At 37.8% G+C, this 213,152-nt stretch carries 177 protein-coding genes, 9 tRNA genes and 1 pseudogene; 95 read left to right on the top strand and 92 right to left on the bottom strand.

The features are described 5' to 3' along the window. Positions 1-488 precede the first annotated feature (488 nt). The 5 genes from C1A06_RS11035 (at position 489) to C1A06_RS11015 (ending at position 6,535) form a co-directional block, all read left to right on the top strand. Complete coding sequence (locus tag C1A06_RS11035) at positions 489-2,531, top strand: LptF/LptG family permease (RefSeq protein ID WP_101690310.1); 2,043 nt, start codon at positions 489-491, stop codon at positions 2,529-2,531. Positions 2,532-2,543: 12 nt separating this feature from the next. Further along, complete coding sequence (locus tag C1A06_RS11030; protein ID WP_101690309.1) at positions 2,544-3,755, top strand: bifunctional 3,4-dihydroxy-2-butanone-4-phosphate synthase/GTP cyclohydrolase II; 1,212 nt, start codon at positions 2,544-2,546, stop codon at positions 3,753-3,755. A 19-nt stretch (positions 3,756-3,774) separates the two neighbouring features. After that, positions 3,775-4,509, top strand: coding sequence for a Bax inhibitor-1/YccA family protein (locus tag C1A06_RS11025; RefSeq protein ID WP_101690308.1), 735 nt, complete (start codon positions 3,775-3,777; stop codon positions 4,507-4,509). A 120-nt stretch (positions 4,510-4,629) separates the two neighbouring features. Continuing rightward, complete coding sequence (locus tag C1A06_RS11020; protein ID WP_101690307.1) at positions 4,630-5,823, top strand: pyridoxal phosphate-dependent aminotransferase; 1,194 nt, start codon at positions 4,630-4,632, stop codon at positions 5,821-5,823. 4 nt (positions 5,824-5,827) lie between these two features. After that, positions 5,828-6,535: a Dph6-related ATP pyrophosphatase gene (locus tag C1A06_RS11015; protein ID WP_101690306.1), complete on the top strand. Its 708-nt coding sequence runs from the start codon at positions 5,828-5,830 to the stop codon at positions 6,533-6,535. Here C1A06_RS11015 and C1A06_RS11010 read toward each other — a convergent pair. After that, a complete protein-coding gene (locus C1A06_RS11010; protein WP_101690305.1) occupies positions 6,530-7,909 on the bottom strand; it encodes a methyltransferase RsmF C-terminal domain-like protein in 1,380 nt (459 codons plus the stop codon). The two genes, C1A06_RS11015 and C1A06_RS11010, sit on opposite strands and share 6 nt — an antisense overlap. A gap of 65 nt (positions 7,910-7,974) precedes the next feature. On the opposite strand from C1A06_RS11010, the gene C1A06_RS11005 reads away from it, so the two are divergent. The 3 genes from C1A06_RS11005 to C1A06_RS10995 all read left to right on the top strand — a co-directional run bounded on the left by C1A06_RS11005 (position 7,975) and on the right by C1A06_RS10995 (position 9,802). Continuing rightward, positions 7,975-8,679: an SAM-dependent methyltransferase gene (locus C1A06_RS11005; protein ID WP_101690304.1), complete on the top strand. Its 705-nt coding sequence runs from the start codon at positions 7,975-7,977 to the stop codon at positions 8,677-8,679. Positions 8,680-8,688: 9 nt separating this feature from the next. Beyond that, a complete protein-coding gene (locus tag C1A06_RS11000; RefSeq protein WP_101690303.1) occupies positions 8,689-9,150 on the top strand; it encodes a hypothetical protein in 462 nt (153 codons plus the stop codon). 70 nt (positions 9,151-9,220) lie between these two features. Further along, a complete protein-coding gene (locus C1A06_RS10995) occupies positions 9,221-9,802 on the top strand; it encodes a hypothetical protein (protein ID WP_101690302.1) in 582 nt (193 codons plus the stop codon). Positions 9,803-9,865: 63 nt separating this feature from the next. Here C1A06_RS10995 and C1A06_RS10990 read toward each other — a convergent pair whose 3' ends face one another. Next, positions 9,866-11,485: an ABC-F family ATP-binding cassette domain-containing protein gene (locus C1A06_RS10990; RefSeq protein ID WP_101690301.1), complete on the bottom strand. Its 1,620-nt coding sequence runs from the start codon at positions 11,483-11,485 to the stop codon at positions 9,866-9,868. A gap of 50 nt (positions 11,486-11,535) precedes the next feature. Continuing rightward, positions 11,536-12,987, bottom strand: a complete 1,452-nt coding sequence (locus C1A06_RS10985) for a PDZ domain-containing protein (protein ID WP_101690300.1) — start codon at positions 12,985-12,987, stop codon at positions 11,536-11,538. A 297-nt stretch (positions 12,988-13,284) separates the two neighbouring features. Here C1A06_RS10985 and C1A06_RS10980 point away from each other — a divergent pair, with 297 nt between their 5' ends. From C1A06_RS10980 to sucD, 11 genes are all read left to right on the top strand, one after another. Continuing rightward, a complete protein-coding gene (locus C1A06_RS10980; RefSeq protein ID WP_101690299.1) occupies positions 13,285-13,884 on the top strand; it encodes a riboflavin synthase in 600 nt (199 codons plus the stop codon). Further along, positions 13,884-14,438: a nitroreductase family protein gene (locus tag C1A06_RS10975; RefSeq protein ID WP_101690298.1), complete on the top strand. Its 555-nt coding sequence runs from the start codon at positions 13,884-13,886 to the stop codon at positions 14,436-14,438. The genes C1A06_RS10980 and C1A06_RS10975 overlap by 1 nt, the downstream gene beginning before the upstream one ends. Before the next feature lie 16 nt (positions 14,439-14,454). Continuing rightward, on the top strand, positions 14,455-15,063 hold the full coding sequence (locus C1A06_RS10970) for a DUF2238 domain-containing protein (protein WP_101690297.1): 609 nt from the start codon (positions 14,455-14,457) through the stop codon (positions 15,061-15,063). Between the two features lie 147 nt (positions 15,064-15,210). Further along, a tRNA-Asp gene (locus C1A06_RS10965) sits at positions 15,211-15,287 on the top strand. 28 nt (positions 15,288-15,315) lie between these two features. Continuing rightward, positions 15,316-15,392, top strand: a tRNA-Asp gene (locus C1A06_RS10960). 669 nt (positions 15,393-16,061) lie between these two features. After that, on the top strand, positions 16,062-19,103 hold the full coding sequence (locus C1A06_RS10955; RefSeq protein ID WP_101690321.1) for a SusC/RagA family TonB-linked outer membrane protein: 3,042 nt from the start codon (positions 16,062-16,064) through the stop codon (positions 19,101-19,103). An 11-nt stretch (positions 19,104-19,114) separates the two neighbouring features. After that, a complete protein-coding gene (locus C1A06_RS10950) occupies positions 19,115-20,689 on the top strand; it encodes a RagB/SusD family nutrient uptake outer membrane protein (RefSeq protein WP_101690296.1) in 1,575 nt (524 codons plus the stop codon). A gap of 142 nt (positions 20,690-20,831) precedes the next feature. Continuing rightward, positions 20,832-20,919 (top strand) — tRNA-Ser (locus C1A06_RS10945). Positions 20,920-20,941: 22 nt separating this feature from the next. Next, the gene (locus C1A06_RS15080) at positions 20,942-21,082 is read left to right on the top strand and encodes a hypothetical protein (protein WP_159461408.1); all 141 of its coding nucleotides are present in this window, start codon (positions 20,942-20,944) and stop codon (positions 21,080-21,082) included. Between the two features lie 160 nt (positions 21,083-21,242). Beyond that, entirely contained in the window at positions 21,243-22,373 is a 1,131-nt protein-coding gene (sucC, locus tag C1A06_RS10940) for an ADP-forming succinate--CoA ligase subunit beta (protein WP_101690295.1), read from the top strand. A gap of 47 nt (positions 22,374-22,420) precedes the next feature. Beyond that, a complete protein-coding gene (sucD, locus tag C1A06_RS10935) occupies positions 22,421-23,293 on the top strand; it encodes a succinate--CoA ligase subunit alpha (protein WP_101690294.1) in 873 nt (290 codons plus the stop codon). A gap of 75 nt (positions 23,294-23,368) precedes the next feature. Here the strand turns inward: sucD and C1A06_RS10930 are convergent, their stop codons facing one another. Beyond that, positions 23,369-23,881: a DUF4625 domain-containing protein gene (locus tag C1A06_RS10930; RefSeq protein WP_101690293.1), complete on the bottom strand. Its 513-nt coding sequence runs from the start codon at positions 23,879-23,881 to the stop codon at positions 23,369-23,371. Further along, complete coding sequence (locus tag C1A06_RS10925; RefSeq protein ID WP_245872050.1) at positions 23,878-26,046, bottom strand: TonB-dependent receptor; 2,169 nt, start codon at positions 26,044-26,046, stop codon at positions 23,878-23,880. The genes C1A06_RS10930 and C1A06_RS10925 overlap by 4 nt, the downstream gene beginning before the upstream one ends. Before the next feature lie 1,045 nt (positions 26,047-27,091). Between C1A06_RS10925 and C1A06_RS10920 the strand changes: the two genes are divergently transcribed. Together C1A06_RS10920 and C1A06_RS10915 are read left to right on the top strand one after the other, a co-directional pair. Continuing rightward, positions 27,092-27,346 (top strand): GlsB/YeaQ/YmgE family stress response membrane protein, encoded by a 255-nt coding sequence (locus tag C1A06_RS10920; RefSeq protein ID WP_101690292.1) that lies wholly within the window; start codon positions 27,092-27,094, stop codon positions 27,344-27,346. 44 nt (positions 27,347-27,390) lie between these two features. Beyond that, positions 27,391-27,642 (top strand): hypothetical protein, encoded by a 252-nt coding sequence (locus C1A06_RS10915; protein ID WP_101690291.1) that lies wholly within the window; start codon positions 27,391-27,393, stop codon positions 27,640-27,642. Between the two features lie 33 nt (positions 27,643-27,675). On the opposite strand, the gene C1A06_RS10910 is transcribed toward C1A06_RS10915, so the two are convergent. Then, positions 27,676-27,960, bottom strand: a complete 285-nt coding sequence (locus C1A06_RS10910) for a hypothetical protein (protein ID WP_101690290.1) — start codon at positions 27,958-27,960, stop codon at positions 27,676-27,678. Between the two features lie 134 nt (positions 27,961-28,094). On the opposite strand from C1A06_RS10910, the gene C1A06_RS10905 reads away from it, so the two are divergent. Continuing rightward, positions 28,095-28,700: a hypothetical protein gene (locus C1A06_RS10905; RefSeq protein ID WP_101690289.1), complete on the top strand. Its 606-nt coding sequence runs from the start codon at positions 28,095-28,097 to the stop codon at positions 28,698-28,700. Positions 28,701-28,705: 5 nt separating this feature from the next. On the opposite strand, the gene C1A06_RS10900 is transcribed toward C1A06_RS10905, so the two are convergent. Next, on the bottom strand, positions 28,706-29,092 hold the full coding sequence (locus C1A06_RS10900) for a group III truncated hemoglobin (protein WP_101690288.1): 387 nt from the start codon (positions 29,090-29,092) through the stop codon (positions 28,706-28,708). A gap of 121 nt (positions 29,093-29,213) precedes the next feature. After that, positions 29,214-29,285 (bottom strand) — tRNA-Arg (locus C1A06_RS10895). Between the two features lie 210 nt (positions 29,286-29,495). Between C1A06_RS10895 and C1A06_RS10890 the strand changes: the two genes are divergently transcribed. From C1A06_RS10890 to C1A06_RS10875, 4 genes are read left to right on the top strand one after another with little or no spacing between them, the layout of a single operon-like run. Further along, entirely contained in the window at positions 29,496-30,077 is a 582-nt protein-coding gene (locus C1A06_RS10890; protein ID WP_101690287.1) for a DUF3109 family protein, read from the top strand. Between the two features lie 3 nt (positions 30,078-30,080). Then, positions 30,081-30,608 carry an NUDIX domain-containing protein gene (locus C1A06_RS10885; protein WP_101690286.1) on the top strand — a complete coding sequence of 176 codons (528 nt, stop codon included), beginning with the start codon at positions 30,081-30,083 and terminating at the stop codon, positions 30,606-30,608. After that, positions 30,605-33,604 (top strand): tetratricopeptide repeat protein, encoded by a 3,000-nt coding sequence (locus tag C1A06_RS10880; protein ID WP_101690285.1) that lies wholly within the window; start codon positions 30,605-30,607, stop codon positions 33,602-33,604. The genes C1A06_RS10885 and C1A06_RS10880 overlap by 4 nt, the downstream gene beginning before the upstream one ends. A gap of 35 nt (positions 33,605-33,639) precedes the next feature. After that, positions 33,640-35,436, top strand: coding sequence for a TonB-dependent receptor (locus tag C1A06_RS10875; RefSeq protein WP_101690284.1), 1,797 nt, complete (start codon positions 33,640-33,642; stop codon positions 35,434-35,436). A 54-nt stretch (positions 35,437-35,490) separates the two neighbouring features. Here the strand turns inward: C1A06_RS10875 and C1A06_RS10870 are convergent, their stop codons facing one another. The 5 genes from C1A06_RS10870 to C1A06_RS10850 form a co-directional block, all read right to left on the bottom strand. Next, a complete protein-coding gene (locus C1A06_RS10870; RefSeq protein ID WP_101690283.1) occupies positions 35,491-36,276 on the bottom strand; it encodes a prephenate dehydrogenase in 786 nt (261 codons plus the stop codon). 13 nt (positions 36,277-36,289) lie between these two features. Next, entirely contained in the window at positions 36,290-37,351 is a 1,062-nt protein-coding gene (locus C1A06_RS10865) for a bifunctional 3-deoxy-7-phosphoheptulonate synthase/chorismate mutase type II (protein WP_101690282.1), read from the bottom strand. 124 nt (positions 37,352-37,475) lie between these two features. Continuing rightward, positions 37,476-38,639, bottom strand: a complete 1,164-nt coding sequence (locus C1A06_RS10860) for a pyridoxal phosphate-dependent aminotransferase (RefSeq protein ID WP_101690281.1) — start codon at positions 38,637-38,639, stop codon at positions 37,476-37,478. A gap of 26 nt (positions 38,640-38,665) precedes the next feature. Next, positions 38,666-39,508 carry a prephenate dehydratase gene (locus tag C1A06_RS10855; RefSeq protein WP_101690280.1) on the bottom strand — a complete coding sequence of 281 codons (843 nt, stop codon included), beginning with the start codon at positions 39,506-39,508 and terminating at the stop codon, positions 38,666-38,668. A gap of 323 nt (positions 39,509-39,831) precedes the next feature. Beyond that, on the bottom strand, positions 39,832-42,195 hold the full coding sequence (locus C1A06_RS10850; RefSeq protein ID WP_145996386.1) for a hypothetical protein: 2,364 nt from the start codon (positions 42,193-42,195) through the stop codon (positions 39,832-39,834). Positions 42,196-42,612: 417 nt separating this feature from the next. Between C1A06_RS10850 and C1A06_RS10845 the strand changes: the two genes are divergently transcribed. The 8 genes from C1A06_RS10845 (at position 42,613) to C1A06_RS10800 (ending at position 51,049) form a co-directional block, all read left to right on the top strand. Beyond that, complete coding sequence (locus tag C1A06_RS10845) at positions 42,613-43,182, top strand: NfeD family protein (protein WP_101690278.1); 570 nt, start codon at positions 42,613-42,615, stop codon at positions 43,180-43,182. 102 nt (positions 43,183-43,284) lie between these two features. Continuing rightward, positions 43,285-44,844 carry a flotillin family protein gene (locus tag C1A06_RS10840; protein WP_185116839.1) on the top strand — a complete coding sequence of 520 codons (1,560 nt, stop codon included), beginning with the start codon at positions 43,285-43,287 and terminating at the stop codon, positions 44,842-44,844. Positions 44,845-45,015: 171 nt separating this feature from the next. After that, positions 45,016-46,863: a 4-hydroxy-3-methylbut-2-en-1-yl diphosphate synthase gene (locus tag C1A06_RS10835; RefSeq protein ID WP_101690277.1), complete on the top strand. Its 1,848-nt coding sequence runs from the start codon at positions 45,016-45,018 to the stop codon at positions 46,861-46,863. A gap of 12 nt (positions 46,864-46,875) precedes the next feature. Further along, entirely contained in the window at positions 46,876-47,916 is a 1,041-nt protein-coding gene (locus C1A06_RS10830; protein ID WP_101690276.1) for an agmatine deiminase family protein, read from the top strand. Positions 47,917-47,929: 13 nt separating this feature from the next. Then, positions 47,930-48,805 (top strand): carbon-nitrogen hydrolase, encoded by an 876-nt coding sequence (locus C1A06_RS10825; protein WP_101690275.1) that lies wholly within the window; start codon positions 47,930-47,932, stop codon positions 48,803-48,805. Beyond that, a complete protein-coding gene (locus tag C1A06_RS10820; protein ID WP_101690274.1) occupies positions 48,805-49,542 on the top strand; it encodes a hypothetical protein in 738 nt (245 codons plus the stop codon). The genes C1A06_RS10825 and C1A06_RS10820 overlap by 1 nt, the downstream gene beginning before the upstream one ends. Before the next feature lie 251 nt (positions 49,543-49,793). Next, positions 49,794-49,997, top strand: coding sequence for a hypothetical protein (locus tag C1A06_RS10815; protein WP_101690273.1), 204 nt, complete (start codon positions 49,794-49,796; stop codon positions 49,995-49,997). 587 nt (positions 49,998-50,584) lie between these two features. Further along, a complete protein-coding gene (locus C1A06_RS10800) occupies positions 50,585-51,049 on the top strand; it encodes a hypothetical protein (protein ID WP_101690271.1) in 465 nt (154 codons plus the stop codon). A gap of 197 nt (positions 51,050-51,246) precedes the next feature. Here the strand turns inward: C1A06_RS10800 and pdxY are convergent, their stop codons facing one another. Together pdxY and dacB are read right to left on the bottom strand one after the other, a co-directional pair. Further along, the gene (gene pdxY, locus C1A06_RS10795; protein WP_101690270.1) at positions 51,247-52,083 is read right to left on the bottom strand and encodes a pyridoxal kinase; all 837 of its coding nucleotides are present in this window, start codon (positions 52,081-52,083) and stop codon (positions 51,247-51,249) included. Between the two features lie 70 nt (positions 52,084-52,153). After that, complete coding sequence (dacB, locus tag C1A06_RS10790) at positions 52,154-53,593, bottom strand: D-alanyl-D-alanine carboxypeptidase/D-alanyl-D-alanine endopeptidase (RefSeq protein WP_101690269.1); 1,440 nt, start codon at positions 53,591-53,593, stop codon at positions 52,154-52,156. A gap of 73 nt (positions 53,594-53,666) precedes the next feature. Between dacB and C1A06_RS10785 the strand changes: the two genes are divergently transcribed. From C1A06_RS10785 to rpsO, 3 genes are all read left to right on the top strand, one after another. Then, positions 53,667-54,791 (top strand): AI-2E family transporter, encoded by a 1,125-nt coding sequence (locus C1A06_RS10785; RefSeq protein ID WP_101690268.1) that lies wholly within the window; start codon positions 53,667-53,669, stop codon positions 54,789-54,791. A gap of 82 nt (positions 54,792-54,873) precedes the next feature. After that, positions 54,874-55,236 (top strand): DUF3127 domain-containing protein, encoded by a 363-nt coding sequence (locus C1A06_RS10780; RefSeq protein WP_101690267.1) that lies wholly within the window; start codon positions 54,874-54,876, stop codon positions 55,234-55,236. A gap of 90 nt (positions 55,237-55,326) precedes the next feature. Continuing rightward, positions 55,327-55,596: a 30S ribosomal protein S15 gene (rpsO, locus tag C1A06_RS10775; RefSeq protein ID WP_101690266.1), complete on the top strand. Its 270-nt coding sequence runs from the start codon at positions 55,327-55,329 to the stop codon at positions 55,594-55,596. A 133-nt stretch (positions 55,597-55,729) separates the two neighbouring features. Here rpsO and C1A06_RS10770 read toward each other — a convergent pair whose 3' ends face one another. Further along, positions 55,730-56,170, bottom strand: coding sequence for a hypothetical protein (locus C1A06_RS10770; protein WP_245872048.1), 441 nt, complete (start codon positions 56,168-56,170; stop codon positions 55,730-55,732). 119 nt (positions 56,171-56,289) lie between these two features. Here C1A06_RS10770 and yihA point away from each other — a divergent pair, with 119 nt between their 5' ends. From yihA to C1A06_RS10750, 4 genes are all read left to right on the top strand, one after another. After that, entirely contained in the window at positions 56,290-56,886 is a 597-nt protein-coding gene (yihA, locus tag C1A06_RS10765) for a ribosome biogenesis GTP-binding protein YihA/YsxC (RefSeq protein WP_101690265.1), read from the top strand. A gap of 2 nt (positions 56,887-56,888) precedes the next feature. After that, complete coding sequence (locus tag C1A06_RS10760) at positions 56,889-57,371, top strand: nucleoside deaminase (protein ID WP_101690264.1); 483 nt, start codon at positions 56,889-56,891, stop codon at positions 57,369-57,371. Positions 57,372-57,575: 204 nt separating this feature from the next. Beyond that, positions 57,576-58,223 (top strand): DUF47 domain-containing protein, encoded by a 648-nt coding sequence (locus C1A06_RS10755; protein ID WP_101690263.1) that lies wholly within the window; start codon positions 57,576-57,578, stop codon positions 58,221-58,223. Between the two features lie 8 nt (positions 58,224-58,231). Continuing rightward, positions 58,232-59,269, top strand: a complete 1,038-nt coding sequence (locus C1A06_RS10750) for an inorganic phosphate transporter (protein WP_101690262.1) — start codon at positions 58,232-58,234, stop codon at positions 59,267-59,269. On the opposite strand, the gene C1A06_RS10745 is transcribed toward C1A06_RS10750, so the two are convergent. From C1A06_RS10745 to C1A06_RS10700, 10 genes are all read right to left on the bottom strand, one after another. Next, positions 59,266-60,141 carry a beta-1,6-N-acetylglucosaminyltransferase gene (locus tag C1A06_RS10745; RefSeq protein ID WP_101690261.1) on the bottom strand — a complete coding sequence of 292 codons (876 nt, stop codon included), beginning with the start codon at positions 60,139-60,141 and terminating at the stop codon, positions 59,266-59,268. The genes C1A06_RS10750 and C1A06_RS10745 overlap by 4 nt on opposite strands. A 4-nt stretch (positions 60,142-60,145) precedes the next feature. Next, a complete protein-coding gene (locus C1A06_RS10740; RefSeq protein WP_101690260.1) occupies positions 60,146-60,541 on the bottom strand; it encodes an HIT family protein in 396 nt (131 codons plus the stop codon). Between the two features lie 13 nt (positions 60,542-60,554). Next, positions 60,555-61,025 carry a transcription elongation factor GreA gene (greA, locus tag C1A06_RS10735; protein ID WP_101690259.1) on the bottom strand — a complete coding sequence of 157 codons (471 nt, stop codon included), beginning with the start codon at positions 61,023-61,025 and terminating at the stop codon, positions 60,555-60,557. Between the two features lie 160 nt (positions 61,026-61,185). Then, positions 61,186-62,364, bottom strand: a complete 1,179-nt coding sequence (locus C1A06_RS10730; protein ID WP_101690258.1) for a DUF4369 domain-containing protein — start codon at positions 62,362-62,364, stop codon at positions 61,186-61,188. A gap of 203 nt (positions 62,365-62,567) precedes the next feature. Continuing rightward, entirely contained in the window at positions 62,568-63,488 is a 921-nt protein-coding gene (mnmL, locus tag C1A06_RS10725; RefSeq protein WP_101690318.1) for a tRNA modification radical SAM protein MnmL/YtqA, read from the bottom strand. Positions 63,489-63,495: 7 nt separating this feature from the next. Next, positions 63,496-65,376 carry a DNA mismatch repair endonuclease MutL gene (gene mutL, locus C1A06_RS10720; RefSeq protein ID WP_101690257.1) on the bottom strand — a complete coding sequence of 627 codons (1,881 nt, stop codon included), beginning with the start codon at positions 65,374-65,376 and terminating at the stop codon, positions 63,496-63,498. A gap of 33 nt (positions 65,377-65,409) precedes the next feature. After that, complete coding sequence (locus C1A06_RS10715) at positions 65,410-67,119, bottom strand: OstA-like protein (RefSeq protein ID WP_159461407.1); 1,710 nt, start codon at positions 67,117-67,119, stop codon at positions 65,410-65,412. Between the two features lie 61 nt (positions 67,120-67,180). Beyond that, a complete protein-coding gene (locus C1A06_RS10710) occupies positions 67,181-68,617 on the bottom strand; it encodes a peptidylprolyl isomerase (protein ID WP_101690317.1) in 1,437 nt (478 codons plus the stop codon). A gap of 148 nt (positions 68,618-68,765) precedes the next feature. Then, positions 68,766-69,632, bottom strand: a complete 867-nt coding sequence (locus tag C1A06_RS10705; RefSeq protein WP_145996385.1) for a peptidyl-prolyl cis-trans isomerase — start codon at positions 69,630-69,632, stop codon at positions 68,766-68,768. Further along, the gene (locus tag C1A06_RS10700) at positions 69,629-71,641 is read right to left on the bottom strand and encodes a peptidylprolyl isomerase (RefSeq protein WP_101690254.1); all 2,013 of its coding nucleotides are present in this window, start codon (positions 71,639-71,641) and stop codon (positions 69,629-69,631) included. The genes C1A06_RS10705 and C1A06_RS10700 overlap by 4 nt, the downstream gene beginning before the upstream one ends. Before the next feature lie 238 nt (positions 71,642-71,879). Between C1A06_RS10700 and mraZ the strand changes: the two genes are divergently transcribed. The 18 genes from mraZ (at position 71,880) to C1A06_RS10610 (ending at position 89,350) form a co-directional block, all read left to right on the top strand. Continuing rightward, positions 71,880-72,341 (top strand): division/cell wall cluster transcriptional repressor MraZ, encoded by a 462-nt coding sequence (mraZ, locus tag C1A06_RS10695; RefSeq protein ID WP_101690253.1) that lies wholly within the window; start codon positions 71,880-71,882, stop codon positions 72,339-72,341. A gap of 12 nt (positions 72,342-72,353) precedes the next feature. Beyond that, entirely contained in the window at positions 72,354-73,265 is a 912-nt protein-coding gene (gene rsmH, locus C1A06_RS10690) for a 16S rRNA (cytosine(1402)-N(4))-methyltransferase RsmH (protein WP_101690252.1), read from the top strand. 6 nt (positions 73,266-73,271) lie between these two features. Beyond that, positions 73,272-73,598 (top strand): FtsL-like putative cell division protein, encoded by a 327-nt coding sequence (locus C1A06_RS10685; protein WP_101690251.1) that lies wholly within the window; start codon positions 73,272-73,274, stop codon positions 73,596-73,598. A gap of 9 nt (positions 73,599-73,607) precedes the next feature. Beyond that, positions 73,608-75,806: a PASTA domain-containing penicillin-binding protein gene (locus C1A06_RS10680; RefSeq protein ID WP_101690250.1), complete on the top strand. Its 2,199-nt coding sequence runs from the start codon at positions 73,608-73,610 to the stop codon at positions 75,804-75,806. 21 nt (positions 75,807-75,827) lie between these two features. Beyond that, positions 75,828-77,285 (top strand): UDP-N-acetylmuramoyl-L-alanyl-D-glutamate--2,6-diaminopimelate ligase, encoded by a 1,458-nt coding sequence (locus C1A06_RS10675; RefSeq protein ID WP_101690249.1) that lies wholly within the window; start codon positions 75,828-75,830, stop codon positions 77,283-77,285. A gap of 24 nt (positions 77,286-77,309) precedes the next feature. Further along, complete coding sequence (gene mraY / locus C1A06_RS10670; protein ID WP_101690248.1) at positions 77,310-78,572, top strand: phospho-N-acetylmuramoyl-pentapeptide-transferase; 1,263 nt, start codon at positions 77,310-77,312, stop codon at positions 78,570-78,572. A gap of 9 nt (positions 78,573-78,581) precedes the next feature. Next, on the top strand, positions 78,582-79,916 hold the full coding sequence (murD, locus tag C1A06_RS10665; RefSeq protein WP_101690316.1) for a UDP-N-acetylmuramoyl-L-alanine--D-glutamate ligase: 1,335 nt from the start codon (positions 78,582-78,584) through the stop codon (positions 79,914-79,916). Between the two features lie 9 nt (positions 79,917-79,925). Further along, on the top strand, positions 79,926-81,152 hold the full coding sequence (locus C1A06_RS10660; protein ID WP_101690247.1) for an FtsW/RodA/SpoVE family cell cycle protein: 1,227 nt from the start codon (positions 79,926-79,928) through the stop codon (positions 81,150-81,152). Positions 81,153-81,173: 21 nt separating this feature from the next. After that, the gene (gene murG / locus C1A06_RS10655; protein ID WP_101690246.1) at positions 81,174-82,286 is read left to right on the top strand and encodes an undecaprenyldiphospho-muramoylpentapeptide beta-N-acetylglucosaminyltransferase; all 1,113 of its coding nucleotides are present in this window, start codon (positions 81,174-81,176) and stop codon (positions 82,284-82,286) included. Further along, positions 82,279-83,655: a UDP-N-acetylmuramate--L-alanine ligase gene (murC, locus tag C1A06_RS10650; RefSeq protein ID WP_101690245.1), complete on the top strand. Its 1,377-nt coding sequence runs from the start codon at positions 82,279-82,281 to the stop codon at positions 83,653-83,655. Before murG ends, murC begins: the two co-directional genes overlap by 8 nt. Then, complete coding sequence (locus C1A06_RS10645) at positions 83,652-84,380, top strand: cell division protein FtsQ/DivIB (protein WP_101690244.1); 729 nt, start codon at positions 83,652-83,654, stop codon at positions 84,378-84,380. Before murC ends, C1A06_RS10645 begins: the two co-directional genes overlap by 4 nt. A 49-nt stretch (positions 84,381-84,429) precedes the next feature. Continuing rightward, positions 84,430-85,782 (top strand): cell division protein FtsA, encoded by a 1,353-nt coding sequence (gene ftsA / locus C1A06_RS10640; RefSeq protein WP_101690243.1) that lies wholly within the window; start codon positions 84,430-84,432, stop codon positions 85,780-85,782. Positions 85,783-85,829: 47 nt separating this feature from the next. Beyond that, positions 85,830-87,128, top strand: a complete 1,299-nt coding sequence (gene ftsZ / locus C1A06_RS10635; protein WP_101690242.1) for a cell division protein FtsZ — start codon at positions 85,830-85,832, stop codon at positions 87,126-87,128. A gap of 1 nt (position 87,129) precedes the next feature. Next, a complete protein-coding gene (ribH, locus tag C1A06_RS10630; RefSeq protein WP_101690241.1) occupies positions 87,130-87,627 on the top strand; it encodes a 6,7-dimethyl-8-ribityllumazine synthase in 498 nt (165 codons plus the stop codon). A 35-nt stretch (positions 87,628-87,662) separates the two neighbouring features. Continuing rightward, a tRNA-Tyr gene (locus C1A06_RS10625) sits at positions 87,663-87,745 on the top strand. An 11-nt stretch (positions 87,746-87,756) separates the two neighbouring features. Then, positions 87,757-87,832: transfer RNA gene (locus C1A06_RS10620), tRNA-Gly, on the top strand. Between the two features lie 64 nt (positions 87,833-87,896). Continuing rightward, positions 87,897-88,820: an MBL fold metallo-hydrolase gene (locus C1A06_RS10615; protein ID WP_101690240.1), complete on the top strand. Its 924-nt coding sequence runs from the start codon at positions 87,897-87,899 to the stop codon at positions 88,818-88,820. A 98-nt stretch (positions 88,821-88,918) separates the two neighbouring features. Further along, entirely contained in the window at positions 88,919-89,350 is a 432-nt protein-coding gene (locus C1A06_RS10610; protein WP_101690239.1) for a DUF2147 domain-containing protein, read from the top strand. Positions 89,351-89,447: 97 nt separating this feature from the next. Here the strand turns inward: C1A06_RS10610 and C1A06_RS10605 are convergent, their stop codons facing one another. The 21 genes from C1A06_RS10605 to dut all read right to left on the bottom strand — a co-directional run bounded on the left by C1A06_RS10605 (position 89,448) and on the right by dut (position 114,979). After that, positions 89,448-90,851, bottom strand: a complete 1,404-nt coding sequence (locus C1A06_RS10605; RefSeq protein WP_101690238.1) for an undecaprenyl-phosphate glucose phosphotransferase — start codon at positions 90,849-90,851, stop codon at positions 89,448-89,450. Positions 90,852-90,878: 27 nt separating this feature from the next. Further along, on the bottom strand, positions 90,879-91,769 hold the full coding sequence (locus tag C1A06_RS10600; RefSeq protein WP_159461406.1) for a CPBP family intramembrane glutamic endopeptidase: 891 nt from the start codon (positions 91,767-91,769) through the stop codon (positions 90,879-90,881). Positions 91,770-91,811: 42 nt separating this feature from the next. After that, positions 91,812-92,687: an N-acetylmuramoyl-L-alanine amidase-like domain-containing protein gene (locus tag C1A06_RS10595; protein ID WP_101690236.1), complete on the bottom strand. Its 876-nt coding sequence runs from the start codon at positions 92,685-92,687 to the stop codon at positions 91,812-91,814. Between the two features lie 4 nt (positions 92,688-92,691). After that, complete coding sequence (locus C1A06_RS10590; protein WP_101690235.1) at positions 92,692-94,359, bottom strand: formate--tetrahydrofolate ligase; 1,668 nt, start codon at positions 94,357-94,359, stop codon at positions 92,692-92,694. Positions 94,360-94,484: 125 nt separating this feature from the next. Further along, positions 94,485-94,985, bottom strand: a complete 501-nt coding sequence (locus C1A06_RS10585; RefSeq protein WP_101690234.1) for an OmpH/Skp family outer membrane protein — start codon at positions 94,983-94,985, stop codon at positions 94,485-94,487. 55 nt (positions 94,986-95,040) lie between these two features. Then, positions 95,041-95,556: an OmpH/Skp family outer membrane protein gene (locus tag C1A06_RS10580; protein ID WP_101690315.1), complete on the bottom strand. Its 516-nt coding sequence runs from the start codon at positions 95,554-95,556 to the stop codon at positions 95,041-95,043. A 97-nt stretch (positions 95,557-95,653) separates the two neighbouring features. Beyond that, on the bottom strand, positions 95,654-98,365 hold the full coding sequence (locus C1A06_RS10575; protein ID WP_101690233.1) for a BamA/OMP85 family outer membrane protein: 2,712 nt from the start codon (positions 98,363-98,365) through the stop codon (positions 95,654-95,656). 23 nt (positions 98,366-98,388) lie between these two features. Next, complete coding sequence (uppS, locus tag C1A06_RS10570) at positions 98,389-99,144, bottom strand: undecaprenyl pyrophosphate synthase (protein WP_101690232.1); 756 nt, start codon at positions 99,142-99,144, stop codon at positions 98,389-98,391. A 25-nt stretch (positions 99,145-99,169) separates the two neighbouring features. Then, positions 99,170-99,865, bottom strand: a complete 696-nt coding sequence (porG, locus tag C1A06_RS10565) for a type IX secretion system protein PorG (RefSeq protein ID WP_101690231.1) — start codon at positions 99,863-99,865, stop codon at positions 99,170-99,172. 58 nt (positions 99,866-99,923) lie between these two features. After that, positions 99,924-101,315, bottom strand: a complete 1,392-nt coding sequence (locus C1A06_RS10560) for a DUF6242 domain-containing protein (RefSeq protein ID WP_101690230.1) — start codon at positions 101,313-101,315, stop codon at positions 99,924-99,926. A gap of 93 nt (positions 101,316-101,408) precedes the next feature. Next, positions 101,409-102,458 (bottom strand): bifunctional diaminohydroxyphosphoribosylaminopyrimidine deaminase/5-amino-6-(5-phosphoribosylamino)uracil reductase RibD, encoded by a 1,050-nt coding sequence (gene ribD, locus C1A06_RS10555; protein WP_101690229.1) that lies wholly within the window; start codon positions 102,456-102,458, stop codon positions 101,409-101,411. Positions 102,459-102,481: 23 nt separating this feature from the next. Beyond that, positions 102,482-102,859, bottom strand: coding sequence for a RidA family protein (locus C1A06_RS10550; RefSeq protein WP_101690228.1), 378 nt, complete (start codon positions 102,857-102,859; stop codon positions 102,482-102,484). Positions 102,860-102,918: 59 nt separating this feature from the next. Continuing rightward, positions 102,919-103,656, bottom strand: coding sequence for a 23S rRNA (guanosine(2251)-2'-O)-methyltransferase RlmB (gene rlmB, locus C1A06_RS10545; RefSeq protein WP_101690227.1), 738 nt, complete (start codon positions 103,654-103,656; stop codon positions 102,919-102,921). Positions 103,657-103,760: 104 nt separating this feature from the next. Then, on the bottom strand, positions 103,761-106,274 hold the full coding sequence (locus tag C1A06_RS10540) for a hypothetical protein (RefSeq protein ID WP_145996384.1): 2,514 nt from the start codon (positions 106,272-106,274) through the stop codon (positions 103,761-103,763). A gap of 169 nt (positions 106,275-106,443) precedes the next feature. Next, positions 106,444-108,744: an OmpA family protein gene (locus C1A06_RS10535; protein WP_101690225.1), complete on the bottom strand. Its 2,301-nt coding sequence runs from the start codon at positions 108,742-108,744 to the stop codon at positions 106,444-106,446. Between the two features lie 170 nt (positions 108,745-108,914). Next, positions 108,915-109,859, bottom strand: coding sequence for a GNAT family N-acetyltransferase (locus C1A06_RS10530; protein ID WP_101690224.1), 945 nt, complete (start codon positions 109,857-109,859; stop codon positions 108,915-108,917). Beyond that, positions 109,840-110,655, bottom strand: coding sequence for a sugar 3,4-ketoisomerase (locus C1A06_RS10525; protein WP_101690223.1), 816 nt, complete (start codon positions 110,653-110,655; stop codon positions 109,840-109,842). Before C1A06_RS10525 ends, C1A06_RS10530 begins: the two co-directional genes overlap by 20 nt. Beyond that, complete coding sequence (locus tag C1A06_RS10520; RefSeq protein ID WP_101690222.1) at positions 110,640-111,917, bottom strand: murein hydrolase activator EnvC family protein; 1,278 nt, start codon at positions 111,915-111,917, stop codon at positions 110,640-110,642. The genes C1A06_RS10525 and C1A06_RS10520 overlap by 16 nt, the downstream gene beginning before the upstream one ends. After that, positions 111,917-112,771 (bottom strand): lipoprotein insertase outer membrane protein LolB1, encoded by an 855-nt coding sequence (lolB1, locus tag C1A06_RS10515; RefSeq protein WP_101690221.1) that lies wholly within the window; start codon positions 112,769-112,771, stop codon positions 111,917-111,919. The genes C1A06_RS10520 and lolB1 overlap by 1 nt, the downstream gene beginning before the upstream one ends. Before the next feature lie 2 nt (positions 112,772-112,773). Continuing rightward, positions 112,774-114,534 carry a tetratricopeptide repeat protein gene (locus C1A06_RS10510; protein WP_101690220.1) on the bottom strand — a complete coding sequence of 587 codons (1,761 nt, stop codon included), beginning with the start codon at positions 114,532-114,534 and terminating at the stop codon, positions 112,774-112,776. Positions 114,535-114,544: 10 nt separating this feature from the next. Further along, on the bottom strand, positions 114,545-114,979 hold the full coding sequence (gene dut / locus C1A06_RS10505) for a dUTP diphosphatase (RefSeq protein WP_101690219.1): 435 nt from the start codon (positions 114,977-114,979) through the stop codon (positions 114,545-114,547). A gap of 219 nt (positions 114,980-115,198) precedes the next feature. Between dut and C1A06_RS10500 the strand changes: the two genes are divergently transcribed. The 12 genes from C1A06_RS10500 (at position 115,199) to C1A06_RS10440 (ending at position 126,771) form a co-directional block, all read left to right on the top strand. Then, positions 115,199-115,276, top strand: a tRNA-Val gene (locus tag C1A06_RS10500). Between the two features lie 289 nt (positions 115,277-115,565). After that, on the top strand, positions 115,566-116,789 hold the full coding sequence (locus C1A06_RS10495; protein ID WP_101690218.1) for a site-specific integrase: 1,224 nt from the start codon (positions 115,566-115,568) through the stop codon (positions 116,787-116,789). Positions 116,790-117,007: 218 nt separating this feature from the next. Beyond that, on the top strand, positions 117,008-117,559 hold the full coding sequence (locus C1A06_RS10490; protein WP_101690217.1) for a Crp/Fnr family transcriptional regulator: 552 nt from the start codon (positions 117,008-117,010) through the stop codon (positions 117,557-117,559). 70 nt (positions 117,560-117,629) lie between these two features. Further along, the gene (locus tag C1A06_RS10485; RefSeq protein WP_101690216.1) at positions 117,630-118,418 is read left to right on the top strand and encodes a class I SAM-dependent methyltransferase; all 789 of its coding nucleotides are present in this window, start codon (positions 117,630-117,632) and stop codon (positions 118,416-118,418) included. A gap of 57 nt (positions 118,419-118,475) precedes the next feature. Then, complete coding sequence (locus tag C1A06_RS10480) at positions 118,476-118,703, top strand: hypothetical protein (protein WP_145996383.1); 228 nt, start codon at positions 118,476-118,478, stop codon at positions 118,701-118,703. Between the two features lie 546 nt (positions 118,704-119,249). After that, entirely contained in the window at positions 119,250-119,585 is a 336-nt protein-coding gene (locus tag C1A06_RS10470) for a helix-turn-helix domain-containing protein (protein ID WP_101690213.1), read from the top strand. 303 nt (positions 119,586-119,888) lie between these two features. Further along, positions 119,889-120,476: a BfmA/BtgA family mobilization protein gene (locus C1A06_RS10465; RefSeq protein WP_101690212.1), complete on the top strand. Its 588-nt coding sequence runs from the start codon at positions 119,889-119,891 to the stop codon at positions 120,474-120,476. 1 nt (position 120,477) lies between these two features. Beyond that, complete coding sequence (locus tag C1A06_RS10460; protein WP_221405684.1) at positions 120,478-121,284, top strand: DUF5712 family protein; 807 nt, start codon at positions 120,478-120,480, stop codon at positions 121,282-121,284. Between the two features lie 357 nt (positions 121,285-121,641). Then, positions 121,642-122,865 (top strand): DNA cytosine methyltransferase, encoded by a 1,224-nt coding sequence (locus tag C1A06_RS10455; protein ID WP_101690211.1) that lies wholly within the window; start codon positions 121,642-121,644, stop codon positions 122,863-122,865. 2 nt (positions 122,866-122,867) lie between these two features. Further along, entirely contained in the window at positions 122,868-125,411 is a 2,544-nt protein-coding gene (locus C1A06_RS10450; RefSeq protein ID WP_101690210.1) for an ATP-binding protein, read from the top strand. 2 nt (positions 125,412-125,413) lie between these two features. After that, positions 125,414-126,100 (top strand): DNA-binding transcriptional response regulator, encoded by a 687-nt coding sequence (locus tag C1A06_RS10445; RefSeq protein ID WP_101690209.1) that lies wholly within the window; start codon positions 125,414-125,416, stop codon positions 126,098-126,100. A gap of 2 nt (positions 126,101-126,102) precedes the next feature. Beyond that, positions 126,103-126,771, top strand: a complete 669-nt coding sequence (locus C1A06_RS10440) for a hypothetical protein (protein WP_101690208.1) — start codon at positions 126,103-126,105, stop codon at positions 126,769-126,771. Here C1A06_RS10440 and C1A06_RS10435 read toward each other — a convergent pair. The 4 genes from C1A06_RS10435 to C1A06_RS10415 form a co-directional block, all read right to left on the bottom strand. Continuing rightward, complete coding sequence (locus C1A06_RS10435; RefSeq protein WP_101690207.1) at positions 126,768-127,004, bottom strand: helix-turn-helix transcriptional regulator; 237 nt, start codon at positions 127,002-127,004, stop codon at positions 126,768-126,770. The two genes, C1A06_RS10440 and C1A06_RS10435, sit on opposite strands and share 4 nt — an antisense overlap. A gap of 661 nt (positions 127,005-127,665) precedes the next feature. Beyond that, on the bottom strand, positions 127,666-129,834 hold the full coding sequence (locus tag C1A06_RS10425; RefSeq protein ID WP_101690206.1) for a DUF3858 domain-containing protein: 2,169 nt from the start codon (positions 129,832-129,834) through the stop codon (positions 127,666-127,668). An 11-nt stretch (positions 129,835-129,845) separates the two neighbouring features. Then, a complete protein-coding gene (locus tag C1A06_RS10420; protein ID WP_221405683.1) occupies positions 129,846-131,684 on the bottom strand; it encodes a transglutaminase-like domain-containing protein in 1,839 nt (612 codons plus the stop codon). Positions 131,685-131,865: 181 nt separating this feature from the next. Beyond that, positions 131,866-132,927, bottom strand: coding sequence for a mechanosensitive ion channel family protein (locus tag C1A06_RS10415; RefSeq protein WP_101690204.1), 1,062 nt, complete (start codon positions 132,925-132,927; stop codon positions 131,866-131,868). Positions 132,928-133,182: 255 nt separating this feature from the next. On the opposite strand from C1A06_RS10415, the gene lacZ reads away from it, so the two are divergent. Continuing rightward, positions 133,183-136,281 (top strand): beta-galactosidase, LacZ type, encoded by a 3,099-nt coding sequence (gene lacZ, locus C1A06_RS10410; RefSeq protein WP_101690203.1) that lies wholly within the window; start codon positions 133,183-133,185, stop codon positions 136,279-136,281. A 282-nt stretch (positions 136,282-136,563) separates the two neighbouring features. Beyond that, positions 136,564-137,124 (top strand): hypothetical protein, encoded by a 561-nt coding sequence (locus tag C1A06_RS10405; protein ID WP_101690202.1) that lies wholly within the window; start codon positions 136,564-136,566, stop codon positions 137,122-137,124. A 153-nt stretch (positions 137,125-137,277) separates the two neighbouring features. On the opposite strand, the gene rbp is transcribed toward C1A06_RS10405, so the two are convergent. From rbp to C1A06_RS10385, 4 genes are all read right to left on the bottom strand, one after another. After that, positions 137,278-137,577 carry an RNA-binding regulator gene (rbp, locus tag C1A06_RS10400; RefSeq protein WP_101690201.1) on the bottom strand — a complete coding sequence of 100 codons (300 nt, stop codon included), beginning with the start codon at positions 137,575-137,577 and terminating at the stop codon, positions 137,278-137,280. Positions 137,578-137,735: 158 nt separating this feature from the next. Continuing rightward, complete coding sequence (locus C1A06_RS10395) at positions 137,736-138,176, bottom strand: cold shock domain-containing protein (protein WP_101690200.1); 441 nt, start codon at positions 138,174-138,176, stop codon at positions 137,736-137,738. A gap of 32 nt (positions 138,177-138,208) precedes the next feature. Next, positions 138,209-139,327, bottom strand: a complete 1,119-nt coding sequence (locus tag C1A06_RS10390; RefSeq protein ID WP_101690199.1) for a DEAD/DEAH box helicase — start codon at positions 139,325-139,327, stop codon at positions 138,209-138,211. A 201-nt stretch (positions 139,328-139,528) separates the two neighbouring features. Continuing rightward, positions 139,529-140,317 carry a lysophospholipid acyltransferase family protein gene (locus C1A06_RS10385; RefSeq protein ID WP_245872046.1) on the bottom strand — a complete coding sequence of 263 codons (789 nt, stop codon included), beginning with the start codon at positions 140,315-140,317 and terminating at the stop codon, positions 139,529-139,531. A gap of 197 nt (positions 140,318-140,514) precedes the next feature. Between C1A06_RS10385 and C1A06_RS10380 the strand changes: the two genes are divergently transcribed. Then, positions 140,515-141,855 (top strand): DEAD/DEAH box helicase, encoded by a 1,341-nt coding sequence (locus tag C1A06_RS10380; protein ID WP_101690198.1) that lies wholly within the window; start codon positions 140,515-140,517, stop codon positions 141,853-141,855. Between the two features lie 102 nt (positions 141,856-141,957). Further along, entirely contained in the window at positions 141,958-142,530 is a 573-nt protein-coding gene (locus C1A06_RS10375) for a Crp/Fnr family transcriptional regulator (RefSeq protein ID WP_101690197.1), read from the top strand. A 142-nt stretch (positions 142,531-142,672) separates the two neighbouring features. On the opposite strand, the gene C1A06_RS10370 is transcribed toward C1A06_RS10375, so the two are convergent. From C1A06_RS10370 to C1A06_RS10350, 5 genes are all read right to left on the bottom strand, one after another. Further along, the gene (locus C1A06_RS10370; RefSeq protein ID WP_101690196.1) at positions 142,673-143,797 is read right to left on the bottom strand and encodes an esterase; all 1,125 of its coding nucleotides are present in this window, start codon (positions 143,795-143,797) and stop codon (positions 142,673-142,675) included. A 37-nt stretch (positions 143,798-143,834) separates the two neighbouring features. Next, positions 143,835-144,965: an esterase gene (locus C1A06_RS10365; protein WP_101690195.1), complete on the bottom strand. Its 1,131-nt coding sequence runs from the start codon at positions 144,963-144,965 to the stop codon at positions 143,835-143,837. A 72-nt stretch (positions 144,966-145,037) separates the two neighbouring features. Further along, on the bottom strand, positions 145,038-146,042 hold the full coding sequence (locus tag C1A06_RS10360) for a glycoside hydrolase family 43 protein (RefSeq protein ID WP_101690194.1): 1,005 nt from the start codon (positions 146,040-146,042) through the stop codon (positions 145,038-145,040). 57 nt (positions 146,043-146,099) lie between these two features. Beyond that, positions 146,100-147,431: a family 43 glycosylhydrolase gene (locus tag C1A06_RS10355; protein ID WP_101690193.1), complete on the bottom strand. Its 1,332-nt coding sequence runs from the start codon at positions 147,429-147,431 to the stop codon at positions 146,100-146,102. Further along, a complete protein-coding gene (locus C1A06_RS10350) occupies positions 147,421-148,872 on the bottom strand; it encodes a family 43 glycosylhydrolase (protein WP_101690313.1) in 1,452 nt (483 codons plus the stop codon). Before C1A06_RS10350 ends, C1A06_RS10355 begins: the two co-directional genes overlap by 11 nt. A 15-nt stretch (positions 148,873-148,887) precedes the next feature. Here C1A06_RS10350 and C1A06_RS15350 point away from each other — a divergent pair, with 15 nt between their 5' ends. Beyond that, entirely contained in the window at positions 148,888-149,229 is a 342-nt protein-coding gene (locus C1A06_RS15350) for a hypothetical protein (RefSeq protein WP_159461405.1), read from the top strand. Between the two features lie 421 nt (positions 149,230-149,650). On the opposite strand, the gene C1A06_RS10340 is transcribed toward C1A06_RS15350, so the two are convergent. The 5 genes from C1A06_RS10340 to C1A06_RS15005 form a co-directional block, all read right to left on the bottom strand. Then, positions 149,651-150,811: an alpha/beta hydrolase-fold protein gene (locus C1A06_RS10340; protein ID WP_101690191.1), complete on the bottom strand. Its 1,161-nt coding sequence runs from the start codon at positions 150,809-150,811 to the stop codon at positions 149,651-149,653. A 183-nt stretch (positions 150,812-150,994) separates the two neighbouring features. After that, positions 150,995-152,659, bottom strand: coding sequence for a RagB/SusD family nutrient uptake outer membrane protein (locus C1A06_RS10335; protein WP_101690190.1), 1,665 nt, complete (start codon positions 152,657-152,659; stop codon positions 150,995-150,997). A 41-nt stretch (positions 152,660-152,700) separates the two neighbouring features. After that, positions 152,701-155,850, bottom strand: coding sequence for a SusC/RagA family TonB-linked outer membrane protein (locus C1A06_RS10330; RefSeq protein WP_101690189.1), 3,150 nt, complete (start codon positions 155,848-155,850; stop codon positions 152,701-152,703). Between the two features lie 638 nt (positions 155,851-156,488). Further along, a complete protein-coding gene (xyn10D/fae1, locus tag C1A06_RS10325; RefSeq protein WP_101690188.1) occupies positions 156,489-158,639 on the bottom strand; it encodes a bifunctional endo-1,4-beta-xylanase/feruloyl esterase in 2,151 nt (716 codons plus the stop codon). A 130-nt stretch (positions 158,640-158,769) separates the two neighbouring features. Beyond that, positions 158,770-158,973, bottom strand: a complete 204-nt coding sequence (locus C1A06_RS15005; RefSeq protein ID WP_145996382.1) for a hypothetical protein — start codon at positions 158,971-158,973, stop codon at positions 158,770-158,772. Between the two features lie 718 nt (positions 158,974-159,691). Here C1A06_RS15005 and C1A06_RS10320 point away from each other — a divergent pair. The 4 genes from C1A06_RS10320 to C1A06_RS10305 all read left to right on the top strand — a co-directional run bounded on the left by C1A06_RS10320 (position 159,692) and on the right by C1A06_RS10305 (position 163,600). Further along, positions 159,692-160,669, top strand: a complete 978-nt coding sequence (locus tag C1A06_RS10320; RefSeq protein ID WP_101690187.1) for an alpha/beta hydrolase — start codon at positions 159,692-159,694, stop codon at positions 160,667-160,669. Between the two features lie 12 nt (positions 160,670-160,681). After that, the gene (locus C1A06_RS10315; protein ID WP_101690186.1) at positions 160,682-162,583 is read left to right on the top strand and encodes a sialate O-acetylesterase; all 1,902 of its coding nucleotides are present in this window, start codon (positions 160,682-160,684) and stop codon (positions 162,581-162,583) included. Between the two features lie 99 nt (positions 162,584-162,682). Next, positions 162,683-163,195: a hypothetical protein gene (locus tag C1A06_RS10310; protein WP_101690185.1), complete on the top strand. Its 513-nt coding sequence runs from the start codon at positions 162,683-162,685 to the stop codon at positions 163,193-163,195. Positions 163,196-163,213: 18 nt separating this feature from the next. Then, the gene (locus C1A06_RS10305) at positions 163,214-163,600 is read left to right on the top strand and encodes a hypothetical protein (RefSeq protein ID WP_101690184.1); all 387 of its coding nucleotides are present in this window, start codon (positions 163,214-163,216) and stop codon (positions 163,598-163,600) included. Between the two features lie 112 nt (positions 163,601-163,712). Here the strand turns inward: C1A06_RS10305 and C1A06_RS10300 are convergent, their stop codons facing one another. From C1A06_RS10300 to C1A06_RS10290, 3 genes are all read right to left on the bottom strand, one after another. Beyond that, the gene (locus C1A06_RS10300; RefSeq protein ID WP_145996381.1) at positions 163,713-164,273 is read right to left on the bottom strand and encodes a hypothetical protein; all 561 of its coding nucleotides are present in this window, start codon (positions 164,271-164,273) and stop codon (positions 163,713-163,715) included. Positions 164,274-164,454: 181 nt separating this feature from the next. After that, positions 164,455-164,976: a hypothetical protein gene (locus C1A06_RS10295; protein ID WP_101690182.1), complete on the bottom strand. Its 522-nt coding sequence runs from the start codon at positions 164,974-164,976 to the stop codon at positions 164,455-164,457. A gap of 132 nt (positions 164,977-165,108) precedes the next feature. Continuing rightward, on the bottom strand, positions 165,109-165,513 hold the full coding sequence (locus C1A06_RS10290; RefSeq protein ID WP_101690181.1) for a hypothetical protein: 405 nt from the start codon (positions 165,511-165,513) through the stop codon (positions 165,109-165,111). A 168-nt stretch (positions 165,514-165,681) separates the two neighbouring features. Between C1A06_RS10290 and C1A06_RS10285 the strand changes: the two genes are divergently transcribed. Both C1A06_RS10285 and C1A06_RS10280 read left to right on the top strand, forming a co-directional pair. Beyond that, positions 165,682-166,203, top strand: coding sequence for a hypothetical protein (locus C1A06_RS10285; RefSeq protein WP_145996380.1), 522 nt, complete (start codon positions 165,682-165,684; stop codon positions 166,201-166,203). 85 nt (positions 166,204-166,288) lie between these two features. Beyond that, the gene (locus tag C1A06_RS10280) at positions 166,289-166,687 is read left to right on the top strand and encodes a hypothetical protein (RefSeq protein WP_101690179.1); all 399 of its coding nucleotides are present in this window, start codon (positions 166,289-166,291) and stop codon (positions 166,685-166,687) included. A 294-nt stretch (positions 166,688-166,981) separates the two neighbouring features. Here the strand turns inward: C1A06_RS10280 and C1A06_RS10275 are convergent, their stop codons facing one another. The 11 genes from C1A06_RS10275 to C1A06_RS10225 all read right to left on the bottom strand — a co-directional run bounded on the left by C1A06_RS10275 (position 166,982) and on the right by C1A06_RS10225 (position 184,795). Then, positions 166,982-167,773 (bottom strand): DUF5040 domain-containing protein, encoded by a 792-nt coding sequence (locus C1A06_RS10275; RefSeq protein ID WP_101690178.1) that lies wholly within the window; start codon positions 167,771-167,773, stop codon positions 166,982-166,984. Positions 167,774-167,781: 8 nt separating this feature from the next. Further along, the gene (locus tag C1A06_RS10270) at positions 167,782-169,248 is read right to left on the bottom strand and encodes a glycoside hydrolase family 125 protein (RefSeq protein ID WP_101690177.1); all 1,467 of its coding nucleotides are present in this window, start codon (positions 169,246-169,248) and stop codon (positions 167,782-167,784) included. A gap of 11 nt (positions 169,249-169,259) precedes the next feature. Beyond that, a complete protein-coding gene (locus C1A06_RS10265; protein ID WP_101690176.1) occupies positions 169,260-171,584 on the bottom strand; it encodes a GH92 family glycosyl hydrolase in 2,325 nt (774 codons plus the stop codon). Positions 171,585-171,601: 17 nt separating this feature from the next. Next, a complete protein-coding gene (locus C1A06_RS10260) occupies positions 171,602-173,881 on the bottom strand; it encodes a GH92 family glycosyl hydrolase (RefSeq protein ID WP_101690175.1) in 2,280 nt (759 codons plus the stop codon). Between the two features lie 11 nt (positions 173,882-173,892). After that, entirely contained in the window at positions 173,893-174,585 is a 693-nt protein-coding gene (locus C1A06_RS10255; protein WP_101690174.1) for a GDSL-type esterase/lipase family protein, read from the bottom strand. A gap of 1 nt (position 174,586) precedes the next feature. Continuing rightward, positions 174,587-176,854 carry a GH92 family glycosyl hydrolase gene (locus C1A06_RS10250; RefSeq protein WP_101690173.1) on the bottom strand — a complete coding sequence of 756 codons (2,268 nt, stop codon included), beginning with the start codon at positions 176,852-176,854 and terminating at the stop codon, positions 174,587-174,589. 67 nt (positions 176,855-176,921) lie between these two features. Continuing rightward, complete coding sequence (locus C1A06_RS10245; protein WP_101690172.1) at positions 176,922-177,623, bottom strand: DUF3823 domain-containing protein; 702 nt, start codon at positions 177,621-177,623, stop codon at positions 176,922-176,924. Between the two features lie 23 nt (positions 177,624-177,646). Beyond that, positions 177,647-179,572: a RagB/SusD family nutrient uptake outer membrane protein gene (locus C1A06_RS10240; RefSeq protein WP_101690171.1), complete on the bottom strand. Its 1,926-nt coding sequence runs from the start codon at positions 179,570-179,572 to the stop codon at positions 177,647-177,649. Between the two features lie 15 nt (positions 179,573-179,587). Then, a complete protein-coding gene (locus C1A06_RS10235; protein ID WP_245872044.1) occupies positions 179,588-182,953 on the bottom strand; it encodes a SusC/RagA family TonB-linked outer membrane protein in 3,366 nt (1,121 codons plus the stop codon). A gap of 207 nt (positions 182,954-183,160) precedes the next feature. Next, positions 183,161-184,141, bottom strand: coding sequence for a FecR family protein (locus C1A06_RS10230; RefSeq protein WP_101690170.1), 981 nt, complete (start codon positions 184,139-184,141; stop codon positions 183,161-183,163). Between the two features lie 66 nt (positions 184,142-184,207). Then, positions 184,208-184,795 carry an RNA polymerase sigma-70 factor gene (locus C1A06_RS10225; protein WP_101690169.1) on the bottom strand — a complete coding sequence of 196 codons (588 nt, stop codon included), beginning with the start codon at positions 184,793-184,795 and terminating at the stop codon, positions 184,208-184,210. Positions 184,796-185,053: 258 nt separating this feature from the next. Here C1A06_RS10225 and C1A06_RS10220 point away from each other — a divergent pair. Next, positions 185,054-185,224: pseudogene (locus C1A06_RS10220) on the top strand (RHS repeat domain-containing protein); the annotation flags it as partial. Positions 185,225-185,242: 18 nt separating this feature from the next. Here C1A06_RS10220 and C1A06_RS10215 read toward each other — a convergent pair. Both C1A06_RS10215 and mobA read right to left on the bottom strand, forming a co-directional pair. Further along, positions 185,243-185,716: a DUF3408 domain-containing protein gene (locus C1A06_RS10215; RefSeq protein WP_159461404.1), complete on the bottom strand. Its 474-nt coding sequence runs from the start codon at positions 185,714-185,716 to the stop codon at positions 185,243-185,245. A gap of 1,053 nt (positions 185,717-186,769) precedes the next feature. Beyond that, positions 186,770-187,228 carry a conjugal transfer protein MobA gene (mobA, locus tag C1A06_RS10210; RefSeq protein ID WP_101690167.1) on the bottom strand — a complete coding sequence of 153 codons (459 nt, stop codon included), beginning with the start codon at positions 187,226-187,228 and terminating at the stop codon, positions 186,770-186,772. 404 nt (positions 187,229-187,632) lie between these two features. On the opposite strand from mobA, the gene C1A06_RS10205 reads away from it, so the two are divergent. Together C1A06_RS10205 and C1A06_RS10200 are read left to right on the top strand one after the other, a co-directional pair. Further along, on the top strand, positions 187,633-187,911 hold the full coding sequence (locus C1A06_RS10205) for a helix-turn-helix domain-containing protein (protein WP_101690166.1): 279 nt from the start codon (positions 187,633-187,635) through the stop codon (positions 187,909-187,911). Further along, a complete protein-coding gene (locus C1A06_RS10200; protein WP_101690165.1) occupies positions 187,908-188,198 on the top strand; it encodes a helix-turn-helix domain-containing protein in 291 nt (96 codons plus the stop codon). The genes C1A06_RS10205 and C1A06_RS10200 overlap by 4 nt, the downstream gene beginning before the upstream one ends. 87 nt (positions 188,199-188,285) lie before the next feature. Here C1A06_RS10200 and C1A06_RS10195 read toward each other — a convergent pair whose 3' ends face one another. Continuing rightward, a complete protein-coding gene (locus C1A06_RS10195; protein ID WP_101690164.1) occupies positions 188,286-189,506 on the bottom strand; it encodes a site-specific integrase in 1,221 nt (406 codons plus the stop codon). 230 nt (positions 189,507-189,736) lie between these two features. After that, positions 189,737-189,809, bottom strand: a tRNA-Lys gene (locus C1A06_RS10190). A gap of 269 nt (positions 189,810-190,078) precedes the next feature. Between C1A06_RS10190 and C1A06_RS10185 the strand changes: the two genes are divergently transcribed. Both C1A06_RS10185 and C1A06_RS10180 read left to right on the top strand, forming a co-directional pair. Next, positions 190,079-191,980: an amidophosphoribosyltransferase gene (locus C1A06_RS10185; protein WP_101690163.1), complete on the top strand. Its 1,902-nt coding sequence runs from the start codon at positions 190,079-190,081 to the stop codon at positions 191,978-191,980. A gap of 174 nt (positions 191,981-192,154) precedes the next feature. After that, positions 192,155-193,423 (top strand): DUF4468 domain-containing protein, encoded by a 1,269-nt coding sequence (locus tag C1A06_RS10180; RefSeq protein WP_101690162.1) that lies wholly within the window; start codon positions 192,155-192,157, stop codon positions 193,421-193,423. A gap of 70 nt (positions 193,424-193,493) precedes the next feature. Here C1A06_RS10180 and C1A06_RS10175 read toward each other — a convergent pair whose 3' ends face one another. The 6 genes from C1A06_RS10175 to C1A06_RS10150 form a co-directional block, all read right to left on the bottom strand. Further along, entirely contained in the window at positions 193,494-194,144 is a 651-nt protein-coding gene (locus tag C1A06_RS10175; protein ID WP_101690161.1) for an HAD family hydrolase, read from the bottom strand. 84 nt (positions 194,145-194,228) lie between these two features. After that, positions 194,229-194,663 carry a GNAT family N-acetyltransferase gene (locus C1A06_RS10170; protein ID WP_101690160.1) on the bottom strand — a complete coding sequence of 145 codons (435 nt, stop codon included), beginning with the start codon at positions 194,661-194,663 and terminating at the stop codon, positions 194,229-194,231. 14 nt (positions 194,664-194,677) lie between these two features. Further along, a complete protein-coding gene (ychF, locus tag C1A06_RS10165) occupies positions 194,678-195,781 on the bottom strand; it encodes a redox-regulated ATPase YchF (RefSeq protein WP_101690159.1) in 1,104 nt (367 codons plus the stop codon). Positions 195,782-195,918: 137 nt separating this feature from the next. After that, positions 195,919-197,136: an FtsX-like permease family protein gene (locus C1A06_RS10160; RefSeq protein WP_101690158.1), complete on the bottom strand. Its 1,218-nt coding sequence runs from the start codon at positions 197,134-197,136 to the stop codon at positions 195,919-195,921. 12 nt (positions 197,137-197,148) lie between these two features. Beyond that, positions 197,149-197,484 carry a 30S ribosome-binding factor RbfA gene (gene rbfA / locus C1A06_RS10155; RefSeq protein ID WP_101690157.1) on the bottom strand — a complete coding sequence of 112 codons (336 nt, stop codon included), beginning with the start codon at positions 197,482-197,484 and terminating at the stop codon, positions 197,149-197,151. 36 nt (positions 197,485-197,520) lie between these two features. Continuing rightward, positions 197,521-198,165 (bottom strand): O-methyltransferase, encoded by a 645-nt coding sequence (locus tag C1A06_RS10150; protein ID WP_101690311.1) that lies wholly within the window; start codon positions 198,163-198,165, stop codon positions 197,521-197,523. 100 nt (positions 198,166-198,265) lie between these two features. Between C1A06_RS10150 and C1A06_RS10145 the strand changes: the two genes are divergently transcribed. From C1A06_RS10145 to C1A06_RS10125, 5 genes are all read left to right on the top strand, one after another. Then, the gene (locus C1A06_RS10145) at positions 198,266-198,964 is read left to right on the top strand and encodes a hypothetical protein (RefSeq protein WP_101690156.1); all 699 of its coding nucleotides are present in this window, start codon (positions 198,266-198,268) and stop codon (positions 198,962-198,964) included. Between the two features lie 40 nt (positions 198,965-199,004). Beyond that, entirely contained in the window at positions 199,005-200,069 is a 1,065-nt protein-coding gene (locus tag C1A06_RS10140) for an aldose epimerase family protein (protein WP_101690155.1), read from the top strand. Positions 200,070-200,157: 88 nt separating this feature from the next. Continuing rightward, the gene (gene miaA / locus C1A06_RS10135) at positions 200,158-201,072 is read left to right on the top strand and encodes a tRNA (adenosine(37)-N6)-dimethylallyltransferase MiaA (protein WP_101690154.1); all 915 of its coding nucleotides are present in this window, start codon (positions 200,158-200,160) and stop codon (positions 201,070-201,072) included. Then, complete coding sequence (locus C1A06_RS10130) at positions 201,063-202,403, top strand: dihydroorotase (RefSeq protein WP_370738368.1); 1,341 nt, start codon at positions 201,063-201,065, stop codon at positions 202,401-202,403. The genes miaA and C1A06_RS10130 overlap by 10 nt, the downstream gene beginning before the upstream one ends. A 20-nt stretch (positions 202,404-202,423) precedes the next feature. Further along, entirely contained in the window at positions 202,424-202,921 is a 498-nt protein-coding gene (locus C1A06_RS10125) for a DUF456 domain-containing protein (RefSeq protein WP_101690152.1), read from the top strand. Between the two features lie 10 nt (positions 202,922-202,931). Here the strand turns inward: C1A06_RS10125 and C1A06_RS10120 are convergent, their stop codons facing one another. Next, positions 202,932-205,208 carry a cation:proton antiporter domain-containing protein gene (locus tag C1A06_RS10120; protein ID WP_101690151.1) on the bottom strand — a complete coding sequence of 759 codons (2,277 nt, stop codon included), beginning with the start codon at positions 205,206-205,208 and terminating at the stop codon, positions 202,932-202,934. Positions 205,209-205,407: 199 nt separating this feature from the next. Between C1A06_RS10120 and C1A06_RS10115 the strand changes: the two genes are divergently transcribed. Beyond that, positions 205,408-208,905, top strand: a complete 3,498-nt coding sequence (locus tag C1A06_RS10115; protein ID WP_101690150.1) for a bifunctional proline dehydrogenase/L-glutamate gamma-semialdehyde dehydrogenase — start codon at positions 205,408-205,410, stop codon at positions 208,903-208,905. Between the two features lie 80 nt (positions 208,906-208,985). Here the strand turns inward: C1A06_RS10115 and C1A06_RS10110 are convergent, their stop codons facing one another. Further along, entirely contained in the window at positions 208,986-210,359 is a 1,374-nt protein-coding gene (locus tag C1A06_RS10110; protein ID WP_159461402.1) for a phage tail-like protein, read from the bottom strand. 263 nt (positions 210,360-210,622) lie between these two features. On the opposite strand from C1A06_RS10110, the gene C1A06_RS10105 reads away from it, so the two are divergent. Next, positions 210,623-211,138 carry a transposase gene (locus C1A06_RS10105; RefSeq protein ID WP_101690148.1) on the top strand — a complete coding sequence of 172 codons (516 nt, stop codon included), beginning with the start codon at positions 210,623-210,625 and terminating at the stop codon, positions 211,136-211,138. Between the two features lie 77 nt (positions 211,139-211,215). Beyond that, on the top strand, positions 211,216-212,889 hold the full coding sequence (locus C1A06_RS10100) for a B12-binding domain-containing radical SAM protein (protein ID WP_101690147.1): 1,674 nt from the start codon (positions 211,216-211,218) through the stop codon (positions 212,887-212,889). 138 nt (positions 212,890-213,027) lie between these two features. Here the strand turns inward: C1A06_RS10100 and C1A06_RS10095 are convergent. Continuing rightward, positions 213,028-213,101: transfer RNA gene (locus C1A06_RS10095), tRNA-Ile, on the bottom strand. Between the last annotated feature and the right edge of the window lie 51 nt (positions 213,102-213,152).

The raw sequence follows: 213,152 nt of genomic DNA, 5'->3' as shown, positions 1-213,152 counted from the left end.
TGAGAGCCAAGGCATCCACCATGTGCCCTTATCTACTTTTTTTATTCTTTTCGTCACTTAACCCGAAAGTCAAGCAACTCGATTGCTCTACTTATACTTTATGTTATCATCATGTCAATGAACGCTTTCATTTGCTAAACCGGCCAGCGCTCTGGCGTTGCTGTCAGGGCTTTCCCGTTTAGCGGATGCAAAGATACGAACTTTTTATTCCCCTCCAAACTTTCATTGCACTTTTTTTGAAGAATATTAATCCAAAACAAAACAAGCAACTAAAAAACAACACATTACAACATCAAAAAAAATCAAACTTTTTTAGAGAAAACCAACCTCAAAGCAGAACATGCCCATTTCATCTAAGAAATCAAACAAAAACAAAGAGCCGATAAAACACATCTAATCCATAAAATTCAATAATTCACATGACATATATATCTAGGGATAGTTCTTTTTCGTATTTTTGTAGCGTTTCTATAGAATTTAAAACGTAAATGTTCCATATAAAACGACTTTATAGATTTATACTCGAAGCATTTGTACCGATATTCTCCATGACTTTCGGAATATGCTTATTTATAGTATTGATGCAATTCCTCTGGAAGTATGTCGAAGACATGGTAGGAAAAGGGCTTGATACCGTAGTCTTAGGAGAACTGTTCTTCTATTCTGCGCTCTACCTCATCCCCATGGCATTACCTCTAGCCATCTTGTTAGGATCATTAATGACTTTCGGCAATATGGGCGAACGCTTGGAATTGTTAGCCATCAAAGCATCCGGAGTGTCGCTACTGAAAGCCATGAGTCCACTTATCATATTGGTATCCATTATCTCTATAGGAGCTTTCTTTTTCCAAAACGAAGCTATGCCCCGCATTGCAGTCAAACAGAAAACGCTATTAACATCCATCAAACAGAAGTCTCCTGAACTGGACATACCAGAAGGGTCATTCTATAATGGGATTGAGAACTATAGTATATACGTAAAGAAAAAGAACAAAGAAACCCGAATGCTTTATGATGTAATGATATATAACACAGCAGAGGGATTCAATGATATGATGGTTTTCGTCTGCGATTCGGCTAAGATGAGTGTTGCCGAAACAAAAGACTTTCTTCTTCTCAACTTATACAGCGGACAACGCTTCTCTAGCTTTCGCGAAGCTGATATAGACAACAGCAACACCTACAAATCTAGAAGCAATCAATTTGTTCCATATAGCCGCGAAAATTTCAAGCAAAAAAATATAATTATCAAGTTCGACACCAACTTCAATCGCCTAGACGAATCATCTATGGAGGGATCTGGTATCGCCATGAATCTGAGCAAACTTCATTTTTCGAGAGATTCGGTACAGAACTTACTAGATAGTATGAATGTTGTCGATCGAAAAACGATGAAGCATTCATATCTGAGACACTTTACAACTCAGGATACAGCCTCAGCACAAGTGAATAAGACTCAAAAAGAGATTGCAAAACTAGATTTTGATTCACTGCTTAACTCATTACCTCGAACAACCACTCTTTCTGTTTTCGAAAGAGCCTCGAGTGGAGAAGAGAATAATGCCAGCGCATTTCTTATCCAGTCATATACTAAAAATACATATCAGCAACAAGTCCGGCACTATAAACTTCTAGCACATCAGAAGTTCACTCTGTCATTCGCTTGCTTGATATTCTTCTTTATCGGTGCTCCCCTCGGTGCAATCATCCGAAAAGGAGGACTGGGAATGCCCGTTATTATTTCTGTAATTCTATTCATTATATATTATATACTGGATACAATGGGCATAAAAATGGCTCGCGATGGAATATGGCTGATCCCAATAGGAATGTGGTTCAGTTCTATGGTTCTATTTCCTTTGGGAGTATTCCTTACCTACAAAGCTATGAACGATTCAGCATTATTCAATGTAGAAGCATACAACAAATACTTCTATAAGATATTGCGCATCAAACCGGCATTGAAGGTTTCTATAGAAGAAAAGAATCATATCCTTCAGCAGATACCAACAGTTGCTCAACTTGGAGCAGATCCTGATCTGATAGAAAGAATGAATAAAATGGATATAGATAAGCTAAAAGAAGCCGTACTGACTAAAGCTACTGATGAACAAGAGCAAAAAGCCAGATTACTAGCCTTAGCTATATTGAAAGATAAAGGAGCGAGTCTGGATCAGATGATTGAACAGCAAGACAGATCTGTCAAAGAATCGAAGGCTGGTTTGTTTAACTCTAGTGCCCTATGGACTGGAATTGCGTATATTGTAGCATTAATTTGCATCATTATCGGACAAAAAACAAAAGCCGACACATTAGTTTATATTGCAGGAATTGCGTATTTTGTAATGTTCCTACGAACACTGACATATTATACAAATTTTTACAACGCATCGCACCCAAAGAAAAAAAAATCATATCACACCATTGTTGTAGTCTTGGCATTCTTTTTGTTCCCAATAATGTACTTTTTCATAAAGAAGCAAATGGAGAAAGACATCAACAGAACCGAGCCTATTATAGTATCGGAATAAACCTATAAAGAAATGGATATTAAGCTAAATTCAATAGAAGAAGCTATTGACGAAATCAAGAAAGGCAACTTTGTTATAGTTGTAGATGACGAAGACCGTGAAAACGAAGGAGACCTGGTTATTGCAGCTGAAATGATGACAGCCGAAAAGGTAAACTTCATGGAAAAATACGCCCGTGGATTAATCTGCGTACCAATAACTCCCGAACGTTGCGAAGAGTTGGATCTGCCAATGATGGTTACGAATAACACATCTACGCACGCAACACCTTTCACTGTTTCTGTCGATTTGCTGACTAATGGTTGCACGACCGGAATATCTGCTCATGACAGAGCTGCCACAATTGTAGCTTTTGCAAATAAAGACACCAAACCTGAAGACTTTGGCCGTCCTGGACACGTATTTCCACTACGAGCTCGCGAAAAAGGAGTATTAAGCCGCATAGGACACACCGAAGCGTCTGTAGATCTAGCTCGTTTGGCTGGATTATATCCTGCAGCATCACTTATAGAGATAAAAAAAGAAGATGGCGAAATGGCCCGTTTGCCCGAATTGATGGTTTTCGCAAAAGAACACGATCTCAAAATCATATCAATAGCCGACCTTGTTAAATATCGACTCGAAAGAGAATCATTGATCGAAAAAGGCACTGAGGTAAAAATGCCTACAGCATATGGCGAATTCCACCTCATCCCTTTCCGCCAAAAATCGAACGGTCTGGAACACATTGCTCTTATTAAAGGAGAATGGAAAAAAGATGAACCAATCCTTGTTCGTGTACACTCGTCTTGTGCAACAGGCGACATATTTGGTTCGATGCGTTGCGAATGTGGCGAACAGCTTCACAAAGCAATGGAAATGGTACAACAAGAAGGTAAAGGAGCTATCATCTACTTGAACCAAGAAGGCCGAGGAATTGGTCTGATGGCAAAGATGGAAGCTTACAAACTCCAAGAGAACGGATACGATACGGTAGAAGCAAATCTTCATTTAGGTTATCGCGCCGATGAGCGTGATTATGGCGTAGGAGCTTCAATCCTACGAGAATTGAACATCAACAAGATGCGTCTGATGACAAATAACCCTATCAAACGTATAGGTTTGGAATCTTTCGGATTGGAAGTTGTAGAAAACGTTCCGATCGAAGTTACTCCAAACAAATACAACTCGTTCTATATGAAAACGAAGAAAGATCGTATGGGACACAATTTACACAATACATAAACATTTAAACTCTTAAAATATGGAATTAGAAAGAAGAGAAGGTTACACACAACAATCGGTACAAACGCCTATTGATGCAGCTGTAGGAACAACAGCATATCGCACGCTATTCAGAAATGTATATTTGTGGATGACACTGGCAATGGTCATAACAGCTGCAACAGCGTATACAGTAGCTGTAACACCTGCACTATTGAACATTGTATTTAGCAACAAAATATTCTTTTACGTTGTATTATTTGCGCCACTCGCACTAGTGTGGTATTTATCTGCCAGAATAAACAAAATATCATTTGCTACTGCAACCTCGCTATTTATAGTATATTCTATACTTGTAGGGCTAACATTATCGGTTATATTTTTAGCTTATACCGGAGCATCGATTGCAATGGTATTCGGAATTACAGCCGGAACCTTCGGCACAATGGCACTGATAGGGACTTTCACAAAAGTAGATCTATCTAAACTGGGAGGCATCCTAATGATGGCATTGGTTGGTTTGATCATTGCTTCAGTAGTAAACATCTTTTGGGCGAATGACACATTATACTGGATCGTATCTTATGCTGGAGTATTAATATTTGTAGGCTTAACTGCATATGATGCTCAAAAAATCAAACGTCAGTTACAAGCACACGGATATGAAATCAACGACACAACACAAAAGATTGCTCTGATGGGAGCTCTTAGCCTATATCTTGATTTCTTGAATATGTTCTTATTCTTACTTCGCATTTTTGGCGACAGAAGATAATATCTGAAAACCTGATAAATTTACGATAGCAAAACGAAGCGGCTTCCGCATTGTTTTGCTATCTTTGTTTAGTACAGAAGCGATCTTATTAAATCTTATAACTTATAAAAATTTAACGCTATGCTAAAAATCTCTGACCGTATAGCCAATCTTGCCGAATCGGAAACGCTGGCTATGTCGCAGAAAAGTAACGAGCTAAAAGCTCAGGGAGTTGATGTTATCAATCTAAGTGTCGGCGAACCCGATTTCTTTACACCAACACACGTGAAAGAAGCAGCAAAAAAGGCTATTGATGACAACTTCTCATTCTATACACCCGTTGCCGGATACCTTTCATTACGCAAGGCCATCTGCGAAAAGTTGAAAAATGAAAACGGTCTCGATTTTAAGCCATCACAAATCACTTGTTCCAATGGAGCAAAGCAATCGGTATGTAATGCAGTATTATGTACAGTCAATGCCGGAGACGAAGTGATCATCCCTACTCCATCGTGGGTTAGTTATGTAGAAATGGTAAAACTAGCCGAAGGTATACCCGTGGCGGTTGATGCAGGAATCGGACAAGATTTCAAAATTACACCGGCTCAACTTGAAGCAACTATTACTCCAAAGACAAAAGCAATCATGCTTTGTTCACCTTCTAATCCAAGTGGAAGCATATATACTAAAGAAGAGCTGAAAGGCTTAGCTGATGTTTTAGCTAAATATCCAAATATATTTATCATCTCGGACGAAATATACGAACACATCAACTATGTTGGTAAACACGAAAGTATTGCCCAGTTTGAAAATGTACGCGACCGCGTGATTATCATCAACGGAGTATCTAAGGCATATGCTATGACCGGTTACCGTCTAGGATGGATGGCTGCTCCACAATGGATAACAGACGCTTGTAACAAATTGCAAGGTCAGTATACATCTGCACCTTCATCTATCGCTCAGAAAGCGGCAGAAGCTGCATATACTGGTCCGCAAGAATGTCTTGAAGAAATGCGTCAGGCATTCGAGCGTCGTCGCGACTTGACAGTAAAATTAGCATCAGAAATACCTGGATTCAAAGTAAACAACCCGGGCGGAGCATTCTACCTTTTCCCTGAGTGTACTTCTTACTACGGAAAATCATATAATGGACGTACAATAAACAACTCGGGAGACTTGGCAATGTTCTTACTGGAAGAAGGGCACGTGGCAAGTGTTGGAGGTGCTGCTTTCGGAAGCCCTGAAACGATTCGTTTCTCGTATGCTACTTCGGATGAAAATATCATCGAAGCATTCCGCCGAATCAAAGAAACATTGGCTAAACTAAAATAATACAATGGCTAGAAAAAAAGCTGTATTCAACTGGAGCGGAGGCAAAGACTCCGCTCTTGCTTTATATAAAGTACTACAAAACGATGAATACGAAGTTGTATCTTTACTGACGACTATCAATAAAAACTCGGGAACATCATCAATGCATGCCATTCCTGACGATCTACTTCAAGCGCAAGCCGATAGCATTGGATTGCCACTCTATCGAGTAATGTTACCCGAAAAAGACATCAGTGGATATAATGATGCGATGATACAATCAACCGAACACTTCAAAACTTTCGGCGTGAATCACTTTATCTTCGGAGATATCTATCTGCATGATGTTCGTTCATACAGAGAAAAACAGCTAAATCCACACGGCATAGAAGTTGTAGAACCTCTTTGGGATAAAACATCTGAGGAAATAATAGAAGATTTCCTTGATTCGGGTATAAAGACTAAGATAATAGTTACTCAGGCCGAAAAACTGGACGAGACTTTTACTGGACGAGACCTTGATCGTTCCTTTATCGCATCACTTCCCCAAGGAATTGATGTCTGCGGTGAAAATGGGGAATATCACACCTTCGTTTATAATACTCCGTATTTTAAGAACGAAATCAAATTTTCACTAGATGTCCCCCGAAAGGAACATTATGATTTCGTGATGGACGACGGCGAAAAGAGACGTTACTATTATTGGCAATGCCACCTAAAATCGGAATTATAAAACTCTGACCTCAGATTCTGGAATATTAGCCGATCTTATTCGCCACTCTTGCGGATAAAGGTTATTGGCACGATTACCAATATTCTTTACGAATCCCAAAGCTACACCTTTATATATAAGGAGTACATAACCTTTGCTTATCTCGGGCGGCAACTGCAAAGGTTCACGGCGAAGATAAGCTATTGCTGTAGGCCAGTCAATATCTAGAGTTTCGAATGCCGATTGATTCAACTCGTTAGATAGAGCCAATGCTTGGGACGGGATAAAATCCTTTCCTTTAGTCTCTCCTACAAAGATGCCTGCCGACAAGACATTCAACTCTACAGTCAGCAAATTCATATCTTCCGACAAGTGCTTCGGATAAGCCGACCAGCTATCTCCTTTGGCTACGAAATTATAAGCTTCCGAATTTTGAATATAGGATTTGTAGTTTTTAGACAGATCTAGCTTTCTGTTCTGCTTCTTATCTTTTTTGGGTTTCAGTGGACGAATATCATCTTCATCTTTACGCAACACGGCTAAAAAGAAGCCTTCCCCACGAGTACGATGCGGCATAAAACGATATACTGGATTATCATATTTCAAAGCCCCTTGAATCTGCCAATCGGCAGAAATATCGACCGATAAGACTTCTGCACCAAGCGTCTCTTGAATCCATTGCACATTTTCTTCGTCTTCCTCTAGATTGTATGTACAGGTGCTGTATATCAACAACCCTCCGGGCTTCAGACTATTCCATACATCGGCAACGATTCGCTGTTGACGCTGCGTACAAATCTTCACATTATCTACCGACCATTCATTAATAGCACCTGCATCTTTACGAAACATTCCTTCGCCCGAACATGGTGCATCTACCAATATCGCATCAAAGAAATGATTCAATTTGCCGAAATCAGCAGGATCGTTATTCGTTACGACTACATTCGATCGCCCCCACTTAGCCATATTCTCGGCCAAGATATTCGCACGAGAACGAATTACTTCGTTTGTAACAAGTAAACTGTCATCATCCAAAAGATCGGCTACTGTAGTAGACTTACCTCCAGGTGCAGCACAAAGATCAAGTACGCGCACGCCTTCCTCCAGATATTGAGACAAAGCACGAGCAACAAACATCGAAGATGCCTCTTGCACATAATAGCATCCGGCATGAAACAACGGATCGAAAGTGAATTGCGGACGTTCTGCCAAATAATATGCATTATCGCACCAAGGAACACGGTCCGTCAAAGGGATATCAAAGCCTTTCGCTTTAACACAATTCAGCCTGATACTCACGGGCGAATCGGACAACAAAGCTTGTTCGAAGTTACTCCACTCGTCCCCGATAATAGGACGCATACGATCGATAAAGTCAGAAGGTAGATTCATATCTGCATATTTTAGCGCAAAAATACCTATTTTTGTACAAATTATTCATCTAAATAAGAAGCTATATGCAAGCGTCTGTATTTTTAATTCCCGTTACATTAGGAGAAACAAGTATCGAACGAGTATTACCATCATATAACAAGGAGGTAATATTAGAAATAAAACATTTTATCGTCGAGAACGTGCGCTCTGCAAGACGCTTCTTGAAGAAAGTTGAATCTTCGATCAATATTGACGACTTGACTTTTTACGAGTTGAATAAACATACCGATATGAATCAGATAGAGAAATATCTGACTCCGATAGAGAAAGGCGAAAGCGTAGGTATTATTTCAGAATCGGGTTGTCCTGCAATTGCCGATCCGGGCAAAGATATTGTAGCGATAGCTCAACGCAAAGGTTATACAGTAGTTCCTCTGATTGGTCCGTCATCTATTCTGCTTTCGTTGATGGCATCTGGATTCAACGGGCAGAACTTCGCATTCAACGGATACTTACCGATTGATGCTTCGGAGCGTTCTCGAAAAATCAAACAAATGGAGCAACGTATCGCTCACGAAAATCAGACACAGATTTTCATTGAAACTCCATATCGGAACAATAAACTAGTCGAAGAATTAGTTTCAGCTTGTTCACCTACAACAAAGCTTTGTATTGCGATGAATATTACTTGCGAAGATGAATCGATAAAAACCAAGACTATCAAAGAGTGGAAAAAAGCAATCCCCGATATGGCAAAGCAGTTTTGCATTTTCTTGCTTTATAAATAATCACTCATTATGAAAAAACAAAATTACGCTGAAGAGGCTCAATATTTGGCTAAAGCAGTTGATATAGCAATTTTTATATTTGAGAACTATGCTCCTGAATCATGGAGTAATGCAGACATTCAACATTTGAAAGATTTCTATTTAGAAACAAAAAATAGAATTATTAATCCTGAGCCACAATATAAAAATATCGCTAGTTTAAAATATTTAAATGAAGATATTTTTACACCATTTCAAGAAGGACATGGTAATTATGTAAATTTATTTTGGAAAGAAATTAAAGAAGCGGGATTACCATTTATTAGAGTAAATAAGATGGAAAAAATTCTTAAGCGAAAAAAAATAAATAATCAACAGGAATACGATTATGTAATAGATACAATTGTACCCTTCCAACAAGAAGGGATTATCTCAGAAGAAGATGTTAAAAATCTGAATAAATATATCGAAATCTTCGAAACAAAAAATTGAGGATTAAAATAGGATATTTATCTTACATTTATCCAAATACCTAGACCTCACAATAAAGACTTAAATACTTATGAAAACACAAAAACAATTATTTAGTTATTTAATATTGATTCTTTTGTGTATAGCATGTTCTACTCAAAAAACCTCTGAAATATCATATATATCTGAAGATGCTGTGCATACAAACATCATTGTAAAAGGAAGAGGTTACATTGGTGTAATATTCCCCGTGGATTACAATGATATGCCTTTTCGTTATAACTGGATAACAGACATAAAGGAACAAACAACTTTGACTTTGTCCGACATAAATTCAGCTGAAAAAATATTAAGAAAAGGCATTAAAGAAATAAGCAAAAATGCTTATTACCCCGATCATCCAATAATTCACGAAAAACTTTCTAAGTATATAAGGCAATATTTCGGATATATAAATTCGAATGGTGATAAGATTGTCTTCATCAACTGTTTTTGGCCTAACGAGAGCCGATTTGCCAGATTTATCAATAGAACATTTTACAACGAGCAGGAAGATGAAAGCTGGAAAACAGAATACTATCATATCCTTGATGGAGGCACCTATTACTGGAAAGTAAAAGTTAACCTCACAAAAGAGATTTTATTCGACTTCGGAACGAATGGAACTGCATAATATTTATAAGAATAAAGGGCAACACCACGTGTCACCCTTTACTTATTCTAACTAATCAGTAGATTATTTATACATCTTCTCGCGAAGTGCTTTGATATCATCCGAAGTTATATAATCATCGTAGCTCATGATTTTATCTATCGTTCCGTTTGGAGTCAATTCGATTACACGATTACAAACCGTATTGATAAATTCGTGGTCATGCGAAGACATCAAAACATTTCCTTTGAATTGAGTCAATGTATTATTGAATGCCTGAATAGATTCCAAGTCCAAGTGGTTTGTCGGTGAATCAAGTACGTAGCAGTTTGCACTTTTCAACATCATACGAGCAATCATACAGCGCATCTTTTCACCCCCTGAAAGCACTTTCGAGCTTTTAAGAACTTCTTCTCCAGAGAACAACATACGACCAAGGAAACCTTTAATATAAATTTCGCTCGTATCGTCCGAGAACTGAGACAACCAATCGATAAGATTGATATCATCTTTGAAGAAATCACTATTATCAAGTGGCAGATAAGCAGTTGTTATTGTTTGTCCCCAACTGAATGTTCCGGCATCTGCTTTTTCAAGATCATTGATTATCTCGAAGAAAGCTGTCATTGCACGAGGATCTTTCGACAAGAATACAATCTTATCGTCTTTTTCTACATTGAAGCTTACATTCTTGAATAAGGTTGTACCTTCGATTGATGCAGCAAGGTCGTTAACCTCAAGTATCTTGTTCCCCGGCTCGCGATCAGGCGAGAAAATAATTCCCGGATAGCGACGTGAAGATGGTTTAATTTCTTCGATATTAAGTTTCTCCAACATCTTCTTACGACTAGTCGTTTGTTTCGACTTAGCAACGTTAGCACTGAATCGACGAATAAACTCTTCAAGTTCTTTCTTCTTCTCCTCAGCTTTCTTATTCTGATTTTGTTGTTGACGAAGTGCCAATTGGCTCGATTCGTACCAGAAACTGTAGTTACCTGCAAACATCGATACTTTACCGAAGTCGATATCTACAGTGTGTGTACATACCGAGTCAAGGAAGTGACGGTCGTGGGAAACAACCAATACCGTTGTATTTTCGCAGTTGTTAGCCAAGTAGTTCTCAAGCCACATAACTGTATCGATATCCAAGTCGTTGGTAGGCTCATCCAGAAGCAAGTTGTCTGGATTACCAAACAATGCACGAGCAAGCAGGATTCTTACCTTTTGCTTACCACTCATATCGCCCATCATTTGATAATGATAATCTTCCGATATACCTAGTCCGCTCAATAAGTTTGCAGCATCACTTTCGGCATTCCAACCTTCAAGTTCAGCAAACTTTTCTTCCAATTCCGAAGCACGGATTCCGTCTTCGTCGCTGAAATCTTCTTTTGCATAAAGAGCATCTTTTTCTTCTTTGATCGCCCAAAGAACAGAGTGCCCTTGCAATACAGTATCCATTACGGTTTGAGCATCAAAAGCAAAGTGGTCTTGCGACAAGACTGATAAGCGCTCTCCATGTCCTTGTGAGAAACCGCCTTGTGTAGCATCTTTCTCGCCACTAAGAATTTTCAAGAAAGTTGATTTTCCTGCACCATTTGCTCCGATAATTCCATAGCAATTACCATTCAAGAATTTCAAGTTTACTTCTTGAAACAACACTCTTTTACCAAACTGAATACCTAAATTTGAAACTGTAATCATAATTTTACCTCACAAAAAAGGAGTTTAGCACTCCTTTCTTCTATCTAATTTTATTGTTTATCTATTGTTCTTAATATAACCGACTGCTTAACCTCAGGAGTGACACTGAAAAGTCGGTTCTGCATACCATCCCATGTCTCGATGGTTAACGTACCACCATTACGTGAATTAATATAAGGCTCGAAGTTGTATAGATACGAGAAGTGTGCCTGATAAACTTTTTTAGAAAAAGCTTTCGCTATTTCCGAATAGTATGGTTTATTCCAGAACATACAATCTTCATATCCTTCCGAGTTTGTAAAACGAGTCGACTCGTCTCTGTATTTTTTTGTATCTGCTACAAATAGCTGGTAACCTTTTGTTAATGTTTCTTTTGTATGTGCAAATTCTATACCATTGATTCGGCGAATTACATGTCCAGCACGGATTCCTGCACGATAGGCCGGCGAATTAGGAATTACATCCGAAACTGTGGTCAGGTTATCTGCATCGAAATACATCCCTGTATAATTATATTTGTTGAAGCGTACTTGATATGCACTTTCTTTTTTTGTTGTAGTATAAGGGAATTGCATCAACATCAAAGGTGTATGTATACGAACATATTCGTCCAGTTCCATCTTATCTCCCAGATAATCTTTGATCGAACAATCCCAAATTTGAGTTATACGCGTCGAGTCGATGTATTTACGATCGTAAAAGCTGAAACCATATTCTACAACGAACTGGCTTTTAGCTTCAATATCTTTTCTTGCATGATCGAAAATAGGCAATGAAACCATTTTCTGTTTCTCGACATCAAATCTCTTCAAACGAGATTCGGTTCCTTCAAGCGATTCCAATCCGGTAAAGCGTGCATTCGGATAATAATAGTAATATGTTTGAATCAGCATATCGGGGTCTTTCGTATCGCGTTTTAAACCTTTAGCCTCAAGCTCGGAAGCTAGAAGATTTGCAATATAACCATCTATTGGCGGCAGATTGGTATTATCTCCCTGATAAAAATCGAATGTGTGGTAATCAGTGAAATTAACATCCTTAGTAGGAGTAACACTTATTGGAAGTGTAAATGTTCGGTTATGAGTATTCTCAAGGCTATACAACGAAAACAGCGAAGATAACTGTTGTTCGCTCAACGAATTCACAGCAATGCATCTACGCATTAAGGGATATTCTTTAAAATAAGCTCCCATATTACGAATCGTAAAAGTAACCTCGGGACGTAATCCATCAAACAGCCAGCTGGCAATAGTCTGGTTATCGCGGAGATATGTGGCTTTCCCGTTAATCTCCATGATGATATCACCTATTTTAATTCCTGCCTGTTCGGCGGGCGAGTTTGCTTCAACGTCGGTTATCACCAATTCGCCAAACCCCCAATTCTGATTTTTACTAATCTCGAAAGTGATTCCGTAATAGCATTGTTTCTCTGAAAATTGCGCAAAAGCAGTTGTTATCGATAACGCAATAATAGATAATAAAAGGAATATTCTTTTTGTCATACAATCAAGCCTTCAAAAATTTCGAGCCACAAAGATAATTGTTTTACAGCAAAATAGAGAATAAAGACCACTCTTTTCCTAATACTTTATCTTTATAAGAGATTATATAGTAGTCAATAAACAATAAACAGTTACAGAAATGTGCCACTTTTGGAAAATGATGTAAATGTGTATACAAGTGTTACTTTTTAACAAAATACGAATTGATAATCAACGACTAGACTTTTTCATTTAAAATCATGGCATATTTTATGTAAATTTGTATTTCGAAATAAACCACTAAAAAATAGACGTATTATGTTTTCAGGAATAGTAGAAGAAGCAGCTCCGGTAGTTGCATTGCGTAAAGAAGCAGAAAATCTGCACATAACAATGAAATGCTCGTTCACCAACGAACTAAAAATAGATCAGAGCGTTGCTCATAATGGTGTTTGCCTGACAGTGGTAGATATCAAAGATGACACATATACCGTAACGGCTATAAAGGAAACACTAGAGCGTTCAAATCTTGGGCTATTAGAGATTGGCAGCAAGGTTAATCTTGAAAGAAGTATGATTATGAATGGTCGCCTTGACGGACATATTGTACAAGGCCATGTCGACCAGACTGCCATTTGCACAGACGTTCAGGAAGCTGACGGAAGCTGGTACTATACATTCGAATACGAGTTTGACCGTGAAATGGCGAAAAAAGGATACCTGACAGTAGATAAAGGATCGGTAACAGTAAATGGTGTGAGCCTGACAGTTGTGACACCTACAAACAACTCGTTCCGTGTAGCTATCATTCCTTACACTCATGATTTTACAAACTTCCATCAAATAGAAAAAGGATCGGTTGTAAATATAGAATTCGATATAATCGGCAAATATATTAGCCGTATAACTCAATTATAATGAACGCTAAAGACTTTTACGAACTGGTAAATCGTCGACAAAGTACTCGCGCTTTCGATACCGAGCGCAATGTCGACCGAGAAATCATCAATCGTATTCTCGAGGCTGCGCGCATGGCTCCATCAGCTTGCAATGCGCAGCCTTGGCATTTTATCGTTATAGACGAACCCGAATTGAAAAATCAGGTAGCCGATGCTGCTTCAGCCAAACTACTTGGCATGAATCATTTTACGAAACAAGCACCGGTTCATATCATAGTAGTAGAGGAAAAAGTCAACTTATCATCTGGCATCGGTGGCTTAATCAAAGATAAACACTTCGCATTTCTGGATATTGGCATTGCAGCTACACATATTTGCCTGGCAGCCGAAGCTGAAGGACTCGGCAGCTGCATCATGGGTTGGTTTGCAGAGAAGAAAATCAAGAAGCTACTGAATGTTCCTGACAATAGACGAATCGTTTTGGATATAGTTATCGGATACCCAGCTCAACCACTTCGTTCGAAGAAACGCAAAACTAGCGAAGAGGTAATTTCATACAATACATATAAATAGCAAACCCACTCGTCCAATGAAGAACACAAAGTACTGGTTAGCATTATTGATATTTGCCGTAGTTGCCATTTGGTCAGGGATCGACTCATACGAACCAACCCTATGGCTACTCGAAGCTGGACTCTGTCTAGTCGGTGTTCTTGTACTCGTTGCAACATTCAAGCGATTCAAATTCACTGACATTACTTATTTCTTCATATTGGTCGAATGTATTGTTTTACTTGTAGGTGCTCATTATTCATATGCGCGTGTTCCATTGTTCGATTGGATTAGCGAAATCTTCGATTGGCAAAGAAATAACTACGACAAAGTAGGCCATTTCTGCCAAGGCTTTGTTCCCGCATTCATCTCTCGCGAGATACTGGTCAGACTCAAAGTGATCAATGGCCGAGGCTGGCTGAATTTCGTTGTTGTATGCATTTCGCTTGCCATTAGTGCCTTTTATGAGCTTATCGAATGGTGGGGAGCACTATTAGTAGAACGCTCAGCCGAAGATTTTCTCGGTATGCAAGGATACATATGGGATACTCAGTCGGATATGCTTTGCGCTATGATAGGCGCTATCTGCATGTTGATTTTCTTCTCGAAAATGCAAGATAAGCAGATTGATCGGCTAAGTCGCTAAAAACGAGTATTCTCAGATGACTGATTTTAAGCTTGCTACAAGAAAAATAAGTAAGCACGCAAAAAACACAGCCAATTTGTTTGTATTTCAGAATAAAGTTTCTATTTTTGCAACGCATTTCAGAGGAAGTGCGTACTCCAGAAAAACGGTGTGGTAGTTCAGTTGGTTAGAATACCTGCCTGTCACGCAGGGGGTCGCGGGTTCGAGTCCCGTCCATACCGCCAATTTTCATAGGAGTCAAACAAAAAGTTTGGTGTGGTAGTTCAGTTGGTTAGAATACCTGCCTGTCACGCAGGGGGTCGCGGGTTCGAGTCCCGTCCATACCGCCAAAGCCTGATAATCGTTAGATTGTCAGGCTTACTTTTTTATTACTGCTTATATACTCCTATTAATACCCGAAAACAATCATCTTCTTACCTCCACAAATACACAATTAAGTATCCCGATCAAAAATAAGGAATAGCAAATCCAAAGATAAAAATTGATCTACATCATAAAAGCTAATTACACTTATCATCCGTATCAAACTTTATCAGTATATAAAAGCTGGCAGCAATTTTCAGCTATAAAAAAACCAAGATGCAGTCTTAAACAAACACCAAAAACCCTTCATAAGCACACAGAAAGCACACATGACCGATTTAACACCCGCATTTGAACATTTTATGATCAGGGCTAGACATGTATTCTCTTAATTTTGCGTCAGAGAAAATCACAATAATATCAAAAGAAAAGCAAATAAATCTAAACCAAAACATACCAAGAATAGTTCTAACAAGGAGAATTCAAGAAAGTCACAATTACAAGTAATAAACCAATATGATGCACTTATCATATTCTAAATTCAAATTGATACCAGAATTAAGATAAAACAAGTATAAAATATACAGAAGCACTTAAGCAAGAACGCAAGTATGTCATCACTTCGCGTTAACAACAATAAACACATGAGAGAATAAATGATCCTTAAAATTAAGTTTTATATAACAAATGAGAAAATGAGAAAATATCTATTTCTACTATTCTTGATGCTGACAACAACTGTGTCGGCGCAAAACTCAATAACCCTGACAGGTCAGGTTATTGATGATTTAAAAGAGCCTCTTATTGGTGTCTCAGTTTCTGTAAAAGGAACTACCAATGGAACCTCTACAGATCTAGACGGGAACTTCGTTTTAAATAATGTTCCGTCGAACAGTACAATCGTAGTATCTATGATTGGTTTCGATCAACAAGAAATTGCTCTAAAAGGACAAACAGAGCTAAATGTTATACTTAAAGAAAAAGCTACAACTCTTGACGACGTAGTAGTAATCGGCTATGGAGTAGTTAAGAAAAGTGACCTTACTAGCTCTATCACGACTGTGAAAGGAGAAAAACTACAAGACATGTCAGCTGGTAACGCACTTAATGCACTACAAGGTAAGGCAAATGGTGTACAGATTACTTCTGCCGGAGGCCCTGGCGATGTACCTCGTATTATCATCCGCGGTGTTACTACTCAAAATGGATCTGACCCTCTATACGTAGTAGATGGTGTTCCACTACCCGAAGGCAGCAACATCAACTACATCAACCAACACGACATCGAAAGCATGGAGATATTGAAAGATGCATCTGCTGCTGCAATCTATGGTACTCGTGGATCGAATGGCGTTGTTTTAATCTCAACTAAAAAAGGGAAAGTTGGGAAGCCAACATTTCAGTTCAGCTCGTCTGTAGGCTTTCAAACAATGAAAAAACCAAATATTGCAGGAGCAGAAGTTTATGAAAAAGTATTCAAAACAAGATTTGAAAATGATGGTTCAAGTTGGGAAAATGCGTGGGGAACAAAAACTGGTAATGGGTTGAAAAACTCTGATGGTACAGATTGGTGGGATAAAACTGTCAATGACTATGCCCTTCAACACAACTACAACTTTGGCTTCCAAGGGGGCTCGGAGCAAATCGTATATAGCGGTAGCGTTGGTTATTTCCGCCAAGAATCACAATTCGATGCTGGATATTGGCAGCGCTTGACAGGTAGATTTAATACTGAATACAAGTTCAGCCCTGTCGTAAAATTTGGAATGGATTTCAACCCCGCCTACGAAAATTGGGAAGACACACCCAACTTGTTCGGTGCAGCAATGAAAATGGATCCTACAACTCCCGTATATCGTTCTAAGGATGAATGGTCTACTACAAATTCTTACAACAATTATGAACGTTCATATCACAACCTTGAGCACAACCCAGTAGCAACTGCAGCACGCCAAAATGCATACACAAACAAATATGCATTAGGAATGAATCCATATGTAAATATTGAACCTCTGAAAGGCTTGATTTTCCGCACTCAATTCGGAGTAAATGTTTCAAACGAAATTTACAATAAATTTACCCCAATATTTTTCATTCATGATCTCGAAAAGAATGATAAAGCATCCGCTGAAAGGAAATCAACTACTAGAGTAAACTGGGCTTGGACCAATACAGTAAACTACATGAAGACTTTCGACGAAAAGCATAACATTAACCTGATGGGAGGTTATACTATGGAGAAAGATGCAATTTACTGGAACAGATCGGAGACGACAGACATTGCTAGCAATCACCCAGATCTACAATATCCAAATGCAGGCTCTACCAGAATTGCAGCGGAAGGAACAGATGAGTTCTATACTCTTATATCATACATTGGACGTGTAATGTATAATTTCGATTCACGCTATTACTTAACAGCAACTATGCGTGCGGATGGTTCTTCCCGCTTCCCAGCAGGAAATAAATATGCATATTTCCCATCCGTTTCAGGAGCATGGAATATCACAAACGAACCTTTTATGAGCGATCAAAATGCATTCGACAATTTAAAGCTTCGCTTAGGATGGGGACGTGTAGGTAACCAAAACATCGAAAAAGGCGCGTATTTGAATCTTATTGACAATATTTATTACACATTAGGAGGAGATCGCGTAACTGGAACAGCACCTAGTAGAATTGGAAACAAGAATCTAAAATGGGAAGTAGTAGAAGACTATAACCTAGGTATAGATATGTCTTTCTTGAATAATCGCCTAGAAGTAACAGCTGATGTGTTCAGCAAAAAATCTCACGATATGCTAGTAAATAGTCCAAACCTTAACGTTTCTGGTTATCCTAGCTGGGATGCAATGATGTGGACAAACGTAGGAAGCATGCAAGCTCGTGGATGGGAACTTTCTTTCAACTGGAGAGATGCTATTCAAGATTTCAGATATGAAGTTGGATTAAACCTTTCGAGCGTTAAAAATAAAGCAATCAAATTCAATGACGGAGTTATAGCATGGAGTGGAAACTTCTACAACAACTCAATTATTAAAAATGATGCAGGAAAAGAAATTAGCCAATTCTATGGATACATAGCTGATGGTATTTTTCAGAATGAAGCAGAACTAGATGCACACTCTAAAGACGGGAAACGCATCCAAGAATCGGCAGAACCTGGCGACATCCGTTTTAAAGACTTAAATGGAGATGGCAAATTAGATGAAAACGATAAAAAATATATCGGAGCAGCATTCCCTGATCTAATGATAGGCTTGAATCTTAGAGCATTCTACAAAGATTTCGACTTAACTGCCAACTTCTATGGAACTATAGGTAATGATATCTATAATTCAGCTAAAGCAGGATTTTATTCTGGAGAGAATGGTCAAAATGTTTATGCTGATGCATTCAACAAAGCATGGAATGGAGAAGGTACATCTAATAAATATCCACGTTTAACGGTAGCCGATGTAAATCAAAACTACAGAACAGTTTCTTCATTTTTTGTTGAAGATGGATCATATTTCCGATGTAAGTTGCTTCAACTAGGATACACTCTACCTAAACACATTACCAAACAAGTTGGAGTTCGTGTTTCTGTATCTGCTCAAAATTTATTTACAATTACAAACTATTCAGGAATGGATCCTGAGAGAGCATCTATGGGTAGCGCTCTTGAATCAGGTATTGACAACATAGGATATCCTAATCCTCGCACATTCCTGCTAGGAGTTAATGTTAATTTCTAAAATAAAACGCAATGAAAAAAATATATAAATTACTATTCACTGCTGCTATCGTAGCTAGCTCTACTACAAGCTGTTCTGACTTTCTAGATCAACCTATTTTAGGTAAAGAGAATCTTGATACATATTTCCAAACAGAAGAGGAGTGTTTAAAACAAGTTACGGGCTGTTATCAATCTCTATTCTCTGATGGATGGTGGCAAATACAAGCTCCTTATGTTGGATTCGAGATGTCAAGTGATGACCTTTGGATGGGAAATACCAATCAATCTCAAGCTGACTGGTATGACATGTCTCACTACATGAACTCAAAAAAGAATGGACCACTTTCAAATTTCTGGCAATACCGTTACAAAGGCATTTTGAGATCAAATGTTGTTATCGAAAGAACCCCCGGAGCACCATTAGAAGAATCTCTACGCAATCGTATAATTGGAGAAGCTAAATTCACTAGAGCATTTCATTATTTCGATCTAGCCAAAAACTTCGGAGGAGTACCGCTAGTTACAGGTCTGCTAATGCCTAATGAGCTTGTTGGAATTACGAGAGCTTCACTTGAAGATACTTATGCATTCATCGAACAAGATTTGAAAGATGCAATAGCATCACTTCCGCTAAAAAGTGAATATTCAACATCGGATCTTGGCCGTGCAACTAAAGGGGCTGCCATGGGATATCTAGCTAAAATTTATTTATATCAAGAAAAGTACAAAGAAGCTGAAACATACCTAGACTCTATTGTAGCAAGCAAAGAGTATGAATTGCTGCCTGAATTCAAAGATGTATGGACTATAGCAAGCAACAATAGCATTGAATCTTTATTTGAAATTCAATACAAATATGAACAAGGCTATTATATAGGTAACAGTTTCACTATATTCACAGGATCACGTAACGACTCAGGATGGTCATGGGGACAACCTACAAGCGATCTTGAAAATGCATACATCAATGCAGGCGATACTGAACGTTTGAAATGGACAATCATCAAACATGGAGATGATGTCACAGGTGACCCTGACGCTAAAAATTATGAGATCAAACCTAGCGAACATAAATCAGCACGTATTATCCGCAAATATTATGTTCCAAAAGCAGAGCGTCCAGAGAAAGATTATAACACTGATAAAATTCCGTTGAACTACAGATTAATGCGCTATGCAGATATTCTATTGATGCAAGCTGAAGTTAAGAATGCATTAGGGAAAGATGCAGAAGCACGTGAAGCTTTGAATCAAGTACGTGGACGTGTAAATCTTCCTGAAGTAACAGCATCTGGCGATGAGTTGCGTCAAGCAATCCGTCTGGAGCGTCGCTTAGAGCTTGCATACGAAAATCAACGTTTATACGATATCCGTCGTTGGACAGATACTAATGGTAAGAAAGTTATCTGCAATCTGTTTGGTAAAAATGGTTCTTTCGTAATTTACAACACTGTAACATCTACAGACCCTTACGAAACAACTAACCAAGGAGAAAGAAGTGATAAAGGTATTAACTTCCAAGAAGATCGTGACCTAGTATTCCCTATTCCAGAGAATGAAGTTACAAGATCAAACGGAAGCATTGCACAAAATCCAAACTTCTAATCATTATATAACATTAAGAGAGCCGGAGTAATTACTTCGGCTCTCTTTTTATCAATATGTTATTAGTTAGTATTTAAATAACTGCCTTGTCTGTTCGGAATTATCTCTTAACTTTGCACCCATATTAGTTTAACGACTAACTGGAAAGGTGCTCGAGTGGTTGAAGAGGCACGCCTGGAAAGCGTGTATACGCCAAAAGTGTATCGAGAGTTCGAATCTCTTCCTTTCCGCATTAACATCTAAAGCGTTTGCATGTTTGCAAGCGCTTTTTCATTAGAAGCTTTACTAATCTGCAATAAGTACGAAATTCAGACATGCATACAGAATACCGAACAAGTAGATGGCGAAGGTAAGCCAATATTTCAGTCCAAATGGTACAAGTTCTCGAAATGAAAAAGAAATTTATTTCCAAACAAAGCACTCAACACTCTATAATCCAATACTTCAATAATTTCGCAATCTACCTCTACGATATGATTATTTTTATCAAATAAACTATTATATTTATAAAATCAATAAGTATCTATATAAGTTAAATATAAAAATTGCAACTATGAAGATACATGAATATCAATCGAAGAAGTTGTTTTCCGACTATGGAATTCCTGTAGAAAAGCATATTTTATGCTACAATACGACTGAAGTTCTGGATGCATATGAGCAAATGCCATCATCTATTTCCGTAGTAAAAGCTCAGGTCTTGACCGGAGGAAGAGGAAAAGCTGGAGGTGTGAAACTTGCCGGAACAAAGGATGAAATTAGAAAATATGCAAACGATATTATCGGCATGCAAATCAAAGATTTCGTTGTTGAAAAGGTTATAATCAGCGAAGCCGTAAATATCGCCTCAGAATATTATATGAGTTTCGTTATCGATAGGAATTCCAAGTCTGTCCTATTGATGCTAAGTGCTGAAGGCGGAATAGATATTGAAGAAGTAGCTGCAACCGCACCCGAGAAGATATACAAATTCAATATTAATCCTTTCATTGGAATACCGAATTATCTGGCAAGAAAATTTGCGTTTACTATATTTAACGACGTCCAACTCGTTGGACAAATGGCTTCCATAATACAACAACTTTACACATTATTCATTGAAAAGGATGCCTCACTGGCCGAAATCAATCCTCTCGTCTTAACTAAAGAGAATAATCTTATAGCCATAGACGGGAAGATGACTTTCGACGACAATGCTCTCTATCGCCAGTCCGATATCATTCAATTTTTCGAGCCTACCGAAGAAGAACTTATAGAAGCTCAAGCCAAAGAAAAAGGCTTCAGTTATGTACACCTCGACGGAGAAATAGGTTGCATGGTAAATGGTGCCGGATTGGCAATGGCGACTATGGACATGATTGAACTTTATGGTGGAACACCTGCCAATTTTTTAGATATTGGCGGCAGTTCGAATCCAAACAAGGTTATTGATGCCATGACTTTACTACTCAAAGATCCACAGGTAAAAGTTGTACTGATCAATATCTTCGGAGGAATTACCCGTTGCGATGATGTAGCTGCAGGACTACTCACTGCGTTCGAACAATTAAAAACCGACATCCCTGTAATTGTGCGTCTGACCGGAACAAATGAAGCCAAAGGTCGCGCCATGCTACAAGGAACACGATTCAAAGTAGCTGAAACTATGAGTGAAGCTGTAAAAATGGCTGTATCTAGTAAATAAAGTTTTACTGATATTCCCATATAAGTTTAACGCAAAACTAATACATTATGAGTATTCTTATTAATAAATCTACGCGATTAATAGTACAAGGAATAACCGGACGCGATGGCAGTTTCCATACTCAGAAAATGAAAGATTACGGAACTAACATCGTGGGAGGAACATCTCCGGGCAAAGGAGGTACCACATTGTTTGATATACCAATCTTTAATACGGTATCAGAAGCCCTAGAAAAGACTCAGGCCAATACTTCGATCATATTTGTACCTGCACGTTTTGCAGCTGATGCTATCATGGAAGCAGCCGATGCTGGAATCAAATTGATCATCTGTATATCGGAAGGAGTTCCAACTTTGGATGCCATAAAATCATATCATTTCGTTCACTCGAAAGGAGCTATGCTCATTGGCCCTAATTGTCCGGGATTAATGACTCCCGACGAAAGCTTAGTAGGTATACTGCCCGGACAGATATTCAAGAAAGGTAATATTGGAGTTATCAGTCGAAGCGGGACACTAACTTACGAAGTCGTTTACCACCTTACCCGCGAAGGTATGGGACAATCGACAGCCGTCGGCATGGGCGGCGACCCTGTAGTAGGATTATATTTTAAGGAATTATTGGAAATGTTTCAGAATGATGCCAAAACTGAAGCCATAGTTATGATTGGCGAAATAGGCGGAAATGCAGAAGAACTTGCAGCAGAATATATCAAACAGCATATATCAAAGCCAGTTGTAGGCTTCATTGCCGGACAAGCAGCTCCTCCGGGGAAGCAAATGGGACATGCAGGAGCTATTATATCCAGCGGATCGGGAACTGCTACCGAAAAAATCACAGCACTTGAAGCGGCTGGAGTAAAAGTTGCTAAAGAGCCTTCTGAAATACCCGCTATTCTAAAAAATCTACTTTCTAAATAAGATTATCCATTTAATAAGAAGTCCCCGAATCAACATGTATTCGAGGACTTTTATTATTGAGAGTCAGTCACATTCTTAATGTTCGTGATCATGGTCATGTTCATGATCGTGGTCTTTATCTACGATAACAATGTTACGGGTTACGTAAGTTTCATTTCCTGAAGCATCAAAGCAATATACAATTAAATGATATTTGCCCGGAGTTGCATTTTCTGGAATAAGCACTTCTGAATGATTTACCTTGGCACTTTTATCTGTTAAGTCCCATGCTTTGGCAAAGAAGAAAGGTTCAGTTTTCTCAGTTGATTTCAGCGATTTTGTATGATCATGATCGTGCCCATCTCCATGGCTATGCCCGTTAAAATTATCGTGAATTTCCAACTTATAGGATTTCAACATCTCATTATCTACCAACTCCATAACCAATTCCATATTTGTTCCGGCCACTAGTTCAGCTCCTTCGGCTGGAGTTATCAATTTTACCTGAGGGGGAGTTGTATCTCCATCATCATCGCCACACGATGTGAACGTAAATGTCAATACAAGACCAATAATTGCTAAATATATAAGATTAATTTTTGTTTTCATTTTAATAAACTTTTAAAGGGTATTCTAATTGATAATTGAAAGTTCCGTCCCGGCTCGGGGATTTCTACTTTTCTGTAAAAACTTAAATGATTATAATACTTTGTATCCATCAGATTACGTACTGAGAGTCCGATTTCGAGAGTCGTTTTTCCAAGAGTTAAACTTGCATTTGCTCCCAAGTGAACAAGGTTTGCCCCATCAGTCTTACTTTCGTTATTGGCAATTCTGTTTTGCGATGCAATACTTTGTAATTCTCCATATACTTGGAACATCTTATTACTCCATGTTATAGTGTTTCGCATCGATGCAGGAGGAGAAAAACTCAATGCTGTCTTCCGATCTACATTATAAGTATAAATATATTCTCCGACGAACGAATAGTTGAACCGTCGCAGAAAATCGATACTAAACGACAGTTCAGTTCCTGCAAAAACAGCTTCAGCTCCTGTAAATCTGTAAACCTGACCTGTATGAGGTAAGCTAGCCTCAGGCCATTCTCCGGTTGGATTCAAGAAAATATAATTACTGAACCAGCTAGCAAACGGAGATACAGACAATTGAATTCCATTCTTTTCATACAGATAAGAAGTATCGAATTGCCATCCTTTTTCCGACTTCAACGAAGCATCTCCCTGCTCGTATCTGAAGGTTCCATGATGGACCCCATTAGCAGCCAATTCGTTCGCTCCGGGCAATCTGAAACTATGTCCGATATTCGCTTTCAACAAATGTGTATTATGGATATTCCAAACGACGCCTATAGAGCCTGATAAATCGCCAAAATCTCTAGTCAATGACCGGCTTCGCCATTTATACTCGTCTACGATTTCTGGATTTTCGCCTTTATCTGTCAAGTATTCTTCGAGATGGGAATCAAGGAACTCGTATATTTTAACTCGACCATGATCGTATCTCAAACCTCCACTGATAGTCAGGTTATCTGCAATTTTCCAAGTAGCCAGTCCAAATAATCCTGCTGTAAAACGATTATATCTGGGCAATAAAAACGAATAGCCCCCTATTCGATTCTTTTGATATTGTACATCTGCACCAAAACTATACTCCCAGTTATCAAGACCAATGGTTTTAATCTTCAGAGATGAGCTATAGGTATCAAGTGTAAACATCAGCTCTTTGTTCGGATCTTTTTCGGGAGGAGATTGCGCAGCTCCATAATGCGTATGAAACAAGCTCCACTCTTCGCGGTGGTTATTCTGATAACCTAAATCTAACGAAGCCACAAATTTATTCCAAACATACTGCTGACGAGAGGTTACTTTAAGGTGATTAACCTTGCTATAGGGAAAATCTATATTTCGGCTATCGCCATCATCCTTCACTCTATCTGAGTCCGGTGTACCATGAGCCCCCGGGAAGAATCCCGCCTTCTGATAAGTATTACTCAACGAGTAATTTGAAAGATATCGTCCTTTTCTATATTCGGTATACCAATTTATACTGCGATCATAACCCGCAGTATTTTTTAATTTACCTCCATAGATAGGGATTCGCTGAGTTAGATATTCTATCTCATTGGTCGGAATCCGATAATCTCCACATTGCTTTTCAGAATAACGTAGTTTGGTATAAAAATTATTCTTCTTAAACCCAACTAGCACCGAGCCCCCGAGCATTTCATTTACACTCTTGCCCAGAAAAACGGCCTCGCCAAAGATTTGATTTTCTAGTGGTGCAGGAATCTGGCTGATTTCTACAACACCACCCATAGCATCACTCCCATATAAGAGTGAGGATGGCCCCTTGCGTATAGTAACTTGTTCCACATTGAAAGCATCGATTTCTAGGCCATGATCGCTACCCCATTGCTGTCCTTCTTGCTTAATACCATTTTCGGTAACGGATAGTCTATTGAAGCCCATCCCACGGATCATTGGTTTGGAAAAACCAGATCCGATATCCATTGATTTGACTCCCGGAATATATTCCAATGCTTGCATTATATTGCCCGAAAAATGTCTGTCCAGAAAATCTTTCTCGGCCACATCTACTGATTGAGATGAATTTAATTGGCTCGATTTCTTGAAAGATCGTGCTGTAACAGTTACATCGCCCAAATCGACCTGTTTGATAGAGTCATTTTGCTGAGCTGAAACCGGCAATACAAATACTAACATAAACATAGCCAGAATAAATCGGTTATGCATATAAATATTTGTTTTGATAAAAATGTAAAATTGATTTATGAAGGATAGAGAAATCTACCTTCAAATTCGGATTTCATAAAACAAATGAATGCGGTGGAGCACGTAATTGGCTAAGGTTAAATATTGAATAATATCCTTTTTCTTGGTATGATGAATAAATCAAACGACTTAATTCAGTCGGTTTTATATTCAACAATAAAGGATCTGCTTCGGTAAAAAGTGAAAAATGAAATTGGCAGACTTTACATGTATTACAATCATGTTTATGAGTTGCCTTATCATCAGAATGCGGGCATGCATGTTCTATACATTCATTCTCGTAAACGTGAATGGATTGCGAAACAAATGGAGCTAAGAATAAAAATACTAATAGCCCAATTATTATATTATGTTTCAACTCTCGTCTTTGCACTCTTTATATATAATTTCGGATACAAATATACAATATTTTTAATTCGAGCCGTTTATAGACATCTTTTATTTAGAATTAATTTACATAACAACAATACAAGTATTTTTGTTTCCAACATCACAAGTTTTCAATAAACTATTCACCTTAACTAAGAAGATAGCTTATTTTTCGTTCTCTTCTTGCGCCACAAAACCAAATATACAGCAGATAGAAAATATCAGATAGACCGCTGCAATTATACCGAATAAAATCAAATTGATATTCATAACATCGTCTTTTAAAGATTCAATTTGAATTTAGAAGATAGTTATTACAGGATGGTTAAACGGCTGTTAAGTTTAATTCAAGATAGGTTCGGCTATAAAAAAGAAAAGGTTGTCATCACGACAACCAATCTTCATTGTTAACCTTAATCTAATACCATGAAAAACACATTACAAAGATATGAACTTTTTTCGAACTAACAACATCTAAATGAGAGATATAAGAAGAATCAATAAGCAAAAGATAACATCTATCAGAGTTTTAAGAAAACAATAATCAAACAAGTATTTATACGCAATAAAAACGTATTTTACTATCCTAATTCAAGATGCTTTGCATATATTTGAAATCAAACTTAAAAACAACATTATGGGAGGATTAGGTATTATTTGGTCAATAATCGTAGGACTGCTTGCCGGAGTAATAGCAGGGAAGATTATGAAAGGTAAAGGTTTCGGTTTTATCATGAATGTAATCATAGGTCTAGTCGGAGGTGTTATCGGCGGCTGGGCTTATAGCTTATTGGGAATCAGCTCTAGTGGAGGAATATGGGGTAACCTGGTCATGGCGACCATTGGTGCAATAATATTACTATTTATCGTTTCATTGTTCAAGAAGAAATAATTTGAATATATTTGCAATATTAAGGACTCAAAAAACAAATAATTATGAACATTACAGATCAACAATTAAGAGAAATAGCATTAGCCGGAGGAATAGATAATGCAAATATTTTAAGTATTGAACGCTCGGACAATTTCTTTGAATTGAAAGACAATGAACAAAATTCTGTTTTCTCTCTTCAATTTATCATTGGCGCCTGTTCCGACAGAGTTGAATTTAAGTCTAACGTAGACTCTTTCGACGAAGAGGCTTCGAGACGAAAAATGGAAAACTTAGGATTGATTGAAAGACTATAAAATGAAATAATAAAAATTTGAAAGGGCGATTAATCATCGCTCTTTTTTTATATTCTTCATAATACCTTTAGTGACAAAATCTCCAATTAAAAGAGTTATTCCAAGTATAATAAGTTGTATAATTACTACTACAGGAAGATATCCTGCGACTGAATACCTAAAGCCAAAACTAATAATTGTAATAGGAAAAGTAAAAAGAAGGAGAAATACACTACCATCCCAATAAAAAGGATCACTTGGCGCTAAGCCTAACACTGCAGTTAGGCCTATCAAATTATAAACAACAATTAATGATGCTACAATCTTACGTACTTTCATAAATCAAAGATAGACAAAAATAGAATATAAGAGAGCCAGCAATCATAATACATATTTCATATCAACAAGCCTAATTACTTGACTTAATCAGCTATTTTACTTATATTTGTTATACACTCATTAAGCCCGAAGCTATGTATTATGAATATCTGAATAGAATAGAGGGTGAGATTAATAGATATTGCATACAATACAACAAATCATCAGACCATCAGATAGAGCTTTCTGTGTTTATTGGAATTCTGCGGGGAATTATTTTTCCTCAAAATGACCCACTTGGGTTAATCAGATCATATAACTATTGGGCTAGCAACTATGGTTTTACCATGAAGCATGGTCATTACTACGAACTCCTTAGAACTATCATCTTTGTATTATCCGATCGGAACAGGCTTGTTTCTTCATACTACTACGAATGCTTGAGACTATTTCAATATCTATTCCAAGGTTTGCCTCAACAGATGTTCAAGTGCGATAAAACTGATATAATTAACAACCTAGATATACTTGCCGAAAAATTTATAAGAGGAAATACGATAGCGCAAACCGAACAAGAATTTATGATCCGGATGAATTATGGATTATTGTTTAAAGAATCTTTCCATGAAGCTGCACACGCTTTACCACAAGGCTTAAATAGGATCTTCGATTTCAAGAAACTTGTAGCCGAAAGAATAATATATAATTTAGAATTTAATCCTAAATACAAGGATTTATCCATTGATCCAAATGCAATCTAGTGATTTCAGTCCTCTGACTTATTGCGGATATAACGTAACTTTTCCTGAAAAGTATCACCTATCCTATATGCACGATCTTTTGCTTCATCCGCAACGGGGCCAACAAATAGCTCGTCCACGATTTCTGTGAACAGAGTTAGCCAACGGTCAAAATGCAATTTATCGATAGGTAATTGTGCATGTGGAGGAAATGGGAATCCGGAATAAGTACGCTCTCCTAACAACAATCCTTGCCAAAAGGAGTATAGTTTTGACAGATGTTCCGGCCAATGATTTTGTATCTTCTCATTGAAAATTGGACCTATCAACTTATCTTTGCGAACTTTTCCGTAAAATAAATCCACCATTCTTTTTATATCATCCAGATTTTCGATATCGCGGGTTGCTAACATTTGAGACTAAGTTTATGTATAATACTGTGATAAACGTTTTTGCCAAGGTAAATGTTTAGAAACGCTTAATCATTCTTCAAGTCTAAACAAAGAAACCGCCTTTTCTAAGGTGGTTTCTTTGTAGCACAGCCGGGAATCGAACCCGAATCTAAAGTTTAGGAAACTTCTATTCTATCCATTGAACTACTGCGCCAGATGCTTTATAGAAGCACTGCAAAAATACTAGAATTTATCGCAATGCACAAATTTTACAAAAATTAATACTAAGACTTTGTTATAGAAATAAATAGTGTTAAAACTCTGACAAATATTAACCATTGACTATACCAGCAAACTGAATACCAAGATAAAATAGCTTATATTTGCTAAAATTTCATAGAGTTTATAATACAAAAGAGAACCAATGTTCCAAATAGGAGATGCCATAGTAGGGCGCGATATCATCGAAGAAGAGTTTCTATGCGATTTATCGGCCTGCAAAGGAGAGTGCTGCGTAGAAGGTGAATCAGGAGCGCCACTCGAAAACGAAGAAGTTGAAATCTTAGAAAAAATATTACCCGCAGTATGGGACGATTTGTCGCCTGCGGCACAAAAATTGATTAATGGGCAAGGAGTTGCCTATAAGGATGACGATGGCGATATGGTCACATCCATCATCAATGGCAAAGACTGTGTTTTCACGTATTACGACGAGACGGGTATTTGTAAATGCGCGATAGAGAAAGCATACAAAGCAGGCAAGATAGATTTCTACAAACCCATATCATGCCACCTTTACCCTATCAGGCTCGAACAATATCGTGATTTTGTAGCACTGAACTACCACCGATGGTCTGTCTGTAAAGCGGCAGTATTGCTTGGCAAGAAAAAAGGCCTGCGAATCTATCAATTTCTGAAAGAACCACTCATTAGAAAATTTGGTGAAGACTGGTATAACGAGCTATGCACTGTAGCTGAGGAATACAAAAAAGAACAAAACAAATAACAGATGCAACATCCTTTGGATAAGTTTAAATATTGCCCTAAATGTGGTTCTGACAAGTTTGTTGTTAACAACTTCAAGTCAAAGCATTGCCACAAATGCGGCTTTACTTACTACTTCAACTCCAGTGCTGCAACAGTAGCAATTATCATCAACGAAAATAACGAATTGCTAGTTGCCACTCGTGCAAAAGAACCAGCAAAGGGAACATACGACCTTCCGGGAGGATTCGTTGACATGTACGAAACGGGTGAAGAAGCAATTGCTCGCGAGGTAAAAGAAGAAACTCATCTCGAAGTGAGTGGAGTACAATATTTGTTCTCGATCCCTAACATCTATAACTATTCGGACTTCGAAGTTCACACACTTGATCTCGTTTATCGATGTCAAGTTGATAACATAGACAGTCTGAAGGCCGAAGACGATGTAGCAAAATTAGAATTCAAAAAAATAGAAGACCTCAATCCTGAAGATTTTGGTCTCATGTCAATAAAGAAAATTATTAAATCAATACAACAAAAAGTTAAGGTATGAAGAAAATATTCATCGGACTGACTATCATTTGTGCAACACAGTTTACCTATGCCCAAAAATCGGTACACTATGCACAGCCAGACCGCCTGTTCAACCAAGGGCGAGAGATGTTCATCGACCGAAATTATGCAGGTACAATCAATACACTGACTGAGTTTATCAAACATTCGAAAGATCAGCAAAAAGTTGAGGATGCTAAATATATGATTCTGGGTGCAGAATTCTATATGGGAACACCAAATATTCTGAATGAGATAAAAAACTACCTGGAAGAATATCCCGGAACATTGCATAACGACAAACTAAACTTCTATACTGGAACAATCCATTTCCAAAACAAAGAATGGGACAAAGCTTTGTTCTGGTTATCGAAAAGCAATGGCGATTTATTGGAAAAAGACGAACGAGGAGATTATAACTACCGCATGGCTTACTCGCTGATGCAGACTGGTAAATCAGCCGAAGCAAAACGTCTTTTCAGTCAATTGACCAATAACAAAAAATACGGAGAAGCATCATCTTTCTATTATGCCGTTATCAACTTCAAAGATGGCAACTATAAAGAGTCTGCTTCGGTCTTCAGAAAACTGAAAGACAAATCGGCTTACCGCGAAAATGCAACATTCTACCTGATCCAAAGTTCATACTTGGATGGGCAATACGAGGAAACAATACGCGAAGGACGCAGCTTTGTTGCTAATTATCCTCAAAACGAGAATAAAGGAGAAGTTTATCGCTTATTAGCTAATTGCTATTACAAAGCTGGCGACATGGTAAATACAGTTCTAAACTACGAACGTTTCATGCAATCGGGAGCTGAGCTTTTCCGCGAAGATATGTTCCAGCTGGGTAATGCTTATTATCAGAGCAACACATACCCTCAGGCAGCAGATGTACTGAAAGTAGTAGCTTCGAACAACGACCTATTAGGACAAGCCGGCTATATGCTATTAGGACAAACAAATGTAAAACTAGGAAATGACGCTAATGCACTAATGGCATTCGATGCTGCTTCAAGAGCTCAATTTGATAGAAAAATCAGCGAAGATGCACTTTACAATTATGTATTATTGCTAAACAAAGGAGCAGTTGCAACTTTCGGACAATCGATTGATGCTTGCCAACGTTTCTTGAGCGAATATCCTACATCTCGCCACACTGACGAGATCAACAACCTGATGGCAAATACATTGCTTTCGACAAAGAATTACAAAATGGCTTTACAAGCTATCGACAGAATGAAGTCTCCGGGAAGACCAGTTCTTGAAGCTAAACAAGTACTGCTATCGCAAGAAGGCATTCAAAACTGCATCGATGGCAATTACAGTCAAGCCTTGACTAATCTGAATTCAGCTATCAACATGGGTAATTTGAATACTCAAGCTCGCAACGAATCATATTTCTGGCGTGGTGAAGCGAATTATCGTATGGCATCTTATCATAATGCGATCAGCGACTTCTCATCGTATATATCAAATGCAGGTTCATCGCAATCAAATTACGCTTTAGCTCTTTACAATTTAGGGTATTCAAATTTCCAATTGAAGAACTATGCAAAGGCACAAGACGCTTTCAAAAAATACGTTTCAGCCGAAAGAGATAATACGAAACCGATCTACTCGGACGCACTAAATCGCATCGGAGATACATATTTGAATGGACGTTCGTTTGCTGAAGCTGAACGCTATTATTCACAAGCAGCTAATGCAGCAGGAGGGAATGCAGATTATGCAGAATTCCAAAAAGCATTTGTCAAAGGTATGCAACGCGACTATCGTGGTAAAATTACAGCATTGGATAATATGATGTACAAATACCCCAACTCTGTTTACTATCCGGATGCTTTGATGGAAAAGAGTAAATCTCTGATTATGCTAAACCGCGAAAAGGATGCTATTCCTGTACTTGAGAATTTGCTGACAAACTACTCGCGTTCGGCAATTGCGCCCGAAGCAGGAGTTCAATTAGGACAATCGTACTACAATATAAATCAAGCACAGAAAGCTATCGATACTTACAAACGAGTAATCAGTAATTATCCGAATACGGAAGAAGCCCGCCTTTCAATTCGCAGTATGGAAGCCGTTTACAAAGACCTGAACGATATTCAAAGCTATGCTGCTTATATGAACTCATTGGGTGGCAATTTCTCTGTTTCATCTATCCGTCAGGATTCATTGACATATCTGGCAGCTGAAGCTCTTTACCTGAAAGGGCAACAATCGCAAGCGAAATCAGCATTTGCAAAATATCTTCAATCATATCCGAATGGAGTTTACAGCGGAGATGCTAACTTCAACCTCGGATCTATCTTGTTCGATGCTAACGATAAGCAAGCTGCATTGAATCATTTCCAAGAAGCGATCAAATCGGCTAATCCAAAATATATGGACGACGCGTTGATCTACACTTCTGGAATCCAATTCGATAATAAAGATTACGCAGCAGCATACGAAACATATAAACATCTGTATGAAGCTTCGAACAGCAATGAGAATAAAGGAATAGCTCAACTAGGAATGCTACGTTGTGCATATCTGACTCAACAAGACAATGCGGTTGTAGATGCTGCAAACAAAATATTGGCAGACGGCAAAGTTTCAGACAAAGTGGCAAGCGAGGCTCGTTTCTATCGCGGACAATCACTTCGCAACATCGGCCGTGTAGATGATGCTATCAAAGATTTGACAGAAGTAGCTAAAGATACTCGCTCTATTTCGGGTGCAGAATCGCAATATCTACTTGCACAGATGTATTACGACAAACGCTTCTTAGATTTAGCAGAAAAACAAGTCAACGACTTCATGAAGAAAGGTACACCACATGAATACTGGATGGCTCGTGCTCTGATTGTTCTATCGGATACTTACAAAGCTAAAGGCGACAATTTCCAAGCTCGTCAATGGCTAGAAAGCTTGCAGGCAAATTACAAAGGTACTGAACCCGATATTCAGGAGTCTGTATCAACTCGTTTGGCAGAACTAGGTAACAACTAATCTAAGTACAGCAATTCATTAAAAGAAATCGAACAATGAGAACAATATATCAATCAATATTACTAATCGGACTATCAGCTGCTTCGTTGACTCTCAATGCTCAGACTGCAGCTAAGGATACTGTTCTGAACAAACAAGTAATTCTTCAGCGTGAGTATAGCCCTACAATCAACGAGGCTTCGCGCATCAATTCGAATCCTTCTATCTTCGAACCAAACGTTCAGAAGAAGAGTTTGAACTTCGAGCAGAAAGCTCCACAACTACTGATCAACAACAATCGCTTAGGGGATTCCAGAGCAGGAGAAATAATGACCGATGTAGAGTATAGCAAAAAACGAGGCTATGCGCAGATAGCTGCCGGCAATTATGCAAATATAGACGGAGCATTGGGGTATCGCATTGTTAACTCGGAAAGAGATCGTCTGAATCTATTTGGTTCATACGATGCTACTAACGGAAAGCTAAGCTATGCCGAAAGTATGTACTATAAAAGGATGAAAGCTAAGTATAGCGACATCAATGTAAACCTGAATTATCAGCATACATTCGATCCGTCCATTCTGTCTATCGAAGCGCTGTATCGCAATCTGGGATATAACTATTATGGCAACCCATTTATATCTAACGAACTGTTAGACAACTTAGATAATCTACCTAATTTCGACAAGAAACAAAATATTTCTGTCATTGGATTCGCTGCTGCATTGAAATCGAGAGACGAAAGCAAACCTGCATTGAATTACGATGGAAAAATCAGCTATCGTAGTTTCAAGAGTAAATACGGTACACACCCCGAACTTGATGGACAAAAAGGTGGGCAGTTGAATGTTCAATTAGACTTGAATACAGAATTCGACTCTGAGAAATGGTTGGGTATTGATATGTATGTAATGAATCAATCGTTAAGCAATGCTATTAATGACGACAACATGCTTCATGTTTATGGTGTACCATACATCAGATTTGAAGGCTCTAACTGGAAAGCGAAACTAGGAGCTAAAGCAGGTTTCATTACTGATCATAAAAACAGCTTTATCGTAGCGCCAGATCTATATGCATCAGTAAAACTAGGAGAATTCAATAGTCTGTATGCCAGTGTAACAGGAGGAATCAACGAAAATACCTTTCTTCAAGTTCTGGAAGAAAACAGATACGTAAACCCATTGAATAGAATTGGCTATTCGAGAACTGTTTACGATGCCGAACTAGGTGTAAACATTGGAGCTTTTGCCGGAGTTGAATTCGACATCTTCGCTGGATACAAGCAAACAAACAGAGATCATCTGTATATAACTAATGCACCGTTTTCTGGTAATTCGAACAACTCGACTCTGGATGCCATCTATGCATGGGGAAATGTCAGCGATGCTGTATATGCCAATCTAAGTACAGGCAAAGTAGGTGCTTTGTTTAAAACAAACTTGATTCCTCAAACAAACCTTTGGGCGCGTGCCATCGTCTATGCTTACAACGTGAAATACAAAGGCGGAAATTTGAATAATTTCGTAGAGGAAGCTCCGGCTAAGAAAGAAGCATGGGGATTACCAACTGCGACAGCTGAGCTTCATGCTGATGTGAAAGATGTAATCCTACCTAACTTAACTCTTTCTATGGACTACACTCTCGAACTTGGTCGCAAAGCATACTTTGGTGGAAGATCAATATCAATGAAGAATATGAACGAGCTGAACTTCAGAGCCGATTACCGAGTAATGGACTGGATATCAATCAACGCACGCGTGAACAATGTATTCTCTCAGAAATACGAAAGAGTGTATGGGTATACTCATCAAGGAATAAACTTCATGGGAGGTCTTAACCTTAAGTTCTAAGGTTTACCCAACAAAACGAATAAAGAGGAGCATCGATTGATGCTCCTCTTTATTTTATATAGCCTTATCTGCAATATTAGCCCTTGCCTTTGACAAGAACTGATGCATCTCTGCTGTATCCTTTCGTTCGATGATACTCAGTAAGTGCTTCAATTCGGCTCTGATGCCATTTATCTGATCGGGCGTATAAGGGTTAAACAGAATTTCAGTCAACAGATAATCGTCTTCCGACAAAAGTCCTTTGGCGATTTCCATATGACGCTTGAAAGTCGTACCCGGTGCTTCTTGATGCTTCATCACCGAAGTGAAAACCAAGGTAGAAGCAAATGGGATAGAAAGCGAGTAAGCAATCGTCTCGTCATGCTCATCAAACGTATATTCGAATACACGAAGTTTTAAGCTATTATACAGATCAAGGAAGAACCTCCTACCCTCTTCGCTCGATTCGGATATTACAATAGCACTTTGCGAACTCAAATCACGTAGGTTGGCAAAAGTAGGACCAAACATGGGATGAGATGACACGAAAGGCTGTTCGACACTTTTATAGAAATCTTCGAGTCCGGTCTTAACCGAAGCGATATCTGAAATGATACAATCTTTACGTAGATATGGTAGTACCGATTTGAAAGCTTCGATCGTGTATTTAATAGTTGCCGCATTCAATACCAGATCGGGACTAAACTTTGATATTTCATCCGGATCGCTCATACGTATTACATTATATGTAAACTTCAAGCGTTCGGGATTAGTATCAAACATGGCAACTTCGTGATCCGTACTTAACACATCGGAAAAGAACGAACCCATTTTTCCGGCTCCAAGAATTAGTATCTTCATCGTTTAGATCTCCTTATTTATTGACGATATCTAATTGTACACGAACCGACTCGGCATGAATAGCTTCGAGTACAACGCGCATAAATTCAGGATTCATATTCATTCTCTCAGCTTGCGATATGCGTTTATGAAGAATATCATCGTAACGATCAGTTTGAACGATAGCCATATCGTGTTCTTTTTTGTAAACACCTATTTCCCCAGAAACACGCATACGCTTAGCCAATACTTCTAGCAACTGATCATCCAGTTGGTCGATTTGCTCGCGCAACTGACGTAAATCTTCTGTCGATTGAGTAGTCTGACGAACAACCAATGCAGATAGTATCTCTTTCAATGTCGCTGGCGTTACTTGTTGTTTTGCATCACTCCAAGCACAGTCAGGATTACAATGAGTTTCGATAATAAGTCCGTCGAAATTCAAATCCATAGCTTGCTGTGAAAGACGCTGAATCAAATCGCGACGTCCTCCGATATGACTTGGATCACAGATCACTGGCAGATCGGGGAATCGACGTTTCAATTCGATCGGAATGTGCCATTGAGGCATATTGCGGTATACTGTCTGATCGTATGAGCTGAATCCGCGATGAATAGCTCCGATACGGGTCAAACCTACTTTACTCAAACGTTCTAGTGCTCCAATCCAAAGTTCCAAATCAGGATTTACGGGATTCTTAACCAACACTGGGATATCAACACCCTGCAATGCTTCGGCGATTTCCTGAACAGCAAACGGATTAGCAGTAGTACGTGCTCCGATCCAAAGCATATCGACTCCGTATTTCAAAGCTTCGTAAACATGCTTCTGTGTAGCAACTTCGGTTGATACGTACATACCAGTTTCTTTACGAACGTTTTTCAACCAAGCTAGTCCTTCGCTACCTACTCCTTCGAAGCCTCCCGGTTTGGTACGAGGTTTCCAGATTCCGGCACGAAGTATCTTCACTCCGTTAGCAGCCAATTCTTTGGCTGTTTCCATTACTTGTTCTTCTGTTTCGGCACTACAAGGGCCTGCAATCACTAGTGGACGCTTTGGGTCGATACCCGGCAATAAGATTGATTCTAATTCCATAATATATTATATTTTAATTATTTACGTTCTAAAAAGTAACACTTGTAACAGATATTTACTCTTTTTATACTATTGTTTGTTTTTCTATTTATTTTGTTGATTATCTACTATATAGATAATTATTTTACAAATTCTTTATTCTTTCCAGAGCTTCGGACAACATCGTTTCATTACAACACAATGATATACGAATATAACGTTCACCACGATCACCGAAAATGAAACCCGGAGTCAAGAAAACACGTGCGTCGTACAGAACCTTATCAGCTAATGTCTTGCTACTTTCACAATCTTCGGGAATACGTCCCCAGAGAAACATTCCTACCTGATTCGGATCGAACGTACATCCTAACTGAGTCATGATTTGTTCTGCTAGATTACGACGTTTCTGATACAACTCGATATTATGTTCGCGATGCCATTCTGCAGAATTATTCAGGGCTGCAATAGTAGCTTCTTGAATTGGTTTCAAAATACCACTTTCAATATTGCTAAGTACTTTTAACACCCATTGTACAAACTGCGGATTCGAAGCTATCATTCCCATACGCCAACCCGGCATATTATGCGATTTACTCAACGAATTCAATTCGATACAAATATCTTTTGCTCCTTCGACCATGAAAATGCTTAATGGTTTCTCGTTCAGTATGAAGCTGTACGGATTGTCGTGAGCAATTACGATTCCGTGTTTCTTTCCGAAAGCAACCAGTTTTTCAAATATCTCTATTGTTCCATTAGCTCCAGTAGGCATATTTGGATAATTAACCCACATCAATTTCACATCCGACAGATCCATTTTTTCCATCGCTTCGAAGTCGGGTTGCCATCCATTATTCTCATCCAAATCGTAAGTGCATATTTTGGCTCCGATCATCTTGCTAACCGACGAGTAAGTAGGATATCCCGGATTAGGCACCAAGACTTTATCTCCCGGATTCAAAAATGCCAACGAGATATGCAAAATACCTTGTTTCGAACCGATTAATGGCTGTATTTCCGATTTGGGATCTAATGTAACTCCGTATGATCTTTTATACCAATCAGCAAAAGCATTTCTAAGTTCAGGAATACCAACATGAGGCTGATAACCATGATTCGATGCTATGCGGGCACTCGATGTCAGTGCATCCACAGTTTCGTCAGACGGCGGAAGATCTGGGCTTCCGATACCAAGACTTATCACATTCTTGCCTTGAGCATTCATTTCAGCTACTTCTTTCAACTTGATAGAGAAGTAATATTCGCTTACTGTATTTAACCGATTGGCCGGAGTTATTGCTTTCATTATAATAGTTATTTCTTTAATTCAAATTAGTTTTCGCTTTGTCTTCCATCAACATATTCGCCCAACATTATCAGATCCGTTGTCAGCGGGCGTATAGCACTCAGTGCTTGACGATAGCGTGTGATATCGGAGAATTTAAGATCAACATAGAATTGATACTCCCACTCGCGACCAATAATAGGCAAGGACTGTATCTTAGTCATGTTGATATTGTAGAAAGAAAATACCGACAATACGTGCGAAAGACTACCCTCGCTATGAGGAACTGTGAATACAATAGAAGATTTATTCAGCACCTCGTCTTTCTGCAATTCGTCTACAATCCAAGGATTACCGAAAATAAGAAAGCGAGTAAAATTGTGCTTATTCGTCTCAATTCCCCTCGCCAGTATCTCCAATCCGTAAATTTCGGCAGCTTTTTCGCTACATATAGCAGCATGACCCATCAATTGCTTAGTAGCTATATCACGCGCAGCAAGAGCAGTATCTTCATGTTCAACAACCTTAACGCTAGGTAAAGTGTCAAGAAAATCGTTACACTGCATCAATGCTATCGGATGCGAAAGCACCTCAACCACATCGTGAATTGTTTGTCCGGGCAAAGCAGCCAGGCAATGCGAGATACGTTGCTTGTATTCACCAGCAATAGGCAAACGATGCTTTTTCAGCAACTCGTAATTTGGCAACAAACTACCTGCAATCGTATTCTCGATAGCCATAATACCGATCGTATTGGCTTCGCTTTCAATAGCTTTAAATATATCACGAAATGTTGCACATGGTATAATTTCAACTTCTTCGTTGAAAAAATTTTCTGCTGCTATCCCATGATAAGCTCCTAATCCTCCTTGTATGGCTACTTTTTTCATAACGTATATTCAAAAAAAAATCCCGTCTTTACAGACAGGATTCTATATATTCATCGCAACTTGTTTTCGTTTCATTTATCTATACACAATCCTGTTCTACTTTGGCTAAAAAAGTAAAAGTAAAAATAGAAATATGTATAAAGTCGATTCATTTAATCTTTCTTGTTTTTGATATGTATGGCTACAAATGTAATGCTTTTTAATTATAAACAAATAAAAAATACAATTATTTTAAATTTTAATTTATCAAAATAGCTTCCAACAGCTTCAAATACACCACGAAAACCATCTTCTGCACAGCATTTCTAGCATTAATCTAACATTTAATTGCCAGCACTTACATTTTGATTATCTATATCAGATTCAGCACCGTCTTCACTATTCTCATCGTCAGACTTCACTTCTTCATCCAACTGAGTTTTAATATACTTCTCAACAATACCATCCAGTCTAGATTGTAAACTGTATTTCAACACCAACATTTTTGTCTCCGAATCCAGATTTGTACGATAAACTTTCGCATGATCTTGCTCACATGCACGCATCAGATGATCAATAGCCATTCTGTCATTATTCATACGGAATAGAACTATCGCCATCAAATAGTCATTTTCGGCATTTTGATCTAACTGTTTGAGAAGCTCGTACGCATCAGTATTTCGTCCAAGACAAGTCAGAACCAATGCTGTATTGTAATCCGAGAATTGCTCCAATAATTCGTACGACCTGGTGTACTGTCTATCTTCCAGAAGGCGCAATCCTTCGGCATAATCTTTCTTAGCCTGCTCAATTGCAACCTGATATTGATCTTCGTTGTAACGATGCATATTGAAAACAGCCTCTACTTTACGAAGTTTTGGATAGATATGATCTCTCATTTTCTGATAATCATTCTTAAATGCATATCTTACCTCAACCTCAGCAGCATCTTTATTTTTATTGTTTTTCAATTTATCCAATATTGCCTCTTTATTATCAAACAGATCATCGCTACGCTCAATTAATACCAACGCAGTATTAATATCTTCGCCAATGTTTCGTGTCTTAATAATCTTCGATAACTCTGGATTCATTCTCGAAATATAACCTCTTACATCTTCCAGTCTACTAGCACTCAGACGCTCATTTGCTGAAGCCATTCCATCCAGTGACGTAGAGCCTATAAGAGTTATATCGTCAACCGTAAACCCATTTTTTTTAGACCTTTCATATAGATCTAAGAATTTCTTCATTTCAGCTCTGTTGATCGTATAATTGATATTGAATCTAACATCGTTAGCAGGATATTCGAAGTACATTGTTGTAGAATCGCTGGCATAACGAGAAACAATATTCTTTTTACCTATCAAAGTTGTATCCATCAATTGCGAAAGCGATGATACGACATAAGTTATGGTATCAGCTGCAGATGTACGATATGTACTACGATCAATCGCCTGAACCTGAGACTGCAATGTAACACGCACATTCTTAAGCCCCTCGACTACCTGATAAGCATGGCGATAATGTAACAAGAAATCTTCTTTTCCTTCAACAATAGAATCTAAATAGACTCTTTGAGGATCATCGTAAGGATAGCGAACCATTGTTTTGAATATATCATGACGACGATTAATAGCCGATTCATTCATGGCTATTTCGTCGAAATAATATCTGTTATCCGATATTTTACGAATATCGCTTTCTGTCACATACTTGTTTACAATATCCTTTGCGGCAATTCCATCTCGAAATGTTTGGCGATAGCGCCTCGGAACAACTTTTTCGGTCATTACTTCCTGTTTCCACAAACTAGGGAAACCTTCAGTTACTTTCTCGTATTTTTTACGATACTCATCACTCAAACCTAGAGATATCTTGGTTCCTCTTTCATCGGGATGAGTTTCGAGTAAAGTTTTCAACGCATATTCATTATATTTTTTGAAATTGTAGCCCATTCGTTTGGCATAATAAAACGCGTCCTGATCTTCTCTATCGAATTTCCATTTTTCGAAATTCACTCTTTTACTCCATGCGTTGTAGTACTGATCGAAATAATGTGTCTGCTGTTTTTTTACATCTCTAGCAACACTCTTCTTATCTAAGAAATATTTATCGTATTCGGGTTTACTTACTAGTGTTCCCAAAAATTTACGATATTCGGCATAGCTTTCTTTTTGCTTCTTGGCAAACTCCTGACCCTTCACAATCACACGTTTAAGGGATACGAGAGAGTCGTTGTGAATGAGAATAGGATCAACAACTACTCGCCAATCTGTCGAAATAAGTTCTTTTGGAACAACTATAAGAAAGTCTGTATTAATATATCCTTCTCGCTCGGGAGCAAATCGGTATTTAGCCTTTACCTCTACCGATCTCAGTCTATGCACACCTTTAGTTAAGTCAACCATATCTGTTTCTCCCGTAATAGGAGTATTTATCACCGAGTCCATTTTATAGTATTCACCTCCGCGATCTTCATTCGTATAGACCACAATTTCCGAAGCGATTACCGATCCTGTAATAGAATCGACAAACCAACCTTCGGTAGGCAGTTCCACATTCACTCGCTGAGATTGTCTAAATAATGGTTTAACTATCAGTTCTTTGTTTGAAGAACAAGATATGATTATAAAGCTTGTTATTATGAATAAAGATGCAAAGAAAATAGATGCGCCCAAACGCTTTCTTCTAAAAAAATCCCTCATGCTCTCTTGCTTGTTTATAGATACAGTTTTGTAGTTCTAAATTATTGTTTACAGGTAGTTTAAAACCCGATTTAGTAGTTGTGTAAGTTATTTACTATCGATTATTCGAAATAGTCTTATCTTTCTTAAAGTTAATTAACGCATTAGGGGTCAAAGATAATACTTTTCTAAAAAACAAAGCCTTTTATCCGCACAAAATATGTTTCGTAGAAACAATTATAGCACAACTACACTTTTTCGACACCCTAAGATCAGTAAATACAAAAGTTTTATATTATATTAGCACTAGCTATGATGAAGGCTATAGATACACATCATGTTGTCATACTACAACGCTAAAAACCTTCTAAAAGCTAGATTTATCCAAGGAAAGAATACAACAATTTTCGAAATATCATTATAAAGCAAGCGAGTATTATGAAAGAATTTTTCTCAACTATGGAACCAATACAACAAATGTATTGGTACATTGCTTTAGGCGTTAGCGTCATCTTTATTATCCAAACAATCATGACTTTTGTAGGAGCAGACTCCGACACTGGTGTAGATGCAGATTTCGACGGAAATCTGGATGGAGTAGATGCACCATTCCAGCTTTTCTCGCTAAGAAATCTTATCAACTTTCTATTGGGATTCGGTTGGACCGGAGCGTGCCTCTACAATGCCTTCGACTCTAAAATAGTAGTAGGAATCATAGCCACTGTAGTAGGACTGATCTTTGTCGGAATATTTTTCGTTGTATTCAGAGCATTGATGAAACTTGCAGAAGATAACTCATTCAAGATAGAAGAAACTATCGGTAAAACAGGTGACGTATATACTAAAATACTAGGTGAAGCCAAAGGTAAAGGTAAAATCTTTATTAGTGTACGTGGCACGACACATGAGCTGAATGCTATAACTCATAATAAAGAAAATATAGAAGCAGGATCGATGGTCAAAGTCATTTCAGTCGACAACGGAATACTAACAGTTACTCCGGTCTAAAACAGTGCAAATTAATATTTATATAACAATCAAATCAACTTCAAAATGCAATTAGGAAATGTAATATTATTTCTTTCTGATTTTATGTCTGAAGGTGGCATCATGCCAGTAGTCATAGTTCTGGCTGTAGTCATAGCGGTAACGTTTTTGGCTTTATCATCCAGATATAAAAGATGTCCTTCAGACAAAATACTGGTTGTCTATGGTAAAACCGGGGGCACATCAGCCAAATGTATACACGGTGGTGGTGCTTTCATCATTCCGGTTATTCAAGATTTCGCTTACCTTGACCTGAAGCCAATATCAATTGAGGCAAATTTGACAAGTGCCCTGAGTAAACAAAACATTCGTGTTGACGTACCTTGTCGATTTACAATTGCTATTTCGACCGAAAAGGAAAACATGAACAATGCAGCAGAACGTTTGCTGGGACTAACAACCGGTCAAATTCAGGAACTGGCAAAAGATATTCTTTTCGGACAGCTACGTCTTGTTATTGCAACGATGATGATCGAAGAGATCAACTCGGATCGCGATAAATTCCTAGACAACATCTCTAAAAACGTTGACACAGAACTTCGAAAAATAGGTCTTAAACTGATCAACGTCAACGTAACCGATATCAACGACGAATCGGGATATATCGAAGCATTGGGAAAAGAAGCTGCCGCCAAAGCAATCAACGAAGCAAAAGTTAGTGTTGCCGAGCAAGAAAAAATGGGAGAAACAGGTAAAGCTGTTGCAGACCGCGAACGTGATGTAAAAATTGCAGAAACGAACCGTGACCGTGACGTAAAAATTGCCATCACCCAAAAAGACAAAGAGGTAAGCATCGCCGGAGCCATGAGAGACGAATCGATCGGTAAAGCAGAAGCTGAAAGAGACACCCGTGTCAAAACTGCCGAAGCAAATGCAATTGCCGTTCAAGGAGAGAATGAAGCTAAAATTACAATTGCAGGATCGGATGCTGCAAGACGTGAAAAAGAAGCCGAAGCTGCCCGTCTAGCTGTTGCAGCCGAAAAAGTTCAACAAGCAAAAGCTTTGGAAGAAGCTTATGTCGCTGAACAAAAAGCCGAACTTGCACGTGCCGAAAGAGAACGCTCGACACAAGTTGCAAACGTTGTAGTTCCTGCCGAAATCGAAAAACAAAGAATCGTTATTGAGGCGCAAGCTGCTGCGGAACGTATCCGCGAACAAGCCAAAGGAGAAGCAGATGCTATCTTTGCGAAGATGGATGCAGAAGCACGAGGTCTATACGAAATATTGACAAAACAAGCAGAAGGTTACAAAGATGTTGTTCAAGCTGCTCAAGGCGACACAACAGCTGCTTATCAATTATTGTTGATTGAAAAACTTCCAGAGCTTGTCAAAACTCAGGTTGAGGCAATCAAAAATATCAAAATTGACAAAATTACCGTTTGGGATTCTCCGAATAGTTCTTCAGCTAATGGGAATACGACGACTGCAAATTTTGTTTCAGGCCTCATGAAATCTGTTCCTCCATTGAATGATTTATTCAATATGGCTGGTATGAATCTGCCTTCATTCCTGAAAGGTGATGACATGAAAAGCGATGATGTGACTATTCCTTTAGCTCCTTCCGAAACAGAAACCAAGAAAGAAGCTGCGGAAACACAAGCTACTGAAGATACGAAAGAATAAGACATTGTTCATTCAAGCAAAGGCGGATTAGTACTTAATCCGCCTTTTTCGTTCGCAACACATTGATTCTTAAAGCTTATTAAATATAAATAATAACTATAAGCCATTAAAAAAATAATCATATAAAAATCTATATCTTTGTCTCTCAATCGTGATAAAATCGTCAAAGAAATGAGCTACTTCAATTATAAAAGACGTCAATCGTCTGTTACAAACATTGGTAATTGCCCTCTTGGAGGCAGCAATCCTATACGTATACAATCGATGACAAGTACAAATACGAATGATACCGAGGCTAGTGCCGAACAAGCTATTCGCATCATTCAAGCCGGAGGCGACTATGTTCGCCTAACTGCACAAGGTGTTCGCGAGGCCGAAAATCTTCGCAATATACGTGCTTACATCCGCGAAAAAGGATATACAACTCCTCTAGTAGCAGATATACATTTCAATCCTCAGGCAGCTTTGGCCGCTGCTGCAAACGTAGAAAAAGTACGTATCAACCCCGGCAACTTTGTTGATCGTGCAAAAACTTTCGCTACTTTCGAATATACAGATGAAGAGTATGCACAGGAAATAGAAAAAATCCGTGAGAAGTTGCTTCCGCTGATCAAAATCTGTAAAGAAAATAAAACAGCTATCCGTATCGGAGTCAATCACGGATCACTATCCGACCGCATCATGAGTCGCTATGGCGATACTCCCGAAGGAATGGTAGAATCGTGCATGGAATTCCTGCATATTTTTGTCGCAAACAACTTTACAGACATAGTCATTTCGATGAAGACTTCCAACACCATCGTGATGACTCAAAGTGTCCGCATGCTTGTCGAAAGGATGAACAAAGAAGGCTTAAACTTCCCGCTTCATCTTGGAGTAACCGAAGCCGGAGACGGAGAAGATGGTCGTATCAAATCAGCTGCCGGAATCGGAGCGCTTCTAGCTGATGGACTTGGAGATACTATTCGCGTTTCGTTGAGCGAAGATCCGGAATTTGAAATTCCAGTTGCAAAAAAACTGGTTAATTATATAAAAGAGCGTGAAGGTCATGCCGAAATTAAGGCAACATTGAATACCGATTTCAATTTACTTTCACCAGACAAACGTCAGACTTATTCAATAGCCAATATAGGAGGAGATAATCTTCCGGTTGTTATTTCCGATCGTTCGAAAGGTAATTTCGAGTTTGATCCTCATTTTCTACCCGACTATATTTATGTTGGCAGCTCGTTACCGGAAAATGCTCCGCGATCGATCAATATTATCATAGATGCAAAAGCATGGACTAACGAAAAGAATCTGTACCCAATATTCAACGCTTCGAATTATAACGAAATAGCCTCGAACGAAGCTGATTTGAAATTCTTACAGATATCTTACCCTGAATTAACAGAAGATGTACTTTCTACATTGAAAGAAAGAAAAGATATCGTCCTACTAGCTACAACCAATCACATCAATGGTGTCGGAGAACAGCGTGCAATCATTCATACGCTGATGAATAATAACTGCCAAACACCAGTGGTTCTTGTACGAAATTACGACGAGAATCTCGACGAAGACATACAAATCAAAGCTGCAGCCGACTTTGGAGCTCTATTCCTTGATGGATTTGGTAATGGCATCATGCTAAGCAATGAAGGTGCAATTCCTCAACGAAGCTTAGATAAATACATGTTTGGTATTCTGCAAGCAGTTCGTGCCCGCACAAGTAAAACCGAATATATTTCATGTCCTAGTTGCGGACGAACACTATTCGACCTTCAATCAACTGTTGCACGCGTTAAATCTGCAACATCACACTTGAAACACCTGAAAATCGGTGTAATGGGCTGTATTGTAAATGGTCCGGGCGAAATGGCTGATGCCGATTATGGATACGTAGGAGCTTCGGTCGGAAGAATTTCTCTTTACAAGAAAAAAGAAGTAATCGAGAAAAATATCCCTTCGGATGAAGCTGTCAACAAATTAGTAGAACTCATCAAAGCAAATGGAGACTGGGTAGAACCAGAACTATGATTTCGGAGAACTATGAAAGATAAAATATATTTTCCTGCCGAATGGCATTCGCAAAGCGCAATTCAACTAACATGGCCACATTCCAATTCCGATTGGGATTATATGTTGGAAGAAGTTACTGTTTGCTTTGTCAATCTGGCAACAGCAATCCTCAACTATCAGAATCTACTGATAGTATGCAACAACAAGGTATTAGTAAGATCATTGCTGGAAAGCAATGGAGCTAAGACCGAACGCTTACGTCTGATCGAGATTCCAAGCAACGATACTTGGGCACGCGATCACGGAGCTATATCTGTTTTCAAAAATGGCAACAAAGTCGTTTACGACTTTACTTTCAATGGCTGGGGCCTGAAATTTGCTTCGGACAAAGACAACCAGATAAACAGAGCATTGTATGCAGCCAACAGCTTCGAAGATGATGTCATCTACGAGTCGAAGAAAAACTTCGTACTTGAAGGTGGAGGTATCGAGTCGGATGGAAAAGGTACACTTCTGACTACATCTGAATGTCTATTATCACCTAATCGCAACTCGTACATGAGCAAAGAACAAATCGAAGAATATCTGAAAGATATCTTTGGGATGAATCGTGTTCTTTGGCTCGATTATGGATATCTGGCCGGAGACGATACCGACAGTCACATCGATACTCTGGCTCGTTTTTGCGACGAACAGACAATAGCTTATGTGAAATGCGATGACGAACGCGACGAGCATTACGAAGCTCTGGACGCAATGGAAAAGCAGTTAAAAAGCTTTGTCGACAACGATGGAAATCCATACAAGTTGATTGCCCTGCCTATGGCAAAAGAAGTACACGACGAGGACGGAGAACGTCTACCTGCGACTTATGCAAATTTTCTTATCTTGAACGGAGCGATATTGATGCCATTCTACAACGACAAAGAAACAGATGAACTTGCTAGCCGCCAATTGCAGTTGGCTTTTCCTAACCACGAAGTGGTAGGTGTAGAATGTTCTGCACTAATATGTCAACACGGATCATTGCATTGCGTAACAATGCAATATCCTGAAGGTTTTATCAAATAAAAGAATTCTAAATATGAAAGTAGCATTAATCCAACAGGCCAATACTCCTGACATAAAAGACAATATAGAAAGACTAAAAGACAAAATACGCGAGGCTGCATCACAAGGTGCTCAACTTGTTGTTTTGCAGGAACTACACAACTCGCTTTACTTCTGTCAGATTGAAAGTACCGATACTTTCGACTTGGCAGAAACAATACCAGGTCCTTCGACAGACGAATTCGGAGCTCTAGCTAAAGAGTTAGGTGTAGTTATTGTTCTTTCACTGTTCGAGCGTCGCGCTCCGGGATTGTATCACAACACGGCTGTTGTATTGGAAAAAGACGGAACAATTGCAGGTAAGTATCGCAAGATGCATATTCCTGATGATCCGGCTTACTATGAGAAATTCTACTTCACTCCTGGTGATCTTGGATTCAAGCCAATCGAAACATCACTTGGTAAATTAGGCGTACTAGTATGTTGGGATCAATGGTATCCCGAGGCTGCACGTCTGATGGCAATGGCAGGTGCAGATTTACTGATTTATCCTACTGCTATCGGCTGGGAATCTACAGATACAGATGCAGAAAAAGCTCGTCAACTAGGAGCATGGGTAATTTCTCAACGTGGACATGCCGTAGCAAACGGTCTTCATGTAGTCTCGGTAAATAGAACAGGCTATGAACCTGATCCATCGAGACAAACTAATGGCATTACGTTCTGGGGAAACAGTTTTGTAGCCGGACCTCAAGGAGAACTCCTATACGAAGCATCAAACGATAAAGAAGAAATAAAAATCGTAGAACTTGACATGAAACGTTCAGAGCAAGTTCGCCGTTGGTGGCCATTCTTCCGCGACAGACGGATTGATGCATTCAGCGATTTGACAAAACGCTTTATCGATTAATGAAACAATGGTTCGTTATATTATTCTCCATTCTTCTTACCTCATGTTTCTCTGCAGCTAAAGAAAAAGAAGAGAACAAAGAAGAAGAATCAGCCACAAGAATACTCGAAGTAGCTGAAGAAAAAACTTATGACGAACTGAAAGAAGAAACACTATCGCGCCGCGAAGAATATCTGAAGGCATACAAAAGCTTTTCGAACAACAAGGCAAAACAAGACAGCATACTGGCTGACGCTGAAAAGTATTTACTTGATCAGGCAGCCAGTTATTTTATTTCGTGGCATGGTACACCTTGGGATTTTAACGGACATACCGAAGTACCCAGATCAGGACAGATAGCCTGCGGATTTTTCGTTACAACTACTCTGCGCGACATGGGTTTTCGTATTCCACGCATCAGATGGGCACAACAACATGCCGATTATGTAATCTACAAGCTTACGAATGACATCAAACGATTCAAGAATGTGCCGATAGAAGATATCGAAGACTATATCGAAAACAAAGGTGAAGGATTATATATTGTGGGATTAGACAGCCATGTAGGCTACATATTCTATCATCGGGGATGGATGCGCTTTGTTCATAGCAATTATTATCTGCCCAAAATAGGAGTAATGTCGGAAGATATTGACAGCAACAACCCACTCAACCGATCTATCATAAAGGTAATAGGAAAAATATTTGAGCCCGAAATGGTTCGGAACTGGATATTCAACACAGCCTATTCGGAATAATCTTCCTATCTTAAAGGGGTTTATCCACTTAAAGGCTAAGAGCCCGTTTAATCTTCATTAAATTGTTTTAAAATAGATTGGCTATCAGTTACTCAAGTTGTACTCCATTCGTAAATTTATGGATATAAGAACTTAGATTCACCACCTGTCAAATTTATCCAACCGGCCTAACCGATAACTAGTGGCGATATATAGAAAAAACTTTATTATTCGAAAAGCGCAAGCAAAACATGATTTAAAAGAGATATTTAATGGCATTTTCAACATTGATAAAAGAAGCTAAAGCAGAATACAAAGAAGCATCAAAGATTGTTAATGGTGAAATATTTAAGACTGGTACCGCTACTATTTTTGATTTTTTTAGTGGTGTTGTTGCTGGGCAGGCAAATGAAGAAATAATGAAAGATAAAACTCAAGATAATACTCCTTATCCAATTGATCCAAGAAATAAATAAGAAACTCTATATAGAGCCATTCATATTTTTATTTATTATAATTTCTTACAACAATGATGTTCTCTAAAATAAATTTTAAAAAAACTATTTCTTGGACGATAATTATTATATTATGGTTTTTTATAGCCTATTTACTTATCGGGGGCTCCTTGAAGCAGAGATCTTTAAAAATGCACAAAAAGGAAACCATCGCTGTGATTTATGAATTCATATCAATTAGATATACAGATTATTTTAGGTATGAATTTGTTATTGATAGTAAACTATATAAAGGTAGTGGATATCATTATAAAAATATTGACAAAGTATCCGTTGGGGACTCTATCTGTATTGTTTATGACAAAACCAATCCTAATAATAACAAATCATGCCGTGACTTCCATTAACTTAGAATAAGTACCGAATAAGGTTCTTTAATTTCTTAGCTATTATTACTATATCTGAAACATTTAGAGAGGACCTTTGCTTGGTTTGACAATGACAGAAGGCTATGTAGAAACTATGAAGTATCTTGATCCTGCCAAACAAATGGTCAAAATATCGGCAATAAAATTATTACTCAACAAAATTTAAACAGGCTCTCAGTTATGAAGAAAACATTCCTACTCATATTTTTATGCAGTATATCTTTTGCTTGCAGTGAAAAGCGGAAGACTGACAAAGCCAATGATGAAAATAAGGTAGAAACTATAACACCAACTACCCAACCTCACCTCAAGGAAAACCCCAAATACCACAACAATGAAAACCCAAATAACTCGCTTATAGTATCACCTGACCTTAACTCTATCTTTCCAAAAAATGAAGACGAATTAGAAGAATGGAAAAGAAAGGTATATGAAGAAGGCAACAGTGAATATTTCGATAAGCTTATCCTTTGTAATACGTACAATAAGACACTTCGCAAAGAAGGATATAAGGGTTATAATATCTCTGACGACCAAATGAGATATTTTGCTTATATAATGGTAGAAAAGCAATCCCCCCAAGCCCTAAAAAAGAAAATTATAAATATTTATATATTAAATATACAGAGTTTAGCGATTCTCTAATACAGGAAGATATAAAAACAGCAATAAAATACGCATACGATTTACTTCGGCACGATACAATTAATAGCTTAATAAAAATGCAAGCCCGCGAATTTATTGACAAGCATGAGAATAAATATATTTTGAAAACTAAGTAAGCTTATTCACTTGAGAAGAGATGACTGGGCTTAAACTCGAACACTCATGCCGTAATTCTATTACAACTCGTACAGTTTAGCTGCTAGCAAGCAAGAAGCATTCATTTCCTCCAAGCCCTTATCTTCCATATAGTGAAGGATATCACTAATTTTTGCCGAAGCCACTCTCACTGCATCTACGGCATCAGTTCCCTTGGCTAATTGAGTACTGAACAAAGCCGTAAACAGATCACCCGTTCCCACGGTATCGATACTTGCTTTCGAAGTCTTGATACGTTCTACCCTATTATCATCAATCAAGATTGTTTCAATAGTCGCATCCTCCGTATCAACCAGATGACAACTAGTTGCAACAACAGTTTTTCCTTTCAATAACGGAGTATTTTTCACTGCAGCAATCAAATCTTCGAGCGTTGCTATCTCACGACCAGTAATATATTGAAGCTCAAAAAAGTTCGGAGTCATATAACTACATAGCGGCAATAATGATGAGATCATTTTAGCAGCTACATTCTCAGGAATATAAAGACCTGTATCAATATCACCCATAACTGGATCACAGACATAAGTTTTATTGGGATAGCTGGATTTGATTTGCTTCACAAAATCGGCAATCGAATCAACCAATTCCTCGGTACGGATATAACCGCTAGTAACACAAGCGGTAGAATCTAAAACATCGATCTCTTTAATCCCTTGCACTAAATCATCAAACAGATCTTTCGATATTGCCGTACCATGCATAGGCTGATGGCCCGAATGTGCCGATAACAATACTGTAGGAAATACGATTGTGTCAAGTCCTTGCATCTGTATTGCCAATTCGGCTACATTGCTACCCACGTAGCCATACACCAATCGGCTCTGTATCGAAATAATTTTATCTGTTTTTTTCATCTACTATCCTTTATAATGCGAACAAAGATAGTTTTTATGAACTAATTGAGAAAGGAAATAATAGCTAGAATTAAAATAAGCCTAACATCAATCGCTCTATAGCCTTAGTCAATTCGGCATTGCTTCCACGATAATTGTTTACTATAATCGAAAAAGCATACTTTGTATCTCCACTGATATAGTAACCTGCATAGCACCGAACGTTAACAATACTTCCACTCTTGGCATATAGTTTACCTACCAAACGAGTTCCCTTTGCTAGATTGCGTACAGTCCCCTCCTTTCCTCCCTGAGGTAAGGACTTGAGAAAGACATCAGCATTTTTACTCTTTGTTTGCATATATACCAATATGTCGCAAAGCAACGATGGGCTAACTGCATTAGACGGAGCTAAACCACATCCATCATACATAAACAAAGCATCAGTTTTTACACCTTTTTCTTTCCAGAAATCATTTATTTGCTCAATACCTTCATCTAAAGCCGACGAGTAAATATCTCCGTTCTTCAACCGCCCTAAAGTACGTATCAAATGCTCTGAAAAATGATTATTACTTTTGAAATTGATATTTTGCACTACTTCGCTCAAAGGAAATGAACGATATCGATAAATCACATCTCCCCATTGGCGTTTACGAAGCGATTCATATCGATTTAATTCATAGTCGTTTCGGGCAGTCGATATTTTCGGCACCTTAACATTTTTACTTTCAAGCGTAGCCTTTAGTTTTTCCGCCAAGCACATTCCCGGATCGGGAATATCTCCTTTAATCGAGAATGAAGCCCTACCAGCAGGAATATTTCCACTAAGTAAACGCTTATTCGAAAATGGTTCGCCCATTATATAACCATTATCTCTTCCCGTTGTATTCAAAGTAAGGGTATTCGTAAAATCTAAAAATGGCATTTCAGGCACTGTTTTAACTATTTTAGGAGCAGTACTTTTATCTGTCGTATCGAAATATAACTCGTATGTATTATCAAAAACACTTATGCCATAGGCTCCTGCAGCATAATAATTCCCCATATCCTGGCGAATCCAACGCCACGACACACCTTCATAGCCAAAGACATCATCAATTACTACTATTTCCTTGATCTCTTCTCCTTCGAAAAACTTCGATATCACATCAGCCCATTGATCCAAAAACATGTATTGATCCCGATCGAAATGTTTCGTTCCAAGCGTAGGATCGCCCGAACCAACGACATATAATTTATCTCCATTGCGATACAACGAGGTTTCGTATCTGAAATCTTTCCCCAGCAGCTCTAATGCTGTCGCAGTAGTCACTAATTTGAGGGTAGAAGCCGGAGTCAACGACTTCTGCGAATTATAAGAAACAATTTCTTTTCCCGAGAAATCTTTTACACTAATCCCCACTAATGCCTGCTGCAGATTGGGATTTGACAGAAAATTATCGACAGCTTTCTGCTTAGTCTGTGCCGAAAGCGCACAAACTGATAGTAAAACAGCAATAATAACAGTATTTATCTTAGTTGAAATCATTTTATTTTCTTAAATTATCAGAATTGCTAAAATTCAATATCTTTGTAAAGATAAATATTTAATACAAAACACAATGGATCGCCACAACAGCAAACCATATACATTCGACCGCACAGTACGTTTAGTCATAAGTGTACTTTTATTTACTTTCGGACTATATTTGCTGTATGTCCTAAGAGGCGTTTTATTGCCATTCTTCATTGCATGGCTTGTAGCATACATGCTCAATCCAATAGTACGTATCTTCAAGCGCAAGCTGAAGCTCCCTCACACCTTTTCTGTTATTATAACTCTCTTTCTAAGTGCTGCGGCTATTGTCGGAGTTGGCTTTGCATTAAGTCCTCTTATATCAAGCGAAATAGATCAGGTAAAGAATATACTTACAACTTATAATCTAGCTCATCCTGGCGAAGATAATGTTACGATGATTATCTCCAAATTCGTAAGTGAAAATATTGATTTTGGTCTTATAAACAACTCATTATCGAAAGAAACTATAGTAGAAACTATAAAATACGTAAGTCCTGCTTTAGAAGGTCTATACTCGAGTACAGTCTCTGTTATAGTAGGTATGACCGTCATATTCCTTATAATGCTGTACATTATATTCATTCTTTTGGATTATGACAAGATTAATGCACTTTGGCGTTACCTGATCCCTCCTAAATACAGAGCTACCGTAATTCGAGTGGTTGAAGACGTAGAGCACAACATGAATAAATATTTCCGCAATCAGGCATTTATATGCTTAATCTTGTCGGTACTTTATGCTACAGGATTTCAACTAATAGGTTTACCTATGGCCATCATCTTTGGGATCATTGTCGGAATGATGCATATGATTCCATATCTACAAGTAGTCTCTTTCCCTATAGCTGCCCTACTCTGCTGGTTAGGAGCATCACAAGACAATGTGTCTTTTTGGGGTATAGTCGGGTTGACCATCCTTATATATATCATTGTGCAAATCATCATGGATTTATTCTTAATACCTCGTATTATGGGTAAAGCAATGGGGCTTAATCCTGCAATAATACTGCTTTCGCTCTCTGTCTGGGGATCACTTCTCGGCATAGTTGGAATGATTATAGCCATTCCATTAACAACATTATTACTAGCATATTACAAGGAAATGATAGCTTCATACGAAGAAGCTCCCGAACATATAAATCCATTAAAGAATAATCAAACTGAGTAGACAAATTGATAAAAAGATTGGCTTTTAGCCAAAGCAAACATTATCTTTGTATCAGAAAAATAGAAAATAATAAATTTACAACATGCAATTTATAGCTAAATTAGTACAAGTACTACCTATTCAATCTGGAATGGGTAAAAACGGAGAGTGGAAAAGACAAAGTATTATTGTCGAAACTGATGGAATGTATCCGAAAAAGGTGTGCGTTACACTTTGGGGAGATAAAGTTGGCGACACAAATCTATTACAAGAAGGTAATATGCTTGATATCTCTTTCGATCTTGAAAGCCGTGAATTTAACGGACGCTGGTACACTGATGTACGTGCTTGGAAAGTAGAAGTAGCTGGAGCAGCAGGAAGTGCGGGGCCAATGCCTGCAAATAATCCGGCACCAACGACTCCGGTAAACTTTAGCGGAGACTCGGGAGACGACCTACCTTTCTAAAAATGAACAGTTTTTAAACAAATTCCTTGTCAGCTCCGAAAATAAACTTTATCTTTGCGCCGATTTATAAATATTCAAAACAAATAATTTATGTATTTAGATTCAGCTAAGAAAGAAGAAATCTTCGCAAAATACGGAAAGTCGAATACTGATACTGGCTCACCAGAAGCGCAGATAGCATTATTTTCATACCGTATTTCGCATTTGACTGAGCACTTGAAGTCAAATAAGAAAGATTATAACACTGAAAGATCTCTAAAACGCCTTGTAGGTAAACGTCGCAGCTTACTTGACTACCTAGCAGCAAAAGATATCGAAAGATATCGTGCTATCGTTAAAGAGCTTGGCTTGAGAAGATAATTTTCAGGTTACGAGAAAAACAGAAAAGACTGATTCTATAAAGGATCAGTCTTTTTTATTTCCCTTTTTTTAAATCAACAAAAAAAACGCCCCTACAATGTAGAAGCGTTCATATTTAGCATAAATCCAATTCTTAAATTCCTATCAGTTCATCAACCGGAGGCTCATCATTAATATTTGGCGCTGATTCAGGATCGTAAGGGATAACTTCTACAATACTATCTACGACAAACTTCGAATGTCCACGCCAAGGCAAAGCCCCAAAGTATTCTTTATAATGCAATTTCACCTCTTGCCCAGCCAGATTCATCAAACGCTTTGCTACATCCTCATCTTCTACCGAGAATAAGAATTCATTGGACTGAAGTCCTTTTTTTCCATGACTAAAACCGATCTGAATCAGTTCACCCTCATATGTCTTAAATACATACCCTTTATGCTTGACATTATTCAGGACCCCGGCTTTCACTCCCGAATCACTGAACGGAACATAGTAGTACACGTATCCGAACAAGCCTAATCCGACAATCAATATCAACGAGATAATGATAAACGCTTTTTTTATTTTAGTCATAGCCATGGTTCAATCTCATTTTTAGTATGATTAATAAATAGGTGAACGATACAAATATATTCATTATTTTGAACTAATTTTGTAATGAGCTCAAATATTGTTTTAAAATCAATTACATAATGATAATAAAAGACGCAAAATTCGTAATAAGTAACACCGATTATAGAAAAGGACCAGCTGATGGAAAGCCTGAATATGCTTTCATCGGACGATCTAATGTTGGGAAATCATCTTTGATCAATATGCTGACCAACCGTAAAGGTCTAGCCATGACATCATCAAAGCCAGGAAAAACCCAATTGATTAACCATTTCATCATCAACGACGAATGGTATCTAGTCGATTTACCGGGATACGGATATGCTCAACGAGGAAAAGAAGGACGTGAATCCATACGTGTTATTATAGAAGATTATATTCTTGAACGCAAAGAATTAACTTCACTTTTTCTCCTTCTTGATTCCCGTCACGAACCACAAAAAATAGATCTCGAATTTATGGAATGGCTCGGAGAAAATGGCATACCCTTTTCAATTATCTTCACAAAGATTGATAAACAAGGGAAACAACGTCTCCAAGAAAACATAGACAAATACAAATCCAAGCTACTAGAATCTTGGGAAGAGCTTCCCCCTATATTCTTAACTTCATCCGAACATCGTTTAGGTAGAGATGAGATTCTTGATTATATCGACGAGATAAACAAAACCTTATAACTATGAAAACTAAAGAGAGTGATCACAAACAATTTATGAAAATGGCTATTAAACTAGCCGAAAAAAGTGTCGAAAAAGGAGGAGGCCCTTTTGGAGCAGTTATTGTACGCGATGGGGTTGTAATTGCTAAAGGGAATAATCTTGTTACTCTCAACAATGATCCAACGGCCCATGGTGAAGTCACAGCAATACGTAAAGCTTGTAAGAAACTAGGAACTTTCGACCTTTCGGGGTGCATCATTTATACATCTTGCGAGCCTTGCCCAATGTGCCTTTCGGCAATCTACTGGGCTCGAATTGAAGCTATATATTACGGATGTACTAAAGATGACGCAAAAGATATTGGCTTTGATGACTCATTCATATATCAGCAAATAGCATTAAATCCAACCGAAAGAGCCATATCAGCCAAGCAAATTCTACACACAGAAGCTCTCAATGCATTCAGAATGTGGAACGATAAAGAAGATCGCGTAGATTATTAAGATTTTGTTAAGAAATAGCAACATCAACACTGATAACCAGCAAGATAAGAAAAGGTTGTTACCAAAATGTTACTTTTATGTTAATTAATCCCGTATCAATCTGATTTTTACATATCTTTGCATTCGAAATTAGACAGGCATAAAACGATTGTATCATCCTGACTATTTGCCAATTAAATATCGGAAAATATTTAATATTATATAATGAAGAATAACCTTTTTGACAAATTCAAACCAAAAGAAAGTAAATTCTTTCCTTTGTTGCGCGAAATGGCAAACGTCATAACAAGCGTGGGAGATCTGATTATTGAATGTATGCAAGCAACCAGCCACGATCAAGTTGTAACAATATACAAAAAGATCAAGGACGAGGAGCACAGAGGAGATGCCATTCAAAACAAAATCTTCACAGAATTAAACAACACTTTCATCGCTCCATTTGACCGTGAGGACATCGATTCTTTATCTAGTACGATGGATGATGTAGCGGATTTAGTTAACAAATGCGCTAAACGCATGATGCTTTACAATCCGAAAGCAATACCAGAAAGTGCTAATACGCTTGCTACATTTGTACGCGAATCCGGAAGTTATATCGAAGAAGCTGTTGTTGCTTTAGCAGATCTTAAAAACAACACAGAGAAACTAAAAGGACTTTGTGACAAACTAAATGAAGTTGAAGGAAAAGCCGACGACGTTTATGAACACTTCCTTATAGATTTGTTCGAAAACGAAAACGATCCATTCGAGGTAATCAAACTAAAAGACATCCTTCACGAACTTGAACGTGCTACAGACGCTGCCGACAGAGTAGGAAAAATTATTCGAATTATCTTAATTAAGTATACATAATTTAAGAGATGACACTGTTAATAATAATCATCGTCTTAGCGATAATCTTCGACTTCATCAATGGATTCCACGATGCCGCTAACTCGATAGCTACAGTCGTTTCGACTAAAGTACTAACGCCTACACAAGCTGTAATATGGGCTGCTTTCTTTAACTTCGTAGCCTACTTTATAGCTAAGTTTATCATTGGCGGATTTGGTATCGCCGATACCGTATCTAAAGTCGCCGATATGTCGATCATCTCAAATCCATCACTGGTAATTATAGCTGGACTGGTCGCTGCCATCACATGGAATCTTCTAACCTGGAAACTTGGAATCCCATCTTCTTCATCACATACGCTTATCGGAGGGTTTGCCGGAGCAGCTATTGCTGCTGCAGGCTTCAGCGCCGTACATGCCGGAGTTGTGGGAATCATCGTTTTATTTATCGTAGTAGCACCATTACTAGGTATGATTGGTGGTAATATCATTACCCTGCTGACAATGCACTACGCAAAAGGGCTGAAACCATCCAAAGCTGACTTCTGGTTCAAAAATCTACAGCTTGTATCATCTGCTCTACTTAGTATTGCTCACGGATTGAACGACTCGCAAAAAGTAATGGGTATCATTGCTGCTGCATTGATTGCTTATTCTCACACCACACCAGATGTACATGAATGGCTATATATGAAATCGATGGATGACATGCACGACTGGGTACCGCTAGCTTGTTTCACTGCAATTGCATTGGGTACTATGTGTGGAGGTTGGAAAATTATGAAAACAATGGGTAACCGCATCACCAAAATCACTCCAATCGAAGGTTTTTGCGCACAAACTGCAGGCGCAATTACTTTATTCATATCTGAGATACTTCACGTACCAGTAAGTACAACTCACGTAATTACAGGTAGCATCATCGGAGTAGGATCAGTTAAACGTTTATCTGCTGTAAGATGGGGAGTAACTAAAGACTTGCTTGTTGCTTGGATATTAACAATTCCTGTTAGTGCAGTTTTAGCAATGACTTGCTTTTGGCTATTGAATACAATCTTCTTCTAAATTGACCAACTTCTCTGAAGCTTTTCAATAAGCCCTGAAGATATTTTAGAATCAAACTTTCGAGCAAATATTGCATTCGAAAGTTTGATTTTTTCATAATCCCTTTCGTCCAATATTGCTGGCGATTGCCCATCGCGCATCGACCATATCATAAAACGTAAATTATCGTTACAGATACGATCTTTAAATGGCGAGTTAAACAGTATCGATTGCATAAGAATCTCTTCTGGGCTGAAAGTATATTTAAAACGATTGAAAAGATGTGGCTTAGTATCTAAATAATCCAAACAATATTTTACAGCTTCACGCGTCAATGTAAAATAAATCAATCCTCCGTAAAGCTCCGGAAATTCAGCAGGTAACCTGCGCCTGAAACCAATCATTTTCTGCAAAGTTCTCATTGCTTGGATCAGATAACTACCTTTACCCTTTGCGTTCAAATACTCATAAGGTGCATAATATTCGATGCGGTTGATACCACCGCCTACCCAATGCGAACATGGAAGTTTTGCCGCACCAATAAATTCAATTCCTTTGTTTTGTGTAAGATACTCTGATATTTGCTCAGGTGATTTAACAGGGAAATCCTGTCCTGTAATAGAATGAATATATTCTATTGATTCGTCTTTACAAGCTTCGCGGGCAAGGTCTAAAATAGCCTCTAAATGCTTGACGCTCGCCCAGTGAATCTTGTGTTTTTGCGAGATATATTTTACTCGTCGATTTCCTTCCAAGGCTTTAACATCTGCCTCGTTGTAACTCTGCTTGCTATCCAAATGAATATAGAAAGAATAATCATCATTAAAGACGCTTATTATATCTTGGATAAAACTTATGTCTTTATACGCTGTAAGCAGAATAGCTTGTTTCATAGAATTACTCTACGTATGATCTTATACTTGCTGCTATCTCCTCAAATTCATCCGGAGAAAATTTAAGCTTAGGATTAGACAATATCATATCCGATTCTTTCTGGATCGGAATAAGATGTATATGAGCGTGCGGCACCTCTAGTCCTACCACCATAACTCCTACACGAAGACAAGGTACTGCCTGAGCTATAGCCTTTGCTACTTTTTTAGCAAACACCATCATTCCTGCAAGCGTATCATCTTCCAGATCAAATATGTAATCTATCTCTTGTTTCGGAATAACCAGAACATGTCCTTTTGCCATCGGGTTAATATCCAAAAAAGCAAAATAGCTGTCATCTTCAGCTATTTTGTATGACGGGATCTCCCCTGCTGCTATCTTACTGAATATAGTAGCCATAGCGCAATATATTTTAAATTGATATATCTACAATTTCGAATGTCATAACCCCTGAAGGGACTTTGATCTCTGCAATATCTCCTACCTTTTTACCTAGTAGACCTTGAGCAATCGGAGTACTGATTGCTATTTTTTGTTCTTTCAGATTGGCTTCACTTTCTGCAACCAATGTATATGTCATTGTCTGATTATTTTTCGTGTTACGGATTGTTACCTTGTTCAGAATCTGAACTTTATCGGTACCTATTGCATCTGCATTTATCAGACGGGCATTTGCCAATAATTCTTTAAGCTGCGAAATTTTAGCCTCAAGCAAACCTTGAGCTTCTTTCGCTGCATCGTATTCTGCATTTTCAGATAAGTCGCCCTTATCGCGAGCTTCAGCAATCTGACGCGAGATAGCCGGACGATCTACAGTCTCCAGCGTATTAATTTCTTCTTTGAGTTTTCTATAACCGTCTTCGGTCATGTAACTAACTGCCATGATATTTTCACTTTTAGATATTTGTTAATAAATTCTTTTGGGAAAGCACCAAAAAGAAAAAGAATCCTTGCCATATACGGCCAGAACTCCTCCTCTTTTTTATACGTATCTAAGCAAAGAAAGGAATATTTTTCCTACTTTCCAAAGAAAAATCGAAAATTTATAATACTTTCTTCAACTCTGCCTCGAAATCATCATTCGGCAACAAACGCTTAACTATCTCACCTTTACTACTTATCAGATAGGTTGTAGGAAAGCCTTGAATATTGAAACGAGTCACTAAATTCGAATTTACAGATGATTCTCGAACTGTAATCCAAGGCAAATTAGATGCCGAATTCAGCCAAGTGTGATTATCAACATCGAATGACACTTGGTATATTTCGAATTGAGATTTGTATTTCAAGTATAAATTATTCAATTTGATATTATGAACTGGCGAATACTCGGTACTATACGAAGTAAAATCAAGGACAACCGGCTTTCCGATTAATGATGCCAATTCAACTTTTTGACCTTTTTTATCAGTTAAAGTCATATTGTAATAATTTTCAGTTGTCTGATTATCTATTACAACAGCCTTTTCTTCTATTTGTTTTGCCGAATCTTCTTTATCACGAATGTCTTTCAAGACACTAAGAACAAGTCTTTCCATTTGTTCCGTTCTTGGAGACTCGGGACGATAGAATTTCCAACCCGTTGCAGCCGCCTGAAACAAGCTACGGTCTTTTTTATCATAAAGGTCAAATATCAACAGATCTCCTACTTTCTGGAACAATGCAAAATAAGAAGATAGACTTGCATAATCATTACGGATTTGTGCCTCAGCCAATGTTTTATAGTCAGCTATCGCCGATTGAACCTGAGAAGCATATTCGATTTGCGAAATATCTTTTATAGCAAACTTATAGTTCAAATCACGCAGCTTAGCCATCAATTTATTTTGAGCTAATGTAATATCTTTAATCTTCGAGCTATTTAACGATCCCTCTACTGTATAATCTGTAGCAAATTTAGCCTTCGATGCATTGATCTTGATCGTCTCTGTCGAATCAACCGCAATATTGATTGCCTGATTACCGAGACGCAACAAATAAAACTCGCCATATTGAGGAGCAGTTTGTTTGAACTCGAATTCACCCTCCTTATCAAGCTTCACTGAATCAATGACACTCACGGCATCAATCGATCTCATTTCGAGATAAAGTGTTGTAGAATCTGCATCAGACACAACACCCTCAAGTGTAAAGTGAGGCCCTTTATTCTTATCAGAACAAGATACGGCTCCCAACAACAGAAGAGCTAATACACAAAATCGGCTAAAAGTTGATATTTTCATATATAGATATTGTTATTCATAATTTGCAACAAAGATAAGATTTTTCACTTGATTTTCACTGCTGCTTACAAAACTTATCATCATTCTACAGAATGTTAAAAAGTAACACTTGTGTACAGTTTTTATAGGTTTATTTACAGGCACATTTGATATACTTTTACACTCTCTATCTTCCTATAACTTTGTTTATAGATAAACTTATTCTACTTAAATAGACGCCCCTGAACTGCTTCTCGTTCTTCAAAACGTTTCATAACTTTTGCCGTAAATTCGAAGTTTTTCAATCCCCAATCCGGAGCTATCAGCAGTTCTTTAGGCGACTGCGAAACGAAACGTTCTATTATAAAGTCAGGATTAAGTAACTCGGCAAAATCGATACACAGATCAATGTAGTCATCTACTTCGAATAAGTCGAACCATTCAGGATGCTCGCGATGTTGACGAGCCATAACTGTTCCTTTGATCAGCTGCAACTGATGAAGTTTTACGGTTGTCAGCGGGAGTTTGCTTATCACTCGCGCATGATTCAGAATTTCTTCACGGTTTTCGTGTGGCAAACCAAGAATCAGGTGCGCTCCGGTCATAATTCCACGTCCAGCAGTCTTTCGTATTGCCTCTTCACTCTCGGCGTGCGTATGTCCTCGATTAATAAATTCGAGGGTGCGATCCAAGGTAGACTCTAAGCCATATTCAATCATCAAAAAAGTACGCTTATTCAGCTCTGTGAAATAATCGAGTAATACATCTGGCATACAATCGGGACGAGTACCGATTATAAGCCCAACAACATCAGGATAAGCCAAAGCTTCCTCGTATTTGGCAATCAGCACCTCCGGTGCTTCGTAAGTATTGGTATATGATTGGAAATATGCCAGATATTTCATCGAAGGATACTTGCGCGAGAAGAACTTAATTCCATCCTCCAACTGATCGCTCACTGTTCGTTGCTTCCCTCCGTATCCAGGACTGAAACTCTGATTGTTACAATACGTACAACCTCCTAGCCCTTTCGATCCGTCTCGATTAGGACATGTGAATCCGGCATTGATAGATATTTTTTGCACCTTAAAGGAGAATCGCTCATTGAACAACCCACCTAATTCTTTGTAGTATTTATTTGTCATTTTGGTTTTACTTGAACATCCGTTCGATGCTATCATCTTCTAGCAACGAAATGATAATTTTGCCTTCAGGAGTATGCTTATGCATAGTAGAAGCAAAAAGCTGATTCACAATCTTTGTCATTTCCTCCTCGGTCAGCTTCTGACCATAAGTAATGGCTGCAGCATGAGCCATAGACAATGCTAAGGATTCTTGAATCTCATCTTTCACATCACTACCGGTTTCTATGCTTCGGTTGATAATATTATGTATCAACTGCACAGCATCCACATTCGTAATCTCGGACGGTATACCATTTACTGCATAAGTATTATTCCCCAAGAAACTAAGATCAAAGCCTACTGCTTCCAAATCATCCATCAAATAAGGAATCATAGCCGATTCGGATGGCGATAGTTCTATTATTTCAGGAAAAAGTGTACGTTGAGATACACCCTTCTTGCTTTGTATTTCTTTTATAAACTGGTCGAACAAGATACGAATATGTGCCCGATGTTGATCGATAAGCATCAAGCCCGATTTAACCGAAGTTAGAATATACTTATTTTTATACTGATAATGAACATTTACATCCTGACCTGCTACTTGCGCACCCTCTTCATTGAACACTTCACCGCCGAAAATGTTTGGCATCGAAGGAATTATTTCCTCATATACCGAAGGAGCCTCAACATCGGCCTTCTCTTTTTCGAAACCTTCATAAAACTGCTCCCAATCCATTTTGGGACGCGTATACGAGCCAGAGCCTCCACCGCTACTCTTATAAGAAGTAGGAGCTGTTGATTTGAACGGATTGTAATCCGGATTCAAATTTATTTGAGGAGCAATATTCTCGCGCGAAGGATCGTGAATTGGAATTTCAATAGCATCTTCCGTATCAAAATCGATAGACGGTACAGCATTAAATTTCCCTAATGACTCTTTTATCGCTGCCGATAGGATTTGCCAAATTGGCTGTTCGTTCTCAAACTTAATTTCTGTCTTTGTAGGATGTATATTTACATCTATCGAACTGGGATCAACTTCGAAGTATATAAAATAGTTTGGATTTGCACCTTCTGCCAACAAATGATCATAAGCCATCGATACAGCTTTATTGAAGTATGGATGACGCATATAACGCCCATTAACAAAGAAATATTGAACAGCACGAGCTTTACGGGCAGCCTCAGGCTTACTTATAAAGCCGTGTATCTTGACCATCGTCGTATCTACATCAATAGCTATCAATTGCTGGTTAAAGTTCTTCCCTATTACATTTACAATGCGCTGACGCAAGTTTGTTGCGGGATACTTCAAAACTTCAACATCATTATCGATAAACGAGAACTCCACATCAGGATTTACCAGTACAATACGTTCAAACTCAGTCAGGATATGACGTCGTTCTGTATCGTTGGCTTTTAAGAATTTACGACGTGCCGGAATGTTGAAAAATATATTTCGGACCGAAAAGTTACTTCCTTTAGCACACGATGTGCATTCCTGCGACTCCACTTGCGAGCCCGATATTTTTAATAGTGTTCCTAGCTCGTCTTCTTCGCGACGTGTACGCAATTCTATCTGCGAAACAGCCGCAATAGAAGCCAAAGCTTCGCCTCGGAACCCCATCGTACGTAAAGCAAACAGATCGTCTGCTGTTTTTATTTTAGATGTAGCATGCCGTTCGAAAGCCAGACGGGCATCAGTCATCGACATTCCTTTGCCGTTGTCTATCACCTGAATTAGCGTTCGCCCTGCATCTTTTATAATGACTTGTATACTATCAGCACCCGCATCAATGGCGTTCTCCACCAACTCCTTTATTACAGAAGCTGGCCGCTGAACAACCTCTCCGGCTGCTATCTGATTAGCAATCGAATCGGGTAAAAGATGTATTATATCATTCATTGGAATTCCTTTCTTTTCACGAGAAAAATTCGTCTACCATTCATCAAAATCTTTCGAGTCAAATATCGGATTTCGCGGAGCTTTCATATCTTCTGCTCGCTTCGATACTTTTCGTAAGATATCTTTTTTATTCAGAGGACGCATATAGTCGAACCAGAAGAATTCTGATAGTCGTCGCTGATTAGGTTTAATCATATCCATTGGAGTAATCTTACCGACAGGCTCTTTCGAATACTTAGCCCGTTTAAATACTCCTTTATCAAATTCGGTTTCCAGCCGGCTACCCTCAACCCAAAACAGTCCGACATGACCTCCATCTTTTTCAATCGGATAGAAGATTGTTTCGACATTTCCTTCAACCAGTATTCGGCGCATCTTTCCGTCTTGCATATAAACCTCCATACGACGTCCTTTTACCTGATTAAAATTAACAGAGTCTAGCTGCTCGATAGAAAAGCTATAGCCCAGAACATACATTCTGTCAACCGTACTATCATTAAAGAATACGTTCACCGTATCTCCGGTTATCTGATAACCCTCATTCCAAAGGATCGGATTGCCATACATATGCAATATTGAATCTCGCGAATGGAATTGCATCGAGTCACACACGCCCTGAGCATCGGTTCTATAGAAACGTACTCCATGATAAGCTTTCAGCAAACGGAAAGTAGAATCCGGTATCAATTCCAATGTATCGCCATGCAAATAAAGGCTGTCTTTCTGAGAATACTCGGTTGCAAAAGCCGAATCTGTCGCCATAGCGTACTGAGTCGAATCATTATAGTAACCATAATGTCCTTCTAAGATAACTTTTCGTGCAGTATCTTGTAGGAACATATTTCCAAAAACTTCGCCAAATGTCTTACTATATACTATTGAATCTCCTCTAAGGATACGGCTGCCATTTTTGCTAACAACTTCCGATTGATTCAGTAATACAGCTTGCTCTGTAACCGTATTATACCATCCTTTCGAAGACTCGATAGTTCCGCTATCAGATACAATCGTAGTTGGCGCAACTAAACTAGCAATCTTCGAATCAGTATCGTAATGCAGTTCGCTTGTATAAAGTTCAAATTTTTGATTCACAAGAATCACTTCGTTACGGAAAATAGCAAGATGATTATTTGGCTGATATTCACCCCATTCCGATTGCAAGTCATTTTCTTGATCCTCCAAACGACCTCCATTGAAGTAATAACCTATATTATTCGCACGGTCATAATCTAAGCTGTCGGTATACAATACCGCTTGAGATGGGATATTCTCGAGACGAACATTCTCGCGTACTTTGACTAGATTGATATTACCTTCGTAATACATTGCATCTCCGTATACAAAAAGTGTATCGCCTTGATTCATTACTACATTACCATAAGCGTCGAATCTATTTTCGGTATCATACCAATAAGCACTATCGCAGTACAACAATGCTCCGTTATGATAGAATACGACACTATCTGTCAAGATCTGAGCATCTGTATAACGAGCTTTGCTCACCTTATTTGCTCTTCGAAGATCTATTATTAATGGTGCTTTCTTCGGTTTTATCGTATCTGATACGCTTTTCTTATTAGACGAATCACTCGTTTTCGATTGAGGAACAACAAGCGAATCGACATAATTCAAACCTAAAGCTGCATGCCTATTACTCGAAGACAAATAACTCTGAGTAGAAGCATACAGTACAATCAAGCACAAAATACCAATAGCAGGTATTTTGTGCCTATATTTTTTCAATCTTTTTGAATTTATTATCACAATTTCAATTGACTATTTTATCTGGTCGCAAAGTCACTTCCTAGTCTTTCTTTACCCAACCTTCGTATTGGAAGTCACAATTTTTCCAGTCATCCTCAATATATACATAGGTTTTACGGATTTTATCCTGAACCCATTTTTTCAAAATCTCTTCGCGTTTACGTCCTTCTACAATTTCCTTCAACGATTGATAGTCATCAGATATATTCGCAATATGTCCTTCTGTTTTCGATCTTAATTTAACTGTTGCCACAACTTCTTTTCCACCATCTGTTTTCATATAAAAAGGGGCTGACACTTGTCCTACTTTCATAGTATCTACAACTGTAGAGATTTCGGCAGGTAGGTCTTCAAGACGGAAACGCGCTGTTCCGTAATACGGACTTTCTCTGCGGTTTACCATCAAACCTTCATTGTTTCTTGTATCTTTATCCGATGAGTAGAATGTTACAGCATCCTCGAAGCTAAATCCATCCTTCAGCTTTCCTGCATTCTCCTGTCTTTCAATAAATTTCTGCAATTCAGGAGTCAACTTATTAGCCCATATACTGTTCACTAATGTATCCATACGGGAAATTGCTTTATTGATTTCTTCTACCGGAACCTTTGGCTTCAACAATATATGGCGTGCATTCATCAAATCTCCACGGCGTTCAATCATCTGGATAATGTGATAACCATATTCAGTTTCAACAATATTCGATACTTTCTTAGGATCATTCAAAGAGAATGCTACGTTGGCAAACTCGGGAACCCACTGTGCACGACCTGTAAAGCCTAGCTCTCCACCATTACTAGCCGAACCATCTTCCGAATACATAATTGCCAGAGTTGCAAAATCTGATTGTCCGCTTTGTATCTGATTCGTAAAATCTCTCAAGCGGTCTTTCACCTTATCAATAACCTCTAACGGAATCGTTGGTTCTGTAGTAATAATCTGAACCTCAACCGATGTTGGGATATATGGCAAACTATCTTTAGGTAATTGGCTGTAAAATTTACGCACCTCTGAAGGTGTAAGTTTTACTTTATTAGATACAATTTTCTTTTTTACCTCTCCTACCAAATATTGATTTTGTAGCATATCCTGCCATTCCTGGCGAAGTTTAGATATTGGAGCTCCATAAAACTCTTCAACTCTCTCTTTCGAGCCGATCTCCATAATTATCATTTTCTCGTAATGAGCAACCTCTCTCGAAATACTTGAACCAGCAACTTCTATACTATCTATCTTAGCCTGATCTAAATACAGTTTCTGTACAGCCAATTGCTCTGGTATAAAGCAATAAGGATCTCCTTTCATACGTTCGCCTCTCGCTTGCAAGCCTATACGTTCCTTTTCAACATCAGATTTCAGAATAGCTTCATCACCTACTACCCAAATAATCTGATCGATTACTTTATCGTCTTGTGCATAAGTCTTTGTTGTACTCAATAGTAGTAACGAGATCGCTAAAAAAGTTATTTTTCTTATCATTTTATTTTTAATATGATCGTTGCTTAATTTTTTATGATTAACAAGGTTGCTTTTACGTTCAATTTTCATTTCCTTAAAAAGCCGCCGTAAAGATAGTTATTTATTACAATTTCACATTTCTATAGAATGTAAAGATCGCTTAAATATCCTATTTATTATAGAATTTTATTGTTTTATTAGCTTCAGCCCTTTCATACAAGTCTTGCTCTATCTGCTTCAAAAAGAGGTTTCGTTCACGACCTATGATAGCTTTCTTTATATCTTCCACAATATAATCATATGGAGCAACATCGCCAATCAGCTTATATTCTTTGATATGCAGCAGATACACAAAAGAAGAATCACTCACTTCTATCTTCGAATTTTGTCGCAAAAATTGCTCTTTATCCGAGACATTCAATGGCATCATAGCCGCAATATTTCCAAAATCGACCCATTTATTGTAGAACAATTCGTATCCCACAGTATGCTGAAGTGCATATTTTTCGATATTTTCGATTTCCTTATCTTTTCCTGTCGAATACCACTTTCTGAAGTTATTTACTTCAGGCGATTCTTTCGGAACTTTCAAATACAACCCTTTAATTATAGGAGATTCTAAGCGGAATTGCTCTTTATTTTTCTCATAAAACTCGGTCATCTTCGACTCTGTCACCTGATCTACAGCTTTTGCAGCAATCATATCTTCCTGATAAGAATGAATAGTTAGCGTACGCCTATAACTCTCAACCATTTCATCAATCAACTCCTGATTCGAGATATTCTTCTTAGCTTGCTCGTACATCAAAACATCTTTAATCCAGTTCTGAACATATGTATCAGCTAACTTTGTACTATCTGCCTTCAAATAATTCAAAGGCATCATACTATCCAACTGCGCTTGATAAAGCACATTCTCCCCAACTGAAACGATAGGTATTCGTTCGACATCAACATTTGCCATCTTCTCATTACAAGAAAACAAAAAAACTAGTGGCAATATACCCCAAAACAATACTTTTATTGATCGAATCATTTGATATCCTCTAAAACTTCTTTATTAACAACCACTTCATATTTAGCCCTCAGCCCTTCAATCCACTCTTTTTCAAGAAAATCCTGATAATCCGCGATCAGGCTACCGCCAACTTCTGCAACTTTTTCTGGCTGAGTCATCACTCTACCTTTCAGCACAACAAACTGATCTTTCACAGCATTCTTTTTCTTGAAGAAAGTACGATCTACTGTCGAATTCTCGCCTTCAAGCCAGAAACCTTTTTCCACATCAGGCTTTGACAATGAAGACTTTTCAAATATTTGATTAATCAAAGTTATCAGATTTACATCTGCTTTAGCTGAATCTATTGTTTTTTTTACCAAATTATAACTTTTTTCGTCCGAGCATCGTATAACATAACCCACAAAACGAGGTTGATCCCACTGATATTTATTTTTGTTGGCTTCAAAAAAGCGCTCCAATCCTTCAACATCTAAACTTGCCTTACGATAAACATTCCTATCCTTCGCTTCATAAGCCAACAAGCCTCCGGCAAATTCATTAATTCGACTCACCATCTCTGGATGACGTTTTTCTAAGGTTTCGAATACATAAGCTTGCAAGATTCTAGCCGCAAACTGGCCCAACTCCCAATCCAACTGCTCTACTGATAAATTGAACGATTCCTCTGTTTTTGCACCAAAGAATTTAGACATTGCCTCCTCATACTCTTTTTTCTCTTCGTTTTTCACTTGCCCTTTCAGATGTGCCACGAATCGACCGACAGAAATTTTCACAGTATCATCTATCGCTAACAATATATCATCCTGATTTTTCACCAACGGAATAAACGTAGAATCATTAGGAAATACCTTCTCGGCAATAGTCTTTATCCAACCATAGACATCTGCATTTATACGTAAATTATATTTCTCAAACAACGCTTTCTGATTTTCCAAAGCCAAACGATACCACCAATCTTTCGATCCTATCATTTTCTTAATCTCAGCCAACTGCTGATCATCGGTCATAGGCGGCACTTCACCAACCAAACGCATCAAATGAACTCCTAAATCCGTCACTACCAGACTACTCAAATCTCCAGGCTTCTTTATCTTATATGCTTCTGACATCAAACTTGCCGGCAATTGCCCATCAAGACCAAAAGGATCAAAAGCACATCCATTCTTCAAACCATAAGCATCGGCATAAGCTACACACAATGCATCGAAAGTAACACCAGGAGTTGCCATTAGCTCCTTAGTCGCCAACATCACACTATCCACCTGCTTCTGTGTTGCCGGAATCTGAGGAAAAGCAAAATAAATATGATCAACCTGCAATTTCCCCACAGCCGGTCGGCGACCTAAAATCTGAATAATATGATAACCTTTAATCGTTCGAATAGGCCTACTCACCTCTCCCGTAGGCAATGTATACATCGCATCCACCACCTTTGACGGAAACATAGAAGGAGTGACCCACCCAATATATCCATTCAACAAACTATGATCATAAACGGCTGAGGGGTTAAGCGTGTTATTCTTATACTCATCACCAACAAATCCTGTTTTCTTCAGCTTAGAATACACCGCCATTGCCTTTTTATATGCCGCTAATGTATCTGTAGGTAATACATTCTCTTTCTCAAACGGGATCAATGTATGATTGATTTCGACATCTTGCTCCAAATACTCTTTCAACCTTGTAATATACGAATCCATAAGCGCTGTACCTTCTTGCATATAAGGTGCAGCAATACTAGAACGGAAAGTAGATCGTTGATACTGAAAATCAGACATAGTATCCAATTTCTGACTATACGCCTCCTCAACCGCCAACTGATAATCAACATACGACTTCAGAAAGTCCTCGAAACTTTCTTTCGAGTTATCTGTTAAATCATTGTTCTTTTTATACGAAATTTCGAATTCTGATTTATGTATCGGCCGGCCATTTACAACTATAGCTACGGGATCATTTTGTTGAGCAAATGCAGTCACATTAAGCGTCCCCAAAAGTGTAGCTAACCAAAGTATATATTTCATCGTTTTGTGCTTTGCTTTAATCCATTGAATGATAGCTGCAAATATACAAGAAATATAAATCTGTTTTAATTTAATAACTTAAAATCAAAAGTTTTATCTTTTTTTCACCCGATGAAATGAGTATATCTATGATGTTGAAAACTTTTTATTAAAATTAAGTGGGGAAAAGTGGGGGAAGGTGTTTTATTTTATATCTTTACACCACAAAGTGCATATTTAACTAAACAACAGTTGTTTAATGCTGAATTTTCTAGGAAATATTGAAGCGAAGATCGACACAAAGGCTCGGGTCTTTGTTCCTGCTGCATTCCGGAAGATACTACAATCTTCGGGAGAAGGCACTTTAATTCTTCGCAAAGATATTTTTCAAGAATGTCTGACGCTTTACCCACAGCAAGTTTGGGAGAAAGAGGTATCACAATTGCGTTCGCGACTTAATCGTTGGGACAAATCTCAACAGCAGTTATTCAGACAATTCGTAGTCGATGCCGAACGCGTAGAAATGGACGCTAACGGACGTATACTTATACCCAAACGCTATATACAGATGCTAAAGATAGAGAGCGAAGTAGTATTCCTTGGTGTCGACAACACAATAGAAATCTGGACACGCGAAACTCTGAACGGCACTCTGATATCTAGCGAGGATTTCAGCACACAGATTCAGCAATTAATGAGCAGCAATCCTGACAACGAATAACATTTGATTTTTATGAGCGAAGTTTATCACATACCGGTTTTGCTGAAAGAAAGCGTTGACGGGATGAATATCCAGCCGGATAGTATATGTATTGACGTCACATTTGGTGGCGGCGGACACTCACGTGAAATACTATCACGACTAGGAGACAAAGGACATCTATACTCTTTCGATCAAGATCAGGATTCTTTCAAAAACATAAAAGAGCAACCAAACTTCACGTTCGTACATAGCAACTTCCGCTATCTAAAAAACTTTATGCGTTACTATGAAGTCGAAGAAGTCGATTCAGTTCTTGCCGATCTAGGAGTATCATCACATCACTTCGACGACTCTACCCGCGGATTTTCATTTCGTTACGACGATGGGGCACTAGATATGCGAATGAATCAGAAAGCAGGAAAAACAGCAGCCGATATTCTGAATGAATATAGCGAAGAAAAGCTAGCGGACGTATTCTATTTGTACGGAGAGTTAAAGCAATCGCGCAGAATTGCATCATCAATAGTGAAAGCCAGACAGCAAAATAAATTCAAGACAATAAGCGATTTACTGAATATTCTTTCTCCTTTTGTTGGCAGAAGTGAAAAGGAGAAAAAAGTACTGGCTCAGGCATTCCAAGCTCTACGAATAGAAGTAAACGAAGAAATGGATGCTCTCAAAGACATGCTGAAGCAATCATTGGAAATGCTAAAATCGGGAGGACGCTTATCAGTCATCACTTACCACTCGCTAGAAGACCGCCTTGTTAAGAACTTTTTCAAAACCGGCAACTTCGAGGGAAAAGTTGATAAAGATTTTTACGGAAATGTAAATACCCCATTCCGTTTGGTAAACAATAAAATTATCATTCCAGATGAGGATGAATTAGAAAGAAACCCTCGTTCACGCAGTGCAAAACTCAGAATAGCAGAAAAAATATAAAACAAAATGAAGCCAAAGAATATCAAAAAGAACATTATGTACGTCTTGGGAGGCACGGTGCTTACCGAAGATATCATTGTGAAGAATATTCGCTTCATCGTCATCATATTCGCTATTGCGGCATTTTACATCAGTAACCGATTCAGCTGCATCGAAAAGCGAGATCGCATTGATCGCCTTCAACGCGAATTGATAGATGCAAAATACGAATCGAACACAATAGCTGCTGAACTAATGAGTGTCAGCCGCGAAATGAAAGTTAATGAATTAGTACAACAATATGGGTTGGATCTCGAACGGTCGAAAGAGCCAGCTTATACTTTAAAAAAATAACGAACAGAAATGGCAGAAACAACATCGAAATCATCAAGAAAAACAGCAGTCGGGCGTTATGGCTGGATTGTTCTGTTTTTTTCGATCATATTCATTGCTATACTTGTTTGTATCATAAACACAAAATACGTCGAAGGACCCATGTGGCGCGAGATCGGGCGTGAAGTCATGGTTTCGAAGGAACGCGAAGTTTTACCCAACAGAGGGAACATTTATTCGGATGACGGCAGACTCCTGGCAACGAGCGAACCGTTGTATGGAATCTATGTTGACTTCATGGCTGAAGGTATTAAGAAAGATACACTGATGAAGTATGTCACACCTCTTTCTCAAGAATTGGCAAAACGATATCCTAGCCGAAGCGCTGCACAATATAAGAAAACATTCATGGACGGATGGGCTCTTAGTCGTAAAGAGCTAGCCGAAATAGAGCGAGTAAGACAGAATGGCTCGAACAAAAAAGTAAGAACCAAAAGTCGTTATATCCGCATCATCCCTCAGGATATCAATTACGTACAACTGAAAGAACTGCGAACTCTTCCATTCTTTAACAAACGCAGTAATCAGACAGGTATGATAGCCGAAGAAAAAACGCGCCGTCTGAAACCTTTCGGCAGATTGGCCGGCCGCACGGTAGGATCAATCTATAAGGATATTGCAATGGGTGGCAGTAGCGGCCTTGAACTTAAATACGATTCGATACTTCGTGGAGAACCCGGAGTAAAAAATCGCCAACGCAATAGTGGGAGATGGACTGATGTTATATTGGTTCAACCAAAAGACGGATGGGATGTACAGACCACACTGAATGTAGACATTCAGGATATGGCCGAGCGCGCCTTGAACGATAAGCTTGTAGAAACTAAAGCTGAATCAGGCACAGCAATAGTAATGGAAGTAGAAACCGGAGAAATCAAAGCTTTGGTGAATCTTGACCGAATTAGTGAGGGTGTATACGGAGAAGGCAACCCTAATGCATTCTCGTATATGTCCGAACCTGGATCAACATTCAAGACAATCTCTTTAATGATAGCCCTTGAAGACGGCGTCGTTACACCTGACGAAGAATTCCATGTTGGCAACGGGCAATTTCAATACGGAAAAAGGGTCGTAAAAGACCACGATTGGCGCAAAGGCAGAGATAGAGGAAATGTTACTGTAGCTCAAGGTATGTACTCTTCCCTGAATACAGTCATAGCCAAAATGATTTTGAAAGGCTACGAAGATAATCCTAAGAAGTACGTTCAACGTATGGAAGAAATGGGATTAATGAAAAAATTAACATGGGATGTACCAGTACAAGGTCGTGAAGGAACAACCTCGATACGTTATCCTGATGATAAATACAACCCTTGGTCGAAGACAACACTTCCATGGATGTCATTCGGTTACGAGACTCAATTTCCGCCTATATATATGCTGATGTTTTATAATGGCATTGCAAACAATGGAAAGATGCTTAAACCATTCCTTACAAAAGCATTTACAAACAATGGTTCGGTTGAAGAAGAGTTCGAAGCTGAAGTAATAAAAGACAAGCTATGTTCAGACAAGACTCTGCAACAAGTAAAAGACATATTGCGCGGAGTTGTTACTGACGGAACAGCTAAAGCTGTTAATTCAGAATTAGTTGAGATAGCGGGTAAAACGGGAACAGCAATGATTGCTTCTAGAGGAGGATACAGTGGCTACTACGTATCGTTCTGTGGATATTTCCCTTCAGACAAACCCAAATATACAATCTTCGTAGGTATACGCCGTCCGCAAGGAAGCCCTTCGGGAGGCTTGATGCCGGGAGCTGTATTCAGACGTATTGCCGAAGGTATTTTTGTACGCAACATTGCTGACGAACGTATCAAAGCTCCAGCCGATACAGTACATACACTAGTACCGAAAGTTAAAGCCGGTTACAGACAATATACGGAATATATCCTTGATAAACTTCATCAGAAATATACATCCGACGATCTATCAACATGGTCATCTGTCGAAACTAACGATCAGGGTGCAATTCTCATACAGGGGAAAGAAATTAAAGACGGACTTACCCCTTCGGTCATTGGAATGGGAGCTAAAGATGCGGTTTATCTACTTGAGAGTAAAGGATTACGAGTACATCTGACGGGAGCTGGAAAGGTTGTAGAGCAATCGATTCCGGCAGGAAGCCGACTGATTACGGGGTCAACGATAACAATACGATTAAATTAGAATACAGAAAGGGAAGCTATTATGAAGTTGCAAGATTTATTGAAGAAAGTTGACATCGTCACGATTAAAGGAGACGATAATAAGGAAGTCAAACTGATTTGTACCGACTCGCGTAATGTCGAGCGCAATGCACTTTTTATAGCTATCAAAGGTGTTCAGGTTGACGGACACAATTATGTAGAAAACGCTATAGAACAAGGGGCAAGTGTCATAGTATACGAAGAAGATACAATCAAAACAGATAACAAAGAGATAACATTCGTCAAAGTAAAACATTCTGCCGACGCTGCTGGCGCAATTGCCACTCTTTGGTACGGCGATCCAAGCAGTAAGTTGAAACTTGTAGGAGTAACAGGCACGAACGGCAAAACCACAACCGCCACCTTATTATATAATATGTTTCGCCGATTGGGATATAAAGCAGGATTGCTATCGACAGTTGCAAACTATGTGAATGATAAAGAATTCCACGCGACACATACAACACCCGATCCGCTTACGCTGAATGAGATGTTGGCTAAAATGGTTGAAGCTGGTTGCGATTATGCATTTATGGAAGTTAGTTCTCACGCTATCCATCAAAAACGTATCAGTGGACTAAATTTCGCCGGAGGCATATTTACAAACCTGACTCAAGATCACTTGGATTATCACCATACAATGGAAGAATATCTGAAAGCCAAAAAGATGTTTTTCGACGAATTACCTGCTACAGCATTCGCTCTGACAAACGTTGATGACAAGAACGGAATGGTAATGCTTCAGAATACGAAAGCCCAAAAACACACTTATTCAGTCAGAGGACTAGCAGACTACAAAGGAAAAATCATCGAAAAGCATTTCGATGGAACAGCTATCGAAATCAATGGGCGCGAAGTTCAAGTACAATTTGTAGGAGTATTCAATGTGTACAACTTACTGGCTGTATATGGAGCAGCAAATCTACTAGGTCAGCAAATGGATGAAATCCTCGTAACTCTTAGTGCATTGAAGCCAGTATCTGGGCGATTCCAAACATTCCGATCTGATGATGGCATTACAGCAATCGTTGACTACGCTCACACTCCAGACGCATTAGTCAATGTACTTGAAGCAATACACGAAGTACTGCAAGGACAAGGACAAATAATTACAGTTGTTGGTTGCGGTGGAAACCGAGATAAAACAAAACGTCCAATCATGGCACGCGAAGCAGTTCGCTTAAGCAATCAAGTAATACTTACATCCGACAATCCGCGATTCGAAGAACCTCAGGCTATCATCAATGACATGGCTGACGGACTAACAAGCGATCAACAGAAAAAAGCTTTGATGATTGTTGAACGCGAGCAAGCCATTCGCACAGCCTGCAAAATAGCCCGCACTGGAGATGTTATCCTCATTGCCGGAAAAGGTCACGAAAACTATCAGGATGTAAAAGGTGTGAAGCACCATTTCGACGACAGCGAAATTGTCCAAGAACTATTCGATATTAAATAACACTACAAAATAGAACTTTAAGAAATGTTATATTATTTATTTGACTATCTCAACAAACTAGATTTCCCCGGAGCAGGGATGTTTCAATACGTATCATTCCGCTCGGCAATTGCAATTGTATTATCATTGCTGATATCTACAATTATTGGCCGTAAGATCATCGACAAATTACAGAAATTACAAATCGGAGAGACAATACGAAATCTGGGCTTAGAAGGACAAATGAGCAAAAAGGGAACTCCTACTATGGGAGGGATCATAATTATTGTATCCATTTTGGTTCCCGTATTATTATGTGCACGTCTGGATAATGTCTACATCATATTAATGCTGATAACAACCATCTGGCTAGGAGCACTAGGTTTTGCTGATGATTACATCAAAATATTCAAAAAAGATAAAGAAGGAATGAAAGGAAAATTCAAGATCATCGCACAAATTGGTCTTGGTTTGATAGTTGGACTTACTCTTTATCTGAGCCCTGCAGTTATTGTAAAAGAGAACGTTGAAGTCCTTAGTGCTGATGGAGTAATAGAACGTGTAACATACGAAGCTGATGGAGTCAAATCGACTCAGACAACTATTCCATTCGTAAAAAACAATAATCTAGATTACGAACAACTAGTATCATTCCTTGGCGATTATGCCGAGCCGGCTGCATGGATACTATTCGTCATTATCGTTATATTTATTGTTACCGCTGTATCGAATGGAGCGAATCTGACAGATGGACTCGATGGTCTAGCCGCCGGAAGCTCCGCAATCATCGGAGCAACTCTGGGAATACTCGCTTATGTATCGGGGCACATCGAATTTTCATCCTATCTGAATATAATGTTTATCCCCGGTAGTCAGGAGCTGGTAATATTTGCAGCCGCATTCATCGGAGCTCTCATTGGATTCCTTTGGTACAACGCATATCCGGCTCAGGTCTTTATGGGCGACACAGGAAGTTTGACAATAGGTGGTATCATTGGAGTATTTGCAGTAATTATTCACAAAGAACTACTGCTACCTATTCTTTGTGGTATTTTCTTTGTAGAGAGTCTGTCAGTCATGATGCAGGTGTTCTACTTCAAATTCACTAAAAAGAAATATGGTGAAGGACGCCGTATTTTCAAAATGACACCTCTACATCACCATTTCCAAAAAGCAGGAAATGCAGGAATAATGGCTAAGTTTCAGCACCCAATAACACCAATTCCCGAATCGAAGATTGTAACTCGCTTCTGGATTATAGGTATTATACTAGCCGTACTAACGTTGGCAACCCTAAAAATGCGATAAACGATGATAATGAACAAAATAATAATCCTGGGAGGAGGCGAAAGTGGTGTCGGATCTGCAATTCTGGCACAAGCTAAGGGGTTCGATGTTTTCTTGTCGGACAACGGCCCTTTGAAGGATAAATACAAAGCCGAGCTAGACAAATACGGTATACCATACGAAGAAAATGGGCATACCGACGATTTGATTCTTGCGGCATCAACCATTATCAAAAGTCCGGGTATCCCTAATACAAATCCTTTGGTAAAAGAGGCTGCAGAAAAAGGAATACCAATCATATCCGAAATCGAATTTGCAGGCAGATATACCGATGCTAAAATGATATGCATCACCGGTAGCAACGGAAAAACTACGACAACCAGCCTCCTATATCATATCCTGCAATCAGCAGGATTGAATGTCGGCTTAGGCGGTAATATAGGTCAAAGCTTCGCCCGTCAGGTAGCCGAGAAGAATTTCGATTATTATGTTTTGGAACTTAGCAGTTTCCAACTGGATAATATGTACGACTTCAGAGCAAACATCGCAATACTATTAAATATTACACCTGATCATTTGGACAGATACGATTACGAAATGCAAAAATACGTTGATTCGAAAATGCGTATTATTCAAAATCAAACCCAAGAAGACATATTCATTCATTGGGCTGACGATCCTATCGTATCGAAAGAAGTTGAAAGAAAAGCTATTCAGGCACAACAATATATTTTTGCCGATCATGAAGGCCAAAACATCTGTGCCTACCCTAAAGATAAAAAAATATACATCCAAACACCAAAATCTGAATTTGTCATGGAACAAGATTTATTAGCCCTAACCGGTACTCATAACCTATACAATTCACTTGCATCGGGAATAGCGGCCAAAGTACTGGACATCAAAGATGAGACTCTACGTCAGTCGCTCAGCGATTTTCAGGGAGTGGAACATAGATTGGAAAAAGTGGCTCGTGTTCGTGGAGTACAATTCATCAACGACTCGAAAGCTACTAACGTAAATTCATGTTGGTATGCTCTACAAAGCATGAAGACTAAAACCGTTTTGATTCTCGGAGGTATAGACAAAGGAAATGATTATACCGAAATAGAAGAATTGGTTAAACAAAAAGTCCACGCACTTGTTTTCTTAGGAACAGACAATGCTAAACTTCATCAGTTTTTCGATTCAAAAATTTCTGTTATCGAAGATGCAACATCAATGGAAGAAGCTGTAAACAAAGCCTATAAATTAGCAAATGAAGGCGATACAGTTCTCCTTTCCCCTTGCTGTGCAAGCTTCGATTTATTTAAAAGTTACGAAGACAGAGGTACACAGTTCAAAGATTGTGTACGCAAATTATAATTAACGGATATGAACTTACAGGCTCTAGGCAAAGCATTAAAAGGCGATAAGGTTATCTGGGGTATTTTCATTGCTCTATGTGTCGTATCACTGCTCGAGGTATTCAGTGCATCGAGTACAATCGTGTACCGACAACAAAATCATTGGGCACCTATACTTCGGCATGCAGCCTTTCTTCTGATTGGTTTAGGAGGAGTACTATTCTTGCAAAGAATACCTACCCGCTTCTTTTCTATACTGGTTTTTGGTGTTCCAGTATCGGCCATTTTGCTTGTCATAGCCATGTCTTTCGGTGAAAATGTCAATGGTGCTCAACGTTGGTTGGGCGTTGGTGCATTTACTATTCAGCCATCCGAATTTGCTAAAATCTCCCTGATTGGATTCCTTGCATTCTTTCTTAGCAGGATGAACGAAAAGAACGAGAGTTGGATATATAAAACGATGCTGGTTGCCATTTTCGGAACTTGCATACTCATTGCTCCCGAAAACCTATCAACTGCATGTTTACTCTTTGCTGTGTCTTTCCTGATGATGTTCATTGGTCAAGTCAGTATGAAACGATTAGTAAAGCTTGTTGGGGCTGGAATTGTAGGATTAGTGCTACTTATAAGTTTAGCCGCGTTAATTCCCGACTCGTTTACGAAGGAATATATTCCACGTCTGGCAACATGGAAAGCTCGTATCGAGCGCCACAGCGATGACGACGTGAAGATAGGCGATCCTGAGTTTAAGATAACAGACGAAAACTATCAGGAATCACATGCAAAAATAGCTATTGCTAACGGAGGATTAATCGGTTTTCCAGGAAGTGGTAGTGAACGTGACGTACTGCCTCAGGCATATTCCGACTTCATCTATGCCATCATACTAGAAGAGATGGGACTCTTTGGCGGACTTTTTGTATTACTTTTATACATCGCACTCATGCTCAGATGTGGTATTATTGCATCCAAAACGGATAAGAAATTTCCACGATATCTCATCCTCGGAGCCGGGTTAATGATAACAATACAAGCACTGGCTAATATGGCTGTTGCTGTAGGTTTGATTCCCGTAACAGGGCAACCACTGCCACTCATCAGTCGCGGAGGTACATCAACAATCATTACTTGTGCATATTTTGGCATCATATTAGCTTGTTCGGCCAAAATAAACGAAGATGAACACGAGGAAGTTGATGAAGATATTGCTAACTTAGAGGTTGGAGATTTCTCGAAAGCTGAAGTAGAAAGTTGATTTTAAGACAAGATATAGTTTATGGATAACATAAGAGTAATAATAAGCGGTGGTGGAACAGGAGGTCATATATTTCCTGCGATAGCTATTGCAAATGCAATAAAAAAGCGATTCCCCAATTCTGAAATATTATTTGTAGGTGCAAATGGACGCATGGAGATGAAACGTGTGCCTGCTGCCGGATATAAAATCGAAGGGCTGGATGTAGCGGGGTTCGATCGCAAGAATCTGCTTCGTAATTTTTCAGTTCTTTGGAAGTTGCAAAAAAGTTTACGCAAAGCCGGAAGAATAATCAAAGACTTCAAACCTCATATAGCCATTGGTGTCGGAGGATTTGCCAGCGGACCAACTTTACGCAAAGCTGCTGCAATGGGGATACCTACTCTTATCCAGGAACAAAACTCATATGCGGGAGTTACCAACAAACTTCTGGCAGAAAAAGCAACTCGTATATGTGTTGCATACGAAGGAATGGAAAAATTCTTTCCGAAAGATAAAATCGTTATGACAGGAAACCCTTGTCGCGAAACATTAATGTCAAGCAATATAACAAGAGAAGAAGCTGCCGAATACTTTAAAATAGGTCCAAACAAAAAAACAATTCTTGTTGTTGGTGGAAGTTTAGGAGCACAATCTATCAACTGGGGAGTGCTTAAAAATATAGATATTATAAAAAAATCGGATATACAAGTAATCTGGCAATGCGGCGAACTATACATCACTGACGCTGCTATGAAACTCGCAGCCGAAGGCGATCCTGAGAATATAAAACTACATGACTTCATAAATCGCATGGATTATGCATACAAAGCTGCCGATCTTGTAATATCTCGTGCCGGTGCAAGTTCAATCTCGGAGCTAAGCTTACTTGGAAAACCCGTAATACTAGTCCCTTCTCCGAATGTAGCCGAAGATCATCAGACAAAAAATGCAATGGCATTGGTTGAGAAAGATGCTGCTATTTTCATCAACGATAAAGAAACGGGAGACAAGCTGATAGAAACTGCACTAGAAGTAGTTCAAGACGACAAACGCTTAAACGAACTGTCAGTTAATATATCCGCATTAGCACAACGTAGTTCGGACGAGCGCATTGTAGACGAAATCGTAAAAATAATTCAAAAAAATGGATAATATAAAGGCTGTATATTTTATCGGAATCGGAGGAATAGGCATGAGTAATCTTGCCCGCTATTTCATGTCTAAAGGGCTGAAAGTAGCCGGTTACGATAGAGTAGAAAGCGCACTTACCAAAAATCTGGAAGCGGAAGGAGCTGATGTACATTACATTGATGATATAAACAATATTCCATCTTACTGCAAAGAGAAAGAAACTACATTAGTGGTATATACGCCTGCTATACCATCCGACAGCAACGAAATAACATATTTTCGTAATAATAGTTTCGATATACACAAGCGTGCCGAAGTTTTAGGTATGATTACCAAGACTAGCAAGGCGCTTTGTTGTGCGGGAACTCATGGCAAAACTACGACTTCAAGTATGCTAGCTCACATACTGAAGCAATCACACTTAGATTGTAATGCCTTTTTAGGCGGTATTTTAAAAAATTACAACAACAATCTGCTTCTATCTGACAGCAGTGAGTTTACAGTTGTGGAAGCTGACGAATACGACCGCTCGTTTCACTGGCTGCACCCATACATGGCTCTGATCACATCAGTAGATCCCGATCATTTGGATATATATGGCACAGAAGAAGCATATCTTGAAAGCTTCAAGCATTTCACAACACTTATCCAACCTGGCGGTGCATTGGTAATGAGACATGCAATTAAACTTTTGCCCGAAGTTGCCGACGGAGTCCGCATATATACCTACTCGCAAGATAAGGGCGATTTCCACGCCAAAAATATTCGTATAGGCAATGGCGAAATTCATTTCGATTTTAATACGCCAACCGAAATAATAAAAGACATCCATTTGGGTGTTCCTATCAAAATAAATATTGAAAACAGTATTGGAGCAATGGCTTTGGCATGGCTTAACGGAGCTACGGCAGACGAATTGCGTCACGCAATGGCTACATTCGAAGGAGCAAAACGCAGATTTGACTTTCATCTGAAAACTGATAAGATAGTCATGATTGACGACTATGCACATCATCCGGACGAACTTCGTGCAAGCATTACTTCGGTAAAAGAATTATACAAAGACAAAAAAGTTACGGGTATATTCCAGCCTCATCTTTATACTCGTACTCGCGATTTTGCAACAGAATTTGCAGAAAGCTTATCACTCCTGGACGAGCTTATCCTTTTGGATATATATCCTGCTCGCGAATTGCCGATAGAAGGTGTTTCGTCTGAAATTATTTTCGATAAAGTTACATGTCCAAAAACTCTTTGCCGCAAAGAGGATTTGCTTGCATTATTAGAGAAAAAAGATGATATTGAGGTATTACTTACTTTAGGTGCAGGAGATATAGACCGACTTCTAGATCCTATAACCAATTTATTGAAGAATAAATATAACGTATGAAAAAAGCGCTGATTATCATATTGCTTTGCCTTGTTGCAGGTTACCTTGTTTTCGCGGCTATCTATTTTCAAGATAAGCCCAAAGAAGGTATTTGCGAAGGATTGGAGATCGTAATCGAAAACTCCGACAAGAGCTTTATCAATATCAACGAAGTAGAAAACTACATAAAGGCGAACCATCTGGATCCGACAGGGAAACAGTTCAAAGACATTAATACAGATAGTATTCAGAGTAAACTCATCAAAATACAGACAATCAAAGAAGCCGAAGTATTTGTTACAAATAACAACCTGATACGTATCAATCTCTACGAACGCAAACCTATACTGAGAGTTTTCAATGGTAAAGGACAAAGTTTTTATGTCGATACCGAAGGTCAGAAGATGCCTATCGCTCTAAAATCGAGTGCGCATATTCCAGTTGCTTCGGGATATGTGAGCGATAGTCTGGCTTGTAACGAGCTATACCGATTTGCAAAGTTTCTGAAAGAAAATGAATTTTGGAATGCTCAGATCGAGCAGATAGTAGTAGAAGGAAATGGAGAGATTATGCTCATTCCACGTGTAGGCGATCAGAAGATAGAATTAGGCAAACTTGACGGATACGAGAAAAAATTAGATAAATTAATGACTTTTTACCAAAAAGGCTTGAATGAAACAGGGTGGAATAAATATTCTGTTATAAATTTGAAGTTTGATAATCAAGTCGTTTGTAAAAAGCGCTAAAGAAGAATAACGAAAATCGCTAAAAAGCGATATACAAATACAGAGAATTATGGATCAAGCAGGATTTATTGCAGGAATAGATTTCGGAACATCGAAGATAGTAGGTGTTCTGGGTAGAAAAAACGAGCAAGGTGTAATTACTATTCTGGCTTCGGAAAGCATACCTGCGGATACTTGTATGAAATACGGCGTAATCTACAATATCGATGAAGCCGCAGGCAAGGTAAAAAAGCTTATTAACCTTCTTGAAAATAAAGTAGGAAAGAAAATAGGTAAAACATATGTTTCTATCAGCGGTCGTTCGCTACGTGCAATAGATCATATGGAAACTAAGGTTCTGGACGAAGAAACACCAGTAACCTTCGCTATGCTCGACGAAATGGAACAGCGTGCAAAGCAAAGCAAGCCTGAATTTATGACCAATTACGGCGTAATTGCTCCTGAATATTTCTTGGATGGACAGTCTCAAGAAGATCCGATCGACAAACCGGCTTCATCTATAGAAGTTCGTTATCGTCTGATAACTGGTCGTCCAAACATCAAAAACAATATTGTAAAAGTTTTGACCGAAAAAGCCGGAATACCAATTGCGGGATTCATAGTAGGACCAGTTTCTTCAGCTATACTTGTACTAGACGAAGCTGATCGCCAAGCAGGATGCGCATTAGTCGAATTCGGAGCAGGTACAACTACCCTATCGATATACAAAAACGGATTACTCAAATTCTTGACAGTTATACCATTCGGAGGCCGTACAATAACGAAAGACATACAAGCTCTGGGTTTTGTACAAGAGGCTGCTGAGTCGTATAAAATACGTTATGGCAGATTAGGTAAGCGTAAAGACAAAACTACACACGGAGTGGTCAATTCGGATGTAGATGTAAAAGAATTGAATAAAGTTATTCAACTGCGTCAGGACGAAATTATATTCAACGTCATCAATCAGATTAAAGAATCTGGATACGCAGACCAGCTTGAAGCAGGTATTGTTATGATTGGTGCAGCGTCTCAACTTGCTGGCATGTCAGAATATTTAGCCGAAAAATCAGAATTGTCAGTAAAACGTGGTACGGTTAAGCGCGTTTACATTAATAATGCAGCCGAACTTGCGCAAAACCCTGCATACACTCAAAGCTTAGGAATTCTACTTTTTGCGAACGAAAACTGTGAGAAAAAAGAAGAACCAAAACCAATTGTTGTAGAACCAGAACCGGAAGCTAAACAAGAGGTTGCTCAAGAACCGGTACAGTATCAGCACGAAGAACCTGTAAAATCCCACAAGAAAGAGAAGAAAAAAGATGGACGCCAACGTTCGATCTTCGATTTCTTCGAAAAAATGCAAAATTTCGGAGGGACAATGTTTACAGAAGAAGATGACGACGAAGACAAGGAGAAATAATTGTCTACGGTGAATCGAATTACAAATTGAAATAAAAAAACAAAGATATGGACGAAAAGATTTTAGATTTCCAGTTCCCTAGAAGAACACAGACAATCATCAAAGTGATTGGTGTAGGTGGTGGTGGTGGAAATGCCGTAAATCATATGTACAACGAAGGAATACATGATGTATCTTTCGCATTATGCAACACAGATAACCAAGCTCTGGGACAATCTCCGGTAGATACTCGTGTTCAGTTGGGACGTAAAATCACCGAAGGACTTGGTGCCGGAAATCGTCCTGAAATAGCTCGCAAAGCTGCCGAAGAAAGTCGTGAGGATATAGAACGCCTGCTGAACGATGGAACTAAGATGGTTTTTATCACTGCCGGTATGGGTGGTGGCACAGGTACGGGAGCAGCTCCTGTAGTAGCCCGTATAGCTAAAGACATGGGTATTCTGACAGTAGGTATTGTAACTATTCCGTTCGTATTCGAAGGTCGTAAAAAAATTATTCAGGCTCTGAAAGGAGTTGAAGACATAGCTCACAATGTAGATGCATTACTTGTAATTAATAATGAGCGCCTAATCGATATATATTCTGACCTAACAATTCCGAATGCATTTGCCAAAGCTGATGATACATTGGCCATCGCAGCAAAAGGGATCGCCGAGATCATCACCGTTCATGGACATATCAATCTCGACTTTGCCGATGTGAAAACGATCCTGAAAGATGGTGGTGTAGCCATCATGAGTAGTGGATATGGTGAAGGAGAAAATCGTCTGGAAGATGCATTCCGAACATCATTGCATTCTCCGTTATTGAATAACAACGACGTATTCGATGCGAAGAAAGTATTATTTAACATTTATTCGGACGACGAACATCCACTGATAGTAGAAGAAATGGAATCTGTATCAAATTTCATGAAACGTTTCGGACCGGATGTCGAAGTTATTTGGGGTACTGCAACCGAGAAAGATTTGGGCGAGCGTGTTAAGATTACATTACTTGCAACAGGTTTCGGCATGTCAAGCATTCCGGGTATCGAACAACATCTTTTCGAGATGAGCGAAGAGGAAGAACGCGCCGAAGAAGAACGTGTACGTGCTGAAGAAGAAGAGAAAATGCGCATCAATGCAATGATTGAACAGCATTACGGAAAAGATGGTGTAAAGACTATGGAAGTCAAGGATATTTTCTTCACTCCTAAACCAATTATATTATCGAACGAAGAACTAGATGACGATCGAATTATAGAAGCCTTAGAGAATACTCCGGTATTTAAACGAGACGATAAATTCAATCCGAACGAATATAAAGTAAATCAAAAAGTATCAACTAACTTATTTAACGAATAAAATGGCAACAGCATATCATAACTTATCATCATACGATCCGAACAAAGTACCTAGCGGTAAAGACATGCGTGTAGGAATCGTTGTATCGGAATGGAATCCTGAAATTACGGGAGCAATGCTTAATGGAGCTTGCGAATTACTACTAAAACATGGTGTTGAGAAAGAAAACATTCTAGTGGACTATGTTCCGGGAAGTTTTGAACTAACTTTTGGAGCTAAACATTTAGCCGAAAACAAGGAAGTAGATGCAGTTATTATCCTAGGATGTGTAGTTAGAGGAGATACTCCACATTTCGACTACGTATGCGAAGGAGTAACCCAAGGAATCACTGATTTGAACATCAGATATGATATCCCATTCATCTTCGGACTACTAACTACAGACAACATGCAGCAAGCCTTAGACCGCGCAGGAGGCGTACACGGAAACAAAGGAGATGAATGTGCAATTGTTGCACTAAAAATGATAGATTTTTATCGCAGAAATTTGTCAGAATAAAATTTTCTATTACCTTTGCATCGCAATCAAGATAAGGGCAGTTACCAAAGTGGCCAACTGGGGCTGACTGTAACTCAGCTGACTTACGTCTTCGGAGGTTCGAATCCTTCACTGCCCACTTGATAACATGCGGAAGTAGCTCAGTCGATAGAGCATCAGCCTTCCAAGCTGAGGGTCGCGGGTTTGAGCCCCGTCTTCCGCTCCAATAAAGCGATTACAATTAAATGTAGTCGCTTTTTTTATTAAGAAACATCCTTAAAGTAAAATCTATGAAGACCCTATTTTTATCTTTAATCGCTTTCTTAATAGCGATAACAACTACAGCACAAAGAGACTTTTCAGATTCAGACATTACGAAAGTAATACTACTAGGTACTGGAAATCCCAACCCTTCACCAGAGCAATCTGGCTGTTCGATCATGATACTAGTAAATAATACTCCTTATATCGTTGATTTCGGACCAGGATTAATACGACGAGCTGCTGCCTTAACTCCCAAATATGGAGGAAAACTTGAGGGCTTAAAAATATCTGAAATAAAAACAGCATTCTTAACCCATCTGCACTCCGACCATACAACTGGATATCCAGATCTTATACTCACACCATGGGTTATGGGACGAAACGAGCCTCTCAAAGTATTTGGACCGGAAGGAACAAACAGACTGACGTCACATATACTGAAAGCATACGAAGATGACATTCGATACAGAATTTATGGCACAGAATCAGCCAACAACCAAGGATGGCGAGTAAGCAGCAATGAATTCATAAAAGAAGGTGTAATTTATCAAGATGACAATATCAAAGTGGAGGCATTCCCCGTAACTCACGGAACTTGGCCAAACGCATGGGGATTCCGATTTACAACTCCCGACAAGATTATAGTTATATCAGGAGATACTACACCTAATGAGAAAGTTATAGAATACGCTGAAGGTGCAGATATTTTAATACATGAAGTTTATAGCAAAGCAGCATTCGACAAGAGAAGAAAATCCTCTCAACAATATCATACCAAACAACACACATCAACTTATGAATTGGGCGAAATAGCAGAAAAGACAAAACCGGGTATAGTCGTATTATATCATATTCTATTTTGGGGATACACCGAGCAGGATTTGCTTGATGAGATAGCGACAAAATATAAAGGGCGTGTTGTATCGGGAAGGGATTTAGACATATTCTAATCGAATAGGCTAAAACTAAACAGTTTCTCGTTTAATAATTTTATTTACAACTAAAATAATTACTTTTGTACTTCTAAAATACAATTATTAGTAAAATTATGAAGACAAAATTAATCTTAGCATTTAGCTTGCTCATACTAACAGTTTCAGCTAATGCTCAAAGTGTATTAGGTAAATGGAAGACTTTCGATGATGCAACAGGAGAAGCAAAATCGATTGTAGAAATAACTGAACGAAACGGGAAAATATACGGAAAAGTCATTAAACTCCTCAACCCTAAAATGGCTGGACTCAAGTGTAAAGATTGTCCAGGAGCAGATAAAGACAAACTCGTCGTCGGAATAGAAGTACTAAAAGGTTTGTCTAAAAATGGCAATAAATATGACGATGGCAAAATTCTTGATCCATCGAGTGGCAAAGTCTACAAATGTAATATCCAACTTGACGGCAAAAATACACTTAAAGTAAGAGGATATATTGGTTTTGCAGCATTAGGACGAACACAGACTTGGCAAAGAGTCGAGGAGTAAGCCTATATAAATCATACAAGATGTAAAAATAGATAAAGTCAGATAAGTATTTTTATCTGACTTTATTATCAAATTTCACTAACACACAAACTCATTCTTAGAAAGCATTTTCTTCTCCTTTAAAAACATTAATCACTGTTAAGAAGATAATTTTAAGATCGAGAGATAACGACCAGTTTTCAATATACCACACGTCTTTCTTTACTCGTTCTTCCATTTCATAAACAGTCTTCGTCTCTCCTCTCCAACCAGTAACCTGAGCCCAACCAGTTATTCCTGGCTTTACTAAATGCCTTACCATAAATTTGCCTATAAGCTCTGAATATTCTTCAGTATGCTTCAACATATGTGGGCGGGGACCAACAACAGACATATCACCTTTAAGTACATTAATGAATTGAGGAAACTCGTCTAAACTTGTTTTACGCATAAAAGCACCGATTTTTGTCACTCGGGGATCATTACGTGTTGCCTGATGTAAATCGGATGCTTTATTGGGCCTCATCGACCTGAATTTATAACAATAAAACTCTTCTCCTTGTATCCCTGTACGCTTTTGCTTAAAAAAAACGGGGCCTGGAGAAGTAATTTTTATAATTGCACCTAATATTATATACATCCATGGGAATATAGTAACAAGTATCAGTGAAGATAAAACGATATCAACTATCCTCTTCGATATTCTATTAACTGGATCCTGCAAAGGCTCATTACGCAAAGATAAAAGAGGTGTATTATTCAGCATATTCATAACCATCCTCCTCTTCACATACTTATAATACTCAGGTATTAGAAAGAAGCGTATCATATTTTTTTCACATACCTTCATCAATGGCTTCACATACACATCTCGCTTTTCAGTAGATGCATAGTATAATTCATCAACTCGATGATCCTTAATATACTCTTCTATAGAAGAGGTCACTCCCAAATATGGAAGGTATTTTCTATCACCTTCATATAACTTGTCTGAAAAATATCCAACAAGCTTATAACCATAAGCTGTAACTGCCATTTCTTCGTACAAATCAACACTTGCAGCATCACTACCAACAATGATAACAAAGCGATAATTAAGCCCTTTTTTTCTGTATTTTTTTAACAATATGCGAAAACCACTATGCCAAGAAACAAAAATACCGCCGATAAATAAATTACCCAAAGTCCACTCCAATGCAGGGATCTCAAAAATCTTACTTATTGATAATACTGCCGTTAAACACAGCATATATAGCAAAATCTGAGCACTAGCTTTCTGTATAACTTTGTCAAAAAACACAAAATGTTCAATTGTATTCGGGCGGACAATATTTGATACGAAGAAATAAGTAAGGTTAAGAAATGTAATGTAGATAATAAGTTCTTGAGCAGAGAATGTTCCTATTGCACCATCTCTCTTCATCAGATACAGTAACCCAATATATAATCCATTTAATAATAAAAGATCACCAATACGAATTACATAACTCAATAAATGACCATATCCCTCTCTTTTTTCCATAATATTTTAGCCAGATATATTAGTTACTTAGATTTCTAAAGATATGACATCTTTAGCTTTTGTTTGTTTAATAATAAAATATATAATTATTGCAGAAAATAATATACCTAAAGGAAGTATCCACATATCTTCATTTAGATCAAAATTTTCAATTCGTTCATATTGAGGTGTCCCATAATATGCAATTTGCAATACCACTGCTGTAAAATTATTCACAAAATGTGCAATTATCGGGACCCATAGGTTAGAAGTCCAAACAAATAAATAACCCAAAAGAGCCCCTAAAAGTACTCTTGGCAAAAAACCGTAAAATTGCATATGAATAATACTAAATATTATTGCCGTAATCCAGATTGCTACATGTTTATTCTTTACTATCTTTAAAATTATCTGTTGCAGGCACCCTCTGAAAAATATTTCTTCAATCACAGCTGCCAATACTGCAATAATAAATAGATTTATCAATATACCAGAAATTGATTTATCAGCAAGCATCTGAGCAACCATAGAAGAGGCCATCTCTTCCATATTCTTGAAAGCCTGTTCGACAGAAGCCAACGATTCGGGGAAATTTACAGAATGATTTATCGCACCTAAAAAGCCCACTAATGGCTGCACTGCAAATACTAATAATATAGTGAGAAGAATAATCCAACCAGAAGAAACATTTCTAATTTTCAAAAATTTTCTTCCATTTTCCTGAAAAAGATATAAATACAATATCGACGATAAAAGCAACCAACAAACAGTGGATATAACCTGACTTAATCTGAGAGAAGCAAGTGAATATGAACTAACATCCATAAAGACTTTATTTCCATCAAGAAGCACAACAACCAATCCTGAAAGAATACCTCCAAATAGATAGCCTAATATACTAAAAAAGACAAGAAATAGAAGCTGCGCACCACTATTCATATCCTTGAATATTTTAGTTAACATCTGATTCATATAGTAGTATTAGTGCGTTATGATACTATCAAGTCTTAGAATAGTAACTCCTGTGTTACGAGGTGTAGTTTTACAATAATGATCAATTGAACGATTATCAATAATAACTTTGCGGGAAGCACTCGAAGCATGTATTATCTTCAGCATACCTTTTTCGCGATACACTATTCCCAAATGATTATAATCGAGTCCGTCTATTGCAGATGCAAATATAACAATATCTCCGTTCAGAATAGCATCACTTGCTGCCAAAATCTCTTTTTTAGAGATTACAACATAATCTTTCAATGCAATATCCATTTCGATATCAGCTATTTGAGATACAAGAAATTTATTATTTCGTAACTTCGGATAAAGTTCTGGATGTGCTGACATAAAATTGATTTCCTTCTTTACTCTTTCGCCTCCTAGTTGACTTGAAATATTCTTAAAGATCTTTTTAGATTCTCCATCTGCAATCCAATCTATCATATAATGTAATCGTGATAGATATCCATCGATAGAACCTCCCCGATATCGGATCTTTTGTAAATAATACTTGAAATTCTCGAAAGTTGGTTCCTTCGAAATTGCTGTTAGTGTCAAGGCAATACATGTTTCTACAAATGTAGTACAATCAAATTCTTCGAGATTTACGACTAGGTGCTCATCTCCATTTTGTTCTAAGGTCGAAGCAACATAGGGCTTTCCTATGAAAAACTTGGCAGTAGAAATCAGTATTTCATTTGGAGGTAGCTTGTCGTATTCTGATATATATATGATATAGCGGTCAAATATTATTTTTGACCGCTTTTCTCGCTCTTCTATATCTTCATCTATTATATTCGAATACAAGTTTGTACTTGCAAGAATAGCAATGAAGACACAACAAATTATTCTAAACATATTTTCAGCTTAACCCTTCAATATAACCGTCAATTATATCAATACGATTGGCTTGAGGATCCGCTGGCAAACCGGGCATCCTCATTATACTTCCGGCAATAGCAACAATAAACTCAGCTCCATTATTTATTACAATATCATTTATTGTAAACGTAAAGTCTTTAGGAGAGCCGTAAGCTGTAGCATCATCCGAAAATGAATATTGCGTCTTAGCAATGCAAACCGGATAGTGCTCCAGATTAAGATCCTTTATTTGTTTTAGAGCCTTCATTGCTTTATTACTAAACTTCACTTCGGCTGCACCATAGATCTTTTTAGCAACCTTGTTTATTTTTTGTTCAGGTGTATCTTCATCTTCGTAGATAAACTTCAAAGGTTTTGAAGGATTACGTTCTATTGCATCTACAACAATACGTGCAAATTGTTCAGCACCATCGCCACCTCGAGCAAAAGCCTCATTCTCGGCATATAGGACTCCATTCTCAAGGCAATGTTGGCTCAATAAAGCTAACTCTTCCTCTGATTCATTAGCAAATTTATTAAGAACGACTACCACACTCTGCCCAAACGATTTCATATTTTCAATATGCTTGTCAAGATTTTCAAAACCTTTCTTTACACCTTCTATATTTTCTTTTTTGATATCTGCTACAGGAACACCCCCATGCATTTTCAATGCCTGAGTAGTTACAACTATAACTGTCAATCGCGGAACAATACCCGCTTTACGACATTTGATATCGAAAAATTTCTCTGCTCCCAAATCTGCACCGAATCCAGCTTCAGTTACAACATAATCTGAATGCGTCATCGCCATCTTAGTAGCAATTATCGAATTACATCCATGTGCAATATTAGCAAAAGGTCCTCCATGAACAAATGCCGGCGTAAATTCGGTAGTCTGAACCAGATTGGGATTGATTGCATCTTTCAATAGTACTGTAATAGCACCTGCAACACCTAGATCCTTTACTGTAAACATAGAACCATCAGCTTTATAACCTAGGATGATCTTTTCTATTCTTTTCTTTAAATCATCAAGATCTTTCGACAAACACAAGATAGCCATAATTTCAGAAGCGGGTGTAATCTCGAAGCCAGTTTCTCCTGGAGTTCCATTTTCCGATCCATTCAATCCCGAAACTATATATCTTAGATTTCTGTCATTAACGTCTAATACACGTTTCCAAACAATGCTTTTCAGTGCTTTATCAGTCGCTCTATTTCTATACTGATAATTATCCAACAAAGCAGTAATCATATTATGAGCCGAAGTGATTGCATGAAAGTCGCCTGTAAAGTGTAAGTTAATATCTTCCATAGGCAATACTTGAGCATAGCCACCTCCGGCTGCCCCGCCTTTCATACCAAAACATGGGCCTAAAGATGGTTCACGCAATGCCACTGTTACTTTTTTTCCTATTTTGTTCAATCCTAAAGCCAATCCGATAGACATCGTGGTTTTCCCCACCCCAGCTTTAGTTGGTGTTATTGCTGTCACGAGTATCAAATTGCTTTCAGCCACTTTGCTATCATCAATCAGTCCTACAGGTACCTTTGCTATATATTTTCCATAATTGTGTAAATCATCATTCGAAATACCTATTTTATCAGCTATTTCAACGATGTTTTTCAGCTTTATACTTCTTGCAATTTCGATATCTGTTTTCATAATAAAATTGTTTTTTGGTGTTGAGCAAATTTAGATATTTTTTTCATGATTATATAGCACTTTCAAATACAAAAAGGGAAGCAATCGTTAAATTGCTTCCCTTTTGAATTAAATATTACTAAATATTAGTCTTTTATATTCAATTTAGCTTTCACTTTGGCACTAGCATCAATTGCTGATGAACTAGTGTAAAGTAGAGCTTCACGGCTGATGATATATGTATAACCATTCTCATCACCTACAGTTTTGATGGCATTCATCATTTTTTGTTGAAGTGGAGCCAACAATTTTTGCTGCTCTTGTTCAAATTCTACTTGGCTTTTTTCAACGAAAGTTCTGTATCTTTCTTCCAAGCTTTGGATTTCTTTTTGACGATCCATTAAAATACTCTCACTCAACTGAGTTGTATCTTTCTGATAACGTTCTAGAGTTTCTTGATATTGCTTTTCCAGAGCTGCCATTTGTTTCTGAACATCTTCTCTTTTTTTAGCTAAAGCAGTTTCTACTTCGCTCATTTCTGGCATTTTCGTGAATATCTCTTGAGCACTGATATATGCAATTTTATCTTGTGCGAATGCTGCCACTGGAGCAAGAACAAGTAGTAGTACAAATAGTTTTTTCAACATAGTTTAATTCGATTTATTTAATTATTCTTCTGATTATAAGGCAAATTTATATTGATTATTTCGAATATCCAAGCTTGGCCAGGACTTCATTACTTATATCAATAGTAGGAGATGCAAATATGACGCTGCTAGCCGAAGCTCGATCTAAAACGAGCTGATACCCTCTTGCTTCCGATATCTCTTTTATAGCTTCGTATATTTCATCTTGTATTGGTCTTATTAGAGCTTCTCTTTTCTTGAAGAGTTCACCCTCTGCTCCAAAATATTTACGTTTCAGTTCTTGCAAAGCTTTTTCTTTTGCAACAATAGCTTCTTCTCGTTTTGTTTTTTGGTCTGCAGATAGAAATGCTAAATCAGCTTGATAAGTTTTATACATATTCTGTATTTCTTGCTGTGATTTATCAACTTCTCCTTGCCATTTTTTCGACATTACATCCAGCTGTTCATTTGCTGTTTCGTAACTGCTTATATTACCTAGGATGTATTCCATATCTATCAGAGCGAATTTCTGTGCATATGTATAACACATCGTTGTAGCGAAAAATGCCAATAATAATACAATCCTTTTCATATTCATCTGTTTTAAAGTTCTTATTCTATAAGACGCTATTAAACTCAATTAGTTTACTCAGCCTCTAATAAATAATGTTAAGAGACATTTCTTTAAATTAGAACTCTTGTCCTAGAATAAAGTGAATTTGACTTCCTGAGTTACTTCTACTATTGTTTATCTTATCAAATCCATAAGCCCAGTCAATACCTAACAATCCAATCATAGGAAGTATGATACGAGCACCTACTCCTGCCGAACGTTTCAAGTCGAACGGAGATATATCACCTACGTTGTACCAAGCATTACCAGCTTCTGCAAAACCGATCAAATAGATTGTAGATGAAGGTTCAAGAATAACCGGATAGCGTAATTCCAGAGTCAGACGAGTATATGCACTGGCATTACTGCTTATCGATCCGTTTTCGTAACCACGCAAACCAATCGTTTCTGTAGCATATGTATCCGAATATCCTGACATACCATCACCACCCATATAGAATGTTCCGAACGGAGAACGTTTATGTTTATTGAAATATCCTAACATTCCATACTCAAAACGAGTCATCAACACCGGAGTCTTATCTATTGAAGGAATAAGCGGAGTAAATGTACGTCCTTTGAATTTCCATTTGTGATACTCGATCCAACGGAATTTCTCGCCAGACTCATAGTATCCGTCTCTTTTCATCGACTTATAGTCTTTTCCATCCCATAAAGAGAATGGAGGTGTAATCTGCAAGCTTAATGAGAAATCACTACCACGACGTGTAAACAATGGGTTGTCAATTGAACGTCGACTCAATGTGAAGTTCATACTCAATTCGTTACTTGTACCATCGCGAACAATAAAGTATGCCCAATCTCTCATTTTATACATTTGGTATGATAGCTCTGCCTGGAAAGTAAAGTAGTCATCCGGCCAAGTCAATCGTTTTCCATATCCTAGTGATACCCCCAAAACCTGGAACGATTTGTTAGGGTCTAACGCTATCGAATAATCTCCATAACCACTGCCATAGCCGTTACCATAGCCGTAACCATTTCCATAACCATAACCGTAGCCACTACCATAGCCATAGCCATAACCTCCGTAACCACCATATGCGTTAGATAAGTAATTACTATTTATATCTGTTTGACGTGAATAATATACGGCTGCTGATAACGAGTTCGGACGTTTTCCTCCAAACCAAGGGTCCATAAACGATACTGAGTACGATTGATAGTATCTGGCATTCGTCTGAGCACTCAAGGTTAGGGTTTGTCCGTCTCCTTGTGGAATGATACCTTTATAAGTGCTTGGGTAAAATAAATTCTTTGCTGAGAAGTTCGTAAACTTCAAGCTCAAACGACCAATGATACCAGTATTACCCCAACCTGCCGAGAACTCAACTTGGTCATTTGCTTTCGATACTAGAGGTAGATTGATATCTACAGTACCACTTTCGGGATCAGGTTGAATATCCGGGTTACCCATTTGCTCTGGATCGAAGTGTCCCATCTGGGCAACTTCACGAATTGATCGGATAATATCTTCACGACTATATAGTGCTCCTGGACGAATACGTAATTCACGACGGACAACATCTTCGTATAGACGATCATTTCCAGAAATTCCAACACGACGAATACTTGCCTGATTTCCTTCTGTCACACGTAATTCCAGTGATATAGAATCATTTTCAATATTTGTTTCGATTGGATCGATATTCGAGAACAGATATCCATTATTTTGATAGAATAGATTGGCAACTGCATCTTCGTTCACAAGTAGGTTATCCATCAATTTCTTCTGATTGTAGACATCACCAGGATTTAATCCCAAATATCTTTGAAGATCACTAGTCGGATACTTCGTATTTCCTACCCATTTAATATCTTTAATATAATATTTAGGTCCTTCCTCTACTTTCAGAACTACATCAACCTTATTTGGTTTATTAGCTTCAGTAGCTGCGTATACTGTATCCCATAAGATTTGAGCATCACGATAACCTAGCTCATTATATTTGTTGATCAGGTTTTCTTTATCTTCTTCATAACCCTCTGGAGAGTATTTTGTCGAACGTAAGAAGTTTCTTATCCATGCATTGAAGTTACTTTTATGACGAGTTTTCTTCATCGATTTTTCAAGTGTACTTGCATGTACTTCTTTATTTCCATCAATCGTAATTGTGTTTATTCTGGTTTTATCTTTCTTCTGAATATCGATATGAAGAACTACATAGTTTTCTTTCGAAAGATCGTCTACAGTTCTGATATCTACAGTTGCATTGTTGAATCCTTTTTCAGCAAGATATTTTTTAATTCTATCTCGTGTCTTATCCATCTGGCTAGGTGTAATCTGCAGGTTTGTCACAAGCCCATTCTGACGTTCAACATCCTGACGTTCACCTTTCTTCAATCCTGTAATCTGAATATCCGAGATACGCGGACGCTCTTGAAGCTTTATTTCGAGCCATACATTGCTTCCATCTTCACCTGCCTTCTCAATCTTTACATCTGAGAATAATCCGATTTTCCAATATTTTTTAATTGCATTTGTTATCTCCGAACCCGGAATCTCTACTACATCACCAACTGATAGTTCAGAAACTCCGATCAGCACATAATCTTCATACATCGGATTCTTAACTCCGGAAACACTAATCCCAGCAATTTTATATTTTCTAGGACTGTTATACTCAATCGGTTTGAAGTTTTGCGGTATGAATTCTGACTTTACTTTAGTCGAATCTTTTACTGCTGTACTATCTGCTACTTGTGCTCTGATATTCAATACCGAGCATAATAAGACAAATAAGATGAGTAGGCTTTTTGGTTGCATACTATGTTTCAATGTATATATTTTTATTTATTTTCTTCGTTTGATATCTGCTCGCTCGTTTTACCGAAACGTCTTTCACGACCTTGATAGTCGACAATAGCTTTATACAGCGATTCGTCGTTAAAATCGGGCCACAATTCGTCTGTGAAATAGAACTCAGAGTATGCCATCTGCCACATCAAAAAATTGCTGATACGCAATTCGCCACCTGTTCTGATCAATAATTCAGGATCGGGAATACCCTTTGTCAATAGATGATCTGAAATGAGCTTCTCATTTATATCACTTTCTTTGATGCGTCCTTCTTTTAGTTCAATAGCAATTTGTTTCGTAGCTTCAGTTAGTTCCCATTTTGAGGAATAACTCAAAGCCAAGATTATTGTAGATCCTGTACATACCGAAGTATCACTCACACATTGCTGCAATGCTGCGTAAGTACTTTTTGGCAAACGGTTCAAATCTCCAATAGGTTTAAGACGAACATTATTCTCTATCAAATTAGCCGTTTCTTGCGCTACTGCTTGTACCATAAGCGCCATCAAGGCATCAACTTCTTCTACTGGCCTATTCCAATTCTCTTGCGAGAAAGTATACAGAGTAATATATTCAAGGTTAATTTTCGATGCTGCTTCTATTGCACGACGAACAGCCGCAAGGCCTTCTTTGTGCCCTTCGGTACGCTCCATATTGCGTTGTCTTGCCCATCGTCCATTTCCGTCCATAATAACGGCAACGTGTTTTGGAACTCTGTTGCTATCTATCTGATCAAAATAAGACATTATTCCTATATTTTTTATTATTCTCCTAATTGTTTATACATGGAGCACATCTTACTCCAAAATCCCAAGTAATACTGAACATAGTCAGTGCATACCAGTCTTTATTTTTAAAGAAGCCCGAGTTTGTTTTATAAGGATCACTCAAAGTCGGTCCATCTTTTTTTGTTTTATCAAAATCATCCCCAAAGAGCTTTCTCATTGAGAATTCAAATCCTAGATTCAATCGGTCGTTCAGCTTATACTTCAATCCCAACCCCATCGGAACATTGACTCCGTAGAAAGTATGATCTCCAAATCCAACTGTAAAGCCCAAACCTATCAACACATATGGTGTCAATCTTTTTGTATCGAGATATGCGTACTTGTTACTATAATTGAAAAAATTAAATTCAATTTGTCCGCCTAGATCTACAAAGTTACGGCTAAACTTAATGTCTTGACCGTAAGGAAAAGCATCACCCGAACTACGTGTATCACCCGAAACATGCCCCATTACCAGATTGGTTTTCACACTCCAGCGAAAATCATGATTGTACCGAAAAACAGCACCTCCCGAGGGACCTATATTTTTGAGCAGCTTCGTCTTGTTGGCATCACCCATATAAAACGAAGTCCCAGCCATTCCTCCTATCTCATATTTGTAGTCTTGTGCTTGCGTATGCATCGTCGAGATAAAGAAACAGATTAAAGTTATAACTATTTGAAATATCCTTTTAACCATGTTTTATTTATTTACATATATCTCTAACAACGCAATTTCTAGACTTAAAGTATAAAACTTAGTTTTTAGGAGCCAATCTATTTAAGCGTCCTTTCCATACTCGACCAGCTTGATTTTCTGAACCAATAATCCATATATAATTTTCGCGGTCAATTACAATTGTTTGATTTTTAGCAGTTTTTATCTGAGGATCAAATTGTTGTTTTTCAACAGCTTTAATCCACTTCATACCCCATCTACTGGTATATAATGTATCATTTGTTGCTGCATACATTTTCTCATCATAAATAAACGTCTTGAAGTCTTCTTTTACTTCAAAAGGCTTATTACTTGCGCCATAATACAATGGAGATATTTCTAATACATTCTTTTTATTTAGACTGATCATCCAAATGTCGGCTGTATTTTTACCAGAAAAATCTACACCTCCCGATATTGCCAAATGATTCTCTACTAATTTATTTCTATCATAATTTGTAGCTGACGAGAAGTCATGAGATGGGAATCTCTCATCTGTAGGCACTAAAGCTTCAGCAAAACCAGTTATTTCATTTACAAGTGTTATACTAGTCAGATCTTTCGTTTTACCAAATTTATATTTACCATTATCATTTACTACTACCAGCAATTGATCTTCCGCTTCGGTTGCTGCAGGTAAAACTCCTAATATATTATGGACATTCATTCCATTCGTTACAGGCTTCCAGTTAGCAGGGTCAGAAGTCGATGCTTTGTATGAACTTCCATCAGCAGATACTGCAAACAGATTGTTTCCAAATGCCATTATACTCGACAGTCTTATATCTCTAGGCAATTCTGTCACTGCAAGATTCCAAGACACATTATTCAAGGAAGATGTATATGAATTTATCTTGTTTCCTGCTACAGCATAAACCACCATATTATCATCCAAAGCAATTGCTTTCAACGGCACATTTACTGCTACTGGCAATGAAGCAACTCGTCCCCAGTGTAATGTATCTGGATCATATTGGTGAATATTTATTTTCAATTCATATTCTTTCATGTAAACATTTCCTGCTGGAGGTACAACTTTAAAAGTCAAACGTTTTGAAAAATCAATAGAGTCACCTTCTGCTGAATTCCATGTAAATATTGTATCTCCATAATCAATATCAATAGTTGATGCCGTTTCCCCCAATGATATTGTAGCCTTAAATTTAGCTAGCCTTGTACCATATGCCAAAGAGTCGGGATTATAAATCAACTTTTGTCGTTGATCAATGATAAACTTTGTTGATTCCAATACCGGATATGTAATACTATCTAAAGCATCTTTTGGGGTTCCAGCCAAAGAAAACGAAGTTATAAGTGCGTTTTTAGATTGTACAGAATCCACATATGTAGTAGTGTCATCATCATTACAAGATACGGTAGATATGATTACTGCAAAAGACAGTATGAGATATGCTATGTATTTAGTATTCATCAGTTAAATCAATCATTAATAATTCTAATGTGCAAAAATAGAAAGAATTTCGGCTTGTACGCCACAGAATTACATATTTATAATATTTTATATTTAAGATAATGGCATTAATTCTATTATTTTAGAATGTTTCCACTTATTCACTGCAACAATATTTCCCGATATTGATGGGGCCTTTACCCCTGAACCAATGGTTAAATCTCCGATTTCGCGGAATGCCCGATCCCACTTGCCCTGATCGATAAAGCTTTGCAACAGCTGCTGTCCACCCTCTACCAACAAAGAATTAATTTTTCTTTCTGCAAGAATTGTTAAGATATTTTTTAACATTTCCTGATCAAAAGTCATTGGAATATAAGTTACTGAACCCTGTTGTGTTTCCACAGATACATTTTCAGTAAACACCCAAGTAGGTGCTTCCGAATTTAAGACATTGGCATTTTCAGCTATACGTCCAGTTCTATCCAATAAAATCCGTATAGGATTTTTACCATTCCAGAGACGTGTAGTCAACGAAGCATTATCTTTTTGCGCGGTATTAGTTCCGATCATTATAGCATCTATTTCCGACCGTCTTTTATGTATCAACACGCGCGTGAAATCATTCGATATAAGAGTTGGAGTATCATCTTCCAAAGTCCTATCTCTATCCATAAAAGCATCACGGCTTTCAGCCCATTTCAGGCAGACATAAGGTCTATTATATTGCTGCTTTGTGAAAAATTCGCGATTAAGCTCCCTAGCCTCTTCCGTCAAGATACCTTCTTCAACCTCGATCCCTGCAGCTATTAACATTTCAATTCCTCGCCCCGATACCGCAGGGAATGGATCTCTACATGCAACAACCACACGTTTGACCCGACTATCAATCAGCAATTGGGCACACGGAGGTGTCTTACCATAGTGTGCACACGGTTCTAACGAAACATACACAGTTGACTCTTTCAATAGACTTTTATCTTTTACCGAATTAATTGCATTTACTTCGGCATGTGCTTGTCCATAACAACGATGATATCCTTCACCAATGATTTGGTCATTATAGACGACAACAGCCCCAACCATTGGATTGGGGCTGACTTGTCCTCGACCTTTCGCTGCCAGTTGAAGGCAGCGGTACATATATTTTTCGTCAGAGCTCATTCTGAATTACGACCAAGTCTCTATTATCTTGCAGCAATAACTTCGATTTCAACCATAGCCCCCTTAGGCAGATCTTTTACAGCAAAAGCAGAACGTGCCGGAAAAGTTTCTCCAAATTGAGTAGCATACACTTCATTCATACCTCCGAAATCGGCAATATCAGCAAGCAAAACAGTCGTCTTTACAATATTATCAGTAGTCATTCCTGCCTCTGCCAATATCGCTTTTATGTTTGCGAACGACTGAGCAGTCTGCTCTTTTATTCCACCTTCTGGAAATGCTCCAGTTGAAGGATCAATAGGCAATTGCCCTGAGATGAATAAGATTCCATTTACCTCTACTGCTTGACTATATGGTCCGATAGCTGCCGGAGCATTATTTGTTGCTATTATCTTTTTCATATGTGAATTTATTAGTATTTAGATTTCAAATTTAACCAAATGATTTTACAAAACTTAATTTACAATGCTCGTTGTCTTATTACTTCATAAATAAGGACTCCCGTAGCGACAGATACATTCAGCGATCCGATTGTTCCGAATTGAGGTATTTTGACCAGATTATCAACAATACGCAGATTATCAAGCGAAACACCAACATCTTCAGACCCCATTACCAGAGCAACTGGTCCATCATATTCTATCTCCGTATAATTCTTCTCGGCTTTCTCTGTAGCTGCAACAACTTTTATTCCGCAATCTTTCAGATACTTGATAGTATCTGTCAAATTTTGTTCTTTACAAACCGGAATTTTCATCAATGCGCCTGCTGATGTTTTTACAGCGTCAGCATTTACCGTAACGCTCCCGCGTGCAGGAATAACAATTGCATCTACCCCAGCCACCTCGCAAGTACGAGCTATTGCTCCGAAATTACGAACATCAGTCAACCCATCCAACAAAACAATAAATGGGTTTTTACCGTTCTCGTACAAAAAAGGAACGATATCTTCTATCTTCTCATAGCTTACTGCAGATAAGAAAGCTATAACTCCCTGATGATTTTTTCGAGTGAAGCGGGCAAACCTTTCCACAGGCACTCGCTGTACTGGAATATTATTTGAATTAAGAAGCACAAAAAGCTCTTTAGCCAAATCACCTTGAAGATCTTTTCGTACAATTATTTTGTCTATTTCTTTACCGGCTTCTATTGCCTCAATAACGGCACGAATGCCAAAAATCATTTCCTTTTCTTTCATTTATTATAATTAGAAGATAGATTTCAAAGGTAGAGCTAATTTGTGAAAAAAAAAATTACCCCCGACTTTTTCGAGGGTAATTCTTTATTATTTTTCTACTATGATTATTTCACAAGCTTCTGATCTTCATTCACTCTTATTCCAATTCGCTCTTCGTTCTCAGGATTATACTTCGAAACTCCTTCAATTCCACCCGGACCTTCAGTAATTTCGATATCAGTCACCTCTACTTCCGGAACCACTGGTGCATCTGCATCTTTTAGAATCGCTTTAATTTGATCTTGAAGTTTAAATTCATTTACTATTGCAGCAACTTCGTCGTCACCCAATATTCGGTAAGCTTGCCTGAAGTCTGTTTTACATGCATCAATCAGATGCTTAGCTGCATCTTGCTTGCGTCCTACTCGGTAAGAAACTATAGCAGACAGATACTCTGTATAGCCATTTGGCTCTAGTTTTTCCAGCAAGTCATAAGCTTTTTCATATTCATTCAAGTTAGCATAGCAAAGCGCTGTGTTATAATCCTGATACCCTCCTAATATTTCCAGAGCTGCATTGAAGTTACCATTCTTAATATTTTCAAGAGCATGAACATATGGTTCGTTAACTTCCGAGAAAATAGAATCCGCAACACCCATACTAGGACGGCTCATATTAAACACGATATCAATCTTACGAAGTTTAGGATATATATCATTCATAATGATTGCATAGTCAGCTTTATACTTACGGCGAATATCATGCTCTGTCTGATCAGGATAGACAGAAGTATTCAACATTTCCAAAATTTGTTCCTTATTTTTGATATCAGGATGTGCTTCAATTTCTTTTTTCATTCCATCCCAATCTTCTCCGATATATTTTGCAACGAAAGTCTCAGACACATTGGCTTCTGTAGGCAGTATTCCTTTCAAGAATTCTTTCATACCAACACTACGACGACGAGAAAGATCTAGATTCTTATCATAAGTACCTTCCAACGAAGCCGAACCTTTCAGTATCACACTATCAATAGTCAAGCCTCTTTCGTAGCGGTTTCGCATATATGTGCGGTATACACTATCAGCCTGCACTTTGTTATCACCAAAATTAACATCAAAATCAGCACTATTTACCTTATATTTTGGCTGAATCGTAATCAGATCATATACATTTCTGAAAATTCGAACTTTTTTAGCTGATAAAGTAGAATCCGCCAACTGATTCATATTAGTAATATAATATGTCAGCGTGTCGGTAGGAGCCATTCTGAATGTACTTAAGTCAACGGCCTCTACTTTACTATTCATTGCTAAAGAAAAACTTTCTTGCCCTTTAGCAACAGGTACTATTTTCGAATAGTGATACACTAAATCGTTATCACGTGTTTTTATTACTGAATCGAGTATAAACGAATCTCCTCCATCCAGAGGATATTTCATGATTTCGCCACGAATTTCATTGATACGGGCTACTGTCACCTCATTCAAAGCGACTTCGTCATAATCATACAGATGACTTGCAAAACGTAATGAATCCAGTCTCGTTGTTGAGAAATTTTTGATATCCCCAGCTGCTACACCCGCAGCATGTGCTTTGCGATATCTTCGGGGTACAACTTTATCTTCGAGCTCTGCATTTTCCAGACCTTGCGTATAATATTTCTTCTCTTCTATCTGAAGCTCATTCAAATACTTGTCATATAAGCCTATCGTATCTACTCCGGCAGCATAGTCACGAGCCACCATATTCAATGCTACTAGTGCATTTTCATTATAGTTTTTCATATCTACACCTTTTCTTTGAGCAGCATAAAAAGCATCTTGATCCTGACGATCAAACTTCCATTTTTCGTAATTTACTCGTTTAGACCAATCCTTATAATAGGCATTCCAGTAAAACTCTTGAAGTTTTTTCAATTCTTTCTCTGTCCGTTCTCTATCCGAGAATACAGTGCCATAGTCTCCACGGAGGACTAACGATCTCAAGAATTTTTGATAATTTATATCATCTAATTTTTGCTTTGCTGCAAATTCTTCACCTGTTATTTTCAACATAGGCAACACTACAGAGCTATCTCCTTGTAGTAGTTCCGGATTCATGATCAGCCTCCACTTAGACGATAGTAACTGACTAGGAACTGTTACTTTGAAATCAAGTTTCACTGTACCATTGCGCTCTGAGACAAAACGCTTATTAGGCTGTTTAAGGACATTAAAAACATTTGGTATTGACCTCAAATACTCCGTAGTCTTTGATGCAACAGAATCATCAACAGCAATTTCTTCTTGCTTTACAGGAGTAAAACCTGGTATATCAACAAACTCCAGCAGATAATCCTCTTCTGGCAGAACAATACTCTGCGGTTCAGGTTGTTCAACCGGGATATTATACATTTCCAAGAAATCATCTTTCTGAGCGAAAGCTATATCTACCTTTTCAGATTGCATAAAAAGAGGTTTTGTAACCGTCTTGCTTTTTCTTCGCGATTTTTTGAATTCAGAAGAATGCTGAAAAAGCTCTTCTTTAGGTATTCCCCATGTAGCACATGACTCTGTAATCAGCAAAGCAACTACTAGTAATATTGGGATATAAATTTTTGTACAGAATGTTGCCTTATTATTCAGTTTTCTTTTCATACTCTCTACTTTTCCTTCAGATAAATAGTGTTTGTTAAGTTTTGTATCGGTTTGCAAGTTTGTATATTTATTACGCAAATTTAATTCTTTTTTTCAATTAGCTGGATGGTTTACTATAAAACTCTAAAAATAGACATTTTACCACACAACCATATCAGAGTCAGGCGATTTACAACTTATATTTTTTTATCAGTTGAACAATCTCCGGATCATACGGTATACGATCTATTTTCTTCGGATCCTCAGCACAAGCACTCTTAAGCGCCTCTATAGCTTCATTATCGTAACCTAATCGACAAGCTGCAATCGCTAACAAATAGTTAACATCAGCATCCTTATCGAGAAACAACAATAGATCATATGCTTTTTGGTTTTCACCCATGCCCATCAGACATAACGCTGTGTTGAAGTCAGGATTCTCTGATAGCAGTTTGATAGCATCCCAGTATTTACGTTCTCGCATCTGCTGCAGAGCCTCTTTATACCCTACTATCGTTGTATATTTCATTTCTTCGGCAACCTCCATACCTGGACGATGCATGAAGAAGACGAACGCAGTTTTTCGAAGTAAAGGATAGATCGAATCTTGCATTACTTTATAATCGTTCTTATACGTACGTTTAATTTTACGTTCAGCGTTATCTGTATCCTCAAGCGTAGCTACTTCGCCCAATATAGAAAGGACTGCATCTTTGTTTGGCATATCATCTCTTTCTTTGATCCTAGACACCAGCGTATTCCAATCCTCTCCTTTGAAAGTATGTCTAAAAATATTCTCAACATCTAGAGTAGGAAATACATCTATCGATAGATATTTTTTCAGTGCTTGACCTCGTTTATCTGATAATGTCCAATTATACATAAACGTTCCATCAAGAGAGCTAGTCGTTTGCATAACAACACTATCCAGAATATACCCTGGTTCTTGAACATATTTTTGATACTCTTCTTTCAGCTTAGCAAGCTGCTCTCTATTATCTTGATATCTGATTTTAAAATCAGATTTTCCTGATTCAAACTTTGGATAAATCGTAATATGCGTATACATATTACGCATCACTTTAGTACCCTTAGTTTCCAGCTCCGGCTTAATCAGGTCATTTAGTGACGTTATTTTATAATTTGTAAAACTTGTCGACTCTACCTTATAAGAAGGATGCCCTACAACATCTATCGTATTATCAATCTTCAACTTATACTCTGCAGTACCTTGAGGCATGATTGCTCTATGAGGGTAGTAAAATACAAAATCCTGAGAAGCATCGAAAATAGTATCAACAAGAACATCTTTTCGATATGGATATGGAATCATCATTAACTTGCGCTCCTCTCTCAAAGAGTCTCTGCGTTCATTCACCGCAATTTGATCATATTTATAACGCTTCTTGGTTATATCCAGAGAATCCGTCTGAGTCATCAATTTATTTTCGAGATCCGAAAAACTTCTGTTCGATGCATACAAATCCCTAAACTCTTTAGGGACTTCATCAATAGTAAGCAATGGAGCACTAAAATCTTTTGGATATTTTGCAAATTTCTTTTCAAATCGTCTCATATGGCGATCATATATACCTGATGTATCTTTTCCTTGTGCCAGTCTACGTTCGCTCTCCTCGCGTACTGCACGCCTTGCTTCATATTCTTTTTCTTTGCGATATCCTACTTTACGAGCCTGATCATAAGAATCGGCATCTTCGCGTTCTTCTTTCCATCTCTCGTAAGCCATTTGCCTTTGCCATTCTTTATAATATTCATCATAGAATATATCTTGCTTAGCCTTCAGGTCACGATCTACTGCCTCATGATCAAGAAACTTTTCATCATATTCGTTCTTACTAACAATAGACGCTGCATATGCTTCATATGCTTTATAATCTTCAGCCTGCTTTGCTGCAAAAGCACCACCTCGTACTATAACATCTTCTAACTTTATGATGGAATCATTATTAAAAATAATTTGCGGAGAAATAGTCAGTTGAGTTCTAGTATTGATCAGAGATTTTGGTACTCGCACAATAAAACCGGTATTAACAACCCCATTTCTCTCAGGTACATTCGCTCCTCTCGTATTTGTAAGTAGTGCTGACAAACTAGAAGTATCAGTATTTTGAATACTTTGTAGCTTCGACAATCTCCAGTTATTTAATATTAACTCCTCCGAGATGATTGGAGTTCCAATCGAATCCATCTCCACACCTATCATATTGGGCTGTACGACATCGATCTTAGTCGAATCTTCCAACATCAAACGTTCGGCAACTTTAGCATTTTCCTTAATATCAGCCTTAGACAATTTCTGTAATTTGAAGTCATCAACTGCTTTAGTTTTTTTTGCGCTTTTCTTATTCTCTCGAATTTCTCGCACCGAATAGCTAGAGCAAGAATACATAACAGAAATAAGCATTGCTATAGCCAATGCATAAAATAGTCTTGTATGATGGGGAATCATTCTATTAAATAGCTGTATCATATTGCTTTGTGTCGTCTATCCTATTTATAAAGTTCTGCGTTTCGGTTATTTTTGCATGTAACTTGTGCTCTCTATTATTTCAATACAAGACAATCTAACCTTTTATAAATCTTATTTTTCCAAATAAATTATAATGTAAGGGGGCAAAGATAATGTTTTTTCAAAAATAATTATAAAATAATCTCATATATATCATACAAAGTCGCCCGCGCTCCAAATCCTTCTTTCTGATTTATAAGATTTTCATTCAAATAATACCCTCCACATTCGGTTGAAACACCATAATCAAAATATTTTTTATCGGAAAAAATATCACTATTTAATATGAAGTTTATCAGTTGGTCTATTGCTCCATTTTTCTTCCCGTCTACTGTTGCCGCTATATATTGTACGTGAACGACTTGATCTGTTATAAACAAAACGGTTCCTCCAATAATTTCCCCCTCCTTATCGCAAGCTAGATATAGATTTATATTATCTGGAAACAAACGGCCTAATAATTCGATCTCAGGCAAAGTATGAACCGGAGACTTCTTGTACTTCGAAAACAGATTATCTGCTAAAATTCCCCAAAAGCTTGCATAATCTTCCGACCGTTGAACTGTAATCTCTTTTCTCCGCGCTCTATCAAGACTATTTTTACGTTGCGTAGAGTATTCTATTCTACAATTGCGTAGATCAATTGTAGAAGATATATTTCGCTCACAAACAAAAGCCTTCAATCGGAACAAAGCATAGAGATCTTCTTCTGATGGCTGACGATGATAGATATGAGGAATTGCTTTATACACAAAACGAGTAAATCCTTGTTGACGAAAAGTAAATATCAGATGTTCAAAAATATCAAGTACACACTTAGCACCAATATGATTACTCAACACAAGTCCTCCATAAGTAAGTCCCTGATGCGAATAATAGCTTTTATTCTCGATATGTCCAGCCATCACCGCTAGCAAGCGATCTTTATCATCATATATCATAAATGACAATTCGCGGAAACGGCCTCGATGATACTCTATGAAATCGCGTTGATGCAAAAAAGTTCCATTTCTGGAATTTCGCACCAGATCATCCCATTGATCTTTATACTCACTGTTATATAGAAGTATTTTCATTCTTGCGATACGTTACAAAATCATCATAATCATCAATATAACCAGCCGCATCATAGGCCTCAGAAGCAAAAACGAGACACAAGGCTCCATCTATATAACTGGTTTGTTTGGCCCAAATTCCTGCAGGGAGAAACAAGCCGCTAGACGCGTCATTTAGATCAACGATCGAATTATTAGCCCCATCATTCAATTCGACACTAAAAGCACCATTCAAAGCAATAAGAACCTCATGGCAAGATTTATGCATGTGACCTCCGCGTTCAACTCCATTCGGAACATCATAAATATAAAAAATGCGTTTTATCGCAAAAGGAGTATTAGCAGCAGAGCACAAACCATCAACTCCTTTATAATCCATATCTATAGTCAAGCATTCATCGATCGAATAATTATTAGGTTTGAGTTCATTCGACTGAATGCCCCCATCCCCTTTCGGAGCTTCTGTATCCGATAGTATCAAACAAATTATATCACGGGATTGACGTGCAAGTTTAACATTCGTACCTTTCGAAATAACCAAACCTACATTCGGTTTATCCAGCAAATAAGAATCCGTATCCGAAGTAATCTCAACAAAGCCAGATAGTATTAAGATAATTTTATTCGAAACCTCTTCTTCTAGATATTTAAAAGCATTTTCCAGACTTTTACCCTTAGTCCATCTAACAGACTTAACCTCGAATGGAATATCATACTCTAACTCAATAGGAGTCAAACTCCCTCGATTATCCCTAATCACAGGCAACTCTATCAGTTTTACTCTCTGATTTTCGTTATATGCTATTTTCGAAGCCAAGGTTCAGGGTTTTGTTTAGTTGTACCCTTCCACAACTGGAAATGCAATTCTGACCGATTTGTATCAGGATCAGTATATACAGTCCCAAGCGATTGATTTGTCTTTACCTTATCCCCTTTTTTCACAGATAAAGTAGAGATATTTCCATAGAATGTATAATAACCACCGTGTCTCACAATTACACAATTGTTATAACCCGGCATATTGGCAACCATAGTCACTTCTCCATCAAACACACATCTGGCCTGAGCTCCGGCCTGCGACTGAAGATCAATACCACTACTCGAAGTAGAAACATGTTTCCATTGCTGATGTTGATGTGTCCCAAAACGAGTCGTTATTACATAGCGCCCTGTTATAGGCATTGGCAACTGCCCCCTATTCGCCGCAAAACTTCCAGAAAGCTTAACATCCGCCTCAGCTATAGCATCTTTCGGCAAGGGTTGCTTATCACGTCCCGCTTGCTGACCTTGTTGTTTTTGCTGCTGTGCTTGTTTTTTAGCAAGTGCTTCGGCCCTTTTACGAGCTTCGGCCTCTTTACGGGCAATATCCTCAGCAATTAGTCTTTCAATCTCACGATTTAGCTTTTCTGCTTGCTTTTTCTTTTCAGCCAATACTTTTTGAAGATCTTTCTGCTTTTCCTGAGCTTCTTTTACATTCGTCTGATAATTTTGTTCTTCTTTCTGAAGATTAGATCTTTCAGCTTCACGCTGACTGAGCAGAACAACCTTTTCAGCTTTCGAGCGAGTCAAAGCTTCTTGTTTCTGTTTTCGTTCTTCCTGTTTAGCTTTTATTTCGTCTGCCTGATTACTCCTATATTCTGAGTATTCACGTAAATAACGTAAACGTCTATAAGACTCGGCCAACGATTTACCGGACAATATAAATAATAGTTTATTCTGATTTTGCCTATTACGCAATACAGCATCCACTGTCTTCGCATAGCTCTCACGTTTCTGAACCAATTCTGCATCAAGCTCTTTAATCTCTTTTTCAAGTAAGCGTTGCTGAACATCAATGCTTGAAATCTCATCTTCGAGCAATGTTATCACTTGCTTTCTTGAAGCAATTTGCCCTGCAATCAATTTAATTCTTGTAAGCAAAGTCGATGCTGTCTTCTTCGTTTCACGTAACAGTTTATCTGTGTTCGAAATTTCAAGAAGCATCTGCTTCCTCTGAACTTCGAGTTCTTTAATCTTTGCCGTCTGCCCAAAAGCGAGACTACCGATTAAAAATGCAAGTATAACTAGGCTAATCCTCATTAAAATTTAAGCTTCGTATATTGTTCCAATAATTCAGAAAACGTTACTTCTTTATACTTTTTCGGGATTGAAGTATCAATAGTTATATTTTTATTATCAACATCAAATTCAGAATAGCTGATTGCCAAAGTCAAGGCACGTTTACCCATATTAATAGATCCCACCAATAAGGTTGGATAGAACTGTGAATTATCATGTTTTATAAAATCGCTGTACGTAAATTGCAACGTATTATCCAAACTCTTCTTGGTAACCAGCAGTGATATAATTTTTTCAGAAGCATCAACAGCAAAGCTATACATCAGATCAGGCTTACCTGCCGTCTGAAGCATCAACATATCATTGCCCGCATTAATTTTAAACTTCGAATAATCTTTCTTTTTTACCTCTTTTTCGCCGGGAATAAAAAGACTATTAGTCAACAATGCTTGCAAGTTATAATAATTCAGATCAACCGACTTAAGTGCTTTTGAATCGGCAAAACGCTCACTAGCATACAATCCTTTCAAGCGATCAATAATAACAACTCTGTCTGGCGTAAAGTCAACACGAAAAGCTTCTCCGAGTATTGGCACACGCACCGAAACCTGCATGATACTATCTTTGATAATTTTATAATTAGCACCGACTCTTTTTCCCGACTCACCTATTTTAAGCTCCAGGTTTCCCTTTGTTGATATAGATTTAAAATCGAAGCTATTATTCAGGACATCATTGATTGCATTTTTCTCGTCCCAATTTTTCGTGTAGCTATCAGTATCTACAGCTTGTTTTTTCGATTTACAAGCTGGCATTAAAACTACTATCGCCAACACAAGAAATGATATAGTTGTTTTATTTTTTAGGAAATTCATATTTATTGCTCTATATAAGTTTTTGTTTCAATTTTCCGATCCAGTGTCGAAGACTTTCTTATTCCCGGTTCCGTTTCAGCTTCTTCCTCCACTGAACGTTCTTTTGCTTTTTTCCAATATTTCAATGCCTCTTCTTTTTCATCAGTAAGATACAAAACATCTCCATAGTGTTCATAAACTTCAGAGCTAACCTTTTCACCACTTTCTTCGCTATACTTTACTGCGTTTCCTATGTATATCTTAGCCAATGTATACGCTTTTTGTTGGAAAAGCACCCAACCATATGTATCCAGATAAGTAGGATTTGTTGGTTCAAGCTTCACCGTTTTCGAACTCATAGATTCAGCCTTGTGTAAGTCTTTTTTCTCTAACGACAAGTAATAGCTATAATTATTCAGCACCAATACATTATTAGGATTATACTTGAGAGACATATCGTAATACACAAAAGCACTATCGGTCTGCTTTGTTTGGTAGTATATATCTCCAATCTGTCCATAGAAATTAGACATCAATCCAACATTTTGTTCAGGAACATATTTCAAACCATCCTTCAGAGAGATCAGCGCATCATCATAGTTTTCTTTCAAAAACTGAGATAAGCCCAAATAAAAGTAAAATTGGGGTTCATCTTCATTATAAGTGATAGCATTCTTACAAATTGAGATTGCCAAATCTACACTATCAGGGAATGCCGTAGAAAGCATTTGTTCCCAACCTGTCGGATTACTAGGATTTGCATCAGCAAAAAGCTGAAACTGAAAGCGAGCTTCATCCTTTTTCTCCTGAAGCATTAAAAGATTTCCATACATCAAGTTCAGCTTCGATTCTTGCGGATGTTGGATCAATAATGTATCCAGTAATGCATTTGCGGCTTCTGTATCTTTTTTTGTTTGATATAATGTTCCAATATATTGGGTCAGAACAGCAAGCTTGGTATCTACATCCATCTTCGGGTTAACCAATGCCGTACGCAATTCATTTTCAGCAGCCTCTTTATTATTCGTCTTTTCATAATAATCAGCCATTGAAGATATCAAATACGGATCTTCGGGATCTATTTCTTTTGCCTGCGTAAATATTTTATAAGCTTCCTTAAACTTATCCGACTCCATATACAAATTGCCCAACAAGATGCGATATTTCATCTCGTTCGGATATTTTTCGATATACTTTAAGATCTCGGCATAAGCTTTTTTTTCCTGATCCTGCGTTTTGTAAAGCTGATATTTCTGAAGACTTATTTTTTCATTCAATCCAATTACAGTCTCCAAACGGTCGAGCGTTTTAACTGCCATCGGCAAATCCTCATTCAAACGATAAGCCTCCGATAAATAGATATATAATTCGGGATTATCGGGAGTAGTTTTTATTAGTTTTTCATATAGGTCGATCGCCTCTGCATATTTCAATTGAGACAAGCATAAAGATGCATAAGAAACAGAATAATAGTAATTATCTGGATCCAGTTGAGATGCTTTACCAAAATAACTTAATGCCTGATCTTTTTTATCCAGCATATTATAGTAGTTACCTAATTCGAAATTCACATTCGCATTGGTAGAATCCATCTCATAACAATGGATCAGCAAATCGTAGGCTGAGTCAAACTTACCAAGTCCTTTATCTGAAAGTGATTGATAGAAATAATAATCGAACTTACGTTGATCTTCCTGAGACAATTTATTCTGTGCATAAACAGTAGCACAAGCAACTCCCAGCAGAAAGACTGTAAGTATATATTTTTTTGTTGCTTTTAGCATATATTTCTTGTTATTTTTTCCCGGTATGACCGAATCCTCCTGCTCCTCGCTCAGTTTCTTCCAGCGAATCGGTTTCTTCCCATTGAACTTGTGCATGAGCGGCAATTACCATCTGACACACACGCTCTCCGTCTTTTATTTCGAATTCTTCATTCGATAAATTAACGAGAATAACCTTAATTTCGCCTCTATAATCGGCATCTATTGTCCCCGGGGTATTCAGAACCGTCAATCCATGTTTTGCTGCCAATCCGCTTCTTGGTCTTATTTGCGCTTCATATCCTTGGGGCAACTCAATATAAAGGCCTGTTGGCACCAAAGTACGTTCTAAAGGTTTCAGAACAACTGGTTCTTCCAAATTAGCTCGCAAATCTAAGCCAGCCGAATAAGGAGTTGCATACTGCGGTAGCGCGTGTCTCGATTTATTGATGATTCTTACTTTCATGTAATGTATGATATTTTGCGTGTAAAAATACGAAAATAGTTAATTCTTTGCAATCGTTTATCTAAATAGATATAACTTAAGATGTTAATATATGCAAGGAAATAAAAATGAAAATATTTTCAAAAAAAATCTCAATTTGTTTTGCACAATTCAAAAATTGCCATATCTTTGCATCGCATTTGAGAGAAAATGCTACTCGAAAAGAGAAACAAAAAATGAGGGCGTTTAGCTCAGCTGGTTCAGAGCATCTGCCTTACAAGCAGAGGGTCGGCGGTTCGAATCCGTCAACGCCCACCAAACGGCAAAAAGGTCAAAAGCCACAAAATGCCAAACAAAGACATAAAGTCTGTTAGTCAGTAGATTAGCAGACTTTTTTCTTTTTCACCAAAGCCAATAAAAGTCAAAGAAAGACAATAGTGGAGTGAGTAAAAAGTGAGTGAAACTCTTACTTGATTTTTCACTCACTCGAAAGCTCGTTAATCGCTATGATTAAATGACTTACAAAGGCATTACTTGTCATACACAGGGAGACTCAATCTTTAAGCGATAGTGAATAATTTTGTCAAATCGCCTAAAAACAAGAGTTATGAAGAGTACTTATCGAATCCTTTTTTTGATACGAAAGAATGATTTAAACAAAGATGAACAAGCCAACATAATGGTTAGAATATCTATTAGTGGCAAGAAATCAGAGTTTAGTTCTTTGCAGTTTGTTAAGCCCCAAATGTGGGGTTCAACAGGCAGAGTAATCGGAAGAACAAAAGAAGCTGTGATAATCAATGATGCTTTAGATAAAATAACGATAGCCTTAGACAAGCATTATAAGGCTATCCTCGAAAAGGATGGTTATGTTACTCCTCAAAAACTTCGGGACACCTACTTGGGAAAAGAAATTCGAGAAAAAACAGTTCTTGCACTATATGACATTAAGGTAGAACAGAAAAGAAACTTAGTTGGTAAAACTATCCGAGATACAACACTATCCAAATATCTAGCCACCCGAAAACGTGTAGCAGATTTTATGTTACATAAATACAAAAAAGCAGATTTACAGATAAGAGAAGTAGATTTTCAATTCATAGCTGACTATGAGGTTTACTTGAAATCGGTTTGCGATTGTGGTCACAACTCAACAATTAAACATTTACGCTATCTGAAACAGATAATAACCAATGCTCTTAAGAACAGATATATTTCTTATGACCCTTTTGACGATCTCCCATTGTCATACAAGCCAGTGAACAAGCAATTTTTGATAGAGCCTGAAATAAAAAAACTTCTGTCAAAAAAGTTTGATTGTCAAAGATTAGAGGAGGTCAGAGATATATTTGCATTTCAGTGTTTCACAGGTATTGCCTACATAGATGTTTCCAATTTAACTACCGATAATATGTTTGAAGATGGTTTTGGACAGAAATGGCTACGTTTAAGCAGGCAAAAATCTGATGTGGAAGCGAATATCCCATTGTTAGAAATCCCTTTAAGTATTATCAGAAAATACAGGAAGTTAGGAAGTGATAAGCTGTTGCCTATGCACACCAATCAAAAGATGAATGAATATTTGAAGGAGATCGCAACTCTCTGTGGCATAAAGAAAAAGCTAACCACTCATTGTGGACGCCATACGTATGCTACAATAATGCTGACCAAAGGAGTATCAATAGAGAGCGTGTCTAAAATGCTCGGTCATACAAATATTACCACAACTCAAGTTTATGCCAAGATATTGAATGAGAAAATTTATGTAGAGGTAAATAAAGTCAGGGAGGAATTTGATGCTTTTCAGGCATATTATAAGCAAGCGAAATAGTTTTCTTTCTTTCATCTGAACACGAATATATAAGCAAGAGAATAACTAAATCAAGGTCAGGCCCTACGAGTTTGTACAAATAATCTTCCAAGTCTGCGACTAGCGTATTATTTGACAAAACCTTGCTTCTGTTATTCCCTTTTTAGGAAGATTGTTTATCAGACAGAAAGAAAAATAACATTCATAAATGTATCTTTGTCTTATCTATATAAAAACTCATGGAAAAATTCATTTATCAGATTCGCAATATTTACAACATTTCCGATCAGGCAATGGAATTATTATTGAGTATTTTCACTGAGATAAAGCAGAAAAAAGGAACTATAATCGTTCGAGAAGGTGAGTCAAATAATGATATCATATTTTTGAAAAAAGGTTTTTCAAGAGCTTATATAAATCAAGATGGTAAAGAAACAACAGTATGGTTTGCATCAAGCGGTAGCCCAACAGGAGCATATCATGGTACTCAATCTACTATAAATGTTGAACTATTGGAGGATAGTATATTATTGATTACTTCTCGATACCAACTTGAAGCCTTATTTGAAGAGAATATTGAATTAGCAAATTGGGGAAGAAAGATTGCCGAATATTATTTAGAAATCAATGTATATCATTTTTCACACTATAATGGTCTCGAAGGGAAAGAAAAGTATGAGCTTCTATTAAAAGAATACCCTGAAATTTTTCAAAAGGCAGCAATAAAACACATTGCTTCGTTTTTAAATATCACTCCACAATCCTTAAGCCGAATCAGAGGCTCTTTGTGAATTTTGTAACATATGTTATTTTTTGTGCTTTTACAAGTCCATAGCTTTGTATTAAATAAATTATACAGCAATGGAAAACTATTTAGATATAAATAAAGCAGCGTGGAACAATAGAGTTGATATACATATTGAATCAGAGTTTTACGAATTAATAAGACTTATAAATGGAGAACTGAGCCTTCCCTCGCTAGATATTAAATTATTAGGAGACATTAAGGGGAAAAGTATTTTGCATCTGCAATGTCACTTTGGAATGGATACAATTTCTTTAGCTAAATTAGGAGCTAATGTTACAGGAGTTGACTTTTCTGAAAAAGCCATCGCAAAAGCTAAAGAACTAAGCAATCAATTACAAATAGAAGTAAGTTATATCTGTTGCGATATCTATTCGCTACCTGATATGATTAATGAGCAATTTGACATAATTTACACATCGTACGGGGTTATCAATTGGTTGCCAGATCTCAATAGGTGGGGGAAAGTTATATCTGCATTATTAAAACCCTCAGGTAGATTTATAATGGTCGAATTTCACCCTATATTATGGATGTTTGACGAGACTTTTCAAAACATATTATATAGCTATTCTCGAAAAGAACCATATATAACTGAAGAATCAACTTATGTGGGTGATGCAGGTGAAGCTGTAGACAAAGTTGTAACATGGAACTATGGATTATCAGAACCTATTAATAATCTCACAAAAAATGGTATTCATATTGAAGGGATGGATGAGTATTTTTATTCCCCATTTAATTTATTTTCATCCATGATAGAAATTGAAAAAGATAGATTCCAAATAGCAGGGCAAGAAAACAAGATACCCATTACTTATTCTCTTATTGGCAAAAAGTTATAATTAAGATACAAGTATTCTAATAATTGAAACTATTTTTTGATTTCAAACTTTATGCCTATGAATGATCTAAATGAAACAGAGTTCTTTACTCTTCTATCTAGCCAAAAGCAGATAGCCTATTTTCAAATCCAAAATGCTTATGAAAAGTTTATAGAAAAAGTGATAAATATTAATCAGCCCGATAATGAATATACAATCATTTATCGGAAACTGAATCTGACTCGTATCGAGTTGGTATCATTGTCAAAGCATTTCAGATACGAGCAGGGGGAAAAATGCGCTTAAAGGTCAGTATTGTCAAAAGGCAATAGCTTTTATTGGTACCGAACTTTCTCTTCTAGAAAAAACATTCGCTTTTCCTGACCGATTTTATAAAGAACAAACCTTTAAATCCAATTTATACATAATCCCTAAGTCGAAAGGCTTGGGGATTATTGGTTTTGTAGAGTTAGTGGTTTGCCTTTTTCTTCTTGGAGAAATTTACACATCAAAAGGAGAAAGAGCTTCGCTTAGAGACATAGGGCAAGCTTTTGAGCAAATGTTCAACTTTAGTTTTGGATGTATCTACAAAAAGAGAATAGCTCTACTCGAAAGAAAAACATGTAACCTAACCAAGCTATTGGATAATCTAAAGAATCTGCTTATCAAAGAGAGCAAGAATAAACTAAATGAAAAATAATAATTTTATATGTTGCTTATAATGAATAGTATATAAGCAGAACATAGGGAGGTACTTAGAGAGATCTCTATGTTTCTGTCATCCATTGTCCGAGCTTTGCTTTACCAATCGATTGGAATTAATCAAAATATTAATTTCAAAAACAAAGAATTATGTATTTAGACAACGAGGACTTTTTAGCATGGATGGAAAAGCTATCCAAGAAACTCACAGATATAGGCAGAGATCTTAAACTCGTCATCAATACCGGCGATGCTTTTGCAAATGAAGACAAACTACTCGACAATCAAGATTTAGCATTTCTGCTAAAGGTTAGCTATCGAACACTCCAACGTTATCGGGATAGTGGTAAACTTCGCTATTTTCTTGTAAGGCGAAAGACCTTTTATCGTATGGCTGATGTGAAAGATTTTATCCAATCCTATGCCTCTAAAAAAGAGATTATGATGTTCAACAAAGGCTTAGAAGAGGGCAAGATCCTGAAATGATTCTGCTTTTCTCATCTAAGCAGAATGAAGCAAAAGGGTGAGAGCTGTGTTTAGTCCATCGCCCTCCCAAAAGACTCCGTATTTAACTCAAACACCCTCGCTCTACCGCTTCGGATTGTTTGGTTAAATTGAGCAAGAGGGAACTGGACTCTCGTCCTGTTCTCCTCTTGCCCTGCGGGGCAAAGCCTTCGGCTTTAGTGCTTTATCAAAAAGCACTGTAATTACACTTACAATTAGTGTAATCTTTTAAACCCTTATAATCAATCGTTTAAATGTATCATTTTCCATTAAATAGTAATTACTATGCAAAATCAGAATAGAAATATAGTGTTTACCACTATCTCCATAGATAAGGAAAGTCGTCGTTTAGTAGATAAAATATGCAAACGCTATTCACTGAAAAAGAGTGAAGCAATAAAATTAGCTTTTCAGTATTTGGATAAGGCAAATATCAATCCGAGTGAAGCACCTGAATCAACCAAAGCAGAGCTTCGGAAGATTAACAAACGGCAAGACGATCTAATCCGTTTTATCAGACACTATGAAGAAGAACAACTTAATCCGATGATACGAGTAAGTAACTCCATTGCTAGTAGGTTTGATAATATTGTAAAAACATTATCAGAAAAACTGGATTCAGAAATAAGCAATTCAAAGAATGTACTTGTTCAGGTATTAAGAAAGTTAGACGAGCAGTTTGGCAAACAAGCAGATGTGATAAATAGCCATTCTAAGGTTATCAATAATCTATCCCAATTACACCAAAAGGATAACAAGAAACTTCTAAAGCTTATCAGTCTGTATTCAGAACTAGCAACAGCAGGATTAATGGATGGCAAAAGAAAAGAGAATCTAAAAGCAGAAATTATCAATCTGATAAACAGCCAATAATATGAATATAGATTTTCCACCACCATCGAATGGTGTATATAATAATGCAGGGAGTAGCAAACGACTAGCAACCTATTTGGAACACGAGGACTTGGAACGGATGGAGAAAGGTATTTATACAGAAGGTTTTTTCAACCTGACAGAAGAGAATTTATATAAATCGCAAGTAGTAAGGGATATAGATAGCAATAAAGCTCAATTACTAAAAACAGATGCTAAGTTTTACGCTATTCATATTAGCCCATCGGCGAAAGAATTGCAAGCAATGGGGAGTAATGAGCAGGAACAAGCCGAAGCGATGAGAAGATATGTTCGGGAAGTCTTTATTCCTGAATATGCCAAGAACTTCAATAAAGGGTTATCGGCTAAGGATATTAAGTTTTATGGAAAAATTCATTTTGATAGGGACAGATCGGACAATACAGAAAATAATATGCATTGCCATATTATTGTTAGCCGTAAAGACCAAGCTAATAAAATCAAGCTCTCGCCACTAACCAATCACAGAAACACCAAGAAAGGAGCTATCAAAGGAGGTTTTGATAGAACGAATCTTTTTCAACAGGCAGAGCAAGGTTTTGATAGGCTATTCAATTATGATCGACAGCTAGATGAAAGCTTCGAATATTATAACATTATGAAGAATGGAAGTATAAAAGAGCAGATTAAGATGCAAGGACGTATGAATGCGTTCACTTATTCATTACCACATGATGACATGAATTCAGTAAGTCAGACACAGAATCAATCAACCATGAATAAGAAAAAAGAGAAGGATAAAGAAAGTTATAAAGGATTAAAAAGATAGTCCTATTTTATTTGTCAATGATTTAAATTATAGCTTTACAGAACGATTTAATACCATCTTTGTCTCAAACGCTATATCTTGATTTATAGCATATATAGTTAGTATATAATTCCGTAATCTATAATATTGTAGATTGGGGCTGTTAAATTTCTATAGATAGCCATTTGCTACAAGTATTGCAGGAGCATTATTATCTATACTTAATTACTACTCCCTGTAGATCTAATAAAATATTTCCATTTTATCTATAATAATGAAGAGTTCAACTCTTCATTATTATAGATAAACATTTCTTAATTGTTGCTTTTGGTACATATTTAATTATTTTTGTAGTAGTTTTCAATTATTTTTTGTATAATGGGAGATTTGGAACCTAAAAAATACATCGATTTATTTGCTGGATGTGGAGGCTTATCATTAGGACTACACAATGCTGGATGGAAAGGTGTATTCGCTATTGAAAAAAGTGTTGATGCTTTCAATACTTTGGAGTATAATCTTATTAATAGTTTAAATCATTTTGATTGGCCAAATTGGCTTCCTAAAGAGTCTCATGATATCAATGATGTTCTAAAGAAGTATAAGAAAGAACTAATTGATCTAAGAGGACATATTGATATGATTGCGGGGGGACCTCCATGCCAAGGTTTCTCTATGGCTGGACGTCGAAATGAGCATGATATACGAAACAACTTAGTAAAATCATATATTCGTTTTATTAGTTTAGTAAAACCTAAAATTATATTCTTCGAAAATGTTAAAGGTTTTACTCTGGAGTTTAAGAAAAATAAAGATAAAGGTATAGCATACTCTAGTTATGTAAAAAGCAGACTAAATCAATTAGACTATCAAGTGTATGGAGAACTTGTTAATTTTGCAGACTATGGAGTGCCTCAAAGAAGAACCCGCTTTATATTAGTAGGAATAAGAAAAGATATTGCAGGAGAGAATAAGAGCCTAGCTAAAAGTTTTTTCTTACAATTAATGAATAATAGATTAAATTTTCTTACCTCTAAAGGATTATCAATTGATACAAATCTAGGTGATGCCATTTCAGACTTACTTAAATCAAATGGAACAATTCAATCTCCTGATACAAAAAGTTCCAGAGCTGGAGTTTATGGGAAGCCTCAAAGTAAATATCAAAAGATAATGAGAGGGAACTCTACTTTAGATATTCCAGACAGCCACCGTTTTGCAAACCACAGATTAGATATAGAGAAAAGATTTCAAAGCATTTTGTCAGATTCTAAAACTCGCAGGAATAAAGATTTAGACAAACACCTTCGAATACAATATAATATAAAAAAACATACTATTATCCCTTTAGATAAGGATGATAAAAGCCCTACTATTACGACTTTGCCTGACGATTATATACATTATTTAGAGCCACGTATACTAACAGTTAGAGAATATGCAAGAATACAATCGTTCCCAGACAGTTTCGTTTTTAAAGGGAAATATACAACAGGAGGGAAGCGTAGAGTTCTAGAAGTCCCCAGATACACTCAAATAGGTAATGCCATTCCCCCTTTATTCGCTGAGCAAGCAGGAGTAATTCTTAGTAAAATAATTTAGCCATGTCAAACAAATTAGAATTTAGAGTTAGTTCCGCTTTGAAAAATATAGTTGGGAAAGACCTAATAGTCAATGATTACATCGCAATATTTGAATTAGTTAAGAATTCATTTGATGCAAGGGCTACTCATGTCATTATAACTTTTGATGAAGATTCTATATCTATTGCAGATAATGGTAAAGGAATGACTCTTGACGACATTAAAAATAAATGGTTATTCCTTGCTTATTCAGCAAAGAAAGACGGCAAAGAGGATGTTCCTAAAGAAGAGGACTTTCGAGACAAGATACGAGAAAGAAGATATTATGCAGGGGCAAAAGGTATTGGAAGATTTTCAAGTGATCGATTAGGAAAAGAATTAACACTTACAACAAAAACAAAAAACAGTGGTAACTGTGAGCAGATTTTTGTTGATTGGACAAAATTTGAAAAGGATCAAGAAAAAGAATTTGTTGAAATAAGTGTTGATCATACAAATCTTGGATATTCGACAGAGCTTTTCCCTGAAAAATCAACACATGGCACTATATTAAAGATTAGTAGACTTAATGATACTTGGCCAAGTTTAAAATTGCGTAATTTAAGACGCTCACTAGAGAAGCTAATAAATCCTTTTTCTGGTAAAAGCAGTTTCTCAATAGAAATTATCTGCGAAAAAGAAATAGAAGAGGATAAAGTTAGAACAGATAGCGAAAAGATCAATGGAATTCTTAAGAATACTATTCTTGATGCTCTAAATCAAAAAACGACCCGCATAGATGTAGAAATTTCTTCTACTGATATTATAACTGAAATAATTGATAGAGGAATAAGTATTTATAAAATAAGAGAACCTAATTTCGAAAATCTTCTCACTGGGACTTCTATAAGTCTATTATTTTTAAATAGATCGGCAAGACATACCTTTACCCTAAGGATGGGGATACAATCCGTCGAATATGGATCGGTATTCTTATATAAAAATGGGTTCAGAATATATCCTTATGGAGAACCTGGAGATGATAGCTGGGGAATTGATGCGAGAAAACAACAGGGCTATAACAGATATTTAGGCTCTCGAGACCTAATCGGTAAAGTCGAAATACAAACAAATCTTAACGAAGAATTTAAAGAAACCTCTAGTCGTGATGGAGGCTTGGTTCAGACTCGTGGAGCCATCCTTTTACACGAAGCTTTTGATAATGCACATAGACGTTTGGAACGTTATGTTGTTGGAGTCTTATGGGGAGAGGGATTCATGAAAAGAGATTTTTTTATAGATGATAAAATAGCGACTGAATATAGAAGCCTTTTATCAAAAGATAAAGACTCCGACGATATAACAACAGTTCAATCTAATCTAGGGAGTAAACTTGACTTTATACAGATAGTTAAAGGTCTTGTAAAAGATAGAAATGTTGAAGTTTTAGGATATAATGAAGATTTGACAAAACTAATTGTTGAGGAACTTAATACTGTAAAAATTGACGTTTTAAAAGATATCGAAGAGATAGCTATAAAGACAGGTAACGAATCACTTAAAGAGGAGGTTGAAAAGATAGCTATTGCTTTACAAGAAGAGATCGCAAAGAGAGAAAAAGCTCAACGAGAAGCGGAAGAAGCAGAAAGACGATTACAAGAAGAGATTGCAAAGAGAGAAAAAGCTCAACAAGAAGCAGAAGAGGCAAAAAAAGCTAGAGATATAGCAGAAGAAAATAGGAAAAAAGAAGAAATTGCCAAGAAAGAAGCTGAATTAAAACAAAAAGAGGCAGAACAAAAGGCTAGAGAAGAAAAACTAAGAAGGAAAGAAGAGGAATTAAAAAGAGAAGAAGAGGAGAGAAAAAGAAAATATGCAGAAGCACAAAAAGCAGAAGCAGAAAATAAATTAGAAATAGAAAAAGATAAAAACACATATTTATCAGCAACTAGACATCTAACAAAGGAAGTAGAAGATATTATTCATACTATTAAAATTTCTTCTAATGAATTGAAAAGCTCAGTCAAAAACATAAGAGATCAAGTTAAAGACAACAAGGCTATTTTAGAAGATTTAGCTCATATCAATTTTCATATTGATCGAGTTAACAAGTTGAGTAGTTTGCTCACCAAAGCAGATATTTCATTCTTAAAAGAACATGTTAAGATAGATATCCCCTCTTACATTGAGGAATACATATCAAATTATTCAGTTTCAATATCAAACATAAAATTCATAAAAGATTTTAGTGAACCTTTTATAAGAAAGGTTTCATCTTTGGATCTTTCTGTTATTTTAGACAATATTATTAGTAATTCAAAAAAAGCAGGGGCGACAGAAATGCTTATAGAATTTTCGAAACGAGGATCTCATCTAAATATAGATTTTAGTGATAATGGAGATGGCGTTCCAGATAATTTCATAAAAAATGATGCATTGTTTGAACTAGGAGTAACGAATCGTAGAGGAGGATCAGGTATTGGACTAAGCGCAATAAAGGAAAGACTAAATAAAAACTTATATGGAGATATAATTTTTGTTGGGAATAATCATAAACTGAAAGGAGCTACATTCCGAATAACATTTTAGCTATGAATAAGAAAACATGTCTAATTATTGATGACGAAGATCAAAGAGGTGTCTTTAAAACTGGAATACAAGATGTCCTAAAAAGAGATGGATATCATGTAGATCTTATATTTATCCATACTGTTTGTCAAGAAGTCCTAGATGAAAATCAAGATATTGACAAAGAAAAACTCACTAACTATATTAAATCTGAAATAGATGGGAAGCCCATTGATATTATTGTTACCGATTTTAATCTAAGTGACAAAAATATTAATGGGCTTGATGTTATTGAAATTATTCGTGAAGATAGGATTAAAACACCTATAGTCCTTTATTCTGGCAATAGAGAAGAAGTTATAAAATCTACTGTATTCAATGGTGAAGATTTAAAACCATCAGATGAGTTAATTCGTAGTGTAAAACGATTGATGCTACATAATATATCAGAATTCACCGATAGAACAACCTATACAGAAGAAGTGAATAAATTATTAAAGAAAAAAGAAAATTCAACACAACAAGTTCTATTAAGGAAACTTAGGGAGTTTTCAAAAGAAGAATTTAAGATTTGTTATCCTGAGCTTGGTGGAAAAAAATTTGAAGATATTGCTTCCGAAATCGAGAAGGACTCCTTGCAAGGACAGAAATTTCAGGCAGAGCTAATTGAACAGGTTTTATCATATATGCTTGACATCAATAAGAATTAGTTATGAAAATAATTTGTGTTTATCCAATAGAAGACGATAAATCTACAGATTTTCTGGAGCCTATATATAAAATGCTTAAAAAAATACCAGACATTAATTTTGTAGAATACCGATTACAAAACGAAAATGATACTGATGAAATGATTCAAGATATATCAGCAAAGGATGAGTCATTGATTATTTATATGGGGCATGGCTCTAGCTTAGATTTACAACAAAACTATAAACCGATTTTAAAGAGAGATAGTTTGATTATATTGAAAGGGAAAAGAGTCTTTTTTCTATCTTGTAGATCTGCAGAATTACTAAAAAAATGTGGAGTCCCCATGAAAGAGTATATTGGATTTGGGGATATGCTAACAAGTTGGCAAGAGATTATGGCTGAGCGAAATCTTGATGCAAATGCATACAAAGGAATAACTGAAGAGCATATAGAACTATTTAATTCCATATTAACAAATTCTGTTTGCCAATCTCTGGCGAAAACAATTGAACAAAAGAAATCATTTCAATATCTCTTTTTGAAAATAAAAATTTATCTAAATAGAGAAATAACCAGACTATTGCTTGATAAACAAGTGGTTGGATATGAAATTCTTGTAGAACGATTATTTGACTTAAAATACAATCTGTCGTTGAGTGATAAATTGGAAATAGAGCCACTGTACTAAATTTGTGTATCTAATAATTCTAATTTACTTCTATCCATTGGAGCAGGAGCAAGTTCAGCACCAAATAAATTTAACACCTGATTGACTTTATCCATTCGTAAGGTTTCTTTGCCTTGTTCCAATTCACGAACAAAGCGAAGTCCTACCCCTGCTTTTTCGGAGAGGTCTATTTGTGTTAAGCCGTATTGCTTTCGCATCTGCTTAACATATGCTGATAATGATATATTTTCCATAATTATACCCTTTGGGTGCTAAAGTAGTAAATAAATATCTAAATACACCTTTTAGGGTATAAAAAATATCTCAAGGTAGTAATTATACCTCTTAGGGGATAATTATAGATAAATTTGCAAGAAAAATATTGTATTATAGGAACAAAATACCTATCTTTATTTCATCACTTAACGAGGAAAAGTCCTCCCATTCTCATACATAAAACAAAGTGAGTAACAAGTGAGTGAGAAAGATTATAAAATAGCTACTACGCTGACAGCATACGGGTTAGATGGCTGAAAATAAATCCGTCAACGCTCACTATAAAAAAGCGATTACAATAATGTAGTCGCTTTTTTTATTGGTTTTCTGTAGGTTTAAATTGGTGATACTTAAACCGAGACTTAAACCAGAAAAACCATCATGAAAGCTACTATTAATGCGGTTTGTTACAAATCGAAGAGATTAAAAAACGGTAAAAATCCAATAATGTTAAGAATTAGCAAGAAAAGGAATGGCAGATTTTCGCCAGCATTACATCAGTATAGTTATCAGACCATACGTCCATTACGACAATTCAAATCTACACACGAATACAAGCAATAACTAAGTAGAATAAAAGAAATTAAGCTGCCTTCTACAGACAGCTTAATTTAGCTGATTGCAAACATAGAGAACCTATTATTTTTTGAAAACAACAGACTGTCCGAAGAATGCGTTTGCTGCATCAATCATCTGAACAAGTTTGTTCCAATTATTGGCTGGCTCATAATTGTTCTTATAAACTTTTTTAACCTTGATTACAAGGTCAGATCCTTCCACACTTGCCGATGATATGAACTGTCCACATTCATTATCGATGCTATAGTTTAGGTTCTTTATATTCTCTACTTTGTATCCCGCAGGGATAGCCACTTTTATTTCATGCTCGTAGCCTCGAGGGAATGACATATAAACGTCAATCGTACGATCGCGTGTACCATCTTCCAGCTTTACTTGCGTACCTATCAGTTTGCCGGCATCCAAAATATAGTTGTTTCCTGCACGTTTAACTAGTCCGTCCAAAGTATATTTTACGCTATAAACCATCTCCCGTTGATCAGGAGTTACACCTAGAGTAGGGAAAGAATATGCATCCAGCTCTTTCGCATCCATATCGTGATAATACTTTATTTCGGCTTCGATGGCCTTCTTTTGTTCTTTCTGATCCTCCGAATAGCGTGCCTCGAATGCATTTATATCTTTGGTTTTGTTCTTTTCTTTCAATATTTCTAATTCCGATTTCTTGCCTTTCCATTGTTCAAGGGCAGCATCCCAATCTTGTAATAATATCAATCCCGAATAATATCCGTTTCGATGATGCCCCGTAAGGATAGTCTGGCGGTCAATGTCAAGTGTCAACATATTGTTACCAGCAAGCTTAACGCTCATACTTGTTTTGTTTACATTCTGATCGACTTTGGATATTGGAAGAGTAAATGTACTGCGTGCTTTCGAATCGCGGAAGTTGATATTATTATAGTTTTTAGGTGTAAATACGATCGCTGTTTCACCTTCGAAACGCGAGTCGCTACCAACGTAATACTTGTATCGATTAGGGTGAAACACCTGATCGCCATTGGCAATCAATACAGGATCGTAATCGTAGAATGACGAAGTCTCATTACTGCGCACATCAAATCGACTTGTCACAAATCCGATTTTATAATCGATCTTATATCTTTTCATCATATATCCCAGTGTCGAAATGTATGTGTTGTAATATACATTGTTCAGATTGTTCATATGTACGCTTAGCGACTGTCCTATAAATTCGGCTAGTTGTCTCTTGTTTGCTTGTGGATTTTCTTTCATGAACTTTTTAGTCTGCTTATCTACATGTTTGGCATCAGTATAATACAATGACAAGTTGTAAACAGAAATGGCATCCTCCAATATTTTATCAGATGGCAGATTGGCATACAAACCTTCTTTGCGTGCTGTAGCTGGTTTACCTATGTTTTTATTCGAGTTGTACAGAACCGCAAGTCTGATAATAGGCAACTGGCGTAAAGGCGATAACCATTGTTCGGCAGTTACTTTTTGTATGTTTGTTTGCTTTACATCCAAAACATAGTCGCCTTCTTCGTTTGTAGACACTGTGAAATCAGGAGCACCATTCAACAAACGGTATTCGTTTGTTAGTTTCTTACTAAGTTCGCAATGTACTGAATAGGATAAAATAGGGTATTTCGATGCGAAGACAAACAGTTGTTCGGGGATATTCTGATAGTCTATACGTCCTTCTTCTTGGTAGAAATAATCTAGAATATCTCCCACCTGAAGATCTGATATAGCAAGTTTTTTATTTCTCTCCTTGTCCTTTTTACCTTCGGTAACTGATACAGCTTCGCTCATGTCGACTTCTTTTATTGTGCCATCGGGCTTGATGATACGCACACCAATAACAGCCTTGTAAAGAGTGCTTACGTTGCGTCCGTATGATTTGTCGTTTTCTTTGAATTCAAGATCGGCATTGTCTTCCAAAGCTTTTTTATCATTCAGTTTTATCATCTTACGGATGATGTGGCGGAATGTTAACTCTTTATTGAGACCGAATCCTAATATTCCACCTCCAGTAAAGCGGATTTTGGTGTTCCCTGTCGCATAAACTTCTTCGTGTAAAGCTAGAATTACAGCCGATTCGTTTTTGTGTTTGTCAGGAACTGAATAGTTTTTAAACTCGGGCTTATCCCATGCCCATACCGAGTCGCGCATGGCTTTTGCGTATTTCTCATAATCATCATCAGCAAAAGCTGATTGTATAACGAATATGCCAATTATGATTAATAAAAGTTTTGAAGTTCTCATGTTCTTTATTTTTATTGTGCAGTTAATACGACTTGTTCCATGTAGTTATTTCTCAGCTCGTCAATATCCGAGTTCCACTGGCTGAAATTTTCTTTTTTGATAAGAGGATCTTTTATGATTGTTTCCGAACGATAGAGCAGTTTGTTATCATCCTTGGTGTAAGTTATACGGAATAGATAACCATCTCTGTCGATTGTCATGTTCTCAGGTATATGTGTAAGCGAATATCCATACGGAATCAGAAGTTCAGCTTCGCGCACTTGGCAGCGGCGATAACTTAGCAAATAATTGGATTTTCTCTTTTTGATATCGATGTTATAGTTTATAAAGTCCTGAGTCTGATTCATTCCTATATAGATATCTTTGTCTAAGGTTTGAATACTCGATTTGTTATCCAATCTATAAGTGATGTAAGTTGCCTCAGTCTTAGGACTTGCCCCTCTCAATACGACATCAGAAGCTTTGTCCTGTATATTCCCGTCTTCGACAAAAAATCTCAAAGCTTCATCTATTTTATTTTTAGGGGTGGCGTTGATAAGAGATAAAATTCTCTCTTTCGATTCGCCTTTGAAATAACGCGCACATTGACCGACAAGCTTATCTCCGTCTATGGTAAATTTGCAGTGTAGGCTGTCGGTATTCAATTGAGGAGGGAAAACCGGTATGCGATTAAGTATAAATTCATCGCCATTTTCTATCATTACCTGACGCCCTTGTATGCTTTGAGGGTACTCTCCTAAAGGCATGTATTCGTATGTAGCATCCAGATAATAAGTTTTCCCGTCGAATAGCACAGTACATATCATATGATTATCTACCGAAAGATTAGGTACGCTGTAATCGTGAGCAATATGATTTGTTCCGATCCAAGTAAGCCTTGCATCAAATCCAAGACTTTCGAGCAAATATTTTGTCAGATTAGCCATACCTTTACAGTCTCCATATTTCTTGCGAAGCACTTCTTGAGCATCATCAGGTTTGAAGCCTGCGATGCCGTCTGCAAAGGCCAGATAACGAATATTTGTTTGCACCCAAGCAAAAACATCTTTGATCTTATCTATATCACTTTTACTGTCAGCTATAATCTCTTTTGCTTTATCGGCAATAATATTCATATCGTTGTTCATCTGATTTACGAGATGTTTGTACCATGCATATTGATCTGTTAAAGTTTCGAAGAAAGTAGTTTTTACACCCTCTATTTCAGCCGATTTATTCAGTATCATTATGTGTGGGTAATTATATGTATATCCTTGCATTGAAGGTTCCTGAGGTATAGGATCCAGATTATGGATAGTATATACATATGTTTTCTGATTGGTCTTAGGATCAGTCAATATTTCTTTTTTAATATTGTCGCCCAAATTGTAATCAACAAATTCGGCATTCATCCATGTTGGAAGAATGATTTTTACAGTTTTGTTTTTCACAAACAGATCGTCACATAGGGATATAACCGGGAAATACCTCGGATCTTTGATCGTTTTTTCAAACTCTACAGATCCTTTCTTCCCTTTTTTATCGAAATACAAAGATATCTCACAGATTTTAGCATCTGTGTAAAATATATCGTTCGAGCTGTATTGTGTGTACTTCGGATTTTCCAGTTTTATACCTTTTACCCGAACTTTGTCTATTGTCGATTCATTGTCGTACATCTCGTATGTATAGGTTTTCCCACCCAAACGAGTCGCTTCGTATTCGGCAATGTACCTTTCTTTGACAACTACCTGACCTTTGTCAAGTATGTATTCGTATGTTACATCTTTGTTGGAAATGATGATGTTATCATCCTCTGTTTGAGCTATGGCAATGAAGCTGCAAAAAAAGAAGATGACCGATAGAGTCATAATTTTGTGCATTGAATGTGTTTTGAAGATGTTTTTACTTAGTGAGTATTCTATTTGTGATTAATGTTAAACAAAGATATCTTTTTATCGGTGATTTGCAAATATTTAAACTGATATTCAAACAGAATAATTCCATTTGAATACTTAAAAAACAATTTGCATCCTTCAGAGAGAAATCCCATTACTCTTTGCTCAGAAATATTGTTTGCGTAGGATATGCGAATACTAATCCTGCAGCATTGAACATTTTCAATATTTCCATATTTACATTCGATCTTACTTGCGTATTGTCACCTTTCTTTTCGATGTAGTAAATAAAGGTTATGATCATTGCCGAGTCTGCAAAATCTGTGAAATATGCGGTCAGATCTTTTAGCGATACAAAATCAATTCTATTAGGCATATCTCTCAATATAGCCATCGCCTCTTCCATCTTTTCAGGAGTAGTATCGTATGTCAAACCTATTTTCATAACAACACGGCGCATTGGCTCAGCCGATATATTGATCACCGAAGTGTCCGATATTTTGTAATTCGGAAGTGTTATGATACGTTTGTCGTAATTCCTGATTTTTGTACTTCTTATACCGACGTCTATAACTGTTCCTTCGTAACTGTCAATACGTATAGTATCGCCAATACTGAAAGGTTTGTCGGTAAGTATAGTGAATGCCGCAAATACATTTTTTATTGTATCTTGAGCTGCCAGAGCAAAAGCAATACCTCCAATACCCAACGTTCCGAGCAATGCACTGATATTAACACCCACGTTGCTTAGTGCCGTAAATAAACCGGTTATCCAGATGATAATAGTAATTGTTCGGTTGAGGATAGGCATCATGCGCTGATCCTGCTTGCTACTTTCTTTCGATTTACCGAATCTTGTCCAATAGACTGAGATCAACCCGTTGCTAAGACGGGCAAAGAACCATGTTGCATTCAGGGTAATAAGTATTCTATAAGCTGTATCTATAATCTTTATATACTCTTGCGGGTATGATAGATTGTGTATGGAAATCCAGATACCAAGCAGCGAGATTGCAAAGATGAGAGGAGACTCCAGAGCTTCGAATAAAATATCATCCAGCTTATTTTGAGTCTTTTTTGTAAATGGTAGAATAACTTTCCGATTGATCAGAGATATAAGCTTAGCTATAGCAATTGTTATCACTAAAATCAGGAGCGAAACACTCCATTCTTCGACTGTATTTCCCCAAATCTGCTGTTCGAAAAAGTTTGTCATTATCTGTTTTATTATTTTAATTTCTATTATAATAGTAATACAAAGATATTCTTTTTAAGAAATCTGTACTACACGATATAGACAAAAAACAAATGAGTCTTCTGATGTCGATGGGTTTAAAGACCATATAACTATCAATTATATTCATAAGTGAATGATTATTGGTCTCTTTTGAATGAATTTTGATTATAATATCAACTATATATTTTTATTTTTGTATTTATATGTACAATAGTTAGGTATAAGATATTTATCATGAAAAAAACACTCATTCTTCTATCAATTTTATTAGGAGCCAATCTGTTTGCGCAGAAAACTCCGGACTGGGAAAATCCAGAAGTATTTGCAATCAACAAAGAAGAGACTAGAGCAACAGCTTTGCCTTATCCTTCTACCGAATTGGCGTTGGAAAATAACTACGCGTCTTCGCCCTATTTCAAATCATTGGATGGAAAATGGAAATTTCACTGGGTCCCTCGTGTAGCAGAGATTCCTGATGGTTTCTATCGCGAAAATTACGACGTAAGTAAATGGGTAGACATGCCTGTTCCAGGGAACTGGGAATTCAATGGTTTTGGAATTCCGATGTACGTTAACGTAGGGTTCGGATTCAAAAAAAATCCTCCGTATATTGATCGAGAAGATTCGCCATCGGGAGCATATCGTCACGAGTTCGATATTCCTGCCGATTGGGACGGACGTCGTGTTTTCATTCACTTTGAAGGAGGGACAAACTCGATGTACGTTTGGGTAAATGGCGAAAAAGTAGGTTACACCGAAAATGCCAAAAGTCCTGCTGAGTTTGATATCACACCTTATATCCGCATAGGAAAAAATACGTTGGCATGCGAGGTGCACAAGTTCAGCGATGGTTCGTATCTCGAAGATCAGGATATGTGGCGATTGGGTGGTATAAATCGTAGTGTATATTTATACAGCACTGCTGAAACTCGTATTCAAGACTTTTTTGCTCATCCTGATCTGGATGCAAAATACAAAAACGGATTGTTTAGTGTAGATGTAAAATTGAAAAATTATACAGCTTCGGCAAAAAATCAGTCTCTGGAAATTGCAATTGTTGACAAAAACGGCAAAAAAGTATTTACAAAAAATCAGTCAGTAGCTATTCCAGCGAATGGAACGACAGATATAAAAGTTTCGGGCAATGTATCAAATCCTCTAAAATGGACCGCAGAAACTCCGAATCTTTACACAATGCTCATCACGTTGAAAGATGGCAAGAATATAATTGAATCGACATCACACAGAATTGGATTCCGCAAAATAGAAATCAAAGACGGTCAATTACTAGTTAACGGGAAAAAGGTATTTATGAAAGGTGTAAATCTGCACGAATTTAACACCAAAACAGGACAAGTTGTTACTCGTGAAGAAATGATGCGCAATATTCAGCTGATGAAAGAATTGAATATTAATGCAGTTCGCACATCACACTATCCTCAGCAGCCTCTATGGTACAAACTATGTGACGAATATGGTCTATACCTTGTAGACGAGGCTAATCTTGAATCTCATGGACTAGGATACGGGCCAGATAATGCCTCGAACTTCCCTGAATGGCATGGAGCACATATGGATCGTATAATACGTGCAGTAGAACGTGATAAAAATCATGCATCGGTTATTTTCTGGTCGTTAGGAAACGAAGCAAGTAACGGTAAAGCGTTTTTCGATATGTATGATTGGGCAAAGAAACGTGATTCGAGCCGTCCGGTGCAATATGAACAAGCGAACAAACATGCTCGCAATACAGATGTTATATGTCTGATGTATCCTTCATGGCATGATATGGTTAATGATGCGGCAAAAGATTTAGGTAAGCCATATATAATGTGCGAATATGCTCACGCAATGGGTAATAGTATGGGTAATTTTCAGGAATACTGGGATTTGATGCGCTCGAGCAAAAATATGCAGGGTGGCTTTATCTGGGAATGGTATAATCACGGTTATGCAGCAAAAGATGATCAAGGCCGTTTCTTCTGGGCCTATGGTGGAGATTTAAAGGGCTATAACAAGCAAAATGACGGGAATTTCTGTATGGATGGAGTGATTACTCCTGATCAGCAATACATGCCACACTCACATATCGTGAAGAAAGTATATCAAAATATACTTTTCGAAGCAAAAGATATTGAAAATGGTATCATAACAGTGATTAACGATTATAAATTCACCGATCTTACTAACAACAACTATACTTACAAATGGGTATTGCTGAAGAACGGAGAAAAATCGGCAGAAGGACAATTTGATGTTGTGGTAGCAGCCGATAGCCGTAAGGATATAAAACTATCTATACCTAAAGTGACTGCTGAAGCTGGAACGGAATATTATCTGCAAGTATTTGCATATCGGAAAACAGCTACGCAGTTTCTTCCTGAAGGGTTCGAAGTAGCTAAAGAAGAATTTGCATTCCCTATGAATAACTATTTTATACAGGTTAAAGATGCAGGAAGTGCCGTTAAGATTGACAAGAAAGAGGATAAAGCGATTGTAACATCTGCTGGTATCACATACGAGTTTTCGACAAAAGATGGTCGCAGTTTGCTATCTATGAAAGATGACAAGAAGAATATTTTCAATCAACTTCCAAAATTAAACTTCTGGAGGGCTCCGACCGATAACGATTTCGGAGCGGGTACACAATATAAATCAAGCTTGTGGAATGCCGCCAGCTACGATCAGGTTATCACTTATAAAGGCATGGAAGATAAGAATGATGCTGTATCTTTCATTTACGAAGTAAAGCCAAGAGGCGTTGAAGCTAAGGTGATTGTGATGTATATGGTAAACAAGGACGGAAGTCTTACTGTGAAAGCTGATTATAAGGCTGAATCTGATCAACTACCAGAAATGGTTCGTTTCGGTATGATGATGATTTTGCCAAAAGAAGTAAACGATTTCACTTGGTATGGTCGTGGCCCATGGGAAAACTACATTGACAGAAATAAAGATACATTTATGGGTATCTGGAACGGAAAAGTAGAAGATCAGGCATATCCATATTATCGTCCGCAAGAAACTGGAAACAAAACTGATGTGCGTTGGTTTACTTTGACTGACAAAGATGGTAAAGGTATCAAAGTTATAGGTGTTCAGCCATTATCAGTTAGCGCAACGAACAATCGTCCTGAAGATTTGGATCCGGGAATAACCAAGAAACAGCAACATTGGTCGGATGTTAATCCTCGCAACGAAACTGTATTGTGTGTAGATTTATTTCAAAAAGGTGTTGCCGGACTTAATTCGTGGGGCGCACAACCATTAGATGAGTATCGTTTCAGTGATAAAGAGTATACATATAGTTATACAATTAGTGTAATTAAATAGAAATAGGTGGTTGTATTCTGATATTCGCATATCAGAATATGAAAATTAAAGCTTGCCAAGACATTCCTAATGGTTTAGGAGTTTTGGCAAGCTTTTTTCATGCGAAATAGCTACAATAAGTATCAAACCTTTAACAAAAAATCATTTTTTAACTAAAAAAGGTTGTTTGTTATTTTTTTTTATTATTTTTATAAAAAATTAAAACATATAAGACCGAGGTTTTAATTCAAATATTTTAATGCACAGACTAGGTACTATTTAATAAACTAAAATTACATTACTATGAAAAAGTTATTTTTTATTTTAACACTAGCTCTAGTTAGCTTTGGACTGAGCGCACAAGACGGACTTAAAGGGACATGGTTTGCTGGCGGAGAAATATCCTACAGTAAAGCAGGTGATGCTAAGAGTTTTACAATTCTACCAGTAGCTGGTACATTTATCACTCCAGATATAGCGATTGGTGCTGGAGTTGGTTATACCAAGACTGAGTTGCCTAGAATACTTGAAGGAGTAGCAGAGATAAATAAAACCGATGCTTTCATATTTCAACCATTAGTACGTAAGTACTGGAATATTACTGGTCCTATCTATCTATTTGGACAAGTTGCGGCTCCAATGGTATTTGGCGATGACACTTCAATAGGTCTAAATGTATCTCCAGGTATTGATTTTATAGTGAATAGCTGGATGACGCTTGAAACTTCTTTCACTCTTTTCGGCTTCAATTATACTAAATATGATGCAGGAGGCAATTCTTGGAATATAGGATTTGATCCTTTTAGTTCAAAAGAATCAAGAAAAATAGGACAATTATCTGTTGGGGTTAAATTCTTATTCTAATAAAACTACTTAACTAGTCCGCATAAAACGAAGAAAGGTCGCAATATTATTGCGACCTTTTTCTTTCTGTCATCATCTAAATTTGTTAAATTTGCAGAAATAAAAAACGGATAGATGTAAACATCTACCCGTTTTTTATTTTATTTATTCTGATCAGTAGCGATTTCTGCTACCATATCCACCTCTATTGTCATATGAGCGCTCTTGTCTCGGCTCACGAGGTTTTGCTTCCGATACAGCCAATGTTCTTCCTTGGTGTTCGATACCATTCAATTCTTCAATAGCTTTTGTTGCTTCTTGGTCATCCATTTCTACGAAACCGTAACCTTTAGATCTACCTGTTTGACGGTCTGTAATTACTTTAGCTGATGAAATTTCACCATACTCTTGAAAAAGATCTGTTAGGTCTGCATCTGTTACATTGAAGCTAAGACCTGCAATAAAAATGTTCATTTCTTATAAAATAAATTGTTAATAAATCAGTTGAGCCCTATAATTACAAAACATACTCAACTCACTTTATTAACTGAAGAAAAGGATGGATATGTATAAAAACCCAAATGTCGGAGCAAAGGTAATCATAAATATCTCAATATCACACTAAAAAAGCGTTATTTTGTTATTTTCACATCTACTGCGTTCATTCCTTTCGAGCCTCGCTCCAGTTTGAAAGAGACAATATTGTTCTCTTTTATCCCCTCTTCGGCATTGCTTTTATGGAAAAAATATTTGTTGACACTATTTCTGTCTTTGATGAAACCAAAACCTTTAGTTTCGTCAAAAAACTCAACACGGCCACTGAAATCTACAATTTCTTCAGTTTCCGCTTTCTTCGGCACAGATATTTCGATATCCTCCACATCTATTGTTTCTTCTCGTGCCTCAGGTGGAGTATCAATTATCATTCCATTTTCGTCAACATAAGCAATCATATCCTCAAAAGAATTTGTCGGATTATTTTTGCGTTCTTCTTTACGTTGCTGTTTTTCTTTTCTTTTTTCTTGTTTTCTTTTTTCTACTTCTCTTTTGTTGAATGAGTTTGATTTTGCCATTTAGTTCGTTTTATATTTAGTTTTTTATTTTTTTAATTAGCCGCAATAGGTAAAGTTATGCCGGTCAATTTCTGAATATCACGTAGCATAGTTTTCTCGTCTTGCGCACAGAAGGTCAGAGCTGTTCCATTGTTGCCAGCTCTTCCAGTACGTCCGATTCTGTGTACATAAGTTTCAGCAACATCGGGCAGATCGTAGTTGATTACCAGTTCCAACTGATCGATATCAAGGCCTCTGGCTGCTATATCCGTAGCTATGAGTACTCGTATTTCATTCGATTTGAAACTCGTAAGGGCTCGTTGTCTCGCATTTTGCGATTTATTACCATGGATGGCTGCACTGCCAATCCCTGCCTTACTTAGGATTCGTGCGATCTTATCTGCTCCATGCTTAGTTCGTGAAAAGACTAGTACTGATTTACTTGAGTCTTTTTTAAGGAGCTCGATTAGTAAATCTTTTTTCTCTGGCTTTTCTACAAAATAGATAAGTTGCTCAATTGTTTCTACTACAGAAGATACGGGAGCAACTTCTACTTTGACCGGATTATGTAGTATCGAACGTGATAATTTATCAATCGATGTAGGCATAGTTGCTGAGAAAAAGAGAGTTTGCTTTTTCTTCGGTAGCTTCGGTAACAAACGCTTGATATCGTGTATAAAACCCATATCCAGCATACGGTCAGCTTCATCCAAAACAAAGTGGCTGATCGAGTTCAGGTTTATGATACCTTGGCTCATCAGATCCAATAATCGTCCGGGAGTAGCTACAAGGATATCAATACCTCTCCTCAATTCGTTTACCTGAGCGTTTTGTTTCACACCTCCAAAGATTACACAATGACGGATATCTGTATATTTTGTATAATCAGTTAAGCAGTCATTGATTTGAATAGCAAGCTCGCGTGTAGGAGTGAGGATCAGTGCTTTGATCTCTCTCTTGTGAGCTTTAGTTTTATTTGGATGGAGTTGTTGTATGATTGGTATGGAGAAGGCTGCAGTTTTTCCGGTTCCGGTCTGCGCTAAACCTAGGATGTCACGATTGTCGAGTGCGGGGGCTATTGCCTGTTGTTGTATTGCTGTTGGAGTTGTATATCCTTTTTCGTCAAGAGCCTTCAAGATAGGCTCGATTATCTTTAATTCTTTAAATGTCATGTAATAATTTTAGATTGCTACGAGTGTGTAGCAACAATTTCTAATCTGAATTTTAACAGATGGTGGGGAAGAACCAATCGAGGAGAAACCTACACAAAATGTTTTATGCTACAAAGATAATGAAAATAATCGAAAAATTTTGTATTCTCCGATTTTGAGCTTTTAATTATGTAGTGGCAAACAGATATTTAGCAATCAAACTTATATAATAGAGCTTACAACAGCTTGTTGTGTTTGTTCAAATATCTCGTCGAAAGGTTTGTCTTTTATTGCAATCGGGTCGTGGATTGTAATGGTGATTTTATTTCCTAATCCTAGAGGAAATGATCCCCATTTTGTCATTTTCCACGAATTATTAATCGTCACAGGAACCATTAGTGCTGAAGGTGCATATTTGCAAAGAATCTTCAAGCCACTTTCGGCAAAAGGTTTTGGTTTTCCGGTTGTACTTCTTGTACCTTCGGGAAAAATTACGGCTGTACGATTATTTTGTTCGATATACTCTGCAATTTTTCTGACAGCTGTTAGTGATTGTTTCGGGTCTTTTCTGTTGATCAGTACCGATCCACCGTGATTCAGATTATATGAAATACTTGGAATACCTTTGCCAAGCTCGATTTTGCTGATAAATTTGATGTGCACTCTACGCAGAAACCATGCGATAGCAGTAATGTCGTAAAAGCTCTGATGGTTTGCTGCAATAATAAGAGGCTTCCCGGATGGTAATTTGTCAAGATTTTCTATTTTGTATCTTGTCCCTAATATATATGTGTTTGCTGTCAGAAAAAAACATAGGATATCTACACTTTTTTTATGAGCATTGTAGCCGAATAAGTTTAGGCATATCCACTGAATAGGATGAAAAATAACGAGCGTACAGCCAAGCATCAGATAATAAATAACTGAAAGTGGATATGATATTATTTTTTGCATTTTAGAACCACATGTTGAATTAAATACTGTTTCAAATGTAACTATTTTATTTCTCATATAACTATAGTAAAGTTATAATTAAGCTTTTTTGATAATAGCAGATTAGTTGTTTCCTTGAAATATGGCAAAATCATGAACAGATTTTATAATAGAGAACTTTGCTTTTCGCTCTAATTTTATCTGTCAATATATTTGTTAATACTAAACGTGTTGTAAAAGAAATAGAATGAACTATAATGTCTTACCTTTGCGCTATGAAAATAGAAAATAATTACACTACAATATTAGCTAATCTTGGAATTAGCACACTTAACGAGATGCAAATAGCAGCTCGTACTACGATAATTGAAGAGAAAAATACGATTTTATTGTCTCCTACCGGTTCTGGAAAAACATTGGCTTTTCTATTGCCTATTCTAGAAATATTGAGAGAAGATATTAAAGGAGTACAATGCCTTGTCATAGTTCCATCGCGCGAACTGGCTTTGCAGATTAAGCAAGTATGGAAGAAGATGGGAACCAATTTCAAAGTGAATGTTTGTTATGGAGGGCATTCTATCGATACGGAATTGAATAATTTAAGTAATCCTCCGGCTCTACTTATTGGTACTCCAGGTCGCTTGACAGATCATCTTGAAAGACAATCATTCGATACTAATTCTATCAAGACTTTAATTTTAGACGAATTTGATAAATCGCTGCAGCTAGGCTTTCAAGAAGAAATGAGTATGATAGTCGATCATTTGTCAAACTTAGAAAAGAAAATTTTATTGTCGGCTACATCGGATGTCGAAATTCCCGATTTTATAGAAATGGGTTCATCCGTCAGATTGGATTATACGAAAAGTAAAGTAGAAAATAAACTTTCAGTCAAAAAAATAGTATCGCCCGAGAAAGATAAAATAGAATCACTGTTCCAGCTAATCTGCTCATTTAATTCAGAACCTGCACTTATTTTTTGTAATCACAGAGAGGTTTCAGAACGAATTAGTGATTTACTAAATCAGAAAGGGATATATGCAGGGTATTATCATGGCGGGATGGATCAGGATGATCGTGAGAGAATTCTGATTCAATTCAGGAACGGAAGTTTGAATTATTTAGTTACTACCGACCTTGCGGCACGAGGGCTAGATATTCCCGAAATGAAACACGTGATTCACTATCATCTACCTTCCAAAGAAAGTGAATTTACTCATCGCAACGGCCGTACGGCTCGTATGCATTCTTCAGGAACAGCATACATTATATCTTACAAAGAAGATAAAATGCCGGATTATTTATCCGATGATATGGATATTTTGGAAGTAAAAGCAGGAAAATCTTTGCCCAAACGTCCCGATTTTCAGACAATATACGTGAGTGGAGGTAAGAAAAACAAACTCAACAAAAGCGATATTGTAGGTTTCTTTTTGCAAAAAGGTAAACTTGATAAAAAAGATTTAGGATTGATCGAAGTAAAAGATTTTATATCCTTTGTAGCTGTTCGTTCATCCGTTGTGAAAACTCTATTGGAAAATATTAAGGACGAAAAGATGAAAGGGAAAAAATATAAGATTGAAGTAGCAAGAAAAGTTGTAAAGAAAGATAATTGATGATTCAAATTACCCTTGATTTAAATCAAGAATTGCCCTTAGGGTTTTGAAATATTTCGCTATCTTTGGATATATTTATATCATATTTACTTGGTACAAACCATGAAAAAGGCCCTTAATAAATATCTGGAGTTGGAAGGAGTGGATCTCGTAAGACAATGGTTCCTTGATACTGGCATTAGAAAAGAAATAAAAAAAAATAGCTATTTCTTTCGCGAGGGAGATGCTAAACATTATGCAGGATTTATTGAGTCGGGTTCATTCAGATATTTAAAATCAAACAATAAAAGCATTCAAGATCAAATTGTTGGATATAGTTTTGACAACGATTTCGTTACTGATTATGGGGCTTTTCAAATGCAGGAAAAAGCTCAAGTTTCGGCACAGGCCATTAAAGATAGTATTGTATGGGTGGTATCTTACGAAAAGCTGAATCATTTCTATGATATTTGCGAGCTAAAGGACCTGAGGGCAAATCTTTCCGAATTACTTTTATCTGATATCTACGGTAGACTATTGTCTTTTTATGTCGACTCTCCCGAAGAAAGATATTTCAAATTGATATCTCGATTTCCCGAAATCCTAAACCTTGTTAGCCTCAAAGAGATTGCTTCTTTCATAAAGGTAACTCCTGAAACATTAAGTAGGATCAGAAGTAAGATGAAAATGCTGTGAATTGAATATTTATCTTACTAAATACTCCGTTTAGAATTGTTGGCTATGAATACAAAGGGCAAATGAGATTGTGCAGAATTCTCAATTAGTATATTTCTTCATCCATCTATTCGCCCCTTCTGGTATTAAGTAACTAAGTTAATTACTGAAATATTTTCTGTGCAATTTCGTTTAGATATAATCGACAATTCATCCAAGTATGTCCTCCAGGTGTATACATTTTCTCATAAGGTATATTTTGCTTATCCAGATTATTTATAAAAGACTGAGTCCATTCGTACAAAAAGTCTTCCGTACCACAACCTAACCACAATAGCTTTAGCTTAGATTTTAAATCTTGACTTGATGCATAAGTTCCATCTTTGAAATTTTTCTCAGCCAACTGAGCATTAACAGCAGGAGCAAATGCACAAACATATTCAAAAATATCAGGGTGTCCGAGTCCGGCATGCAAAGACTGATATCCACCACGCGAAAAACCGGCAACTGCACGACCGGAAGAATTAGCTTGAACTTGATAATTCTTTTCAACAAAAGGAATTACATCATCAATCAACTCATCTGTATAATCAAATGGATTTTTTATTGCAGTATTGACCTGACCTAAAAAAGTCATGCCAGGATTAGCATAAGGCATCACAACAATCATAGGCTGAGCTTTCCCCTCTGCTATCAGATTATCAAGAATGAAGTTAACACGTCCCACCTTAAACCATGTTTCATGCGTATCCGTTGCACCATGTATAAGATAGAGTACCGGATATTTTTTATCACTTTGCGGATCGTAACCGGGAGGTGTATAAACTACTAATGGACGTGTATCGCTTAGTGTTTTGGATTTGTAAAATTTGTAAGAAATTCTTCCATGAGGAACGTCTTTAACCGAATAAATCGCAGGTATTGAATCTTGAATATCTACTAAACTATGTTTGAATTGTTCATTTGGAAATATGAGCACATTATTCGGATCAGTAACCGAAACGCCGTCTACAATAAAGCAATATGGATAAAGGTCTGGTGCTACGGGCGATGTTGTAATGCTCCAAATTCCATTTTCCCCTTTAATCATCGGTTGATTCTCTTTCATAAATTGCGCACTAAGCTCTACAGACTTAGCATTAGGTGCATTAAAACGGAATGTAATGCTATTATCTTTATGCACTTCGGGCGATACGATCATTTGTCCTGGCATCTGTGCGTTAGACTCAATGACATGACATATTTGAAACACAAGAAAAAATAGTAGAACCTTTGCTATTCTTTTCATATCAATATTCTTTTGTTATTTATACTTTTCTATATGATTATTTTTGAAATAATAATCTTACTGATTCGCTCAAATAAAGTTTTGCATTCATCCAAGTGTGTCCACCACCCGTAATCATCGTTGTTGTCTTTATGCCGTTTTTATCTAGTTTTTCCATAAAAAGCTTGGCTCTATCATAAAGAAAATCATCGGTTCCTACGCCAAGCCAATATAAGTTTATGCGTTTATTGGTTTGCTCCGGATTCTCAATGATGTGTTTGAATGTGGTTTCAAAATCAGTAACATTTCCTGCAAATGAAGAATATGAGCACAGATATGAAAATTTATCAAGATTATTCATTCCGATGGTTTGAGCTTGATTTCCTCCTCTCGAAAAACCGCCAATAGCACGGTTTTCGGCATTATTTATAGTGCGGTAGTTCTTTTCAATGAAAGGCATCATTACTTTAGTAAAATCTTCATTAAGCCGCGCATTTGCAACTTTAGCACGAGGATCTGTAACATCGAAATATGCTGCCGGATTTCCGTAAGGCATTACTACGATCATAGGCTTAGCCAATCCCTGAGCTATTAAATTATCGAATATAAAATTGGCACGACCAACTTTAAAATAAGTTTCATCGGTATCTGTTGTTCCGCTTATTAGATAAAATACTGGGTATTTTTTGTTCGGATCTTCATCATATCCCGGTGGTGTATAAACCAGCACACGCCCGGTTGTTCCCAACACATCAGATTTGTAATAATCATAATTAACGGTACCATGTGGTACGTCCTGGATAGAATGAATCAATGGTTTGTCACCTTTAATATCTAATAGGCTTGCCTTAAAATGCTCATTCTCGAAATAAAACGGGTTATTGTTGTCCATAACAGTAACACCGTCAACAATAAATGCATATGGATATATATCCGGTTCTATGGGTCCCAGAGTAACGCTCCACAAACCCTTTTCGTCTCTTGACATTGGAGCGTTTCCTTCCATAAACTGAGGATCAACTTCCACATTTTTGGCATTTGGGGCAAAATAGCGAAAGGTAATTTTATTATCGGTGTGTACTTCAGGTGAAATAACCATCGTACGTTGTCGTTTATTTTCGGTGCTTTTTTGCCCCAATAAGATAAAGGACGAACTGAGCATGAAACAAATAAATAGGATTTTTTTCATGATATGTAATTTATAAATGATTGCAAAGGACTTCACTTACATTCAGAGGAAGTCCCTTGCAAATCCGTTGTTTTACTTTTTAGCAACACCTTCTTTTGTCTGTTCTACAAACTTCATCGTTCCGTCCGAATTATAGTGTAACTCGTCCACGCAAACACTACGACGTCCAATTGCACCACCTATACTATCGAGTGTTAATGTCGCATTATGATAAAACAAATACCATTTGTCATTAAATTCTATAATTCCGGGATGGATCGTAAAACTGTTTTCTGCCATTCCCGTCAGTTCGCCTTGCGGACTCCAAGGACCTTCCATCGAAGAGGCTGTAGCATAACATATGTTTTCTCTTCCCTGTCCCATTGAAGCATACGTCAGATAATATAAATCTTTGTATTTATGTAACCATGGTCCCTCAACAAATCTTGGTAAATCCACCACTTCAATTTCACCATCCAACTCTATCATGTTTGGTTTTAGTTTCGCCATAAAGCAAGTTCCATTTCCCCAACACAGCCATGCCTGTCCTTTATCATCGATTATGGCCGTTGGATCAATATCATTCCACCAACCACGTGCCCCATTTGAAGTCATATCATCTGTAATCAATGGTTTTCCAATAGGGTCTACAAACGGTCCGGTAGGACTATCACTTACAGCAATTCCAATTGCCTTGCTATTATATGGCTCACCAGCTTGCACTGTTGTATAATAATAAAATTTCCCATCTTTCTCTATTACCTGTGATGCCCAAGCTTCTCCTACACCCCATTTGAAATCGGTAGGTTTCAGTACAGAACCATGATCTACCCATTCTTGCATATCAGAGGTTGAATAGCATAACCATTCGGTAATATTAAATTCTTTGCCACCTGATGCAGAGTCTTGTCCTGCATAATATTCGTCATGACCCACATATAAATAAAGTTTTCCATCATACACCATAGGTGCAGGGTCAGCCGTAAACTTATCTTTGACTAAAGGATTCCCCGTATTCTTGAATGTTGGCAGATTATTCTTGGGAGTACATCCCATCAATAAAAAAACACAACAAATAATCGAACAAATTTTTTTCATAATGTACTATTTCTAATTGTTAATATCTTTTTTGTCAACTCGTTAAAATGAATACTCCTATTGAAACTTAATCCAGTCTATTGCCACCTCTCCGCGACCAGCTAACGAGACTGATAGGTTGTGTACTCCTTGCGGAAGATTTTTTACTGGAACAGTAACCAGTCCGGCTTTTTCAGCGGCAATTTCAGCCACTGTTTCACCATCCACTTTCACTTGCAGTGTTCCTTTTCCTTCTACTATCTGTGCTGAAACCGAAGTCAGTCCAGTTCCGAAATCGACATCATCGTAACGGACATAAGCACCCTTTTCGTTCAGTATAGTCTTCCAACCAGCAAAGTAATCGGTCGTATCGTTGTAGGCAATAGCGGCACCCGTCTTGCTCAGCTCCGAGTAGCGGTCAAGTTGAATTTCACTGGTCGCCGTTGTAATACCGACGCCACGTAATGTCGGTGTGACTTTGCGTATAGTCCCATCATCATTGAAATGAATTTTATCTATACGAGCAGAGCGATTCTTGTCGAAGTGCGGCGAGTAATCATTATGGTGGTAGAACAGATACCATTCTCCCTTATACTCTACAATGGAATGGTGATTTGTCCAGCACTCTGTAGGTGATTGATCCATAATTAGACCTTTGTACTCGAAAGGACCAAGAGGATTGTCACCCATAGCATATGAGAGGTTTTGAGTCTCCCCTTCTACAGGCACCCAAGGGTAGGTGAAGTAATATTTTCCGTTACGCTTGAATACGAAAGGACCTTCCTTCATTGACCCTTGCGGCAGGTCTTCTATAGCGACAGGCTCTGAATCAAGCTGAAGCATATTCGACTTGAGTCGGGCCCCATGCATTCCGCGACCCGACCAGTACAGATAAGCCTGCCCATCATCATCAATAAGCGTACAAGGATCAATACCATAAACACCCTTTATCGGCTCGGCCATCGGCACAAATCCCCCATCAGGGCGATCGGATATAGCTACTCCTATCATCATTCCGAACCTTCGGGTTATTGAGTCGGGCTTTACTATGGCTGGAAAGTATAAATAATACATACCATCGCGGTAAGTGCAGTCGGGCGCCCACATAGAGTAGGTATCGGCATTCACCCACGGCACTTGTTCTTGCGAAAGGATAACACCATGATCGGTCCAGTCCGTCAGATTTTCGGATGAAAATACATGATAATCCTCCATGCAAAACCAATCTTTGCGGAGATTGGGTTTATCGGCAGGTGCCGGAATATCATGCGAGGGATAGACATACATCTTTCCGTTAAAAACTCTCGCCGTAGGGTCGGCGGTGAATTGTCCTTTGATAAAAGGATTTTGTGCAGATACTGCTACAGAGAGCAGCATTGCAGAGGCTAATGATAAATATTTAGCGATCATGAAAGTTCCATTTAGAGTTATCACTGTTCATATCGAATTCGGCGAGTGTCGGGGTACTGTCTCCTGCGGAAACCAATACCAGTTTTTTGTCGGTACCAGGCACTTTCTTGGGCATGATCCGATAGGTTCCATCCGTCAACTGATCAATTCTCCACAGCTGTTCGGGTGCTCCAGTAAACTCGGGAACAGTCACCACTTCAGCATCCGCCGTGGCAGCCAGTGCACGTTTAGTTCCTTCTATCACAATCTTATAATAAGGTGCTCCGAGATATCCACCTGCATCAGGCACAGCAGTAATCGTCCATTTCTGATGAGGACGGAACATATAGTCGCCGATACGTACGTTAATATCTCCTTTCGGCCATGTATCTATAACATCCTCCAGCGTCTGCGATTTCAAAGGTTCGACAGGCTTGTCGTTTTTCTCCCAAAAGCGTATAGCGTTATGCTGCATTCGGATAAAGTCGACCGAAAGTTCAAGGGCATAGCCTCTGCGTTCGGACTCGATCAGGTACGTACCCTCTTTAAATTCTTCTCCCGCTACAGGCCAGCCATTCTTCCATAAGAGCGGGCGTATAGCAAGCACACTACGGCCACTACGCTCGAAATCGGCCTCATAATGGAAGGACATCTTCTCCACTCCATCTTCCTCGATGAAACGTCCGAAATGCCCGGGTCCAGTCTTACGGTTACCTGCAGCAATGACCATCTTGCCACCGCCCTCCAACATGTCTCTTCCGACATTGTCGATGTATGGGCCTGTCACATTGCGTGAACGACCTACTACGATATTATAAGTGGAGTTAGGTCCGTCACAGCAAGTACCATGTGTACCCAATAGGTAATACCAGCCGTCGCGATATGTCAGAGTAGTAGCTTCGCAGTCTATAGCAACGTTGATCTCCTTGTTACCTTCCACGCGCTTACCAGTTTTGGGGTCAAGCTCCACAATACGGATAAAGCCGAAATACGTACCGTAGGATAGCCACAAACGTCCATCCGTAGGGTCGAGTAACAGCCCGGCATCAATCGCATCGCAGTCTTCATCATCAAGAGAGTGCGCCACTTCGATGGGTTCGCTGTAGGCGAAATCGGGGGAATTGGGATCCAGAGTTTTGTTCCACATAGTCAGCACCTTGCCCGCGTGTCCGCCACCCAGACCGCCGCCTGTAGCACTATAGGCTATGAGGTAACGATCTCCTATTTTCAGAACATCGGGAGCAGCACCTCCTCCAGGACGCACAGCACCGCCGCTCCACGTCCAACCATCTGTTGAAATCAGTCCGCCGCTACCCGTACCGAAGGTATAGTATTTGCCGTCGCATTCGGCTATGGTAGAGGGATCGTGGATATAAGGTTCACCGGTCTGTGCGGATACTTTGCAGGATATACCTGAGCAGATTAGGGCAGTTAGGCCCAGCAATATAGCTTTTGTTTTCATAGTCATTGATGCGTGATGATTGTAATGTTCTTGACTGGTGTTCCGTCTTCTCGAAGGAAGCGAACACAAAAATCGCTCATGCCAGGTCCGTTGATAATGGCTCCTCGCAGAATGTTCCTACCTTTCTTCAGGGTAATCCGTCTTGACATTCCATCGTCCACTACCATTCGGCGGTCACCGGAAAGTAGCAGTACTTGCTCGCCATTGAGCCACCATGCAGATGCAGAGTTGGAACCAGCAGATAATCGGACATCACTGATGTCTTCTGGACAGTCGATAACCGTAACTGCCCAAAATAGTATGCCATATACGGGCTTCTTCAGTGCGGCAGCAAACCGGTATAGTTTCACATTATAGAGTTTGCTATCCAATGCGTGCCATCGTAACTGCTGTTTGCCTACTTTCACTTTGTCGCCATGCTTAGGTAGAACTGTGAATTGGTCGCGGAAGTATAATGTATCGAAAGCTTGGCGTAGATAACTGTCTGTGAAGACAGTATTCGTATGGTTTGGTTTTTCGATAGGTTCCAGTAACAGCCAACGCCTAATAAAACCCTTATCGTCAGGAACAGCTGGATCCGATGATACCTCGGCAAAATAATCGGCAAGAAACGTCGGTGTTTGTATTTTATACGCCTGCCTCGGCCTCCCCTGTGGAGGAAGCGAATTCGGTGAGGAATTCTGTTGTGCCACCGCGGGCATGCAAAGTATCAGGGCTAGACATGCCGCCAGCACTTTTTTTCGGTTGAATATATCCATATCTATACTTTTAATATATTTTATTTCTTCGTGTTAAACAGCAGCGGCACAAACTCCTTAAGACAGCGTCGCCAAGTAAGGAACTCGTGGGCTGTACCGGGACTTTCGTAGTAGATATTGTTTATGCCAGCAGCTTTCAATCCATCGCTTAGTGCCTTGGTACGTTCTGGATTCTCCATCTCCCCTATACCAAGGAAAAAGGCATGTACCTGGTTGTTGAAAGCATCGCGATCTTTGAATACGCCTCCGTAAGTAGTGTCGATATTCTTCAGGTCAATGCTCCCCGCTCCGCTGAATCCGCCTATCCAGGCAAACTTATCGAGGTTGTTCAATGTGGTATTGAACGTCAGCAGCCCGCCCCACGAAAGCCCTGCCATAGCACGGTTCTCGCGATCAGTCAATGTGCGGAAATTGCTTTCAATATGAGGAATAATCTCCTTTACTAAGATGTCAGGGAATTGTCCGCCAAAGCGTTTCATTGCGTCCTGACGTGTTTCGCCCGGCTTGAATACTAACGATTCGATATTACCATTATCCATGACTACTATCATCGGTTTCGCCTTTCCTTCGGCAATGAGGTTATCCATGATGAAATTCATCTTACCTTGGTTAGCCCAGCTAGTCTCATTCTCTCCCATTCCATGTTGCAGGTAGAGTACCGGATATTTCTTTGAGGGATTCTTGTCATACTCTGCCGGAGTGTAGACAATACACCTACGCCATTCCTTACGTATATCCGACCAATACTGGCTCTGGCTCACCAGACCGTGGGGAACGTCCTTGACACTATAGTAATCCACACCCTTTTCAGGAATTTCCACGCCACTCACCCAGCGACCCATTCCGAAGAACGGCTTACCATTCGGATCAGCAGTACTCACACCATCAACGATGATCTGGTAATAGTGGAAACCCACCACTTCGGGTTCTTTGGATACTAACGTCCAATAGCCATCGGCCTCTTTGGTCATTTCGCCACGGAAACTGATCTCCACCTTCTGAGCATTGGGAGCATGTACGCGAAAATGTACACGGTTATCTTTGCCTATGCGTGGCCATTCCGCACCATTGATGTTGTGCTCATTGCGAACAGTACCTTCGGGGAAATCTTGCCCCTGCGCGTTCAGTACCATCGGCAATGCCAACAGAAAAAAAAATACAAGTTTCAAAACTCTTTTCATTATTCTGATTATTAGATTTAACGTATTGGTTTCTAAATCGGAATATCCGCCACCCTTTCAGCGAAAGTTTGTTTGAAAGCCTTTCCTGACGCGGTGCGGATATTCACTCCTTTCACAATTAACCTATTGAAATCAATTTACACTGTCCGACTTCATATTAAGGTTGATTTTCTGCTCCTATGTTTATTCACCACTAGGGTTTTGTTTCAAGTTAGGATTGATAGATGTTGCAGCAAATGGGTATGCGAAATACTCATGTTTACCTTTTATGAAACCTGTCCTACTCTTATTTGGATTTGCTGTTTCTACATACAGACGGTGTTTAGGTTCACCTTTAGAGAAGAAAGCATCCTTAGTAGTAGGAATATCCTTACCATTGTTTACAATGCCATCTGTATCACCCCAACGTACCATATCTGGGAAGCGAACTCCCTCAAGCCACATTTCGTAGCTCTTCTCATTTTTCACTTCCTGTAGTGTAAGTGTACTTGAAATATGAGCAGAACCTGCACGTTGCTGAATTTCTTGAAGATACTGCAAACCATCAGCATCGTTGGTATGTGCACATGCTTCAGCATACATCAAAAGAACTTCAGCATAACGGAAGATAGTGAGATTCTTGAATCCATACCAGCCCTTCTCATTATCTTCGGGCCAAGCAACGAATTTGTTTGCAAAATAACCTCCAAAGCCATAAAGACCTGTTGGATCTTTAATACCAATCTTATCAGATTTTTCAAGTTCTTCGCGAGACAGGTCTTTGACACCATTCCATTCCATTTCATAGAGGAATTCGTCACCTGTTAGGAATGTTGCTTTACGACGTGGTGAATCACCATCGTTTGCCAACATACGTTCTGCAAAATCAGCACGGATAGAGTGACCACCCCAACCATCAGGACCGATAAATGATGGCTTAGAAGCCAATTTATCTGTACGCCAGTTCCAGAACTGAATCCACATCCAAGACGTGCGTTGAATTTTATTATCCCAGTCACCAACAGCTGCATTCTCAAGAGAGTTGGCTTGGAAAATCATCTCTTCGCAAAGGTCACCTGATGCATGGAACAAATTCGCCCAACGTTCAGTAGGAACAAGTTCGTACTTTTTCGAAGAAATAACCTGTTTCAAGTTAGTCTTCGCTCCCTCATAGTCACCCATGAATAGGCGAGCCTTACCTGCTACTGTAAGAGCGAATCCCTTTGTTACTTTTGAGGCACCAACCTTGTCTGATGGACTTGTACGTTCATCAAGGTATTGAACAGCCTCCTCTGCTTCTTTAGCACACCATTCCAACAATCCTTTATGTCCACCTTCTACTGCGTTGTTAGCCGGTTTTTCACTTGGACTAAGAATATGGTCAACCAATGGCGGACAGTCCCAACCAATAGCAAGCATCATATGTGACCAGGCACGTAGAGCCCGAGCTTCGGCACAAACACGATTCTTGATAGGTGTATCGGGGGTTATGTTGTCCAGTATAAGGTTGCAATCGTATATCACACCATAAAGTCCCCAGTATGCATTTTTTATCACCTCATTTTGTGAGTCATAACGGAACTCGTTAATCTGTGCTGCAAAGTCATTGTCACCATACATATTACCTGCTGCCAACATATCATCGCCAGCCTCGTTGAAGAGGAGCGGAAGGGCTACATAGATACCTTCATTGCCTGCTATATTCAAACAGAATGACTGGTAAAGATTGTTGGCTGCATTCTGTGCATCATCATCAGTCTTATAAAAACTATCAAACGATATCACACCCTTCTGGTCAATGTCGAGACGATCTTCGCAAGCACTGAAAAGGAATGCAATACTTAAAAGGGAAAATATTATTTTTTTCATAATGAATAACTTTTTTAGTTTTTCAAGGATAACTTTTTTTATTAAAACGCAATACTTGCACCAAATGTACACTTCTTCATTGTCGGATATGTACCAATATCATATCCACCTCCACCATTATTGGAAGTCGTTGCAGTCTCCGGATCCATACCAGGATAACTAGAGAAAGTAAAGAAGTCATCCAAAGAAACGAAGAAGCGAAGTTCTTTAACAGCCATTTTCTTAGTAAATGTTTTAGGTAATGTGTAACCTAGCTGAATCTGTTTGATCTTGAAATAAGAGCCATTGAACATTGAAGCACTTGAGCTCCAGAAGAAACGGTCTTGAGCTACACTAGCAACAGACGGCATCGAAGCATTCTTGTTGGTTTCGCTCCAAGCATTGTCCATGTAATACTTCAAAGAGTTACGCATTGGGCTATCAGGACGATAAAGAACATTGAAAATCTTATTACCTGCTACACCAGTACCAAAGATTGTTAAATCTATGCCTTTGTATTCCAAATTAATAGTCAAACCATAAGTAAGTGTAGGAATAGAACTACCTATATCGGTCATGTCCTGATCGGTCAACTCTGAAGAAGAAACAATGTTACCTTCGTGGTTGCGGAACAGAGGTGAACCGGTCTCTTTGTCTACACCTGCATAGTCATATGCACGGAAATACCAGATAGAGTGTCCTTCTTCGAATGAACTACGTACCATATTGTTTGTACCATCTACACCACCTTGATTGCTGTCAATACGAGTGATGTCGTCATACAGATAAGTAACCTTATTCTTCAAAGTAGATAAATTACCATGAATACTGTACTTAAGATCACCAATATTATCTTTCCATGAAGCTTCTACTTCAAATCCTCTGTTGTTGATTTTACCGGCATTGACTATAGTCGAATTCGTATAAACCTCAGGAACCGGGTTGATGGATATGAGAAGATCCTTCGTGTCCTTATTATAATAGTCAAGGCTAATTCCCAGGCGATTATTCAAGAAACGCATGTCCATACCGAAGTCTAACTGTTCTGATGTTTCCCATTTCAGATTTGGATTAGCCAATCCAGAAGGGTAAGAACCATAATGCAAAGCAGGGTTATCACCATACTGATACCAAGCAGAGTTGTAACTGATTGGCGAAACATATGGGTAATTACCAAGTACGTTGACGTTACCGTTGCGTCCCCAAGAAGCACGGAATTTCAAGAATGAAAGAGCATCGGTGCTGATGTTGTCCTTGATAAATTTCTCATTGCTGATGTTCCAACCCACGGCAACTGAAGGGAACTTACCCCAACGTTTGTCAGCAGGAAGTTTGGAAGTATCAAATGCGTCGGCACGGTAGTTAAACTGCAAATTGTAACGGTTGTCATAAGCATATAGAAAACGGCCAAAGTAAGAAAGGCTTCTCACATCAGAAGGCAAGTTGTTGATATTTTTTGTTGTAGTTTCGGCTGAGTTTACAAAATCAAGAAATTTGAAGTTGTCAGCATCACCGGTAAGAATCTTATTGCCGCCTGTACCTGTAGCCGAAGCCGATACATTATCCGAAGCATAATCAGTATATGACATACCGGCCATAGCACCAATATTATGCTTTTCGAAGAATGTTCTGTTGAAGTTTACAAAGTTTTCCCACTGATAGTATCGGCTATTGTTAGCCGCAGCTGAAATAGAATAATCTGTAGCTTTAGCCTGACCATTCATATAATATGGTTCAGCATAGTCGTGGCTATTATGTTGTCCAATACGGTAAGAAAGACGTGATGTCATCACAATACCATCAATAGGAGTAAGGTCTAGGAAAGCTGTTCCGCGAACTGTAATTCCGGAATTCTTCACATGGCGACGATCGCGCTGAAGCAAAGGGTTACCATTGTCATCCATCTGGAACTTTGAAGTAGCATAGTACTTGCCATTCGGAGCGACAAGAATAGTTGAAGGATTCACGGCATATTGTTCCTGCATACTTGTAGTGAAATCATCAACACTGTCCCAATATACCGGAGTCAGAGGATCCAGCAAAAGAGCAGGTGTCAGCATAGAACCATAAGCACTTTGATGCGTAATGTCTCGGGTAGCCCATTTCTCAATAGAAGTGTTCGTTCCTACTTTAATCCAGTCATAAAGTTTATAATCAGCATTGAGTTGACCAGTAAGACGGGTATAAGTATCTTTCTTACCACGTACAATACCATCATTGTTAATATAGTTTACAGATGTGAAGAAATGACCTTTGTCATTACCATCCTGAAATGTAATAGAGTGCTGAGTCGCCCAGCTACTACCAAATACTTCGTTTACCCAATCTGTCTCTTGAGGATTGTCGTAATCAACACCATAGCTTTGGGTAAGAGTCTTCATATCATAACCGGACAATTCTTTATATTTGATCCAGTCTTTTGCACCAAATAACTCAGGTGTCTTGCCTAGGCTCTGGTTGATAGCCTTGAAAGAGTATATTATTTTAGGACGGCCATTAGCACCATTACCTGTTTTTGTGGTAATGAGGACAACACCATTACCAGCCTGAGCACCATAGATTGCTGCTGAAGCTGCATCTTTCAAAACCTCTATAGATTCAATCATCGAAGGGTCAAGGTACTGAATGTTGTCAACCTTTAAACCATCGACAATCAATAGGGGACCAAGGTTTTCTGAATTTGAAGAATAACCACGAACACGAATTGAAGCACCCGAGCCAGGAGCTCCAGATGTATTCAAAATCTGAATACCGGCAGCTTTACCTTGAAGGGCAGCAGCGGCATCAACTGTTGTAAGGTTCTTAATATCATCTCCATTGACTGAGGCAATAGCACCTGTTAGGTCGCTCTTCTTTTGAATACCATAACCTACTACCACCACTTCGTCGAGAATTTCCGTCTTTTCTTCCATACGGATGTCGATAGTATTGCGACCATCGACCTTAATAGTCTGAGAATTGTAACCCACATAAGACACTGTAAGAGTTGCATTGCCACTCTGTAGGTTAATTGAGTAATTACCATCAAGATCGGTAATAGTACCATTGTTGGTTCCATTTTCCTTAATAGCCACACCAATTATCGGCTCGGAATCATTAGCTGAAACAATTTTACCTTTAACTTGAAATTGTGCCGATGCTGATATACATGTAAAAAGCATTAGCATAAGCAAGAAAGGAATCTTCTGAGATTTCTTATTTACTTTTTTCATTTTTTGATATTAGATTTAAGAATTAATAAAAATTAATTATGACCCACATAACAAATGTAACGGCGAAGGACAATGGCATAGTTTAAAAAATAAACATTTGTTTTCCACTATTAGACATAACGAATAATATATCTAAAATTAAAAATGCGTATCTAAAATTATAAAACGACTGCATTTTACTCTATGATAATGCTAGCCCATGCCATCACACGCAACGCCTCAGTCAACAAATTCCGCCGGACTGAGATGTTCGTAAACGTAATAAAGAGAATAGGATATGAGGAATTATCTGATTTGAAACAATAGATTTCCGAATAACTGTCTTAGGTAAAAGATGAAGCATATTCTGTATAATCTTATAAGCATGAATGTCATCTATCATACCTAACCAATAATTATTTTCTATCAGTCTGCAAGTACTACATTCTCTTCAGAATGGGTACTAATAGCAGCCTTTTCCTGATTCAGTTTTCATTAATATTCAGAAAGATTTCTATGAAAACGGGAAAATAAAAAAAGACTCCTCAGCATTAAGTAACGTATACCATGCTGAGGAGTCATATAATTCCGATCAATGAGTTTTAGCGTCTCAGAATTTTATCTTCAAAATAATTAATTTCATGCTGTTAGCAGATAACCTATTTGAATAATTGTTGTGCCATATGATATAAACTTCTGCGCCAGGTCAGAAACTCATGAGCCGTGTCGGGAGAAACGTAAGATGTTGCTTTAAAACCGGCAGCCTTTAGCTTCTCAACAGCCTTAGTCACACCATCTGGATTCTCCTTACTACCGCAACTGATAAAAATAGATGCCACTTGATTCTTATCCTTGATATCACTCGGTGCATAAGTACCACCGCTCAGTAGTCCGTAGTAGTTGAATACCTCCGGACGACGCAAAGTAATCAGTTTCGTCTCAAATCCACCCATCGAAAGTCCCGCCATAGCACGATACTTCTTATCGGCCATTGTACGGAAATTACTATCTATATAAGGTATCAGTTCGTCCACCAATACCGTTTCAAATTCTTCGGCCGTAAATTCGTTCAGAGTTCCGAACTTTATTTCATTCGTCATACCATATGTCATCACGATGATGAACGGCTCAATTTTGCCTTCGGCAATAAGGTTGTCCATAATCAGATTCGCATGCCCCTGATTAGACCATGCTGTCTCATCCTCTCCCCATCCGTGTTGCAGGTAAAGAACCGGATATTTTTTCTGATCCTTACCATAAGTAGGTGGTGTATAAACAAATGCACGACGATGAGTATTTGTACTCTTGGAATAGAAATAAACCTGCTGAACATTTCCGTGAGGCACTTGTTTCATAGCATAGAAATCCTCATCATGAGCCGGAATCTCAATACCACTTTCCCATCGACATGAACCATAATAATTCTTTGCACCCGGATCGTTAAACACTCCTCCGTCAATAGTTAGATGGTAATAATGGAATCCCTCATCCATAGGACCATCAGTGGTACCTACCCATACACCTTCCTTGTCCTTGCGAAGAACCGTACCACCACTACCGCCCAGCCCAAGACTGACGATAACCGACTTGGCATCAGGAGCAACTACACGAAAACGGGCGTATCCCTGCGAATTGACCATAGGATACTCTTGTCCGGGTTGATTGAGCGTAGAAGGACGAAAATCCTCTTTTATCACAGCATTATCGCGAGTCGGATCAAAATCTTTGATAAGAGTATAAACAGGTTTTGGCTTATAATTCTCATCGTAAGGAAGCGGATAGTTGCGAACACCAAGCCAAGAATCGCGATCAGACAAATTCCAGAAGGTAACATTCTTCACTACATCCTTATGCTTGCGAAGAACACGGAACAGGCGTGAGTACTGATCTTCCTGAAGCGTTTTCACCACCGGACTGATGTCACCACCATCACGGCTAAAGTTGAGCTGACCGCCCATCTCCTCGTTAGCACGGATATCAAGTTCGGTGATATGGATATGCTTTACTATAGTAGAGTATTTTGTTAAGGCAGCATCTACATCTTCCATGCTTGGACCATAGACGTTGTAGTGCCCTTGCATACCAATACCGTCAATAGGCACTCCTTCTTCCTTCATGGACTTCACCATGTTGTAGATACGGTCGCGTTTACCCGGATCGGCCGCATTATAGTCATTGTAAAAAAGCAGCACGTCCGGATCGGCTTCACGGGCATAGATGAAAGCTTTCTTGATGAACTCATCACCGGCTATCTTGTAGAGTGGCGAATTGCGGTACGGACCTGAGTGCTGATCCATACCTGGCCACCCTCCTTGGCGAACACCATCGGAAATGGCTTCGTTCACTACATCCCACGCATAGATCACGTCTTTATAACGCTTCACAATAGCCGTGATGTGCTGTTTCATGTTTTCAAACAATTTTTCTTTCGATACAAGGTTTCCCTTTTCGTCCTGATACATCCATTTTCCTATCTGGGAGTGCCACATAAGACAATGACCTCGAAGCTTGATGCCGTTACTGCGGCAGAAATCCGCAATTTTATCGGCATTCTCCCAATTGAACTCTCCACGAGTAGGCTGAATGAGTTCCGGCTTCATGTCATTTTCCGCCGTAATGCTGTTGAAGTCTTTTTTGATGATAGCAATCTGTTCAGGAGTTGAGATATTACGCATGTTGACAGCCACACCAACAGAGAAGTAATCCTTGTAGGCATCCTTCAATCCCCCTCCGTCGTTTTGTGCAGACCCGGTATTGGCACCCATGGCAAATGCCAATGCACAAAGAGTAAACTTGAATAATTTTTTCATCGTATAATTATTTAATATTTAAAAGGTTCGGAAATTTTAGTAAACTTGACACTTTCGTAGAGATTATCAGTTTAGAACTGTATATCCATCATTAATATTGGAAGTACACTAACGGCATTTATTATTCAGGCTACCGATAAAAGACAGAAGGGAAGGTTTCACTGACGAAATGTTCCATACTCATATTTATCTTTCCATTAGGTGATACAAGTAAGCCTAGCTGTCCCCAAGTACCCAGACTCGATATGGTAACTACCACGACGGATGCGAGCGTTGCCTTTGTTTTACAGTTTTTGTTATAGTATTTGATCTGTAGCAAAGATATGATTCCCATAATTTTACCTATTTCACTTTTAGATATTTTCTTTCAAATTATAGATATATACAGCATCTCAAGTATAAGTATGATGGACTGCTCTATTGCTAGAAAATCAATTCAGTATATATTTGATCCAGCACGTAAATCATTATTTTATTAAGAAAAACTATTGATGAACAAAATGTAAAACTCCTCTATATAGGTGACGTGCTTATTTGTAAAATAAGAATAAGGATCAAAGCCGAAATTTCTCACGGAAGTAAATTATCAAATTGACAGATTAACATTCGCTATACCTCCCGCATAGTAAGGATATCTGATCGCGTGAAGATGGCATCTACTATTGGATATAATGCGGACATCCACTATCAGTTACTTTCAAATAGCATATAGGGAAGTTGCCCATCAACCTCATCATCTGAGAGATAGAACACCCTTTCAGAACGAAGAAAATACGTATTTTATCTAAAAGCATAAATCAATTATCTATTTATGAAAACGAATGGCAATACTATGGTATATCTTCGATGTAGAATATTATTAACGATCTAATTTTATGAAGACAAAATTCCTAACCGCTGTCGCGGCAGCTATTTCCGTCTTCCTCTTTATGATGGTCAGCTTGCAAACGAGATAGTACCCCTAGAGCCCTAATCTTTCAAGGTATATATCCACATCTGACTAGGCAGTATAAAGACACAATTTTAAAAAGTAACTTAAGTATGCTAACATTATGAAAAAACATTTACTAAGTTTTATCGCTGCAATCTGCTGTACGGCGACCTTGCCGCTAAGTGCACAAAATATGTTTGCCAACATGCCAACTCAAATCCCAGAAACGCTTCCAACTGAAAAGTCTGCTCAAATTGTTGAGCAGGTAGCACAATCAGAGACATCGGTCTTCTATATGAAAGACATCGCGTATGAGAAGCGCAACGATATCGAACTGACGCTGCAACTCTTGATACCAAATACGGGTGATAAGGATCCCAAGCCTTGTATGGTCTATATTCCCGGATCTGCATGGTTCAAGCAAAACGTCTATATGGGCATTCCCAACATGATGGAGTTTGCCAAACGCGGCTTCGTGGTTGCCATCATGGAATACCGCCATTCGGGTATCGCTCCCTTCCCTGCACAGGTGATTGACACAAAAAACGCGATCCGCTTCCTACGAAAGAATGCTGACCGTTTTAGCGTTGATTCCAACAATATGTTCGTATGGGGTGATTCATCAGGTGGGCACACCTCATTGTTTGCAGGAATCACATCCAACAATCCGGAGCTGGATGATCCTGACTTTCCGGATATACCATGTACTGTCAATGCAATCGTAGCTTATTATCCACCTACTGATTTATCGGTATTGAAAGATGCCCCTCACGCAATAAGTAAGGGCGAGGCAAGTAGTCCGGAAGGGCATTTAATTGGCAACAGAGACATTTCGGAGAACATGGATCTAGCACGTAAAGCAAGCCCCAACTACTATGTGAAGAAAGAGATACCCATACCACCCGTGCTGCTTGCAGCAGGCATGAAAGACAGAGTGGTACCTTTCGTGCAGACCGATCTGATGGCGCACTCCCTCGCAGAAAACGGGAAAATTTTCGAGTATTATGCCCTCAAGGATGCCGACCACGGCTCATGGCAGTTCTGGACACCACTGATGTTCGACAAGGTAGAAGCTTTTGTCCGCAAGTATATAAAATAATATCAAATTAGTATGAAAAGAAACTATTTGCTGTTTCTTGTCGCCCTATGGTTGTGCAGCAGCGTAATGAATGCACAAGACAAGAATTTCCATATCTACCTTTGCCTTGGGCAATCGAATATGGAAGGAAATGCTCGTATTGAGCCACAAGATAAGGAGGATGTAAATGCACGTTTCCAAATGATGGCAGCCGTAGACTGTCCGGATTTGCAAAGGGAGAAAGGACAGTGGTATACAGCTATTCCTCCATTAGCTCGCTGTAATACCGGCTTGACACCTGCCGATTATTTTGGCCGCACCCTCGCGGCAAACCTACCGGAAGATGTTCGCATAGGGGTAGTCATGGTAGCTGTGGGTGGCTGCAAAATCGAACTATTCGACAAGAAAAACTGCAAATCGTATATAAAGGATGCTCCCGAATGGATGCGTTCTCCCATCGAAGCCTACGGTGGCAATCCGTACGAACGTCTGATTGAGTTGGCAAAGCTGGCTCAGAAGGATGGAGTTATCAAGGGAATCCTACTGCATCAAGGCGAATCGAACAATGGCGAGGAAGCATGGCCTATGAAGGTAAAGTCAGTCTATGACAATATACTGAAAGACCTCAAGCTGAAACCTAATTCCATTCCATTGCTTGCAGGCGAAGTGGTTCATGCCGACCAGGGAGGCATATGTGCAGCTCATAATGCATTAATAAATAAATTGCCTGCAGTAATTCCTACAGCCCATGTCATATCTTCGCAAGGCTGTCCTCAGGCGTTTGACAATCTGCACTTCAATGCTATGGGGTACCGCATGCTTGGTGAGCGATATGCACAGACTATGCTACGACTACTGGATTATCCTACAGATAAAGCCGTTTCTGTTGTAGCTATCCCCGCCACGACAAACGTGCCTAACGCATCCTTCCCCGCTATTCTTCAGGACAAACGGGTAAAGTTCCGTATCATTGCTCCTGAAGCCAAACAGGTTCAAGTAGATTTGGGCAAGAAGTACGACATGCAACGCAGTGCTGAAGGCGTATGGACTTGCACCACCGAACCGCTAGGTCCCGGCTTCCACTATTACTCGATCTTGATTGATGGTGTAGCGGTGGCCGATCCGGCCAGTGAGACCTTCTATGGTATGGGAAGAATGGCTTCAGGCATTGAGATTCCTTTCGACGGAGACGAATTCTATCAGGTGAAAGACGTGCCGCACGGTGCGATTCGCTCACAACGTTACTACTCGGATTTGACAAAGTCTTGGCGACACATGTTTATCTATACGCCACCGAGCTATGATAAGGACAATACAAAAAAATATCCAGTGCTCTACATCCAGCATGGAGGCGGAGAAGATGAACGTGGATGGGCGCAACAAGGACATACGGACATCATTCTAGACAACTTGATAGCCGAAGGAAAAGCACGTGAGATGATTGTTGTTATGTCCAACGGCAATGTCGGAGGCATGAATTTCGGCCGTCCATTGGGTAAAGATGCTTTCAGTATGGAGTTGTTACAAAACATCATTCCTTTCGTCGAAAAGAATTACCGCGCATTGACCGACCCTGCTAATAGAGCTCTTGCAGGATTGTCAATGGGAGGTATTCAGACGCTGAATACCGGGCTGCCCAATACGGACAAGTTCGCTTGGCTAGGCGTATTCTCTTCTGGTTGGTTCGCACAATCCAATAACTCGGCGATGTATGATTATCTAGCGGAAAACAAGGATCTCATCAACCAGAATCTGAAGTCACTATTCCTCACAATGGGCGACAAGGAAGATATAGCCTATGATAACTGCCAAAAGATGAAAATGGAATTTGACAGAATTGGCATCAAATACAGCTATTACGACTATCCTGGCGGACACACCTGGCCGGTATGGAGGGAGAATCTATACCGATTCAGTCAAATACTGTTCAAATAATAAAAGAGAAAGGTCGTCAGTAGGACGACCTTTTTTTATATGATATTTAAATAAGTTACACGAAATAAAAGAGTATATTTAAACATTAAATCCAGTAGTATGAAATTAGAAAAGAACAAATTTTACTCATTTAAGATTAAAGATCGGAAACAGGAAGAATTTGGATTTCTCATTGAGGAAGACGAAGAATGGTATCTCATTCGTCACTTATTTACAGACTACATGATTGATGGATATATGCTCATAAACAAAAGCTATGTAAGTAAAGTAAATAGAGATGACAAAGCTATTTTTACAGAGAATGTACTCATAGCCAATAAGAAAACATCATATTCATTAGATATGAATATTCCTCTCACAACAGAAATGTTATTTAAATACATATTCGAAAAACAAATTGTAATCCAAATAGACAACAAAGACGAGAATAAATGCTGGATAGGCAAGATATTAGATTCAACAAATAAATCAATATTTCTAACGCCAATATCACCCGTCGGAGAATGGGATACAGCATATTATACTTTCAGAAAAAAGAATATTAGGCTGATTAGCTTTGACAGTGATTACATCAATTCGCTCCTCAAATACAACGAATCCATAGAAAATTAACTTTTATAGGATAAAACAATGATTAGATCACAATTCATATTGGATATTTTGGACTTATTGCTTGATGTAGAAGAAGATGCATTATTTATAAAAAATCAAATCAAATATCTTTCAGATAATTCAGACTATGAATACACATCTGGAGCTGGATGTTTTATCACATTCTCACAGACCGATACTGAGAAAATAATCAAATACAAGTTGGATAAGAATATTGTTTTTGATAAGGTTAAAATAGAGAGTGAAGATATCGAAGCAGAAGCAATTCTTCATCTCAAAGATGGAATAATTGATAATCTGGAGATCTGGGCTCATACCGGCAATTATCCAAACAAAGAACTTACATCATATACTTTATCCCAAGAATGGGAGGATTCAAACAAAAGAGTTATAAAAAAAATATAAATGAAACATTATTAATTATTTACAAGTAGTGTCTATTAATAACTATCAGATTGAATAGTGACTACTTCACTTATAATAATTTATACTCTTATCTGGGGAATGTCAGTAATTTTCATTTAGTTTGAACTTTCCAACCTATCTCTTTTGCGATTCTGACAAAAGCTCCTTTTACACCATCATGTATTGTTTTTTCAGCTGATGGACTCATCATGTAAGAATTTCCTTTGTAAGTGTTATGCATAGTTGCATACAACAGCTTACCATCCTGATCATACAATTGCATCTCAACCTCAGTATCGTAATTCGATACAATAGGTACAAAAAAAGCAGTATATGTGGTATGTATAAATCGCAAATCAGTAATTAGCAGTGCATCTAAATTATTTTGTCTGCATATTTCTGATATTATATCGTTGTTTATTTGACTATCTTCAGTATACTTAATTTTCATGGGTATATCTAACGAATAGATATTAGCGTATTTGCTTATTGTAGAATCAAAGGCTAATGAGGTTTCTGGATAAATCATAGACAAAGTGTCGATATTACCGAGTGTAAAATATCCTATTCTTTGCACTGATGGCCGTGTATTTGTACTATAAATAGTTTTTGTTCCAACAGCAGCACAACTAATAAATAATAAGATAGAGATAAGAATAATGAAATTTCTCATAAGCATTAAAGTCTATTTACAGCCTAAAGTAATAAATAATTTTCTTATAATAATCAATCTCTTTTTGAATCTACAAAGAGTCTCCTTACTGACTGCCTTTTATTTTTCAAAGAATCCTCTACAACTGTTTTCAAACCAATTTTAAAGGGTATAAATAAACTATATCAGCTAAAAGAAATAACTATTGATGGAAACCTATCTTTTTAGACTCATTCATATTTCTCCACATCTCCATAGATTCATCAAACTCTTCCTCATCATCTGCTGGTGGAAATTCGAATTGAATAGATGTTTTATATGCAGATGTTAATTGTAAAATCAAGTCTTCTACTTTTTTCGCCTTTGTATAATTATCAATTAATTGATTATTTCTAAATATTTTTTCTTCTACTGATATTCCAAATATTATTTTTCTGTCATAAGTAAATTTTAAAATAATATGATCTACATCTTTTAAATAATCTCCAATATAAAAGACGAAACCACTATCCTGATTATTTACTCCGTATTCAATGACTTCCGACAAAGTATTGATTGAAATAAGAACTTCTTTCGTTCCATATTTTTCATTATTCATTACATATATCTCTTGATCTTCTCTATTTTCAATCATTTCTCGTTCCGCGAAAAAGTCAAGAAATCTTTCAATTGTTTCTTTATCTCGTTTTTGTGAGATTCCGTAGATGTCGTAATAAGGAGGCATAAATTATTTACTTTGGCTTTTATAAAAATCAAGATAATAAAAAAATCGCCAAAATGACGATCTTTTCTATTTTCCTGCGAATTCTCTACTATTGTCTTAAAACCATTTTGTTGGAAATTTGAATAAATTCGATCAAATGAAATCAATTTTCAGGACTTCTGATTCATTGTATTCTTCAAGAATATAGTCTTGATAATCTACACTACTGGGTTCGTATATATCAAATATGTAAACAAATCCCTTTTCGGTATCTCCTTGGTCATGACTTTTGTTGATAATGCCATTTTTTAAAAGAAAATAAGTCTGCAACATTTCATTTTGCCTTATTTCCATAACAACCCTATCTTCTGAAACTATATTTGGTATTTCACGCTTATTCCACTTTGGAAAAACAATCTCTTTTTTCAGTCTGCTATCAATATATACTTTTGCTCCATTAAGACACAACACATCCTCTGTTTTTGATGAATCAAAACACATATGCAAAATATCATCGGAATCCCAATGGTAAAATAAATTATTAAATCTAAATTCCATAGTTCACTATATGAAGACAAATAGCAAATATAACAAAAAAAGGTCGCCAATTTGACGACCTTTTCTTTTCAAGTGATCCCTCTGCGACTGTTCTCAAACCAATTTATAGAAGATTTGAATAAATTATATCAGTTAAAAGTGTATATTTAGGGAGTGAACCTAACTATTATGAAACAACATATATTCCTCATACTTATTTTTAGTTTATATCCTATTTTAAACATTTATTCTCAAGAGATGCATCCAAAATGGAGCAGATACTTTGAGAAACATAAAGCTTTTCAGGAGTATTACGATAAAAAGCTTAAAGATGAAGGGTGTCGAATAGATACTATTTATAAGACTGACTCAATTATCATATCATACTTTTCTTTAGAGACGGAAAAACTTCTCAAAAAACAGCTTATTTTTATAGAAAATGATTGTGGAAAATTCGAATTTATAGATTTTTACAATAAAAAAGGACTACTTGTATATAGAATACAATATCAATATGCTTGTCCTCGGAAGGAAGAACATTTCATCATTCCTTACTACGAAAGATATGAATATGACAGAAAAGGACGTTTAAAAATTCATGTCTTTCAAGTATCAACTCCTATGACAATCAAAAATATTTATGGCTATAAAAAAGGAAAGCAATATATAAAAGAGCATGCTATAATTCCTGAAACTGATTTTTGGGAGTAAAGATAACTTGTATTTGTTAAAAAAGTATATTTAAATCTATAATGAAGTTGAAGAAATTATTTACTTTACAAACGGTTTTATTAAAATGGGCAAAAAGAAAAAGCGACATACAAATAAACCTAAATCTCTAATGGACTATGTAGGATATGCGCTATGTGCAACTGTTATTCTGTATATAATAGGGAAGGGCGGATATGAAACTTATATCAATTCTTTATTAAGAAGAGAGGGTACATGCACTGAAGCAATTGTTTACGACAGGTATAGGCTCGGTAAGAAAGGTGATGTCGTATCCAAATATAAATTTCTTTATAACGGAGCATTATATGAAGGAAAATCCAACAACGATAGAAAAACAGAAGGAAAGACTTGGTTAAATGATAAATTAATCGTAGGTGATACAATTATTATTGTTTTTTTAGAGGATTCCCCTGAAGTAAATAGAAGTAATACTTTGATAGAGAAAGATTGCGAATGTCAATAGGTCACAAATAATTATTCAAACTATTTTTGAGTCAAAACAAGAAATAAATTTCACAAACAAAAAAGGTCGTCAAATTGACGACCTTTTCTTTTCAAGTGATCCCGCTGGGGCTCGAGCTATTTCTTTGAAGTCTTATATATACAAGAATATCAAAGCTCCTTCCTCCAAACTCCACCTATTTCACCTTAATTCTAATTCGGCGTTTTGCTGGCGATTTTATGGAATAAATGTAGTGATTTTTTTATTTTCCACCAATTTTCACCATGGAGTCAGATAAAAAGTTAAACCGAAGTTTCATTTAATACTTATCTTTTTAACTGTATGTGCAAATATTGCAGCCATACGCTGTTGTATGTGTTTGTCAACACCTCGTTCAGGATGCCAGCCATATACTATCCCGTTAATATTTTGTGTGTCTGATGAATACAACAAGCTGGTTTGGTTTCCTGATTTTGGATGTTTGGTCTTCCGAGAAAAGCCAATATTCTTATCAAACTCTATTAAGGGGAAACCCCATTTTTCTGCTAGTTTTCGTACCGATGTATTGTAAGTGGTTCTCGCATCATGCCAGTCAGTACAAAGAATAATAGAAACAGGTTTTCCAAATTTAGATTTGTAGTATTTTGATTCCGGATTATCCCTCAATTCATAGCACTCACTTATATATTTCTTTATCACATAATCATACGCTGCCGCATAATCAGTTCTATCAAAAGGTATTTTATAATCAGAATAGTTATTACACAGATTTGATTCATCAGCCACATCTTTATTATGTACATGCATGATTACAAAAACATCTATATCTTCAAGCTCTTTAGAGATATATAAGGAACCATTAGCCATCCGATTGGCTGCATCAGCTATAGCTTCACCTCCTATAGCTCTATTTATTGGATTTGCTCCCAGTATTTGACAACCGAGTTCGAACCAACCATTGTCTGAAGAAGCAAATGAAGCTCCGGTTAATAATATATTATACTGTGGCTCTTTATACTGTGGCTCTTTTTGAGAATAGACATAATTATTGATAATAGCGGAAAAGAGTATGGCTATGGCAATAATTTTTTTTATAGAATTATTCATTCCCTTTCCTACTTTATATCATTTAACAATTTAATTTTTCCTTCATTTACGAGTTTGATTATCAATTCTCCAAATAATGTATTTTGCCAAGCAAACCATGCACGTGTGAAATCGTAGTGATTATTTACATTAAAGGATTCGTGCATAAAACCAGTATCAGCATCGGTTTGCATTAGCATTTCGATACACCATTTTATCTCAGCATCATTTTGGCTAGTAAATGCTTTCATCATAATACTCATAGGCCATGCCATATCGTAACCAATATGTGGACCACCTATTCCTTCTCCATCTTTTCCTCTGAAAAAATAAGGATTATCTTCACTCCAAACAAAACGGCGAGTATTTTGATATATAGGATCATTTATGTCAATATCTCCTAAATATGGCATTGCCAAAAGACTAGGGACATTAGCGTCATCCATTAACAAGTGATTCCCAAAGCCATCTACTTCAAAAGCATATATCTGTCCATATTTTGGATGATCATATACAGCATATTCTTTTAATGCTGCTTCGACTTCGTTAGCCAAGTCAGTACACTCTTTGGCTATATCTGTTCTATTATTTACTGTCGTAAGTATTTCTGCCGCTTTTCGAAGGGATGTTACTGCGAAAAAGTTAGATGGTACTAAGAATTGTAAAGTTGTAGCATCGTCCGAAGGACGGAATGAAGATACAATAAGGCCGACAGGTTTGACTGGCGCTCCTTTTCCATCATTATTTAAAGTATCCAATGCGCGCTCCGATTTTCGTTGAAAAGTATAAGGTCCTATTCCTTCTTTACGTTGTTGCTCTCTGAACGTTTTTAGTACATTTCGTATCGCTTGCAGCCATTCCTCTCCGAATATACTTGTATCGTTTGTTGTTTTCCAGTATTGGTGAGCCAAACGTATAGGATAACAATGTGAATCTATTTCCCATTTACGCTCATGTACCCCCGGTTTCATATCTGTGATATCATCAATCCAATGACCTGTTTCGTTTCTATCTGTATAAAATGCATTAGCATACGGATCAAGGTTTATAGAGTTGAACTGACGAAGTATTGTTCCTGCAAGCATTTGTTTCAACTTTGAGTCATCATTTGCAAATTGAACATATGCCCAAACTTGTGCTCCCGAATCGCGCAGCCACATAGCATGGATATCTCCCGTATAAACACTTGTGTCAGGCTTACCATCTTTCGTTTCGAAGCGAACAGTTGTATCCAGTGTATTTGGAAAGCAATTTTCAAACATCCAGGCAAGTTTTGCATTTTTCAGTTGACCTTTGACACGTTTGATCTCTTTCTCTATAGCTTGAGAGACGAAAAGTCGATCCGATACTTTAGGTCTTTGAGATATGTATTTATCTTTGTTTATAACAGTATTATCTGCTTGTAAAGAAAAGTCGATTTGTTTTGAAGCCTTAATAGTATTACCTCCTATAAGTAATAAAAAAGATGCTATACTTATTGTAATATTTTTTTTCATATTTTGTTGTTTTACTTTTTCTTGTTAATTTCCTTCCATAGTTTCGGATTATTTATCTTCAGATCATTAGAGAATGAATAAGGAGCATCAGATTCCATTACCCCTCTCTCTTTATTTGGTATATCTGACATCTCAAAGCTTATATCAACTCCATCAATAAGTTGGTCGTGCGTTACATAGTTTTTAGTGTAAACATTATTGTTTACTTTCATTCTATTTATATACCTGTTATTTTGATTGTTGTTTTCTGAGCTAATCATAATGTTATTACCATTTTCTAGATTCAATGTAATTTTCTTAAACAATGGTGATCCTATAATATACTCTTTGCTCCCCGGAGATACAGTATACATCCCTAAAGCAGAAAACACATACCATGCTGAAGTTTGTCCATTATCTTCATCACCACAGTAACCGTCAGGTGTTGCACTGTATAAACGCTCCATTATTTCTCGTGCCCAAAATTGGGCTTTCCATGGTTCTCCCGAGTAGTTATAAAGATACACCATATGTTGAATTGGCTGATTACCATGTGCATAATTTCCCATATTCATTATTTGCATTTCACGTATTTCGTGAATTATAGATCCATAATAACTCTCATCAAATAGAGGAGGGACACTAAATACAGAGTCCATCATCAGATTAAACTCTCTTTTTCCCCCCATGAGATCAATTAAACCTTGAGGATCATGAAATACAGACCATGTATAATGCCATGAGTTCCCTTCAGTAAAGGCATCACCCCACTTCAAAGGGTTGAAGGGCGATTGAAATTTTCCATCTTCATTTTTACCCCTCATCAATTTATGAGCCGGATCATACAGATTCTTATAGTTCATTGCACGTCTAGCATATATATCGATTTCTTTCCGAGGTTTACCTAGTTTTTTACCCAACTGATAAATACACCAATCATTGTATGCATACTCCAATGTACGTGCAGCATTTTCATGAATACCTACATCGCAAGGTACATACCCCAATTTGTTGTAATAGTCGAATCCTAAACGTCCAGTTGAGGGAACATTAGGATGGACAGAATTAGCACCATGAATTACGGCATGCCATAAAGTTTCAATATCATATCCTTGCAATCCCTTGATGTGAGCATCTGTGACAATCGAAGCTGAGTTATTACCAACCATACTGTGTCTATGTCCTGGACTAGCCCATTCGGGCAAAAAGCCACTTTCTTTGTAAGCATTAACAAGCCCTTCTTGCATTTTCTCATTCATCGAAGGATAGACTAGATTCAAAAAAGGGAAAAGACATCGGAATGTATCCCAGAAACCAGTATCGGTAAACATATAGCCAGGTAAAACTTCTCCACTGTATGGACTGTAATGTACTATATCTCCTTTTGCATTGTACTCATAAAAACTACGAGGGAATAGCACTGAGCGATAGAAACAAGAGTAAAATGTTCTTAGATTATCTATGTTGTCATCTTCTACCTTAATTCTACCCAATACATTGTTCCATTCATCACGACCTTCTTGTGTTACTTGCTCAAATGATTTATTCCCTAATTCTTTCAGATTTAGTTCGGCTTGTTCGATGCTGATAAAAGAAGATGCTATGCGCGCATGTACTTTTTCGCCTCGTTGGGTTGTAAATCCGATAATAGCTCCGGCATGTTTACTACTTTGTTCCAAAACATCGCTCTGTATATTTCCTTCCGAAACAGCAGCTTTATAGGTAAAAAGTTTATCAAATTGTACTACAAAGTAATTCTTGAAGTTATCGGGAACACCTCCTGAGTTTTTGGTTGTATAACCGATAATCTTATTCTCTTCAGGAATAATCTTTACATAAGATTCATCATCGAAGGCATCAACAACGATATACGATTTCTCTCGTTGGGGAAATGTGAAACGAAACATTGCAGCTCTGGATGTAGGTGTCATCTCGGTAACAACATCATGATCGGCAAGATACACTTTGTAATAATACGGTTTTGCAATTTCGGCTTTGTGCGAAAACCAACTGGCACGCTCATCCTCATCGAATATCAATTTCTGTGTTATCGGCATTATCGAAAATTGCCCATAATCATTTATCCATGGACTAGGTTGATGCGTTTGCTTAAATCCTCTGATTTTATCTGCCGTATAATCATAAGTCCAGCCATTCCCCATCTTTCCGGTTTGCGGTGTCCAAAAATTCATTCCCCATGGACGCGCAATAGCCGGATAAGTATTCCCTGTTGATAAAGAATGTTTTGATTGTGTCCCCACCAGAATGTTGACATAATCTATCGGATCTATGTTGTTCTGAGCAGATAGATACAAACTTGATAGCGCTATAACAAATATTAAAATAGTTTTTTTCATTTTATCTGTTAAGTGTTTTAGTATTTTATATTTTCTGTCGAGTAAGAATAAGGGCGATCATTCACAGATGTTCCCCATTTTTTGTTCGGGTTCTCATCCATTTTATATTCTAAAGTTCCACCTTTCATAATACTACGATAGTCTATCCAAGTCTTATTGTAAGAAACTTTATTTAAATAAGCTTTTTGAATATATCTATTATTAAGACTATTTCCTTTGGATATGATTTCGAATTTATTCCCATTCTCAAGATTGATCGTTATTTTAGGAAACATAGGAGAACTCAGAACATACTGATCGGTCCCGGGGCAAACAGCGTACATCCCCAGAGCACTAATTACAAACCAAGACGAGGTCTGCCCTTGATCTTCATCCCCCGGATATCCGTCAGGAGTGGCATTGTACAATCTATGTAAAACCTCTCGCGACCAAAACTGGGTTTTCCAAGGCTCTCCTCCATAATTATAAAGATATACCATGTGTTGAATAGGTTGATTTCCATGTGCATATTGCCCCATATTTATCAACTCCATTTCTGCCATTTCGTGAATAACCCGATTGTAAGAACCAACATTAAACGAACTGGGTATCGTGAACACCGAATCAAGCTTTGCTGTGAAACTACGATCTCCTCCCATTAAATTTATAAGTCCTTGTATATCGTGAAAAACCGACCAATGATAGTGCCAAGCCGAAGCTTCAGTGTAGGGATCTCCCCACTCTATGGGATCGAAATCAGGTGACCATTCTCCTGATTTATTCCGTCCTCTCATAAAACTTGTAGAAGGATCATATACATTTTTATAATTTAGAACTTGACGTTTAAATATGTTTTCGTAAAACTTGTTTCCCGAAAGCTTGGCAATCTGCATGGCTGCAAAATCGTCATAGCAATATTCTAATGTTTTGGCTACAGCTTCGTGATATTCGGGATGAGAGACGTAACCTAATTTAAAATAATCTATCCATCCATCTCTGCCATTTGATGGACCGTGCGGCCCTTTATCAGTACTCTCATGCAACATTGCAGACAAAGCCTTCTCTGTGTCAATATCAAATCCTTTTACATATGCATCTGCCAATAATGAAGCTGCATGGTTTCCAATCATACCTGCACTATGTCCTGGGAAAGACCATGAAGGTAACCACCCACTTTGATCGTATGCATCTAAGAGAGAACTAATATACCGCTGATGCATCTCGGGATGCAAGATAATATTCAAAGGAAATTGAGCTCTGAATGTATCCCAAAAGCCAGTGTCAGTATACATATAACCTTTGTGTATACATCCATCATAAGGACTGTAGTATATAGGCTTATCATTCGCATCGTATTCGTAGAACTTACGAGGGAATAGCATCGATCTGAAAAAACAAGAATAAAAGGTTTCTATATCCTCTCTTGTACCTCCTTCTACTTCGATCTTACCCAATTGCTTATTCCACTCTTGTTTAGCCAACTGTCTTGCATCCTCAAGGGAAGTGAGTCCCTCTAATTCATTTCTCAAATTGAGTTCGGCTTGTTCGATACTAATAAAAGAAGACGCAATCTTGGTATTAATCGTTTCCCCTTTTTCGAATTGCACATAAGCACCTACATAATCGCCAAAATTTTCAAACGAATTTGTCTGAATCTCATTTGTAATACCATCCCATGTACCGTGAGATAAAAAAGGTTTATCGAACTTGATTACAAAATAATTTGCGAAATTCTCTGGTGTTGCATGATTCCCATTTCTAGAATATCCTACAATTTTTTGCTCTTCTGGGTATATTCTTACCATACTTCCCCCCGATGTAGCATCAACTACGATGTATGCCGCCTCATTATCTGGGAATTGGAATCGCATAAAAACCCCTCTATCTGTCGGAGACATTTCAGTATTCAATCCGTTCTCGAATAACACCTGATAGTAATGAGGCCTCGCTGTTTCGTTGTTGTGACTGAACTTCAATGCTCTGGAATATTCATCTACAACCAAATTACCCGATACAGGCATAAGAGAGAATGTACCGTAATCCTTAGTCCATGAACTACACTGGTGAGTTTGTCTAAATCCTCTGATCGAGTCTTTGAAATGCTGATAAATCCATCCGTCTCGATTGATACCCGTTTGCGGAGTCCAAAAGTTCATACCCCAAGGCATGGCTGTAGTAGGATAGGTATTTCCTCTGCTCAAATCGTAGTGAGAGTTGGTCCCTTGTAATGTGTTTACATAATCCGCCAAATCTTTATCCTGAGCTTGTACGTAACAGGCAAAAATAAGCAACAATATAAAACAAATTCTGTACTTCATTCTTTTCTCTTTTACTTTCTAAGCAAAGATTTTATTATTGGTTGTATCACAGTTTCCATCACTTTGTAACCTTTTTCTACAGGATGTACTCCATCATGACCAAGATCCTCTATCAAAGCTCCATTCGAATCTCTCATATTAGCATTATAATCAGCATAAGGGATGTCATTCATAACAGCATAGTTGCGAATGGCAGCATTCAGAGAATCGACGATCTGACTCGCATTTTTTATATCTTTTCTCCAAGGATATTCACCAACAGGAAGTACTGACGACAGAATTACTTTTACACCATTCGCTAAGGCAATATCGGTCATTGACATTATATTGTCTAGTGTATACTGAGGATTGTATTTTCCTGTATTCTCGGCAATATCATTTGTACCAATATTGATCACCACTATCTGCGGCTTTAATTCGATTACATCTTTTCGGAATCGCAACAACAACTGCGGACTTGTCTGTCCTCCTATCCCTCGTCCAACGTAATTGTTATCTTTAAAAAAATCAGGTCTCACCTCCGGCCATGCATCCGTTATAGAGTTTCCTATAAACACGACTCTATTGTGTTGAGCTGGCATTGATAGTATTTCCTCATTCGGGATTTTATATCGCTCGAAATTAGGAAGTTCACTTAAACTATTCTGAGCACTAATATTTAGAATACAACTTGCAAAAATTAATATAACTATAATCTTTTTCATCTTAATCTATATATTTAAAAGAAGGTGGAAAGCTACTTGATGCCGAAGCCCATTTTTTATTGGCAACGCTTCCCATCACAAAATGAATAATTGCTCCATCTTTGATATCATTATGAGAAAACCACGATTGGTTCCACTCCTTACCATCGATAGTCATTGATTGAATGTATTTATTTTCTTTGGCATAATTACTTGTTGTAATTTGTACAGCTTTTCCATTTTCAAGATTAACCGTAGCCGTTTCGAAAAATGGACTACCTATTACATACACAGGCATACCCGGTGTTACTGGATAAAATCCAAGCATAGAGAATACCACGAAAGAAGATAATCCTCCACCATCTTCATCGCCTGGAACGCCCATCAAATCGTTTCTGAACCATTGGTCGAGAAGTGTATGTATCTTTTTCTGAGTTTTCCAAGGTTTGCCAACGTAATTATACAGATAAGGAATATGTAAGCTAGGTTCATTAGCCATAGAAAACTGACCAACGTTGCCTGTATGATCAGGCAGTTGTTGGTAGAAATCGAATTTACTACGTCCGAGTGGCTCATTAAACATTTGATCCATATTAGTATCGAAAGCATCAGTTCCTCCCATCAGACTAACAAGATCAGCTATGTTATGAGGTACATCCCAACGATAAATCCATGCATTATTTTCCCCATAATATTCTCTGGCTCCTTGTCCACCTGAATAACGATAATCAAATGGCTCTATGAATTTACCATCTTTGTCCTTCGGATGAAAGAACGATGTTTTAGGATTATATACATTACGATAATTAAATGATCTTTTTTCATACTTCTCGTAGTCACTTTCTTTACCTAGTTTTGATGCTATCTGTGCAAGACACCATTCATCGTAGGCTGTACCCAATGTAACCGCAATAGGTTGTCGTTTCTCGAAATGATTTACTTCGGGTACAGTTTCTTCTTCGCCAGGATAAAGTGCCGGTATATAACCTTGATCTTTATAAAATTGATCGAGCCACCCCGAGGGGGCACCTGACCATGGAGCTAATGTTTTCTCTTCTATAGCTCTGCGACATACTTCGTATGCTTTTTCCAAATCAAAAGAAATCATGCCTTTAACATAAGCATCGGCAATGACTGATACTCCATGATTTGAATTCATTCTGCGCGAATCACCTGTTATCTCGGGGAATGTAGGCATCCATGCATTCGGCATCTGATCGGTCATTCTCAAAAAAGAATTGATGATTTGGGATTGAGTCTTTTGATCAATAAGAACTCTCAGAGGATGTGCCGCTCGATAACTATCCCATATCCAGTCGTCGGTATAGAATGGTACTCCCTCATCATTGTGTATTTTCCCATCGAAAGCACTGAAGTAACGACCGTCTTCACTAATATTGACTGGACGTTCGAATGTACGATATAATGATGTATAAAATACTTCTAGATCAGCCAAGTCATCGCCTTTTACTTTGATTTTACTCAAAGCTTCGTTCCATATATTCTTTCCATATCTCTCAACACTGCTTAAATCAAAATCTTGAATTTCTCGTTGCAGATTTTTCTGAGCTTGTTCGAGGCTGATAAATGACATACCATATTTCACATTTATCTCTAAAGGCTCATCTCCAAAGTATAAGAGTAGAACTGAAGGACCTTCTTCTTGCTCTGTTTTATTTTTATTCATACCTGTATCAGAATCTAGTATCCCAAATTCTATAGGTTGAATATCCGTTTCGGCATAAATAAAAACCTGCGTATTATTATCCAAGTTCTGTGTTGCATACAGTTTGTTACCATCTACTTTAGCATAACCATTATCGGTACTTAACATTAGATACACAGATTCTCTTTTTGTGTATTTTATATTATAAATTCCAGACTGATGAGATACTGCATACTTAATATAAGTTTCTTTCTCGTCAAGCAGCACTTCGTATCCGTATGGCTTAATCTTTTCATTGTCATATGTATACTTTTTAATTCCCGGCTTCTCCTTACGATCTACAGTCTGTATAGGGCTCAGTCTGAAAGCCGATCTGCCCCTATGGCTTGTCACAATTAAAGGTAAGCCATTAATTTTATCCGAAGTGTAATCATCTCTCTCAGGGTACACTCTTAACATACTGTTTGGCAAATGTATTGTCGGATATGTTGGAACCAATAAATGACTAATGTTGCCCATATATGGATTTACATATTCTATAGGATCTTTCTTCACTTTGTCTTGACACGAAGCGAATATAATAAGTACAAGGAATGGTATTAATATTGCTATATATTTTTTCATTCTATATTTATAAAGAAAGAGAAGTTTACTCATCGTATTCTATGAATAAACTTCTCTTAAATAGTTCTTAAATATCTATTCTAACAGCTGGTACATAATTATACTTAGCCTCCGAAACATCCATCAAAGCCCCGATTCTAAAATAGAATTTTTCGCCTGCTTTCATTTCCGAATATTTACTAGGATCTATAGTTAGAGTATACACCATACTTTCGTTGGTTATATCATTTATATCTTGTTTGACTGATATTGTTTTAGCTAAGGGATCACCTACATTTTTTTCTTTATGAGCAAAAAGAGCAACGTTTTTTATCTTATTCTGCAAAGTTTGCTGAATAGAGAATGTTGCAACTATTTTTCCATTTTCTTTTTCTATTGATGCATTCTTGATGCGGATATAAGGCTGTACTTTGAAATTGATCTCAGTATTACCTTTAACTTTCACTTCAATATCTTCGGTAGGTACAAAATTTCCTCTGACGGCTCTCATCGTATATGTTCCTGCAAACATCATTTTATTCTGAAAAGTTCCATCATTCTTCACAACTTGATATTGCGTCTGAGGATTCTCAAAACCATGTTCGATATATTCAATCTGCACTCCGTTAATAATGTCTTGCTCTACAAGTTCACCTGTTTCCTCATCATAAATTCCCCCTTGTATAGAGGCATTAGGTCCATCATAATTATCTATATCATCTAAATCGCATGATAGAAATACTATAGATGGCAAAACAATCAGAATCAATTTTAAAAATATTCTATTCATAATCTATTTAGTTTATATTCTTATTAATGTTGTGGATTTTGTATTGCTCCATTGCTGGCTGTTCCAGGTATATGTCTATAATAATCTTTCTCTGGGAAAGTTTGTTCTTCATTGTTGACATATCTTCTGACAAAGATATACTGGGGTGTATTTCCTCGTAAGTCAAGATATGGAACAAGCGCTCCTTTTTTTCTGTTCTTAAATTCAGTATGATATGTACGCCTTCTGATTAAATCCCAATAATTTTTATTTTCGAAAGCAAGTTCGACAGCTCTTTCGCGCAACACTTGATTTAATGTAACATTTGCAATTTCGGTCGTGTGACCTGCGCGCTTTCTTATATCATTAATTGCTTTGGTAGCAACGGATAATTTTGCTGTTTCATTATTTTCTATTACAGCTTCAGCAAAATTTAACAATATTTCAGCATAGCGAAAATCGATAAAATCGGTAGTAGATTGGAGCCATGAACTAATTTTAGCATTTTCATTTAAGAATTTCCTCATCAAAAATCCAGAACGTGTAACGTCTGCTGAACCATCGAATCCCGAATATTGATTCCGGTCGTTAGCCCCAAAAGTATAATATGTAGTTCCATTATGCTGGTATTCGCCTTTGACATCTAACAAACTTCCATCAGGCTTTACAATTCCTCCTTGGATGACAATCTTTGTATTCTTCCAAATAGCATGTGGATAGATAACTGATGCAAAGAAGCGGGCATCTTTATTTTTAAATATTTGATCAGGAGTATCGAATTTACGATAATCTCTTGATGGGTTAAAACCTTCATATGGTGTTACAATTCCATCTTCTGTAGTTACAATAGGAGCTGCTTCTCCAGGTGTTCCATTATAATTTTCGTAAAGATCGACTAATTCAAGAATCGGATTTGTGCGTCCTCTATGAGGGAATCCTTCCGACGTTTGGTTGGGATTATTCCACCCATCATAGTCATGAGCTATATATCCTCCTGCATTGCCATAACCTTTCATAAAGATTATTTCGTTCATTGAACTTTTAGGGTTCATAAAAAGATTTTGATAATTGCTAGCAGCTTCTTCAGCCGATTTTGGGTCTTCAGAAAATAATCCGAACTTAGATGAGTTCATAATAGCTTCGGAAGCACTGATACAAGCATCATAATATCTTTTCACATCACTAGCATCCATACCACCTATCAAGTTTTTATCAACAGCTTCTCCCGAAAGCGGTGCTCTGCTCCAATACTTAGCAACCGAAGCTGCATGAAGTGCTACTCGAGATTTGAGTGCATAAGCTGCCCATTTGGTTGCTCTTCGTTTCGAAATATCATTATGAGGATTATCTGTACCTATTTCTCTTGTTTCAGGGAGTAACTCTATGGCTCTATCGCAAGTTTCAAGGATGAAATCCCAAGTTTCTTTTTCAGTACTTCTAGGTACTTTAAGTTTTTCGAAATTTGGATCAAATATTTGTACTTCTTTTATCAATGGTACACCACCATATCTTTTGGCTAAAGCAAAATAGGCATAAGCTCTCAAGAAATAGGCTTCCCCTTCGATCCAAGGAATCTTATTCTTATCTATGTTCTCTATCTTAGGTATAGCCTCCAAGAGAATATTTATATCTCTATTCAATGCATAGCCTTTCTCCCACCAATCGTTTTTTAATTCATTCCAATTAGGCCACTCCGAGTGGATAGCTTCTGTTCCATATTGGGCCGAAGTTAAAGACCCGGTATTCCCCCTGGCATTGAAGCCTTCGCGAGGAAAATAAACAAAATCTTCGATCGGAGCTTGATAATACAAGTTAGCAATGAAAGACTCGATACCTTTCTCGTCATTCAGAATTATATCTTCAGGCACCTTGTTTTTTGGTTCGAGATCAAGGAAATCCGAGCAAGCCTGAAATGTATATGACCCTAATATGATAGCTATATATAGTGCTATTTTTATATTTTTTTTCATGTTATAGTCAATGTTTTAAAATGATATATTTACTCCTATGTTAAACGACTTAGTTAATGGATAGTCGTACCCTCCTTTATATGCCGATCCTTCATACTTCTCAGGGTCAAACTGTTTCAGAAAAGAATCGGTAAATGTCAATAAGTTTGTTCCACTAACATAGAATCTCAGATTTTCCACATAATACTTTCGTGTATATTTGTTGGGTATTGTGTAACCAAACTCAATATTTTTCAATCTCAAAAACGCCGCGTTCATGTAAAATACCTGACTTTTGCGATAAGACGAATTCATATCTTCGGCATTACGTGCTGCGGGCCACTTACCGGCAATCCAGTTTGTATTATTAGGATCGTAGATATTTTCGGGGCGCCATCTATCATGAAAGTATGCAGGAAGATTACCATCGTTAAAGAACATTTGGCTGAAAACCTCATCAAATCTTACAGTATAAAGTGCTGCCCCTTGGAATACTGCATTAAAGTCGAAGTTATTCCATGCTGCATTCATAGTGAATCCGTAAAATAGTTTTGGTGTTCTATTACGGTATAATGGACGTTCGTCTTTAGAGTCTATTATTCCGTCGCCATTCGCATCATAAAAAATATAATCGCCAGGCAAAAGTTTGCTATTACCTTCATTTCCATATCCATGCACTATGCCATTATATATATCATCGTAGTTCTGAAATTGTCCGGTTTTATCCCAACCCCATTCCATATCATTCCATCTGTCCACAAGTCCATTTCTCCACCTATCAAAGCTGCTTCTGGCATCAGCTTTATCTACTTTCCGATACATTGTTCGCGCTAAGTTTAGATTAAAGCTGGCATCGTAGCTGACCTGTCCTATTTTATTATTGTGCGAAACAACAAAATCTATTCCCTGAGTACGATTACTTTCAAGATTTTCAAGTGGCATCGATCCTCCAAATGTATTTGGTAAACTAGCACCTGATTCTCTTTGCTTAGGTAGTCCAGACATATTGCGTTGGTAATAATCGAACTCAAAACTTAGCAAATTATTGAAGAGGCTAACATCAATACCGATATCGAAAATTTTGGATTTTGTCCATGTAAAGTTAGGATTGATAACTCCAGGTGCTGCTAGTCCACCCACATATTCACCATCAACAAATTCTGCTCCTTGGTTAGTAACAGATGTATATCCTGGGACAAACTGAAAAGCATCACCTACAGTTTCACCAATCATACCATAAGAAGCTCGCAATTTAAGGTTATCTACAAAGTGTAGATTTTTTTTGATAAATGGTTCTTCGGATATTCTCCATCCTCCAGAAACAGTTGGGAAAAATCCCCATCTGTCACCCACTGCATAGCGATATGAACCATCGTAACGGAAAGCAAACTCGATCAAATATCTACTTTTGAAGTCGTAATTGAAACGCCCTATATAAGACATTAGTGCTTCTTCACTTTCACTTCCTTCAGAATATTGTTTTCCTCCGGCTAAATCTATAACATCATTGGTGAAAGCATCGTACTCTCTTCTTGCCACCATATATTTATTTTCTATAGTTTTTCTTTCAGCAACTAATGTAGCTCCCACATTATGTGCTTGTAAGAATATTTGATTATAGCTCGCTTGTGCTTGCATAACCAATCTGTCCTGATCATCAGACCTGTTTTGAATACGAGGTTGAGTTCCTCTTGGACTCGAAACTAAATCTTGATTATATATTCTATAATTTTTCCATAGATTTTTGTTATAGCCATTATAACTATCGTATGCTACTGTACCTTTAAGTTGAAAACCCGGAAGAAATGGCGCATCATATGTTATAGATCCTGTAGATTGAAAGCTTTTACTTTTTTCTTCGCTGTATCCTGCATATTTTTTTTGCGACATCAGTACTGGATTCTCTCTATTACGAATATCTGCCGGATAATTGGGATCGTCATTTATATAAGGTCTTTCGGTAGGAAGGCTGATTATAGTTCCTTTATATGTCCACATAAATCCATCGGCTCCGGGATAATCGCGCTTGCCGTAACGACCTGCTAATTGGATGTCAGCTTTAAGGTATTTACTTAACTTCAGAGTCAGATTACTCCTTAGGTTGTAGCGATTGTAGCTCATATCATTACTCTTGAACAAACCTTTATCATTGAAATGACCAAAACTAACATAGTAGTCAACTAAGTCGCTACCTCCTCGTATTGAGAAGTCGTGACTTTGTTGCATAGCCGATTTTTTCATAGTTTCGTTATACCAGTCTGTACTTTTATAGCCTTCTCCGCCTTCGCGCCATTTGTTGAGCTCTTCTTCGGTTATAGCTGGTATTCCGTTTTTATAATAATTTCTTTCATTATTCAGCTCCATGTATTGTGAGGCGGATGACATTTTAGGTCTGTTGGTTGGCGATTGCCATCCGACCATGCTCGAATAGTTGAACCGAGGAGCACTAGATATTCCTTTTTTGGTAGTAACTATCACCACTCCATTAACAGCATTCAAACCATATACGGCAGCTGATGCATCTTTTAGGATTGAAATATTTTCAATATCATTCGGATTTAGCTGTTGGAACTCTGTTGCACTCTCTCTGACAATCCCATCTATCACAAATATGGCGCTACCAAATCCTCTGACATTGATTGTAGAGTTAAATGTTCCGGGTTCACCCGCCTGATGTCTGATTTGCAACCCAGGTATTTTCCCTTGCAATTGTTGTGCCAAGCCTGCATTTGTTCCTTTCATTATATCCTCAGACTTAATACTTGAAATGGCAGATGTCAGATTGCCTCTCTTCTGTGTTCCATACCCCACAACAACTAGTTCATCTAAAATTTGACTTTCCTCTTGTAATACAATTTGTAAGTCTATTTTATCTTTAACCGAGATCTCTTGGGTTTTGTAGCTCACATAAGTGATCACAATCACAGCATCTTCGTCCACAGATAATGAAAAGTTACCATCCAAATCAGTAATTGTTCCTAAGTTTGGTTTTCCTTTTACCATTATACTTGCCCCTATAATAGCTTCACCCGATTGGTCTGTGATTCTACCTCTGATAGTCTTTTTGTTAACCTGACTCTCCATCTGATTAGAATCGACAGGGGTTTTTCTTATAACTATGTGTTTATCTTTAATATCATATCCAACAGATTCTCCATCGAAAAGAATATTTAGGATATCTTTTACCTCCTTATTCTCAACATCTATATTTACGATCTTCTTAGTATCAATAACATTTGCATCGTAAGTAAAATAAAGTCCACTCTTTTCTTCAATTTCATTCAAGACTTCTCTGACCGTCTTGTATTTCGCCTTAATGGAGATTGAAGCACTTTGAGCATAAATGTTAGCTGCAAACGATTGAAGAGTCAATAGTAAACAAAGTAATATTGTGCATTTCATGACAATAGTTGTAATTTTAGTTAACAAGATTCTAAAACAGGTATTTATTATCCGTTTATTTCTAATAAATATCATATCTTTGATAATTAATTAGTTAATAATTGATTTAAGCATTTATTTTGATTGTTTTCTAGTTGTATTAAGGAGATTGTTGCCGCAGTCTCCTTGTTTTTTTCATGATATTATTTTCTCATAAGCCACTTATTTTTAATTAATAATTACTTCATGTTGATTTATTTCATAGTTCAAATCTGTTGCATTTCTCAAAATATCTAATACTTTCGGGAGTGATGTGTTTTTCTGAATCCTACAAGTTAATTTCCGATTCTTGAGAGACTCATTTTCAATGTATATGATTACATTGAATTTACGTTCCAGTACTTCTACTATAGTCATGAAATTTTCTTCTTCAAAATGTAATTCTCCATTTATCCAACTATAGGCAGTTTCTGCTATTGCATCAGAATCAACTGTTAGCATATTATCTTTGAGACGAAGCACTTGTCCCGGAAACATTTCTTTAGACTCCTTATCTGTTGATACTTCGACACTTCCAGACTTGAGACTTACAATAGTCTCCAAATCTGAATTATAGGCTTTAATATTAAATTCTGTACCCAGAACTTTCACGTTTATATTTTTACTTTGAACTATAAATGGATGTTTCTCATCTCTTCGGACATCAAAAAAAGCTTCTCCTTCCAGTTTAACTTGACGGTTTTTCGAGGTCATGTAGCTATCACTATAACTTAGTTTTGTATCCGAATTTATCCATACAACAGTACTATCAGGCAAATAAACTTTACTATATTGACCTCGGGGAACCTCTACTGTTGTATAATTAGGTAGATTCTGCTTCAGAGCGATATTATAAGCTATTAAAGATAATATAGAAGTAATGCAAGCAATGGCTCCATACTGTATCCAAGTCGGGATTCTGAAAGTCTTTTTAACAGGAAGAGCATCTTGTTCTTTGTTGAGTTTGTTATTTTTCATGAATGTTGCAAAAGCTCTATCCAATTTAGCATCAGCAGAATATTCTATTTCAACTTTTTTCTGCCACAATGATTCTAATCTAAACAAATAGTCTCTGTTTTCTTCACTCTCCTCGATCCAATCTGCTAACAACTCCAATTCTTCAGGAGTACTTTCTCCTATTAAATATCTTAATATTATATTATCTTCCATAATCGTAAAATCATGCTTTTCAGATATACGACAACGATTAAGAGGTAAATTACGTAGCCCCTTTAGTTAATAAAAGTTAACAAATATAAGATAAGCTAATAAATTAGCAGGATTAATATTTTCTCGGATTCTTTCTAGAGCTTTGTAAATATGTACTTCTACTGTTCGAGTCGAAATATTCATTATTTTAGATATCTCTTTATGGCTCAAGTCTTCAATGTAACATAATCTAAAAGCTTCCGCCATCCTGATAGGAAGTTTTTCGATCTCGGCTTCAAGTTGCTCTTTAAACTCTTGTGTACTAATTGAATTTAATAATCTATTTTCCTCTGTATTGTGCTCATAGTAATCAAGTCGTGCTTGCGCAATTCTTTGGGAAGAAATATACTTTTTTTCAACATCTTTATGCTGAATATAATTAAGGCATTTATTTTGTAAACTTTTAAAGAGATAGGATTCAACATTGCTCAATTCCAATTTTTCTCGCTCTATCCAATACATAGAAAACACATCCTGAACAAAATCTTCCACTATCTCGTTTGGTAAAAAACGAGATCCTAAAGACATTAATCGAGGATATAGGCTTTTAAAAAGTTTTTCAAATTCACTTAGCTGATCTTTTTCAAACCTGGATATATTTATGTATTGCTTCAATTTCAGACTCCTTAATATCAAAAACAAACTTACATAAAAAATATGATTTTATAATCTATTTGAAAGAGGTACATGCAGGAGGCCGAGGTAATACCCTTGAAAGAAATAAATAACCTTCAAGGGTACCTCTAATTTAATAAATCAAAGTTTATCCATATAGAAAGTGGTTGTGAAACTCAAGAAGACAGTAATTGAAAACTAAATAAAACTGTACACAAGTCTTACTTATTGCGATTAGCTTCCAATGGTTAGTGAGGTAATCATTTGGGCAGTTCGTCTCTAATTACCAACTTAGATGACGAAACGGTTCAGCATATCGAGTATGTTCCGTTCGGAGAAATGTTCATCGAAGAAGGCAACAACCGCTGGAATACTCCGTATCTGTTCAATGCCAAAGAGTTGGATGAAGAAACAGGACTGTACTATTATAGGACACTACCAAGAATCTTATTCTTTTTTAGCTGAAAGTACCTCTCTTATATACTCAACATATTCATTTCTGACTTCATAGATTTCCTCCTTGTAAGTTTCCAGATGATGCTTAACCAAATTGTTGATGAAATCCGGTAAACTGATAGGAGAGTTCGTAAATTGGACTATTTCTTTAATTTCAAAATAGAGTTCATCCTCAAAGTGAATGCTTCGTTGTCTTCTATAGACTATACGAGGCTTTTTCATAAACAGATCTTTGTAAGCAGCTAGCTTATTTTTCTTTTTGCCTGCAGATTTGGCTTTGATCTTTGGCTTTTCATTCCCTGATTCGGTATCTTCTTCTACTGATTCAGAAGGAGTATCATAAGTCTTATTTGTGTCATCACTATTATCTGGCTCATTCTCTTTCGGCTCTAGGTATAAATCTGCTGTCATCATCATTTTTAGTTTTTCCGGATCAGTTTCTTCTGTCGTTTTGTTTCTTGCCATATTGCTTTCTTTTAAGGGATTAATAATTAAGCCCATAAGTCAGTTAATCAGTAAGTCAATTAACTAGCTAATCAGCTAAGTATCCAACTATTTATCAGATAATTGAATTGTTAAATGACTGATTGAATAGTCCAATTATTGAATTAATTATTCATTGAATTAATAGATGAATCAGTAAATAGTTGAGTTATCTAATTATCAACTTAATCACTGAATAAATGAATCACTTAATTAATAACTGATTAAATTATCTACAAAGAATATAAAAACCGACGATTCTTCATAACAGCTTCATCCTTATGCACTATTCTGCTTTGTTTTTCAGGATATTCAGCTTCGAAGAAGGCATAAAACTCATAATTATTTTACGAGAAAGATCTATTCATTCATCTAAAATCAATGTTGAAGGATTTATTATCGGACTTATCTTCTATTTCCGTAGATACTGGCAGGAAATACAGAAAATATCTACCAAAGTTCAGTGTGTTTTCACAAGCTGAAATTAACCAACACGCGTTGATAGCGAGTTATGTTTTTTGCTGCAGAAAATATTCTTTGCTGCAAAACTTACCTCGCCCCAACAGAGACGTTGGGGGAAGAGGAAAACTCCAAAGTCGTTTTCCTAAATAAAGGCATTAAAATATCGTAATAAGATGGATCAGGAAAGAATGAAAGTAGAGTAATAGCTATAAAATGTAGGCAATGAGCAGATAGTTTTAGAGAAGAATATCCTTATAAATGTAACATCCGATTAAAAAATATCGGTATTTTTAATTCAATTCCTATATCTAAAAGGATATACTTTGTGATTCGACTACCTGTCCTTTTGGCAAATTAGCACAGTCTTCTGCTCCGGTCAAATTCAAGTCCTAACGGATTTAGACAAAAAATACGATCCCGGCGGGTCGTATTTTCTGCTAAAAATTTGACGTTTTGAAGACTTTTTATTGGAAAGCCAAAAGGACATAGCATGGGAACCACTTCCGATGCATATCAAATAGGACAAAGATAATTTATAGTCATTTCATAGTTTTCTTTAAGGACAAAAGCTGCTCACTCTTCCTTCAGCATATATTTATTAGTCTTTGGCTTTGTAAGCCATTTCTTCTCATACTCATCCGTAAGATATAATACCTCTTTGGATATTTTCACCAGTTCAATCGTCATTTTTTCCAACCGGTAAAGCATCTGTAATCCCCGTTTTTCTCCAAAATTGGTGCGAAGTATTTTGATTATCTGATTATAGTTTGAACCTACCTGGCGGTATTGTTCATAAAGATTAGTCAGTCGCATGAAATAATCATTGGAGGCTTTATCTATTAAAACGACCTTGATGGTTTTGCCGAATAGGACAGAGGCTATAAACTGACTGATGTTCGTTGTCTGCGTCTTTCTGAGTATATACTGGAACTTTTCATTATCCGCTTCGTCCAGATTCACTGTATATCTGTATACTTTGGGATTCATCACTTTCTTTCTTCCCGGTTTGTTTCTTCTTTTTGCATTTTCCATCGTATTCTATTTTATTAATAAATAATTGAATTAGAATTGTATTGGGTAAAGTTAGGCTGCTTATTAGCAGGGAGCAAGCAGCCTAACCCTAACATATCTATACATACCTATACACATCTATACAGCTCAAATAAAATCCTCGAATTATTGAATTTTAGATTGTAAATTCACTCTCGGTTAGCTAACCAAAGGGTTTATTTAGAATATTTTAAATGAAATAATTTATGGATTCATTTTGTAAAAATAGTCTTTCATATGAAGTGATACAATGCAGATCAGCAGGACTTAAAGGATCTTAATAGGACTTATACGGACAGTCTGAAAATGAATATAGCATCTTGCCTATTTTTACTTAAGGATGGCCATCCGAATTGTTTTGTATGAATTAAAAAACAGCATAGAAAATGGAAATAATGAATATCGAGAAAGATGCTCTAGAAAGAGTTATATCAAGCTTCTTAGATTTTAAAGAACAAGTTCTAAAATTGTGCAATCAGCATAAGGTGAAGAAGATAGATGATTGGCTGGACAATCAGGATGTCTGTATACTATTGAATATATCTTCCAGAACCTTACAGACTTATCGTGATACAGGCAAAATTGGATTTAGTCGTATCAACCAGAAAATGTACTACAGAGCAAGTGATGTAGAAGAATTACTAACTAAAAACAGGGTATTATGAGTTTAATTACAGAAAAGGATGAACAGATCAAGTCATTCTTCGAGGCTTTAAGTGAAATATTGACTGCTATAGAGAATGCACTCAAAGACAGCAAACCTTTATTGCAAGGAGAACATTATCTGACAGATAGTGAAGTATCCGACAAGCTTAAAATAGCCAGAAGAACACTTCAAGACTACCGTACTCAGGGACTGATTTCTTATGTCAAACTGGGAGGAAAGATTTTATATAAGTCCTCGGATTTAGAGAAATTACTATCCGACAACTATTGTGAGAAGTGGAGCTGATATTCGATTCGATGTTATCCCTTCTACCTAAACGTGAAAAAGCTCTCTTTCAATTTCAGAAAGGGAGCTTTTTATTGCATACGATCTCTATACTGAAAACTTCTGTTTCAGTACTTGCATTTCATCGGAGATAGTTTGGTCAAGTACCTTTGCGTATATTTTAGTCGTTCTGATATCCGTATGTCCCAGCATCTTGGCTATAGATTCCATAGAAACCTTGTTAGCCAAAGTCAAACAAGCAAAGCTATGACGTGCGACATGAGTGCTAAGAGTTTTTTGAATACCGCACAACTCACCCACTTCTTTGAGATATCCGTTCATCTTCTGATTAGATGGAACAGGTAACAAACAGCCTTTTCGTAGACATTCTGGATGATTCTTGTATTTCTCCAATATCTGTTTGGGAATATCCAATAAAGGGATATTACACATATTATTGGTTTTCTCTCTGGGTTTACGAATCCAATATTCACCCTTGTTATCACAAAAAATGTGTTCTGTCCAGAGATGTTGTACATCGGTAAATGCTAACCCGCTGAAACAACAAAATACAAAGATGTCGCGAACAACTTCAAGTCTGGGAATAGAAAATCCTTTCTCTAAAAGTAGACGTATTTCTTCTTCCACAAGAAACTCTCGGTTGGTTGGCGTATACTTGAATTGGATATCAAAGAAAGGATCGGTGTCCATCCATTTATTGGCCAAAGCAATTCGAGTAATACGCTTCAGGTTCTTAAGGTATTTGACTGTCGCGTTCTGTGCGCATGATTTCTCCGTTTTTATAAAATGCTCGAAACCTGTAATAAAAGCCTGATCCAATTCACGAATAGGAAGATCGGAAATACGATAATCTTTCTTCATATATTCGGTAAGGTAAGTAACAGTCCGTTCGTAGCGGAGTACTGTTCCCAAGACATAATCTTTTCCTAATAAATCCCTGCATTTTTTATTATGCTCGTTAAATACTTCCAGTAACATCTTGGGCTTATTGTTTTCTCCATAAAAATGCTGTTTGATAATATCGGCTGTAATCGCTTTTCCATCCATCTCCAATTCACGGTGTATTTGTAGAATTCGAGCACGAACAGTGTCAATATAATGATTTAATTCCTGAGACTGTCGGTCTTTACCCGCAGCACACTCTTTTTTGTTATTCCACTTACGGGTATCAATACTCCGCTTGATCTGCACTTCTGCCCGTTGTCCATTCACTGTAATGCGAAGACATACAGGAGCTTCACCATTCTTTAATAGTTTTGATTTCTTGATAAAAAACAACACTGAAAAATAATTCCGTTTCATACGCATTTAATTTGATTTAAAATTAGTTTTAATAATTCGAAATCAACCTATGCAAAACACAGTGAATCAGTGAGTAAAATTCTATAAGGTGGACAATGCAGCATGAAAATAAAGTCCACCTTTTTCACCACCGTTAAGGTGCTTTATTATGCTATATTAGGGAGGTTTGTAAAAAAGAAAAACTCCTAAAATCGGTTGATTATTAGGAGTTTACTATTGTTTTCTCTTTAGAGAAGTGATCCCGCTGGGGCTCGAACCCAGGACCCCATCATTAAAAGTGATGTGCTCTACCTACTGAGCTACGGAATCTCCGTGTTGCTTTCTTTGTTAAAGCGAGTGCAAAGGTATACGAAAAATCTAAAAGTCCAAAACATTTAGCGAAAAAAATTAAAATAAAATTTATACTCCGTCCAAAAAATGCTCTACAAAGCCTCAGAAGGCGACTTGCTATCAAAAAAAAATTACATTCAACTCATACTAAGTCTTCAATAAATTACAAAAAACCGCAAAAAACCACTATCTTTGCACTCTCATTCCCAAAAGGAGAGTTTCACATCATATTTACACAATAACAGTATATGACTGAACCGTTAAAACACGAGTGTGGGATCGCAATGGTCCGCTTGCTCAAACCCCTTGATTACTACCAAAAAAAGTATGGTTCGTGGCAGTATGGTCTCAACAAACTATACCTGCTTATGGAAAAACAACACAACCGCGGGCAGGAAGGAGCCGGATTGGCTGTTGTAAAACTAAATAGCGAAGTAGGAAGCGAATTCGTCTTTCGCGAACGAGCACTAGGCTCGGCTGCAATTTCTGAAATATTCGGTGCAGTACACAAAAAATATGCTAAGCTAACACCCGAAGAATTAAACGACGCTAATTTTGCCGAAAAAGAATTACCCTATGCCGGCGAAATCCTACTAGGTCACTTACGATATAGTACCGATGGAAAAGATGCACTATCGTATGTTCATCCACTACTCAGAAGAAACAACTGGCGATCACGCACACTTGCATTAGCCGGCAACTTCAATATGACCAATGTCGACGAGCTGTTCAATCAGCTGCTACAACAAGGTCAACACCCTCGTCTATATGCTGATACCTTTGTCCTTCTCGAACAAATAGGACATGCTCTAGACCGTGAAGTTCAGTTCAAATTCGATCAACTGAGCGAAAGCACCGGTAAAAAAGGCTACGCACTAAACGAGGACATCGAAAAGAACTTAGATATCAAATTCATGCTCAATCGCGCCAGCCACAACTGGGATGGAGGATATGTCATCGGAGGTATAATTGGCTGTGGTGACGGATTTGTTTATCGCGACCCATGGGGCATACGCCCGGCATTCTATTATCAGGACGATGAGATAGTAGTTGTAGCATCAGAACGTCCGGTAATACAAACAGCCATGAATATCGATGTAGCCGACGTCAAAGAGCTGGAGCCGGGACAAGCAATTATCATCAAAAAAGACGGAACAGTCAAGTTCTCTCAGATACGCGAAAAACAGCCAAAACTATCACCATGCTCTTTCGAACGTATTTATTTCTCTCGCGGATCGGATGCCGATATCTACGAAGAACGTAAAATGCTAGGGACACTATTGCTACCTCAGATACTGAAAGCTATAGATTCCGACATACAAAACACTGTGTTTTCATTCATACCAAATACAGCTGAGGTTGCATTCTTCGGGATGACTGACGCTTTCAACCGTCATATGAACCATGTAAAACACCGCAAGATTCTGGAAAAAGGTGCCGGTATAACTCACGAAGAGCTGGAAAAGATACTTTCGATGCGTGTACGCACCGAAAAAGTAGTCATCAAAGATATCAAACTCCGCACATTTATTGCGCAAGACAACAGCCGCAATGACCTTGCAGCTCACGTTTACGATATCACGTACAACTCGGTACGCCCGGGTGTAGACAATCTGGTTGTGATAGACGACAGTATCGTACGTGGAACGACTCTGAGACAGAGTATTATTAAGATGCTAGACCGATTGAATCCTAAGAAGATCGTTATCGTCTCATCTTCTCCTCAGATCCGCTATCCAGATTGTTATGGTATCGATATGTCTCGAATGGGCGAGTTTGCTGCATTCAATGCAGCTATTGCTCTACTAAAAGAGCGTGGCATGCAATCGGTGATTGACGAAGTATACCGAAAATCATTAGAACAGAAGAACAAACCTAAAGAAGAGATAGTAAACTATGTGAAGGAGATCTACGCACCATTTACCGATGAAGAAATTTCGGCTAAGATGGCAGAAATGCTTACTCCTCCAGATACGAAAGCCAAAGTGGAGATCGTCTTCCAAAGCATCGAAGACCTGCACAAGGCTTGCCCCAAAAACAATGGAGATTGGTATTTCTCGGGCAACTACCCTACTCCGGGAGGAAACCGCATGGTAAATACTGCTTTCATCAACTATATGGAAGGAGTAAACAAAAGATCATACAATTGATCCCTAATCTTTAGAAAATTATATAAGGCTACTTAAATTGATTTAAGTAGCCTTTTTTCAACCATACCAAGCTATCAAAAGTTTCTTTTTTGCACAATAAAAAAACCATTGGTTCATTCTTATTTCATATCTTTATAAATTAGTATAAAATGATATTATAAAAACTGTGATACAATGAATAGACATCTTTTATTATTAGCCACTTTTTTCATGGCAATTGTACTTAATGCTCAAATTGATCCGCGATACGATAAAGGAGCAGTGCCTGAAGTAGACGGCAAAATTATCTTCACGAAAAATATTGTTTCAGATCCTAAATTAAGCGACCAGGAACTCTTCGAGAAAGTAAAGGTATGGGCCGACAAAAACTACAACCAAGGAAAACAACGTGAAAAACAAAGAGTTTTACTGACCGACGAAGACAAAAAACAAGTTGCTTGCTCGGGAGATATGCTTCTTGTATTTGGCCGTAAACTTTTATCATTCGACTCGTCGCCTATGTACTACCAACTAATCATGCAGATCGAAGATGGTAAATGTGAAGCTACAGTACGAAACATCAGATACATATACAACGAGGGGCACGACAACGAAGAAGCAATGACAGCCGAAGAAACAATATCGGATAAAGTTGCAATAAACAAGAAAGGTACTAAACTAAACTTCTTCTACGAAAAATTCCGTAGAGTAACAATCGATAGTCTAGAACAAGTATTTACCTCGTTAGAAAAAGGAATAAATGACCAGCTGCTAGCTAGTACAAGACCTGTCAATAAAGAAATACAGTACGTTTATATAGACAAATCGACAGGGAACGAAGTAGAGGCTCCTACAACAGCTCAACCAGTTAAGGAAACTCCTCAAAATACAGTTTCAAGCCACGTTGCAACCCCAATGCCTATGCCAATTCCTACACCTGCAACTAAGATGGAAGGATTTAAAAAGGTAACAGCACAAGATATACCAAAAGATTTCATCAAACTTCTTGAGAAACCAACACTGGTAACAATCACCAAAGATGGAAAAGCTGTAGCTGCTACATGGGCCGGAACCAACAATTTCTTCGGCAAACAAGTATCAATGATCATTATGAACTCGCAAGCTGCTGCCGCAAACAGCATCGAAGCTGGCGACACATATACTATTTCGTTCTTTACTTCGGCTTCGAGAGATGCTTTAGCATTCAGTAAAGACAAAGGACTAATTGACGCAAAAGAGCTTAAATCGAAAGGTCTTAATCCGGTTGCAACAGAAGGAATGACTATCGGCTATAACGAAGCATCTATCGTCATCGAATGCCGCAAGATCACAGATCAAAGCTTGTCAAATGCTACATCAGAGATGAATGAGTATAAATCGGACATTCCTGCAGAGTGGCAAAAAGCAGGAACAGATAAGTTATACTTCAATGTAGGTGAAATTCTGAATGTGTGGGTAAAATAAAACCTAAACATCATACATAATAAAAAAGGAGATTCTAACGAATCTCCTTTTTTATTATCACAACCTTTATTTAGATAAAAGTTTTTAATTTCTCTGTATCCGTAAAATCATGAATTACATCATAAGTATAATCTTTCAAGAAGTCGGCAGAAAGACTTGTAGCAACGCCTATCACACGCATAAATGCATATGTAGCTGCTTTAATACCAGTAAATGCATCTTCAAAAACGACACAGTCTGCCGAACGTACACCCAGATTAGTCTGAGCTAATACATAACCCATCGGATCCGGCTTACCTTTCTTAATACTTTCCGAAGTTACAACAGTATCGAATGCATCTGACAATCCCAGACATTCTAAAACTCCTTTTGTTTTAGCTAATGAAGAGCTGGTAACCAAACCTACTCTATAATCTTTTTCACGAACATATTGAATAAACTCCAATACTCCTGGTATTACGATACTTCGATAGTCAATACTACTTTCCATATCAACCAAAGCCTTACGTATAGCTTGTTTGTCTTCGAGTGGTGATATAGCAAAATACAAGTCAATGATAGATCCGAATGTCATGCCCTGAATTTTATCCGAAAAGTTTTCGATTTTCAAGCCATTTTCTTTAGCGATCTTATTCCAGAACTTGTCGTAGTACTTTTCAGTATCTACTATTACGCCATCCAAGCCGAATAGCACTGTTGATATTTTTACATCTTTTGCCATTGTATATGTTGATTATTTATTGTTCGTTGGTTTTGTCTGTACAAATTAAGCCTTTTTTAGCGAAAAAGCTACTTTCTACAGTTTTTATTTCTTTTTCTCGAGATGAAGGATAGGATATGCTTTTCCTTCTCCATCGTACTCCGAACGCCCTATTTCTTCGAATCCGAAGTGGTAGTAAAAATCCAAAGCCTGTTTGTTTTGCTCATTGACATCTACACGACGAGCATCAAGTTTATCTACGGCATAATTCAGCAAAATCTTTCCAATACCTTTACCACGCACATTGTTGTGAACAAAAAGCATATCAATCATATTATCTTCAGAAATGCCGATAAATGCCGATATCTGACCTTTATCATCTTTGTATGCATACAAATCTAAGTGATTGAAATAGATAGGTACATGAGTTTTATAAAACTCATAATCTTCTTTCGACAAAAAATGATGCGTTGCATCTACAGCACTCACCCATACATCTAGGAGTGTGTCATAGTCTTTTGGTCCAACTTCGTAAATCATGGTATTCGATTTTTTTATACGTTAAAACGGAAGTGCATTATATCACCATCCTGTACTATATATTCTTTTCCTTCAACATTCATCTTGCCGGCTTCTTTGACAGCAAGTTCAGAACCCAAAGTTATAAAATCTTCGTATTTAATCACCTCTGCACGTATAAAACCTTTCTCAAAATCTGTATGAATCACACCTGCCGCCTGAGGAGCCTTGTATCCGCGAAGGAAAGTCCATGCACGCACCTCCTGAACACCACAAGTGAAATATGTCTGTAGATCGAGTAGTTTATAGGCAGCTTTAATCAAACGTGCTACACCCGATTCTTCAAGGCCAATCTCGCCCAAGAACATCTGACGCTCTTCGTAAGTTTCGAACTCTGCTATTTCCGATTCGATTTTAGCTGCAACGATCAGGATTTCGGCATCTTCATTCTTTACAGCTTCGCGAACTTGATCAACATATTTATTCCCATTAACAGCACTAGCTTCGTCTACATTACAAACATAAAGTACGGGTTTGTACGTCAACAAATAAATCGCTCGTGCTAGTTTTTCATCTTCCTTATTATCGAAAACTACCGTACGAGCTGATTTCCCTTGTTCCAACGCTTCGCGGAACTGAACAAGAATATCATACATGCGTTTAGCTTCTTTGTCGCCACCCGTTTTAGCCTGTTTCTCTACTTTTTGGATGCGAGACACTACTGTTTCCAAGTCTTTCAACTGAAGCTCGGTATCAATAATCTCTTTATCGCGAACCGGATTTACACTACCATCAACGTGCGTAATATTATCATCGTCGAAACAACGCAGAACGTGAATCACCGCATCTGTTTCGCGTATATTCGCCAAGAATTTATTTCCTAATCCTTCTCCTTTGCTTGCTCCTTTCACAAGCCCGGCAATATCTACTATCTCAACTGTAGTCGGTACAATTCTGTTTGGTTTAACCAACTCTGCCAACTTATTCAGGCGCTCGTCCGGAACGGTAATTACCCCCACATTCGGTTCTATAGTACAGAAAGGGAAGTTAGCTGATTGCGCCTTAGCGTTCGATAAACAGTTGAATAGTGTCGACTTTCCTACATTAGGAAGTCCTACGATACCACATTGTAATGCCATTATTTATTTTTCTTATTTATTTTCAATTAGATATTTCAGGCTACAAAGGTAATCAAAATATGGCAAAGGAAAGATACACAAGCCTTTCTTTACGAAAGATTGCATAGGTAGCAAAACTAGTTAAAAGGAATATAAATTTACAGCCTTTTACGAAGTGTGTTAATCGGATACAGCACCGCAAGCAATCCGACAATACTAACAGTAAGGAATACAACGAAAATATCCATTGCCTCAACCACTACGGGATAAGCATCTACGATGAATGCTCCGGGAGTTGTCCCAAGTTTCAACAAGCCGAAATGCTGTTGTAACAAACACAACACCAAGCCTACGACAAGACCAACCATAGCTCCGAAGAATGTAATCAGCCAGCCTTCGAAAAGGAATGTTTTAGAGATCAGTTGCTTGTCAGCACCCATATTCTGGAGAATACGGATATCGTCCTCTTTCTCAATAATCAGCATCGACAGTGAACTGACAACATTAAAAATGGCAATTGTAAGTATAATAACAAGAATGAGATAAGTAACCCATTTCTCGATATTCACCATCCGATAAGTACTTTCTTGTTGCTCGAATCTGTTTTTAACAACAAAGTCGCTACCAAGACTTTTCTGTATATCTGCCTGAACAGCGTCAACCGAAGCTCCTTCTCTGACTTTAATATTAATCGTAGACACCTCTTTCTCGTAACGAAGCATCTCACGTATCAAATCAATAGACACAAGCATTATCTGCTCGTCATATTCAGCCTGATTCAATGCAAACAAACCTGATACATAAGCCTCACGCTCGACAAAGGCAGTTGTCGGATTCGCCATATTCACACGTTCATTGCGCTTAGGCATGTATATTTCTAAGGGATATAACGAGCTTGCACGAACACCGATCTTCGAGGCTAGACCGACACCTAGTACGGCATAATCGAAGTCGCCCATTCTTAATCCGTATTCACCGCTAATAATCGTTTTTTGAATCCCGTTTATAGAATCAAAGTTCTCCGATACTCCTTTCAACGTAACGGGTATTTGACGTTCTTCGTACCTCAACAAAGCATTTTCTTCGAGGCATTCCGAAGTAAATTCGATCCCTTCGACACTCAGAGCTTTCTGAATATGATCATCTGTCGGATCGAAAACCTTTCCGCGAACAACACTTATTTCGAGATCAGGATCAAAATGGCTGAATGTTTTTGCAGCCATATCCGTAAATCCATTGAAGATGGACAAAGCACAAACCATAGCCATCGTTGCCACAGCAATTCCACCCACCGACAACATCGAAATGAAGTTGATGGCATTATGAGACTTCTTCGAGAAGAGGTATCTTTTTGCTATGAAAAACGATAAATTCAAAGCTCGACGAAATTAGTCTTTCAACAAGCGGTCGATATTCTCCAGATAATCCAACGAATCATCCAAGTAGAAAGCAAGATCAGGCACAACACGAAGTTGTTTTCCAACTTTCTGTCCTAGAGCAAAACGGATACCTTTTGTATTTGCTTTAATATTTTCGAGGAGCTCAGCACCTTTATCCGAAGGGAAGATGCTCAAATACGCTTTAGCTAATCCTAAGTCAGGACTCACACGAACGGTGCTAACTGTAACTAATATGCCTTGCATCTTACTTGTATCGGCACGAAATATCTCGCTCAGTTCTTTCTGGATCAGTCGGTTTATCTTTTGTTGTCTAGTAGTTTCCATATTTTCTAATTTATTGTGCAAAGGTAAGATTTTCTATCACTTTTTCCATATTAAAGTCAAACCATCGCGAATTGGAAGTATAACTTTCTCCACACGATCGTCTTTGGCAATCATATCATTAAATTCCTGAATACCGATAGTTTGTTTATCGCTAGGCTTTGCTTTCTCCAGAACTTTTCCATCCCAAAGCGTATTATCGGCAATAATCAGTCCTCCGGAACGTACCTTATCGAATATCAGATCGTAATATTCGATATAAGTTCTCTTGTTAGCATCGATAAATACAAGATCGAACATTCGGTCTATCGTCGGAATAATCTGCATAGCATCCCCCAGATGGAGATGAATCTTATCTTTCAATTTTGTTTGATGTAGATAGCGCATGATGAAATCCTCCAGTTCATCATTCACTTCGATAGTATGAATTTCGGCATCATCGGCAGCGCCTTCGGCCAGACAAAGGGTTGCGTATCCCGTATATGTTCCTATTTCGAGGATATATCTCGGCTGAATCATGCGACAGAACATTTTCAACAGCCTCCCTTGTAAATGTCCCGACAGCATTCGCGGACGCAACAGATTGACATGCGCATCGCGGTTCAATCGTTTCAGCAAGTCTCCTTCCTCATCTATACGCTCGAGGATATACTGTTCAATAGCCTCATCTTTCTCCAAACTCATATTCTCTATAATTTTGCTCCAAAGATAAGAAATATCATAGAGCAAGATTAGCAGCATCGAAAAAGATTGTTATATTTGTTATACAACTATACCAAGAAACATGCATCACAAAGTATTGGCATACATAAGCGTCATCTTGCTAAGCGCCTCTAGCCTTTTTGCTACGGGTCCATCTTATATGCAAGCCTTGATTCGCCCCATATCTATCAACCAAGATGGATATATCCTATGCCGTACCAAGTTTATGCAAAACCCCATGGGTGGATATAACTATCAAGACTACGAATATGGCTTTTGTGTGATCGGTCCGGATTCGATCGTCTTCGAAAAAGCCCAAGTCGTCAAGTATGATTTTTATAACGACGACGAAATATACATGAATCATATTGCATATTGGGACTCGATATTTAACAGTGATTTCGACAATAAGCATCTAAGTGGGATAGAAAGACAGTTAAATTACCGGTACGATTTTCACGAGGCAAATGCGCATAAATATAAACGGAATGATACAATTCCCATCAAGCAATTCATATACAGCAACACTTTCCATGATAGTATAGCGCAATACAGCTTACATGGGGCAACCGGTCGTTTCTATGAAGGTCAAGAATTGGTGGAGGTATCCTATGACTTTGGTCATATTCTATTTATCATGAATAGACAAAACAGTAGTAATTATGATGGTCATAGCCCTTATATAGGTGCTAAATTCAGCTATGCTTTCAATATTGCCGGAAGTGCTGAATATGAAGACTATTATATAACGGGAATAATTTTCAGGAAAAAGAAAAGCTAACTAATTATAATATAATAATATAACATAAATCTTACTGATTATGAATAAATCTGGATTGAACCCTGCCGACTTCGAAGGAACAGTAGATGGCAAAGAAGTTAAGCTGTATGTGCTTACAAACAAAAATGGTGCAGAAGCAACAATTATCAATTATGGTGCTAAGATAGTATCGTTACTTGTACCGGACAGAGACGGTAAATTGGTAGACGTAGTACTAGGTCACAAAAGTCTGAACGATTATCTCAATTCCGAGGAGCCTACTTACGGTGCTGTTTGTGGACGTGTAGCTAACCGTATCGCGAAAGGTAAATTTACGCTTGAGGGCAAAGAATATCAGCTAGCAATAAACAATGGTCCTAACAGCCTACACGGTGGCATCAAAGGATTCCAAGCAGTAGTTTGGGATGCTAAGCAAGAAGATGAGAACAAACTGGTTCTTACTTACCTTTCGAAAGATGGCGAAGAAGGTTATCCGGGAAATTTGAAGGTCAGAATCATCTACCACTTGAATAAATACAATCAGCTGAAAGTAAAATACGAAGCTGAAACAGATCAAACAACAATCGTCAACTTGACAAACCACTCGTATTTCAACCTTTCGGGCGAGGGCGATCCATCGGTATTAGATCACAGATTGACTATGTATGCAGGTCATTATCTACCGACAGACAGTACAGCTATTCCTTACGGACAACCAGATAAAGTAGCAGGAACACCATTCGATTTTACAACAGAACATACAATTGGCGAGCGTATTGATGCAGAACATCAGCAAATAACATTCGGTAAAGGATATGACCACTGCTACGTATTGGATAAATTCGAAAAAGGAGAACAATCTCTTGCAGTGAAATGCATTTCGCCTAAAACCGGTATCATTATGGAAATCTACACCAGCGAACCAGGTGTACAAATCTATACAGCAAACTGGCTACCAGGCAAACAAGAAGGTAAAAACGGACATTATTATCCAGAGCGTAGTGCTGTTTGTTTCGAAACTCAACACTTTCCTGACAGTATCAATCAACCAAGCTATCCTAGCATTGTACTGAAACCAGGCGAACTGTTTGTTTCATATACCGATTTTTGCTTCTCGGCAGAATAACGATTAACAATACATATTTTAGAGCAAAGGGGTTATAAAGTAACTCCTTTGTTTCTTTATATTCCTCAGCAAAGTTTATCTTTGCACTATGTATAAATACGACCTCATCACTGTTTTAGGTCCTACGGCTTCCGGTAAAACCGATATGGCCTGCAAGCTGGCCTACGAAATCGATGCTGAAATAATCAGCGGCGATTCGAGACAAGTATATCGTTCGATGGATCTGGGAACCGGAAAAGATCTGGCAGATTATACCGTCAACGGAAAAGATATTCCATATCATCTGATTGATATCCGCGATGCGGGAGATAAATACAACATCTTCGAATATCAGCTGGATTTTCATGCTGCTTATACCGATATCATCGGAAGAGGTAAGACGCCGATTCTTTGCGGAGGATCGGGATTATACATGGAATCCGTTCTTAAAGGCTATTCGCTGATAAACGTTCCCGAAAATAAAGAGCTCAGAAAACGCTACGAAAATACTTCGCTCGAAGAGCTTACAGCAATACTTGCGGCATATAAGGATCTGCATAACAAGACCGATGTTGATACTGCCCAACGAGCAATCCGTGCTATCGAAATCGCCGAATACACGAAACAGCATCCTGCCGAAAGTCAGGAATTCCCCCCGATCAATAGTCTCATTATCGGAATTGATATTGACCGTGAATTGCGTCGGGCACGTATATCCAAAAGGCTAAAAACCCGTTTGGACGAAGGAATGATAGACGAAGTACGCAATATTATCGACAAAGGCGTTCATCCTGATGATTTGATCTATTACGGATTAGAATATAAATTTCTTACCTTGCACATTCTTGGCGAACTGTCGTATGACGAAATGTTCTCTCAGCTTGAAATAGCAATTCATCAATTTGCCAAACGACAGATGACGTGGTTCAGAGGGATGAAAAAACGCGGACTGCATATTCATTGGATAGATTATGAAATGCCGATGGAAGAACGAATAGAAACAATTAAACAATTATTACAATGATACTAATACATAGAGCTACAATAGTAAACGAAGGTCGAAAATTCGAAGGATCGGTCTTGATAGAAGGCAAAACCATCAGCAAAATATACGAAGGTAATGTTCCCGAAGAAATACTTAATCGTGCAAAAGTAATCGATGCATCAGGCTTGCATCTACTACCTGGAGTAATTGATGATCAAGTCCATTTCCGTGAACCGGGACTGACACACAAAGGCGATATAGCAAGCGAAAGCCGTGCAGCCATTGCCGGAGGAGTAACCTCGTTCATGGAGATGCCAAACACTAAACCTCAGACAACAAGCATAGAAGAACTGGATCAGAAATTCGAACTTGGAGCTGAGAAATCATACGCTAACTACTCTTTCTACTTGGGAGCTACGAACGACAACATAAAAGAGTTGTTGAAAGTAAATCCAAAAGATGTTTGCGGCGTAAAAGTATTTATGGGCTCATCAACCGGAAATATGTTGGTTGACGACAAAAAAGTACTTCAAGCTATTTTTGCAGAAGTGCCGATGCTGATTGCAACTCACTGCGAAAAAGAAGAAGTTATCCGCCGAAATCTGGAAATATATAAAGCTAAATACGGAGAAGATATTCCAATCGAATGCCATCCTCTGATTCGTGATGCCGAAGCTTGTTATCAATCGTCAAGCGAAGCTGCCGAGCTGGCTTCTAAATACGGATCGCGCTTACACATTCTTCACTTATCAACTGCTCGTGAAGTAGGTATCTTCGACACAACACCTTTAGCTGATAAGAAAATCACCGGCGAAGTATGTGTTCATCATTTATGGTTCAATGATGCCGATTATGCAAAATACGGAACTCGTATCAAATGGAATCCGGCTGTGAAAACCAAACAAGACAGCGAAGCTCTGATGGAGGGGTTGTTAAATGGCAGATTGGATGTTATTGCAACAGATCATGCACCACACCTTTGGGAAGAAAAACAAGGCAGCGCCCTGAAAGCTGCATCGGGAGGTCCATTGGTTCAGCATTCATTGCAGATGATGATCGAATTCGTGAAACAAGGCAAGATTTCGATTGAACAAGTTGTCAATAAAATGAGCCACGCTCCGGCAACTCTATTCCGTATCGACAAACGCGGATATATCCGCGAAGGCTATTATGCCGATTTAGTATTGGTAGACACAAACAAGCCATACACTATTACAAAAGACAATATTCTGTATAAATGTGCATGGTCGCCACTTGAAGGAGAAACAGTTTCGAGCTCGATCGAAAAAACCTTCCTTAACGGCCAGATAGCATTCGAAAACGGAACAGTGAATGAGCTAAGAGGCGAAGCTCTGAGATTCAATAACTAATCTAACAGAACAACTACACTATGACTCTTGATATCATTCTAATCATCATAGCGGGTATATGCATTCTTGCAGGGATAGTCGGCAGCATTGTCCCTGCCTTGCCCGGACCTCCACTCAGCTATGTAGGAATATTGCTTGTGCATTTCACTTCTTTATCGGAATACTCGACAACCTTTCTCGTAGGATGGGCAATTGTGATAATAGCCATTCAAATACTAGACTATTTCGTCCCGATATGGGGCACAAAGAAATTCGGAGGTAGTAAATACGGAGCTTGGGGAAGTACAATCGGGATTGTAGCAGGAATGTTCTTTTTCCCTCCTTTTGGCATTATCATATTTCCTTTCGTAGGTGCTGTAATCGGAGAACTACTCAACAATAAAGACTTTGCATCTGCAATAAAAGCAGGTTTCGGCGCATTCCTTGGTTTCGTAGCCGGAACTTTTATGAAATTAGCTGTATGCTTTGTATTACTCTTTTTCTACATCAAAGAAGTTTATCACATCATCGCCAATTAATTTACAATCTTTAAGGCGTAGACAGAATCAACGTAGAAGGCATAGCCTGAACCAATTCAGGACGCTTTTCACGAAGTAATTTCCAGCTTTCAAGACTGATAATAACCAAATCGAACTGACGTACAATACCCTCGTCAACAAGGATGTGATTATTCCACTGCTGGAACAGATACTGGTTTGTTTTCTTAAGCTCTTTTACCGATCGAACAAAGTCTATCGAGTTATCAGACAACTGTATATGATCCCAAAGCGTAATACGTGCACCTTTGGCCAATCCTTCCATAAAGCTTCCGACGAAAGTATCGTCTTCATCCAAAACCGGAACTAATACTTTTTGTATATCAACAAATCCTCTGTCAATGAATATTCCTATAGGAGCATCTACTTTCGAAAGGATCAGACGAGTTCTATCTTCGAATGGAGAAACTGCCCGCTGACCACCTATAAACTTAGCAAGTAGCTTTCTGAATGATTCTTTGAATGAACGGGAAATCTCGACAAAGTGTCCTAGTAGATTATCTTCTCCTTCGGGCTGAACACCTCCACGGCTTCCGATCAGCACAAAGTCGTATTCTTCTTTATTAGCAACACGAATTATTCGTTTCTGAGAATCGTTCGATATATCGTATACTGCATTAATATCTTTGCCTATTCGCTTTGCTTCCGAAAGAATTGGAGCAAAAACAGCATCCTCTTCGTCCTCTACATTATATTGATGAAGAAAGCTCCCTTCGGTAGCATGCAACATGGTTACTTCTGAATCGGCAGGTCTACGCTTCGATATGAAGTCGGCAATACGCAGCAAGCGTTTACCAGTCTCGGGACTGGCAAAGGGTACCAAAACACGAAATTTCTTACTTGTATTTTCTTCAGCTTTAATCTCTTTACGGAATATCTTATTGATAAAGCTCAGACTTGGCGATGTCATAAACGTTGTAGCCAGAGCCATAATGACCATCATTGCAAATATTTCAGGACTAAGAATCCCTAAATCCAATCCGATATTCAGAACTACAAGTTCCATCAACCCTCTGGTATTCATCAGAGTACCTATCACACAGCTATCTTTCCAGCTCAACCCGACAAAACGAGCAGCAAATGCACTACCACAGAATTTACCTACTACGGCAACTAGCGTTATCATTCCACAAACGATCCACAGATGAGTCGTATTGAGTAGACCAATCTCGGTTCTAAGTCCTGTGTAAACGAAGAATAAAGGAAGTAAAACTATTAATGATACATACTCGATCTTTTCAATCAGGAGATTTCTGAATTTAACATCGGTAGGCATCATCACTCCGGCCATAAATGCACCAAATAATGCATGAATACCAATCAATTCGGTGATATATGACGAAATGAAGAGTACTATAAAAAACGTTGCAGCTACGGGTTTAGAGATATTCCTGCGCGAATGATGCGAGTTTACAACCCGCTTCAGAACAGGACGTACAACCTTGAACATCACTATAACATACATCACGGCAGCAAGGATAACAAACACAGAGCTAGCCAATGATCCTGCTTTCACAATAGCAATCACTGCTGCCAGCAGACACCATGCTGTTATATCATCTATTGCTGCACATGTGACAACAACGGGACCAATTGGCTGTTTATTTATCCCTCGTTCCTGAATAATACGGGCCAATACGGGAAAGGCTGTGATACTCATGGCAATCCCCATAAATAAGGCAAACGAAAGAAAATTGACATGAGCATGTGTAAATTCCTCGTACAAAAAATAGGCTAAGAATATACCTAAACTGAAGGGAAATATGATACTGGCATGGCTGATAATAACAGCATTCTCTGCACGATTCTTAACCGTTTTCAGATCCAGCTCCATACCTACAATAAACATAAACAGCACAAGACCTATCTGACTGAGTAAGCCTATGTTACCTAATGAGCTAACGGGGAATAAAAATTCGGATATTTGGGGAAAATAATGACCTAAGAATGAAGGGCCTAATACCACACCGGCGAAAATTTCGCCAATTACAGCTGTCTGGCCAATTAATTTACACAACCATCCGAACAATTTAACAACAATCAATATTACAATCAGCTGCCCTAACAATACGATGGTAGGTGTAGCTATACTATCCAGCAGATTATAAAGAAAGACAGACCAAGCTGAACCTTCAACCGAATCTGTAAGAATAGTCTGAGCCGAAGGAATCTCTAGATTGGTTTTACCTGCATCTAACGTCAAGAAAATCAATATAAAGAAAACCCCAATGGTAGTCAGGTAAAATATTAGGTTTCTATATTTTTTCATGAATAGTCGATATTCTGCAATTAATAGCGAAATATAGTACAAAGCTAACACTTTTTTCTTAAAAAACCGCTCAGGCAAACATTCTTCTAATCTTCTCAGCAGCAATACTTTTTTGTCATTTTAACACATAAGAATTAAAAAAAACATTATCTTAGGAAAAGTTTCACAAAATTAAAACGACCTTAAAACGAGTAGTACTATGACTAGAATTACAGAAAGCCAGATTATAGATTGGGCCAAGGATTTTTTGATTAAGGCCGAACAAGAACTAAGCCCTGAGGAAGTTAAGGAACAAAAGAAATTTGCATCCCTTATTCGCAACCCCAACAACAAAATACTTTTATGTAAAATGCTTGACGAGTCTTCACAAATTCGCGATTCGAAAAAACTGGCATTGCGCATGAAACATTTTATCAGTATTTACGGTGTACCAGACTTTTTCAGCTCGTTCGATCAATTCCAGCTGAAACTATTCACCGGAATAGGCTACTTGTTTGACGGCATCTCGATACCTCTTTTCAAGAATAGATTAAGACAAGAAACCGATAAAATAATTATTTCGGAAGAAAGGCCTGCACTTACCCGCCATCTGGCAGCTAGAAAGCAAGCCAATATAGGTCAGAATGTAAACCTTCTGGGCGAAGTTGTACTTGGCGACCAGGAAGCAAAAAACCGCTACGAACATTATCTGGAAGCCCTGAAAGAGCCGGATATAAACTATATTTCGATCAAATTATCTGGTATTTATGCACAGATAAAGTCCTTAAGCTACGAGCAGAACAAAAAAGAGTTATGCGAATTGGTAGCAAACATCTATCGTCAGGCAATCAAATATCCGTACACTGACAATCAGGGAGTTATTGCTCCAAAGTTTGTCAATCTGGATATGGAAGAATACAAAGATGCTCATTTGACATTAGACGTATTCGAAGAGGTACTCAGTCGTCCCGAATTCAAAGACTATACAGCAGGTATCGTTATTCAGGCTTATTTGGCTGATGCCGGTTTATTCCAAGAGAGATTACTCAATTTCGCGAAGAAACGTTATACCGAAGGTGGTGCACCATTGAAGATGCGACTCGTTAAAGGAGCAAATCTGCAGATGGAAAGTATCATATCGTCGCTCAAAGGCTGGGCAAATCCGGTTCTTCCTACGAAAGTACAAGTTGATGCCAACTATTTGCATCTTCTGGATATCGCTCTGCAACCCGAAAATGCCAAAGCGTTGCATGTAGGTGTGGCTTCGCACAATTTCTTTTCACTGGGATATGCTTATCTCCTTTCGGAACAAAACGGTGTTGCCGACTGCGTAACCTTCGAGATGCTGGAAGGTATGGCAAACCATTTGCCTCGTGTAGTTCGCAAATTGAACAAGCAAATTATACTATACACACCGGTTGTGAAGAAAGAAAATTTCTTGAATGCAGTTTCGTATCTAGTACGTCGTCTGGATGAAAATACGGGAAAAGAAAACTTCCTTCGTTACTCTTTCAGCCTGAAACTCGACTCTCAGGAATGGAAATATCTGGTAAATCAGTTTAACGAAGCTTATCAACTGAAAGATAGTATGAAAGCTCATGCTACTCGCACGCAAGATAGAACTAAACCAGCAGCCAAAGTAGAAGATATCAATACATTCCAGAACGAACCCGATACGGATCTTGATCTTCCGGTAAACAGAGAATGGGCACTGAAAGCATTGGAGAAATGGTCGACAGAGGTCAACAAAGATAATTTTAAGATTCCGGTTCAAATCGGAGATAAGGAGACTACGTCGGAACACACAAAAAGGTACTACGACCGCAGTCGCAACGATGAAGTTTGTTTCTGCGAAGTCAATCTGGCTACACAAGATCAAGTTGAAGAAATGGTCAGCATAGCTGAGACTGACAAGTCAGGATGGAGAAAAACTCCTTTGGCTGAAAGAAATAGAATTCTGCATCAGGTCGCAGAAAACCTAGCCAACAAGCGAGGTGATCTGATAGGCTGCATGGCTGCTATTACGGGTAAAACATTTACCGAAGGAGATGTTGAAGTATCGGAAGCTATCGATTTCTGCAGATTCTATCCTATTAGTATGAACGAATTTGAGAATCTGGAGACTGTTTCATACAAACCAAAAGGTATCATCATGGTCATTCCACCTTGGAACTTTCCATTGGCTATTCCGGTAGGAGGTGTGGCATCAGCTCTGGCAGGAGGTAATTCGGTCATACTGAAACCTGCTACAGTTGCCTATCCTATTGCTTGGGAATTTGTCAAATGCTTCTGGGAAGCAGGAGTTCCGAAAGATGCGCTGCAGATAGTCTGTACAGCTGAACGCAAATCGCTCGATTATCTGACATCTCACCCATCAATAAAACACATTATTCTCACGGGAGGAACAGATACAGCATTCCGTCTACTCGAAAAAAATCCTCGTAAACCACTAAGTGCTGAAACGGGGGGTAAAAATGCAATTATTCTGACAAGCAATGGCGACCAGGATCATGCAATATTGAATGTCGTTGCTTCTGCATTTGGCAATGCAGGACAAAAATGTTCGGCTTGTTCGTTGTTATTGGTCGACAGAAAAACTTACAATGATCCGCATTTCAAAGCTAAATTACGTGATGCAGCAATTAGTCTGCGCACCGGAAGTACCTGGGATACAATGAACTTCGTTGGCCCGATGATTGACAATACCAACGAAAAATTGATGCATGCCATCACTCATCTCGAACCGGGCGAAGAGTGGCTTGTAGCTCCTGAATTTGCAGATGCTAAGAAGTATATATTGAAGCCTACAATAAAATGGGGTGTGCGACCTGGAAGCTTTACGTTCGAAAATGAACTCTTTGCACCATTACTATCAGTGGTTTGTATAGATAATCTGGAGCAAGGTATCGAATTTGCAAATAAATCGGCATACGGATTGACTTCAGGATTGCAGAGTCTTGATGAGAGCGAGCAAGCTCTTTGGACAGATCAGATAGAAGCAGGTAACTTGTACATCAATCGTGGAATAACCGGTGCAATCGTACGTCGCCAGCCTTTTGGCGGGATGAAACTTTCTGCTTTTGGCGGTGGACTGAAAGCCGGTGGACCAAACTATGTATCTAGCTTTGTCGAATTTGAAGAAAATCCGAATACACCTGCAACCAAATCAGTTTCAGCATTCAATGCTCTAGTTCAGGAAGAGGCAGAGAAACTACGATTAAACTATGCTTCGGAAAGTTACCGCAGATGGTGGATCGAAGAATTCTCTCAAACACGAGACGTATGCCAACTTTATGGTGAAAGTAATTTCTTCCGTTATCGTCCTTTGAAATCCGTAGGATTCAGAATAACGGAATCGGATTGTCTGGCAAATGTATTACTTGTTATCATGGCTTGCAAAGAAACTCCAACTCCACTAGTCATCAGTATAGACCCGAACGACAGTAAGGATAAAGTATTAAGCGCTTTGGGCGGAATAAACCTTGTCAGCGAAAGCGAGCAACAATTCATCGATAAGATGCATACATTCGAACGCATAAGAGTTTGTTCAAATCTTATTTCTGACGATATATACAAAAAAGCTGCCGAACTTGGTAAACATATTGCCTCGGAAACTCCTACAGTAGAAGGACGTTTAGAATTACTTCATTATCTGAAAGAACAAAGTATTACGAACGAATATCATCGTTACGGAAGTATCTTTGACGAGGACAAATAGTAAAACAGTATTTGCAATTCGAATAGCATAGAGTTTCTAGTGAGATTCTATGCTATTTTGTTAAACAAAAATTTATTAGGCTACTCTTTTACACAGCGTACAGATAGCCCCCAAGCCTTATCTAATTCGCTAATTTGCTTAGCTGTAGTCCTATTGATGTAAAATGTATAAGATTTTACTCCTGAAGCAACGGAGGCAGACCATACGTAGCCAACATTACTCGACAGATTTCCGGTACTATAATTCCGATTCCCAGCAAAAGGATATATACCAAAATTTTCCCATTGTCGTGCATTATTCCCTACACTTATTTCTACGGCCCCATTTATTAATTCTTTCCATGGATTCTCATCTTTAATTGCTTCCATATTCTGATTATAGTCATGCGTAGGCACTTTCCAGCCTTTGGGACAAGGGTCCAATGGGCTTTTATGAAAACAACCATTATCGGTCCTACCCCAACGCTCATTCCAACGGCCATCATTTTCCACGGATGGATTGTACCAATCGCCAGAAGTGGTAGAAGTTTTCTTTATAAAACTCAAAGGGTATGCTATGCTATTTTTGAAATTTATCTGAGTCGTATTATCATTAGTCTTAGACTTGTCAATAGCAGCAGCTACTTCACCATGAGTACTTTGTAATATTAAATCATCATTACTCCATCCCTGAGATGCAGGAAAAGGATCTTTTCGTCCCCATTGATATAACAAGCCCTTTATAGCTACATCTGCCGGATCGGTAGTTGTTGCACCAAGATTACGATCCATCCATGTATATCCACCACCATCAAGACCAGCTTTCGTCGGATCATCTGTAACCCAGATATGCCAACTCCAACGGATTGTGCCGCTGCTGTCTTGTAATCCAATAACTGCATTACCTTTTACTGTACCCCCAGCCAAATTTACTGTAATTATCCCTTTGCGATCATTCGAACTAATGCTCAGTGAGCCGGAAGATGGTACAATCACAGCATCCTGCCAGTAAAGCACCGGAGTCAAAATACCTGTCACCGATTCGGAAGGCAATCTATTTTCACCGTCAGCACTCCCGAAATATTCCCATATACGAAAAGCTTTTTCAACGGGTATCTGAACTTTAGTGGTTCCAGGAGCAACCATATAAGTGTTCGGCTGATAAAGCGCATCTCTTTCGTATTGATTCTGGTTAGATAAACTTTCCCATTTATCACCTTTCCAGACATAAAGGCCTTCGCCACTTTTGTCAATACATCCATTCATGTTATAGACTAAAAGCCCAGTATGTTTTTCCCATGCCATGTTTTCATTCTCTATGACATTATCTCCCATTGTCAGTTTATTCAAATCTTTGAGCATAACACGAGGCATTCCTAAACCTCGGATGGTAGAACCTTCTTCTTTCAAATCTAAGATTGCTCCTCTATTAGGCTCTTGCAGGCTACCTATTGTCACCTGAGCATTAGTTTGCATTATTGGAAGAACTAGAAAAAAATACAACACTACAAGTAACAAAGTATGTTTATTATTCATATCCAGAATTAATAACTTATAATAACATCTGAAAATCTAAATATCAATTTTAAATTGATAAAGGAGCAGAATATCCCAATAAGATAACGTCCTAATCTCAGAAAAAACAATTACAGAATGACTAAAATAATTTACATATATAACGCAAAGAGGCACAAATAGTTTAAAGAGAAAACAAAAAAATTATCTATACAAAAAAAACTATGGCAAAATACAGCAAAAAACTTGTAGAGATAATTTCGGAATTATTGGAGAATGATATGTCGGTAACTGATGTTTGCAATTCGGTTGGAATTAATCGTAAGACATTTTATGAGTGGATAAAAACTAAGCCAGAATTTGCTCAAGCTGTCGAAGAAGCACGCGATCGTGCTTATGACGAATTGCTAGCTTTGGCCAGACAAACTCTTCGCGAACGGATAGCAGGTTACACTGTTGAAGAAACTACATATACTTACGAACCTTCTTCGTATGACGATTCGGAGATGATATTAAAAAAGAAAGTTGTAAAAACCAAACAACGGGAACCGAGTATCACTTCTCTCAATAATCTGATTCAAAATGCTAAGACTAGGAAATCTGAGAGAAATCCAAGTCTTGAGGCAACTAACAAAATCAAAAAAGGAGGAATGATTACCCCTCGTAATAGCGAGGAAGCAATGACTTTGGCTCGCTTCTATCAAAAAATTCATCAAGAGTCACGAATTCAGAACAAATAAAATCTGTAGTAAAGTGTTACTTTTTCCGAAAGACCGTCTTTTATACTAACTTTGCATGATCAACAGACAGATTCAGAATGAAAACGGTTCTAACAACGCTCAACGCCAAGTATATACATACTTCCCTGGCTCTTAGATGGTTATACGTAGCTAATAAAGATCGATTCGACATTTCGTTTCGTGAATACACAATCAAAGAGAAGATTCCGACAATAGTGGATGAACTTTTAGCTACCGATTGCGACATATTGGGTATAAGTGTTTCTATCTGGAACGTCAATCATACCAAAGAATTAATCGACAAACTGAAAGAGCAACGACCTGAACTCATCGTCATAGTAGGTGGCCCGGAAGTAAGTTACGAACCCGATTTCTTTATCGATAACTGGAGGATAGATTACGTTATCAGTGGTGAAGGCGAGTTTGTTCTGGGAGATCTGATTCAAGCGATCGAGAATGACACATCTACCGAGATCGACGGAGTTTCGTCTCGCAATTTCATTAGCCGTAAGATTGCACAAGCTAATATAGTAGCTTTGTCGAAGCTCGATTCGCCGTATCAGTTGGAAGAAGATAAAGAGAATCTGAAGAACCGAATGGTTTATTTTGAATCATCACGCGGTTGCCCGTATCAATGTCAGTATTGTCTTTCGTCGTTAGAGAAAGGAGTCAGGTATTTCCCAAATGAGTATATTACTGAGAATCTGGGATACCTGATCAAAAACGGAGCCAAACAAATCAAATTCCTTGACCGAACATTCAATCTGAATAAAAACCATACGACGAATGTTTTCGACTATCTAATTGTGAATCACAGACCGAATCTGAGCTGTCAATTTGAGATATACGCAGACTTGCTTACAGATGAAATGATCGACTATCTGAACAAAAATCTGCCGAAGAATTACTTTCGATTCGAAGTTGGTATACAATCTACTTATGAGCCAACAAATTTGGCTGTAAAGCGTAAGCAGGATTTTCCGCTGCTATATTCGAATGTACAGAAGCTGATGGACGGTGGTAAAATTGATCTGCATCTCGATTTAATTGCCGGTCTTCCTTACGAGACATTTGATCGCTTTGCGAAGTCGTTTAACGACGTTTTCGCGCTTCGAGCTAAAGAAGTTCAACTTGGATTCTTGAAAATGCTCAGAGGCACTAATTTGAGACGATTCGCAGATAAATACGGATATAAGTATGATGAACAAGCACCTTATGAGATTATATGCAACAATGATATCACTCGTAAAGAATTGGATCGTATACATAAAGCAGAACATGCATTAGAGAAGTTTTGGAATAGCGGTCGCTTTCAGCTGACAATGAATAGTTTGATTGAGAATCAATACAGAGGCAGATATTTCGAACTATTCGATGAAATAGCGCATTTCTATGAGCAAAATAATTATCCTCACCGAGGATATCAACTCGAAGACTTATTCCGTTACTTGAATGCTTTCATTGAGTCAAGAGGTATTGATCTATTCGAAGAACTAAGAGCTGATTATTATAGCTGCTTTAATAATCGCCCACATGGATTCTGGAAAGAGACTTTGGACAAGAAAAAACGTAAGCAACTACTCTATCAGATTGGGCAAGATAAGGCTTTCTTAGAACAACATAATCTGAATAGAAAAATCGTAGAGAAACAAACAGCTATAGACCCTATTTCTGATGAAGACTATCTACTTACTATATTCCTAGAGGGACAGCGATTAACAATTAAATATAATACTAAAAATATCCAATAAAGTTTAGGGCTGATTATCTATGTAGAAAAGGGAATGTTCTTTGAAATATTTTGCGGTAGGTCTTTGAAACGAAAAAGAGCTATAAACCGTTTGATTTATAGCTCTTATCTTATTCATTTCATCTTTCTATTTGTGTTGTAGTCCCAGGCAGATTTGAACTGCCGACCTCTACATTATCAGTGTAGCGCTCTAACCAACTGAGCTATAGGACTGGCATTACATCTTTCTATTCAAATCTTTACTGTTAGTTACTACAGCTTCAA

The sequence above is a fragment of the Dysgonomonas massiliensis genome (genome assembly GCF_900240225.1).
GTDB classification, from domain to species: Bacteria; Bacteroidota; Bacteroidia; order Bacteroidales; family Dysgonomonadaceae; genus Dysgonomonas; species Dysgonomonas massiliensis.
This window is presented reverse-complemented; position numbering and strand designations above follow the sequence as displayed.

Excerpts from the sequence above, each read along its gene's own strand:
- C1A06_RS10730 (WP_101690258.1), bottom strand. The coding sequence starts at position 62,364 with ATGAAAATATCAACTTTTAGCCGATTTTGTGTATTAGCTCTTCTGTTG.
- C1A06_RS10835 (WP_101690277.1), top strand. The coding sequence starts at position 45,016 with ATGAGCTACTTCAATTATAAAAGACGTCAATCGTCTGTTACAAACATT.
- C1A06_RS10845 (WP_101690278.1), top strand. The coding sequence starts at position 42,613 with ATGAAAGAATTTTTCTCAACTATGGAACCAATACAACAAATGTATTGG.
- murC (WP_101690245.1), top strand. The coding sequence starts at position 82,279 with ATGGATAATATAAAGGCTGTATATTTTATCGGAATCGGAGGAATAGGC.
- C1A06_RS10820 (WP_101690274.1), top strand. The coding sequence starts at position 48,805 with ATGAAACAATGGTTCGTTATATTATTCTCCATTCTTCTTACCTCATGT.
- C1A06_RS10495 (WP_101690218.1), top strand. The coding sequence starts at position 115,566 with ATGAAGAGTACTTATCGAATCCTTTTTTTGATACGAAAGAATGATTTA.
- C1A06_RS10255 (WP_101690174.1), bottom strand. The coding sequence starts at position 174,585 with ATGAAAAAGATTATAGTTATATTAATTTTTGCAAGTTGTATTCTAAAT.
- C1A06_RS10360 (WP_101690194.1), bottom strand. The coding sequence starts at position 146,042 with ATGAAAAAAATTTGTTCGATTATTTGTTGTGTTTTTTTATTGATGGGA.
- ychF (WP_101690159.1), bottom strand. The coding sequence starts at position 195,781 with ATGGCATTACAATGTGGTATCGTAGGACTTCCTAATGTAGGAAAGTCG.
- C1A06_RS10300 (WP_145996381.1), bottom strand. The coding sequence starts at position 164,273 with ATGAGAAATTTCATTATTCTTATCTCTATCTTATTATTTATTAGTTGT.
- C1A06_RS11010 (WP_101690305.1), bottom strand. The coding sequence starts at position 7,909 with ATGAATCTACCTTCTGACTTTATCGATCGTATGCGTCCTATTATCGGG.
- C1A06_RS10560 (WP_101690230.1), bottom strand. The coding sequence starts at position 101,315 with ATGAATACTAAATACATAGCATATCTCATACTGTCTTTTGCAGTAATC.
- C1A06_RS10470 (WP_101690213.1), top strand. The coding sequence starts at position 119,250 with ATGTATTTAGACAACGAGGACTTTTTAGCATGGATGGAAAAGCTATCC.
- C1A06_RS10680 (WP_101690250.1), top strand. The coding sequence starts at position 73,608 with ATGGCAGAAACAACATCGAAATCATCAAGAAAAACAGCAGTCGGGCGT.
- C1A06_RS10815 (WP_101690273.1), top strand. The coding sequence starts at position 49,794 with ATGGCATTTTCAACATTGATAAAAGAAGCTAAAGCAGAATACAAAGAA.
- C1A06_RS10705 (WP_145996385.1), bottom strand. The coding sequence starts at position 69,632 with ATGATTCGATCAATAAAAGTATTGTTTTGGGGTATATTGCCACTAGTT.
- greA (WP_101690259.1), bottom strand. The coding sequence starts at position 61,025 with ATGGCAGTTAGTTACATGACCGAAGACGGTTATAGAAAACTCAAAGAA.
- C1A06_RS10200 (WP_101690165.1), top strand. The coding sequence starts at position 187,908 with ATGAGTTTAATTACAGAAAAGGATGAACAGATCAAGTCATTCTTCGAG.
- rpsO (WP_101690266.1), top strand. The coding sequence starts at position 55,327 with ATGTATTTAGATTCAGCTAAGAAAGAAGAAATCTTCGCAAAATACGGA.
- C1A06_RS10890 (WP_101690287.1), top strand. The coding sequence starts at position 29,496 with ATGTTCCAAATAGGAGATGCCATAGTAGGGCGCGATATCATCGAAGAA.
- mnmL (WP_101690318.1), bottom strand. The coding sequence starts at position 63,488 with ATGACAAATAAATACTACAAAGAATTAGGTGGGTTGTTCAATGAGCGA.
- mraZ (WP_101690253.1), top strand. The coding sequence starts at position 71,880 with ATGCTGAATTTTCTAGGAAATATTGAAGCGAAGATCGACACAAAGGCT.
- C1A06_RS10230 (WP_101690170.1), bottom strand. The coding sequence starts at position 184,141 with ATGGAAGATAATATAATATTAAGATATTTAATAGGAGAAAGTACTCCT.
- C1A06_RS10355 (WP_101690193.1), bottom strand. The coding sequence starts at position 147,431 with ATGATCGCTAAATATTTATCATTAGCCTCTGCAATGCTGCTCTCTGTA.
- uppS (WP_101690232.1), bottom strand. The coding sequence starts at position 99,144 with ATGTCTTATTTTGATCAGATAGATAGCAACAGAGTTCCAAAACACGTT.
- C1A06_RS10885 (WP_101690286.1), top strand. The coding sequence starts at position 30,081 with ATGCAACATCCTTTGGATAAGTTTAAATATTGCCCTAAATGTGGTTCT.
- C1A06_RS10435 (WP_101690207.1), bottom strand. The coding sequence starts at position 127,004 with ATGGAAAATATATCATTATCAGCATATGTTAAGCAGATGCGAAAGCAA.
- C1A06_RS10605 (WP_101690238.1), bottom strand. The coding sequence starts at position 90,851 with ATGGAAAAAAGAGAGGGATATGGTCATTTATTGAGTTATGTAATTCGT.
- lacZ (WP_101690203.1), top strand. The coding sequence starts at position 133,183 with ATGAAAAAAACACTCATTCTTCTATCAATTTTATTAGGAGCCAATCTG.
- C1A06_RS10490 (WP_101690217.1), top strand. The coding sequence starts at position 117,008 with ATGGAAAAATTCATTTATCAGATTCGCAATATTTACAACATTTCCGAT.
- sucC (WP_101690295.1), top strand. The coding sequence starts at position 21,243 with ATGAAGATACATGAATATCAATCGAAGAAGTTGTTTTCCGACTATGGA.
- C1A06_RS10660 (WP_101690247.1), top strand. The coding sequence starts at position 79,926 with ATGAACTTACAGGCTCTAGGCAAAGCATTAAAAGGCGATAAGGTTATC.
- C1A06_RS10865 (WP_101690282.1), bottom strand. The coding sequence starts at position 37,351 with ATGGAATTAGAATCAATCTTATTGCCGGGTATCGACCCAAAGCGTCCA.
- mobA (WP_101690167.1), bottom strand. The coding sequence starts at position 187,228 with ATGGAAAATGCAAAAAGAAGAAACAAACCGGGAAGAAAGAAAGTGATG.
- C1A06_RS10970 (WP_101690297.1), top strand. The coding sequence starts at position 14,455 with ATGAAGAACACAAAGTACTGGTTAGCATTATTGATATTTGCCGTAGTT.
- C1A06_RS10340 (WP_101690191.1), bottom strand. The coding sequence starts at position 150,811 with ATGAAAAGAGTTTTGAAACTTGTATTTTTTTTTCTGTTGGCATTGCCG.
- murD (WP_101690316.1), top strand. The coding sequence starts at position 78,582 with ATGAACAAAATAATAATCCTGGGAGGAGGCGAAAGTGGTGTCGGATCT.
- C1A06_RS10125 (WP_101690152.1), top strand. The coding sequence starts at position 202,424 with ATGACTCTTGATATCATTCTAATCATCATAGCGGGTATATGCATTCTT.
- C1A06_RS10270 (WP_101690177.1), bottom strand. The coding sequence starts at position 169,248 with ATGAAAAAAAATATTACAATAAGTATAGCATCTTTTTTATTACTTATA.
- C1A06_RS10100 (WP_101690147.1), top strand. The coding sequence starts at position 211,216 with ATGAAAACGGTTCTAACAACGCTCAACGCCAAGTATATACATACTTCC.
- C1A06_RS10485 (WP_101690216.1), top strand. The coding sequence starts at position 117,630 with ATGGAAAACTATTTAGATATAAATAAAGCAGCGTGGAACAATAGAGTT.
- C1A06_RS10265 (WP_101690176.1), bottom strand. The coding sequence starts at position 171,584 with ATGAAAAAAACTATTTTAATATTTGTTATAGCGCTATCAAGTTTGTAT.
- C1A06_RS10750 (WP_101690262.1), top strand. The coding sequence starts at position 58,232 with ATGACACTGTTAATAATAATCATCGTCTTAGCGATAATCTTCGACTTC.
- C1A06_RS10250 (WP_101690173.1), bottom strand. The coding sequence starts at position 176,854 with ATGAAAAAATATATAGCAATATTAATACCATTCCTTGTACTTATTATA.
- C1A06_RS10575 (WP_101690233.1), bottom strand. The coding sequence starts at position 98,365 with ATGCAACCAAAAAGCCTACTCATCTTATTTGTCTTATTATGCTCGGTA.
- murG (WP_101690246.1), top strand. The coding sequence starts at position 81,174 with ATGGATAACATAAGAGTAATAATAAGCGGTGGTGGAACAGGAGGTCAT.
- C1A06_RS10420 (WP_221405683.1), bottom strand. The coding sequence starts at position 131,684 with ATGACTCTATCGGTCATCTTCTTTTTTTGCAGCTTCATTGCCATAGCT.
- C1A06_RS10870 (WP_101690283.1), bottom strand. The coding sequence starts at position 36,276 with ATGAAGATACTAATTCTTGGAGCCGGAAAAATGGGTTCGTTCTTTTCC.
- C1A06_RS10510 (WP_101690220.1), bottom strand. The coding sequence starts at position 114,534 with ATGCTAAAAGCAACAAAAAAATATATACTTACAGTCTTTCTGCTGGGA.
- C1A06_RS10685 (WP_101690251.1), top strand. The coding sequence starts at position 73,272 with ATGAAGCCAAAGAATATCAAAAAGAACATTATGTACGTCTTGGGAGGC.
- rlmB (WP_101690227.1), bottom strand. The coding sequence starts at position 103,656 with ATGAAAGAAAAGGAAATGATTTTTGGCATTCGTGCCGTTATTGAGGCA.
- C1A06_RS10540 (WP_145996384.1), bottom strand. The coding sequence starts at position 106,274 with ATGAAAAGAAAACTGAATAATAAGGCAACATTCTGTACAAAAATTTAT.
- C1A06_RS10925 (WP_245872050.1), bottom strand. The coding sequence starts at position 26,046 with ATGCATAACCGATTTATTCTGGCTATGTTTATGTTAGTATTTGTATTG.
- C1A06_RS10595 (WP_101690236.1), bottom strand. The coding sequence starts at position 92,687 with ATGTTTAGAATAATTTGTTGTGTCTTCATTGCTATTCTTGCAAGTACA.
- C1A06_RS10175 (WP_101690161.1), bottom strand. The coding sequence starts at position 194,144 with ATGGCAAAAGATGTAAAAATATCAACAGTGCTATTCGGCTTGGATGGC.
- C1A06_RS10445 (WP_101690209.1), top strand. The coding sequence starts at position 125,414 with ATGAATAAGAAAACATGTCTAATTATTGATGACGAAGATCAAAGAGGT.
- C1A06_RS10585 (WP_101690234.1), bottom strand. The coding sequence starts at position 94,985 with ATGTTGAAAAAACTATTTGTACTACTACTTGTTCTTGCTCCAGTGGCA.
- C1A06_RS10975 (WP_101690298.1), top strand. The coding sequence starts at position 13,884 with ATGAACGCTAAAGACTTTTACGAACTGGTAAATCGTCGACAAAGTACT.
- C1A06_RS10550 (WP_101690228.1), bottom strand. The coding sequence starts at position 102,859 with ATGAAAAAGATAATAGCAACAAATAATGCTCCGGCAGCTATCGGACCA.
- C1A06_RS10460 (WP_221405684.1), top strand. The coding sequence starts at position 120,478 with ATGAATATAGATTTTCCACCACCATCGAATGGTGTATATAATAATGCA.
- mutL (WP_101690257.1), bottom strand. The coding sequence starts at position 65,376 with ATGAATGATATAATACATCTTTTACCCGATTCGATTGCTAATCAGATA.
- C1A06_RS10105 (WP_101690148.1), top strand. The coding sequence starts at position 210,623 with ATGGCAAAATACAGCAAAAAACTTGTAGAGATAATTTCGGAATTATTG.
- C1A06_RS11000 (WP_101690303.1), top strand. The coding sequence starts at position 8,689 with ATGAAAAAACAAAATTACGCTGAAGAGGCTCAATATTTGGCTAAAGCA.
- C1A06_RS10610 (WP_101690239.1), top strand. The coding sequence starts at position 88,919 with ATGAAGACAAAATTAATCTTAGCATTTAGCTTGCTCATACTAACAGTT.
- C1A06_RS10745 (WP_101690261.1), bottom strand. The coding sequence starts at position 60,141 with ATGAAACAAGCTATTCTGCTTACAGCGTATAAAGACATAAGTTTTATC.
- C1A06_RS10465 (WP_101690212.1), top strand. The coding sequence starts at position 119,889 with ATGCAAAATCAGAATAGAAATATAGTGTTTACCACTATCTCCATAGAT.
- C1A06_RS10440 (WP_101690208.1), top strand. The coding sequence starts at position 126,103 with ATGAAAATAATTTGTGTTTATCCAATAGAAGACGATAAATCTACAGAT.
- C1A06_RS10825 (WP_101690275.1), top strand. The coding sequence starts at position 47,930 with ATGAAAGTAGCATTAATCCAACAGGCCAATACTCCTGACATAAAAGAC.
- C1A06_RS10760 (WP_101690264.1), top strand. The coding sequence starts at position 56,889 with ATGAAAACTAAAGAGAGTGATCACAAACAATTTATGAAAATGGCTATT.
- ribH (WP_101690241.1), top strand. The coding sequence starts at position 87,130 with ATGGCAACAGCATATCATAACTTATCATCATACGATCCGAACAAAGTA.
- xyn10D/fae1 (WP_101690188.1), bottom strand. The coding sequence starts at position 158,639 with ATGAAAAAATTATTCAAGTTTACTCTTTGTGCATTGGCATTTGCCATG.
- C1A06_RS10905 (WP_101690289.1), top strand. The coding sequence starts at position 28,095 with ATGTATTATGAATATCTGAATAGAATAGAGGGTGAGATTAATAGATAT.
- C1A06_RS10590 (WP_101690235.1), bottom strand. The coding sequence starts at position 94,359 with ATGAAAACAGATATCGAAATTGCAAGAAGTATAAAGCTGAAAAACATC.
- C1A06_RS10290 (WP_101690181.1), bottom strand. The coding sequence starts at position 165,513 with ATGGAATTTAGATTTAATAATTTATTTTACCATTGGGATTCCGATGAT.
- yihA (WP_101690265.1), top strand. The coding sequence starts at position 56,290 with ATGATAATAAAAGACGCAAAATTCGTAATAAGTAACACCGATTATAGA.
- C1A06_RS10305 (WP_101690184.1), top strand. The coding sequence starts at position 163,214 with ATGATTAGATCACAATTCATATTGGATATTTTGGACTTATTGCTTGAT.
- ribD (WP_101690229.1), bottom strand. The coding sequence starts at position 102,458 with ATGAGCTCTGACGAAAAATATATGTACCGCTGCCTTCAACTGGCAGCG.
- C1A06_RS10245 (WP_101690172.1), bottom strand. The coding sequence starts at position 177,623 with ATGAATAGAATATTTTTAAAATTGATTCTGATTGTTTTGCCATCTATA.
- C1A06_RS10755 (WP_101690263.1), top strand. The coding sequence starts at position 57,576 with ATGAAGAATAACCTTTTTGACAAATTCAAACCAAAAGAAAGTAAATTC.
- C1A06_RS10150 (WP_101690311.1), bottom strand. The coding sequence starts at position 198,165 with ATGAGTTTGGAGAAAGATGAGGCTATTGAACAGTATATCCTCGAGCGT.
- C1A06_RS10195 (WP_101690164.1), bottom strand. The coding sequence starts at position 189,506 with ATGCGTATGAAACGGAATTATTTTTCAGTGTTGTTTTTTATCAAGAAA.
- dacB (WP_101690269.1), bottom strand. The coding sequence starts at position 53,593 with ATGATTTCAACTAAGATAAATACTGTTATTATTGCTGTTTTACTATCA.
- C1A06_RS10520 (WP_101690222.1), bottom strand. The coding sequence starts at position 111,917 with ATGAGGATTAGCCTAGTTATACTTGCATTTTTAATCGGTAGTCTCGCT.
- C1A06_RS10315 (WP_101690186.1), top strand. The coding sequence starts at position 160,682 with ATGAAAAGAAACTATTTGCTGTTTCTTGTCGCCCTATGGTTGTGCAGC.
- C1A06_RS10390 (WP_101690199.1), bottom strand. The coding sequence starts at position 139,327 with ATGACATTTAAAGAATTAAAGATAATCGAGCCTATCTTGAAGGCTCTT.
- C1A06_RS10285 (WP_145996380.1), top strand. The coding sequence starts at position 165,682 with ATGAAACAACATATATTCCTCATACTTATTTTTAGTTTATATCCTATT.
- C1A06_RS11015 (WP_101690306.1), top strand. The coding sequence starts at position 5,828 with ATGGCTAGAAAAAAAGCTGTATTCAACTGGAGCGGAGGCAAAGACTCC.
- C1A06_RS10215 (WP_159461404.1), bottom strand. The coding sequence starts at position 185,716 with ATGGCAAGAAACAAAACGACAGAAGAAACTGATCCGGAAAAACTAAAA.
- C1A06_RS10700 (WP_101690254.1), bottom strand. The coding sequence starts at position 71,641 with ATGAAATATATACTTTGGTTAGCTACACTTTTGGGGACGCTTAATGTG.
- C1A06_RS10800 (WP_101690271.1), top strand. The coding sequence starts at position 50,585 with ATGAAGAAAACATTCCTACTCATATTTTTATGCAGTATATCTTTTGCT.
- C1A06_RS15005 (WP_145996382.1), bottom strand. The coding sequence starts at position 158,973 with ATGGGAATCATATCTTTGCTACAGATCAAATACTATAACAAAAACTGT.
- C1A06_RS10840 (WP_185116839.1), top strand. The coding sequence starts at position 43,285 with ATGCCAGTAGTCATAGTTCTGGCTGTAGTCATAGCGGTAACGTTTTTG.
- C1A06_RS10710 (WP_101690317.1), bottom strand. The coding sequence starts at position 68,617 with ATGATAAGAAAAATAACTTTTTTAGCGATCTCGTTACTACTATTGAGT.
- C1A06_RS11025 (WP_101690308.1), top strand. The coding sequence starts at position 3,775 with ATGGAATTAGAAAGAAGAGAAGGTTACACACAACAATCGGTACAAACG.
- C1A06_RS10450 (WP_101690210.1), top strand. The coding sequence starts at position 122,868 with ATGTCAAACAAATTAGAATTTAGAGTTAGTTCCGCTTTGAAAAATATA.
- C1A06_RS10900 (WP_101690288.1), bottom strand. The coding sequence starts at position 29,092 with ATGTTAGCAACCCGCGATATCGAAAATCTGGATGATATAAAAAGAATG.
- C1A06_RS10830 (WP_101690276.1), top strand. The coding sequence starts at position 46,876 with ATGAAAGATAAAATATATTTTCCTGCCGAATGGCATTCGCAAAGCGCA.
- C1A06_RS10335 (WP_101690190.1), bottom strand. The coding sequence starts at position 152,659 with ATGAAAAAAATAATATTTTCCCTTTTAAGTATTGCATTCCTTTTCAGT.
- ftsZ (WP_101690242.1), top strand. The coding sequence starts at position 85,830 with ATGGACGAAAAGATTTTAGATTTCCAGTTCCCTAGAAGAACACAGACA.
- ftsA (WP_101690243.1), top strand. The coding sequence starts at position 84,430 with ATGGATCAAGCAGGATTTATTGCAGGAATAGATTTCGGAACATCGAAG.
- C1A06_RS10780 (WP_101690267.1), top strand. The coding sequence starts at position 54,874 with ATGCAATTTATAGCTAAATTAGTACAAGTACTACCTATTCAATCTGGA.
- C1A06_RS10615 (WP_101690240.1), top strand. The coding sequence starts at position 87,897 with ATGAAGACCCTATTTTTATCTTTAATCGCTTTCTTAATAGCGATAACA.
- C1A06_RS10985 (WP_101690300.1), bottom strand. The coding sequence starts at position 12,987 with ATGACAAAAAGAATATTCCTTTTATTATCTATTATTGCGTTATCGATA.
- sucD (WP_101690294.1), top strand. The coding sequence starts at position 22,421 with ATGAGTATTCTTATTAATAAATCTACGCGATTAATAGTACAAGGAATA.
- C1A06_RS10240 (WP_101690171.1), bottom strand. The coding sequence starts at position 179,572 with ATGAAAAAAAATATAAAAATAGCACTATATATAGCTATCATATTAGGG.
- C1A06_RS10170 (WP_101690160.1), bottom strand. The coding sequence starts at position 194,663 with ATGATTTACGAAGTTGGACCAAAAGACTATGACACACTCCTAGATGTA.
- C1A06_RS10380 (WP_101690198.1), top strand. The coding sequence starts at position 140,515 with ATGAAAATAGAAAATAATTACACTACAATATTAGCTAATCTTGGAATT.
- C1A06_RS10370 (WP_101690196.1), bottom strand. The coding sequence starts at position 143,797 with ATGAAAAGAATAGCAAAGGTTCTACTATTTTTTCTTGTGTTTCAAATA.
- C1A06_RS10580 (WP_101690315.1), bottom strand. The coding sequence starts at position 95,556 with ATGAAAAGGATTGTATTATTATTGGCATTTTTCGCTACAACGATGTGT.
- C1A06_RS10480 (WP_145996383.1), top strand. The coding sequence starts at position 118,476 with ATGAATGATCTAAATGAAACAGAGTTCTTTACTCTTCTATCTAGCCAA.
- C1A06_RS10310 (WP_101690185.1), top strand. The coding sequence starts at position 162,683 with ATGAAATTAGAAAAGAACAAATTTTACTCATTTAAGATTAAAGATCGG.
- C1A06_RS10740 (WP_101690260.1), bottom strand. The coding sequence starts at position 60,541 with ATGGCTACTATATTCAGTAAGATAGCAGCAGGGGAGATCCCGTCATAC.
- C1A06_RS10855 (WP_101690280.1), bottom strand. The coding sequence starts at position 39,508 with ATGAAAAAAGTAGCCATACAAGGAGGATTAGGAGCTTATCATGGGATA.
- C1A06_RS11035 (WP_101690310.1), top strand. The coding sequence starts at position 489 with ATGTTCCATATAAAACGACTTTATAGATTTATACTCGAAGCATTTGTA.
- C1A06_RS10535 (WP_101690225.1), bottom strand. The coding sequence starts at position 108,744 with ATGATACAGCTATTTAATAGAATGATTCCCCATCATACAAGACTATTT.
- C1A06_RS10955 (WP_101690321.1), top strand. The coding sequence starts at position 16,062 with ATGAGAAAATATCTATTTCTACTATTCTTGATGCTGACAACAACTGTG.
- C1A06_RS10235 (WP_245872044.1), bottom strand. The coding sequence starts at position 182,953 with ATGAAATGCACAATATTACTTTGTTTACTATTGACTCTTCAATCGTTT.
- C1A06_RS10260 (WP_101690175.1), bottom strand. The coding sequence starts at position 173,881 with ATGAAGTACAGAATTTGTTTTATATTGTTGCTTATTTTTGCCTGTTAC.
- C1A06_RS15080 (WP_159461408.1), top strand. The coding sequence starts at position 20,942 with ATGTTTGCAAGCGCTTTTTCATTAGAAGCTTTACTAATCTGCAATAAG.
- C1A06_RS10950 (WP_101690296.1), top strand. The coding sequence starts at position 19,115 with ATGAAAAAAATATATAAATTACTATTCACTGCTGCTATCGTAGCTAGC.
- C1A06_RS10995 (WP_101690302.1), top strand. The coding sequence starts at position 9,221 with ATGAAAACACAAAAACAATTATTTAGTTATTTAATATTGATTCTTTTG.
- porG (WP_101690231.1), bottom strand. The coding sequence starts at position 99,865 with ATGGTTAAAAGGATATTTCAAATAGTTATAACTTTAATCTGTTTCTTT.
- C1A06_RS10930 (WP_101690293.1), bottom strand. The coding sequence starts at position 23,881 with ATGAAAACAAAAATTAATCTTATATATTTAGCAATTATTGGTCTTGTA.
- C1A06_RS10140 (WP_101690155.1), top strand. The coding sequence starts at position 199,005 with ATGAATAAATCTGGATTGAACCCTGCCGACTTCGAAGGAACAGTAGAT.
- C1A06_RS10675 (WP_101690249.1), top strand. The coding sequence starts at position 75,828 with ATGAAGTTGCAAGATTTATTGAAGAAAGTTGACATCGTCACGATTAAA.
- miaA (WP_101690154.1), top strand. The coding sequence starts at position 200,158 with ATGTATAAATACGACCTCATCACTGTTTTAGGTCCTACGGCTTCCGGT.
- C1A06_RS10280 (WP_101690179.1), top strand. The coding sequence starts at position 166,289 with ATGGGCAAAAAGAAAAAGCGACATACAAATAAACCTAAATCTCTAATG.
- C1A06_RS11020 (WP_101690307.1), top strand. The coding sequence starts at position 4,630 with ATGCTAAAAATCTCTGACCGTATAGCCAATCTTGCCGAATCGGAAACG.
- C1A06_RS10145 (WP_101690156.1), top strand. The coding sequence starts at position 198,266 with ATGCATCACAAAGTATTGGCATACATAAGCGTCATCTTGCTAAGCGCC.
- C1A06_RS11030 (WP_101690309.1), top strand. The coding sequence starts at position 2,544 with ATGGATATTAAGCTAAATTCAATAGAAGAAGCTATTGACGAAATCAAG.
- C1A06_RS10860 (WP_101690281.1), bottom strand. The coding sequence starts at position 38,639 with ATGAAAGCAATAACTCCGGCCAATCGGTTAAATACAGTAAGCGAATAT.
- C1A06_RS10915 (WP_101690291.1), top strand. The coding sequence starts at position 27,391 with ATGAACATTACAGATCAACAATTAAGAGAAATAGCATTAGCCGGAGGA.
- dut (WP_101690219.1), bottom strand. The coding sequence starts at position 114,979 with ATGAAAGTAAGAATCATCAATAAATCGAGACACGCGCTACCGCAGTAT.
- C1A06_RS10850 (WP_145996386.1), bottom strand. The coding sequence starts at position 42,195 with ATGAGGGATTTTTTTAGAAGAAAGCGTTTGGGCGCATCTATTTTCTTT.
- C1A06_RS10110 (WP_159461402.1), bottom strand. The coding sequence starts at position 210,359 with ATGCAAACTAATGCTCAGGTGACAATAGGTAGCCTGCAAGAGCCTAAT.
- C1A06_RS10205 (WP_101690166.1), top strand. The coding sequence starts at position 187,633 with ATGGAAATAATGAATATCGAGAAAGATGCTCTAGAAAGAGTTATATCA.
- C1A06_RS10645 (WP_101690244.1), top strand. The coding sequence starts at position 83,652 with ATGAAAAAAGCGCTGATTATCATATTGCTTTGCCTTGTTGCAGGTTAC.
- C1A06_RS10875 (WP_101690284.1), top strand. The coding sequence starts at position 33,640 with ATGAGAACAATATATCAATCAATATTACTAATCGGACTATCAGCTGCT.
- mraY (WP_101690248.1), top strand. The coding sequence starts at position 77,310 with ATGTTATATTATTTATTTGACTATCTCAACAAACTAGATTTCCCCGGA.
- C1A06_RS10320 (WP_101690187.1), top strand. The coding sequence starts at position 159,692 with ATGAAAAAACATTTACTAAGTTTTATCGCTGCAATCTGCTGTACGGCG.
- C1A06_RS10120 (WP_101690151.1), bottom strand. The coding sequence starts at position 205,208 with ATGAAAAAATATAGAAACCTAATATTTTACCTGACTACCATTGGGGTT.
- rbfA (WP_101690157.1), bottom strand. The coding sequence starts at position 197,484 with ATGGAAACTACTAGACAACAAAAGATAAACCGACTGATCCAGAAAGAA.
- C1A06_RS10415 (WP_101690204.1), bottom strand. The coding sequence starts at position 132,927 with ATGACAAACTTTTTCGAACAGCAGATTTGGGGAAATACAGTCGAAGAA.
- C1A06_RS10350 (WP_101690313.1), bottom strand. The coding sequence starts at position 148,872 with ATGAAAACAAAAGCTATATTGCTGGGCCTAACTGCCCTAATCTGCTCA.
- rsmH (WP_101690252.1), top strand. The coding sequence starts at position 72,354 with ATGAGCGAAGTTTATCACATACCGGTTTTGCTGAAAGAAAGCGTTGAC.
- C1A06_RS10880 (WP_101690285.1), top strand. The coding sequence starts at position 30,605 with ATGAAGAAAATATTCATCGGACTGACTATCATTTGTGCAACACAGTTT.
- C1A06_RS10990 (WP_101690301.1), bottom strand. The coding sequence starts at position 11,485 with ATGATTACAGTTTCAAATTTAGGTATTCAGTTTGGTAAAAGAGTGTTG.
- C1A06_RS10920 (WP_101690292.1), top strand. The coding sequence starts at position 27,092 with ATGGGAGGATTAGGTATTATTTGGTCAATAATCGTAGGACTGCTTGCC.
- C1A06_RS10980 (WP_101690299.1), top strand. The coding sequence starts at position 13,285 with ATGTTTTCAGGAATAGTAGAAGAAGCAGCTCCGGTAGTTGCATTGCGT.
- C1A06_RS10425 (WP_101690206.1), bottom strand. The coding sequence starts at position 129,834 with ATGAGAACTTCAAAACTTTTATTAATCATAATTGGCATATTCGTTATA.
- C1A06_RS10455 (WP_101690211.1), top strand. The coding sequence starts at position 121,642 with ATGGGAGATTTGGAACCTAAAAAATACATCGATTTATTTGCTGGATGT.
- lolB1 (WP_101690221.1), bottom strand. The coding sequence starts at position 112,771 with ATGAATTTCCTAAAAAATAAAACAACTATATCATTTCTTGTGTTGGCG.
- C1A06_RS10375 (WP_101690197.1), top strand. The coding sequence starts at position 141,958 with ATGAAAAAGGCCCTTAATAAATATCTGGAGTTGGAAGGAGTGGATCTC.
- rbp (WP_101690201.1), bottom strand. The coding sequence starts at position 137,577 with ATGAACATTTTTATTGCAGGTCTTAGCTTCAATGTAACAGATGCAGAC.
- C1A06_RS10910 (WP_101690290.1), bottom strand. The coding sequence starts at position 27,960 with ATGAAAGTACGTAAGATTGTAGCATCATTAATTGTTGTTTATAATTTG.
- C1A06_RS10530 (WP_101690224.1), bottom strand. The coding sequence starts at position 109,859 with ATGAAAATACTTCTATATAACAGTGAGTATAAAGATCAATGGGATGAT.
- C1A06_RS10115 (WP_101690150.1), top strand. The coding sequence starts at position 205,408 with ATGACTAGAATTACAGAAAGCCAGATTATAGATTGGGCCAAGGATTTT.
- C1A06_RS10405 (WP_101690202.1), top strand. The coding sequence starts at position 136,564 with ATGAAAAAGTTATTTTTTATTTTAACACTAGCTCTAGTTAGCTTTGGA.
- C1A06_RS10395 (WP_101690200.1), bottom strand. The coding sequence starts at position 138,176 with ATGGCAAAATCAAACTCATTCAACAAAAGAGAAGTAGAAAAAAGAAAA.
- C1A06_RS10295 (WP_101690182.1), bottom strand. The coding sequence starts at position 164,976 with ATGCCTCCTTATTACGACATCTACGGAATCTCACAAAAACGAGATAAA.
- C1A06_RS10330 (WP_101690189.1), bottom strand. The coding sequence starts at position 155,850 with ATGAAAAAAGTAAATAAGAAATCTCAGAAGATTCCTTTCTTGCTTATG.
- C1A06_RS10385 (WP_245872046.1), bottom strand. The coding sequence starts at position 140,317 with ATGAGAAATAAAATAGTTACATTTGAAACAGTATTTAATTCAACATGT.
- C1A06_RS10600 (WP_159461406.1), bottom strand. The coding sequence starts at position 91,769 with ATGAATAGTGGTGCGCAGCTTCTATTTCTTGTCTTTTTTAGTATATTA.
- C1A06_RS10365 (WP_101690195.1), bottom strand. The coding sequence starts at position 144,965 with ATGAAAAAAATCCTATTTATTTGTTTCATGCTCAGTTCGTCCTTTATC.
- C1A06_RS10770 (WP_245872048.1), bottom strand. The coding sequence starts at position 56,170 with ATGACTAAAATAAAAAAAGCGTTTATCATTATCTCGTTGATATTGATT.
- C1A06_RS11005 (WP_101690304.1), top strand. The coding sequence starts at position 7,975 with ATGCAAGCGTCTGTATTTTTAATTCCCGTTACATTAGGAGAAACAAGT.
- pdxY (WP_101690270.1), bottom strand. The coding sequence starts at position 52,083 with ATGAAAAAAACAGATAAAATTATTTCGATACAGAGCCGATTGGTGTAT.
- C1A06_RS10785 (WP_101690268.1), top strand. The coding sequence starts at position 53,667 with ATGGATCGCCACAACAGCAAACCATATACATTCGACCGCACAGTACGT.
- C1A06_RS15350 (WP_159461405.1), top strand. The coding sequence starts at position 148,888 with ATGATTGTAATGTTCTTGACTGGTGTTCCGTCTTCTCGAAGGAAGCGA.
- C1A06_RS10275 (WP_101690178.1), bottom strand. The coding sequence starts at position 167,773 with ATGAATAATTCTATAAAAAAAATTATTGCCATAGCCATACTCTTTTCC.
- C1A06_RS10185 (WP_101690163.1), top strand. The coding sequence starts at position 190,079 with ATGACTGAACCGTTAAAACACGAGTGTGGGATCGCAATGGTCCGCTTG.
- C1A06_RS10180 (WP_101690162.1), top strand. The coding sequence starts at position 192,155 with ATGAATAGACATCTTTTATTATTAGCCACTTTTTTCATGGCAATTGTA.